Here is a 224,113-nt window from a genome sequence, read left to right on the forward strand (position 1 = left end):
TGACGGCCGTTCAATTGATGTTCACCGGTTGCAGCACGGTCTGCCCGATCCAGGGGGCCTTGTTCTCGACGCTGCAGGCGGCATTGCTGACCGAGCGCAATGCAGCGGTGCGTCTGCTGTCGCTGAGCATCGATCCGCTGGCCGACGACCCCGCGGCATTGAGCGCCTGGCTGCGGCGTTTTGGCGCAAGACCGACATGGAGCGCGGCGGCGCCAGCCCCCGAAGCACTCGAGTCGATGTTCAGGCTTTTCACGGGAGGCGCGGCAGCGGGCGACCGGCATACCGGCCAGGTTTATCTGTTCGATCGCCGCGCCCGCCTGGTCTGGCGTACCAGCGAACTGCCGCCTGCCGAAGAGGTCATGGCCGGCTTGCGACAGATTGGATAGCGGGGGCAGCTGTGCGAAAGTCTGCAGGCAGGTTCTGCGGACCGGGACTCGTGGCCCCTGTTCAGCGCGCAAGCTCTTGAGAGCTCACGGCTTCCTGGATGTTAGGTTGACGAGCCTTACCCCTGGCACTGACTACGCAGTTAGGGCTGCTTGGTTCCCCACCTGACCCGGTTGGCCACTTCACCATGCAGGGAGGCCCGTCAAAGGCTATTGTAACCCCCCAGGCTGCGCGCACTTCGTGTCGCTTCGCCCACCCCCTGCTGGGGGCGATACCAGCGGCCCGGCTGAGCCGGTTCCGCGGTATCCCGCGAAAAGACAGGGCCTTTTTTGATTGCGGGGTGAGGGCAAGAGGGGCCGCCGCGCCTTTTAGAATGCCCGCAATGTCTTATCTCGTGCTCGCTCGCAAGTTCCGTCCGAAAACCTTCGGTGAGATGGTTGGCCAGGGGCACGTGGTGCAGGCGCTCGAGAACGCGTTGACCACGCAGCGCCTGCATCACGCCTATCTTTTCACCGGGACGCGGGGCGTGGGCAAGACCACCGTCTCCCGCATTCTGGCCAAGTCGCTCAATTGCCAGGGGCCGGACGGGCAGGGCGGCATCACGGCCACGCCTTGCGGGGTGTGCCAGGCCTGCAAGGACATCGATTCGGGCCGTTTCGTCGACTACACCGAACTCGACGCGGCATCGAACCGTGGCGTGGACGAGGTGCAGTCGCTGCTCGAGCAGGCGGTCTACAAGCCGGTGCAGGGGCGCTTCAAGGTCTTCATGATCGACGAAGTGCACATGCTCACCAACACCGCGTTCAACGCGATGCTGAAGACGCTCGAGGAGCCGCCGGAATACCTCAAGTTCGTGCTCGCGACCACCGATCCGCAGAAGGTGCCGGTCACGGTGCTGTCGCGCTGCCTGCAGTTCAACCTGCGGCCGATGGCGCCCGAGACGGTGCTTGAGCACCTCACCAGCGTGCTGCAGGCCGAACAGGTGCCGGCCGAGCCACAGGCGCTGCGCCTGCTGGCACGTGCGGCGCGCGGCTCGATGCGCGATGCGCTGTCGCTCACCGACCAGGCCATCGCCTTCGGCAATGGCGAGTTGCTCGAAACCGGCGTGCGCCAGATGCTCGGCAGCGTGGACCGCGGCCATGTGTTCAAGTTGATCGAGGCGCTGGCACTGGGCGACGGCCGGACGGTGGTCGATACCTCCGAAGCGCTGCGGCGCGACGGCATGTCCGCCGCGTCCACGCTGGAAGAAATGACCGCCGTGCTGCAGGCCATGGCCGTGCTGCAGGCAGTGCCCTCGCGGGCCGAATCGGCCGATTCGGCGACCGATCCCGATGCCGCCGACACGGCGCGCCTCGCGTCGCTGATGCCGGCCGACGAAACCCAGCTGCTCTACAGCCTGTGCCTGCACGGGCGCGGCGAACTGGGCCTGGCGCCCGACGAATACGCGGCGCTCACCATGGTGCTGTTGCGGCTTCTGGCTTTCAAGCCTTCCAACGCGGCCGCTGCTTCGGCCTCCGCGGAAAAAAAAACTCTGAATGAAGCCGCCCGGGCGGTTTCGGTCCCTGCGGCCGTGGCACCGGCTCATCAGCACACGGCGGTGATCGCCGCGCCGCCAGCGTCGAATCCCCCCGCTGCGCCGGTGCCTCGATCCAACCCGGCGCCGGCCGGCCAGCGCCTGGCCGTGGTCAGCGAGCCGGTGCGGCAGGGCGGGGCCCGGCCTTCCGCCGAGGCCGAACCCTCGCCGGCTGCGGAAGCGCCGCGGGTGCTTGCCGTTCCGATGCGCGTGCAGCCGCCGCCGAGCCAGCGCGACGCGCCGCGCCCCGACGAGCAGCGCGGCCCGGCGCCGCCCATTCCGCCGAGCGAGGACGGCGACTTCTGGCACGCCACGGTCACGCAGATGATCGCGGCCGAGAGCATCAGCGCGCTGGCGCGCGAGCTCGCGCTCCAGTCGCAGCTGGTGGCGCGCGATGTCGACCAGTGGATACTTCGCGTCGAGCGCGAGCTGCTCAACCAGCCTTCGGCCCGCGAGAAGCTCACCGATGCCCTGGCCGCACTTGGCCACGGCGTGAAGCTCGCGATCGAGATCGGCGCCGTGGTCGACAGCCCCGCGCGCCGCAACAAGCAGGCGGCCGACGAGCGCCAGCGCGTGGCCGAGGAGGCCATCCGCAGCGATCCCGAAGTACAGATGCTGATGCGCGAATTCGATGCGAAGATCGTGCCCGGAACACTCAAGCCCGCCTGACTGAACGCCACTGAAAAACCGTGCCGGCACTTGCGGCATTCGGCATCGGCCGCCATCTCTCTTATCCTTCCTCCATTTCAACCAATCAGGACCAACGATGTTCAACAAAGGACAACTGGCCGGCCTCATGAAGCAGGCGCAGGCAATGCAGGACAACCTCAAGAAGGCCCAGGAAGAACTGGCCACCATCGAGGTCGAAGGCGAGTCGGGCGCAGGCCTCGTGAAGGTCGTGATGACCTGCAAGCACGACGTCAAGCGCATCACCATCGACCCGAGCCTCCTGGCCGATGACAAGGACATGCTCGAAGACCTCGTGGCCGCCGCCTTCAATGCCGCGGTGCGCAAGGCCGAGGAAACCAGCGAACAGAAGATGGGCAAGCTCACCGCGGGCATGCCGGGCCTTCCGCCCGGCATGAAGCTGCCGTTCTGAGCCATTGATGGCCGACGCCAGTTCGCTTGACGCCCTGGTCGATGCGCTGCGCCGCCTGCCCGGCGTCGGCGTCAAGTCGGCCTCGCGCATGGCCTTCCACTTGCTGCAGCACGACCGCGAGGGCGCACAGCTGCTTGCGCGCGCCTTGCAGCAGGCGGCCGGCAACGTGCGGCATTGCGAGCGCTGCAACACCTTCACCGAAGCACCAGTCTGCAACGTGTGCCTGGACACGCGCCGCGACGCAGGCAAGCTCTGCGTGGTCGAGACGCCGGCCGACCAGGCCGCGCTCGAGCGCACCGGGGCCTTCCGCGGCTACTACTTCGTGCTGATGGGCAAGCTCAGTCCGCTCGACGGCATCGGGCCCAAGGACATCGGCCTGCAGAAGCTCTTCGACCGCGCGCTGGACGGCACCGTGAGCGAGGTGATCCTGGCCACCAACTTCACGGCAGAGGGCGAAGCCACCGCGCACGTGATCGGCGAAGCGCTCCGGCAGCGGGGCCTGAACGTGACACGCCTCGCGCGCGGCGTGCCCGCGGGCAGCGAACTCGAATACGTGGATCTCGGGACCATCGCGCATGCCTTGGTGGACCGCCGATAGCGCGCAGCGGCCGCTGCAGCCGCCGTGCTGAAAGCAGACAAGCAATCCCCATGACTTTTTCCTTGCTCACCGTCGCTTACTGGTGCGTGTTCATCGCCTGCGGCCTGCCGTATTTCGCGGCATGGATCGCCAAGGCCGGCAGCTTTGGTCCGCGCGACAACGTGCAGCCGCGCGACTGGGCCGCAAGGCAAAGCGGCTGGCGGGCGCGCGCCAACAGCGCGCAGGCCAACAGCTTCGAAGGCCTTCCGTTCTTCATTGGCGCGGTGATCATTGCGCATCAGCTCGGCGCCAATCAGGCGCGGCTCGACATGCTGGCGGCGGCCTATGTCGTACTGCGTGTGATCTATATCGCGGTCTATATCAAGGGCATCGGCTCCGTGCGCAGTGCGGTCTGGGCGCTCGGTTTCGTGATCAATATCGCGATCCTTTTTCTCGCGCGCTAAGAGCGCAAACGGCCGCTGCGCCAGCGCGCAACAGGCCGTTTGGCACAGGCCTCGCGGAGGTCTTCATGCTTACGTGGAAACCCGCACGGGATGACCCCGATGCAGGCAACGGGGGCGCACCCCTAAGCTCGATTCAGTCCACCAGAATCAAGTGCCCGCAGGATTGCTCCATGCTCCACCGCAGAACCCTCATGACAGTCTCCGCAGTTGCTGCGGCAACCATCGCGCTGCCGCGGGTCTTTGCGCAAGCCAAGCTCGAGAAGACGAAGATTTCCATTGCGGTGGGCGGCAAGGCGGCGTTCTACTATTTGCCGCTCACCATCTCCGAACAGCTCGGCTACTTCAAGGCCGAAGGCCTCGACGTCGAGATCTCCGATTTCGCCGGCGGCGCACGCGCGCTGCAGGCCGTGGTGGGCGGATCGGCAGACGTGTGCTCCGGTGCCTACGAGCACACCATCAACCTTCAGGCAAAGAACCAGTTCTTCCAGGCCTTCGTGCTCCAGGGCCGCGCGCCGCAGATCGCAGTGGGCGTGTCGACCAAGAACATGGCGGGCTACACCGGCATTGCGGATCTCAAGGGCAAGAAGATCGGCGTCTCGGCACCGGGCTCCTCGACCAACATGGTGGCCAACCTGGTGCTGTCGCGCGGCGGCCTCAAGGCCAGCGACGTGAGCTACATCGGCGTGGGCGTGGCGGCCGGCGCGCTCACGGCGCTGCGCTCGGGCCAGATCGACGCCATCAGCAACACCGACCCCGTCATGACCATGCTCGAGCAGAAGGGCGACGTGAAGATCATCAGCGACACGCGCACGCTCAAGGGCACGCAGCAGGTGTTCGGCGGGCCGATGCCTGCGGCCTGCCTCTATGCGCCGGTCGACTTCATCCAGAAGAATCCCAACACCTGCCAGGCGCTGGCCAATGCGATCGTGCACGGCCTCAAGTGGCTGCAGACTGCCGGCCCGGGCGACATCATCAAGACAGTGCCCGAAACCTACCTGCTCGGCGACCGCGCGCTGTACCTCGCGTCCTTCGACAAGGTGCGCGAATCGATCGCCACCGACGGTCTCGTGCCGGCCGACGGCCCCAAGACGGCGCTCGCCGCGATCTCGAGCTTCGACACCGCAGTGAAGCCCGACAAGATCGATCTCATGAAGACCTACACCAACGATTTTGCAAGGCGCGCGAAAGACAGGTTCAAAGCCTGATTCCGAACGTCCCCGCGACCCGGCTTCGGCCGGGTTTTTTCTTGTGGCGGCCAATGCCAGAATTCCTGCCAGACATGTCCGACTACGCACTCGAGCTTCTCTCCATCAGCTGCACCTTCCATTCGAAGGACGATCCGGGCCAGCGCTACACCGCGGTGGCCGACACCACGCTGCGCGTGCGGGCCGGAGAATTCGTCTCGGTGGTGGGCCCCACGGGCTGCGGCAAGTCGACCCTGCTGAACGTGGGCGCGGGCCTGCTCGAGCCTTCGTCGGGTACCGTCAAGGTCTTCGGCCAGACGCTCGCGGGCGTGAATGCGCGCGCCGGCTACATGTTCCAGACCGAGGCACTGATGCCGTGGCGAAGCGCCATCGACAACGTGATGGTGGGGCTGCAGTACCGCGGCGTGCCCGATGCCGATGCGCGCGGGCAGGCCGAGGCCTGGCTCTCTCGCGTGGGCCTCTCGGGCTTTGGCGACCGCTATCCGCACCAGCTCTCGGGCGGCATGCGCAAGCGCGTGGCGCTCGCGCAGACGCTGGTGCTCGACCCCGACATCATCCTCATGGACGAGCCCTTCAGCGCGCTCGACATCCAGACGCGCCAGCTGATGGAGAACGAGGTGCTCGAACTCTGGAGTGCGCCGAGCGAGGGCCGCCGGGCCGCCCCAAGGCAGGAGCTCACCCCCTCGGGGGGTGGGCGCACAGTGCCCGGGGGCTCGCACGGACGGAAGGCGGTGCTCTTTATTACGCACGACCTCGACGAGGCCATTGCGATGAGCGACCGCGTGGTGGTGCTGTCGGCCGGGCCGGCCACGCATCCGATCGGCGAGTTCGCGATCGATCTTGCGCGCCCGCGCGACGTGGCCGAGGTGCGCACGCAGCCGCGCTTCGTCGAGCTGCACACGCAGATCTGGGAGGTGCTGCGCGACGAAGTGCTCAAGGGCTATGCGCAGCAGCTGAGGAAGGCCGCATGATGCCGCGCCTGAACGAACGCAACGCGCGCTTCTGGCAGCTGGTGCTGCTCGCGATCATCCTGGTGGGCTGGCACCTGGCTTCGCGCAACCAGCAGGTGGCTTTTTTCCTGGGTGAGCCGATCCAGGTGGCGGGGCGCATCTGGAGCTGGTTCCTGCCGTTCGAGGTGCCGCCGAACCTGCTGTTTCCTGAAGGCCTGAAGGGCAATGCCGACATCTACCGGCACCTGGGCACCACGCTGCTCGAGACGGTGCTGGCCTTCGGCATCGGCACCGTGCTCGGGCTGGCCTGCGGGCTCTGGCTGGCGCTGGCACCCACCGCGAGCCTGATCCTCGACCCCTACATCAAGGCCGCCAACTCCATGCCGCGCGTGATCCTCGCGCCCATCTTCGCGCTGTGGTTCGGCCTGGGCATCTGGAGCAAGGTGGCGCTGGCCGTCACGCTGGTGTTCTTCATCGTGTTCTTCAACGTCTACCAGGGCGTGCGCGAGGTGAGCCCGGTGGTGCTGGCCAACGCGAAGATGCTCGGCGCCAACCAGCGGCAGCTGCTTCGCACGGTCTACCTGCCGAGCGCGACGAGCTGGGTGTTCTCGAGCCTGCACACCTCGGTGGGCCTGGCCTTCGTTGGCGCGGTGGTCGGGGAGTACCTGGGCTCGGCACGCGGCGTGGGCTACCTGATCCTCCAGGCCGAGGGCACCTTCGACGTGAACACCGTCTTTGCCGGCATCGTGGTGCTGACAGGCTTTGCGCTCTTGCTCGACGGCCTGGTCGGCCTGATCGAGAAGCGGCTGATGAAGTGGCAGCCGCGCAGCGGCGAAACCGAAAAGCTCTAGCGCAGCGCCTCGGTTGCCGCCGGCTCGCAGGCAAGGTTCAGCGCTTTTTCTTCGACGGCGTGCCGCCGCGCTTCTCGCGCACCACCTGCTTGCTTGCCGGCGTCTTCACCACCACGTTGCGGCCGCGCGCGGCAACCGCTTTCACCTGGCTGCCGCCGCGCTTGTCGGCAACGGCGGCTCGGCCGTGCGCCCGTGCCGCGCCCGACCCGACGCGCGCTTCGGGCGCAGCACGAACCGGCAGGTACACCACCACGCTGTAGCCGCGCTTGAATGCGTGGTTGAGCTTGACGTCGTTCCACTCGGCCACGCTGTCGGGCTTGAGCTTGTAGCGGCGCGCGATGCTGGCCACGCTGTCGTTGCGTCCGGCCTTGACGGTGGTGCGGCGATTGACGATTTCGGGCTGGAAGCTCAGGTGGCCGCTGTCCGCCACCAGTGCCGTCACGTCCTCCTTGACGCGGGCGCTGCGCGGCACGATGAGCGTCGAGCCGGCCTTGATGAGCATGCGCGGCGGAATGCTGTTGAGCGCGCGCAGGTCGGCCTCGCTCATGCCCGAGCGCTGGGCCGCATCGGCCACCGTCATCGTGTTGGGAACCACCCATGCCGTCCAGCTGGCGTACTGGCCTTGCGAGTACGCATCGAAGTTGCGCTGGAACACGGCCGCGTTGTCCCAGGGCAGGAGGATCTGCGGCGTGCCGGCCGCCAGCAGCACGGGCTTGTGCGCGGCCGGATTGAGGGCGCGGAAGTCTTCGAGGCGGATGTCGGCCAGCTTGGCGGCGAGTTCGACGTCGAGGTCGCGCGTGAGCGTCACGGTCTGGAAGTACGGGTGGTTCGCGATCAGCGGCAGCTCGGTGTTGAACGCCTGCGGATTGGCCACGATGTTCTTCACCGCCTGCAGCTTGGGCACGTAGAGCCGCGTTTCGGCCGGCATGGAAAGATCGCTGTAGGTGGTGGGCAGGCCCAGGCGCTGGTTCTTGGCGATCGCGCGGCTCACGCTGCCTTCGCCCCAGTTGTAGGCGGCCAGGGCGAGCTGCCAGTCGCCGAACATGCCGTAGAGCTTTTGCAGGTAGTCGAGTGCGGCGCGCGTCGAGGCCACCACATCGCGCCTGTCGTCGCGGAAGATGTTCTGCTTGAGGTCGAAGTCGGTGCCGGTGGCGGGCATGAACTGCCACATGCCCGCGGCGCGCGCGCTGGAAATGGCCTGCGGGTTGAACGCGCTCTCGATGTACGGCAGCAGCGCGAGCTCGGTCGGCATGTTGCGCCGCTCGAGTTCCTCGACGATGTGGAAGATGTACTTGTTCGAGCGCTCGGTCATGCGCTGGATGTAGTCGGGCCGGCTGGCATACCACTGCTCGCGGTCGCGCACCAGGTCGCTCTCGAGGTTCGGCATCTTGAAGCCGCGGCGGATGCGGTCCCACATGTCGGCGGGCGGCGCCAGCGTGACGACGCTCTGCGAATGGGCTTCGCTGTTGGTGATGGGAGTGAGCGGGCCACCCGGGTAGACCGGCGCGGCGCTGCCGGAGGCCTTGGCGCCGGTGCCGCCGGCGGAGGATGGCGCGGATGCGGCGGTGGAGGAAGACGAGCTGGTGGTGCCCGCGCAGCCCGCGAGCAACAGTGAGCCTGCAAGGCAGACAGCAGCGATAAGTTTCATCGGAAGTCGTTTTTCCATTGGCGCAGCGCAGCAAACACGTCGGCTTCGGCCGCATCGGCGGAAAGCTCGGCGTGCTCGCGCACCGCTCTAAGGACAGTGGCTTCGCGGCTGCGAAGAAAGGGGTTGATCCGGCGTTCGGTGGCCAGTTGCGAGGGCAGTGTGGGCCGCCCCTGCGCGCGCAGGCTTTCGCAGTGCGCGCTGTACTGAGTCAGATCGGCATTGCCGGGTTCCACCGCGCGGGCGAAACGCAGGTTAGCAAGTGTGTATTCGTGCGCGCAGCATACGCGTGTGTCGCCCGGCAGTGCGGCGAGCGCATCGAGCGAAGCCAGCATTTGCGCCGGCGTGCCTTCGAACAGCCGACCGCAGCCGCCGGAGAACAGCGTGTCGCCGCAAAAAAGAAGCGGCGTCCGGCCGGCGTTTGCGGGCAGGAAGTACGCGATGTGGCCGGCCGTGTGGCCCGGCACGTCGATGACCGAAAAGCGCAGCCCGAGCACCTCGGCCGTGTCGCCGTGCGACAGCGGCTTGAACGGCTCCGGAATGCGTTCGCGCGCCGGACCGAAGACCGGTGCGCCGGTGGCCGCATGGAGCGCGGCCACGCCACCCGTGTGATCGGGGTGATGATGCGTGACTAGAATCGCGGCGAGCTGCAGCTTGTCGCGCGCCAAGGCGTCGAACACGGGTTGGGCGTCGCCCGGGTCCACCACGATCGCGTTGGACCCGTCCTGCAGCATCCAGATGTAGTTGTCAGCGAAGGCGGGCAGCGGAACAAGGGTCATGAGCGGTCAAATTATAGGTTTGCAGGATTGGTTCGCGACCCCCCCCGGCCGCTACCTGCTCGCGTGGGAGCAGGCCCAGTTCGACGAGGCCGTGGCGGATGTTTTCGGCTACCACGCGCTGCAGCTCGGCGCCGCCGGCGTCGATGGCCTGCGCACCAACCGCATGCCGCATCGCTGGCTGGCCCTGCCCGACCCGATCCAGCCGTCCGGCAGGGCGGCGCTGTTCACCGATTTTGCGGCGCTGCCGTTTGCTGCCAACAGCCTCGACCTGGTGGTGCTGCCGCATGCGCTGGAGCTCAGCGAGGACCCCCACGCGGCCTTGCGCGAAGTGGAGCGGGTGCTGGTACCCGAGGGCCGCGTGGTGATCTGCGGGCTCAATCCGGCCAGCCTCTGGGGCATGCGGCAGCGCCGCGCGCACCTGTACCGTCGGCTCGGCTTCGGTGATCTCTTTTTGCCCGAGGGCGGCGAGTTCATCGGCTATTGGCGCATGCGCGACTGGCTGCGGCTCCTGAGCTTCGAGGTGGAGTCGGGGCGCTTCGGCGTCTACCGGCCCGCGGTGCGCAGCGAGGCGTGGCTCGAGCGCTGCCGCTGGATGGACGCCGCCGGCGAGCGCTGGTGGTCCATCTTCGGCGCGGCGTACTTCCTGGTGGCCGTCAAGCGCGTGCGCGGCATGCGCCTGCTGAGCGCCGACTGGCGCCGCGCAGCGGCGCGCGCCACCGCGCCGGTACCCATTGCAGGCAAGATGCACAAGGCCAAGGCCGACCGCGCCGATTGATATTGAAGTATTGAAAGAAGAAGGAAAAGAGCGTTTTGAACGAAGTCGTGATCTACACCGATGGTGCGTGCAAAGGCAATCCCGGCCCTGGCGGCTGGGGCGCGTGGCTCAAGTCGGGCGCCACCGAAAAGGAACTGTTCGGCGGCGAACTCAACACCACCAACAACCGGATGGAGCTCACCGCCGTGATCGAGGGACTGGCCGCGCTCAAGCGGCCCTGCAAGGTCATCCTCTACCTGGACAGCCAGTACGTGCGCATGGGCATCACCGAATGGATCCGCGGCTGGAAGGCCAAGGGCTGGCGCACCTCGACCAAGCAGCCGGTCAAGAACGTCGAGCTCTGGCAGAAACTCGACAAGCTGGTGGCCGAAGGAGGTCACGTAATCGAATGGCGCTGGGTCAAGGGCCATTCGGGCGACGTCGGCAACGAACGCGCCGACATGCTCGCCAACAAAGGCGTGGACAGGGCACTGGGCCGGATCTGAGCCTTGGCCCTCTAAGCCTCCAGCATCATCACGTCGACCTCGTCGCCCGCGGCCACATTGCCCTGGTCGTGGTGCAGCACCACGAGCCCGTTGGCTTCGACCATCGAACTCAGCACGCCGGAGCCCTGGTTGCCGGCGATGCGGACCTCAGGCAGCGCGCCGGCCACGGCCTGCACGAAGCCGCGCTGGTATTCGGTGCGGCCCGGTTTCTTGCGGATGGCGCTCGCGGCCCGCGCGCGCAGCAGGGGCGGCGGCGCCGCGGCAATCTCGTGGCAGCCCATCATGCGCAGCAAGGCCGGCCGCACGAAGGCGAGAAAGGTGACCATGACCGCCACCGGATTGCCGGGCAGGCCGAAGAGCACGGCCGAGCCTGGCCGCGGGGAGGCCTGCGGGCTGCGGGGAACGAGCCCGACGGCCATCGGCCGGCCGGGGCGCATGGCCACGCGCCAGAATGCCATGTCGCCGAGCTGCTGCATCACGGCCCGGGTATGGTCGGCGGCGCCGACGCTCACGCCGCCGCTGGTGATGATGGCGTCGGCCTGGCCCGCGGCCTGTTGCAGCGCGGCGCCGAGCGTGGCCGGGTCGTCGCGCACCAGGCCCAGGTCGACCACTTCGCAGCCCAGTCGCGTGAGCAGGCCGAACACCGTGTAGCGGTTGCTGTCGTACACCGCGCCTTCGCGTGGCGGCTCGCCGAGGCTCAGGATTTCGTCGCCGGTCGAGAAATAGGCCACGCGCAGCCGGCGCAGCGCCGGCACCGAAGGCAGGCCCAGGCTGGCGACCATGCCCAGCGCGGCGGGCGACAGGCGTTCGCCGCGGCGCAAGGCCGGCTGGCCCTGCATGAGGTCTTCGCCTGCGAAGCGGCGGTTGTCGCCGCGGCGAAGCACCTTGGCGGGAAAGCGCACGCGGTCGCCGTCGACCTTGCAGAATTCCTGCGGAATCACGGTGTCGAGCCCTTCGGGCATGACCGCTCCCGTCATGATGCGAACCGCGTCGCCGGCAGCCAGCGTGCCGCGCCACGCCGCGCCCGCCAAGGCGGTGCCCACCACGCGCAGCTCGATGGAAGCGTCGGTGGGCGAATCGTCTCGCAGGATCGCGCCGTCGAAGGCAAAGCCGTCCATCGCGGAGTTGTCGTGCGGCGGCACGCTGACCGGCGAGATGATGTCTTCGGCCAGCACGCGGCCCAGCGCTTCGCGCAGCGCGACTTCTTCGCGCTCGGCCACCACGGCGGGCGCCACGAGCTGCGCCAGGAAGGCCTGGACGCCCTGGACGCTCAGCGCCTGGGGGTCATAGCCGGCAAGGGCGGCGGCAATGTCGGCGATGCGGCTCATCGGTTTTCCAGCGCGTGCAATTCGGCCAGCGTGTTGGCATTGAAGAAGGCGTCGGGCGCGTCGCCGGGGCGGTCGAAGGGCACGAGCACGGTACGGTGCTGCGCGGTCCAGGCGTCAATCTTGCGGCCGCCGGACTGGGTGAAGTTCACCAGGCTTTCGAGCAGCGTGGTGCGCAGCAGGCAGAACACCGGCTGCGGCCGCAGCACCGGCGCCGCGCCGGGTTCGGCGGCGGCCTCGGGGGCGCTGACCATGGCGATTTCCGCGTCGTTGGCCCTCAGGGCCTCGGCCAGCCGGCTCGCCAGATCGAGCGGAAACAGCGGCGTGTCGCAGGGCACGGTGAGCAGGTAGGGCGTTTCGCAGCGTTCCAGTCCTGTCAGGAAGCCTGCCAGCGGGCCGGCATAGTCGGCCAGGCTGTCGGGCCAGACCGGAACGCCGAAGGATTCGTAGGCCGCCAGGTTGCGGTTGGCATTGATCATGACCTCGCCCACCTGCATGCCCAGGCGCAGCACGGCATGCATGGCGAGCGGCGAGCCATTGAAGTTCTGCAGGCCCTTGTCGATACCGCCCATGCGCGAACCGCGGCCGCCGGCCAGCAGCAGGCCGGTGATCTCGCTGGGGGAAATGGAATCTTGTGTTTTTGGGGTCATCCGCCGATATAGCTCATTTCGACGCGGCGAGGCGCGGGGTCGTTGGCGTCGTGCTCGCCGCTTTCAGGGCCGCGAAGCGCGCGCAGTTCGGAATAGCGGTCGGCGCGGCCCTGCCAGATGTGGCCGATGGCGGAGCCGATGTCCTCATCGGTGGCGGTGCCGCGCAGCAGGGGGCGCAGGTCATGGCCCGCACTTGCGAAGAGGCAGAGGTAGAGCTTGCCCTCGGTGGAGAGGCGGGCGCGGCTGCAGTCGCGGCAGAAGGCCTGGGTGACGCTGCTGATCACGCCGATCTCACCGCCGCCATCGGCGTAGGCCCACCGCTGGGCGGTTTCGCCCGGCGCGCTGGGCTCGAGCGGCACCAGCGGAAACTCGGCACCGATGCGGGCAATGACCTCGGCCGAGGGCAGCACCTCGTCCATGCGCCAGCCGTTGGTGGCGCCCACGTCCATGTATTCGATGAAGCGCAGCACCACCTTGCCGCCGTGGTGGTCGCGGAAGTAGCGCGCCATCGGCAGGATTTCCTGCTCGTTGGTGCCGCGCTTGACCACCATGTTCACCTTCAGCGGGCCCAGGCCCGCGGCCAGCGCCGCCTCGATGCCGGCGAGCACGTCGGCCACCGGAAAATCGACGTCGTTCATGTGGCGGAACACCGCGTCGTCCAGGCTGTCGAGGCTCACGGTCACGCGCTGCAGGCCGGCAGCGGCCAGCGCGGCCGCCTTGCGCTGCAGCAGCGAGCCGTTGGTGGTGAGCGTGAGCGCGAGCGGTTCGCCACCCGGGGTGCGGATTTCAGACAGCTGCGCGACCAGCGCCTCGATGTTCTTTCGCAGCAGCGGCTCGCCGCCGGTCAGGCGGATCTTGCGCACGCCGTGGTCCGCGAACAGGCGCGCGAGCCGGGTCATTTCCTCGAAGCTCAGCAGCGCGCTGTGCGGCAGGTACTGGTAGTCCTTGTCGAACACATCCTTGGGCATGCAGTAGCTGCAGCGGAAGTTGCAGCGGTCGGTCACGCTGATGCGCAGGTCGGTCAGCGGCCGACCCAGGCGGTCGAGCAGCCGCCCGGTGGCGGGCACGGCCACCTCCGGAACCGCCACGGCGGGGCGCGCGCGGCCGATTTCGGAGAGCGGAATGACGGTGGTGCTTTTGCGGTTCATGGACAGCGGCCAATTTACTCCATCGGGCGCGGGCCGATCCCGAAAGGGCTACTCCTCGGCGAGTGCCGCCCGGAACCCGGCCCCGCACGCAGCGCGCGCCTCAGCCGTGCTTGACGGCGACGGTCTTGAGCGTGGTGAAGCCGTAGAGCGCCTCGAAGCCCTTCTCGCGCCCGTAGCCCGACGACTTGACGCCGCCGAACGGCAGTTCCACGCCGCCGCCGGCGCCGTAATTGTTGATGAACACCTGGCCGCTGCGCACCCGCTTGGCCATGCGGAACTGGCGCGCACCGTCGGTCGTCCAGACACCGGCCACGAGGCCGAACTGCGTGGCGTTGGCGAGCGCCACCGCTTCGTCCTCGTCGGTGAACTGCATCGCGGCGAGCACCGGGCCGAACACCTCTTCCTGCGCCAGTCGGTGGTTCACCGGCACGTCGCGCAGCAGGGTGGGGGCCTGGTAGAAGCCGGTTTCGGGCGCCTCGTCGACCACGATGCCGTGGGCCACCATGGGGATTCCCGCCACCTGGGCATCGCTCAGGAAATCCCACACGCGCTGCTGCTGCGTCTGGCGGATCAGCGGGCCGACGTCCAGGTCCATGGCTGCGGGGCCGACGCGCAGGGCCTCGAAGGCACGGCCGAGGCGCTCGAGCAGCGGCTCGTAGATGCCGCGCTGGATCAGCACGCGCGAGCCTGCCGAACAGGTCTGGCCGGCGTTCTGCACGATGGCGTTGATGATCACCGGAATGGCCGCGTCGAGATCGGCGTCGGCAAAGATGATCTGCGGGCTCTTGCCGCCGAGCTCGAGCGTGACCGGGCAATGCCGCTCGGCCGCCACCTGCTGGATCAGCGTGCCGATCTTCGGGCTGCCGGTGAAGCTGATGTGGTCGATGCCTTCGTGCCGCGCAAGCGCGTCACCCACTTCGTGGCCGTAGCCCGTCACGATGTTGAGCGCACCGGCCGGAAAGCCGACCTCGGCCGCGAGCTGCGCCACGCGAATGAGGGAAAGGCAGGCATCTTCCGCCGGCTTCACCACGCACACGTTGCCGGCCGCCAGGGCGCCGCCCACGCTGCGCCCGAAGATCTGCATCGGGTAGTTCCACGGAATGATGTGGCCGGTGACGCCGTGCGGCTCGCGCCAGGTGAAGACGCTGTAGCCGTCCTGGTAGGGAATGGTTTCGCCGTGCAGCTTGTCGCAGGCGCCGGCATAGAACTCGAAATAGCGCACCAGCGCGAGCGCGTCGGCGCGGGCCTGCTTCACCGGCTTGCCGCAATCGCGCTGCTCGATGAGCGCGAGCTCGTCGACGTGCTCGGCGATCTTCTGCGAGAGCCTGTAGAGCAGGCGGCTGCGGTCGGCCGCGCTCACCTTGTGCCAGACGCCCTCGAAGCAGTCGCGCGCCGCGCGCACGGCGGAGTCGATGTCAGCGGCATTGCTGCGCTGGATTTCGTCGAAAGGCTGGCCGTCGGAAGGGTCGAGCACCTGCAGGGTGCGGCCGGAGGATGACGGGACGTCGGCGTTGGCGATGAAGTTGAGTTGCATGGGACGGGATTTTGCACCCGCTACCTGGGTGCGCCCGGCCGGGGCAGCGCCCGGATCGCGTTGAGCATGCGCTCCACGTGCTTGTCCGGATTCAGGTTCTGGTAGTAGTACGCGACGGTGCCGTTCGGCGCGATCACGTAGGACAGGCGATTGGCAAAGTCGGGCCGGGTCTGCATCAGGGCGTCGAAGCCGTTGATCACGGATTTCGATTCGTCCGAGGCCACCGGAAAGCGGCTCTGGCAGGACTTGACCGAGAACTTCGAGAGCGTGTCGATGTCGTCGGCCGACACGCCGATGACGGTGGCGCCGAGCGCGGCGAACTGGTCGATGGCTTCGGCGAAGGCATGCGCTTCGATCGAACAATCGCTGGAGTCGGCCGCCGGAAAGAAGTACACCACCACCGGGCCCTTGGCCAGCGCCTCGGCCAGCGAATAGCGGAAAGTCTTGCCGCCCAGCGCGGCGTTGGCGGTGAACCTGGGCACCGGGTCGCCGATGTCCAGTGCGGCCCCGGCGGGGAATGCCAGCCCGGCTGCGATCGATATCAGGGCGATGCGTGAGAGGATCGGTCTTGCCATGGTGTAACTCCGAGCAGGGGTGAAACGAATTCTAGGATGCCATCATGAACCTCTGGACCCCACTTCTGCGTATCTGTCTTGCCGGCGCCATGGCCGCGGCGCTGGCGGCGTGCGGCTCGCTGCCGCCGGCGCACGAGCGGGCGGCGGTGAATGCCGCAGCGGCCGATCCGTCCACCACGCTGGCACGCATCGCGGCCGCCTCGACGCCGCCCGGCGAGCACTCGGGCTTCCGGCTGATGCCGCTCGGCGTGTATTCGCTCGACGCGCGCGTCCAGCTGGCGCAGCGCGCCCAGCGCTCGCTGGTGGTCCAGTACTACCAGTTCGAGAACGACGCCACCGGCCGCCTCTTGATGCGTGCGCTGCGCGAGGCGGCCGGGCGCGGGGTGCAGGTGCGGCTGCTGGTGGACGATCTCTATACCGTCAAGAGCCAGCAGCCGCTGCTCGCGCTTTCCGCCACGCCCAACATGGAGGTGCGGCTGTTCAATCCGTTCTGCTGCGGACGCAACGGTTTTCTCTCGCGCTTCGTGGCCTCGCCGCACGAGATCGGGCGGCTCAACCACCGCATGCACAACAAGCTGTTCATCGCCGACGGCGTCATGGCGGTGGTGGGGGGGCGCAACATCGCCGACGAGTATTTCGTGCTGAGCGAGGCGCAGAACTTCATCGACATGGACGCGCTCGTCGTGGGCAAGGTGCTGCCGCAGCTCGAATCGATCTTCGATGCCTACTGGAACAGCGAGCAGGTCTGGCCCATTGCCGACATCGTGCGCGGCGAGGGCGGCCGCAAGCCCACGGTCGCCGACTTCGACGCCTGGATCGGCATGGCCGCGCCGCCGCCGAAGATCGTGCTGCCGCCGTCCGACGTGCTGGGCTACGGGCCGATCGCGGAAGAGCTCGACGGCGGGCGCATGGGGCTGTTGTGGGGCGAGGCCCGCGCCATTGCCGATCCGCCCACCAAGCCCACCACGATGACCGAGGACGAAGCCATTGCCACCAGCGTGACGATGAAGGTCTGGACGCTGCTGATGGACGCCAAGTTCGAAGTCGACCTGACCTCCCCCTACCTGGTGCCGGGCGAACGCGGCATGGCGGCTTTCGAGGACCTGGCCAGGCGCAAGGTCAAGCTCACGCTGCTGACCAATTCGCTGGCCGCCAACGACGAACCGCTGGTGCACACCGGCTATGCGCGCTACCGCGAGCGGCTGCTCAGGAGCGGCGCCGACCTGTACGAGCTGAGCCCGCAGCGCACCACCGCGGGCGAGCGCTTCGGCATGTTCGGCAAGTCGCTGGGGCGGCTGCACTCCAAGACCGCCGCCATCGACAAGACGCGCATCTTCATCGGCTCGATGAACCTCGATCCGCGCTCGGCGAGCCAGAACACCGAGATGGGCGTGGTGGTCGACAGCCCGCAGCTGGCGCGCGAGATGCTGCGCGTCATCAACATCAGCAAGCTGCAGAACTCGTACCGGCTGCGCATTGCCAAGGAGACCGGCACGCTGCAGTGGCTCACGACCGATGGCGAAAAGGAAGTCATCCTCACCTCGGAGCCGGAATCGAGCTTCTTCCAGCGGCTTCACAACCTGATCATTGCGCCCCTGGTTCCCGAAATGCTGTTGTAGCCTCGGGGGATGGCGCAAAGCTTCATTTCGTTGTCGGCCCTGCAGGTGATGTTCTGGGGGCTGATTTTTTTCGGCGGCATCTACCTGGGATTCGGCGCCTTCAACTGGCTTCTGACCCGGCGGGTGCTGCCCGCGCTCGGCATCGGGCGCGTGCTCGACCCGCGGCCGCTGCAGCCGGGGCAGTTGCGCCGCGAACTGGCGCAGTCGGGCGTGTCGGTGCTGGTGTTCGGGCTGGGCATGGTGTTTCCGTGGGGCCTGCTCCAGCTGGGCTGGGCGCGGCTCGATGCCGACGCCGGCTGGCGCCAGGTCGCCATCGAAATCCTGGCGCTCGCGATCTGGAACGACGTTCATTTCTGGTTCAACCATCGGCTGCTGCACACGCGCTGGCTGCGGCGCTTTCACGGGCCGCATCACCGCTCGGTCGTGACCACGCCGTGGGCCACCTACAGCTTCCACCCGATCGAGGCGGCCATGCTCGGCAACGTGATCCTGCTGCCGATGCTGCTGCATGACTTCAGCTTCTGGTCGCTCGCGTCGGTGCCGCTGTTCAGCCTGTTCTTCAACAGCATCGGGCACTCGAACTACGACTTCTTTCCCCGGGCGCCGTACAGCCACTGGTTTGCCGCGAGCCGCCGGCACCATTTGCACCACGCCTGCCACAGCGGCAACTACGGCTTCCAGTTCACTTTCATGGACCGGTTGTTCGGCACGCGCATTGCCGCCGATGCGGCCGAGCCGCAGTTCCTGGCCTTCCGCGAGAAGCAGCAACGCCAACGGCAGCATGGCACGCCGGCCTGAGGCGCCGCGCCGGCCGGCGCGCCTTCGCCATGGGCGCGACTGGCAGAGCCTGGCGTACCTGGTGGCGCTCCCGGCGCTGGCGGCCTGGCAGTGGGTGCACGGCTTTGCCGTGCTGCTCTACGCGCCGATGCTGTTCCTGACGCTGGGCGTGGGTGTGATCCACCACAACCATGTGCACCTGCGCATGTGGCGCGGGCGCCGCATGAACCGGATCACCGACTTCTGGATCACGCTGTTGCAGGGTCACCCGACCTTCGTCTTCTGGCCGGCGCACGTGGCCAACCACCATCGCCATCGGCATGGGCCGCAGGACGTCGCGCGCACCTACCGCTTCGGCGGCGACACCAACCATCTGCGGGGCTACCTGCTGCATCCGTTCCAGGCCGTGTGGGTGCTGGTGCCGGTGTTCTTCGGCTGGCTCGGCCGGCTTCGCAGCTACCGGCCGGGACCCTGGCGCTACTGCATGGCGCAGTACGCCCTGTGGCTCGGCAGCTGGGGCGCGCTGTTGCTGCTCGACTGGCGCAAGGCCCTGCTGTTGGTGATCGTGCCCCAGCTCCACGGGCTGCATTGGCTGCTGGCGACCAACTATCTGCAGCATGCGCATGCCGACGGACGCCGGCTCGGGCCGGACGAGGAGGCGCGGCGCGATACCGCGGGTACCCGACTGAACTACGCGCGCAATTTCGAGGGGCTGGTGAACCCCTTGTTGTTCAACATCGGCCTGCACACCGCACATCACGAGAACCCGCATGTCCACTGGTCCGAGCTCGCGCAACTGCACCGCACGCGCTACCGCGCGCAAGTCGACCCTGCGCTCAACGAGCAGGGGCTGGTGCCCTACATGGTTCGCGTGTTCGTGCTCGGAGCGCTGTGGCCGCGTTTTCGCAGCCGCTCGCTGATGCCGTCCGTGCCCGTGCCGCCCGAGTCTTCAACCCACTGAACCATGCCCGTCCCATTCCAACGCGTGTACATCGAGAGCGCCGGCTACTTCATGCCCGGCGAGCCCATTCCCAACGAGCGCATGGACGCCTACATCGCGCCGCTCAACCGGATGTCGGAGCGCATCAAGCGGCGCATCCTGGCCGAGAACGGCATCCTCACGCGGCACTATGCGATCGACGAGGAGGGCGTGACGCGCCACACCAATGCGCAGCTGGCGGCAGGCGCGATCCGCGACTGCCTGCAGCGCGGTGGTGCCGAGCTGTCGCGCGTGTCGCTGCTGGCCAGCGGCTCTTCGGGCGGCGACACGCTGATGCCCGGCTTTGCCAACATGATCCAGGGCGAACTGGCGGCACCGCCCATGGAGACGCTGTCGGTACACGGCATCTGCGCCGCGGGCGTGTCGGCCATCCAGTCGGCCGCGCAGGGCATCGAACTGGGGGCGCACCGCAGCGCGCTGGCGGTGGCCAGCGAAATGCCGTCGCGGCTTTTCAAGCGCTCGCGCTTTGCAGCGCGCGGCTACGAAACCGACTTCGATTCGCACTTCCTGCGCTGGATGCTCTCCGACGGTGCGGGCGCGCTGCTGCTGTCGGGCGGCACGCCCGCGCTGGCCGGCAACCCCGGGCTGCGCCTGCGGCTCAAGTGGGTGCACCAGCGCGCGTTCTCGGGGGACTATCCGGTCTGCATGCAGCTGGGCCTGACCGAGGACCGCGCGCGCGGCCATCTCGACTTCGGCTCGTGGGCCGAAGCGGAGGCGGCGGGTGCCTTGTCGCTGCGGCAGGACATCCGCCTGCTGCCGCACCTGTTCGACATCGGCATTCATGAATACGCAACGCTGGTGCAGGGCGGATGGCTCGATCCGAAGCGGATCGACCATTTCCTGTGCCACTACTCGTCGGAGAAATTCATCCCCGTGGTCGAGGACCTGATGGCCAAGGCCGACCTCGCCATTCCACGCGAGCGCTGGTGGAGCAACCTGGCCTGGCGTGGCAACACGGGGGCCGCGTCGATCCTGATCATGCTGTCGGAGTTCCTGCACACCAAGGCGCTGAAGCCCGGGGAACAGATCTTCTGCTACGTGCCGGAATCGGGGCGTTTCATGGCCGCCTACATGCTGCTGGAGGTCGAGGCTGCCGAGGCGCCCGCCGGGGCGCTGGCCGGGCCGCGCACGACGGCCGGCGCGGCCGCGGACGACGAAGCCGCGATCGCGCCGCCTCACGATCCGGCCGCCGCGCCCGAAGGGCTCGGTGCACTGCTGACCGAACTGGCCGGCATCTGGCACGACTACCGCTCGCGCGCCTGGCGCACGCCGCTGATCCGCCAGATCCGCGAGCGCCGCCTTGCCTTGCCCGACTACCTGAACTGGATGGAACAGTGGGTCCCGCAGGTCCGCGAAGGCAGCCGCTGGATGCGCGAGGGCGCCGCGTCGCTGACCGGCCCGTACCAGGCGCTGGCCGCGCTGATCGACGTGCATGCGGGCGAGGAGCAGGACGACTTCAACATCCTCTTCAGCGACTACCGGAAGGCCGGCGGCACCGTGGCGCGGATCGACGATCTGCGCCGCAACCCCGGCGGGGAGGCGCTCAACGCCTACCTGCACGGCCTGGCCGCCACGCGCAACCCGATCGGCCTGCTGGGCGCGATCTACATCATCGAGGGCACGGGCCAGCGCATCGTTCCCGCGCTGCTGCCGCTGATCAAGGCCGGCCTGAAGTTGCCGCCCGACGCCTTCCGCTTTCTCGAATACCACGGCCACAACGACGAGAACCACCTGAACCGCTGGCTCGCCGCGGTCGAGATGGTGATGGCCGTGGAAGGCGGCGAGGGCGCCGAAGGCCGGGGCCGGGCGGCCCGCCAGATCATCGATACGGCGCGCCACACAGCCGCGCTGTACCTGATGCAGTTTCAGCAGATCACGGAGCGGATGCCACATGAGCCGAACGCCTGATTTTCTTGCCCGGGGGCACGACGAGCGCGATCCCAGTCCCTGGCTCGCCCTCTACCTGGACCAGAGCACGCCGCTGCCCGACGAGGTCAAGGCAGCGTGGCTGGTCGACTCGAGCTCGCGCTCGCGCCAGTACCTGCTGCCGTTCCTGCGCCCGGTCGCGCGGCTCACGATCATCCTGATCCAGGTGGTGAAGGTGTTCGTGCCGCGCAACTGGTCGCATTCGAAGCTGCTGCACCGGCTGCTGGCCTGGGGGCTGAAGCGCTTCGTCTCGCCGGAAGCGAACTGGCTGATCCTGCGGCATTTCCACCTCGGCTCGCAGGTGCTGGGCTTCATCGGCCGCAATTCGCCGGCGCCCGTGGGCACGTCGCCGCTGGAGCCGGCCGACATCGATGCGCTCAAGGACGAGACCTTCCTGAAGCACGACCTGAATCTCTTCAATTTCGTGATCCGGCTGAACCAGGCGCTGCGCGACAAGGGGCTGGTGCTGGGCAAGGCGCCCCAGGTCGATTTTTCGATGATCAAGGATCCGGGCCTGCGGCTTTCGGACATGCCGCGCGGCAGGCTCAATTTCCTCGACCTGCAGAGCGCCATCGAGCTTTTCACGCCGCTGTACCAGCTGATGCTGACCGACAACGATTTCTGGCGCGCCGCCAATTCGCTGCAACTGGATGAAACCATCGGCATCTACGCGGCCACCTTGCTGGGCGCCCCCGAGCACCTCATCCTGGTGAACAACAAGCATCCGCTGGTGCCGCTTTCGACCCTGCGGGCCGGGCACCGGCTGGTCATTCACGGGCTGTCGACGGAGATGCTGCACAGCCTGCTGCGGCGCATGCAGGCTGCGCACGGGGCAACCCCCATGCCAGAGCAGCCACTTGCATAAGCGTATGCTGCCCCCAGATGCAATCCATGAACACGACCCATAATCCGTCTCCCAAGACCGATCTGGCAGTGACCCACGTGCTGGCTCAACTGCTTGAGCGGCTTGAGCACAGTGCCGTCCCCGTAGGCGCCGAGCAATACCGCTCGGTGGTAGAACACTTGGTGCACGAATTCAACGACGTCGAACCGGGCGCCGACCTCGGCCGTCTGCTCGACGCCTATCCTGCTGCCGCCGAGGTCTACGAAAACCTCAATTACCAACATGCCGGCCTCTGCCGCTCGGCGCTCGACACGGCGCTTGCAGCCGAAGTCAGCGCGAGAGAAGCCATTGCACGCGCCATGCGCAACACTGAACCGAAAAAGGACAAAGCCGATGGCCAAAGCTGAGGTCAAGACCGCCGTCGTGGCCGATGGCCTGCGTTACAAATCGAAGGCGCCGGGCTCTCCGTTCCGCGCTTCGGCGTCGTTCAGCGGGGCGACCATGTCCTGCTTCATGTGCGGAAAGCACCGTGTGCGGTCGCAATTGCGCACCCGCCAGGTGCTGGGCAAGTCGCAAACCGTTTGCGCACCCTCGTGCAAGGCGCTCGACGAATCCCTTGAATAAACCGGATTCGCCGGCCTAGCAGGGCCGGGCGACGCCTTGGCGACATGCCCGAGCGCGCGCATTGCAGATTTTCTTTCCAAATCCCCTGCAATCGATATACAGTTGGACACAATTGATGCATTTATTGCATCAGTCAAAAGTTCTAATTTGTAGTCGATGGCAAATGATTTTGTGTATATGCAATAACGCCCGAGGCCGGGCGATTTGCGGAAGGAATCTGCAATGAACAAGTCGCGCCACGTGGTCATGCAGGTGGTCAAGCGTTCCTCCGGCAGTGCGACGCACCATGTGGAATTCCTCATGGACAACATCTTTGCGGAGCGCCTGCGCCAATTGCGCTCGCTGGTTCCACCGCTGGGCAGCCTCAACAAGCAGCGCGACCTGGTGATCGACAAGGTGCGCGCGCGGCTCCCCAATGCCATCTGGCGTACCGGGAGCCACGTCGACGAGGGCGTGGAGGGCTCCTGCATCGTCATTGCGGCAGAAGGCTCGTTCAATTGCGGCGGCAAGGACCGCAATACGCGCGAAAAGCTGGTGACCTACAACTTTTCGATTTCGCGCCTGATCGAATTGCACGCCGAACGCCCCGATGGCGAAACCCTCTACATCCGCGACGGCACCTTTGCCAACGACGAGCCCGCCGAGTCGGCCGCGGGCCTGTGGGTGGCTTCGCTGACCGAACAGGAAACCGTGATGCGCGTTCCGGATGCCCCTTCGGACTTCGACACCCTGCACGACCTGGCCATGCGCCCCGAACAGCGGGCCGCCGCCACTCCTCCCACCCACCGGGCCAGTTTCTACTGAAGAGCCTCGGCCGCCGCGCCCACAGGCGTGTATTGCGCGCGGTTGTTCTCGAGCCAGCGTGCCGACAGGCTGCTGTCCTGCTGCGCCGGGTGGAAATCGGCGCGAAAGTAGCTGCGCCAGGCCCGCCAGTTGCTGCTGAACAGGCCGCCTCTGCCAAGCAGGATGCGCGCGGCGCTCTTCCAGGTCGCCCATGTCCACAGCTGGCCTTCGCGGCGCAGGTTGTCGGCGGTCTGGCGCATCAGGTCGCCCAGGAACATCAGGGTCACGCGCCGGAACCAGCGCTTGCGCCAGGCGTCGGACCCTTGCGCAGCCTTGTAAATATCGAAGGCGACCGCCTTGTGCTCCAGTTCTTCGGCGCTGTGCCAGAGCCACATGGTGCGCAGCCGCGGCTCGGCGCCGTCGAGCACTTGGGGATGGGCGAGCAGCCATTCGGCGAACATGGCAGTGAAGTGTTCGGTGGCCGCGGTGGCCGCCAGCGCATGGCGCGGATCGGCACCCTCCAGCAACTGCATGCGCCCGGCGGCGCGGAGCGTCCAGCCGTCCACCAGGCCCTGATCCTGCAGGTGGGTGTTGAAAAGCGAATGAATGCGCCGGTGCGTGGCCTCCTGGCCGATGAAGCCGCGCACGTCGGCACGAAGCGCTTCCTGCGTTTGCGCCGGCAGCGTGGCCGCCGCGTCGCGCACGGCATCGATGAAGAACTGCTCGCCGAACGGGAAGCTCATCGACAGCGCATTGAAAAAGGCGGTGGAGAATGCGTCGCCGCCGCACCAGTTGCGGTCGAATGGGGTCTGCAGGTCGATCAGAAGGCGGCGCACCACAAGATCGGTCATGGCGGATTTTCCTTGGAAAATGCAATGTGGTACATGTTCGTACCAATTTCCGGCATGGTGCGCCCCACGGCTGGTACCGTCAAGTACCAATGCGGAGGACAATGTCTTTTCCATGAGCATCGCGACCGAAAAACCAGCCCTTGCCGCCCCCTCTGCAGAACCGGCCCCTGAGCACTACGCCCGGTTGCTGGAAGGCATGGCGCGCGCCGTGGCCGCGAAGGGCTACGCGGACACCACCATCGCCGACATCGTGCGCGAGGCCGCTGTTTCGCGCCGCACCTTCTACGAGCACTTCACGACCAAGTCGGAGTGCCTGATTGCGCTGTACGAGGCGGCCAGCAAGCTGGCGCTGCGCGCCGTGAGCGAGGCCTTCGATCCGGCGCAACCCTGGCATGCGCAGGTGGAGCGGACGATCACCGCGTATTTCGACTACCTCGCGCAGGACCCGGCGCTGCTGCGCACGCTGTTCGTCGAGATCCTCGGCCTGGGCATGCCGGGGCTGGCGGCGCGGCGCCGGGTGAACGGCGAAATCGCCGGCTTCATCCAGGCGGCCATCAACGGCGGCGGCGCGAACAGCGGCCCGGTGGGGCACCTGACGAGCGAATTGGCGATGACCGTGGTGGGCGGCATCAACGAACTGGTGCTCCAGGCCATCGAGCAGGACCGGGTCGGTGAACTCGGCCAGTTGGTGGCGCCGGCCACGCGCCTGGTGCGCGCGGTGGCGGCCGAGAGCGCCAGATAGCGAGAGCGTCAGGCGGGCCTGGCCTGCGCCGGGTCGTAGAAGAACTCTTCCTGCGCAATGCGCTCGCCCTCCCAGCGCTGCCAGGCGAGCTCTTCCATGCGCATGGCCTTGCCGTCCTTGAAGCGGAAATCGAAGACCCAGCGGATCACCACGTGTTCGCCGTTCACGAACACCGGCCGTACGCAGGTCGAAACCACCGAGGCGGTGCGGTCCAGCGTCGCCTGCTCGCGCGCAACCAGCGCGCTGCGGCCGCGCCGGGGCTCGGCCTGGTTCTCGCGCATGGTCGCGTCCTCGGTGTAGTAGTTCTCGATGGCTCGGGCGTGCGCGCCGCTTTCCACGGCGGCAATAAAGGCCTCGAGTCTTTCTGCGGAGGGCATCAGGCCTTGACCTTCACTTCGACGCGGCGGGCTTCGCTCGCGGGCCCGTCCGCCTGGGTCTGCTCGGGCTTGGCAAGCTCGATCTTGTCCGCAGGGGCGCCGGCGGCCTTCAGCGCATCGCCCACGGCCATGGCGCGCTGCTTGGCGAGCTCGGCGTTCTTGGCCGGATCGCCACTTGCATCGTGGTAGCCGCTCACAAGCAGGACGCTGCCGCTCTGCACGGCCCTGATGACGTCGGCCAGCGCCTCCTTGGCATTGGGCGCGAGCTCGGCCTTGCCGCTCTCGAAGTAGAACTTCACCACGCCGTTCTCGACCTTCACGGCCGCGGCGTCGGCGGCTGCCACGGCGCCGGAGGCCACCGCTGCCGCCGGCGCTGCGGGCGCAGAGGGCGGGGCAGCGGCGGCCGGCGCAGTCGCTGCCGGCGGCGTCTCGACCTTGTGCGGTACGGCCGCGGCCGCATCGCCGGCATGGAACTTGACCACCAGCGGCACGATCAGCAGCGCCACGATGTTGATGATCTTGATGAGCGGATTCACCGCCGGGCCGGCCGTGTCCTTGTAGGGGTCGCCCACGGTGTCGCCGGTGACGGCGGCCTTGTGCGCCTCGGAGCCCTTGCCGCCGTGGTGGCCGTCCTCGATGTACTTCTTGGCGTTGTCCCACGCGCCGCCGCCCGTGCACATCGAAATGGCGACGAACAGGCCCGTGACGATGGTGCCCATCAGCAGGCCGCCGAGCGCCTTCGGCCCCAGCACCAGCCCCACCAGGATCGGCACCACCACCGGCAGCAGCGAGGGGATCATCATCTCCTTGATGGCCGCGCCGGTCAGCATGCCCACGGCCTTGCCGTATTCGGGCTTGCCGGTGCCTTCCATGATGCCGGGGATCTCGCGGAACTGCCGGCGCACCTCCTCGACCACCGCACCGGCCGCGCGGCCCACGGCCTCCATGGCCATGGCGCCGAACAGGTAGGGAATCAGCCCGCCGATGAACAGGCCGACGATCACCATCGGGTCGCTCAGGTTGAAGCTGATGTTCAGCCCGAAGCTCTCCAGCTTGTGGGTGTAGTCGGCAAAGAGCACCAGCGAGGCGAGGCCGGCCGAGCCGATCGCGTAGCCTTTGGTCACGGCCTTGGTCGTGTTGCCGACCGCGTCGAGCGGGTCGGTCACGGCGCGCACGCTGTCGGGCAGTTCGCTCATCTCGGCGATGCCGCCGGCGTTGTCGGTGATGGGGCCGTAGGCATCGAGCGCCACCACGATGCCCGCCATGCTGAGCATGGCCGTCGCGGCCACCGCAATGCCGAACAGCCCGGCGAGCGCATACGAGGCCATGATGGCCACGCAGACGCAGATCACCGGCCATGCCGTCGAGCGCATCGAGACGCCCAGGCCCGCGATGATGTTGGTGCCGTGGCCCGTGGTCGAGGCCTGCGCGATGTGCTGCACCGGCTTGTACTGCGTGCCGGTGTAGTACTCGGTGATCCATACCAGCGCGGCGGTCAGCGCCAGGCCCACGAAGCAGGCGCCGAACAGCTTGAGCTGGCTGCCGCTCGGGGCAATGGCGTTGTCGGGAATGAGCCAGCTCGTGACGAACCAGAACGCGATCAAAGAGAGGATGCCCGCGACCGCCAGGCCTTTGTAGAGCGCCGGCATCACGTTGGTCATGCCCGGCGATGCCTTGACGAAGAAGCAGCCGATGATCGACGCGATGATCGACACGCCGCCCAGTGCCAGCGGATAGAGCACCGCATTGAGCGGCGCTGCCGTGACCATCAGCGCGCCCAGCACCATGGTGGCGATCAGCGTGACGGCATAGGTTTCGAACAGGTCGGCCGCCATGCCGGCGCAGTCGCCGACGTTGTCGCCCACGTTGTCCGCAATGACGGCCGGGTTGCGCGGGTCGTCTTCCGGAATGCCGGCCTCGACCTTGCCCACCAGGTCGGCGCCCACGTCGGCGCCCTTGGTGAAGATGCCGCCGCCCAGCCGCGCGAAGATCGAGATCAGCGAGGAGCCGAAGGCGAAGCCGATCAGCGGATTGAGGATGGCCGAGAGGCTGCGGTCCTGCGTGAGGTTGCCGTTGCCCGCCAGGAACCAGTAGAAGACCGAGACGCCCAGCAACCCCAGTCCCACCACCAGCATGCCCGTGATGGCGCCGCCGCGGAACGCGACGTCGAGCGCCGGGCCGATGCCTTGCGTGGCCGCCTGCGCGGTGCGCACGTTGGCGCGCACCGACACGTTCATGCCGATGAAGCCGCAGGCGCCCGAAAGCACCGCGCCCACCACGAAGCCGATGGCCGTGGTCGCATCCAGAAAGATGCCGATGAGGATGGCCAGGACCACGCCGACCACCGCGATGGTGGTGTACTGCTTGGCGAGGTAGGCCGACGCGCCGGCCTGGATGGCGGCCGCGATCTCCTGCATCCGCGCGTTGCCGGGATCCTTGGCGAGAATCCAACTTCGGGCCCAGAAACCGTAGCCGACGGCCACGAGGCCGCAGACGATGGCGAGTATCAGGGGGGTGTTGCCGATCATGCTTTGCTTCTCCATTCGTTCGTTGTGACTAGTGGAGACGGACAGCATGGGTCCTGCGCGCAACGCGTACGGGACCCAGGTTTTCCGTCGCGTTGCTTCCTCGAAGCTCGCAGCACCAAGGTGCGGAGCCGATTGGCCAACGGGTGCAATTTACAGGCAAAAACCAAAACGTGTGCGACCGGGCCGCGACACGGAAAGTAAACTCCGGGTTTGTCCCCATCTCCTCCTCATACTTTCAACTACTCGAAAACGTCATGTCCTTCGACAAAGTCTCCCCCGGCAAGAACATCCCCGACGCCTTCAACGTCGTGATCGAAATCCCGATGAACGCCGACCCGATCAAGTACGAAGTCGACAAGGAATCGGGCGCGATCTTCGTGGACCGCTTCATGACGACCGCGATGTACTACCCGGCCAACTACGGCTACGTGCCGCAGACCCTCTCCGGCGATGGCGACCCGGTTGACGTGCTGGTGATCGCGCCGTACCCGCTCTTGCCCGGCGTCGTGGTGCCGTGCCGCCCGCTCGGCATCCTGATGATGGAAGACGAAGCCGGCGTGGACGGCAAGGTGCTGGCCGTGCCCACCGACAAGGTGCTGCCGATCTACAGCCACTGGAAGTCGGTCGACGACGTGAACCCGATGCGCCTGAAGGCCATCAGCCACTTCTTCGAGCACTACAAGGACCTGGAAGCCGGCAAGTGGGTCAAGGTGCTGGGCTGGGAAGGCATCGACGCGGCCAAGAAGGAAGTCGTCGACGGCATCGCTGCCTACAAGAAGTAATCGGCTGCCTCAGCGCTGGGCCGCGTCGCCGGCCAGCCGCATCCACTCGCGATTGACGGAGCGGGCGTGCGAGTTCCAGTGGCGCGCGGCCTGCTGGAGTTCGCTCCATTGGCGCTGTGCGCCGGTGGCGTCGCCTTGTTCGGCCAGCCAGGCAATGTAGCGGGCGCGGGCCTCGACCGTGTTGTACTGGCTCAACGCAGCCTCGAAGGCCTCGCGTGCCTCTGCATGGCGCCCATCGGCAGCGAGCGCGCGGGCGGTGAGCACGGCGACTTCGTCCCGGCGGTAGTCGTCGCGCGAGGCGCGCAGGGCTTGGAGCGCCTGCAGCGCTTCGCGGCCTGAAGCCGCGCCGCCCGCGGCCAGCAGTGCGCTGGACAAGCCAAATTGCAACTCGGGATCGGATGCGAGCGGGCCCTTCAGGGCGTCGCGATAGTGTCCGACCGCATCGCCAGCCTGGCCCCTGCCGAGCGCGGCCTTGGCGAGGCGCAGCTTGTTCTGGGCAGTGGGGGCCAGATCGTAGGCCTCGGTGGCCGCGCGGTACTCGCGCTCGGGGTCGATGAGGCCGATGGCTGCGCTTGCCACCTTGCCGGCGGTACGCTGCATGCGGGAAGCAGGCAGGTACTCGACCACAAAGTACACGATGCTGCCCAGCAGGGGGAAGCTGAAAAGAATGATGAGCCAGTACATCTGCTTGCCATGGCGCATTGCATGCACGGCGAAGAACAGCGCAATGAGGATGTGCAGCCCCAGTCCGACGAACGGCATTGGTTTCTTTCTGTTGTTGTATCGGGGCGCGTTTATAGCAGCCCCCGATTGCAGCGAACGGCCGCAATCCGCAGCGCCTCAGCCGGCCTTGAACGGGCTGCGTTCGCCCAGGTGGTCCATGTAGTTCTCGATGCCTTCGCCCTCGCGCTCGAGAAAGCGCTCGACCGCGTCGGCGAAGCCGGGGTGCGCGAGCCAGTGGGCGCTGGTGGTCTTTACCGGCATCAATGCGCGCGCCATCTTGTGCTCGCCCTGCGCGCCCCCTTCGAAGCGCCTGGCGCCATGCGCAATGCACCAGGCCAGCGGCTGGTAGTAACAGGCCTCGAAATGCAGGCAGTCGACGCGCTCCACGGCGCCCCAGTAGCGGCCGTAGGCCACCAGCGCGTCCTCCCCGTGCGTGGACAGCGCGATCAGGCTCGCGGCAATCGGCTTTCCCTCGCGCTCGGCGACGAACAGCAGCCAGGCTTCGGGCATGGTGTCGGCCATGCGCTGGAAGAAGTCGCGCGAGAGGTAGGGCGGGTTGCCATGCTCGCGATAGGTGCGCGCATAGCAGCGATAGAAGAAGTCCCAGTCCGCGCGGGCGATGTGGGCGCCGCGCGACCAGCGAAAGGTCACGCCGGCTTCGGCCACCTTGCGGCGCTCCTGGCGGATCTTCTTGCGCTTGTCGTGGGACAGGCTGGCGAGAAAGGCCTCGAAGTCCGCGTAGCCGGCTGTTTCGCCCGACTCTCCCGGGGCGGCATTCGTCCAGTGGAACTGCACCGTGTTGCGCAGCATCAGGCCCGCTTCGGTGCAGGCGGCGATGTCCGCCTCCGCGCCGAACAGCAGATGCAGCGACGAGAGTTCTTCCTTCCTGCACCAGGCCACCAGCGCCTGCACCAGCAGCGTGCGGTCTTGCGCATCGCGCGCCAGCAGGCGTGCGCCGGGCACCGGCGTGAAAGGCACGGCCACCACCGCCTTGGGATAGTAGGCAAGCCCGTGCTGCTCGTAGGCATTGGCCCAGGCCCAGTCGAAGACATACTCGCCATAGGAGTGGGTCTTGATGTAGGCCGGGCAGGCCGCCCGCAGTTCGTCGCCGCGCCACAGGGTGATGAACTGCGGCATCCAGCCGCTTTCGGGCGAGGCGCTGCCGCTGTCGTGCAGCGCCGAAAGATATTCATGGCGCATGAAGGGCGAGGGCTGCGCCTCGGCTGAGAGGAGGGCGTTCCATGCTTTCGGGTCCAGGTCCGACACCGACGCCACCACCCGGATGACATAATCGTTCAAGCCTTTTTCTTCCTTCCGTATGACGCTCAAGCTCGCCATCGCGCAACTCAATTTTGTGGTGGGCGACCTCGCCGGCAACGCGAAAAAAATCGTCGATGCCGCGCGCCAGGCCCACGCCCAAGGCGCGCGTCTTCTGCTGACGCCCGAACTCTCGATCGCCGGCTATGCGGCGGAGGACCTTTTCCTGCGTCCCGCCTTCACCGAAGCCTGCGATGATGCCGTGAAAGGCATTGCCGCCGCACTCGCCGATCTCAAAGACATGGTCGTGGTGGTGGGGCATCCGACGGGCGGCAGCCTGCGCAGCCGCTCCGTGGCGGTGCAGATGCGCTACAACGCCGCCAGCGTCATCAAGGAAGGCCGCATCCTCGAGACCTACGCCAAGCGCGAACTGCCGAACTACCAGGTGTTCGACGAGCGCCGCTACTTCACGCCGGGGCAGGGCACCTGCGTGTTCGAGGCCGGCGGCGTCTCGGTGGGCGTGCTGATCTGCGAGGACGCCTGGTTCGACGAGCCGGCCGAACTGGCCCGCGCTGCGGGCGCCGAAGTGCTGGCCGTCATCAACGCTTCGCCGTACCACGTCGGCAAGGAGGGCGAGCGCGTGGCGCGGATGGCCGATCGCGCCCGCGCCGTCGGGCTGCCGCTGGCCTACGCGCATCTGGTGGGTGGGCAGGACGAAGTGGTCTTCGACGGCGCCTCCTTTGCGCTGCAGGCCGACGGCGAGCTGGCCATGCAGGCCGAGAGTTTCAAGGAGAGCCTGGTCTTCATGCAGCTGGAGCGCTCGCCCCAGGGCGTGGGTGTGGTGGCGGCGCCTTCGGCCATCGCTGCGCCGCGCGAAGCGGAAGCCCAGCTGTGGGATGCACTGGTATTGGGCGTGCGCGACTACATCGGCAAGAACGGCTTTCCCGGCGCCATCCTGGGGCTCTCGGGCGGTATCGATTCCGCATTGGTGCTTGCCGTCGCGGTCGATGCGCTCGGCAAGGACAAGGTGCGTGCCGTCATGATGCCTTCGCCCTACACCGCCGACATCAGCTGGATCGACGCGCGCGAGATGGCCACGCGCCTGGGCGTGCGCTACGATGAGATCTCGATCAAGCACACCTTCGAGTCGTTCAAGGGCGCACTCGCTGATGAGTTCAAGGGCCTGCCCGAAGACACGGCCGAGGAGAACCTCCAGGCCCGCATCCGCGGCACGCTTTTGATGGCGCTGTCGAACAAGTTCGGCTCGATCGTTCTCACCACCGGCAACAAGAGCGAGATGGCTACCGGCTACTGCACGCTCTATGGCGACATGGCGGGCGGCTTCGCGGTCATCAAGGACCTGCTGAAGACCACCGTCTTCGCGCTGGCCCGCTGGCGCAATGCCCACGACCCGTACGGCACCGGCGCCTCGCCGATTCCCGACCGCATCATCACGCGGCCCCCGAGCGCCGAGCTGCGGCCCGACCAGACCGACCAGGACAGCCTGCCGCCCTACGACATCCTCGACGGCATCCTGGCACGCTACATGCAGGACGACGAGGGCATCGACGAGATCATCGCCGCCGGCTACGAGCGCGCGGTGGTCGAGCGGGTTGCGCGGCTCATCAAGCTCAACGAATACAAGCGGCGCCAGGCGCCTGTGGGCATTCGGGTGACCCACCGGAGTTTCGGCAAGGATTGGCGTTACCCTATCACCAGCAAGTTCAACGAAACCGCCGGAGCGCAAAAACCATGAAGCAGATCACCGCCATCGTCAAACCCTTCAAGCTCGAGGACGTACGCGAAGCCCTGGCTGAGGTGGGCGTTACCGGGCTCACAGTGACCGAGGTCAAGGGCTTCGGGCGCCAGAAGGGGCACACCGAGCTCTATCGTGGTGCGGAATACGTAGTCGACTTCCTGCCGAAGATGAAGGTGGAAGTGGTCGTCAACGAAGGCGACGTGGAGCGCTGTATCGAAGCCATCGTCAATTCCGCGCGCACCGGCAAGATCGGCGACGGCAAGATCTTCGTCACCGGCGTGGAGCGCATCGTGCGCATCCGCACCGGCGAGGAAAACGAGAACGCCGTCTGAAAACGGCTCGGTCCAGGAGGCGCGCTACAGGTTTTCGGCCAGGCGGTCGTCTCGGGGGTGCAGGGGCACTTCGGCGCGCAGCGAGCTGAGCAGTTCGGTGGGGTTGGTGCCGGTGCGGATCAGTTCCATCTGCCAATCGCCCATGAAGCCCTCGCGCACGCTGTGCGCCAGGAATCCCAGCAAACCGTCGTAGTAGCCCGCGGTATTGAGAATGCCGGTGGGCTTGTCGTGGTAGCCGAGCTGGCGCCAGGTCCAGATCTCGAACAGTTCCTCGAAGGTGCCGATGCCGCCCGGCAGCGCGACGAAGGCATCGGCGCGCTCACCCATCATGGCCTTGCGTTCGTGCATGGTGTCGACCACATGGAGCTCGTCGCACAGGGGGTTGGCCAGCTCCCGGTCGACCAGCGCCTTGGGAATGATGCCGACCACGCGGCCGCCGGCGTTGCGGGTGGCTTCGGCCACCGTGCCCATGAGGCCGGTGCGTCCACCGCCGTAGACCAGCTGGCCGCCGTGCTGGCCGATCCACTGGCCGACCGCTTGCGCGGCCCTGGAAAACTCGACTCGCTCGCCGGGGCGCGAGCCGCAATATACACAGATCGAAAATTCAGGATTCATGCCGCCATCATGCCTCGTGCGGCGGGCGTCTTCATGACGCGAAGCGATGCCACAGCGCCGCCAGCCAGATGCCGCCGCACAGGGTGAGCGACAGCAGCACGGCGGCGCTGCCCATGTCCTTGGCGCGCTTGGAGAGGTCGTGCCATTCGGGCCCGATGCGGTCGATGGCGGCTTCGACCGCGGTATTGAGCAGCTCGACGATCATCACGAGGATGGCACTGCCGGCGAGCAGGGCCACTTCGACCCAGCTGCGGCCGAGCCAGAAGGCCGTCGGGATCATCACGATGGCCATGATGGCTTCCTGGCGGAACGCCGGCTCACTCCAGCCCGCGCGAAGGCCGTGCAGCGAGATCAGGGTGGCATGCCATACGCGCTCCAGGCCCTTGCGGGCCTTTTGCGGGTTCACGGCGGGGTCGGGCAGCTTGGGCAGGGCACTCATCGGCGGCTCATCGGCTTGGAGGTTATGAGCCGCGTACCGGCCCAGGCGTCGTGCCAGAACTGGCGCTCGGGGTGAAAGCGCGCCAGCAATGCCCAGACGGCGACCCATCCGAAGATCAGCACCGTGGATTCTCCCCCCGAAAGCTTGAAAGGCGCGATGGCGGCCAGCGGCGGCAAAAACCAGATCCAGCTGAGCAGGTAGCGCGCGAGCGCCCGGGCCTGGGTGATGGGGCGCCCGTGCACATCGACGATGCGGATGTTCCAGGTCTTCATGGCCAGCGTCTGGCCCCGGGTCCAGAACCAGACGAAATAGACGCCGAACACCACGAACAGGAAGGCCTGGAGCAGGTGCCGGCGGGAATCCATGGCGTCCCGCATCTGGCCGAGCGTGCTGAACAGCCAGCCTGCTACGAACACCACCGCGAACAGCAGCATGCCCTCATAGAGCCAGCAAGCCATGCGCCGCCACAGGCCGGGCACTATCAGAAGAGGAGCGCTGGGGGGATTGTCTGCGAGCGGAGAGGAGGGATTCGATTCCGGTATGCCGGAAGAATTTGAAGCCATCGAAGCCTTGGGAATCAGGGGGGCGTGGCCTGCTCGACGGCACGGCCCGCGGCATTGGAAGCGGATGCTGGCGGCGAAACCTGCACCGCAGCCGAAGGCATGGGCACTTGCGCTTCGGCCGGAATCGGCTGCAAGGCGGAGGTTGCGGCGGGCGCACCGGATGCGCCCGACGGGGAGGGCGTGGACACCACGGGCGGAACGCGCTCCGGCGGCGAGGCCACCATGATGGCCGCGGAAGGCGCCGCCGCCGGCGAGGCGGGCGGGGCCAGCATGATGCGCGGCGTGTGCTGCCCGGCCGGCGTCACGGCCGGCACCGTCACGAGCTTCTGGGCGGGCACGGGGCGCACCGGAATGGCAGCGCCGCGCGGCTTGGCGGGGGCGCGAGCCGCCAGTCGGCGCTTTTCGTCCTCGCTCAAGGCCTGGTACTGCTCCCACTTGGCCTTGCGTTCGTCGGCAGGGACACGCTTCACCTCGGCGAAGTTCAGGCGCGCCTGGGCCCGCTGCTGATTGCTCAGGGCCGCCCATTCGATCATTCGGCTGTGCAGGGTGCTTTGGTCATCAGCCGACATGTTCGCGTAGTTGCGTGACAGTGCCAGCCATTTGCGCTTGTGGCCCGGATTCAGGGCGTGCCAATGCGACGCGAGCGGCCGCAGCGCCTGCTGCTGCTCCGCGGTGAGTTCGCTCCAGTAGGGCTTGGTGGCCGGGGCGGTTTTCGAGGCCGAAGACGGCGACGCCGCCTGCGCGCCGCTGCCGGCGGATTTGGGCTCCGAATGCGTCTGGGCGTCGGCGAGCGTCAGGCCGAACAACGCAGCGGCAAGGACGCCCGCCCAAATGACAGCGCCCGACGTGGGCGGGCGCAGCGGGCGAGGCGTATCGGTGCGGGAAACGGGAGGGCGTCGCATTCGTTCAACAGAAAGATGGCTCAGTCGGAAGCGCCATCAGCCTTGAGAAACTGGGCAAAACCAGGGTCGGTGTAGGCGGCCGGGGGAAGATCGTCCGTCAGCAGGGCGGAATCGACTTCGGCCAGTTCGCTGGCGCGGTCCTCGTCCTGCATCACGCTGATGGTGATCAGCCCTGCAACCAGCGCAATCAGGGGCACCACCGAACCGATGCGGGTCCACCAGCCACCGCCCATCGTTGCCACATGCCCGGACTGCATGACCACCGAAGCCGACCGCAACTGGGGCGCCTGCTTGCGCATGGCGACGGCTTGCGCGCGCGCCACCCGCAGCCGCTCGCCGATGTCGTGCGGCAGCTCCTGGCTGCCGTCGGACAGCCGCGCAGCGACGCGCTGGCCGAATTGATCCTCGGCAGCAAAAGAAGAGGTTGGAACCTTAGTGTTCATAGCGAAATTCCCTTGGCTTTGAGCGCCTTGCTCAGGGCGTGCACGGCCCGCGAACAATGGGTTTTGACGCTGCCTTCGGAGCAGCCCATTGCAGCGGCCGTCTCCGCCACATCCATTTCTTCCCAGTAACGCATCAGGAAAGCCTCGCGTTGACGACCAGGCAAAGCCGCGATCTGTTCTTCGATCTCATGGAAGATCTGGGCGCGGCGGGTCGTGTCCTCGGCACTCTCCGTTTCTCTGGAGTCGGTTGGCGAGACGAAGTTCTCCAGCAGATCGAAATCGCCGTCGTCGCCGGCAGATTCGAAGTCACCAAGGTTGGAGAACAGGGCGCGGCGGGTCTTCTGCCGGCGGAACCAGTCGAGCGTGCAATTCGAAAGAATGCGCTGGAACAGCATCGGCAGCTCTTCCGGCGGCTTGTCGCCGTAGTGCTGCGCCAGCTTCATCATGCTGTCCTGCACGATGTCGAGCGCCGCCTCCTCGTCCCGCACGTGGTAGACCGAGCGCTTGAAAGCGCGCCGTTCGACGCTCTTCAGAAAGTCGGAAAGTTCTTGTTCAGTGGCCAAGCGAGAGGGGGCGCCGCGGACGCCGCATGGGAAATGGGGATGTCGGGAAGCGCTTGTGTTTTTCTGCCGCGGATTATGCCCCCGTGCCTTTTCACGGGGATTTTTGCGCGGCGGCGGGCCCATCAATGTCATAATCCGCGCTGCAAGTCAAAAGGCAAACGGGTCAAGGTCCGGCGGAACATCAGTCCGCCCATGGCTTTGGCCTCAAGTCCTGGCGCGGCCCCACAAGGGCTGGCAAGGGGCACCCAAGGTTTTTCGTTCCCGAAAAAACTCCAAAGGTTGATCATGGAAATCTCGAAGGCGGAACTCGCTTCCGCGGCCGCCGCGTCCTCTGGCGCCGGCAACCCAACGCAAGAACTCATGGGCGCTGAAGTGCTGGTCAAGGCACTGCAGGCCGAAGGCGTCCAATACATCTGGGGCTACCCCGGCGGCGCGGTTCTGTACATCTACGACGCGTTCTACAAGCAGGACACCATCCAGCACGTGCTGGTACGCCACGAGCAGGCAGCCGTCCACGCGGCCGACGGCTATGCGCGCGCCACCGGCGAGGTCGGCGTGGCGCTGGTTACCTCGGGCCCTGGCCTCACCAATGCCGTCACCGGCATCGCCACGGCGTACATGGACTCGATCCCGATGGTGATCATCTCGGGCCAGGTACCCACCGCCGCCATCGGCCTGGATGCCTTCCAGGAATGCGACACCGTGGGCATCACCCGCCCCATCGTGAAGCACAACTTCCTCGTCAAGGACCCGAAGGATCTGGCCATGACGATGAAAAAGGCCTTCCACATCGCACGCAGCGGCCGGCCCGGCCCGGTGGTGGTGGACGTGCCCAAGGACGTTTCCTTCAAGAAGGTGGCCTACGCCGGCTATCCCGACAAGGTCGAGATGCGCTCGTACAACCCGGTGCGCAAGGGCCACGGCGGCCAGATCCGCAAGGCGCTGCAACTGCTGCTGAACGCCAAGCGCCCCTACATCTATACGGGCGGCGGCGTGCTGCTGGGCAACGCCTGCAACGAATTGCGCACGCTGGTCGACATGCTCGGCTACCCGGTCACCAATACGCTGATGGGCCTGGGCGCCTACCCGGCGAGTGACCGCAAGTTCCTGGGCATGCTGGGCATGCACGGCACCATCGAAGCCAACAACGCGATGCAGAACTGCGACGTGCTGCTGGCCGTGGGCGCGCGCTTCGACGACCGCGTGATCGGCAACCCCAAGCACTTCGCGACGAACGAACGCAAGATCATCCACGTCGACATCGATCCGTCGAGCATCTCCAAGCGCGTGAAGGTCGACATCCCGATCGTCGGCGACGTGAAGGACGTGCTCACCGAGCTGATCTCGATGATCCGCGAGAGCACCACCAAGCCCGACGCCGGCGCATTGGCCGACTGGTGGAAGACCATCGAGGCCTGGCGCTCGCGCGACTGCCTCAAGTACGACCGCGGCAACAAGGACGTGATCAAGCCGCAGTACGTGGTCGAAACCCTCTGGAACATGACCAAGGACGCCGACGCGTACATCACGTCGGACGTGGGCCAGCACCAGATGTGGGCCGCGCAGTACTACCGCTTCGACGAGCCGCGCCGCTGGATCAATTCGGGCGGCCTGGGCACCATGGGCGTGGGCATTCCGTATGCCATGGGCATCAAGCTCGCGAAGCCCGATTCGGAAGTGTTCACCATCACCGGCGAAGGCTCGGTGCAGATGTGCATCCAGGAACTCTCCACCTGCCTGCAGTACAACACGCCGATCAAGATCTGCTCGCTCAACAACCGCTACCTGGGCATGGTGCGCCAGTGGCAGGAGATCGAATACTCCGGCCGCTACAGCCACAGCTACATGGATGCGCTGCCCAACTTCGTGAAGCTGGCCGAGGCCTACGGGCACGTCGGCATGCTGATCGAGCGCCCGCAGGACGTGGAGCCGGCGCTGCGCGAAGCACGCAAGCTCAAGGACCGCACGGTGTTCATGGATTTCCGCACCGACCCCACCGAGAACGTGTTCCCGATGGTCAAGGCCGGCATGGGCATCACCGAAATGCTGCTGGGTTCCGAAGATCTCTGATCCGCGGAACATTCGCTCAACTCTTTACTGACGAATCTATTGCCCGCCGAGCCCGCGCATTACCGTGCGCGGGGGAGGGCGGCGAAAGCGAAAGCTTCCGCGCAGGCGAAAAGAGGAGTCACGCAAACATGAAACACATCATCGCAGTGCTGCTGGAAAACGAGCCGGGTGCTCTTTCCCGCGTGGTGGGCCTGTTCTCGGCCCGCGGCTACAACATCGAATCGCTGACCGTCGCACCGACCGAGGACGCGAGCCTCTCGCGCATGACGATCGTCACGGCCGGCTCGGACGACGTGATCGAGCAGATCACCAAGCATCTGAACCGGCTGATCGAAGTGGTGAAGGTCGTCGACCTGACCGAAGGCGCGTACACGGAGCGCGAACTCATGATGGTGAAGGTGCGCGCAGTCGGCAAGGAGCGCGAGGAAATGATGCGCATGGCCGAGATCTTCCGCGGCCGCATCATCGACGTCACGGACAAGAGCTACACCATCGAACTCACCGGCGACCACGGCAAGAACGACGCTTTCCTGGAAGCGATCGACCGTAGCGCTATCCTCGAGACTGTCCGCACCGGTGCCAGCGGCATCGGGCGCGGCGAGCGCATCCTGCGCGTGTAGGGGGGGGTGAAGATCCCCTCAGTTCCACTGTTCTAAACCAATGCACGAGGAGAAGGTAATGCAAGACTTGCTGGGCTTCGAGAAGATGGTCACCCCGATCGTCATCCGGATACTGTATTTCCTGGGGTTGCTGGTGGTATTGATTTCCGGCGTGGGCGCGCTCTTCAGCGGCGGCTTCAGAGGCATTCTTTCCGGCTTCGCCATCTTGATTTTTGGCGCGATCATGGTTCGCGTCTACAGCGAATTGCTGATCCTGCTGTTCCGCATTCACGACAACCTCGTGTCCATCAACCAGCAAATGAAGGACCGGAATCCCTCCGGCCAACTGTGAGTGAACGCACCTCCGCGCAGGGGGTGCCAGAGATTAAATAGGAAAGACGCATCATGAAGGTTTACTACGACAAGGACGCCGACCTCAGCCTCATCAAGGGCAAGACGGTCGCAATCATCGGTTACGGCTCGCAAGGCCATGCGCATGCGCAGAACCTGAACGACAGCGGCGTCAAGGTCGTGGTCGGCCTGCGCAAGGGCGGCGCTTCGTGGCCCAAGGTCGAGAAGGCCGGCCTCAAGGTCGCCGAAGTGGCCGACGCCGTGAAGGCCGCCGACGTGGTCATGATCCTGCTGCCCGACGAGCAGATCGCCAACGTCTACAAGAACGACGTCGCACCGAACATCAAGGAAGGCGCTTCGCTGGTCTTCGCGCACGGCTTCAATGTGCACTACGGCTTCGTTCAGCCGCGCGCCGACCTCGACGTGTGGATGGTCGCTCCCAAGGCCCCCGGCCACACGGTGCGCAGCACCTACACCCAAGGCGGCGGCGTGCCCCACCTCGTGGCCGTGCACCAGGACAAGACCGGCAAGGCGCGTGACCTCGCGCTGAGCTACGCCACCGCCAACGGCGGCGGCAAGGCCGGCATCATCGAGACCAACTTCCGCGAAGAAACCGAGACCGACCTGTTCGGCGAACAAGCGGTTCTGTGCGGCGGCACGGTCGAGCTGATCAAGGCCGGTTTCGAGACGCTGGTGGAAGCCGGCTATGCGCCCGAAATGGCGTACTTCGAATGCCTGCACGAGCTCAAGCTGATCGTCGACCTGATCTATGAAGGCGGCATCGCCAACATGAACTACTCGATCTCGAACAACGCCGAGTACGGCGAGTACGTCACCGGCCCACGCATCGTGACCGAAGAGACCAAGAAGGTCATGAAGCAAGTGCTCAAGGACATCCAGACCGGCGAATACGCCAAGAGCTTCGTGCTGGAAAACGCTGCCGGCGCCCCCACGCTGATCAGCCGCCGCCGCCTGAACTCCGAGCACCAGATCGAAGTCGTCGGCGAGAAGCTGCGCGCGATGATGCCGTGGATCAAGAAGAACAAGCTGGTCGACCAGACCCGCAACTGATCCGCCAATGAAGCGGGTGCCGCGGCACCCGTTTTCCGAGGGCCACCCGACGGGGTGGCCTTTTTTCATGAGGGGGCGAACCATCCCCCTGAACTACACTGCGAACCCATGCGATTTACAGATCAAGAAGCTATCGGATGGATGGCTGTTCGCGCAGTGCCCACGAGGGACGGAGGCAAATTCAATGCATGACGACACGGTTCCCGACGAAGTGCCGCCGCGCAAGCGCCGCAAGGGCATCTACATACTGCCGAACCTGTTCACGCTCGCCGCGCTGTTCGGCGGTTTCTATTCGGTCGTGATGGCGATGAATGCGCGCTTCGATCTTGCGGCGCTCGGCGTCTTCGCTGCAATGATCCTCGACAGCCTGGACGGCCGGGTGGCCCGCATGACCAACACGCAGAGCGCGTTCGGCGAGCAGATGGATTCGCTGTCCGACATGGTGTCGTTCGGCGCCGCTCCTGCGCTCATCGCCTACGAATGGTCGCTCAAGGGCCTGGGCCGATGGGGCTGGATTGCGGCCTTCGTCTACTGCGCCTGCGCGGCGCTGCGGCTGGCGCGCTTCAACGTCAATACCGGCGTGGTCGACAAGCGCTGGTTCCAGGGGCTGCCGTCGCCGGCCGCGGCCGCATTGGTGGCCGGCTTCATCTGGCTCATGACCGAGTGGGGCAAGCGCGGCGGCGAGGTGCTGTATCTCTCCTGGACGCAGATCACGTGGATCACCTTCGCGTTCACGCTTTATGCCGGGCTTTCGATGGTCACCAATGCGCCGTTCTACAGCTTCAAGGACGTCCAGATGAAGAAGAGCGTGCCTTTCGTGGTGATCGTGCTCATCGCGCTCGGCATCGCGGTCATCAATATCCATCCGCCCACGGTGCTCTTCGGCCTGTTCGTGGCCTATGGCCTGAGCGGCTATGTGGTCTACGCCTGGCGCAAGGCCAAGGGGCAGCAGGCGAGCGTGATCAGCACTTCGACCGAAGAGCCCGACGAGCGGGGCTTGCATAACTGAAGCCGGCTTGTGCTACATTCACAACCCTCATGACCAAGATTTCGCTGCTGGCCCTACTAGCCCTCCCTCACGGGCGGAGACGGTAGCGCACGCGCAAATCCCTCACCACGGCCCGTTCGCACCAGCAACGGGCCGTTTGTCTTTGGGGTTGCTGGTTGATTCCAACCATCACAGAGAAATCGACATGCTGAAGCAACCCCAAGCCAAATACCGCGCATTCGCCCCGATCGGCCTCAAGGACCGCACCTGGCCCGATGCCGTGCTGACCAAGGCCCCGATCTGGCTGTCGACCGACCTGCGCGATGGCAATCAGGCGCTGGTCGAGCCGATGGACATCGCCCGCAAGATGCGGATGTTCGAGACGCTCGTGGCCATCGGCTTCAAGGAAATCGAGGTCGGCTTTCCCTCCGCCTCGCAGATCGAATTCGATTTCGTGCGCAAGCTGATCGAGGAAGACCGCATTCCCGACGACGTGACGATCCAGGTGCTGACGCAGGCGCGCGACCACCTCATTGCGCGCACCTTCGAATCGCTGCAGGGCGCGCCGCGCGCCATCGTCCACCTCTACAACGCCGTGGCGCCGGTGATGCGCCGCGTGGTGCTCGGCATGGATGAAGACCAGATCGTCGAACTCGCGAGCAGCCATGCGCGCATGTTCAACGAATTCGCCGCCAAGCAGCCGGGCACGCAGTGGACCTTCCAGTATTCGCCCGAAATGTTCTCGGGCACGGATGTCGTGTTCTCCAAGCGCGTGGTCGACGCGGTGACGGAAGTCTGGGCGCCGACGCCGCAGCGCAAGTGCATCGTCAACCTGCCCACCACGGTCGAGCATTCCACGCCGAACATCTTTGCCGACATGATCGAGTGGATGCACCGCAACCTCGCGCGCCGCGATTCGATCGTGCTGTGCGTGCACCCGCACAACGACCGCGGCACCGGCACGGCGGCCGGCGAACTGGCGCTGATGGCAGGCGCCGAGCGCATCGAGGGCTGCCTGTTCGGCAACGGCGAGCGCACCGGCAATCTCGACCTCGTGAACGTCGCGCTCAACCTCTACACCCAGGGCGTTTCGCCCGAACTCGACTTCTCGAACATCGACGAGATCCGCGCGACGGTCGAGCACTGCAACCAGATCCCGGTGCATCCGCGCCACCCGTATGTGGGCGACCTCGTCTACACCTCGTTCTCCGGCTCGCACCAGGACGCGATCAAGAAGGCCTTCGCGGCACGCAAGGACGGCGATATCTGGGACATGCCCTACCTGCCCATTGACCCGAAGGACGTGGGCCGCAGCTACGAGGCCGTGATCCGCGTCAACAGTCAGTCGGGCAAGGGCGGCATGGCCTACCTGCTCGAGAGCGAGTACGGTCTCGAGATGCCGCGCCGCCTGCAGATGGAGTTCATGCAGACCGTGCAGCGCGTGATGGACGTGGCCGGCAAGGAACTCACCGCCGCCGACCTCTGGGAACTGTTCGTGCGCGAATACGGCCTTGAGGCCGCGCATTCGCTGCAGCACCGCGTGATCGAGGAAGAAGGCGAGGGCGCCATCGCCTCGGTGGTGCTGCGCGGCGACCTGCCCTGGGACGGCGAGATCCGCTCCATCGAAGGCCGCGGCAACGGGCCGATCGACGCCTTCACGCAGGCGCTGAGCAAGGCCACCGGCCATTCCGTGCGCGTGATGGACTACCACCAGCACGCCATCGGCGCGGGCGCCGATGCCAAGTCGGTGGCGTACCTCGAACTGCGCGTGGACGAGGCCCAGACGCTGTTCGGCGTGGGCATCGACGCGAACGTGATCTCCGCTTCGCTGAAGGCCATCGTCTCGGGCGTGCAGCGCGCGCGGACCCGCGGCGCGCACAGCGCACAATCGGTGGCTGAGCTCGCCTGACGCCGTCCCCCGCCGTACGCGCAAGGTGTAAATGAACCAAGGAGATCCACGATGACCGACCAACTCATTATTTTCGACACCACCTTGCGCGACGGCGAGCAGTCGCCGGGCGCTTCGATGACGCGCGACGAGAAGATGCGCATCGCCAAGCAGCTCGAACGGCTCAAGGTCGACGTCATCGAAGCCGGCTTTCCAGCCAGTTCGAACGGCGACTTCGAGGCCGTCAAGGCCATTGCCAACGCCATCAAGGACTCGACGGTGTGCGGCCTGTCGCGCGCCAACGACCGCGACATCGCGCGCGCGGCCGAGGCGCTCAAGGGCGCGGCGCGCGGGCGCATCCACACCTTCATCGCGACCTCGCCGCTGCACATGGAAAAGAAGCTGCGCATGTCGCCCGACGAAGTGCACGAGCAGGCGAAGCTGGCCGTGCGCTTTGCGCGCAACCTCGTGTCCGACGTGGAGTTCAGCCCCGAGGACGGCTACCGCAGCGATCCCGACTTTCTCTGCCGCGTGCTGGAGACCGTGATCAACGAGGGCGCCACCACCATCAACGTGCCCGACACCGTGGGCTACGCCATTCCCGAGCTCTATGGCAACTTCATCAAGATGCTGCGCGAGCGCGTGCCCAACAGCGACAAGGCGATCTGGTCGGTGCACTGCCACAACGACCTCGGCATGGCGGTGGCCAACTCGCTGGCGGGCGTGAAGATCGGCGGTGCGCGCCAGGTGGAGTGCACGATCAACGGCCTGGGCGAGCGTGCGGGCAACTGCTCGCTCGAGGAAGTGGTGATGGCGGTCAAGACGCGCAGGGACTACTTCGGCCTCGACATCAATATCGACACACGGCACATCGTGGCCGCGAGCCGCATGGTGAGCCAGACCACCGGCTTCGTGGTGCAGCCCAACAAGGCCGTGGTGGGCGCGAACGCTTTCGCGCACGCCTCGGGCATTCACCAGGACGGCGTGCTCAAGGCCCGCGACACCTACGAGATCATGCGGGCCGAAGACGTGGGCTGGGCCGCCAACAAGATCGTGCTGGGCAAGCTCAGCGGCCGCAATGCATTCAAGCAGCGGTTGCAGGAACTGGGTGTGACCATGGCCAGCGAGGCCGACATCAACACGGCTTTCATGCACTTCAAGGAGCTGGCCGACCGCAAGTCCGAAATTTTCGACGAGGACATCCTCGCGCTGGTCAGCGCGGAAGAGCACTCGAACGTTGACGAACAGTTTGCTTTTGTCTCGCTCTCGCAGCACAGCGAAACCGGCGAACGTCCCCAGGCCAAGGTTGTCTTCACCGTTCAGGGCAAGGAAGTCACCAGTGAATCCGACGGAAATGGCCCGGTTGATGCTTCTCTCAAGGCTATCGAATCGCATGTCAAGAGTGGCGCGGAAATGGTGCTTTACTCGGTCAATGCGATAAGTGGCTCGACAGAAAGCCAAGGAGAGGTTACAATTAGGTTACAAAATGCGGGGCGGGTGGTCAACGGTGTCGGGGCAGATCCGGACATCGTGGTTGCGTCGGCAAAGGCTTATTTGAGTGCGCTCAACAAGTTACAGAGCCAAGCTGAGAAAGTGGCGGCACAAGGTTAGGTGACAGGCGGTTCTTGTTATTCGATTGAAGAACAGGTCGCAAGTAACTGATATTGCGTGCCTTTTTTGATTTGGATACACTGCGGTTCTCATTTTCGCCGCTGGAGATTTAATAATGTCTGAAACCCGCCCCCGCCGAGTTTCCAGCCAGCGGTTCTTGCCCGCAGTCAAATTCGTCGCCGTCGCGCTCTGCGCCACGGCGTTTTTGCTGTCCGGTGCACAGGCCGCCAAGAAGGAAAAAGCAACCGCGGCCAAGACCGCCGTGGCCAAGAAGGCCGCAGGACCGGTGCCGGTCGAAGTCAAGCGTTCTGCCAGGGCGCCGCGTGGCGCCAAGGTCGCCGATCGAAGCGAGAAGGTCGTCCGTGGCGGCCGCAACGTGGTGGCTTCCATTCGCCAGAAGAACGGCAAGACGGTGGTTGCCGTGCAACGCCGTTCGGTGGTCCGCGTCGAGACGCCGGCACGCCAGTCCTTCGGGCAACTGGCCGGCCTGCACGGAACCGACGACGCACTCGACCTGAAATCGAGCGTGGCGCTCGTGATCGACCAGGACACGCATGAAGTGCTGTTCAGCAAGAACGACCATGCGGTGCTTCCGATCGCGTCGCTCACCAAGCTGATGACCGGCCTCCTGATCAGCGAAGCGCATCTTCCGAACGACGAGCTGATCACCATCACCCAGGACGACGTGGACACCGAGAAGGGCAGCCGTTCGCGCCTGACGGTCGGCACCACGCTGTCGCGCGGCGAGCTCCTGCACCTGGCCCTGATGTCGAGCGAAAACCGCGCGGCGCATGCACTGGGCCGCACCTATCCCGGCGGCCTCGCCACCTTCGTGAGCATCATGAACGCCAAGGCAAAGATGCTCGGCATGAAGGACACGCGCTACGTGGAGCCCACCGGCCTGTCGAGCCGCAACCAGTCGAGCGCGCAGGACCTCGCCCTGCTCGTCAATGCCGCCTATTCCGACGCCACGGTGCGCTCGCTGTCGACCTCGCCTGAATACCAGGTCGAGGTGGGCAACCGCGTGCTGCAGTTCAACACGACCAACCGTCTCGTGAAGAGCCCGGATTGGGAAATTGGCGTGCAGAAGACGGGCTACATCTCCGAAGCCGGCCAGTGCCTCGTGATGCAGGCCAAGGTGGCGGGGCGCAAGCTGATCATGGTGTTCCTGGATTCGGCCGGCAAGTTCAGCCGCATTGCCGATGCGGAACGCGTTCGCCGCTGGGTCGAGGCCACGCACGCTTCGACGGGCTCGCCGGCTGCATCGCGCAGCACGTCGGCCTACCAGGTCGCCGGTTGATCGGCTGGCCGCCCTGAGCAGGGCGCGTTGGCAGGCAGCAGGGCCGCGGCGCGGCCCGCTGACGGGGTCGTCAGCCTGCCACGGAGCCTGAAGTGCCGCTTGTGCTGGCCGCCGCGGAACCCGTCGAGGCCGCTGCTCCAGCATCCTTGTAGCCAAGCGCCCCCGAGATTTCGTTGGCCGTGGCCTGCAGCTTGGGCAGCCATCCTTCGTCGAGCCGGTCCGCAGGTGCGGAAATCGACAATCCCGCCACCAGTTTGCCCTGGTCGTCGTAGATGCCGGCGGCCATGCAGCGCACGCCCAGTTCGAGTTCCTCGTTGTCGCGCGCAATGCCGTACTGGCGCGCCTTCGATAGCTCGCGCTCGAGTGCGGGCAACTGCGTGATGCTGTTGCGCGTGTGGCCGGCCAGGCCGGTTCGCGTGGCGTAGCTGCGCACGCGCTGCGGATCATCGGCCGCCAGGAACAGCTTGCCGGTGGAGGTCAGGTGCAGGGCAGCCCGCCCGCCGATGGCGCGCACCACCTGCATGCCCGAACGCTCGCTGTACGAGCGCTCGATGTAGACGATCTCGTCGCCCTGGCGCATGCTGAGGTTGACGGGCTGCTGGGTGAGCTTGTGCAGCTCGCGCATCGGCCCCAGGGCGGCGTCGCGCACGTTGAGCCGGCCCTTGACCAGGTTGCCAAGTTCCAGCAGCCGCATGCCGAGCCGGTAGCTGCCGGCCTCGGGCCGATCGACAAAACGGCCGACCGCCAGGTCGTTGAGGATGCGGTGGGTGGTGGAGGGGTGCAGGCCCGTCTTCTCGCTGATTTCCTTCAGCGAAATGGCCTCCTCGCGCGAGGCGAGCACGTCGATCAGCGCGAACATGCGCTCGATCACCTGGATGACTGGAACGGCAGGAACGTCGGATTGGTTTTTTCTCATGGCGCGATGCGGTGTGGACCGGGCGCCATTTTACCTTGTGAAATCAGATGGTGCTTGCCAGCGTCCGTCGATCAGCAGTTCGTGCGGCGCAAAGCGCGCCTTGTAGTTCATCTTGGCGCTGCCTTCGATCCAGTAGCCGAGATAGACGTGCGGCAGGCCGAGCTTGCGCGCCTGCTCGATCTGCCACATCACGCTGTAGGTGCCGTAGCCTGCGCTGCTGTCGGGTTCGTAGAAGGTGTAGACCGCAGAAATGCCGTCGTTCAGCACATCGAGTATCGACACCATCTTGAGCGCGCCGGCCGTGCCGTCGGGCAGTGCCTCGCGGAATTCGACGAGCCTGGAGTTGACGCGGCTCTGCAGCAGGAACTGGGTGTACTGGTCGATGCTGTCGTGGTCCATGCCGCCGCCGGCGTGGCGGCCGGTCTGGTAGCGCAGATAGAGCTTGTAGTGCTCTGGCACGAAGCACAGCTTGAGCACGCGCGCCAGCAGGTTCTGGTGCTGCTTCACGGCGCGGCGCTGGCTGCGGCTGGGGTGGAAGCTGTTGACCAGCACGCGCAGCGGTATGCAGGCGCGGCAACCGTCGCAGTAGGGCCGATAGGTGAACATGCCGCTGCGCCGGAAGCCGCTGAGCACCAGGTCGGAGTAGGCGTCGTTGTGGATCAGATGGCTGGGCGTGGCCACCTGCGAGCGGGCCTGGCGGTCCGGCAGGTAGCTGCAGGGGTAGGGCGCCGTCGCGTAGAACTGCAGCGTGTGAAGCGGAAGATCCTTGAGGTGCGTCACGTCGGTCCGGAAGGTCGCGCGGAAAGGAGTTCTGCCCAGTATACGGGCTCGAAATGCCACTGTGGCCCCTGTTGTTCCCGGGCCCTCGCGACGTGCGCGACGAAGCGGCTGCGCGATATTTCGCGGGCTCCCAGGCTGGCCAGATGGGAGGTGTTCTGCTGGCAGTCGATCATCTTCACCTGGAAGCGGCGGCACAGGCACACCAGCGCGGCCAGCGCGATCTTGGAGGCGTCCGGACGGCGCGTGAACATTGATTCGCCGAACACCGCGCGCCCCAGCCCCACGCAGTAGAGGCCGCCCGCGAGCTTGCCGTCGATCCAGGTTTCCACGCTGTGCGCGTGGCCGGCCCGGTGCATCGCCATGTAGGCCTGCACCATGTCCGGCACGATCCAGGTGCCCGATTGGCCGGTGCGCGGCGATTGCGAGCAGGCCGCGATGACCGAGGCGAAGTCATGGTCGATCCGCACCTCGCAGCCGGCGGTCTGCGTGAAGCGGGCCAGGGTCTTGCGCAGCGACCTGTGGAGCCTGAATTCGGCCACCTGCAGCACCATGCGGGGGTCGGGGCTCCACCAGAGAATCGGCTGGTCTTCGCTGAACCAGGGGAACACGCAGCGGCCGTAGGCGTGCACCAGGGTGTCGACGTCGAGCGCGCCGCCGGCGGCGAGCAGGCCGGGTACGGGGTCGTGCTCGCCCCAGGCGGAGGCGGGGTCGGGCAGTGCGTCGCCGGGTTCGAGCCAGGGCAGTTGTTGCATGGCCGTAGGTATACACGGCTTCGCCCGCGCTTCGGCCGAGGCCGGAAAAATGCCCGTCCTGCAGCGGGAAGGCAAACAGCGGGAAGGCAAACGATTGCAGCCCGCGCGCCACAGGCGCCGCCCGTGAAGCGCACAAGACTATCCGAAGCCCATATAGTGCTGCTTCCCATTCGCACTCCATGCGGACCCGCCGGGCCAGCGTTGCCCGGTACCGGCCTGCCCAAGAGGACCACGTTGACCACTGATTCCATCCCCACCCGTTTCGGCAGCGGCCAGGCAGTGCGCCGCCTCGAGGACGAGAGCCTGCTGTCCGGCGCAGGCCGCTACACCGACGACGTTGCGCTCCCCGGCCAGACGCATCTCGTCTTTCTTCGGTCGCCCTATCCGCATGCGCGCATCGTGTCGATCGACACGGCCGCCGCCGCCGCCATGCCCGGCGTGCTGCGCGTGATCACCGGCGCCGAGCTGGCCGAGGCCGGCGTCAAGCCGATGCCGGGCGCCGTGGGCTTCAAGCGGGCCGACGGCAGCGACTGCGCCAGCCCCCCGCGCCTGGCCCTGGCGCATGGCAGAGCCCGCTTCGTGGGCGAGGCCGTGGCCGCGGTGGTGGCCGAAACCGTCCAGCAGGCACGCGATGCCGCCGAGGCGGTGGTGGTCGACTACGAGGCGCTTCCCATGGTGGTCGACCTCGCAAGCGCCACCGCCGACAGTGCGCCGCTGCTGTGCGATGAAGCCACCGGCAACGTCGCTGCCGAAATGCGCCATGGCAGCAGCGACGCCGCAACAGCCGCCTTTGCCAAGGCGAAGCACGTGGTCGCGCTCGACGTGGTCAACCAGCGCGTGGTGGCGCTGACCATCGAGCCGCGCTCGGTGCTCGCGGCGCCCGACGCCGAATCCGGCCGCCTGACCATCCGCATGAGCACCCAGATGCCTTCGGGCGTGCGCGATTCGATCTGCGCCGCCATCGGGCTCGCGAAGGAAAAGGTGCGCGTGGTGGTGGGCGACGTGGGCGGCGGCTTCGGCATGAAGACCGGCGCCTATCCCGAAGACATCGCCGTGGCCTTTGCCGCGCTGCAGGTCAAGCGCCCCGTGAAGTGGGTGGCCGACCGCAGCGAGGAGTTTCTTTCGAGCGCGCACGGCCGCGACATCGAAGCCAAGGCCGAACTCGCACTCGACGCCGACGGAAAGATCCTTGCGCTGCGCATCAAGACACTGGCCAACGTCGGCGCCTATGCCACCGGCACCGGCGTGGCGATCCAGCTCCTGATCGGCCCCTGGGTGCAGACCAGCGTCTACGACATCCAGACCATCGACTTCCATTTCAAGGCGGTGCTCACCAACACCGCGCCCACCGGCGCCTACCGTGGCGCGGGCCGTCCCGAGGCGATCTTCACCATCGAGCGATTGATGGACGAGGCCGCCCGCCAGACTGGCATCGACCGCGTCGCGCTGCGCCGCCGCAACTTCATCCGCCCCGAGCAGATGCCCTACAGGAACCCGATGGCGCAGACCTACGACACCGGCAAGTTCGAGTCGGTGATGGACCAGGCACTGGCGCTGGCGGACTGGCAGGGCTTCGAGGCCCGCGCCGCCGAGTCGGCGAAGAACGGCAAGCATCGCGGGCTGGGCATTGCCACCTTTCTCGAATGGACCGGTGGCAACGTGTTCGAGGAGCGTGTCACGGTCTCGGTGCAGGCCGATGGCGTGATCGAGGTGTTCTCCGCAGTCAATGCCATGGGGCAGGGCATTGCCACCTCGCTCGCGCAGCTGGCAGTCGATGCCTTCGGCGTGCCGATCGAGAAGGTGCGCGTGGTGCTCGGCGACACCGACCGCGGCGACGGCTTCGGCAGCGCCGGTTCGCGCTCCCTGTTCACCGGCGGCTCGGCGGTTCGCATCGGCGCCGAGCGCACCATCGACAAGGCGCGCACGCTCGCGGCCCAGGAGTTCGAAGCCGCCATCGACGACATCACCTACACCCGCGGCGTCTTCACCGTGGCCGGCACCGACCTGGAACTCGACCTGTTCGCGCTGGCGGGCAAGCAGCCCGGGCGCGAGATCTTCGTCGACTCGACCAGCACCGTGGCCGGGCCGACCTGGCCCAACGGCTGCCACGTCTGCGAGATCGAAATCGATCCGCCCACAGGCGAGATCAGCGTGGTGGCCTACAGCTCGGTCAACGACGTGGGCCGCGTGATCAACCCGATGATCGTTCGCGGCCAGCTCGAAGGCGGTGCAGTGCAGGGCATCGGCCAGGCGCTTTACGAGCAGGTGGTGTACGACAACGAAACCGGCCAGCCGCTCACCGGCAGCCTCATGGACTACGCCGCGCCGCGCGCGGACATCGTCCAGGCCATGTTCCACATGGAAATGGACGAGTCGACACCGTGCGCCAACAATCCGCTGGGCGTGAAGGGCGTGGGCGAGCTGGGCACCATTGGCGCCACGCCGGCCATCGTGAACGCGGTGGCCGATGCCTTCGCGCGCAACGGCCTTGCGGCCAGCGCTCCGCACCTGCACATGCCGCTGAGCCCGGCGCGCGTGTGGCAGGCCATGCACACCGTCGACTGAGCACCTTCAAGCCGGGTGATCGAAGCTCTCGCGCACCATGCTCGTCACCACCGAACTGCAGACCGATGCGATCCGCGTGTCGAGCTACCGCTGCGACGCCCGGCCCGGCGCGCGGCCGTTCACCGAGATGCACACCGAGCATTCGGTTTCGTACGTACGCAAGGGCAGCTTCGGCTACCGCACGCGCGGCAACGCCTACGAGCTGGTGGCCGGGTCCGTGCTGGTGGGCTGTCCGGGCGACGAGTACGTCTGCACCCACGATCACCATGTCTGTGGCGATGAATGCCTGGCGTTCCATCTGTCGCCGGGCTTCGTCGACCTGATCGGCGGCGACCAGCGGGCCTGGCACACGGCAGGACTTCCGCCGCTGCCCGAACTGATGGTGCTTGGCGAGCTTGCGCAGGCCGCGGCGGAGGGGCGCAGCGATGCGGGACTCGACGAGCTGGGCATGTGGTTCGCGAGCCGTTTCGTCGAGGTGGTGGAAGGGCGCGGCAAACCCGCGCCGCCATCCGCCGCCGCACGCGACAGGCGCCGTGCGGTCGATGCAGCGATGTGGATCGACGCGAATTCGCAGGACGACATCGGCCTCGAAACCGCGGCGTCCGAAGCTGGATTGAGTCCGTTCCATTTCCTGCGCCTGTTTTCGCAGGTGCTCGGCGTCACGCCGCACCAGTACCTGGTCCGCTCGCGCCTGCGCCACGCGGCGCGGCTGCTGGTGGACGACGACCGGCCCGTGACCGACGTGGCCTTCGAGGTCGGCTTTGCCGACCTGAGCAACTTCGTTCGCACCTTCCACCGCGCGGCCGGCGTGTCGCCGCGCGGCTTTCGCCAGGCTGCCAAGGGCGACCGCAAGATTTTCCAAGACCGCCTGGCCGCACTCTCCGATGATGACCGCCTGATCCACCCATCGAGCAGAAAGCCATCGCCATGCACGACCACATCGGACTGAAAGCCAGAGACCTTGCCGCGAGCCGGCGCTTCCGTGAGGCGGTCTGCCCCTGAAGGCGAACGACCATGGGAACGATCTACAAGGAATTCATCGTCGAAGCCGATGCGTCGCACGTCTGGGATGCGCTGCGCGACTTCGGCGCCGTGCACACGCGCCTTGCGCCCGGCTTTCTCACCGGCTGCGAGCTGGACGGCAAGGGCGCGCGCATCGTCAGCTTTGCCAACGGCCTGGTGGCGCGCGAACTGCTCGTGGGCATCGACGAGCCCAACCGCCGGCTGGCCTACACCGTGACCGGCGGCAAGGCCAGCCACCACCACGCCTCGGCCCAGGTGTTCGCGCTGGGTGAAGGCCGCTCGCGCTTCGTCTGGATCACCGACGTGCTGCCCGACGAACTGGCCGCCTACATCGAACCGATGATGGCGCAGGGCGGCGTGGCGATGAAAAAGACGCTTGAAGCGGCCTAGAAGTCTTCCAGCGGCAGGCCCACGTAGTTCTCCGCCAGCGCGGTGGAGGCCGCGTGCGAATGCACGAGGTAGTCGAGTTCGGCTTCCTGGATCTTCTGGCCGAAGGCGCCGGTTTCGGGAAAGCGGTGCATCAGCGAGGTGAACCACCATGAGAAGCGTTCCGCCTTCCAGACGCGGCGCAGGCAGAGGTCGGAATACCGGTCGAGCGCGGAGGCCGATTTCTCGCCGTAGAAGATCTCGAGCGCCCGTGAGAGGTAGCCCACGTCGGCCGTTGCCAGGTTGAGGCCCTTGGCGCCGGTCGGCGGCACGATGTGCGCGGCGTCGCCGGCCAGGAACAGTGTGCCGAAGCGCATCGGTTCGGCCACGAAGCTGCGCAGCGGCGCAATGCTTTTCTCGAGCGAGGGGCCGGTCACCAGCCGCTCGCGGGCTTCGGGGTCGAGCCGTGCGCGCAGCTCGTTCCAGAAGGCCTCGTCGCTCCAGCTCTGGACCTTCTCGTCGGCCGGCACCTGCACGTAGTAGCGGCTGCGATGCGCGCTGCGCATGCTGCACAGCGCAAAGCCGCGCTCGGTGTTGGCGTAGATCAGTTCATGCGACACCGGCGGCACCTCGGCCAGCACGCCGAGCCAGCCGAAGGGATAGATCTTCTCGTAGGTCTGAATGGCGTCGGCCGGCACGCTGGCGCGGCTCACGCCATGGTAGCCGTCGCAGCCGGCGATGAAATCGCATTCGATCTCGTGCGTCTGCCCGTCCTTCTCGTAGCGCACGCGCGGGCGCTGCGAATCGAAGTCGTGCAGGCTGACATTGGCGGCGCTGTAGATGGTGGCAAGGCCCTCGGCCGAACGCGCTTCCATCAGGTCGCGCGTCACTTCGGTCTGGCCGTAGACCGTGACCTGCTTGCCGTCTGTCAGGCCGTGCATGTCGATGCGGTGCCGGGCGCCCTTGAACAGCAGTTCGATGCCTTCGTGCGGCAGCCCTTCGGCCTTGGCGCGCGCATCGACGCCCGCGCGCGCCAGCAGGTCCATGGTGACCTGTTCGAGCACGCCGGCGCGGATGCGCCCGAGCACGTAGTCGCCGCTCTGGCGCTCGACGATGATGTTGTCGATGCCGGCCTTGAAAAGCAGCTGCCCGAGAAGCAGGCCTGCCGGGCCCGCGCCGATGATCGCGACCTGTGTGCGCATGTTCGTGTCTCCAATGGTTTTCCGAGAGCGTAGGACGTGTGCGGCCGGATGTCGCGGCGTGCGGCAAGGCTCTGTGCGATCATGCGAATGGCTGCGCGATCATCGCGCAACACTTCGCAGATTTGACCGAAATGACCATCGCCAAGGCCGACTTCATCGAGGGCATCGCCAAGGGAATGGCCGTGCTCGAAAGCTTCGACACCGAGCGCCAGCGCCTCAACGCCACGCTGGCCGCCGAGCGCGCCGGCCTCACGCGTGCCGCTGCGCGCCGGCACCTGCTCACGCTGGCCCACCTGGGCTACCTGGAGACCGACGGCAGCTATTTCTGGATGGCGCCCAAGGTGCTGCGCTTCTCGGGCAGCTACCTGGCGTCGTCGCGCCTGCCGCGCGCATTGCAGCCCACGCTGAACCGGCTGGCGGCGCAGACCGGCGAATCGTTCTCGGCCGTGGTGCTCGATGGCGAAGAGGCGGTCATCATCGCGCGCAGCGGCGCCTACGGCACGCCGACCCGCGTGCTGGCCTATGGCCTGCACTTGGGCGCCCGCTTGCCGGCCCATGCCACCTCGACAGGCCGGGTGCTGCTCGCGGCCATGGCGCCGGCCCAGTTCACGCAGTGGCTCAAGGGGCGCCACCTTGCGCGGCTCACGCCGCACACCACCACCCAGGCGCGCGGCCTGCGCCAGCTGATCGCCCGCGTGCGCAAGGACGATTACTGCTTTGCCAGCGAAGAGCACGAGCTCGGCGTGCAGGCGCTGGCGGTGCCGCTGCGCGACATGCAGGGCCGCACGGTGGCCGCGCTCAACGTGGTGCTGTCCGGCACGCGCTACCAGGAGGAGACGCTCCAGCGCGAGATGCTGCCGCTGCTCTTCGAGGCGGCGCGCGAAGTCCGGTCGCTGCTGTGAGATGAACTTCCGCACGGCCGCCGCCTCGAATCCCGAAATGGACAAGACAACACCATGCGACTCCTGCTTCTCGAAGACGACGTGATGATCGGCGAGGCCGTGCTAGACCTGCTGCGTGCCGAGCAGTACGCGGTGGACTGGGTGAAGGACGGCGAGGCGGCCGAGTCCGCACTGCGCACCCAGCAGTACGACCTCGTGCTGCTCGACCTGGGCGTGCCGCGCCGCGACGGGCTCGAGGTGCTGCGCAGCCTGCGCGCCCGCAAGCAGCGCATGCCGGTGCTGATTGCCACCGCGCGCGACTCGGTGCAGCAGCGCATCGAAGGGCTCGACGCGGGGGCCGACGACTACGTGCTGAAGCCCTACGACCTCGACGAGCTGCTGGCCCGCATCCGCGCCCTGCTGCGCCGCGCCGCGGGGCGCGCCGAGCCGGTCTACGAACACATGGGCGTGAGCATCAACCCCGCCACGCGCGAGGTCGCGGTGGATGGCCAGCCGGTGGTGCTTTCGGCGCGCGAATGGGCCGTGCTCGAACCGCTGATCGCGCGGCCCGGCATGGTGCTGTCGCGCGCCCAGCTCGAGGAAAAGCTCTACAGCTGGAAGGATGAAATCAGCAGCAATGCGGTCGAGGTCTACGTGCACGGCCTGCGCAAGAAACTCGGCGCAGAGCTGATCCGCAACGTGCGAGGCGTCGGCTACATGGTGCCGAAGGCATGATCCGCACGCTGACCGGATCGCTGCGTGCGCGCCTGCTGTGGTTTTTGCTCGCGGCCATCGTGCTGGCCGCCGGCGCGCAGGCGCTGGTGGCCTATCGCACGGTGCTGAAGGAGGCCGACGAGATCTTCGACTACCACATGCAGCAGATGGCGCTGTCGCTGCGCGCGGGCTTGCCGCCGAGCGCGGCCGTGGGCGGCCTGGGCAGCGGCGAGCAGAACTTCGACTTCGTGGTGCAGGTGTGGACCGCCGACGGCGTGCGCATCTTCGAATCGGCCGAGCAGGCCGCGCTGCCGCAGCTGGCGGTGCTGGGCTTTGCCGACGTGCGCGCGCGCGGCACCACCTACCGCGTGTTCTCGATGCAGACGAGCGGGCTGGTGATCCAGGTCGCGCAGGACATGGCGGCGCGCCGCAACATGGCCGGCGCACTGGCCCTGCGCACCATCGCGCCGGTGGCGCTGATGGCGCCGCTGCTCATGCTGGTGGTGTGGTGGGTGGTGAGCCGGTCGCTCGCGCCGGTGGCGCGCGTGCGGGGGCAGGTCGCGTCGCGGCAGGCCGACGATCTTTCTCCCGTGAGCGAGGAGAACCTGCCCGACGAGGTGCGTCCTCTGGTGCAGGAGCTCAACCTCCTGTTCGACCGGGTGCGGCAGGCCTTCGACGCGCAGAAGCACTTCGTGGCCGATGCCGCGCACGAGCTGCGCTCGCCGCTGGCCGCGCTCAAGCTGCAGGTGCAGGGCCTGCAGCGCGCCTCCGATGCCGCGTCGCGCGAACTCGCGGTGAGCCGGCTGGTGGCAGGCATCGACCGCGCGACGCGCCTGGTCGAGCAGATGCTCGCCCTGGCCCGGCACGAGGCCAGCATGGCTGCGGGGGCCAAGCCGGAACCGGTCGACCTTAGCGAAGTGGCGCGCCTGGCCATCTCGGATGCAGTCGCGGCCGCGCAGGCCCGGCGCATCGACATCGGCATCTCGCATGCCGACCCGGCCGTGGTGAACGGCCAGCCCGAGGCGCTGCGCATGCTGCTGCGCAACCTGATCGACAACGCCGTCAAGTACACGCCCGAAGAGGGACGGGTCGACGTCGGCATAGCAAGCCTGGGCACGGCGGTGGAGCTGAGCGTGGACGACAGCGGCCCCGGCTTGCCCGAGGACGAGCGCGAGCGCGTGCTCGACCGCTTCTACCGCTCGGGCGAGCCGCAGGCGCCGGGCAGCGGCCTCGGGCTGGCGATCGTGAAGTCGATCGCCGAGATGCACGGCGCCACGGTCGCGCTTGCGGCTTCGCCGGCGCTGGGCGGCTTGCGGGTACTGGTGCGCTTTGCCGCCAAGGCCTGAACCGCCGTCCGCGGTTTAAGCCGCGCTTAAGCCGGCGGGCCGACATTCCTTCCATCGTGTTTGCGTGCAGACGCATTGAAAGGAAAGCTAGAAATGAACACCCGCCTGACTTCTCCCCATGCCCTGGTTCTTGCCCTGGCGACCGCCGGGGTGATCGGTGCCGTCGGTGCCGGCGCCTACACCAGTGCCCGCGCCGTGAATGCGCCGACCACCAATGCCACGAGCGTGGCGCCCGCGGCCATGGTGACGCTGCCCGACTTCTCCACCATCACCTCGCGTGACGGCCCTGCGGTGGTCAACATCAGCGTGACCGGCACCGCCAAGGCGTCCGAGGACCAGGCCGCAGCCGAGATGCAGGGCATCGATCCGGACGATCCGATGTTCCAGTTCTTCCGCCGCTTCCAGGGCCAGATGGGCCCGCGCGCCCAGCAGCGCGAGGTGCCGGTGCGGGCGCAGGGTTCGGGCTTCATCGTGAGCCCCGACGGCATCATCATGACCAACGCCCACGTCGTGAAGGATGCCAAGGAGGTCACCGTCAAGCTGACCGACCGGCGCGAATACCGCGCGAAGGTGCTCGGCGCCGACGCCAAGACCGACATCGCGGTGCTCAAGATCGACGCCAAGAACCTGCCCACGCTCGCGCTCGGCAACACCAAGGACCTGAAGGTCGGCGAATGGGTGCTGGCCATCGGCTCGCCCTTCGGCTTCGAGAGCACGGTGACGGCCGGCGTGGTGAGCGCCAAGGGCCGCTCGCTGCCCGACGACAGCTACGTGCCGTTCATCCAGACCGACGTGGCGGTGAACCCCGGCAACTCCGGCGGCCCGCTGCTCAACACGCGTGGCGAAGTGGTTGGCATCAACTCGCAGATCTACAGCCGCAGCGGCGGCTACCAGGGCGTGTCCTTTGCCATTCCGATCGATGTGGCGGTGCAGGTGAAAGACCAGATCGTCGCGACCGGCAAGGCCACGCATGCGCGGCTCGGCGTGGCGGTGCAGGAAGTGAACCAGGCCTTTGCCGATTCCTTCAAGCTCGATAAGCCAGAGGGTGCACTGGTCTCCAACATCGAGAAGGGCGGCCCCGGCGACAAGGCCGGCCTGAAGGCGGGCGACGTGATCCGCAAGGTCGACGGCCAGCCCATCGTCTCGTCGGGCGACCTGCCTGCGGTCATCGGGCAGCAGACGCCGGGCAAGAAGGTCACGCTCGAAGTCTGGCGCCAGGGCGAGCGGCAGGAGCTTTCGGCCAAGCTCGGCGATGCGAGCGACAAGCCGGTGCAGGTTGCCAAGAACGACAGTGCGGCGGGGCAGGGCAAGCTCGGCCTTGCGCTACGGCCGCTGCAGCCTCAGGAAAAGCGCGAAGCCGCCATCGAGAACGGGCTGCTCGTCGAGGATGTGGCGGGGCCGTCCGCCATGGCCGGGGTGCAGGCGGGCGACGTGCTGCTGGCCATCAACGGCACGCCCGCCAGGAGCCTGGAGCAGGTGCGCGAGGTGGTGGCCAAGGCCGACAAGTCGGTGGCGCTGCTGATCCAGCGCGGCGAGGACAAGATCTTCGTGCCGGTGCGGATCGGCTGAAGCCCGCGCCAGTACAAAAGATGGCTTCATCCGAGGGCGGCCTTTCGGCGCACATCCTGCCCACGTCGGCCACCATGATCGGCGTGTGCATGACCGTGATGTCGATCGGCCACCTGGGCCCGCGCGACGACCTGCGGCTGCTGATCGACCGCCTGCTGGCCATCGACGCGCTGGTCTTCCTGGCCAGTGCACTGCTGTCTTTCATCTCGATGCGCTCGCGCGGCTCGGGCGTGCGGCTGGAAGCCTGGGGCGAGATGGTCTTCATCGCGGGCCTCGCGCTGCTGGCCCTGGGTGCGGTGACGCTGGCGTTTGCGCTGCGCTGAGGCCGGCGCCCCGGCTCAGGATTCCTTGTTGCCCGGATCCTTGTCGGGGGCCTGCGCGTCGAGTTCGTCCTTGACGGACCGGTTTCCTCGAAGGACCAGGAAGAGCACGGCGCCCAGGCCAATGGCAACAATCACGGCAATGAATCCGCCGCCGGAGGCCCACCACCAGAACAGACCGCCTGCAACAAGCAGCAGCGCGGTGATGAGTAGAGATTTCAAGTGCATGGCGCAAGGCGATAGTACGTTGGCGCTAATGTACGCGTCGTTACCGTTCGGCGCCCAATTTGTATTCTGGGATATACCCTCTTTTTTGCTTTGCCGCAGGGACGTAGCACTCCATCGATGGGGCTTGTGCGGCCCGTTCCACCGTGTCGGTGAGCAGACGAACTCGAAGGAAGGGATGAGCCACTCGTCCCAGGCTGGAAGAACCTGAAGCGGGTGAAGGAGGCGGTTACCCGTACGCCAGTGCGAGTTCCGTGATTCCTTCCGAGGTGATCTTCACGACCACCGCGGATTCGTAGTTCCTGAACGAACTGCGAAGATCGAGCGGCGGGGAGATGTCCGCTTCGACGCAGCCCAGGGCCTTGAGCGTCGCGATGGCCTGGATCAACTCCGGATCCCGGACGTGAACCGGGAACCTGGCATGTTCGAGTTCGAGCAGGTACTCAATGGGTGTCGCTGGCACGATGAGAACATCATGACCCAACCGTGGCGGTTCGTGTTCAGCCTGCGTCGATGAGATTCGTGCGGATCACCCTACAGGCGTCGGACCGGCTGCACGGCCACAACAGGCCGGATGCTCACTCAGACTGGCCGCACGTCGAAGAACGCTTCATCGGTGTCCCCAAGGTCGCGAAAGCCGGCAGTTCGGGCCGCGTCGTAGGCCTTCATCCATCGCCTGGCGAGCGCCATCTCTTCTCTGGTGAGGTCGGTTTCGCTGGACTCGCTGGCATTGTGGAACGCGCGCAGTGCGCGCATGACGTCGCCGCCGAGATGCCGGTCGAGTTCGCGCCGGAAGCGCTGCTCCGAGACCTTGACGGCGTCCGCTGCCGGGTGCGGGTAGTCGGCAAGCCGCACGGTATAGGCAACCCGGGGTTCGGGCTCGATGTCTTCGAACCTGAAGGGCGGGTCTTCCGAAACATCGGCCTGCGGGAGCGCGGCCCCTTGGGTTGGAGCCGGAGCCTGGGGATAAAAGAGTTCGGCTTGGTTCATGTTCATTTCTCCTGCGTCTTCTTGCTGGAAAGCGCCTGACCTTCGAACGGGTATCTCGACCCTCCGCATCAAGACTGTATGAATATACAGTAATATTGCGCCCGAACCCCCTTTTGCAGTTGCCCCCGAATCTTGGTTTTGCGGGGCCCTTGGCGACATCGCCGAGGATTCCGCCCAGCCTTGTGCTGGGCGTTTTTTTGTCTGATGCGACCGGACAGTCGAGGTTGTCCGACATGCCGAAGCGCGGATCCGGACGAGCATCGCGCCATGCAGCCACTCCGCCGGATTGCAGTCACCGTGATCGAAGAGGAAGAGGGCGCCTACCGCTGGCGCCTGATCGAGTTCGAGGGCGAAGGCTGGCATGTTCTCGGCCAGCAGTCGAGGTCCATGAAGACCTACAAGGCCGCGATGGCCGCCGGCTTGCTCGAACTGCAGAAGTTGGTCGAGGATCTCGATGTAGGGCCGCGAGAAGATGAGCCCGAGCCGGCGAAGGCCAAGAAGAGCGGATCCGTCTTCGGCTTCGGATTCGGGCTGCCGAAGATGGGGTGAGGCGCCCCAAAAGGAAATGCCCCGCTACCTTGTGAGTAGCGGGGCATCCAGAGGCCTTGCGGCTTGTAGTGGCTCCTCGACCTGGGCTCGAACCAGGGACCTACGGATTAACAGTCCGGCGCTCTACCGACTGAGCTATCGAGGAACAAGCCTCAGATTATAGCGTGGTTTTTTGCGTCGTTTGAGTACACCAATGCGGACGTAATAAATTTCTGAAAATTTTTTGGGCCCGCGCTCAGAGCGACACGCTCAACCCCAGGCGCAGCGTGCGCGGCGCACCTGGAAAGAGATAGACGTGGCCGAACTGGTAGGGCGATTCCTTCCAGTAGCGGCGGTCGAACAGGTTGTCGATGGCGATGCTCCAGCTCGTGTTTACGCCGCGCATCCGCGTGTCGTAGCGCAGCACCGCATCGACGCGTGTCCATGAGGGCAGCGCGATCGAACCATCGGGCAGCACGTTGCGGCGGCCTTCATGCGAGAGCTGTCCGAGCAGCTCGAGGCCCGGCACCGAAGCCACGCGGTAGCCGGCCTGCGCGCGCAGCACCTGCTTGGGCACGTTGGTGGGCGACTGGCCGTTGGTGACGGGCTCGGCCGTGCTTCCGCGGCGCTTGGCATCGATCAATGTCAGGCTGCCCGCAAGGCGCCAGGGCCCCGTGTTCCACTGCGCGCCCGCTTCGAGTCCGCGGTGCACGGCGCTGCCGTCGTAGCGTCCGTCGCAGGGCGTGGTGCCGAGCCGGTTGCAGGCATCGAGGTTCGTCATCGGGCGCTTGATGTCGAACCATGCGAGCTGCCAGGCGAAGGCGTCGCTGCCGCCCTTGAGCCCGAGCTCCCATTGGCGCGAGGTCAGCGCGGGCAGCGCCTCGCCGGCATTGGTGTATTGCGAGCTCTTGTTCGGCACCACCTGCGACTCGACGCCCTTGCCCCAGCTCGCATAGGCCAGGAGACCCGGCTGGATGGCGAAGCTGGCGGCGATCCATGGGGTGGTGATGCCGTCCTTGTAGCCGGTGGGGCGCGTGCCATCGGTGCGGATGCTGTCGCGGTCCAGCCGCGTGTGGCGCACGCCGAGCCAGGTGGTGAAACGGCTGTTCCAGCGGATCGCGTCCTGCACCGAGAGCTCGGTGGAACGCTCGTCGCGGTTGGTGTTGGCGTCGGTCAGCGTGGGGTCGGGCGGCACGATGGCGGTGGCCCAGACGTTGCCGGTGCCGACGTAGTTGTAGGCCTGGTCCTGGAAGCGGTTGCGCACGCGGCTCGCGAGCAGGCCGAAGCCGAGCTCGTGCCGCACGCTGCCGGTCATCACGTTGCCCTTGAGATTCAGGCTGCCGGCAGTCTGCGTGCGCCGCTCGTTCTCGCTGCGGAAGTCGTAGAAGTCGAAGGTGCCGTCGGAGCAGTAGCGGTCGTAATTGCCCTCGGCACCGCAGCCGAAGGCATAGGCCAGCCGGTCATCGGTCTTGAGCCTTTGCTGGCCGATCTGCGCGCTCCAGCGCCAGTTGGCATTGAGCGCCTGGCTGAAGCGCACGCTGCCTGTGAGCGCGTTGAACTCCGAAGGCTGCGACCACGGCTGGTTGTTGAGGTTGATCTTGGGGTCCACTGGCGCGGGCAGCGTGCTGCCCAGCAGGCTGAAGCCGTTCTGGCTTGGCTGCGTCTTGTGGCTGCGCTCGATTTCGAACTCGAGCACCGAATCGCGCGTGATGCGCCAGTCGCCCGCCAGCGAGAACAGATTGCGGTTGCCGTCGAGGTTGTGCACGAGCGGCCTGAGGTTTTCGTTCGCCACGTTGAGGCGATAGCCGAACTCGCGGTTCGCACCGAAGCGCCCGCCCAGGTCGAGCGCGCCGTGCACGCTGCCGCGGCTGGTGGTTTCGATGCGCAGCGTGCGCAGGTCCTGCTCGGTGGGCCGCTTGACCACGTAGTTGATCAGGCCGCCCGGCGCGCTGGTGCCGGCCTGGATGCCGCTGGTGCCGCGCAGGATCTCGATGCGCTCCTTGTTGTCGAGCGGGATCGATGTCTCTGCGCTGATCGGCAGGCCCTCGCGCCGGTAGTTGAAGCGGTTGTCCAGCACGAAGCCGCGCACCGTGAGGTAGTCCCAGTAGCCGGCCGAGTTGTAGGCATCGGTCACCGACGAATCGAACTGTGTGAGGTCGGCGAGGCGGCGCGCGCCGCTCGCGCGAAGCTGCGTGCTGTCGACCACCGTGGCCGAGAGCGGAAGTTCGCGCAGCGGCACGTCGCCGAAGCCGCTCACGTCGGCTTGCGGGGCTGCGCTGCTTTCGTTCACCGTGATGGCGGGCAGATCGGTTGGCTGCTGGGCCTGCGCGCCGCCGGCCGCCAGAAGAAGGGCGATGCCCACTGCATGAGAGATCGGCAACAGCGGCCAGGATCGGAATTGCTTTTGTGTCATTGGTTCATTCATGCGGAGGCGGCGCCCATGGCCGCCATCCATTGCGCGGCCGTGGCCTCGGGATCTTCTGCGGCGACCAGCGCGCGTACCACGGCGACCGAGCCGACGCCGGTGGCCAGCACCTCTGGCAGCCGCACCGCATCGATGCCGCCGATGCCCACCTGCGGATAGCCGCGCAGCAGGCGCGCATAGGCCGCAAGACGCGCCACGCCCTGCGGCGCGGTCGCCATCTTCTTGAGGGTGGTCGGATACACCGCGCCCATCGCGATGTAGCTCGGGCTCACCGCATCGGCGCGCACCATCTCGGCATAGCCGTGGGTGCTGACGCCGAGCCGCAGGCCCGCATCGCGGATCTGCCGCACCTGTTCGGGCGAGAGCGCGTCGAGGTCTTCCTGGCCCAGGTGCACGCCATAGGCACCCGCGGCGATGGCCGTCTGCCAGTGGTCGTTGATGAAGAGCAGCGCGCCCGTGCCGCGCACGGCATCGACGGCCGCATGCACTTCGTGTTCAGTGGCTGCCGCGTCGTCGGACTTGAAGCGCAGCTGCACCGTGGGAACGCCGGCGCGCGCCATGCGGCCGACCCATTGCGCATCGGGCAGCACGGCGTAGAGGCCGAGCCGCTCGGGGCAGGGCGCGAAGGCGTCGGCGCGTTCGGTGGGCGGAAACGCGCGCATGCCGAAATCGGCGGGCGTCTCGGGCCACTGGTTGGCATCGAAGGTGCCGTTGCGCACGGTCTGCGCCTGCCAGGCCCGCGCCAGGCATTCGGCATCGATCTCGATGAAGCCGAGCGCGGTGCAGGCCTGCTTCGCGCCGCGATACACCGGATCGTCCGAGGAAAAGCGGCCGGCCGAAATGGCCGCGGCCGTGGCGGAGCCGAAGCGCAGCCCGTGGGCTGCGACGATGGGGTGGGAGATGGCGCGGGAATCGGTTGAAGCGTTCATGCTGCGTGATGCCAGAAGGGCGTGCCGAGCACCGGCGTGCTGGGCTGCGCCGAGTCCTGCGCGGCCATGGCACCGGCGCGGTGGGCCGCGCGGCCGGCCTGCACGGCGTCGGCAAATGCGCCGGCCATCGACACCGGGTCCTGCGCCAGCGCCACGGCGGTGTTGAGCAGCACGCCGTCGTAGCCCCATTCCATGACCTGGCAGGCATGCGATGGCAGGCCCAGGCCCGCATCGACCAGCATCGGCACGTCGAGCCGCTCGCGCAGCAGCTGCAGCGCGTAGGGATTGACAGGCCCGCGGCCGGTGCCGATGGGTGCCGCCCAGGGCATCACGGCCTGGCAGCCGACGTCGACCAGCCGCTGGCACAGCACGAGGTCCTCGGTGCAATAGGGCAGCACCTGGAAGCCGTCGCGGATCAGCTGCGATGCGGCGTCGACGAGGTTCAGCGTGTCGGGCTGCAGCGTGTAGTCGTCGCCGATGAGTTCGAGCTTGATCCACGGCGTGTCGAACAGCTCGCGTGCCATCTGTGCGGTGGCAATCACTTCCTGCACGCTGTGGCAGCCGGCGGTGTTGGGCAGCACGGGCACCGCGAGCCGGCGCAGCAGCTCCCAGAAGCCGTTGCCGCTGTCGCTCGCGCCGGGGCTGGCGGACTGGCGGCGCAACGAGGCCGTCAGCATGGCGGGCTTGGCGCGCTTCACCGCGGCTTCGAGCAGGTCCGGCGAGGGATAGCGCGCGGTGCCCAGCAGCAGGCGGCTCTGGAAGGTCTGGCCGTAGAGGACCAGCGGGTCGTTGTCCGGATTGGAAGATGCGGTCGTTGTCATGGTGTGTGTTGTCTCCATCTCTGTGGGTTGCCTGGCTCAGCCGCCGGTCACGGGGCGGATCACTTCGATGCGGTCTTCGGGCTGCAGTGCGCGCGCCGCATGGGCCGAGCGCGGCACGAACTCGCGGTTCACGGCCACCGCGAACGGCGGCACGGCATCGAGTGCGGCCAGCGCGTCGATCACGGTGGCGCAGTCCGGCAGCGTGTAGGGCTTGTCGTTGATCAGGACGTTCATCGTCATGCTTGGGAGGTCTCCAGGCCGAGCTTCTGCGCCAGTGCCGAGCGGCCGTGCACGAGCAGCTCCATGGCCGAATCGAGCACCGCGGGCGCGATCATGAAACCGTGGCGGTACAGGCCGTTGATCTGCAGCACGCGCGGCTGCGGCTGCCGGATGGCGGGCAGGTTGTCGGGCAGCGTGGGCCGGCATTGGGTCGCGATCTCGAGGATGCGGGCTTCGGCGAAGCCGCTGTGCACCGCGTAGGCCGCGCTGAGCAGTTCGAGCGTGGAGCGCACGCTGGCGGGCGACATGTCGTCCGACTCGATCTCGGTCGCGCCGATCACGAACACGCTGCCTGGCTTGGGTGCGATGTAGAGCGGATAGCGCGGATGCACCAGCCGCGTGGGCCGCTGCAGCGCCACCTCGGGCGCGTGCACGCGGATGACCTCGCCGCGCACGCCGCGCAGCGCGCTCCACTGCGGCTTGGCACCGAGGCCGCGGCAGTCGATCACCCAGTCGGGCTGGCCCGGCGCGCCCGGAGAAAAATCGCCGGGTTCGCGTGGCGACTGCCAATGCAGCTTCACGCCCGGGCAGGCTTGCAGCGTGGCAAGCAGCGAAGCGAGCAGCGCACGGTTGTCGAGCTGGCCTTCGCCCGGAAGGAACAAGCCCTGTGCGAAGCGCTGGCCGAGCGACGGCTCGAGCGCGGCAATCCCGCTGCCGTCGAGCGTGCGCATCGGGGCGAGCTCGGACACCTGCGTGCCGGTGCGCGCCAGCACGCGCGCGAGCCGCGCGGCCTCGGCGGCGTCCTGGCGGTGCCACAGCACCAGCGTGCCTTCGCGCTGGAAGAACACAGGCTGCGCCAGCGGCGCCAGCAGTTCGGGCCAGCGGCCCAGCGCGTACTGCCCCATGCGCACGACCGGCACCGGCGCGACGGCCGATTCGGCCAGCGGCGCGAGCATGGCGGCCGCCACGCGCGCGGCGGCGCCTTCGGCCTCGGGGCTGCCCAGCTCGAACAGCTCGACCTTGCAGCCGGCTTGCGCCAGCGTGACCGCGAGCAGCCGGCCCATGAGGCCCGCGCCGAGGATGGCGGCGGATTGGAATGGGAGGCTCATGGCCTTGCTCCTTCCCCCGCTGGGGGAAGATTGGGATGGGGGCGAGCAGAGCGCGCGGTAGACACGCCGCTTGCCCCCACCCCAGGGAGGGAGAAAGGCAGGGCCGGTCGCCGATAATTTTCCGCATGACCCAAGCACTTTCCGACGCGCCCCAAGCGCCCCTGCGCTACGCACGCGTGCTCTCGATCGCCGGCTCCGACAGCGGCGGCGGTGCCGGCATCCAGGCCGACCTGAAGACCTTCGCGGCGCTTGGCTGCTACGGCATGACAGCCATTACGGCGCTCACCGCGCAGAACACGCTCGGCGTGTCGGGCATCCATGGCGTGCCGCCTGCTTTCCTCAAGGCGCAGATCCAGGCCGTGGTCGAGGACATCGGCGTCGATGCGGTCAAGCTCGGCATGCTGCATGCACCCGAGGTGGTCGAGGTGGTGGCCTGGGCCATCGATCACTACCGGCTGCCCAACGTGGTGCTGGACCCGGTGATGGTCGCCACCAGCGGCGACCGGCTGATAGCTTCGGAAACCGTGCAGGTGCTGGTGCGCGAGCTGTTCCCGCGCGCCGTGGTGGTCACGCCCAATCTCGACGAAGCGGCCTTGCTGATCGGCCATGCGATCGACGGCATCGATGCGCTCGACGTTGCGGCCAACGAACTGCTGGCACTCGGCGCGCAGGCCGTGCTGCTCAAGGGCGGGCACCTGCCGGGCGACGAGGTGGTCGACGTGCTGCTGCAATCCGACGGCACGCGCAAGCGGCTGGCCTCGCAGCGCATCGCGAGCCGCAACCTGCATGGCACGGGCTGCACGCTGTCGTCCGCCATTGCCGCGCACCTGGCGCTGGGGCTGGCGTTGCCCGAGGCCGTCGAGCGCGCACGCGCCTACATCCTCGGCGCGATGGCCGCCGGCGCGCATGTGAAGACCGGCGCGGGACACGGTCCGCTCAACCACGGCTTTGCGCCAGTGCCGACGCACCGCCTGCCGTCGTCGGCGTAGCCTTGGGCCGGCTGGCCCAGGCCAGCAGGAAGGTCGCGGCCAGCGTCGGCAGTGCCGAGCCGAACTGCGGCGCCCACCCGGCGAGCGCATGGTAGGCCGCGATGCCCGCAATCCAGATCAGCGCCGCGCCCAGGTCGACCCGACGCATGCCCACCGACGAAACCGCCTGGCCCGTGCCCAGCCGCCCCAGGATCACGCCGTAGAGCGGCACGAACACCGAACTCAGCATCAGCAGGAACGGCTCGAGCGTATGCATCGGCAGCACCAGCGCGAGCGCGGTGCACAGCGCCGCGAGCAGGAGGCCCCAGCGCCGCACGCTCCAGCGCGGCAGCAGGCTGTGGGTGGACACCGAGCCCGAATACACATCGCCGTAGGCGTTGTCGAGTTCGTCGATCAGGATCAGGCCCAGCGCCACCAGCCCGCCTTGGGCGAGCAGCAGGGCGGTGACCAGGCCTGTGCCCGGTTCCGCCACGCTCACCACCATCACGCCGAGCGCATAGCACCAGACGTTGGCCAGCGCATAGCCGATCCAGGTGCCGCTGAAGGCGCTGCCCAGGCCGCCCGCGCTGCGCTTGCCGTGGCGCGCGTAGTCGGCCACCAGCGGCAGCCATGAGACCGGCATGGCAATCACCAGGTCGAGCGCGCCGAACATGCCCATGCCGCCATCGCCCGGCCGGGCCCAGAAGGCGTCGAGGCCCTTGGCTTGCAGGCGGGTTGCGAACTGCCAGCTCAGCCAGAGCAGCGACAGCACCACCAGCGGCAGGCCGAAGCGGCTCACGAAGCGCCGCACCAGCTTGACCATGGAGCCGGCCAGAAGCGCCAGCAGCACCGCGCCCCAGAGCAGCGTGGTGAGGGCGCCGCCCAGCGGTCCGCCGAGCGCCAGGCCGAAGGCCTGCTGGCCGATCGCCTGCGTACCCTCGCGCATGATCACGAGCTCGAAGGTGGTCCAGCCCACCAGCTGCACGATGTTGAGCAGCACCGGCAGCCGCGCGAAGGCGCTGCCGTAGGTGGCGTGCATCAGCCCGGCGCTCGCCAGGCCGCTCTCGCAGCCGAGCCGTGCGGTCCAGGCCAGCAGGCCCGCGCCGAGCAGCGAGCCCAGCACGATCGCGATGGCCGCGTCCCGCGTGCCCACCGCCGGCACCAGGTAGGCGCCGATCTGCATCACCAGCAGCCCGACGCCCAGGCTGAACCAGAGCGATGCGTGGTCGTGCCAGCCGAACGCGCGCTGCGACGCGGGCAGGGGCGCCAGCGCCTCGTTGGCGGAAGAAGGTTCGTCGTCGTGTGCCATCCAGTTGCTCCAGTGCAAAAGGTTTGGCAGGTGGGCGAGGCTCCGGCGGTGGGGCCATCGCGCGAGACAACGCGACAGGCCGCCGGACCAGCTTCCCTGCGCGAGGATTACCTCAGTCAGGTTCAAAGGGACTCTCTCAGTCAGCCCCGGAACGGATTCCGGTTCGACACCCCTAGCGGTGGTGCTCCGCGCCGTGGCGCAGAGCGGAAACTATTGTACGAGCCTGTGCGCCCTGCCTCCAAACCATCGATCATGGTCCGGATATGGCAACCTGCATGCCACCACTTCGAGGATGTGTTCCATGAGCGATTCCGCAATCGACCAGTCTCTTGCCCAGGCCTTCCAGCGCTTCACCGAGGCCAACCCGGCCAGCCGGCGCCAGTTCGAGGCGCAGGCGCGCTACATGCCCGGCGCCAACAGCCGCTCGGTGCTTTTCTATGCGCCGTTTCCGCTCACCATTGCCAAGGGCGAGGGCGCCGCGCTCTGGGATGCCGACGGCCACCGCTATGCCGACTTCATCGCCGAGTACACGGCCGGCGTCTATGGCCACTCGGCACCCGAGATCCGCGATGCGGTGCTCGAGGCGATGCAGGGCGGCATCAACCTCACGGGCCACAACCTGCTCGAAGGCCGGCTCGCGAAGACCATCTGCGAGCGCTTTCCGCAGATCGAGCAGTTGCGCTTCACCAACTCGGGCACCGAGGCCAACCTGATGGCGCTCACGGCCGCGCTGCACTTCACGGGAAGGCGAAAGATCGTGGTGTTCTCGGGCGGCTACCACGGCGGCGTGCTCGGCTTCGGCGCCAAGCCGCTGCCGACCACGGTGCCCTTCGACTTCCTGGTGCTGCCCTACAACGATGCGCAGGCTGCGAGCGAGCAGATCGCCAGGCACGGGCCGGAGATTGCCGCGATCCTGGTCGAGCCGATGCAGGGCGCGAGCGGCTGCATTCCGGGGCGCCTCGACTTCCTGCAAGCACTTCGCGATGGCGCGGCGAAGGTAGGTGCGCTGCTGATCTTCGACGAGGTCATGACCTCGCGCCTGGGGCCGCAGGGCCTGGCCAACAGGCTCGGCATCCGTTCCGATCTCACCACGCTCGGCAAGTACATCGGCGGCGGCATGTCGTTCGGCGCCTTCGGCGGGCGTTCGGACGTGATGGCGCAGTTCGATCCGCGCACGGGATCGCTCTCCCATTCGGGCACCTTCAACAACAACGTGATGACCATGGCGGCCGGGTACGCGGGCCTCACGAAGCTGTTCACCCCTGAAGCGGCCGGCGCGCTGGCCGAGCGCGGCGAGGCGATGCGCGCGCGGCTCAATGCGCTGTGCACGAAGGAGGGCGTGGCCATGCAGTTCACCGGCACCGGCTCTCTGATGAACGCGCATTTCGTGCGCAGGGAGGTGCAGTGCGTGGACGACCTGGCGGCGGTCGACGGGCGGCTGCGGCAGCTGCTGTTCTTTCACCTGCTGGGCGAAGGCATCTACGCCTCGCCGCGCGGCTTCATCGTGCTGTCTTTGCCGCTGACCGACGCGGACATCGACCGATTCGCCGCCGCCATCGGCAGCTTCATCGGCGAATACCGCGCGCTGCTGCTGCTGCCTAGCGCGAACTAGCCACGCCCAGCAGCTCGTGCAGCCGCGTGCTGGTAGTCGTGTACTGCAGCGGTACGGCCTTGCCCGGGAACACGATGGCAGTGGCGCCCCAGGCGGCCAGCGTGGCCTCGTGGAAGCCGCAGACGATGAGCTTCTTCTTGCCCGGGTAGGTGTTGATGTCGCCCACCGCGAACACGCCGCGTTCGCGGGTTTCGTACTTCTCGGTGTCGACCGGCACCTGCTTGCGCTCGAGTTCCAGGCCCCAGTCGGCGATCGGGCCGAGGCGCGGCGAGATGCCCAGGCAGGCGATCAGCGCGTCGAGCGGCAGATCGGCAGTGGTTGCATCGGGCGTGGTGATCTGCAGTTGCCTGCCGTCGAAGGCGGTGGGCTGGCCAACCTTGAAGGCCAGGTTGCCCTCGGCCACCAGCGCGCGCATCGAGGCGACCAGGCCTTCATCGGCCTGGAAGCCGTCGCGGCGGTGGACCAGCGTGACCTGCTTCGCAATGGCCGTGAGCGCGGCGGCGGTTTCCAGCGCCATGTCGTCGCCGCCATTCACCACCACCGCCTGCCCGGCAAAGCGGTCCAGCGAATCGGGGTGATAGAAAAGCGAGCGGCCTTCGAACTGCGCGATGCCTTCGAGCGCGATGCGCTTGGGCACGAAGGCACCTACACCCGCCGCGATGAACACCGTCTTCGCGAGGAAAGCCGTGCCGGCCGAGGTGGTCAGCAGCAGGCGCTCGTCGGCCTGCCTTTCGAGCGTGGCCACCTGCTCGCCGAAATGGAATTGGGGCTTGAACGGCGCAATCTGCTCGAGCAGCGATTGCGCGAGGCCGCGGCCGCTGGTGACCGGCGTGCCCGGAATGTCGTAGATCGGCTTGTCGCCGTAGAGCGCCACGCACTGGCCGCCCGCGGCGGGCAGCGCATCGACGATGTGGCAGGAGATCTCGAGCAGGCCGAGCTGGAAGGCCTGGAACAGCCCGACCGGACCGGCGCCGATGATCAGCGCATCGGTTTCGACGGGGGCTCGGCCTTCGGGGTTCAACGGACCAGTTCGCCGATCTTGTCGGTCTTGTCTTTCCACTCTTCGGCGTCGGGCAGCGCGGGCTTGCGCTTGGTGATGCTCTTCCAGCCATCGGCCACCGCGAGTTCGGCGTTGAGCTTGATGAACGCGATCTGGTTGGCCGGGAGGTCCTCCTCGGCATAGATCGCATTGACCGGGCACTCGGGGATGCAGACCGCGCAGTCGATGCATTCGTCCGGGTCGATCACCAGCATGTTGGGGCCTTCGCGGAAGCAATCCACGGGGCATACGTCCACGCAGTCGGTGTATTTGCAGCGGATGCAGGCTTCGGAGACGACGTGGGTCATTTGTCTTCTAACGTCAGTGTGAGGTCGGGGAAAACCCCAGATTTTAGGCCTTTGCGGCGGCGGGCTGCACGAGCACGGCGGCAGCGGTCTTGTGGGAGGCCGTATCGACCAGCACCAGCGAGCCCAGGGCGCGCGATTGCGTGAAGGGCAGCACCGCCAGCGGCTGCTGCAGCGAAAGCACCACGTCGCCGATGGAATTGGCTTCCAGCTGCGTTGCGGGCTCGGATTCGAGCGTGGTGATGTTCACGCGGTCGACGATGCGCGCCACCTTGGCCTTGACCCAGCGGTGGCCCTGCAGCGCCCAGTACACGCGGCCCGCGACCAGCGGCTCGTCGTCGAGCCAGGCCACGGTGGCGGTGATTTCGCGCACCGGCTCGAAGGCGCCGGGCGCCAGCAGCCAGTCGCCGCGCGACACATCGACTTCGCGGTCGAGCACGATGCCGGCGCTGTGGCCTGCATGCACCACCTTGGGCTGGCGCGTGTGGCTCAGCACCTGCGCGACCGTGGCGGTCTGGTTGCTGGGCAGCACGGTCACGCGCTGGCCGGGTTCGACATGGCCGGCAGCCACGCGGCCCCAGAACACGCGGCGGCCCTGCGAGGTGTCGGCCGAGGACGAGAATTTCTCGACCCACTGCACCGGGAAGGCGAAAGGCACGGCCTCGTCCTGCACGGTGACCGGCAGCTCTTCGAGCAGCTCGAGCAGGCTCGGGCCCTCGTAGCCGACCCAGTCGGCGTGGCGCGTGGCCACGTTCCAGCCCTTGAGGGCCGAGATCGGCACGATGGCCGCGACCTGCACGCCGGCCGCTTCGGCAAAGGCATTCAGCGCGGTCGAGATGCGTTCGAAGGCGAGGCCGGCGTCGTCGATGGCGTCGAGCTTGTTGACCGCGAACACGATCGACTGCACGCGCAGCAGGTGGGCGAGCAGCGTGTGGCGGCGCGTCTGCGGCAGCAGTTCGCGCTTGACCACGGTGCCGTCTTCCACCTCGGCGGCCCAGGCCAGCTTGGTGGCATCGACCAGCACCACGGCGGCATCGGCGGCCGAGGCGGCCGTGACCATGTTGCGGGTGTACTGCTCATGGCCCGGCGCGTCGCCGATGATGAACTTGCGCCTGGCGGTCGAGAAGTAGCGGTAGGCCACGTCGATCGTGATGCCCTGTTCGCGCTCGGCCGAGAGGCCGTCGGTCAGGAGCGCCAGGTCGGTTTCGCCGCCGCGCTGCACGCCGGCGAGCTGGTCCTGCAGCACGGTCTTGCTGTCGACCAGCAGGCGGCCGATCAGCGTGCTCTTGCCGTCGTCGACCGAGCCGCAGGTGATGAAGCGCAGGGCGGTGCCGGTGTCCCCGTGAATGTCGGTGCCGGCAGGGGTTGCAGTCGTCGCGCTCATCAGAAGTAACCGTCTTTCTTGCGTTTTTCCATCGAAGCTTCCGAAGTCATGTCGTCCATCCGGGTGGCGCCGCGTTCGCTGACGTCGACCGACAGCGTTTCGAGCACCACATCGCCCGCATCGGCCGCGAGGCTCTCGACCGGGCATGTGGTCGTGATGTCGCCCACGGTGCGAAAGCGCACGTCGCGTACCTGCACGGTTTCGCCGTCGCGCGCCGGGGTGAGGTCGGTCACCGGCACCAGCAGGCCGCGGCGCTCGACCACCTCGCGCTTGTGCGTGTAGTAGATCGACGGCAGGCCCACATGCTCGCGTTCGATGTATTGCCAGACGTCGAGCTCGGTCCAGTTCGAGATCGGGAACACGCGGAAGTGCTCGCCCGGTGCGAGGCGGGTGTTGAACAGCGTCCACAGCTCGGGGCGCTGGTCCTTGGGCTGCCATTGGCCAAAGCTGTCGCGGTGCGAAAAAATGCGCTCCTTGGCGCGCGCCTTTTCCTCGTCGCGGCGCGCGCCGCCGATCAGCGCGTCGAAGCGGAATTCCTCGATGGCTTCGAGCAGCGTGACCGACTGGTGCGCATTGCGCGATTCGCCGGGGTGCGCCAGCCGCACGGTGCCGCGCGCCATCGAGTCCTCGACGCTGCGCACGATCAAATCGGCGCCCAGTTCCTCAGCGCGCTGGTCGCGGTAGGCCGTCACTTCGGGGAAGTTGTGGCCGGTGTCGATCATCAGGAGCGGGTAGGGAATTCGGCCGGCGCCGAAGGCCTTTTCGGCGCACTTCAGCAGCACCAGCGAATCCTTGCCGCCCGAGAACAGCAGCGTAGGGCGCTCGAAGGCGGCCGCCACTTCGCGCAGGATGAAGACGGTTTCCTCTTCCAGCGCATCGAGGTGTGTGTTGGACAGGCGCGCGGGAGAGTGCATGGGCGGCAGCAGCAGTTCGGTTTCGGTGCGGGCGTTCATCGGGTGGTGTGCTGAATGCGGAGGATCGGTGCGGCGCGGACTCTCAGTGAGAGAGGTGCAGTCCGCACTCGCGGTCGTCTTCGCCCTTGGTAGGGTCCACGTAGTCGAAGTTGTTGGGCAGGCCGTGCGCTTCGCAGTACGCGTACAGGTCCTTGGACGACCAGTGCAGCAGCGGCGCGACCTTGATCAGGCCGTCGGGGTTGACGCTGACCGGGTCCATCTGCGCGCGCACGGCCGTGTCGGTGGCCCGAAGCGCGGTGAACCAGACCTTCGGTGCCGTCTCGCGCAGCGCGCGGGCAAAGGGCTCCAGCTTCACCTCTTCCGTGAAGGCGGCATGGCGCGGATCGTCGAGCGCCGGCGTCGGGCCCTCCACCGCTTCGCGATGCGCACGCGAGCGGCGCGGCAGGTAGATGTGCAGGTCCAGGCCCAGTTGCTTGGTCACCTCGTCGGCAAAGCGGTAGGTAGCCTCGGTGTTGTAGCCGTTGTCCATCCAGACCACGGGAACGTCGCGCCTGGCGCGCGTGACCATGTGCAGGATCACGGCCTCGAACGGGCGGAAATTGGTGGTGACGATCGCGCGCTGGCCGAGGCCGATGGCCCAGTCCACCAGGCCCTCGGCGTTGCGGCCGAGCTCGGCGTTGATGCGTGCGAAATCGATGTCCGTGGTGGCGATGCTCATGTCGATGGTTCCCATGCGGGCTCAGGTGCCGGCCGCGAAGTGCGGCGCGGGCTGCACCGCATCGCCCTGGTAGAAGGCCGAGAAGCGGTCGAACTGGCGCTGTGCATCGGTGGCGTCCACGCCTTCCTTCAGCACGGCGCTCGAGAAGCCGGTGCGTTCCATCTGCACCAGCTGGTCGATCAGCACGTCGCCGGTGGCGCGGATGTCGCCCTTGAAGCCGAGCCGGCGGCGCAGCAGAAAGGCCTGGCTGTAGGCGCGGCCATCGGTGAACTTCGGAAAGTTCAGGTCGATGCGCTCGATGTCTTCCAGGCACACCTCGATGGCGAGCGGATCGGCATCGTTGGGCAGCTGCAGCACCTTCGGGTCACCGTCGTCGACGTGTTCTTCGGCGGAAAGAATGTGCAAGGTCTTTTTCATGCCGCTTCCTCCACCTTGAAGCGTGCACCGTTGGCCGCGGCCTTGAACGGGTCGTGGCCGACGCGGCGCAGGGTGTCGATGAAGGTCTCGCCGCCTTCGCGGGTGTCGCGGTAGGTGGTGAGCACGGCCTCGATCACGCCCGGCACTTCGGCCGCCGAGAACGAGGGGCCGACCACCTTGCCGGCCTGCGGCGCACCGCTGAGGGCCGAGCCGTCGGAGCCGCCGAGGGTGACCTGGTACCACTCCTTGCCGTCCTTGTCGACGCCCAGGATGCCGATATGGCCGCTGTGGTGGTGGCCGCAGGAGTTGATGCAGCCGCTGATGTGCAGGTCGATCTCGCCCAGGTCGTCGAGCTCGTCGAGGTCCTGGTAGCGCTCGGTGATGGCTTCGGCGATGGGAATGGAGCGTGCATTGGCCAGCGCGCAGAAGTCGCCGCCGGGGCAGGCGATCATGTCGGTCAGCAGGTGCACGTTGGCGCTCGCAAAGCCGGCCGCGCGGGCGGCGAGCCACAGCGCGTGCAGGTCTTCGGCATGCACCCAGGGCAGCACGATGTTCTGGTCGTGCGTGACGCGGGCTTCACCGGCCGAGAAGCGGTCGGCCAGTTCGGCGAGCGTGTCGAGCTGGGCGGCCGATGCATCGCCGGGCGCCTGCTTCAGGCGCTTGAAAGAGAGCGTGACGGCGCGCAGCGCGGGGTTTTTGTGCGCGGCCACGTTGCGGGCCAGCCAGCGCGCGAACATCACGTCGTCGGCGGCGTGGGCACGCAGCTCGGCATCGGTCTTCTCGGCGCTTTGCAGCACGCGGGTGGCGAGCGTCGGCGGCACGAAGGAGGCGGCCACGCGGTCGAACTCTTCCTGCGTGATGGTGTGCGGCGCACCGTCGTGCTCGATGATCTGCTTGTACTCGGCCTCGACGTCGTCGATGTAGCGCTGGCCTTCGGCCTTCACCAGGATCTTGATGCGCGCCTTGTAGATGTTGTCGCGGCGGCCATAGCGGTTGTAGACCCGGATCACCGCTTCGAGGTAATTCATGATCTGCTGCCACGGCAGGAACTCGCGCAGCACGGTGCCGATGATGGGCGTGCGGCCCATGCCGCCGCCCACCTGCACGCGGAAGCCGATCTCGCCCGCCTCGTTCTTCACGAGCTTCAGGCCCACGTCGTGCCAGCCGGTGGCGGCGCGGTCTTCGGCGGCGCCGGTGATCGCGATCTTGAACTTGCGCGGCAGGAAGGCGAATTCAGGGTGCAGCGTGCTCCACTGGCGCATGATTTCGGCGTAGGGGCGCGGATCCGCGATTTCGTCGACCGCGATGCCGGCGCGCTCGTCGCTCGTGATGTTGCGGATGCAGTTGCCGCTGGTCTGGATGCCGTGCATGTCGACCGAAGCCAGCAGGTCCATCACGTCGGCCGACTTCGACAGCGGAATCCAGTTGTACTGGACGTTCTGGCGGGTCGAGAAGTGGGCGTAGTGCGTGGGGAGCTTGTGGCTGCCGAGCAGGCCCTGCGTCTCGATGGCCTTGCGGTAGACCTCGGCTTCGGGCTCGTCGTACTCGCGGGCGATCTTGGCCAGCACGCGCAGCTGGCGGCTCGAAAGCTCGCCGTACGGCACGGCCACGCGCAGCATCGGCGCGTAGCGCTGCACGTACCAGCCGTTCTGCAGCCGCAGGGGGCGGAACTCGTCTTCGTGGAGGCGGCCCTTTTGCCAGCGTTCGAGCTGGTCTCGGAACTGGGCAGCCCGCTGATGGACGAACTGGCGATCGAATTCTGTGTATTGGTACATCGTGTGATCTTCTTGAAGAAGTGCGGTGCCGCACGTACAACGGGGCGCCCCAGCAAGAAGCCGAGATTCTGAAACCCGGCCTTATGGAAGCAAACTATTTTTTGGTTCGGGCTTTATGCGGATAAGCTTATTCTTCAATGGGCATGCGGGTTTCGGGGCGGTTGGATGCTTATTCTGGATAAGGGGGAAGGGGCTTGGTTGGAGGTGGATGAGGGGTTTTGGGGCGGGGTGTTTTGGGGTTCCGGGGCCGGGTCTCGCCCCGGCGGGCGAGCTACTTTCTTTTGCTTCGCCAAAAGAAAGTAGCCAAAGAAAAGGCGACCCCACTGTCTGCGACCCTTCGCTTCGCTACGGGCAACCTGCGGTGCTCGGGTTTCGCGGGGTCTCGCAGAACTCGCTTCGCTCAGACAGCTGCGAGCCCTGATCCGCGAAACCCTGCGCTCCTCGGCGCAGCCAGAGGGGAGGGCAAACCGAACGGGCCATTGCTGCGCTCGGCCGCCAAGCCACCGCAGGCGCGCAGCGCCTGCGGTGGTTGGGATTGAGTTGGGCTGTTGGTCTTGGGGCCGAGCGAAGCGAAGGCTGCCCGCTCCCACCCCTTCTGGCTGCGCCGAGGAGCGCAGATGGAGGCGGGATCAGGGCCGCAGCTGTCTGAGCGGAACGCAGTGGAGCGAGTTCTGCGGACCCCCGCCGGAGTCGAGCACCGCAGGTTGCCCGCAGCGAAGCGGAGGGACGCAGACAGCAGGGGTCGCCTTTCTTTGCTTACTTTCTTTGGCGAAGCAAAGAAAGTGAGTCGCCCGCCGGGGCGAGTCCCGGCCCCGGAACCCCAAAAAAACTCAACGCAACATCGAAGACATCGCCGAACAGCAGTTCAGCATCCGCACCGCGGCCTCGACTGTCTCAGCGGAAAACCGCAGCGTGACACCGTCGATGCGTTCGAACGACGGCCACTGGCAGAACAGATCCGCCATCATCGGCGACTGCGTGCGCAGAGTGACCACCTGCGGTCCCTTGAACACCAATGGCCTCGCATTGCCGCGCGCAGCCAGCGCCTCGGCCACGCCGGCCCGGATGGCGGCGCGCGACTGTTCGGGCGACAGCGACACCCCGCTGTTGAACCCCGTGGCACGCTTGGTCTGCACGAAGGTCGCGTGCGGAAAGAGCGCCCGGTTCTCGGCAATGAACACATCGTCCCCGCTGGCCATCACCACCGGCACGCCGTATTCGCCGGCCAGTGCGCCATAGAGCCCGGCCTCGCCCAGTTCCTGGTCGCCGAGCCGGATGCCTGCAAAGGCAAAGCTGTTGATGGTGTGGGCGAGGATGCCGCGTCCCTGAGCGCGCGAGTGGTAGCCCACCATGCAGACGGCGTCCATGCCTTCCTCTTCCACGCCGGCCACCATGCTCAGGTAGCGCGGCTTGCCCTGCACCACGCGGGCGCGCGCATCGAGCACGTCGGGCGGCATGTTGCGAAAGCCGCCATGCGAATCGTTGACCAGCACCTCGGTGGCGCCGGCCTCGAAGGCGCCGGCAACGGCCGCGCTCGCCTCGTGCGCCATCAGCAGGCGCGCGCGTTCGTACTCGGGGTTGCCCGGCCGGGCCTGCTCGTGGTGGTAGACGCCCGCAACGCCTTCGATGTCGGTGGAGATCAGGACTTTCATGGGAGGGGGTGCGGTTGCGCGAAGGAAGAGGAAAGGGAAGAGGGCGGCAGCAGTTCCGACAGCGCCGCCCGGTGATGGCCATCGCGGCCCGTCACGGCCGTGGCGCGCCAGAGCGCATGCAGGATCGCCTGCTCGGTGCTGTCGGCGGCGGCCTGGAAGAGGCCGTCGAGCAACCCGTCGTGCACCATCGCGATGGCCGGCATCGGGCGGTCGACGCGGTCGGGTACGGTGTAGGCGGTCGAAAAGGCCAGCACGATGTCGCCGCTGCCATGGCCGAAGACCGAACCGGTGCGCGCCAGCCCCGCGCCCGCGCGCAGCGCGAGGCGGCGCAGCTGGCGTGCGTCGAGCGGTGCATCGGTGGCGACCACGATGATGATCGAGCCCTTCTCGGGCTCCCTGCATTCGCGCGTGCCGTGCGCGGCCAGCCGTTCGCCGACCGGATGGCCGGCCAGCACCAGCTGCGGCTGGCGCCCGTAGTTCGCCAGCACCAGCGTGCCCACGGTGTGCAGCCCGCCCCCGGGCGCCGAGATGCGCCGCGAGGCACTGCCGATGCCGCCCTTGAGCTGGAAGCTCGACATGCCGCGCCCCGCGCCGACCGAACCCTGCGCAAAGTCGGCGCCGGCGCTCTCGAGTGCGTGCAGGTAGTCCGCCTCGGTCACGGCCAGCCGCTGGATGTCGTTGAGAAAGCCGTCGTTGCACTCGAAGACCAGCGGATTCACCGTCGGCAGCGACCGTCCGCTCTCGGGGTTGGCCGCAAGGCAATGGCGAATCTGCGCCGTCGCCACCGTGCCGACCGAAAAAGTGTTGGTCAGCGCAATCGGCGTCTCCAGCACGCCGAGCTCCGCGAGCTGCACCAGCCCCACGCTCTTGCCGAAGCCGTTGAGCACCACGGCGGCGGCCGGCACCTTGTCGCGGAACGGATCGCCCGCATGCGGACGGATCACCGTCACGCCGGTCTGCACGCCGCCGTCGTCGAGCGTCCGGTGGCCGACCGTGATGCCTTCGACGTCGGTGATGGCGTTGCGCGCGCCTTGCAGCAGGGTGCCGATGTAGGGCAGGGGGGTCGCTGGCATGAAGACAGATCGAATTATTCGCGGTCGATCTTCGGATCGAGCGCGTCGCGCAGCGCATCGCCCAGCAGGTTGAACGCCAGCACGGTGAAGAAGATGGCCAGGCTCGGGAACAGCGCCACGTGCGGCGAGGTCACCATGTCGGCGCGGGCTTCGCTGAGCATCGCGCCCCATTCGGGCGTGGGCGGCTGCGCGCCCATGCCCAGGAACGAGAGGCTGGCGGCCGTAATGATCGAGGTGCCCACGCGCATCGAGAAGTACACGACGATCGAAGAGATCGTGCCCGGCAGGATGTGCCGCACGATGATGGTCCAGTCCGACGCGCCGATGCTGCGTTCGGCCTCGATGTAGGTCTGCTGCTTGAGCACCAGCGTGTTGCCGCGCACCAGGCGCGCGAAGGCCGGCACGCTGAACACCGACACCGCCACCACCACGTTGGTCATGCTGCTGCCGAGGATGGCGACCACCCCCAGTGCCAGAAGAATGCCGGGGAAGGCAAAGAGCACGTCGGAGATGCGCATCACGATGCGGTCCCACCAGCCTTCGTAGTAGCCCGCGAGCAGGCCGAAGGCCGTGCCGACGAAACCGCCCACCAGCACCGAGAGAAAGCCCGCCATCAGCGAGATGCGCGCCCCCATCAGGATGCGGCTGAAGATGTCGCGGCCCAGCGGATCGACGCCGAACCAGTGCGTGGCCGAAGGCCCCGTGTTCAACATGTCGTAGTCGAAGAAGTTCTCCGGGTCGAAGGGCACGATCCACGGCGCGAACACCGCGACGAACACCAGCAGCAGCACGAACAGCGCGGCAACGATGCCCACGGGCTGCTTCTTGAAGCGGCGCCAGCATTCGCCCCAGGGCGTGCGGACCTTGCCCGCGGTTTGAACCGCCACCACGGGCGGAGTGATCGATTCGGCGGTCACGCCAGTAGCTTGCGTCATGGCTTCCTGCTCACTTGTAGCGGATGGTGGGATTGATGTAGCCGTAGAGCACATCGACCACGAGGTTGATCAGGATGAATTCGAGCGAGAACAGCAGCACCAGCGTCTGGATCACGGGGTAGTCGCGCATCTGCACGGCATCGACCAGCAGGCGGCCGAGGCCCGGCCAATTGAAGACCGCCTCGACCAGGATCGAGCCACCCAGCAGGAAGCCGAACTGCAGGCCCATCATCGTGACCACCGGGATCAGCGCGTTGCGCAGGCAATGCTTGATGATGACGGTGCGCTCGCGCACGCCCTTGGCACGCGCGGTGCGAACGAAATCTTCCTGGATCACTTCGACGAACGAAGCGCGCGTGAAGCGCGCCATCACCGCGGCCACCGCGGCGCCCAGCGTGATCGAGGGCAGGATGTAGTGCTTCCAACTGCTCGCGCCCACCGTGGGCAGCCAGCCGAGCTGGACCGAGAAGATCTGCATCAGCAGCATGCCGAGGGCAAATGCGGGAAACGAAATGCCCGACACGGCCAGCGTCATGCCCAGCCGGTCGGGCCATTGGTTGCGGAACACCGCAGAGACGATGCCGATGCCCATGCCGAAGATCACGGCCCACACCATGCTGGTGATGGTCAGCATCACCGTCGGGAAGAAGCGCTCGCCGATCTCCATCGACACCGGCCGCCGCGTGCGGATCGAGGTGCCGAAGTCGCCCTGCAGCATGTGGGTGAAGAAGCTCACGAACTGCTGGGGCAGCGGCTTGTCGAGGCCGAGTTCTGCGCGGACCATGGCCACGGTCTGCTCGTCGGCGTCCTGGCCGGCGGCGAGGCGCGCCGGATCGCCGGGCAGCATGTGGACGAACAGGAACACCAGCACCGCCACGATGAGCAGCGTGGGGATCAGGCCCAACAGTCGTTTGAGGAAGTAATTCAGCATGGGTGCGGTTGCCGCGAGCGGGCGATGGCGCAGTGCCACCGCCCGCCGGGCAGTCAGTCAGGAAACGAAGGAGCCGGGATCAGTTCGACACGGCGATGGCGTCGATGTTGATGTTGCCGTCAGGCATCACGAACACGCCCGAGAGACGCTTGGCGTGTGCCGACAGGTTCTGCTCGGTGATCATCGGCACGCGCGGCAGGTCCTTGCGGATCTCTTCCTGCGCGGTCTTGTACAGCGCAGTGCGTTCCTTCTCGTCCGTGGTCACCAGCGCCTTGGCCAGCGCGTTGTCGACCACCTCGCTCTTGTAGAACGACATGTTGTTCAGCTTGGGCGCCCAGGCTTCCGAGGCGAACAGCGGGCGCAGGCCCCAGTCGGCTTCACCGGTCGACGACGACCAGCCGGTGTAGTACATGCGGACCTTGGCCGTCTTCGGATCGGGCCATGCATCGACCTGCTCGGTGCGCTGGCCCACTTCGAGCGCCTGCACCTGCAGCTTGATGCCGATCTGCGCGAGCTGCTGCTGCACGAACTGGATCGTCTTCTGGCTGGTCGTGTTGTTGTAGGCGCTCCACAGCACCGACTCGAAGCCGTCGGGGTAGCCGGCTTCCTTCATCAGTTCCTTGGCCTTCTTCAGGTCGTAGGGAATGGGAGCCATCTTCTCGGCGTACTTCACGCCCTGAGGCAGCACGCCCTGCGCGGGAAAGGCATAGCCGCCGAAGGCGACCTTGGCCAGCGCTTCCTTGTTGATGGCGTAGCCGATGGCTTCGCGCACCTTCGGGTTGTCGTAGGGCTTCTGCAGCATGTTGAATGCCAGGAAGCGCGTGATGATCGAGGGCGTGGCCACCACTTCGAGCTTCTCGCTCTTCTTCAGCAGGTCGGCCTGCTCATAGGGGATGGGGAATGCGAAGTCGGCCTCGCCGGTCTGCAGCATCGCGGCGCGCGTGTTGTTCTCGAGCACCGGCTTCCACGATACGTTGTCGACCTTCGGGTAGCCCTTCTTCCAGTAGCCGTCGAACTTCTTGGCCTTGACGGCTTCGGTCTGCTTCCATTCGACGAACTCGAAGGGGCCCGTGCCCACGGGGTGGAAGGCGATGTCCTTGTTGCCCCACTTCTTCAGCGCGGTGGGCGAGATCATGGCGGCCGATGCGTGGGCCAGCGAGTTGATGAAGGGGCCGAAGGGCTCCTTCAGCGTGACGCGAACGGTGCTGGGGTTGACCACGTCGACCTTGCTCACGCGGTTGAACTGGTTGTAGCGCAGCAGCTTGTTGTCCTGGTTCAGCACGCGGTCGAGCGTGAACTTCACGGCCTCGGCGTTGAAGTCGGTGCCGTCATGGAACTTGACGCCGGTGCGCAGCTTGATGGTGTAGACCAGGCCGTCCTTCGAGACGTCGTAGCTCTCGGCGAGCACGTTCTGCACCTTCAGGTCCTTGTCGAACTGGAACAGGCCTTCATAGAAGGTCTTGGTCACGGCCGTGGTGATGGTGGTGTTGGTGTTGTACGGGTCCAGCGTTTCCGGCTGGTAGCCGATCGACAGCACCACGTCTTTCGCGGCCAGTGCCGTGCCCGATGCAGCCAGTGCGGCCAGGCCCAGCAGTGCCGATGCCCATCGCAGGGAGGAAGAAGATTGCTTCATGGAAAGAAACTCCAGTCGGTTCGAGAAAAAAAGCAGGAGGGCCTGCGGGTTGAAAAAATCTGCCGGTCGCTCAGAAGGCGCCGCCGATGGCGTGCCGCGCCACGAAGTGGCCCGGCGCCACCTGCACCAGCGGCGGCACGTCGGGTTCGTCGCCCACGGCGCGGATCGGGCTCGGGATCTCGCCTTCGAGCAGCGCGCGCGGCTTGTGGCGGCGCGACGGGTCGGCCACCGGCACCGCCGCCATCAGCTTGCGGGTGTAGGCATGCTGCGGCGCTTCGAACACCGCGCGGCGCGGACCGATCTCGACGATCTGCCCGAGGTACATCACGGCCACGCGGTGGCTGATGCGCTCGACCACCGCCATGTCGTGCGAGATGAAGAGGAAGGCCACGCCCAGCTCGCGCTGCAGGTCGAGCATGAGGTTGACGATCTGCGCCTGGATCGACACGTCCAGCGCCGACACCGATTCGTCCGCCACCACCACCTTGGGGTTGAGCGCGAGGGCGCGCGCGATGGCGATGCGCTGCCGCTGGCCGCCCGAGAATTCGTGCGGATAGCGCTGCGCCACCTCGGGCGGCAGGCCGACCTTCTGCAGCAGCCAGTCGACGCGCTGCTGCGCTTCCGCGCCCTTGGCGATGTTGTGGATCAGCAGCGGCTCCATGATCGAGAAGCCGACCGTCACGCGCGGATCGAGCGAGGCGAACGGGTCCTGGAAGATGAACTGGATGTTGCGGCGCAGCGCCTGCAGCTCGCGCGTGGGCAGGTCGCGGATGTTCTGGCCGCCGAACTCGATCGCGCCGCTCTGGCTCTCGACCAGGCGCAGCAGCGAGCGGCCGGTGGTCGACTTGCCGCAGCCCGATTCGCCGACCAGCGCCAGCGTCTCGCCGGGGTAGAGGTCGAAGCTGATCTTTTCCACCGCATGCACGCGGCGCTTCACGCGGCCGAACAAGCCGCTGCGCACGTCGAAGCGCGTGACGAGGTCGCGCACGCGCAGGATCGGGCCGGCGCCTTCGCGCACGGTGCTCTGCGGCGTGGTGCTTGTGCAGGGCACGGTCTCGGGCGTGCCCTCGGTGCGCAGCAGCTCGAACTTGGCGGGCAGGTCAGTGCCCTGCATCGCGCCGAGCTTGGGCACGGCCGACAGCAGCGCTTTGGTGTAGGGGTGCTGCGGCGAAGCGAACACCGTATCGGAGCTGCCTGCTTCGACCTTGTCGCCGCGGTACATCACGAGCACGCGGTCGGCAATCTCGGCCACCACGCCCATGTCGTGCGTGATGAAGAGCACGCCCATGCGCATCTCCTTCTGCAGCTCGCGGATGAGCTGGAGGATCTGCGCCTGGATCGTCACGTCGAGCGCGGTGGTGGGCTCGTCGGCAATCAGCAGCTGCGGCTTGCACGACAGCGCCATCGCGATCATCACGCGCTGGCGCATGCCGCCCGAAAGCTGGTGCGGAAAGCGGTCGAGCACGTTGCGCGCTTCGGGAATGCGCACCAGCTCCAGCATGCGCAGCGCCTCGGCGCGTGCGGCCGCGTTGCTCTTGCCCTGGTGGATGCGGATGGCCTCGGCGATCTGTTCGCCCGCGGTGAACACCGGGTTGAGCGAGGTCATCGGCTCCTGGAAGATCATCGCGATGTCGGCGCCGCGGATGTTGCGCATCTCGGCGTCGCGCGCCTGCGCGAGGTCGAGCACTTCGCCGCTGCGGCGGCGAAACGCCATGCGCCCGCCCAGGATGCGGCCGCCGCCGTGCTCCACCAGCCGCATCAGCGCGAGCGAAGTCACCGACTTGCCCGAGCCCGACTCGCCGACCACCGCGAGCGTTTCGCCATGGTCGACATGGAAGGAGAGGTTCTTGACCGCATCGACGGTGCGCTCGGAGGTCGAGAAGCGCACGGTGAGGTCGTCGACGGCGAGAACGCGGCCGTCTGGCAGGGCGAGGGCAGGGGAGGACATGGTGCGAGAAAAAAACGTGTGCGTGTCAGGCGAAGATGGCGGTGCGGGGTGCTTCGTCGCCGCACGCGTGGCCGCGGTACATGCCTTCGGTGTTGAAGGCGAGGCTCAGGTTGCCGTGGCGGTCGATGGCGATCAGCCCGCCGGTGCCGCCGATGGCGGGCAGCGACTGGTGCACCACGGCGTGCGTGGCGGCTTCGAGTGTGGCGCCGCCATAGGCCATGCGCGCACAAATGTCGTAGGCGGCAGCGACGCGGATGAACATTTCGCCGCTGCCGGTGCACGAGACGGCAGCGGTGCGGTCGTCGGCATAGGTGCCGGCGCCGATCAGTGGCGAATCGCCGATGCGGCCGACGCGCTTGTTGGTCATGCCGCCGGTCGAGGTGGCGGCGGCGAGGTGGCCGTGCATGTCGAGCGCGACCGCACCGACGGTGCCGAACTTCTTGTCTTCGTCGAGCGGCGGCGTCATGGCCGCGCCTTCGTGGTCGGTCACCACGCGGCCGGTGTCGCGCACGCGGTAGAGCTGCTGGCGGCGCGCCTCGGTGGAGAAGAAGAAGGGCTCGACCATTTCGAGGCCGTGCTCGCGCGCGAAGGCTTCGGCGCCCGCGCCGGCCAGCAGCACGTGGGCGCCGTCCTCCAGCACGGCACGCGCGGCGCGCACCGGGCGGCGGATGTGGCAGACGCCGGCAATGGCGCCGGCGGCGAGCGTGGCGCCGTCCATCACGGCGGCATCGAGCTCATGGGTTTCCTCGTGCGTGAAGACCGCGCCGTGGCCCGCGTTGAAGAGCGGGCACTCTTCGAGCAGTTCGACCGCGAGGCAGGTGGCGTCGAGCGCGGATGCGCCCTTGAGCAGCTGTGCCTGTGCAGCCTGCACGATGCCCTGCAACGCGTCGTGGTAGGCCTGCGCCTGCGTCGCACTGGTCGTGGCGGCGCTGATGGTGCCGGCACCGCCGTGGATGGCGATGACGGGTGTGATGTTCTTCATCGGGAAGCTTTCTTCTTTTTCTGGCGAACGCCGGCCGGTAACGCGCCGACGGGCAGTGCCGAGGAGACTTCCGCCCGCGGCAGCCCTTGCGCGCCATGCAGCCAGGGCCGCACCGCCTGCAGGATGCGGCTCGCGGACTGCACCGCGCGCGGCGCACGCAGCGCCACCGCGCTGGTCAGCGCCTCGATCAATGCCAGCACGCTGGTTTCGCAGTTCGGCCGGTAGCTGGTCTCGGTCTGGCAATAGAGCGCCACGTCGGCCAGCGGCGCCAGCGGCGAACTCGGGCGGTCGGTCAGCGCCAGCACGGCGCAGCCCTGGCCCTTGGCGATCTGAGCCAGCGCCACCGTGTCGGTGAGATAGCGCGGAAAGGTCAGGCCGATGAACAGGTCCTGCGGGCCGGCATGCATCAGCGTGCGCGCCGCATGCGTGACGCCGCTGACGCTCGACAGCATCCGCACGTCGCTGCAGCTGCCGTCCAGCCCGTGTTGCAGCAGCCCGGCGAGCCAGGCGCTGGCGCCAAAGCCACCGATGTAGATCGAGCGCGCCTTCAGGATGCGCTGCACCGCGGCTTCGCAGGCGGCGTAGTCCAGCGACTGGCGCGTGGCTTCGATGTTGCGGCGGCTCTCGTCGAGCGCGGTGGCGAACACCTCGGCCACCGTGGTCGGGTGCTCGAGGTTGCCGCGCAGGCGCTCCACCGGCGCCACCAGCGATTCGAAGCCGCGCACGAGTTCGGCACGGAAGGTGGCGTAGCCGTCGAAGTCCAGCGCCCGCGCAAAGCGGTTGGCCGTGGCCACCGACACGCCCACCGCGGCCGCCAGTTCGTCGATGGGCAGCGTGGCCACCTGCAACGGGTGCTCCAGCACGAAGTCGGCCACCTGGCGGTGCGAACGCGTCAGCCGCGGCAGCGCCTGCGCAATGCGCTGGGCCACGGTGGTGCCATTGGTGTCGACGTTGGTGCTCATGGGGCGGGCGATGCACCTCGAAGGGTGCGCGCAATGAAAATGAATTTACAAATATATGTCAGTTAAGAAAATTTTCTGTCATTTTCGGACGATATTGCAAGTAGCGGGCCAGGAACGAGCGGCTTTGGCGCAAAACCAAGGGATTACCCTGATGCCGCCTTTGAGGCCCGCCGTGCGGCTTCTTGACTCTCCCACGGTGTGAAGGCCAAGACTCCGTTCTTTGGCTTTCGAAGGAGAACTCCATGGAACACCCCATGGCACTGGTTGTTGGGGCGCGCTTGTCTGTTGCCGAGGTTGTTGCCCGGTCCGGCGCGTCCGCGCAATTGCTGCGCGACTGCGAGTCGCTCGGGCTGCTCGACGGCATGGCGCGCAACGAAGAGGACGGCCGCCGCTATGACGAACGCGCCGTGTCCACACTGCGCTTCGCGCGAAGGGCGCACGCGCTGGGATTCGAAACACCGGAAGTCGCCGAGTTGCACGCGCTGTGGCGCGACGGGCATCGCGCGAGCTTCGATGTGAAGCGCATCGCGCTCGAACGGGCCGACGATCTGGCCCAGCGGATCGAGCAGCTCGCGCACATGCAGCGATTGCTGGAGCGCCTGGCCCACTGCTGCGACGGCGACGGTCGCCCGGAATGTCCCATCCTGGATGAGCTGGCCGGGCTCGAGGGGTTCGCCGGCTGCGAGGCGCGACGCGGGTAAGGTTACGGCGCCGCCTTCTCCTTCTGCATGAACACGCTCAACGGATCGTCGGGATAGTCGCCGAAGCGCTCGCGCCGCGCATACCCCGCACGCGCATAGAACGCGAGCGCCTCGGGCTGGCGCACGCCCGTCTCCAGCCGGAACACGGCGCATCCGCGCGCCGCCGCTTCGGCTTCGAGAAAGTCCAGCACCTTCGCGGCCACGCCTTGGCCGCGGTTCTGCGGCCGCACGTACATGCGCTTGAGTTCGCCATAGCCGGGGTTCATGACCAGGGCGCCGCAGCCGATGGCCGTGCCCGCCTCGTCGCGCGCGACTGCAAACAGCACGTGGGCCGCCGACAGCGCCGCAATGCCGATGCCGTAGTGGCTCTCGGGCGGGTACAGCGGCTTCTGGTACGCATCGAGGTCAGCGATGAGCTGGATGACGTCGGGCTGGTCGGGGCGTTCGAGGGCAACGTTCATGCGGAGGGATTCCGTTGGTTCGCGGAATCTTATGGCGCTCCTGGGGCCAAAAGAAAACCCGCCGAGGCGGGTTTGGGAGGTTTGGCCGTGGTTGGCGCGTCAGGGCTTTTCGCGGCTGGCCCGCAGCATCTTCAGCCGGTGCTCCGCCTCGCCCGGTGGAATCTTTCCTTCAGCCTCCAGTCCCTTCAGCCGCCGCTCATCAGCCCGATTCAGCGCGTCCTTCAGGAGAGCCATCTTGCGCGTTTTGCAAGGATCGCATTCGTAGAAGCCCGCGGGACTCCCTGTGAGTTTCATCTTTGCGTCGTACTCTGCGGTGCTGATCCGCCCCGTAGGTTCGATGCCCATGGCGAGGACTCTTCCGTTCTTGAACGTAACGAGCGCACTCCCTTCGCACCCTGTGGTGTCCGTGTTTTCGGGGGCGTAGGATTTCCACGAAACCCTGCGCATGTGCCGCAAGGCATACCGAACGTCCTCTTCTGTCAAGACGACATCGTCGCAGTTCAGGAAATCCTTGTTCTCCCAGGCAGTTCGGCGTGAAGGTTCGGTGACCTCCACTTTCTGCACATATGCGATGGGGTATCGCCTGTCGGCTGCCTGTGCCGAAGATGCTCCCACTGCCACAATCAGCGCCGCCACAGTCACGAAAATGCTTGTCTTGTTCATGGTGTTTGTACGGGTAGATTCCAATCCGCGCCCTGGGCTTCCGTTATGTTCTTCCTGCTGACCAGGGGGTGACGAAATACTTCACCCGGAGCGATTTGCATCGAATCCTCGAGCACGCTGACAAGCCACGAGAGGGATTGATTTTGAGCCGCGGTCGGCGTGTCGAAAATGCCGTACTTGCCTCGTAATTTCTCGAGCGGCCACTGTGCCTCATTCCCAGGTGGCTTCAACCCTACCGGCATCCTGGCCCTACCGACCATCTCTATTCCGATGGCTTCCATGTTGCTTGGATAGCGTTCACCGGGCGCCTTGCGCATTTCGATGCGGTGCATCGCATCCACGCCCACATTTGCATAGTCGCGCGGGGTGCACTTCCCCGTCACCAGACATCTCGCCTTCAGCGGCCCCACGTGATTCGTGCGCTGATAGATCGCCGCGGTCTGATAGATGGTCCCATCCGTATCGATGAGAAAGTGTGCGCCGTTCGCCTTCGGGCGCTTGTAGCTGTTCAGTGAAGACGCCGAGGTATCGGCGTCGGTTTGATGCACGACGATGCCCGTGATTGCACTGGTCCGCCTGCCTCGTTCGATTTCGGGGCTGCGAGCATTTCTGACTCGCGCGTGATTAATCATTCCGTTTGCGTCAATTTCGACAAGCATGCGGTTCCTCCTGAAAATTTATTAGTTGTCGATTCTCTTGAGAGGCGTTTCTTGCGAGATCAGATGCCACACAGATCACCACCTCGCGGCACATGCTACAGGCCACCGAAGGGGTTTCTGTGAAGGCTTTGTCAACTACTCCTGGCCAATGCTGCAAAGCCCATTCGCCCGGATGGGTTCATCGCTTGATCCAACAATGGCCGCCGACAAGCCGGTCAACCTTTCGGCTTTCTTCCTGAATCTGCAATTGCGAAGGAGCAGCACCTTGGAATACCGTCACCTCGGAAAATCAGGCCTCAAGGTCCCCGTATTGAGTTTTGGCACCGGCACTTTCGGCGGCAAGGGCGAGCTTTTCAGCGCCTGGGGCCAGACCGACGTGGCCGAGGCGCGCAAGCTGATCGACATCTGCCTGGAGGCGGGCGTCAACATGTTCGATAGCGCGGACATCTATTCGGCCGGCGCGGCCGAGTCGGTGCTCGGCGAGGCGATCAAGGGCCGCCCGCGCGACCAGCTCCTCATCTCGACCAAGGCCACCTTTCGCAGCGGCGAGGGGCCGAACGAGGTGGGATCGTCGCGCCACCACCTGGTGCGCGCGGTCGATGGCGCGCTCAGGCGCCTGGGCACCGACTACATCGACCTGTTCCAGCTGCATGGCTTCGATGCGGGCACGCCGGTGGAGGAAACGCTCGCCACGCTCGACGACCTGGTGCGCGCAGGCAAGCTGCGCTATGTGGGCGCGTCGAATTTCTCGGGTTGGCACCTGATGAAGTCGCTGGCGGTGGCCGAGCGCTACGGCTACGCGCGCTACGTGGCGCACCAGGCCTACTACTCGCTGGTCGGACGCGACTACGAATGGGAGCTGATGCCGCTCGCGCAGGACCAGGGCGTGGGCGCGGTGGTCTGGAGCCCGCTGGGGTGGGGCCGGCTCACCGGCAAGATCCGCCGCGGCCAGCCGCTGCCGGCCACCAGCCGCCTGCACGTGACGGCCGACATGGGGCCGCCGGTGCCCGACGAGCTGCTTTTTCGCGTGGTCGATGCGCTCGAGAAGGTCGGGGCCGAAGTCGGCAAGACCGTGCCGCAGGTGGCGCTCAACTGGTTGCTGCAGCGGCCGACCGTGTCGAGCGTGGTCATCGGCGCGCGCGACGAGGCGCAGCTTCGCCAGAACCTGGGCGCCGAGGGCTGGAAGCTCACGCCCGAGCAGGTCGCCGAGCTCGATGCGGCCAGCACCACGACGCGCGCCTATCCGTACTGGCACCAGCAGGGTTTCCTGGAGCGCAATCCCAACCCGGTCTAGGACGGCGCGAGTCCGAGGACCCAGCGCTCGAAGTGCTCCAGCGCCCCGGAAGCCGGGCGGCCTTCGGGGTAGGCGAAGTAGTAGCCCTGGCGCACTTCCAGGTGCCGGTCGATCGGGATCACGAGCTCGCCGGTGCGCAGCTCGCGCTCGATCAGGATGCGCGGCGCCAGGCCCACGCCCATGCCAGCAGCCGCGGCGGCGGTCACCATGGTGAAGAGCTCGTAGCGCGGCCCGCGCGAGGCGTGCACCGTGTAGTCCCAGCCCTGCTGCGCATACCAGTCGCGCCAGGCATGGGCGCGGGTGCCCAGGTGCACGTGTCGGCAGCGCTCGAAGGCCGATTCGTCCCACGGCCCGTTGGCGTCGCGGAAGGCGGGGCTGCAGACCGGCACCATCTGGCCTTCGGAAAAGATCAGCCCGCCCTGGGTGCCGGGCCAGAACTGGTCGCCGAAATAGATGGCCGCGTCGTAGGCGTTTTCCTGGAACGAGAAGGGCTGCGAGCGCGCCGAGAGATTGACGGTGATGTTGGGATGCCGCCGGCTGAAATCGGGCAGCCGCGGGATCAGCCATTGCGTGGCGAAGGTGGGCACCACGGCCACTTCGAGCACGAAGCCCATGTCGTGCCCGGCGCTGATCTCCTGCGTGTCGCGCCGGATCTGGTCGAGGTGGCGGCGGATGCGCGCCGCGTACTCGCGCCCGGTGTCGGTGAGCGTGAGGCGCCGCCGCACGCGCGAGAACAGCGCCACGCCCAGCCGCTGCTCCAGCGTGGCCACCTGCCGCCCGACGGCGCTTTGCGTCAGCGCGAGTTCGGCCGCCGCGCGGGTGAAGCTCCCCAGGCGCGCCGAGGCCTCGAAGGCCTGCAAGGCACCCAGGTTGGGAATGTCTTTTCTCATCGTTGCTATTCTGCGTGCCGGGCTCGCGATTTTTTGCGGCGGCTTGCGCGGATTGGACCTGTCGGCGAACAGCAAGAAAGGAATTTCATGCGTCGTGTGGTGATCATCGGCGGCGGTGCCATCGGCTCCGCCATCGCCTATTTTCTCAACCGGGATCCGCAGGAGGAACCGTTCGACGTCACCGTGGTCGAGCGCGATTTTTCGTACACGCAGGCTTCGTCGGCCTTGTCGGCCAGTTCGATCAGGCAGCAGTTTTCGAGCGCCATCAACATCGAGATGTCGCTCTACGGCATCGACTTCTTCCGCCACCTGGGCGAAAACCTGCGCGTCGGCGACAACGTGCCCGACATCGGGCTGGTCGAGCCGGGCTACCTGTACCTGGCGCCGCCGGAGGGCCTCGACGTACTGCGCGAGAACCACTCGGTGCAGAAGGCGCACGGCGTCGACGTGGTCCTGCTGGCGCCCGACGCGCTGCAGGCGCGCTTCCCGTGGATCTCGACCGAGGGCATTGCCCTGGCCTCGCTGGGCCTTTCGGGCGAGGGCTGGTACGACGGCTACAGCCTGTTGCAGGCCTTTCGCAAGAAAGCCATTTCGCAGGGCGCGCGCTATGTGCAGTTGCAGGCCACGGGATTGAAGCGCAGCGGCCGCGCGGTGGCGGGCGTGGAACTGGACATCGGCAACGTGCTGGAGGCCGACGTGGTGGTCAACGCCGCCGGCGCCTGGGCTGCCAGGGTGGCGGGCTGGGCCGGCATCGATCTGCCGGTGCGCGCGCGCCGCCGCATGGTGTTCAGCTTTTCGTGCCCCGAGACCCTGCCGGGCTGCCCGCTGGTGATCGACACTTCGGGCATCTGGCTGCGCCCCGAAGGCCGGCGCTTCATCTGCGGCTTTGCGCCGCCCCAGGACCGCGACCGCGACGACGCGCCGCTCGAAGTCGACTACCGCGTCTTCGACGATTTCATCTGGCCCGCACTGGCGCGCCGCGTGCCGGCCTTCGAAGCCATCCGCATGACCGGCGCATGGGCCGGCTACTACGAGATGAACCTGTTCGATCACAACGCGATCCTCGGCCTGCATCCGGACTGCGACAACCTGTTTTTCGCCAACGGCTTCTCCGGGCACGGGCTCCAGCAATGCCCGGCTGCCGGGCGCGGCGTGGCGGAACTCATCCGTTATGGCGAGTACCGCAGCCTCGACCTGTCGCCGGTGTCGTTCGCCCGGATTCTCGAGAACCGGCCGCTGGTCGAGAAGAACGTGATCTAGCCTCGGCGCGGGTGGAGGCGTACGATCTTTTGCCAAGCAAGCGAGGGTCTCAGCATCATGACTGCACAGGCATTGGTCGACACCGCCCGGGCGCTGGTCGCCGGCGACAAGGGCTTGCTCGCGATGGACGAGAGCAACGCCACCTGCCACACGCGCTTCGTGAAACTGGGCATTCCCCAGACCGAGGACGCGCGGCGCGACTGGCGCGAGCTGATCGTCACCGCGCCGGGCCTCGGCGCCTGCATCAGCGGCGCGATTCTCTTCGATGAAACCATCCGCCAGCGAACCAGCACGGGCGCATCCTTCGTCTCGGTGCTCAGCGGCGCGGGCATCGTTCCCGGCATCAAGGTCGACACTGGCGCGAAGCCGCTGGCGGGCCATCCCGGCGAGACGGTCACCGAAGGCCTGGACGGCCTGCGCGAACGGCTGGCCGAATATGCCGGCATGGGGGCTCGCTTCGCCAAATGGCGCGGCGTCATCACGCCCGGCCCCGGCCTGCCCAGCCGCGCATGCATCGAGGTCAACGCCCATGCGCTGGCCCGCTATGCGGCCCTGTGCCAGGAGGCCGGACTCGTTCCCATCGTCGAGCCTGAAGTGCTGATGGAAGGCGACCATTCCCTCGCGCGCTGCGCGGAAATCACCGAAGAGACGCTGCACGCGGTGTTCGCCCAGCTGCGCCTGCAGGGCGTGCTGCTCGAAGGCATGCTGCTGAAGCCCAACATGGTGCTGCCGGGGCAGGACAGCCTGAAGCAGGAGAGCGTGGAAGAAGTCGCCGACGCTACGGTGACCTGCCTGCTGCGCACCGTGCCCGCGGCCGTGCCGGGCATCGCTTTTTTGTCGGGCGGCCAGTCGGCACAGCTTGCATCGGCCCGGTTGAACGCCATGAATGCGAGATCCGGCTCGCGCCTGCCGTGGGCGCTGGCGTTTTCCTATTCGCGCGCGGTCCAGCAGCCGGCGCTCGACGCCTGGAAGGGCGATGCCGCCAACGTTGCCGTGGCGCAGCAGGCGCTGGTGCACCGCGCCCGCTGCAACCAGGCTGCGCGCCGCGGCGCCTACGATGCGCGGGCGGATGCGCCGACGCCAGGCTGAGCTTCAGCCGCCCTTTGCCGCATTCACCAGCACGGGCGTCGGCCGATAGCTCTCGGGAAACAGCTTCTTGAGGCCTTCGATCTTCGGCAGATCGTTGAACACGATGTATTCGTTGCCTGGATGGCGTGTGAGGAAGTCCTGGTGATAGGCCTCGGCCGCATAGAACGGCTTCCCCATCTCGATGGTGGTCGCCAGCGGCTTGCCGAAGGTCCTGGCCTGGTTCAGCTGCACGATGTATGCCTTCGCGATGTGGGCCTGTTCGGCGTTCTCGGCAAACACGGTGGAGCGGTATTGAGGCCCTGTGTCCGGTCCTTGCCGGTTCAGCTGGGTCGGGTCGTGCGCCACCGAGAAATAGATCTGCAGCAGCTTGCCGTAGCTGATCTGCCGCGGGTCGTAGGTGATGCGCACCGCTTCGGCGTGGCCGGTGCGGCCCGAGCCCACGTGCTCATAGCGCGCCGTCTTCGCGTCGCCGCCGGCATAGCCCGACACGGCGTTGTTCACGCCCTTGACGCGCTGGAACACGCCTTGCACGCCCCAGAAGCAGCCGCCGGCGAACACGGCAGTGTCGTACTTCATGGTGGGCGAGGCCGGCAGGTCGATCGCGGGTGCCGGCACGCGCCGGGCCGGCTCTGCGAACGAAGGCGCGGCATGCCAGGCCAGCGCCGCGGCGGCGAGCATGCCGGCGGTGAGTGCGGGGAATCTCATGGGCTGTCCTTGAAGAAGGCTGGATGCCAGGCCGATGGGAGCGACATTGCCGCTGATTCCAGCCCACGTCAATGTTCGGCTGCCGATCACATCGCTCAGGGCGGGCAGGGGCGTGCGGCGGCCGCGCCCGGACGCGTGGCCTTGCTGGTGCTGCTTTCGTCCACCGTGCCGAGCGGGCGCGTGAACGTGCAGCCATAGGCCGGGTCCGCCACCGTGGCGGCGGTGACCACGTCGTCGCCCGCCGGCTTCACGCCGTCGCGCTCCCACTTGACCATGGCATCGAAGGCCTCGACCTGTTCGGCGATCGTGAAGTCGCAATGCGAGATGCCGCGCACGGCGCGCTGCACCAGCCAGCCGCCGTTGCCCTTGGCCGCCACGCGCTGGTGGTAGATCTGCTCCATGCTGAAGGGCACGTACAGGTCGCCCAGCGTGTGCAGCGTGACCACCGGGATCCTGAACTCGCCGTTGGCCTTGGGAATCCAGCGCAGGCCATCGGTGCGCAGGCGGTTGGCGTCGGCCGCCGCGCTGAGCTTGAGCACCGAGGCATTCAGCGCCGTGGTCCCCGGCACATCGCCGTCGATGGTGTAGGTGAAGCGGTTGGTGTCGAGCGTGCTCCGGTTCAGGATGCCGTTGACCGTGCCGTCGCTGCCGAACACTCCCCATACCGCCGCGAACGAGCCGCCCTGCGTGAAGCCGAGGTCGAACATCGGCCGCTCGCCGCCCGTGAGGTTCTTCACCACCGAGCCGAACTTCAGGCCGGTGGCCGTGGGCGTGCCCGGGAAGGCGGTGTACAGCGTGCCCGTGACCTGCGCCCGGATGTCCAGCCAGTTGACGGTCGGGTACTTCGGCAGCCCCGCGAGCGCCTGCGCGGCGACCTGCGCGCCCGCGAAGTAGTCGAACAGCTCGGTGTCGCCCATCACGCCGCACATCGGCACCGCGCCGTGGTACTTCAGCTTGTGGTTGGCAGTGGCGAAGGCCTCGTCCTCGATGGCCGCCGCCGTGATGTGGCCGCCCATCGAATGGCCCGTGATGTAGATCCTCGAGGGCGCCGCGAGCTCGCGGCCGTTGGCCTTGGCGATGGCATTGAACTGCAGGGCCAGCGCGTTGGTGTCTTCCACGCCCGCGCGCACGTCGTAGAAATTCTTGCTGTAGCTCGAGGCGGCCCAAGCGTAGCCGTTCTGGATCAGGTGGCGCCGGATGGAGGGGTTGTTCACCTGCAGCACGTTGCTTTCCCCGGCGTAGCCGTGCGCGTACATCACGAGCTTGCCGTTCCAGTTGGCGGGCACCTCGACGTGGTACTGCGCGCCGCCGAGCATGCCGGCCCAGCGGCTGGTGGTGGTGTTGTCGACGGTGTCGCCTGCATCGGGAGCCAGCGCCGCGAAGGTGGTGGCCGCGGGGTCGGCGGGGGCGAAGGAGTTGCGGCTGTCCTGCAGCCGCGTTTCTTCGGGCGGCGGGGGTGGCGCAGGTGGAGGAGGCGGCGCCGGCGGCGCGGGTGCCGGCGCCGGCGGCAGTGGGGTGAAGGCGAAGCCGTTGCCGCCGCCGCCCCCGCCGCAGGATGCGACGGCAAGGCTGGCTGCAAGGGCAAGAAATGTCAGGCGCGCGGAATGCATGGGATGTCTCTCTCTGTTCTTGTGTTGTTGGGAAGAAGCCCGGCGCAGCACAGCCTTGCGCGGCCGTAGAGAACGACCGTGCTATTTCGCTGGACCGGCGGCGCAGCGTAGGGGCGTTGCCGGGCGCACCGGCCCGGGCTTTCCCGTAGCTGCTATCTCCTGCGCGACACCGCGCGCGGCGTGTCAGCCCTTGCGGCGCGTCACCACCACCGTGGCTTCGAGGCCGTCATAGGCCTCGGCATCGCCATACCAGCTGCCCGAGATCGGCGCGGCCTGCGCCGGGTCGCGCGTGACCCCGACGCGGATCAGCTGGCCGCTGCCCATGAGGTTGTTGGTGGGATCGAAGGCGAGCCAGCCGATGCCCGGCAGGTAGGCCTGCAGCCAGGCGTGCGTGGTGCCGGCGCCGGTCATCGATTCGCCGGGCGCCTGGGCCGCGCGGTCGAGCGCGGCGTCGTACAGGTAGCCCGAGACGAAGCGCGTGGCAATGCCCAGGCGCCGCGCGGCCTCCATCATCAGCAGCGCGTAGTCGCGGCAGCTGCCGCTGCCGAGCGCCAGCGTCTGCAGCGGCGTCTGCGTGCCTTCCTCGTCGCGTGCCTTGTATTCGAGGCTCTGGCCGATGTGCGCGTTCATGCGCGCGAGCACTTCGCGCGTGCTGTTGGGCTGGTCGATGTGCAGGAACTGGTGGGCCCAGCGGATCAGCGTGCCGTTGGCATCGTCGTCGTGGTGCGGGCGCAGGTAGTGCTCGAGGTCGAGGCGCTCCTGCACCGAATAGGCGAAGGGCAGGAACTCGGCGGCCGGATCGAGCGCGAGCTGGTCCTGCTGCGCCGGCACGTGCTCGATGGTGAAGGAGCACACGATGCGCAGCTCCGTGGCCTCGCCCATGGGCTGCACCAGCGCGACCGAGTTCGAATGCGGGTCCTGGATCAGCCGCGTGAACGACTCGGGGCTCACCTGCAGGTCGGTGGCGAGCACGCGCAGGTCGTGGCTGTCGCGCGGACGGAACATCACCCGGTGCAGGCCGAAGGTGACCGGCTTCCTGTAGCGGTAGACGGTGGTGTGGATGATGTCGTATTGGATGGCCATGCGCTGCATTCTGGGGCCTTGGCGCGGCAGCGCCTACGCTTGCGTTCGATCGGTCGCGAGCGCCTTGGCCAGATTGGCCGGCAGCGGCAGCGGCTCGCCATGCCATTGCGCGGCCAGCAGCTCGGCGCACAGGGCCGCGAAGCTCAGGCCGCGCGAGCCCAGCGCGGTGCAGGCCCAGGGAGCGGGTGCATCGGACGCGCCATCGGCATCGAGCGGGCCGACCAGCGGCCGGCGGTCGCCCGATGCGCAGCGCACGCCGACCCAGGCGCGGGCCTCGCCGCGGTCGAGGCTCGCGGCCAGCGCGGCGGCCGCGGCGGGGTGCAGCCGCTCCAGGCGCTCGCGGTTGGCGGCGGCATCGGCGCCGTTCGGTTCGAGGTTGGCGCTGTCGCGGTCGAAGGTGGCGCCCGCCAGCCAGAGTTGGGCGCCATCGTCGGTGGGTACATGCGCGATCAGGTGGCCGTCGCCATTGATGGGGGTCGCAGGAAGCCCCTCATCCGCAGCCATGGCGCCCCTCATGACCTGGCCGCGCACGGGCTGCAGCGGAAGCCCTGGCGCGAAGCGGCCGGATTCGAAGCCCGCGGCGACCACCACGCGTTCCGCCTCGGCCAGCAGCTGGTCCGCCGCATCGAACAGCTGCCATGCGCCGCCGCCGTGCGCCATGCGCGCCACCCGTGCGTTGCCGCGGAACTCGATGCCCGGCCCGCGCAGCCAGGCCGTGATCAGCCGATGCGGCCGCACCCAGCCCGCGCGCGCATGCCAGAGGGCCGGCGCATCGGCCGGCAAGCGGGCCTGTGCCAATTGGGCGGCGCTCGCGGGCCACGACTCGTTGGGGCCACTGTCGCTCCACCCGGCGGGAACCCGCGCGTCGCCCTCGGGCCGGCGCTCCAGCACGCCGCTGGCGCGCCAGTCGCGGCCTTCCTCCAGCAGCCGTTCCAGTTCATGCCACGTCGCGCGGATGCCGGCACGCGTGAGCCGCGACAGCAGGGCATCGTCCGGCGAGACATGCGGTGCCATCACGCCGACCGGCAGCCCGGAGGCACCGGCGGCGGGGTGGCCCGCCGCGTCGAGCACCGTGACCTGCCATCCGCGCCGCGACAGGCTGGCGGCCACCGCCGCGCCGGCCAGCCCGGCACCGATCACGGCGCAGCGGCCCCGCGTTTCGATGTGCCCGGGTGCAGGGCCGCGGCGGCGAACCGTCCAGGCCGGCGCGAACACGCCGCCCAGGCAGTCGCGCTTGGGCGGCAGGCCCGGCCGCCTTTCGAGCTGGAAGCCGTTCTGGGAGAGCGCATCGCGCACCGCACGTGCATAGGTCCAGGTGGCCAGGCCGGTGCCCTGGCGCGCAAAGCGCGACACGGCCTTCAGCGTGTCGGGAGACCACATCGCGGGGTTCTGCTGCGGGCTGAAGCCGTCGAGGAAGATGCTGTCGGCCTCGAAGCGCTGCGCCCGCAGCATCGCCTGTACGTCGCCGATGCACAGCGTGAGCAGCACGCGGCCGGCGTCGAAGGCCAGCCGGTGAAAGCCCGGCAGCAGTCCGTGCCACTGCGCGGCCAATTGCTCGGCCAGCGGCATCAGCTCCGGATAGGCTCCGGCGGCGCGCAGCAGGTCTTCGGGCCCGACCGGATGGGCCTCGATGGAGACGAAGTGCAGCATCCGCGGCCGGTTTGCGTCGGCGCGCCAGGCCTGCCAGCTTGTCAGGAAATTGAGCCCCAGCCCGAATCCGGTTTCGAGAATCCGCCATTGAGGGCGTCCAAACCAGGCGGCGGGCAGGCCGCAGCCGTCCAGGAATACGTGGCGCGACTGCGCCAGTGCCCCGGTTTCGGTGTGGTAGATGTCGCCGAAGCGCTCGCTGTGCGGCACGCCGTCGGCGCGCCAGGCGACGGGCTCGGCGGCCAAGGCGGGCTCAGTTCGAGGGGGGGACGTAGCCCTGCGCGACGTCCGCGCCTTCGCCGAAGAAGTGCTTTTCCATCTGCCGGGCCAGGTACTGGCGGGCGCGCAGATCGGCCAGATTCAGCCGGTTCTCGTTGACCAGCATGGTCTGCTGCTTGAGCCAGGCGGCCCAGGCTTCCTTGCTGACGTTTTCCCACAGGCGCTTGCCCAGTTCCCCGGGATAGGGCGGGAAGTCGAGCCCTTCGGCCTCTTTGCCGAGCTTGATGCACTGAACCATGCGTGCCATTTTGATTGCCTCTGGTGGGGAAAGCGGTTGCTTAGTTGATTTGGCTATTTAGAACTGAGAACTCGGTCGTTCCAGTTTCCATATGTCGTATTGAGAATACGCAGCTTCATTGATATGCCTTTTTGAGCAAGACACCATGAGCCTTCGCCGCGACTTTATCAAGCTTTCCCTGGGTGCCGGCGTGGCCGGTGCCATGGCCCTGACGGCATTGCCGTCGTTCGCGCAGCAGGGCGCGGCGCCCGTGACGCTGCTCAACGTGTCGTACGACCCGACGCGCGAACTCTATGTCGACTACAACCGCGCGTTCGCCAAATACTGGAAGGGCAAGACCGGGCAGGACGTGACCATCAAGCAGTCGCACGGCGGCTCGGGCAAGCAGGCCCGCTCGATCATCGACGGCATCGATGCCGACGTCGCCACGCTGGCGCTGGGCGGTGACATCGACGCGCTCGCCACGCACGGCGGGCTCGTCAAGGCCGACTGGCAGAAGCGCCTGCCGCAGAACTCGGCGCCCTACACCTCGACCATCGTGTTCCTGGTGAAGAAGGGCAACCCCAAGGGCCTGAAGGACTGGGACGACCTGGTCAAGCCCGGTGTGCAGGTGATCACGCCCAACCCCAAGACCTCCGGCGGCGCGCGCTGGAACTACCTGGCCGCCTGGGAATTCGCCAAGCGCAAGTACGGCAGCGACGCCAAGGCCAAGGAATACATCGGCAGCCTGTTCAGGAACGTGCCCGTGCTCGACACCGGCGCGCGCGGTTCGACCATCACCTTCGTGCAGCGCGGCGTGGGCGACGTACTGCTGGCCTGGGAGAACGAGGCCTTCCTGGCGCAGAAGGAATTCGGCGCCGAGAAGTTCGAGATCGTGGTGCCGTCGATTTCGATCCTGGCCGAGCCCACCGTGGCAGTGGTCGACAAGGTGGTCGACAAGAAGGGCACCCGTGCGGTGGCCGAGGAATACCTCAAGTACCTGTATTCGGACGAAGGCCAGGACATTGCGGGCCGCAACTTCTACCGCCCGACCTCGGAGAAGGCCAAGGCCAAATACGACAAGCAGTTTCCCAAGCTCACGCTGGTGACCATCGACCAGGCCTTCGGCGGCTGGGCCAAGGCCGACAAGGAGCACTTTGCCGACGGCGCTTCGTTCGACCAGATCTACACCGCCAAGCAGAAGTAATTCGCCTCGCTCCCTCGAAGCGCACTCCCGAAGAAAAACCGAAAGCCTCCTGTGTCCGTTCTCCTGATTGCCGGCAGTCCCTCCGCACCTTCTCGTTCCACCGCCTTGCTCGAGGCCGTGGGCGAACGGCTGGCCGGGCGCGGCGCGCGTGTCGAGCGGCTCGCGATCCGCGAACTGCCGGCTCAGGCGCTGCTCCTGGCCGACTGGAACCATCCGGCCATCGAGCGTGCGATTGCGCAGGTGGCGCATGCGCGCGTAGTCGTGGTGGCGACGCCGGTCTACAAGGCCGCCTACAGCGGCTTGCTGAAGGTTTTTCTCGATCTGCTGGCGCAGAACGCGCTCAAGGGCAAGACCGTGCTGCCGCTGGCCACCGGCGGCAGCCCGCACCACATGCTCGCGCTCGACTACGCATTGCGGCCGGTGCTGCATGCGCTCTCGGCGCGCCATATCCTGCCGGGTGTCTATGCGACCGATTCGCAGATCACGCTGACGCCCGAGAACGCCTACCAGGTGCATGCCGACCTGGCTGAGCGGCTCAACGAAGCCGTCGAGGTGCTCACTACCGAAGGACTGAAGCTGCCGGCCACGCATGGCTTCGAGCCCGTGCCTTTCTCCAGGGTGCGATGTAGCGTCTAGAACGGGTTCCTGATCGAACCCGAGTCCGGCCAGCCCCATTTCCTGTTCCCGTTTTTTCAAGTCGCCGCTGCGCGGCGAGGGCGCAGCTTTGCCTGAAGTTCTTGCACAAGGAATCTACCCATGAACCCCGTTGCCACCGAAGACTCCGCGCTCGACACGCAGCCGCGCTCCATCTGGAAGGCGCTGCGGGACCTGGCCATCAGCACGATCGTGGTGACCGCCATCGCGCTCATCGTCGGCTTCATCTCGGCCTGAGGCCGCCTCCACCCGCATTCGAAAAGGACAGCCCATGACTTTCCTCTCCCTCCCGCGCCGCCGCCTGCTGCAGGGTGCCGCCGCCGCCATCGCAGTGCCTTCCTTCGCCGCGCTGGCCCAGGCGCCGGCGCGCCAGTTGCGCATCGGCCACCAGAAGGGCGCGCTGAGCATCCTCAAGGGCCGCGGCACGCTCGAGAAGCGCCTGGCCCCGCTCGGCGTGGCCGTGAAGTGGACCGAGTTCACCGCCGGCCCAGTGCAACTCGAGGCACTGAACGTCGGCTCCATCGATTTCGGCGACGTGGGCGAGGCGCCGCCGATCTTCGCGCAGGCCGCGGGCGCGCCGCTGGCCTACGTGGCCACCACGCTGCCGCGGCCCCAGTCGGAAGCGGTGCTGGTGCCCAGGGGCTCGGCCATCCGGACCGTGGCCGAGCTGAAGGGAAAGAAGGTTGCGCTCAACAAGGGCTCGAACGTCCACTACTTCATCGTCAAGCTGTTCGAGAAGCATGGCCTTTCCTACAGCGACCTGAACCTCGTCTTCCTGCCGCCGGCCGATGCGCGCGCGGCCTTCGAGAAGGGTTCGGTCGATGCATGGGTGATCTGGGACCCGTTCCTTGCCGCCGCCGAAAAATCGCTCGAGGCCCGCGTCCTGGCCGACGCGACCGGTGTGGTGGGCAACCGCGGCTACTACTTCTCGTCGCTCGGCTACGCCGCAAAGAATGCCGACGTGCTGGCCATCGCGATCGAGGAGATCAACAAGGTCGATGTCTGGGGCACCGCCCACAGGAACGATCTTGCCGCTGAGTTCGCTGCCCTGTGGGGCCTGCCGAAGCCGGTGGCCGAACTGACGGTGGCGCGCGCGGCCTATGGCACCAGTCCCATCAGCAAGGCTGTGCTCGCCGAGCAGCAGAAGATCGCCGACACCTTTTTCGACCTGAAGCTGATCCCCCGAAGGATCAGCGTGCTCGAGGCCGCTGCGGCGGGCATCGCGTGATGCAGGAAGCCTTGCGCCATCGCGCCGCCCGCGTGCTCGCCACGACCACGCGCGCCTGGGGCATTGCCGAGCCGCGGCGCCTGCGGACTGCATTGCCGCGCTCGCGCTGCGCGCTGCCCCGCGTGCGCGGCGTCTTCTTCGCAATTTGACGCAGCACCACCGAAAGACGACATGCAGATATTCTGGTTTCTCCCCACCCATGGCGACAGCCGCTATCTCGGCACCAGCGAAGGCGCGCGGCCCATCGACCTGGCCTACCTGCAGCAGATCGCGGGCGCGGCCGACAACATCGGCTACGAAGGCGTGCTGATTCCCACCGGCCGCTCGTGCGAAGACCCGTGGGTGATTGCCTCGAGCCTGATCGGCGCGACGAAGAAGCTCAAGTTCCTGGTGGCGGTGCGGCCCGGCCTGCACCAGCCCAGCCTGGCCGCACGCATGGCCGCGACCTTCGATCGCCTGTCGGGCGGCCGCCTGCTGGTGAACCTGGTCACCGGCGGCGACCAGGCCGAACTCGAAGGCGACGGCGTGTATCTCGACCATGCGGCGCGCTACGAGCAATCGGCCGAGTTCATCCGCATCTGGCGCGAGATCCTCGCGCGCAGCCATGGCGGCCAGGCCTTCGACTACGAAGGCCGGCACCTGAGCGTGAAGGGTGCGAAGCTGCTCTATCCGCCGGTGCAGGAACCCTATCCGCCGGTGTGGTTCGGCGGCTCGTCGGCTGCCGCGCACGAGCTCGCGGCCGAGCAGGTCGATGCCTATCTCACCTGGGGTGAGCCGCCCGCCGAGGTGGCCAGGAAGATTGCCGACGTGCGCAACCGCGCCGCGCGCAAGGGCCGCACGGTGGAGTTCGGCATCCGGCTGCACGTGATCGTGCGCGAGACCGACGACGCCGCATGGAAGGCCGCCGAGGAACTGATCAGCCGCGTCGACGACGAGACCGTGATCCGCGCCCAGGCCGCCTTCGCGCGCATGGATTCCGAAGGCCAGCGCCGCATGGCCGCGCTGCATTCAGGCGGCGCGAGGCGCTCGCGCGCCGAGCTCGAGATTTCTCCCAACCTCTGGGCCGGCGTCGGCCTGGTGCGCGGCGGCGCGGGCACCGCGCTGGTGGGCGACCCGCAGACGGTGGCGGCGCGCATCGAGGAATACGCGGCGCTGGGCCTGGACAAATTCATTCTCTCGGGCTACCCGCATCTTGAAGAGGCCTACCGCTTCGCCGAGCTGGTGTTCCCGCTGCTCTCGCGCAAGGCACAGGCACGGCTCGCGGGCGGATCGCTGAGCGGGCCGTTCGGCGAAGTGGTCGCCAATCTCGATGCGCCTTCGCGCCTCGTTTCCCAAAGCTGAGGAACTTCATGACGGAACAAGTACAGGAACTGCCGGCGGTTGCGCCTTCTTCGGAAGAAAACGCCGGCGGCGCGCTCAAGGCCTTCGGCGCCAGCGTGGTGGTTCGGCTGGTGCCGTGGCTGGTGCCGGTGGGACTGATCGTCTTCTGGCAGATCGCTTCGTCGCTGGGCTGGCTCTCCACGCGGGTGCTGCCGGCGCCGGTGGACGTGGTCAAGGCTGCCTGGGCGCTGGCCGTATCGGGCGAGCTCTGGACGCACGTCAAGGTGAGTGCGGGCCGTGCGCTCGCGGGCCTCGCCATCGGCGGCGGAACGGGGCTGGTGCTGGGCCTCTTGACGGGCTCGGTGAAGTTCTTCGAGACGCTGCTCGACTCGACCATCCAGATGGTGCGCAACATTCCCGCGCTGGCACTCATTCCGCTCGTGATCCTGTGGTTCGGCATCGACGAGTCGGCCAAGCTGTTCCTGATCTCGGTGTCGGTGTTCTTCCCGATCTACCTCAACACCTTCCACGGCATCCGCAACGTCGATCCGCAGCTGATCGAGATGGGGCGCACCTACGGCCTCTCGCGCTGGCAGCTGTACCGCGAGGTGATCCTGCCCGGCGCGCTGTCGTCGATCCTGGTGGGCCTGCGCTTTTCGCTGGGGCTGATGTGGGTGATCCTGATCGTGGCCGAAACCATCTCGGCGCAGGCCGGCATCGGCTACCTCACGATGAACGCCCGCGAATTCCTGCAGACCGACATCGTGCTGGTGGGCATCCTGCTGTATGCGCTGCTCGGCAAGCTGGCCGACCTGTTCGCGCGCGGGCTGGAGCAATGGTGGCTGCGCTGGCATCCCGGCTATCAGAAAAAGACGGCGAAGTGAGGGCCGGGCGCATGAAGAACATCATTTCGCGACGCGCGGCCATCGCCATGCTGGGCGCACTGGGCGCCGGTGCCGTGTTCGCGCAGGGCGGGGCCGCGCGGCCCGTCACCGTGCGGCTCGGCTACCAGAAGTCCTCGACGCTGATCGCCCTGCTGAAGGTGCAGGGCACGCTCGAGAAGCAGCTTGCCCCGCTCAACGCCACGCTGAGCTGGCACGAGTTCACCAGCGGGCTGCCGCTGCTCGAGGCCCTGAACCTCGACAACCTGGACATCAGTGCCGACGTGGCCGACACCGTGCCGGTGTTCGCGCAGGCTGCCGGCGCCGACCTGACCTTTGTCGCGCAGGAAGCGCCTTCGCCCGCAGCACAGGCCATTCTCGTGCGCGAGGACTCGCCGCTCAGGTCGGTGGCCGATCTCAAGGGAAAGAAGGTCGGCTTCGCCAAGGCGGCCGGCGCGCACTACCTGCTGATCGCGGCGCTGGAGAAGGCCGGCCTGTCCTTCAGGGACATCGATCCTGCCTACCTGACACCGGCCGACGGCCGTGCCGCCTTCGAGCGCGGCGCCATCGACGCCTGGGTCGTGTGGGATCCATTCCTGGCGGCTGCGCAGCGCCAGGCCAGGGTGCGCGTGCTGGCCGATGGCACGGGCATCGCCTCATACCAGCGCTACTACCTCGCCAGCACCAAGTTCTCGAAGGCGCGCCCGGACGTGCTGCGCGTGGTCTATGCCGAGCTCGAGAAAACCGGCCGATGGGTCAAGCAGAACCCGAAGGATGCCGCGGCGCTGCTGTCGCCCGTCTGGGGCCTGGACGCGGCAACGATCGAGCAGGCCAACGCCCGCCGCAGCTACGCGGTGCGCCCGGTGGTGGCCGAGGCGCTGGTCGAACAGCAGCGCATCGCCGATGCCTTCTTTGCGGAAAAGCTGCTGCCGAGAAAGATCAACGCGCTCGACGTGGCGCTCTTCCAACCGGGCCTCAAATCATCATGAATGCCGTTCTGAAAGACACACGGCCGCTGGCCATCTCGGGCGGCGTTCGCCTGGAGGCGCGCGGCCTGCACAAGCGCTATGGCGAGCGCGAGGTGCTGCGCAACACGCAACTCGCCATCGAGCCGGGGCAGTTCATCGCCATCGTCGGGCGCAGCGGCTGCGGCAAGAGCACGCTGCTGCGGCTGGTTGCCGGGCTCGAGAAGGCCAGCGCCGGCGGGCTCTTCACGGACGGCAAGGCCATCGACGGCCTGCACGACGACACCCGGATCATGTTCCAGGAAGCGCGCCTCCTGCCCTGGCGCCGGGTGCTCGACAACGTGACGCTCGGCCTGCCCGACGAAGCCAAGGCACGGGGCAAGGAGGTGCTCGCGCAGGTGGGCCTGGCCGACCGCGAGAACGAATGGCCGGCGCGGCTGTCGGGCGGCCAGCGCCAGCGGGTGGCGCTCGCACGGGCGCTGGTGCATCACCCGCGCCTGCTGTTGCTCGACGAGCCGCTGGGCGCGCTGGACGCGCTCACGCGCATCGAGATGCATCGCCTCATCGAGAACCTGTGGCAGCGCCACCGCTTCACCGCGCTCTTGGTGACGCATGACGTGCAGGAGGCCGTGGCGCTCGCGGACCGCGTGATCCTGATTGAGGACGGGCGCATCGCGCTCGACGAGAACATTGCGCTTGCCAGGCCGCGCTCGCAGGGCGACCCGGCGTTCGCGGCCATCGAGAAACGCATTCTCGACCGCGTGCTGCAAAAGCCCGGCGAGGCCGAATCCGCCGCCACGGACGCCAGCTGGCTGCAGCCCTCCGCGCACACGCTGCGCTGGGCGATCTGAATCCATCGTTCATCCAATCACAACGAAAAGGCAACCGCATGTCGCAGAACTGGAAATTCGAAACCCTGTCGGTGCACGCCGGCTATTCGCCCGAGCCGACCACGCGCGCCGTGGCGCCGCCCATCTATCAGACGGTGGCCTATGCCTTCGACAGCGCGCAGCACGGCGCCGACCTGTTCGACCTGAAGGTGCCCGGCAACATCTACACCCGCATCAACAACCCGACACAGGACGTGCTCGAGCAGCGCGTGGCGGCGCTCGAGGGCGGCATTGCGGCGCTCGCGCTGGCCTCGGGCCAGGCGGCCGTGACCTATGCGATCCAGACCATCGCCGAGGCCGGCGACAACATCGTCAGCAGCACCGCGCTCTACGGCGGCACCTACAACCTGTTCGCGCACACGCTGCCGCAGTTCGGCATCACCACGCGCTTCGCGGACCACCGCGATCCAGCGAGCTTCGAGAAGCTGTTCGACGAGAGGACCAAGGCCGTGTTCGTCGAATCGCTCGGCAACCCGGCCGGCAACGTGACCGACATCGCGGCCATCGCCGAGATCGCGCACCGCCACGGTGTGCCGCTGATCGTGGACAACACCGTGCCTTCGCCGTACCTGAGCCGGCCCATCGAACACGGCGCCGACATCGTGGTGCACTCGCTCACCAAGTACCTGGGCGGCCACGGCACCAGCATCGGTGGCGCCATCGTCGATTCGGGCAAGTTCCCGTGGGCCGAGCACAAGCAGCGCTTCCGGCGCCTGAACGAGCCCGACGTCAGCTACCACGGCGTGGTCTACACCGAGGCGCTGGGCCCGGCCGCCTACATCGGCCGTGCGCGCGTGGTGCCGCTGCGCAACACCGGCGCGGCCATCTCGCCGTTCAACGCCTTCCTGATCCTGCAGGGCATCGAGACGCTGGCGCTGCGCATGGACCGCATCAGCAGCAATGCGCTTTCGGTGGCCCAGCACCTGAAGACGCACAAGGCCGTCAACTGGGTCAACTACGCGGCGCTCGAAGACCACCCCGACCATGCATTGGCGAAGAAGTACTTCGGCGGCCGCTCCAGCGGCGTGCTGACCTTCGGCATCGGCGCCGGCCGCGAGGGCGGGGCGAAGTTCCTCGATGCGCTCAAGCTCTTCACGCGGCTCGTGAACATCGGCGACGTGCGCTCGCTCGCCACGCACCCGGCCTCCACCACGCACCGGCAACTCTCGCCAGAAGAGCTGGCGCGGGCCGGCGTCACGGAAGACACCGTGCGCCTGTCGGTCGGCATCGAGCACATCGACGACCTCGTTGCCGACCTCGACCAGGCGCTGGCTGCCGCCGGGTGACCGCCTTGCCCTTGTTTCTCCTGCCCGAACCCTTCCTTCAACCCCAAAGAGAAAGAAACACCATGTCCATCCAAGCCATCAACGTCCGCAACCAGTTCAAGGGCAAGGTCCGCGAGATCATCCGCGGCGACGTCGTCTCCGAAGTCGACGTCGAAACCGCCTGGGGCATCGTGACCTCGGTCATCACCACGCGCTCGGTCGACGAACTGCAGCTCAAGGTGGGCTCCGACGTGGTCGCGCTCGTGAAGTCGACCGAGGTTTCGATCGCGAAGCTTTGACGATCCCGGGGCTTGCGAACAACCCGGGTGCCACCGTGGCGCCGGGTTTTCAGTTCTTGGCACATCGGCCATGGGCTTCTACAGTGTGATCTGCACAACGCCCGGAGAGAAGCCATGGCCAATTTCGAAGTAGGCGACATCGTCCGCGCGCTGCACGCCGCGCGCGATGAATGGCGCGATTCGCAGCGCCGCTCGCGCGAGCCCGGCACGCGCGAGTTTCCGTCGCGCGATGCGCTGGCGCAGGTCATCGAATCGCTCAAGGGCGCGCTGTTTCCGATGCGGCTCGGCCCGCCCGACCTGCGCCACGAGAGCGAGGATTTCTACGTCGGCCACACGCTGAACACCGCCCTGCAGGCGCTGCTGGTGCAGGCGCGGCTGGAACTCAACTACAACGCCCGCCACGAGCCGCGCCCCGCGAGCGAAGTCGAAGGCCTCGCCACCGAGGCCATCCGCCAGTTCGCGAACGCGCTGCCGGGCCTGCGCCGCCTGCTCGACACCGACGTGCTCGCCGCCTACCAGGGCGACCCGGCGGCGCGCAGCGTGGACGAGGTGCTGCTGTGCTATCCCGGCGTGCTCGCGATGATCCACCATCGGCTGGCGCACGAGCTCTACAAGCTTGAATTGCCGCTCCTGGCGCGCATCGTGGCCGAGCTCGCGCATGCGCAGACCGGCATCGACATCCACCCCGGTGCGCAGATCGATGCGGGCTTCTTCATGGACCACGGCACGGGCGTGGTGATCGGCGAGACGGCGATCATCGGCAAGCGCGTGCGCCTGTACCAGGCCGTCACACTCGGCGCCAAGCGCTTCCCGACCGATGCCGACGGCAACCTGCAGAAGGGCCTGCCGCGCCATCCGGTGGTGGAAGACGACGTGGTGATCTATGCCGGCGCCACCATCCTCGGACGCGTGACGCTGGGGAAAGGCGCCGTCATCGGCGGCAACGTGTGGATCACCGACAACGTGCCCGCGGGCGCGAGCGTGACGCAGGCGAGCCTGCAGAACGCGCCGAAGGCGAACGCGCCATAGGAACGGCACCGAGGAGCGGGCGGCTTCGGCCGCGCTATGCTTGGCCGTTGTCAACTATGTAGCTTGCCTTCGCATGTCATTGCCTCAAGCCACTTCCTCCATTTCTTCCGCCCCCCCGGCGGGCGACGCGTCCTGCGACGTGCTCGTGATCGGCGGCGGCCCCGCAGGCTCCACGATTTCCGCGCTGCTCGCGCAGCAGGGCCGCAAGGTGGTGCTGCTCGAGAAGGCGCATCACCCGCGCTTTCACATCGGCGAATCGCTGCTGCCCGGGAACGTCGAGCTGTTCGACAGGCTCGGCGTGCGCGACCAGGTTGACAAAATCGGCATGCCCAAGTTCGGCATCGAATTCGTCTCGCCGGAGCACGAGCACCGCAGCTATGTGGAATTTGCCGAAGGCATGGACAAGTCGCTCGATTCCGCCTGGCAGGTGCGCCGCTCGGAACTCGACGAACTGCTGTTCCGCAATGCCGCCACGCGCGGCGCGCAGACGCTCGAAGGCTGCAAGGTGCGCGACGTGGCCTTCGACGCCGATGGCGCCACGGTGCAGGCCGAGATGGACGACGGTGCCAGGCGCAGCTGGCGCGCCCGCTTCGTGGTCGATGCCACGGGACGCGACACGTTGCTGGCCAACAAATTCCGCTGCAAGGAAAAGAACCCCGACCACAACAGCACGGCGCTGTTCGGCCACTTCACCAACGCCGAGCGGCTGGAGGGCAAGAAGGAAGGCAACATCAGCATCTGCTGGTTCCCGCACGGCTGGTTCTGGTTCATTCCGCTGGCCGACGGCACCACCAGCGTGGGCGCGGTCTGCTGGCCGTACTACCTGAAGACGCGCGACAAGCCGCTGAAGGAGTTCTTCTACGACACCATCGCGCTGTGCCCGGTGCTGGTGGACCGGCTGAAGCACGCGACGCTGGTGGACGATGCGGTGCACGCCACCGGCAACTTCTCGTACTCGAGCACGCACGCCACGGGCGACCGCTACCTGATGCTGGGCGATGCCTTCACCTTCATCGACCCGATGTTCTCGTCGGGCGTGTACCTCGCGATGCACAGCGCCTTCGACGGCGCCGAGCTGGTGGCCACCGCGCTCGACCGGCCGGCCGAGCTGGCGCTGGTGAGAAAAAGCTTCGAAGCCATGATGCGCAAGGGACCGCGCGAATATTCGTGGTTCATCTACCGCGTGACCAACCCGACCATCCGCGACATGTTCATGCACCCGGGCAATCCGTTCCGCGTGAAGGAGGGGCTGATGTCGCTGCTGGCCGGCGACATCTACCGCGGCACGCCGATGTGGCGCGCGCTCGGCATGTTCAAGTTTCTTTACTACTTCATCTCGATCACCCACCTGCGCCGCACCTGGGCTGGCTGGAAGCGGCACCGCTTCAACATCCGCGACATGGGCGCACTGAAGGGCGAGACGATCCTCAAGTCGGAGTAGCGACTCAGGTCGCCCACGCCGAGCGCGAGGCGCGCAGCGTGGCCACGGCATGCGCCACGCCCGGGCCGGGGCTGCCGAGCACCTCGATGCCGAGGTCTGCGAGCTCATCCGCAACGGGGGCCATCGAGGCCTGCGCCAGCACCACCACGTCGGCGCCGGTGGCGGCGCTTCGGATCGCACCGGAGAGCATCTCGATGTAGCCGGCCGTATCGCCGGCCTCGAAGTGCGGCCAGGCCCCGGCGACCAGGAGCGTGCTCGGCCGGACGCCGACGCCGGCCTGCGCAGCGGCCGAAAGAACCAGCGCGGTGGTCGGCTCCAGTGTGCTTTCGAGCGCCGCTGCAATCAGCACGCGCGGGCCGGCGCGCACGGCGCGGTCGGCCATCGCGCGGTCGATGCGCTGGGCTGCGAAGGCGCCGCCTGTCGGGGTTTTTTCCGCGACTCCGCCGATGGTCGAGCAGGTGCATGCCACCACGGCGGCGCCCTCGGATGCCGCCTCGCGCATGGCCTCGTGCACGCGCGCGGCCAGCATCGGGTTGTCGATGCCTAGGGTGCGGGCTTCGTGCAGCAGTTCCTCCATCACCAGGTGGCGCACCTCCAGTTCGGGCGCGATCTCGCGGGCCAGGCGCTCGAAGGTCGGCACATGGGCCTGCGCCGTGTGGAGGAAGGCGATGGCGTCGTTCATCGAGACGAGAGGCTCAGGCCGCTTCGCGCGCGCGCCGCGCCTCGTAGGCCTTCAGGTGGACGTAGGCCGTGCGCAGCACCGAAGGCACCGAGGAAGAAGAGGCGGCAGGCGCGCGGCCGAGCAGGTCGCCGACGATGTGGTCGGCCTCGATCGGTGCGCCGCGCACGATGTCCTTGTACATGGAGGCGGTCATAGGGGAGCCCGGCGCCGTCATCATGGCGCGGCCGCGCTCGACGGCGGCCGGGCGCGGCGCGAAGCCGTTGTGCGCGGCAATGGCGCAGCATTCGTCGAAGATCGCGAGCGCCACGTCCTGTCCGCCCGCGCTCGCAATGTCGCCGATGGACGCGCGCATCAGGCTCGTGAGCCCGGCCGCCGAGGCGATGAAGACCCACTTCTCCCACATGTCCTGCGAGATGTTCTCGCTCGGCGTGGCATCGAACTTCGCGCCCGCGAACTGCGCGGCAATGGCATCGACCCGCGCCGAGCGTCCGCCCGCGCGCTCGCCGAAGGCAAGGCCGTGCATGTCGTTGAGGTGCAGCACGCGGCCCTCGTCGTCCAGCGTGGCAGAGATCATGCACAGGCCGCCGAGCACGCGTTCGCTGCCGAAGCGCTCGGCCAGGCGGTCGATGTGGCTCATGCCGTTGAGCAGGGGAAGAATGACCGTGCCGGGGCCGACGGCCGGCGCGAACGACGCCATGGTCGCGTCGAGGTCGTAGGCCTTGCTGCCGACCACGACCACGTCGAAGGGCGCCTTGATGTCCTCGGCCAGCAGGTGGGGCGGCGAGGGCAGTTGCAGGTTGCCGAACGGGCTTTGAACCACCAGTCCGGTCTTCGCGATCTGTGCCGCGCGTCGCGCTCGCAGCAGAAAGGTGACGTCGCGTCCTGCCTCCAGCAGCCGGCCGCCGAAATAACCACCGAGTGCACCGGCACCCACCACTAGAAATCGCATCGTGAACTGCTCCTGGGATCAAAGGTCTCGGGCGATGATGCACGCGATTGCGCAAGCCTGCTGCGCATGCCGCAAAGCCGGGGCGGGGCCCAAGAGCTTTTCTGGAAAAGGTCTTGGGCGCTTCGCATAATCGCCCCGGTCATTCCTTTTCCGTTCATGTTTCCCCCACTTTAAAGGAGCTTCATCCATGAGCCAGACCCGAATTGCCGTGATCGTCGGCAGCCTTCGCAAGGATTCGTTCAACCAGAAGCTGGCCCTTGCGCTGGCGCACCTCGCGCCCTCTGACTTCACGTTCGAGCATTTGCGCATCGACGACCTGCCCCTGTACAACCAGGACGACGACGGCAACCAGGCGCCTTCGGTGAAGCGGCTCAAGACCGAGATCGCGGCCGCCCAGGGTCTGTTGTTCGTCACGCCCGAATACAACCGTTCGTTTCCCGGCGTACTGAAGAACGCGATCGATCACGCTTCGCGTCCCTATGGCCAGAGCGCCTGGGCTGGCAAGCCGGCGGGCGTGCTGGGCATTTCGGTAGGCGCCATCGGTACCGCGGTGGCGCAGCAGCATTTGCGCACTGTGCTGGCGTACCTCGATGTCCCCACGCTCGGGCAGCCGGAGGCGTTCCTTCAGGTCAAGGAAGGCCTGTTCGATGACACGGGCCACATCGGCAACGAAGGCACGAAGAAGTTCCTGCAGGGCTGGATGGACAAGTACGTGGCCTGGGTCAAGAGCCACGCGGCCGCCTGAGGCAGCCGAATCCGCCAATGAAAATGCCGCCCCTGGGGGCGGCATTTTCATTGGGGTGGAACCGAGGCTCAGGCCACCTGCGCCACGTCCTTCTGGTTGGCGGCTTCGGCCGTTGCCGCCCGGATGTCGACGCGTGCCGCGGCCAGTGCTGCGGCCTTGGTGGCATCGCCCATGGCCACGCCTTCGGCACGCACGAAGCGCACGTCGGTGATGCCGAAGAAGCCGAACACCACCTTCAGGTAGCTCTCCTGGTGTTCCGCGGCCTGGCCGCCTTCGGTGGTCGAGTAGATGCCGCCGCGGCTGGACGCCACGATCACGGTCTTGCCGCCGGCCAGGCCCACGGGGCCCTTGTCGGTGTACTTGAAGGTGCGGCCGATCTGCGCGAGCCGGTCGATCCAGGCCTTGAGCTGGGTCGGCACCGAGAAGTTGTACAGCGGTGCGCCCACCACGATGACGTCCGAAGCCAGGAACTGGCTCACGAGCTGTTCCGAGAGCGCGTTCTCGCGCTGCTGGGCTTCGGTCGGCTGGGCCTGCACGCCGGTCTTGATGCCCAGGGCATCGGCGCCGAAGTGCGAGGGGGCGTTGGCGGCGAGGTCGAGGTACTCGACGGTGGTGTCGGGATGCGCGGCTTTCCAGGCCGCCACGATCTCGGCCGTGAGGAGGCGGGAGGTCGAATTGGCACTCAGGATGCTGGAGTCGATATGGAGCAGCTTCATGGTCGATCACTTTCGTGTGGAGGTCGGCGCTCAAAGGTGGCCGGCGATGGCGTAATTCTATTTTTGATGCGAGTGGATGATAAGTAGCCAAATTTTGACTACATCGTCCCATGTGCAGGACAATGAACGCATGCAAGACCTCAACGACATGGTTTTCTTCGCCGAGGTGGCAGAGCGCGGCGGCTTTGCCGCGGCCAGCCGCGCGCTCGGCATTCCCAAGTCGCGCCTGTCGCGCCGTGTGGCGGAACTGGAGGGTCGGCTCGGCGTGCAGCTGATGCAGCGCAGCACGCGGCGCCTGTCGCTCACGCCTGCGGGCGAGACCTTCCTGCGGCATTCGGCCGCCGTGCGGGACGCGGCGCAGGCCGCGACTGAGGCGGTGGCGCAGGTGCACACCGAGCCCTGCGGCACGGTCCGCCTGAGCTGCCCGATCACCATCGCCCACAGCGGGCTTGCACAGCTGCTGCCGCGCTTCATGGAGCGCTACCCGGCGGTGCGCGTCGACCTGCGCGTCATGAACCGGCCCGTGGACCTGATCGAGGAGGGCATCGACATCGCGCTGCGCGTGCGCCCCGCCATCGAAGACAGCACCACGCTCGTGGCCAAGGTGCTGGGCACCAGCCGCGCCGTGCTCGTGGCCCGGCCGGAGCTGTTGCAGCGCCTCGGGCCGGTCCGCACGCCGGACGACCTTGCGCGGCTGCCGACGACGGCCATGTCGGCCAACGCCGAGGGCCGCAGCGAATGGCGGCTCGAGGGGCCGAAAGGCGAGATTCACGTGCACGTCCATACGCCACGCTGCGTGGCGGACGATCTGGCGACGCTGCAGCTGGTCGCGCTCGAAGGCGTGGGCGCGACGCTGCTGCCCGGCTACATGTGCCGCGCCGACGTGGAGGCGGGCCGGCTCGCGCAGGTGCTGCCCGGCTGGGGGCCTGCGCCGGTGATCGCCCACATGGTTTTCCCGCCGCGGCGGGCCCTGGTGCCGGCGGTTCGCCAACTGATCGATTTCCTGACCGAGCACATGAGCGGGAGCCAATCGGGCATGTATTAGCGGATCGGGGCTTCTTATGCGAAAAACGCCATAACCAAACAAGTAGATATTCGTTTGGCATTGAAGCTGCGCTTCGCACAATCCCAGGCTCCCATCCATCCAAGGAGCGACCATGGCGACCCTGCGACTCGGCGACACAGCCCCCAATTTCACCCAGGACTCCAGCGAAGGCCCCCTCGACTTCTACCAGTGGGCCGGCGATTCGTGGGTGGTGTTCTTCTCGCACCCGGCCGATTTCACGCCCGTGTGCACCACCGAGCTCGGCAAGACCGCGGCGCTGTCGGGCGAATTCGCCAAGCGCGGCGTGAAGCCGATCGCGCTGAGCGTCGACCCGGCCACCAGGCACAAGGAGTGGATCGGCGACATCAACGAGACGCAGAACACCACCGTCAACTTCCCGATCATCGCGGACCATGACCGCAAGGTGGCCGACCTGTACGACCTGATCCACCCGAACGCATCGGCCACTGCCACGGTGCGCAGCGTGTTCATCATCGATCCGAAGAAGGCGATCCGCGCGACCATCACCTACCCGGCATCCACCGGCCGCAACTTCGACGAGATCCTGCGCGTGATCGACTCGCTGCAGCTCACCGACAGCCACAAGGTGGCCACGCCCGTGAACTGGAAGGATGGCGACGACGTGGTCATCATCCCGAGCATCCAGGACCCGGCCGAACTGGCCGAGCGCTTCCCCAAGGGCTTCAAGGCCGTGAAGCCCTACCTGCGCATCACGCCGCAGCCCAACAAGTAAGCGGGCAGGGCAGCGCCTTCATGCAGACTTCCGTGATCATCGTGCCCGGCTGGCGCGACTCCGGGCCCGGCCATTGGCAGAGCCTGTGGGAAGAGCGCATTCCGGGTGCGGCGCGCGTGGTGCAGGACGACTGGGCTTCGCCCAAGCGCGAGGCCTGGGTGGCCACGCTCGCCAGGCTGGTGCTCGAAAGCCCCGGGCCGGTGGTGATTGCCGCACACAGCCTGGGCTGCATTGCCACGGCGCACCTGCCGGCCGAGGCGGCGGCGCGCATCCGCGGGGCGCTGCTGGTGGCACCGGCCGATCCGGAGCGCCGGGCCGTGCTGTCGGACTTCGCGCCCGTGCCCTATGCGGCGCTGCCGTACCGCAGCATCGTGGTGGCGAGCAGCAACGACCCGTATTGCCCGATCCGGCTGGCCGGCGCCTATTCCCGCGCCTGGGGCAGTGAGTTTGTCCGCATGCAGAATGCGGGCCATATCAACATCGATTCGGGGCATGGGGACTGGCCGCTCGGCCTCGCCTTGCTCCAGTCGCTGACCGACGAGCCCGCCGCCTGGCCGGCAGGCCGTGAATTTTCAGAAAACTTGGCAACCACATGACTTCCAGATTCAAGACCTTTGCCGCCGTGCTCGCGCTGGCGTCTTCCGCACTCGCCGGCGGCAGCGCCTTCGCGCAGGGCAGCACGCTGCTGAACGCCTCGTACGACGTGGCGCGCGAGTTCTACAAGGACTACAACGCGGCGTTCGTGGCCAACTACAAGAAGACCACCGGCAAGGACGTGAAGATCGACCAGTCGCATGGCGGCTCGAGCGCCCAGGCGCGCGCGGTGGCCGACGGTCTCGATGCCGACGTGGTGACCATGAACACCTCCACCGACATCGACTTCCTGGCCAATGCCGGCGTGGTCGCGAAGGACTGGAACAAGAAGTTTCCCGAGAACGCATCGCCCACCACCTCGACCATGCTGTTCCTGGTGCGCAACGGCAACCCCAAGGGCATCAAGGACTGGGAAGACCTGGTCAAGCCCGGCGTGCAGGTCGTGATCGTCAACCCCAAGACCGGCGGCAACGGGCGCTACGCCTACCTGGCGGCCTGGGGCTATGTCAAGAAGAAGGGCGGCACCGACGCCCAGGCGGCCGAGTTCGTCGGCAAGCTGTTCAAGAACGTGCCGGTGCTGGCGCGCGGCGGCCGCGACGCGACCACCGCCTTCCTGCAGCGCAACATCGGCGATGCGCTGATCACCTTCGAATCCGAAGTGGTGTCGATCGACCGCGAGTTCGGCTCCGGCAAGGTCGATTCGGTCTATCCGTCGATCAGCATCGTGGCCGAGAACCCGGTGGCCGTGGTCGAGCGCACCACCAAGAAGAAGGGCACCGGCGAACTCGCCAAGGCCTACCTCGACTGGCTCTATTCCGAAGAGGCGCAGGAAATTGCCGCCAAGCACGCGCTGCGCCCGCGCTCGCAGGCCGTGCTCAAGAAGTACGCCGCCACCTTCAAGCCGCTGCAGCTGTTCACGGTGCAGGAACTGTTCGGCAGCCTCGGCGACGCCCAGAAGGTGCACTTCAACGACGGTGGCCAGTTCGACAAGCTCTACACCCCTGGCGCGAAGTAAATGAGCGGCGCTGTTTCTTCGGCGCTCCCGTCCGCGGGAGCGCCGCTTTCGCATGTGAACCGGGCAGGGGGCTCCAAGCGGGTGCTGCCCGGTTTCCACATCACGCTCGGCTTCTCCATTCTCTACCTGAGCCTGATCGTGCTGATCCCGCTCTCGGCGCTGGTCTTCAAGACCTTCACGCTGAGCTGGGAACAGTTCTGGGTGGCCGTGACCGCGCCGCGCGTGATGGCCTCGTACCGGCTCACCTTCGGCGCCTCGCTGATCGCGGCCGTGGTCAACGCGGTGTTCGGCCTGCTCGTGGCCTGGGTGCTGGTGCGCTACAAGTTCCCGGGCAAGCGCATCGTCGATGCGCTGGTCGACCTGCCGTTCGCGCTGCCCACGGCGGTGGCCGGCATCTCGCTCACGGCGCTGCTCGCGGGCAACGGCTGGATCGGGCAATTGCTCGAGCCGCACGGCATCAAGCTGGCGTTCACGCCGGCGGGCATCGTGATTGCGCTGATCTTCATCGGCCTGCCCTTCGTGGTGCGCACGGTGCAGCCGGTGCTGGAAGACGCCGAGAAGGAACTCGAGGAAGCCGCCACCTCGCTGGGCGCGACGCGGCTGCAGACCTTCACGAAGGTGATCTTCCCGTCGATCGCGCCGGCGCTGCTCACGGGCTTTGCCATGGCCTTTGCACGCGCCATCGGCGAGTACGGCTCGGTGATCTTCATCGCCGGCAACATGCCGATGATTTCGGAGATCACGCCGCTCATCATCATCGGCAAGCTGGAGCAGTACGACTATGCGGGCGCCACCGCGGTCGCGCTCGTGATGCTGGTCCTTTCATTCGTCCTGCTGCTGGTCATCAACGGCCTGCAGGCCTGGCAGCGTCGCCGCGCAGGAGCCTAGGAATGTTGCACTCCCCCAGTCTTCGCGCACTTCGTGTCGCTTCGCCAACCCCCTCGCCGGGGGCAACACCAGCAGCCCGGCAAAGCCGGTTCTGCGGTGTTCCTTCGCGCAGCCTCATCGAGAGTTCGCTATGAGTGCGCCTTCCAAGATCATTCGCTGCGCACAGGCCGGCACCACCGAATCGGCCTGGGTGCGCTGGACGCTGATCGGCATTGCGCTCGCGTTCATGTTCCTGTTCCTCGTGCTGCCGCTGGCCGCCGTGGCGACGGAAGCGCTGCGCAAGGGCCTCGATGCCTATCTCGAAGCACTGAAGGAGCCCGACGCCTGGAGCGCGATTCGCCTCACCTTGATCACGGCCGCCATCGCGGTGCCGATGAACCTGGTGTTCGGCGTGGCCGCAGCCTGGGCCATCGCCAAGTTCGAGTTCCGCGGCAAGGCCTTCCTGACCACGCTGGTGGACCTGCCGTTCGCGGTGTCGCCGGTGGTGGCGGGGCTGATCTACGTGCTGGTGTTCGGCGCGCAGGGCTGGCTCGGCCCGTGGCTCGCGGAGCACGACATCAAGATCATCTTCGCGGTGCCGGGCATCGTGCTGGCGACGGTGTTCGTGACCTTCCCGTTCATCGCGCGCGAACTCGTGCCGCTGATGCAGGCGCAGGGCACCGACGAGGAGCAGGCCGCCATCGTGCTCGGCGCGACCGGCTGGCAGACCTTCTGGCGCGTGACCCTGCCCAACATCAAGTGGGGCCTGCTGTACGGCGTGATCCTGTGCAACGCACGCGCCATGGGCGAGTTCGGGGCGGTGTCGGTGGTGTCGGGCCACATCCGCGGCCAGACCAACACCATGCCGCTGCATGTGGAAGTGCTCTACAACGAATACCAGTCGGTGGCGGCCTTTGCCGTGGCCTCGCTGCTCGCCATCCTGGCGCTGGTCACGCTGGTGATCAAGTCGGTCATCGAATGGCGGCATGAGCGCGAAATGAAGGCCATTGCCGAGCTGCCGCCCGAGCGGCCACCCGAGCCCTCGGCGGCCTGAGAGAGAAAGAACAAGACCATGAGCATCGAAATCCGCAACATCAGCAAGCAGTTCGGCGACTTCCGCGCACTGAACAACGTGAACCTCGACGTCGAATCGGGCGAACTCGTCGCGCTGCTCGGCCCCTCGGGCTGCGGCAAGACCACGCTGCTGCGCATCATCGCGGGGCTGGAGACGGCCGACACCGGCAGCATTCTCTTTTCGGGCGAGGACACCACCGACGTGCACGTGCGCGAGCGGCAAGTGGGCTTCGTGTTCCAGCACTACGCGCTGTTCCGCCACATGACTGTGTTCGAGAACGTCGCGTTCGGCCTGCGCGTGAAGCCGCGCAAGGAGCGCCCGAGCGACGCGCAGATCAAGCAGAAGGTGACCGACCTGCTCAAGCTGGTGCAGCTCGACTGGCTGGCCGACCGCTACCCGTCGCAGCTCTCGGGCGGCCAGCGCCAGCGCATCGCATTGGCGCGCGCATTGGCGGTGGAACCCAAGGTGCTGCTGCTCGACGAACCCTTCGGCGCGCTCGACGCCAAGGTGCGCAAGGAGCTGCGGCGCTGGCTGCGCCGGCTGCACGACGAGCTGCACGTCACCTCGATCTTCGTCACGCACGACCAGGAAGAGGCGCTCGAAGTGGCCGACCGCGTGGTGGTCATCAACAAGGGCCGCATCGAGCAGGTCGGCTCGCCGCAAGAGGTGTGGGACCAGCCCGCGAGCCCCTTCGTCTATGGCTTCCTGGGCGACGTGAACCTGTTCCACGGCCGGGCCGACAATGGCGCGGTGCAGCTGGACGGCATGCGCCTGGACTCGCCCGAACACAGCGGCGCGCGCGACGCCAAGGCCATGGCCTACGTGCGCCCGCACGATCTCACGGTGGAGCGCTACACCGCCGGCGCCACCGGCATCGTCGCCACCCTGTCGCGCGCCATCGTGGTCGGCCCGATCGCGCGGCTGGAACTTGAGCCCACCGAAACGAATCCAGATAATCCGGGCTCCGGAACCATCATCGAGGCGCAACTTCCTGCGCAACAGTTCCGTGAACTGGGCCTGCACGAGGGCGACACGGTCGTCGCCACGCCGCGCAAGGCCCGGGTGTTCGTAGAAGAAGATTGGGTTTCCCCTTGATCGATTGGTACTTCGGCGCGCCGCGCCGCGCGTATGGGCTGGTCTGCCTGGCCTGCGTCCTGATGCTGGCCTTCGGGCTCTACCTGCAGCACGTGGTCGGGCTCGAGCCTTGCCCCATGTGCATCGTGCAGCGCTATGCGCTGGTGCTGGTGGCGCTTTTCACCGGGCTGGCCGGCGTGTTCAGGAGCCGCGGCCTGCAGGCAACGGGCGGCGTGCTGGCGCTGGTGGCGGCCGCGGGCGGCGCCTACACCGCGGCGGCGCAAAGCTGGCTCCAGTGGAACCCGCCCGAGGTCGTGACCTGCGGGCGCGACCTCTACGGAATGATCGAGACCTTTCCGCTCAAGCGGGCGCTGCCGATGATCTTCCGCGGCGGCGGCGATTGTTCGAAGGTCGACTGGTCGCTGTTCGGCCTGACGCTCGCGAACTGGTCGTTCATCGCCTTCGTGGTGCTGGCGGTGCTGCTGCTCGTGCTGCTTTTTCGCCGGCCCGCGGCGCGCTAGCTAGAGCGGCAGGGTGTCGAAGGCTGCGTAGGCGGTCGCCAGCCAGGACTTCACGCGCTGGCGCTCCAGCAGGCCGAGCGCATGCGGCCCTTCGCGGTCGTTCACGGCCTTCCAGAAACTGGTGTTCTGCGCATCGATCTTGCGCATGCTCGCCTCATGCAGGCGCGGCAGCGTGATCACGCGGGCGCCGTTCGCGGTGGCCTTGGAAAGCGACTGCGACGCCAGCAGCATGCCGAAGTCGCTGCCGCGGCCGTAGTTCTGCACCACGATGTAGTTGGGCCGGTTGCCGAAGGTGTCGATCAGCGTGCCGAGCAGGTCGGTGGAGTCCTTGCCGTCGTCCAGCACGTGCCAGAAGTTCACGGCCACGCCCAGCTCGTCGAACACGTCGAACAGGTCCGATTCCTTGATCCAGCGCGACAGCGGCGCGAGCGTCTGGGCCGCGAGGTCGACGATGACGCTTTGCTGCGGATTCGTCTCGAAGCCGTTCACCACGGTGTCCAGGCCCTCGAAGCTGTCGACCACGATGGGCGAGGCAAAGCCTTCGTAGAAGCGCGTGAACGAGCTGTGCGAGCGGTCGGTGTCGAAGCCCGTGAAAGGCTTGCTGTGGTCGATGAAGTACTGCGCCAGCACGCGCGCCGTGACCGACTTGCCGACACCGCCTTTTTCGCCGCCGATGAAATTGATGGAGCTCATGAGTTGCTGCTGCCTCGAAAGGGTGGAGGAGTGAAGGGCCGGATCATTCTAGGGGCCGCGTTTTTCTATTTGCCGCGCCTGGCCATGCCCTGCAGCAAGGGATGTGCCTGCAAACGCTGCTGCAGCCGTTTTTTCCAGGCGGCCGGCAGCGTCGAGGCCTCGATCATTTCGGGCCAGCGGCTGCGCGCGAGCCGCGCCGTGTCCGCAACGGCGCGCCGCATCAGCGGTTCGTGCAGCCCCGTCGAGAAACAGAAGGCGCGCACGTTGGCGGGCGTGAAGAGGGCGGTGCGTCGGGGGGCGGCCTCGCCCGGCGACGCCGGCAGAAGAGGCAGGGCATGGCCGTCGACACCCTGAAGCGCGGCATAGGCCACGATGTCGTAGGCCGGGGCCAGCCGCGGTGCGATGCCGTCGGGGTACAGCACGCCGAAGTTCTTCAGATGCGCATCGGGGTTGCCGAGCAGGTCGTTCACCGCGAGGCGCCGCACGAGTTCGAGCACCGCTTCCTCGCCGAGCGATGGAAAGGCGCGCATGGCCAGTGCCATGTCGAGGTAGCTGGCGCTGTACTTGTGCATCGGGTCGACCGCGAGCACCTGCGCGAAGTCCTCGAAATGGATGCGGCGCGCGCCCTCGCGGTCGAAGCGCGTGACGGCAAGGAAGTCGGGCTCGTCGGGCAGCGCGTAGCTGTGCTCGGCCGCAATGGCCGAGAGCGGCGCAAGTTCAGCGTGGCAGACCTCGACGCCGGCCGCCCGCGCCAGCTGGAGCGAGAGCATCTCCAGCTGCGGCATGTGGGGGCGCCCGGCCACGGGCAGCTTGGCGATCACGCGGGTGCTCGCGCCGGCGCGGGTGCGGGCCACGTAGCGCCCGCCCTGCCGGCGCAGGCCGAGCTTGGGCTGCACGCCCGACACCGAGATGCCCTGCGGCATCGGCAGTTCGACCACGGACATCTCGAGCGCGTCCTGGTCCTGTGTGATGAGCCGCTGCAAGGTGCCGCGGTCGACCGCAACCGGCCGGGCGCTCACCGCGCCGGGCAGGTCGCCGCCGCAGGCCGCAAGCAACTCGAAGTGATCGTTCTCGCGGCAGCCGCGCAATTGCGCGATGTGGCTGCGCAGGACGCCTTCGGGCAGCAGGTTCTGGAAGAAGCGTGGCAGCTGCCCGCCCTGTGCGTTGAAGAGCGGGTTCTTGACGTCGCTCCACAGGGCGGCCTGCGCCGAGGGGTCGCTGGCCACCATTGAAAGCGAAAGCACCTCGGGCGGCGGCGCGGCCACCAGTTCGGGCTCCGCCACGAAGCGGCAGAGGTCGGCGTACTGGAACAGCTTGCCGAAGCGGCGCGTGCCGAGCGAGATCTCGAGGATCTTGACGTTCATGGCGAACGCTTCCTCGCATGGGGCTCGGAAGCCGGAGCCGTCGGCGCAGCCGCAGCGCCGACGGCATTGCCGATGCGCGTGGGCACCGGGCGATAGCCGGGCTCGGTGTCCGCACGTTCGCCGAAACCCTTGGGCGCGAGCTGCAACTCGAGGCCCAGGGCATCCACCAGCGCCAGCAGCGAGGACAGCTGCGGATTTCCCTTCAGGCTCAGCGCGTTGCGCACCGAACGCTCGGTAAGGCCCGAGCGCAGCGCGATTTCTGCGTTGCCGAGGCCCGCGGCCTCGCGCCGGGCTGCCAGGGCTGTGATGAGTTCCTGCTTGTTCACGGAAATATATTACCGCAAACCGGAGTTTTGGAAATATGTTTCCTCGACTGACCGCGATCCCTACCGGGGGATGAGCGTGAAAAACGGCATCACGACGCCCATGACCCAGTTCTGGCCGAAATCGAGCGCCGCGCGCCGGTATTTCTCGTCGGCCTGGGCGGCCAGCAGGTCGAGCCGCGCCACCACCTTGGAGAGTTCGCGGTCGGCCACGAGGTTGCGTCCGCGCTCGCTGATCTCGGTGGCCAGCAGCAGCGGCTGGCCGTCGGGGCCGGTCTTGGAGGCGATCAGCCAGAGCGATATCTCGAAGTTGCGCGCGGCCCGGAAGCTGTTCTCGGCATTGACGCCGTCGAGCATGGTCTGGTCCCAGGTGTCGCCGTTGGCCTGCTTGAGCATCGTGGCCCAGCCGACGACCAGCGCCGCCACCCGGTCGCCCTGGTAGCCTTGCGGGCTGGTGTCGAAGGCCATGCGGATGGCATCGATGCCGGTGGCGCCGCGCAACTCGGGCAGGGCGGGCCCGGTCAGCACCGCATCCCAGGCGCGCTGGGCAGCCGCCTCGACGCTGGCTGCCGACTTGCGCCATTCGCGCGGGTTGCGCCGGTAGAGCGTGGTCTGCACGCGCCGGATCGATTGCAGGTTGTCGCGCAGGGAGAGGTTGGCGATGCGGTTGGCGCTGGACTGCAACCATTCCTGGTTGGTATAGGGCTCGGCGCGGTCGGTGGAACGCACGGCCGCGCAGCCGCCAAGGCCCAGCAGCGTGGCCGCACCGGCCAGCACGTAAGCGCGGCGTACGGCAAGGGGGGATGAAACCAGGGAATCGCTCATGCCCTGACGTTATCATCCACGGCTGGGGCGGCGGCCTGTCTCGAACGGCAGGTCCGTGCAATTTTCCTTACAAATCAACACCTTGGCGTCGTGCCAAGGCAGGCCGACAAGTCGTGCGTCTCAATTCCATCAAGCTTTCGGGCTTCAAGTCGTTCGCCGAACCCACCAACTTCCTGCTGCCGGGCCAATTGGTCGGCGTCGTCGGGCCCAACGGTTGCGGCAAGTCGAACATCATGGATGCGGTGCGCTGGGTGCTGGGCGAGTCGCGCGCGTCGGAGCTGCGCGGCGAGTCGATGCAGGACGTGATCTTCAACGGCACGACCACGCGCAAGCAGGCCAGCCGTTCGAGCGTGGAACTGGTGTTCGACAACGCCGACCACCGCGCAGGCGGCCAGTGGAACCAGTTCGGCGAAATTGCCGTGCGGCGCGTGCTCACGCGCGACGGCACCAGCAGCTACTACATCAACAACCAGCCGGTGCGCCGCCGCGACGTGCAGGACGTGTTCCTGGGCACCGGCCTCGGCCCGCGCGCCTACGCCATCATCGGGCAGGGGACGATCAGCCGGATCATCGAGTCCAAGCCCGAAGAGCTGCGCCTGTTCCTCGAGGAGGCGGCGGGCGTCTCCAAATACAAGGAGCGCCGGCGCGAAACCGAGAACCGCCTGGGCGACACGCGCGAGAACCTCACGCGCGTGGAAGACATCCTGCGCGAACTCAACGCCAACCTCGAAAAGCTCGAGAAGCAGGCCGAGGTGGCCGCGCGCTACAACGCGCTGCAGGGCGAAGCCACGAAGAAGCAGCACCAGCTGTGGTTCCTCAAGCGCAGCGAAAGCGATGCCGATCAGGCCAGGATCAAGGCCGACTCGGAAAAGGCGATCAACGACCTCGAGTCGCGCACCGCCGACCTGCGCCGCATCGAATCCGAACTCGAAACCGTGCGCCAGGCCCACTACGCGGCCGGCGACCAGGTCAACCAGGCCCAGGGCAAGCTCTACGAAGCCAGTGCCGAAGTGGGCCGCCTCGAAGGCGAGATCCGCTTCGTGGTCGAAGGCCGCCAGCGCGTGGAGCAGCGGCTGGTCCAGCTGCGCGAGCAGATGGGCCAGTGGGGCCGCCGCCGCGAAGAGGCCGAGGCGGAGATCGAAACCCTGGCCGGCCAGGGCGTCGACGCGGAAGAGCAGGCCGTCCTGCTGGCCGCGCAGCTCGAGGAACACGACGCGCGCATGCCCGAGCTCGAGGAAGCCGTGCAGCGCGCCCAGGACGAGGCCAATGCCCAGCGCAGCACCGTCTCGCAGGTGCAGCAGCAGATCCAGGTGCTGGCCGCCGACCAGCGCAACATCGAAGAGCAGAGCCGCCAGCTCACGCAGCGCAGCGAACGCCTGCGTGCCGACCAGAACGCGCTGGCCGCGCCCGACGAGGCACGCCTGCAAGCCCTGCAGGAAGAGCACGCGGCCGCGCAGGAAAGCGCGAGCGAGGCCGACGCCCGCCTGCATGAGCTGCAGGAATCGGTGCCGCAGCTCGATGACGACCGCCGCGCGAAGCAGCAGGCCGTCAACACCGAAGGCGCGCGCCATGCCGAGCTCTCGGCGCGGCTCGAGGCGCTGCGCGCGCTGCAGGAAAAGGTCAAGACCGACGGCAAGCTGGCGCCCTGGCTCGCCAAGCACGGGCTCGAAGGCATGCAGGGGCTTTGGAGCCGCATCCACATCGAGCAGGGCTGGGAAAACGCGCTCGAAGCGGCGCTGCGCGAGCGCCTGGGTGCGCTCGAGGTCAGCCGGCTCGACATGGTGCGCGCCTTCGGCAACGATGCACCGCCCGCCAAGCTCGCGTTCTACAGCCCGCCCGAAGCCGGCGTGCCGCAAGGCGCTGCCGCGCTGCCGCGCCTGTCGAGCCTGCTGCGCCTGAACGATGCCGGCCTGCAGGCCCTGCTGACCGACTGGCTGCACGGCTGCTACACCGCGCAGAGTTTCGAAGAGGCGCTCGCGCAGCGCGCGACGCTGCAGCCGGGCGAAGTCATCTATGTGCAGAGCGGCCACGCCGTGTTCTCGCACAGCGTCAATTTCTATGCCCCGGATTCCGAGCAGGCCGGCCTCCTGGCGCGCCAGCAGGAAATGGAAAACCTCGAGCGCCAACTGCGCGCCCAGGCCCTCATCAGCGAAGAGGCGCGCACGGCGCTGGTCCGCGCCGAAGCTGCCTACGCCGATGCCGCGCAGCGCCTCGTCACGGCACGCCGCGAAGCGGCCGAAACGCAATCTCGTGCGCATGAACTGCAGGTCGAGACGCTGCGCATGACGCAGCTTGCCGAGCAGACGCGCGCGCGCAGCCAGCAGCTGGCCGCCGACCTGGCCGAGGTCGACGCGCAGCTCGAGGAACTGCAGGAAAAGCGCATGGCCGCCGAAGGCCGCTTCGAAGAGCTCGACATGCAGCTGGCCGACAGCCAGGAGCGCCACGCGCAGCTCGACGAACGCGTGATCGAAGCCGGCCGCGCGCTGGCCGCGAGCCGCGAGCAGCACCGCAGCCTCGAACGGCAGGCGCAGGAGGCCACCTTCTCGCAGCGCACGCTCGAAGCCCGCCGCGGCGAGCTGAACCGCGCGATCGAAACCGCATCGCAGCAGGTGCTGTCGCTTACCGACGAAGACGAGCGCGCCCGCGCCGAACTCGGCCGCCTGTCGGACGCCGCGGCCCAGGCCGGCCTGCAGGACGCGCTGGCGCTCAAGCTCGAGCGCGAGGCCGCGCTGGGTGCGGCCCGCAGCCAGTACGACGACCTCACGCTGAAGCTGCGCGCCAGCGACGAGCGCCGGCTGCAGTTGGAGCGCGAACTCGATCCGCTGCGCCAGCGCATCACCGAATTCCAGCTCAAGGAGCAGGCCGCGCGCCTGGGTGTCGAGCAGTACCAGCAACTGCTCGGCGACGCCGGCGCCGACCTCGAGGCCGTTGCCCAGTCGATCGAAGCCGACAAGGTCCGCCTCACCGGCCTGCAGGGCGAGATCGACCGCCTGAACCGCGAAGTGGTGGCGCTGGGCGCGGTCAACCTGGCCGCGCTCGACGAACTTGCCGTGGCCAGCGAGCGCAAGACCTTCCTCGATGCGCAGTCCGCCGACCTGAACGAAGCCATCGGCACGCTGGAAGACGCCATCCGCAAGATCGACGCCGAGACGCGCGACCTGCTGGGGGGCACCTTCAAGATCGTCAACGAGCACTTCAGCCGCATGTTCCCCGAGCTGTTCGGCGGCGGCAATGCACGGCTCGTGATGACAGGCGACGAGATCCTCGATGCCGGCGTGCAGGTGCTGGCGCAGCCGCCCGGCAAGAAGAACCAGACCATCCACCTGCTCTCGGGCGGCGAGAAGGCGCTCACGGCCATCGCGCTGGTGTTCGCGATCTTCCAGCTCAACCCGGCGCCTTTCTGCCTGCTGGACGAAGTGGACGCGCCGCTGGACGACGCGAACACCGAACGCTATGCCAAACTCGTGACCGCCATGAGCCGCGAAACCCAGTTCCTCTTCATCAGCCACAACAAGATCGCCATGGAAATGGCCGAGCAGCTGATCGGCGTCACCATGCAGGAGCAGGGCGTCTCGCGGATCGTCGCGGTGGACATGGAAGCGGCCGCCTCCATGGTCGAAGCTGCTTGAGCCGGGCAGCGCATGAGCAATCTCACTCTCGCCCTGGCCATCCTCGGCGGCCTCGTCCTCGCGGCCGTCGTTGCCTACAACACCGTGACCTCGCGCCGCAACGCGCCGCGCCAGCCCGACGCCGCTGAGCGCGACCTGTCCGAAGCGGACCATCGGCCATCGTCCTCGTCCGACGGCGTGGAGCCGACGTTGCACGTCGATCCGCACCAGTTGCCGAGCCAGGAACGCCACGAGCCTCTGTTCGACCCCGACCTGCCCGCGCCCAGCGCGAGCCCGGTGCCCACGGCCGAGCGGCGCGGCGGGCTCGATCCGCTCATCGACGTGATCGCGCCGGTGTCGCTGGACGGGCTCGCGTCGGGCGACGCAGCCATTGCCGCCATGCCGCCCACGCGGCGCGCAGGCAGCAAGCCCGTGGCCATCGAAGGCCTGAACGAGCACACCGGCCAGTGGGAGCCGCCAGTGCCGGGCCAGCGCTACAGCGCCTTCCAGGTGGGTGTGCAGCTGGCCAACCGCACCGGGGCGCTCAACGAGATCGAGTATTCCGAATTCGTCGTCAAGGCGCAGGCCTTTGCCGATGCGGTCAACGGCGCGCTCGAGTTTCCCGAAATGCTCGACGAGGTGGCGCGCGCCCGCGAGCTCGACCAGTTCGCCAGTGCGCACGATGCCCAGCTGGGCTTCGTGCTGCGCGCACTGCATGCGGCCTGGAGTCCCGGCTACGTGCAGCAGAACGCCGCCCGCCTGGGTTTCGTGGCCGGCATCATTCCGGGACGCATGGTGCTGCCGACGAGCGAGGCCGGGCTGCCGCCGATCCTCGGACTTTCGTTCGACACGCAGGCTGCGCTGGCCGACGATCCGGCGCAGTCGGCCATCCGCGAGCTCAGCCTGAGCCTGGACGTGCCGCAGGTCGACCGCGCCGAGCAGCCGTTCCGCCGCATGCGCGAAGCCGCCGCCACGCTGGCGCGCGAGATGGACGGCGTGGTCACCGACAGCGACGGCCAGCTGCTGCGCGAAGAAACCATGGACGTGATCGGCGCCGATCTCGAGCAGCTCTACGACACGCTCGAATCACGCGACCTGGCCGCCGGCTCGCCGCTGGCGCGCCGCCTTTTCAGCTGATCCGATCGTTCGGGAGACACCCATGACCACGCGCGACGAAGCGGCACGCGAAGCCGCCGCACTGAGCGAACAGCTTCACCGACACGCTCATCTCTACTACGTGCTCGATGCCCCCGAGCTGCCCGACGCCGAGTACGACCGGCTGTTCCAGCGGCTGCAGGCGCTGGAAGCCGAATACCCCGAACTGCGCACGCCCGATTCGCCCACGCAGCGCGTCGGCGGCAAGGTGCTCGAAGGCTTCGTGAAGGTGCGCCACAAGGTGCCGATGCTGTCGATCCGCACCGAGACCGACATCTCGCCCGGCGGCGCCAGCGCCTTCGATGCCCGCGTGCGCAAGGAACTGGGCCTGGCCGAGGACGGGCCGCAGGTCGAGTACGTCTGCGAACTCAAGTTCGATGGCCTGGCCATGAACCTGCGCTACGAGAACGGCGTGCTGGTGCAGGCCGCGACGCGGGGCGACGGCGAGGTCGGCGAGGAGGTCACGCAGAACATCCGCACGGTGCGCGAGATTCCGCTGCGGCTCAACGGCAAGGCGCCGCCGGTGGTCGAGGTGCGCGGCGAGATCTACATGAAGCGCGCCGACTTCGAGGCGCTCAACGAGCGCCAGCGCGAGAAGATCGCGGCCGGGCAGAAGAACGAGAAGGTCTTCGTCAACCCGCGCAATGCCGCGGCCGGCGCGGTGCGCCAGCTCGACCCGGCCATTGCGGCGGCGCGGCCGCTGAGCTTTTTTGCCTATGGCCTCGGCGAGGTCACGCCGGCCAGCGAAGGCGGGCCGGATTTTCCGACCCAGTTCGAATGGCTGCAGCAGTTCCATGCCTGGGGCTTTCCGGTGGCCACGCAGACCGCCCGCGCGACCGGTGCCATCGAACTGATTGCCTTCCACGAGAACATCGGACGCCAGCGCGATGCCTTGCCCTACGACATCGACGGCGTGGTCTACAAGGTCGACAGCATCGAGCTGCAGCGGCGGCTGGGTTTCGTGTCGCGCGAACCGCGCTGGGCCGTGGCGCACAAGTACCCGGCGCAGGAACAGATCACCGAGGTGCTGGGCATCGAGGTGCAGGTCGGGCGCACCGGCAAGCTCACGCCGGTGGCCAAGCTGGCGCCGGTGTTCGTCGGCGGCGTGACCGTGACCAATGCCACGCTGCACAACGAGGACGAGGCACGCCGCAAGGACGTGCGCGTGGGCGACAAGGTCATCGTGCGGCGTGCCGGCGACGTGATCCCCGAAGTGGTCGGCGTGGTGCCCGAAAGCCTCGCCAGGCCCGACGGCGAGCGGGGCCCGCTGTTCACCATGCCGCACCAATGCCCGGTATGCGGATCGGAGGCGCTGCGCGAAGAAGGCGAGGTCGACTACCGCTGCACCGGCGGCCTGTTCTGCGCGGCGCAGCGCAAGGAGGCCATCCTGCACTTTGCGGCGCGGCGCGCGGTCGACATCGACGGGCTCGGCGACAAGCTGGTCGAGCAATTGGTCGACGCCAACCTGATCCGCACCTTGCCCGACCTCTACAGGCTCGGGTTCACCACGCTGGCGGGGCTGGACCGCATGGCCGACAAGTCGGCCAGGAACCTCGTCGACGCGCTCGAGGCCTCGAAAAAGACCACGCTGCCGCGCTTCCTGTTCGGGCTGGGCATCCGGCACGTGGGCGAGAGCACCGCCAAGGATCTCGCCAAGCACTTCGGCAAGCTCGACGCGATCATGGATGCGACCGAGGAGCAGCTGCTCGAGGTCAACGACGTCGGCCCGGTCGTCGCGCAAAGCCTGCGCACCTTCTTCGATCAGCCGCACAACCGTGAAGTGGTCGAGCAGCTGCGCGCATGCGGGCTGGCGTGGGAAGAGGGCGAACCCGCCGCCCGGGCGCCCAAGCCATTGGCGGGACTGACCTTCGTGATCACCGGCACCCTTCCTACGCTGAGCAGGGACGAAGCGAAGGATAAATTGGAGGCAGCCGGCGCCAAGGTGGCGGGCTCGGTCAGCAAGAAAACAAGCTACCTCGTGGCTGGCGAGGAGGCCGGCAGCAAGCTCGACAAGGCGCGCGAGATCGGTGTGGAGGTGATCGACGAGGCGCGTATGCTGGAGCTGCTCGCCAGCGGTGTGCCGGGTTGAAGGGGTGAAGCGCGGTTCTTACCGGCAGTTACGCGACTTCACACCCGCGCAGTCAACAGGGTCTACAAGCCGGCGTTGAAAACAGAAGGCTGACAAGGAGTCCCTCATGCAGAAAATTCGTGTTCTCGGTATCTGTGTCGCCGTTGGCGGCTTCGCGCTGCTCGGCGGCTGCGTGGCTGTTCCTGGCGACCCCTATTACAGTGGGGGCTATTCGCAGCCGTACTACGCGGACCCGGTGGTGGTGAATCCGGCGCCAGTCTATATCCAGGGTGGCGGCTACTACGAAGGCGGACGCCGCTATTACGACCGTCCCTACTACGACGGACGCTACTACGGGCGTCCGGGCTATCCGGCGGCGCGCCCGGTGCCAGTGCCGGTCCCTGTGCCGGTGCCTTCTCGTCCCGGCTGGGGCGGCGGCGGACGGCCTTCGGGCAATGCCGCCGGCGTGTCGCCGCTTCCGCAGTACCGGTCACAGCCGCCGCGCGGCTCGGAGCGGTTGTGGACGTCGCCGGACTCCAAGGGGCAAACCCCTCCATGACCGGACGGCGGGGCCGCTCGCGATAATCCCCGCCATGGCCATCCGCGAAATCCTGAAAATGGGCGACCCCCGGCTGCTGCGCATTGCGCAGCCGGTGGCTGCCTTCGACACCGACGAGCTGCACCTGCTGGTGCGCGACATGTTCGAGACCATGCTGGCCGCCAACGGCGCCGGCCTGGCCGCGCCGCAGATCGGTGTCGACCAGCAGCTCGTGATCTTCGGCACCGATGTCGTCAATCCCCGCTACCCCGATGCGCCGCCGGTGCCTCGCACCGTGCTGCTGAATCCGGTCATCACGCCGATCGGCGACGAGGAAGAAGAAGGCTGGGAAGGCTGCTTGTCGGTGCCGGGCCTGCGCGGCGTGGTGCCGCGCTTCGCCAACATCCGCTACACCGGCTTCGATCCCTACGGCGATCCGATCGACCGCATCGCAAGCGGCTTTCATGCGCGCGTGGTGCAGCACGAAGTCGATCACCTGCTGGGCAAGCTCTATCCGATGCGGGTGCGCGACTTCTCGCGCTTCGGCTATACCGACGTCCTGTTTCCAGGGCTGGACGCCAACGACGACGATTGACGAAAGAACGGCCGGTACACCGCCGGCCGCGTGCCTTCTTTCTTTCTTTCAGTTGTACTTGCCGCCCAGGCCGAACCGGCCGCCGCCGAAGAGCGCGATCGCGATCGCCGAGAACATGAACATGCCCTGCAGTTCCAGCGCCCAGCCGCCCTGGCCATTGAGCGCGCCCAGGTCCTTCTGATGCACGAGCCAGATCGCCACCAGCATGTTGAGGGCGACGATCAGCGCCGCCGGACGGGTGAACAGCCCCACGATGAGCAGCACCGGCGCAAGGATCTCTCCGACATAGACCAGGTAGGCCAAAGCCGCCGGCAAGCCATGGGACGCCAGCATGCCGCCGATGCCGTCGACGCCTTTGCCGACCTTCGCGATGCCGTGCAGCAGGATGAGGATGCCGAGTGCAACGCGCAGAACGAGCTTGCCGGTGTCATCGGATTTGGTCATGTGCAGATTCCTGGTGAAGTTGTTGGAGGCCCGTATGTTAGTGAATGCAGCCGGCAAGAAAAACCCGTGGACAGCGGCGCACGCAGCATATGCATTCAACTGCTGGTTCCTTGGCAGGGCGGCGCGCAGCCTCGTACACTGCCTTTTGCTTGTTGTTGAGGAGAACACACCAATGAAGAATCGATTCCGTCCCGCGCTGGCCGCTGCCGCAACCGTTGCCGCGCTTGCCACTGCCGCGCCTGCCCTTGCCGGCAAGACCCTCGATGCCGTCAAGCAGCGCGGCACCGTCAAGTGCGGCGTGACCAATGGCGTGGCCGGCTTTTCCGCGCCCGACACGCAGGGCAACTGGTCGGGCCTGGACGTCGACACCTGCCGCGCCATTGCGGCGGCCGTGCTGGGCGATCCGAAGAAGGTCGACTTCGTGCCGCTCAATTCGCAGCAGCGCTTCTCGGCCCTGCAGGCCGGCGAGATCGACATCCTCGCGCGCAACACCACCTGGACGCTCACGCGCGATGCGTCGCTGGGCTTCAACTTCACCACCATCACCTACTACGACGGCCAGGGCTTCCTGGTGCCGAAGAAGCTCAAGGTCACGAGCGCCAGGCAGCTCAAGAACGCGACCATCTGCACGCAGTCGGGCACCACCAACGAGAAGAACGTGTCCGACTACTTCCGCGCACAGAACATTCCGGTCAAGACGGTGGTGTTCGAAAGCTTCGAAGCCTCGTTCAAGGCCTTCTTCTCGGGTCGCTGCCAGGCCTTCACCACCGACGCCTCCGCGCTGGCCGGCCTGCGCAACAAGGAAGCGCCGAACCCCGACGACTACATCATCCTGCCCGAGCTCATTTCCAAGGAACCGCTCGCGCCGCTGGTGCGCCGCGGCGACGACGAATGGTTTGCCATTGCCAAGTGGGTGCCCAACGCGCTCATCGAGGCCGAAGAATTCGGCGTCACGCAGGCCAATGCCGACGAGCTCAAGGCCAGCAGCAAGGACCCGGCGCAGCAGCGCCTGGTCGGCACCGGCGAGGACCTGGGCAAGCTGCTGGGCCTCGACAAGGACTGGTCGTTCCGCGCGATCAAGGCCGTGGGCAACTACGGCGAGATGTTCGAGCGCAACGTGGGCCCCAAGTCGGTGCTCAAGCTGCCGCGCGGCTCGAACAACCTCTGGAACAAGGGCGGCCTGATCTACGCACCACCGGTTCGATGAGCAGTCAAGCCTCGCGCCGCGGCGCCTGGCTGGCCTGGGTCGTCCAGGCGCTGCTGGTGCTGGCCGTCGTGGCCGGCGCGGCCTGGGTCGTGAACCATGCGCTCGAAGTGCTGCGGGCGCGGGGCGTGCGCTCGGGCTTCGACTTTCTCACCGAGCCCGCAGGCTTCTCCATCAGCGAAGGCTGGCTCGGCTTCGAGGCCAGCCAGCCGTTCTGGCGCGCCTTTCTCGCGGGCCTGGTCAACACGGTGCGCGCCTCGGTGCCCGCCGCCATCTTTTCGGTCGTGCTCGGCACCCTGATCGGCATCGGCCGGCTCGCACCGCATGTGCTGCTGCGCGGCATCTGCACCGCGTATGTCGAACTGCTGCGCAACGTGCCGCTGCTCGTGCAACTGCTGATGCTGGCCTTTGCGATTGCCAACCTGCTGCCTGATCCCACCGAGCCTGTGCGGCTGCTGCCGGGCGTGTGGCTCAGCAAGGGCGGCCTCAGCGTGCCCTGGCCGGCGTCGGGGGAGGGCGGTGGCTGGTGGCCCACGCACCTCGAATGGCCCGAACGCGGCGACTTCGGCGTGAGCGGCGGCGCGGCGCTGAGCCCGGAGTACGTGACCATCGTCGCGGGCCTGTCCTTCTATTCGGCCGCGTTCGTGGCCGAGATCGTGCGCGCCGGCATCCTGTCGGTGCCGCAGGGGCAGGTGCTGGCCGGGCAGGCGCTCGGGCTCGCGCCGGTGCAGCAGCTGCGCATCGTGATCCTGCCGCAGGCGCTGCGGGTGATCGTGCCGTCGCTCACCAACCAGCTGCTGAGCCTCGTCAAGAATTCATCGCTTGCGGTGGCCGTGGGTTATCCGGAGCTGGTGTCGGTGGCCAACACCACCATCGGCTCGAACGGCCGCGCCTTCGAGTGCATTGCCATCATCATGGCGGTCTACCTGCTGCTGTCGCTCGTGATCTCCTTCGGCATGAACCGCTACAACGCGCGCGTCGCGCTCAGGGGCTGGCGATGAGGAACGCGGCCCAGGGCCCTGTTGCGTGGCGCAGCGAACTCTGGGGTTCGCCGCTGCGGGTGCTGGCCACCGTGTTGCTGCTCGCGCTGCTGGCGTGGGGCGGCTTCCACGCCATTGAATGGGGCGTGCTGCACGCGGTGTTCCGGCCCGATGCAGAAGCCTGCCGCGCGGTGCAGCATGGCGCCTGCTGGGGCGTGGTGGCCGAGAAATGGCGGCCGATGCTGTTCGGGCGCTTCCCTTATGAAGAGCAATGGCGTCCGGCCATTGCCGTGGCCGTGCTGTCCGCCGTGACCGTGCTGAGCGCCTGGCCGCGCAGCTGGCGCTGGTGGCTGGCGCCGCTCTGGCTTGCGGCGCTGCTGTTGTTCGTGCTGCTGATGCGCGGCGGCGTGGCGGGACTTGTCCTCGTGCCGACCAGCCGCTGGGGCGGTCTGCCGCTCACCATCGGCCTTGCCGTGGTGGGCTTGGCATTGGCTTTTCCGCTGGCGCTGCTGCTTGCGCTGGGACGCCGCTCGGGCTGGCCGGTGGTTCGCACGCTCTGCGCGAGCTACATCGAGCTGGTGCGCGGCGTGCCGCTGATCTCGGTGCTGTTCATGGCTTCCTTCCTGCTGCCGCTGCTGTGGCCCGCGGGCTGGCAGCCCGACGTGCTGGTGCGCGTGCTGGCGGGGCTCACGCTGTTCGTGGCGGCCTACCTGGCCGAGATCATCCGCGGCGGGTTGCAGGCCGTGCCGCGCGGCCAGACCGAAGTGGCGATGGCGCTGGGCTTCGGCCGCTGGCCGGTGCAGCGGGACATCGTGCTGCCGCAGGCCCTGCGGCTCGTGGTGCCGGCGTTGACCAACAGTGTGGTCGGCACGCTGAAGGACACCTCGCTGGTCACGGTGGTCGGCCTGTTCGAGCTGACCGGTGCGCTCGGCCTCGCGCTCGGCGGCGACCCGACCTGGCGGCCGTTCTATCTCGAGGGCTATCTCTTCATTGCGGCCGTGTACTGGCTGCTGTGCTTCGGGCTGTCGCGCTACAGCGTGTGGCTCGAGCGGCGGCTGGCAAAGGGCACGCGCTAGGCCGGGTCGGCCAAGGATGCCTTCGCATTCGGTTGCGCGAGTGCCTTGAGAGTCTGGACCTGCCACGCGAATTCATCCTCGAAGGCCGTCGGGTCGGTGATCGCATAGCCACCGTAGGCATAGACCGCCGCGTAGGCTGCGTAGCTCGCGGCCTCGAGGGCGCGGCTTGCCAGGGCATTGGCCACCGCATACGTGGCGGAAACCGCCGCATGCGCCGAGCCATCGATCGAGTTCGAGCCACGGTGCCCGTTCGCCACGGCCGCCAACTCCGCGCGAGCCGCTTTCAAGGCCGCTTCGTCGGCCTTGCCGTCGAGAAAGGCATGCGCCACCGCGAGGCCTTCGATGGCGCGCGGGTCTTCCAGCAGATGTCCGATGCGGTCCGCGCAGGCCAGGCCGAAGGCCAGGCGCAGGGATGCCTGCCCGGGATCGTTCAGGCCGACCTCGGCGGCAAGACGCGACAGTTCGGTGTTCATGGCGGCGCCGCACGCTCGATGAAGGTTTCAGCCCGCCGCCAGCGCCTTGTCCACCAGCTGCTGCGCTTCCTCGAGGATGCGGCCCAGGTGCTCGGCGCCGAGAAAGCTCTCGCCGTAGATCTTGTAGATGTTCTCGGTGCCCGAGGGCCGCGCGGCGAACCAGCCGTTCTCGGTGACCACCTTCACGCCGCCGATGGCCGCGCCATTGCCGGGGGCGTGGCTCAGCACGTTCTGGATCTTCTCGCCTGCGAGCTCGGTGGACAGCACCTGCTGCGGCGAGAGGCTCGAAAGCTTCTTCTTCTGCTCGACGGTGGCCGCTGCGTCCACGCGGTTGGCCACCGGCTGGCCCAGCGCCTGGGCGAGTTCGGCAAAGCGCTCGCCGGGGTCGCGTCCGGTGCGTGCGGCGATCTCGGCCGAGAGCAGGGCGGGCACGATGCCGTCCTTGTCGGTGGTCCAGACCGAGCCGTCGCGCCGCAGGAAGGTGGCGCCCGCGCTTTCCTCGCCGCCGAAGCCCAGCGACGAATCCACCAGCCCGTCGACGAACCACTTGAAGCCCACCGGCACCTCGTACAGCGTGCGGCCCAGCCTGGCGGCCACGCGGTCGATCATCTGGCTGCTGACCACCGTCTTGCCCACGGCCGCATGCGCCGCCCATTGGGGCCGGTGCGTGAAGAGGTAGTCGGCCATCACGGCCAGGTAGTTGTTGGGCGGCAGCAGCCCCGCGCTGCGCGTGACGATGCCGTGGCGGTCATGGTCGGTGTCGCAGGCGAAGGCGATGCCGAAGCGCTCCCGCAGGCCGATCAGCTTGTGCATGGCATCGGGCGACGACGGGTCCATGCGGATGCGGCCGTCCCAATCGAGCGACATGAAGCGGAAGGTGGGATCGACCTCCTGGCTCAGCACGTTGAGCCGCCCGAGCTTGTAGCGCTCGGCGATGGCCGGCCAGTAGCGCACGCCCGCGCCGCCCAATGGATCGACGCCCAAATCGATCTGCACGCCGCGGATCGCATCCATGTCGAGCACCTGCGCGAGGTCTTCGACATAGGTGTTCAGGTAGTCGTGGCGGTGCGTGGTCGGGGCGTGCAGCGCCTGGGCGAGCGGCAGGCGCTTCACGCCCTTGAGATCCGCCGCAAGAAAGGCGTTGGCCGCGGCTTCGACCGCCGACGTGATGTCGGTGCCCGCGGGGCCGCCGTTGGGCGGGTTGTACTTGAAGCCGCCGCTTTCGGGCGGGTTGTGCGAAGGCGTGATCACGATGCCGTCGGCCAGCCCCGCCGTGCGTCCGCGGTTGTAGACCAGGATCGCATGCGAGACGGCGGGCGTGGGCGTGTATTCGTCGTCCTTCGAGAGCATCAGCTCGACGCCGTTGGCCGCCAGCACTTCCACCGCGCTGTTGAAGGCGGGCGTGGAAAGCGCATGCGTGTCGATGCCGAGGAACAGCGGCCCGTCGATGCCCTTCTGGCGCCGGTAGTCGGCAATGGCCTGGCTCATGGCCAGCACATGCCATTCGTTGAATGCGTTGTCGAAGGAAGAACCGCGGTGGCCCGAGGTTCCGAAGGCCACGCGCTGCGCGGGCACCGAGGGATCGGGCCGGCCCGCGTAGTAGGCCGAGACGAGGCGCGGGACATTGACGAGCAGGTCCAGCGGTGCGGGCTGGCCCGCGAGGGGATTGGTTTTCTGGCTCATGTCGAGGGTTGCCGTTCGAGTTGAATCAAGTCGGCACCATCATGCCGCAGGATGTGCCTGCGGATGAAACAAGCAGCAAGCGTGCCTCAGGGCCTCAGGAGGCCAGCGCTTCCATCAGCTCGGTCTCGATGGCCAGCTGCGTCTTCTGGCCCTGCAGTTCCGGCCCGCTGATCAGGAAGGTGTCTTCCACGCGCTCGCCCAGGGTCGTGACCTTGGCGAGCTGCAGGTTCAGGTGATGCCGGGCGAGCACGCGCGCCACCGAATAAAGCAGCCCGGTGCGGTCGCTGGCCGAGATGTTGAGCAGCCAGCGCTGCGCCTTGTCGTCGGGCAGCAGGCTGATGCGCGGCTTGATCGGGAAGCTGCGCACGCGCCGCGACACGCGGCCCACGCTGGGTGGGGGCAGGGGGCCGGCTTCGGTCAGCGTCTGCGCCAGGCCCGACTCCACCATGCTGATGAGATCGCGGTAGTGGTCGGGCAGGAAGGTGGTCACCACCTGAAACGTGTCGAGCGCGTAGCCATTGCTCGTGGTGTGTACTTTCGCGTCAAGGATGCTGAACGACGACTGGTCGAAGTAGCCGCAGATGCGCGCGAACAGGTCGGGCTGGTCGGGCGTGTAGACCACCACCTGCAGGCCTTCGCCGACCGGTGAAAGATGCGCCCGCACGATCGGCGGCGCCTTCGGATCGACGGGAACGTTGGGCGGCGGCACGAAACGCGAGAGCTGCTTGGCATGCCAGGCGATCTCGGTGGCATCGTGGCGCATGAAGTAGCCGACGTCGAGCGTGGCCCACAGCGCCTTGTGGGCCTCGAAGGGCTGCGCTCGGAGGGCGAGCTGCACCAGCGCCTCGCGCTTGCGCGATTCCACCTCTGCGTCGGGGTCGGGCATGCGGCCGCCGAGCGCGCGCAGCGTGAAGCGGTACAGGTCTTCGAGCAGCTTGCCCTTCCAGGCATTCCACACGCGCGGCGAGGTGCCGCGAATGTCGGCCACCGTCAGCAGGTAGAGCGCCGTGAGGTAGCGCTCGTTGCCCACGCGCTTGGCGAAGGCGCCGATCACCTCGGGGTCGCTCAGGTCCTGCTTCTGCGCGACCTGGCTCATCACCAGGTGCTCCGCGACCAGGAATTCGATCAGCCTCGAATCTTCGCGCGCGATGCCGTGCTGCTTGCAGAAACGCTGCACGTCGCGTGCGCCGAGCGTGGAATGGTCGCCGCCGCGGCCCTTGGCGATGTCGTGGAACAGCGCCGCCACGTAGAGGATCCATGGCTTGTCCCAGCCGGCCGCGAGCTGCGAGCAGAACGGGTACTCATGCGCATGCTCGGCGATGAAGAAGCGCCGCACGTTGCGCAGCACCATCAAAATGTGCTGGTCCACCGTGTAGACGTGGAACAGGTCGTGCTGCATCTGTCCCACGATGCTGCGGAACACCCGCAGGTAGCGCCCCAGCACCGAGGTCTGGTTCATGAGCCGGAACGCATGCGTGATGCCGTAGGGCTGCAGCAGGATGCGCATGAAGGTCTGGTGGTTGACCGGGTCGTTGCGGAACTTGCTGTCCATCACGTGGCGCGCGTTGTAGAGCGCGCGCAGCGTGCGTGCCGACAGGCCCTTCACGCCGATGGTCTTCTGATAGAGAAGGAAGGTCTCGAGAATGGCATGCGGCTCGCGCTCGTAGAGGTCGTCGCTCGCAATCTCGATGAGGCCCGCACGCTCGAAGAAGCGCTCGTTGATCGGCGTGTGCTGCTCGTCCACCGGCTGCAGCCGCTCCGCGATGTTCAGCAGCAGGATCTGGTTGAGCTGCGAAACCGCCTTGGCCGCCCAGTAGTAGCGCCGCATCAGCGCCTCGCTCGACTTGCGCTGCGATTCGCTTTCATAGCCGAAGCTCGCGGCCACGGCAGTCTGCAGGTCGAACACCAGGCGGTCCTCGCGCCGGTTGGCAATCACGTGCAGGCGCGCGCGGATCAGCGAGAGCAGCGCTTCGTTGCGCTTGATCTGCTGCGCCTCGAAGGAGGTGGCCAGGCCGTTCTTGGCCAGATCGTCCCAGCGGCTGCCGAAGCCGGCGGCCTTGGCCATCCAGAGAATGGTCTGCAGGTCGCGCAGGCCGCCCGGCGATTCCTTGCAGTTGGGTTCGAGCGCGTAGGGCGTGTTGTCGAACTTCTGGTGGCGGTGGCGCATTTCCTGCGACTTGGCCACGAAGAAAGCCTGCGGATCGATGGCGCGAGCGAAGCGCCTGCGGAAGCCCACGAAGAGCTTCTTGTCGCCCGTGATCAGCCGCGATTCGAGCAGCGAGGTCTGGACCGTGACGTCCTTCTCGGCCTCTGCCAGGCACTCGTCGACGGTGCGCACGCTGGAGCCGATCTCGAGCCCCGCATCCCAGCAGTGGCCGATGAAGGCCTCGATGCGGGCCGGATCGATCGCGCCGGCCTCGCCCTCGGGCGGCAGCAGCAGCAGCACGTCGACATCGGAGTAGGGGAACAGTTCGCCGCGGCCGAAACCGCCCACGGCCACCAGCGCGAGCGCGTCGCCGAAATCGGCCTCGCGCCAGAGCGCGCACAGCGTCTGGTCGGCCAGCGCCGACAGCTGCCGCAGCACCGTGTGAACGCTGCGCGTGGGCGCGCGCGCAAAGCGCAGGGTGTCGAACAGCGCCAGCTTCCTGGCGCGATAGGCTTCGCGCAGGGTGGCGACATCGATCTTGGCGGGTTCGATCACGGCTGTGTCCTCGGCCGCGCGCCGCTCGCGCGGCTCACGTTTTCGTGGAGGTGACGAACGAGGGCAGGGGTGGGCTGCCTTCCGACAGCGTGAGCACCTCGTAGCCCGTTTCGGTGACCAGCACCGTGTGTTCCCACTGCGCCGACAGCGAATGGTCGCGCGTGACGATGGTCCAGCCGTCGTACTGGCCGCCCTTGAAGTCTTCCTTCACCTCGCGCTTGCCGGCGTTGATCATCGGCTCGATGGTGAAGATCATGCCGGGCTTGAGTTCTTCCAGCGTGCCCGGACGGCCGTAGTGCAGCACCTGCGGCTCTTCGTGGAAGCGCTGGCCCACGCCGTGGCCGCAGAATTCGCGCACCACCGAATAGCCCTGGCCTTCGGCGAACTTCTGGATCGCATGGCCCACGTCGCCCAGGTGCGCGCCGGGGCGCACCTGCAGGATGCCGTGCCACATGGCTTCGAAGGTGATGCTGCACAGGCGCTTGGCGGCAATGGAGGCATCGCCGATGATGTACATGCGGCTGTTGTCGCCGAACCAGCCATCCTTGATGACGGTCACGTCGACGTTCATGATGTCGCCCTTTTTCAGCGGCTTGTCATTGGGAATGCCGTGGCAGACCACGTGGTTCACCGAGGTGCAGAGCGACTTCGGGAAGGGCACGCTGCTCGCGCCCATGTAGCCCACCGTGGCCGAGGTGGTGCCCTGCTTGACCATGTATTCGGCGGCCAGGCGGTCGACATCGTTCGTGGTGATGCCGGGCTTGATGAAGGGCGTGAGGTAGTCCAGCACCTCGGAAGCCAGGCGGCAGGCGACGCGCATGGCTTCGATGCCTGCGGCGTCTTTGTAGGTAATGCTCATCCCGGAATTATCCCATTCACCCGGCTAAAATTCAGGGCTTACGCGGATGGCCCCAGTCAGCGGCCATCCCCCCCGATTTTCTTGATTCCCAACGCGGCCCCAGGCCCCATCGACCGTGACGCAGCCCGCACCTCAAGCCCTTCCCGTCGTAACCCTTTTCGAGGGCGGCAGCGCACTCAGCGATTTCCGTGCGCGGCAGCTGCTGCCGAAGCTGCAGGCGATCGATGCGCGCATCGAGGGCATCGGTGCCCGTTTCGTGCACCTGGTGGTCACCGATGCGGCACTCGATGCGGCCGGCCGCGAGCGCTTCGCGGCGCTCCTGACCTACGGCGAGCCCTTCGAGGCCCCGGCCAAGGCGGGCGCTTCGGTGGTCGTCACGCCGCGCCTGGGCACCGTCTCGCCCTGGGCCTCCAAGGCCACCGACATCGCCCACAACTGCGGCCTGGCGCTGCGCCGGGTCGAGCGGGTCACCCAGTACCACCTGAAGCTCAAGGCCCCGCTGATCGGCAAGGCGCCCGTGCTCGAAGGCGACCTGCTGGCTGCCGTGGCCGGCCCGCTGCACGACCGCATGACCGAATCGGTGCTGGCCACGGTGGAGCAGGCCGCCAGCCTGTTCAGCGAGCTGCCGGCCCAGCCGATGGCGCTGGTCGACGTGCAGGGCGGCGGCCGCGCCGCGCTGGTGGCGGCCAACACGGGTTTCGGCCTGGCGCTGGCGGAAGACGAGATCGACTACCTGGTCGAAGCCTTCACCCGGCTCGGGCGCAACCCGAGCGACGTCGAGCTGATGATGTTCGCGCAGGCCAACAGCGAGCACTGCCGCCACAAGATCTTCAACGCCAGCTTCGCGATCGACGGCCAGGCCCAGCCGCAGAGCCTGTTCTCGATGATCCGCCACACCGAGAAGCAGAACCCGCAACACACCGTCATTGCCTATGCCGACAACGCCTCGGTGATGGAGGGCACGACGGTCGAGCGCTTCATTCCGGCTTCGGATTCGCAAAGCTATCAAAAAGATAGCGCGCTGAGCCACGTGCTGATGAAGGTCGAGACGCACAACCATCCGACGGCCATTTCGCCGTTCCCGGGCGCCTCGACCGGCGCGGGCGGCGAGATCCGCGACGAAGGCGCCACCGGCCGCGGCTCCAAGCCCAAGGCCGGCCTGACCGGCTTCACGGTGTCGAAGCTCTGGCCGGAAGAGGGCCACTACGGCAAGCCCGAGCACATCGCGAGCCCGCTGCAGATCATGACCGAGGGCCCGCTGGGCGGCGCCGCCTTCAACAACGAGTTCGGCCGGCCCAACCTGCTGGGCTATTTCCGCGAATACGAGCAGACCGTGGCGAGCGACGTCGACACGGTGCAGCGCGGCTACCACAAGCCCATCATGATCGCGGGCGGCCTCGGCAGCATCGACGCCACGCAGACGAAAAAAATCCAGTTCCCGGCCGGCTCGCTGCTGATCCAGCTCGGCGGCCCCGGCATGCGCATCGGCATGGGCGGCAGCGCCGCGAGTTCCATGGCCACGGGTGCCAACGCGGCCGAACTCGACTTCGACTCGGTGCAGCGCGGCAACCCCGAAATCGAGCGCCGCGCCCAGGAAGTCATCAACCACTGCTGGCAGCAGGGCGCGGCCAACCCGATCCTCGCGATCCACGACGTGGGCGCGGGCGGCCTGAGCAACGCCTTCCCCGAACTGACCAACGACGCCGGCCGCGGCGCGCGCTTCGACCTGCGCGCCGTGCCGCTCGAAGAGTCGGGCATGGCGCCCAAGGAAATCTGGTGCAACGAAAGCCAGGAGCGCTACGTACTGGCCATCGCGCCGGAATCGCTCGAACAGTTCAGGGCCTTCTGCGAGCGCGAGCGCTGCCCGTTCTCGGTGGTGGGCGTGGCGACCGAAGACCGCCAGCTGCTGGTGGCCGACGAGGGCGCCGAGGTACAACCCGTCGACATGCCGATGGACGTGCTGCTCGGCAAGCCGCCCAAGATGCACCGCGACGTCAAGACCGTTGCCCGCACCTTCAAGCCGCTCGACCTCACGGGCGTCGACCTGCAGAAGGCCGCCATCGACGTGCTGTCGCACCCGACAGTGGCCTCCAAGCGCTTCCTGATCACCATCGGCGACCGCACCGTGGGTGGCCTGAGCCACCGCGACCAGATGGTCGGCCCCTGGCAGGTGCCGGTGGCCGATTGCGCCGTCACGCTGGCCGACTACAAGGGCTTTACCGGCGAGGCGATGAGCATGGGCGAGCGCACGCCGCTGGCCGCGCTCGACGCGCCGGCCTCGGGCCGCATGGCCGTGGCCGAGGCCATCACCAACCTGCTGGCCGCGCCGATCGAGCTCTCGCGCGTGAAGCTCTCGGCCAACTGGATGGCGGCCTGCGGCGAGCCCGGCGAAGACGCCGCGCTGTATGAAACCGTCAAGGCCGTGGGGCTGGAACTGTGCCCGGCGCTGGGCGTGTCGATCCCGGTCGGCAAGGATTCGCTGTCGATGCGCACGCAGTGGAAAGACGGCGACGAAGCCCGGAACGTCACCTCGCCCGTGAGCCTGATCGTGAGCGCGTTCGCCACGCTGGCCGACGTGCGCGGCACGCTCACGCCGCAGCTCGACGCCACGGAGGCCGACACCACGCTGGTGCTGATCGACCTGGGCCGCGGCCAGCACCGCATGGCCGGCAGCATCCTGGCGCAGACGCTGAACCAGAGCGGCGACACGGTGCCCGACCTCGACGACCCGGCACAACTGGTGGCGCTGGTCAATGCCGTGAACGCGCTGCGCGCCGACGGCAAGATCCTGGCCATGCACGACCGCAGCGACGGCGGCCTGTTCGCCACTGCCTGCGAAATGGCCTTTGCGGGCCACGTGGGCGTGGCGCTCAACGTCGACATGCTGGTCACCGAAGGCGACGGCATTTCCGACAGCCGCATGGAGACCGGCGACGCCAAGAACTGGGCGCAGCAGGTCAGCGCGCGGCGCGAGGAACTCACGCTCAAGGCACTGTTCAACGAAGAGCTCGGCATGGTGCTGCAGGTGCGCACGGCCGAGCGCAACGAGGTGATGCAGGTGCTGCGCGCCCACGGCCTCAGCGCCCACAGCCACTTCGTCGGCAAGACGCGGCCTGCCAGCTCCACGATGGAGGCCGGCAAGGGCAAGCTCGAGGTCTGGCGCGATGCCAGGTCGGTGTTCAGCGCGACGCTGCAGGACCTGCACCAGGTGTGGGATTCGGTCAGCTGGAAGATCGCCCGCGAGCGCGACAACCCGGCCTGCGCCGATGCCGAGCACGCCGCGGCCGGCGAGCCGGGCGACCCGGGCCTGCACTGGCATGTCTCGCCGCCGCTCGGCAAGGGCTGGGGCGAACTCGGCCCGGGGCTGCTGTCGTCGCGCCCCAAGGTCGCCATCCTGCGCGAGCAGGGCGTCAACTCGCATGTCGAGATGGCCTACGCCTTCACCGAAGCCGGCTTCGAAGCCTTCGACGTCCACATGACCGACCTGCAGGCGGGCCGGGCGGACCTCGCCGACTTCAAGGGCGTGGTGGCCTGCGGCGGCTTCAGCTATGGCGACACGCTGGGCGCCGGCATCGGCTGGGCGCGCAGCATCACCTTCAACCCGAAGCTGGCCGAACAGTTCAAGGCCTTCTTCGGCCGCACCGACACCTTCGGCCTGGGCGTGTGCAACGGCTGCCAGATGTTTGCCGAGCTGGCCGACATCATCCCGGGCGCCGAAGCCTGGCCGCGCTTCACCACCAACCAGAGCGAACGCTTCGAGGCGCGCCTGTCGATGGTCGAGGTGCTCGAATCGCCGAGCATCTTCTTCGCGGGCATGGCCGGCACGCGCCTGCCGATCGCGGTGGCGCATGGCGAGGGCTATGCCAACTTCAAGCACCGCGGCGATGCCGCCAAGGCCATTGCCGCCATGCGCTTCGTGGACAACCACGGCCAGCCGACCGAGCAGTACCCGTTCAACCCGAACGGCAGCGCCGGCGGCCTGACCTCGGTGACCACGCCGGACGGCCGCTTCACCGCGGTGATGCCGCATCCCGAGCGCGTGTTCCGCAACATCCAGATGAGCTGGACCGGCGGCGACAAGAGCGAGCTGAGCCCCTGGATGCGCATCTGGCGCAATGCGCGCCGCTGGGTAGGCTGAAGGAAAAAGCCCGAAACGAAAAAGCGGCCCGCGGGCCGCTTTTTTCATGGGGCAGGAAAGCCGCGGGGCTTACTCGACCTTTGCCTTCGCGCGCAGCTCTTCCTGGTACTTCTGCAGGCGCTGCTGCTGCAGCTGCTGCGTGATCTGCGGCTGCACTTCTTCCAGCTTCGGCAGTTGCGCCTGGCGGATGTCGTCGACGCGGATGATGTGGTAACCGAACTGCGTCTTCACGGGGGCGGCCGTGGTCTCGCCCTTCTTGAGCTTGATCATCGCCTCGGAGAACTCGGGCACGAAGCTCGCGGGGTTGGCCCAGTCGAGATCGCCGCCATTGGCGCCCGATCCCGGGTCCTTGCTCTGCTTCTTGGCGATGTCCTCGAACTTGGCGCCCTTCTTGAGGTCGGCCATGATCTTCTTGGCCTGGTCTTCGGTTTCGACCAGGATGTGGCGCGCCTTGTATTCCTTGCCGCCATTGGCCGCCACGAACTTGTCGTACTCGGCCTTCACGTCGGCGTCAGAGACCGGGCTGGTCTTGCGGTAGTTCTCGAACAGGGCGCGGATCAGGATGGCCTGGCGGGCGAGTTCGAGCTGGTTCTTGTAGTCCTCGGTGGCGTCGAGGCCCTGCTTCTGCGCTTCCTGCATGAACACTTCGCGCGCGACGATTTCCTCGCGCAGCTGGCCCTGCATCTCCGGCGTGACCGGCCGGCCGGCTGCCGCCAGTTGCTGGGCCAGCACGTCCATGCGCGCCTTGGGCACGGGCTTGCCGTTGACGATGGCTGCGTTCTGCGCCTGGGCCGCCAGAGGAATCGCACCGAGCAGCGCTGCGGCCGCAACGGCCTGCAAGAGTTGTTTTTTCATGAAATGAATATCAGGCTGGAGGGAAATGCGCGGATAGGAAAAGCGCGTGGAAAAAAAGCGAAGGAGCGGGAAGAAAGGGGTCGGGCCGCCGCGGCCGTCTCGGCGCGTGCCGGCAATCGAACGACTCAGAGCACCTCGATGGCGATGGCGTGCAGACCCTGTGCGATAAAAACTTGGAGGGCATCATACACAAGGCGATGGCGCGCCACGCGGGGCTTCCCTTCGAACAGTGGGGAAGCAATGCGGACCCGGAAATGGGTGCCCCGGCCCTCGGCATTGGCGCCCGCATGGCCGGCGTGGGCGCCGCTCTCGTCGATCACCTCGAGCATGGTGGGCTGCAGCGCCTGGCGCAGCGCCGCTTCGAGCTCGCGTGCCGTGGGCAGCGGATGGGTGGTGGCGGTGCTCATACGGAGGGTTCGTCGTTCTTGAGATGCGGCGAGATGTAGAGTCCCTGCGCCACCAGGAACACGATCGGGAACGCGTAGCCCCAGAGCTTGAAGTTGACCCATGCCTCGGTCGTGAAGTACGCCGCCACGTAGCCGTTGATGGCCGCCATGAAGAGGCAATAGCCGATCCACGCCACGTTCAGGCGCCCCCAGATGCGGTCCGGCAGCTGCAGCTGCGAGCCCAGCAGCATCTTGAGGAAGTTCTTCTTCAGCGCCCAGAGCGCCACCGCCAGCGCGATGGCCATGGCGCCGTACAGGACCGTGGGCTTCCACTTGATGAAGCGGTCGTCGTGCAGCGCGAGCGTGAGCGTGCCGAACAGCAGGATCAGCACCAGCGTGGCCTTCTGCATGGCCTGCAGCTTGCGGTCGAGCGCGTAGATGATGCCCATCTGCAGCACGGTGGCGGCCATCAGCACGCCGGTGGCGGTGTAGATGTCGGCCAGCTTGTAGGCGCCGAAGAACAGCAGGATCGGAAAGAAGTCGAGGATCAGTTTCATGCGCTGGGCGGGCCGGTTCGGTTGCTTATTTTTTCTTGAAGTCGAGCGAGGCGGAATTCATGCAGTACCGCAGGCCGGTTTCGGTGGGGCCGTCGGGGAACACGTGGCCCAGGTGGGCGCCGCAATTGGCGCAGACATTCTCGGTGCGCACCATGCCATGCGAGCGGTCGACGATGTTCCGGATGGCGCCCGGCACGGCCTCTTGCGAGAAGCTCGGCCAGCCGCAGCCCGCATCGAACTTGGTGGATGATTCGAACAGCTTGGCGCCGCAGCAGATGCAATGGTAGGTGCCGTCGTCCCAGTGCGCCTCGTACTTGCCGGTGAAGGGCCGTTCGGTGGCCGCGTGGCGCGTGACCTCGAAGGCCGCGGGCTCGGCGCCTTTTTCGGCAAGCAGGGCCTTCCATTCGGCGTCGGTTTTCTCGATGGGAGTGGTCATGATGAGCAGCTGATTTCGATCGTGGAAGCCCAGTCGGGCGGGAACCCGGCATAGGCATCGGCGCCGGGATGTTCTTCAAATGGGGTTTCGAGCAGGGCCAACAAGGTTGCCACAGCCGAGAAGTCTTTCTGGCTCGCCGCTTCGATGGCTTGCTGGCCCAGGTGGTTCCGCAACACGTACTTCGGATTGGATTCGAGCATCAGGGCTGCGGCTTCCGCGCGCGGCGCCTGCGCATGGCGCTGCGAAAAGGATAGCAGCCAGGCATCGAAGCCCGCGCGGTCCAGGAACAGGTCGCGCACCGGTTCGGCGTTGCTGTCGGCCATGTGCTGCGAAAGGCGGCGCCAGAAGATGGTGTAGTCGACCTTTTCGGCGGCCAAGAGCTTCAGCACGCCCTCGATGAGCGCACGGTCGCCTTCGGCCGGTTGCGCGAGGCCGAGCTTGGCGCGCATGCGGCCCTCGAATTCGCGCGGGAACACCGTCTTGTAGGACTCCAGCGCCGCGACGGCGATTTCCTGGTCGCCGATCAGCGGCAACAGGGCCTGTGCGAGGCAGAACAGGTTCCAGTAGGCCACGTTGGGCTGCTGGTTGAAGGCGTAGCGCCCGCTGGTGTCGCTGTGGTTGCAGATGTGGCGCGGATCGAAGCCGTCGAGGAACTGGAACGGCCCGTAGTCGATGGTGAGCCCGAGGATGCTCATGTTGTCGGTGTTCATCACGCCATGGCAGAAGCCCACGGCCTGCCACTTCGCAAGCAGGGCGGCGGTGCGCTCGCTCACGGCTTCCAGGAAGGCCGCGTAGGCGTTGCCGCTGAAGCGATCGGTGGTGCGGCAGGCCGGGTAGTAGCGGTCGATGACGTAGTCGGCCAGCGCACGCAGTTCGGCATCGCGCTGGTTGGCCGAAAAGTGCTCGAAATGGCCGAAGCGGATGAAGCTGGGCGCCACGCGTGTCACGACGGCAGCGCTTTCGGGCACTTCGCGATACACCCGGGCGTCGGAGCCCGTGACGCAGAGCGCGCGGGTGGTCGGAATGCCCAGGCCGTGCATGGCCTCGCTGCAGAGGAATTCGCGGATGCTGGAGCGCAGCACGGCGCGGCCGTCGGCGCCGCGCGAGTAGGGCGTGCGGCCCGCGCCCTTGAGCTGAACCTCGAGGCCGCCTTCGGTTTCGCCAAGCATGATGGCGCGGCCATCGCCGAGCTGGCCGGCCCAGACGCCGAACTGGTGGCCGCTGTACACGGTGGCGAAGGGCTGCGTGCCGGCCACGGGCAGGTTGCCGGTCAATGCCTCCAGCGTCCCGTCCGATTGCCGCCAATCGGACGGCAGGCCGAGCATGCGGGCCGTCGCCTCGCTGTGGCCCACCCAGTAGGAGGGATCGGGCAGCGGCGTCGGCCGCAGTTCGGTAAGAAAGGCGGGGCCCAGCGCCCGGAATCCGGGTTTCCAGCGCAATCCCAGGTCCGCGGCGGCCGTGTCTTCAGCAAGCAAGCTCATGCCCGGATTGTCCGGCAGAGCGCGAGACCCCTGGCGATGCGGGCCATCGGCGGGTCGAGGCCCGTTCAGTGGGCCAGCGCCGGCGTGTCCCAGATGCGCGCCCGGTATTGGGCGGGCGGCAGCCCGAACCAGCGCTTGCAGGCCCGGAAGAAATTGCTGCTGTCGACGAAGCCGAGCATGTCGGCCACGTCGGTGAGCGTATGCCGGTCTTCCGCCAGGTACTGCTGCGCCAGTTCGCGGCGGGTGCGGTCGAGCAGCGACTGGAACGACACCGATTCCTGCTGCAGCCGCCGCTGCAGCGTGCGCTCCGCGAGGCCGAGGCCGGCGGCCACGTCCTGCCGGCGCGGTTCGCCTTGCGGCAGCCGCCGTGCGATCTCGGCGCACACCAGGGTGCTGGTGGTGGTCTGGCCCAGCAGGTTCAGCTGGTCGTCCAGCAGGTGCTCCTGCATCTGGCCCAACGTGGGGTGGTGGGTGGGCAGCGGCATAGCCATGTCGGCTGCCGACAGCAGCAGCCGGTTGGCCGGCGCGTTGTAGCGGATGGCGCAGCCGAAGGCCTCGCGGTGCAGCCGGTCGTCGACGGGCGGTGGATAGACGAATTCGAGCGCCAGCGGCTGCAGCTCGCGCCGCGTGAGCCACTGGCACTGCATGAAGACGGTCAGCAGGGCGTATTCGACGCGCTGGCGCGGAATCGGGAGGCTGCCGCCGGTGTGCTCCATCACCATCCAGCAGCCGCGCGCCTCGCGCTGCAGCGAGAAGGCGGTCGCGTCGGAGATGACGGCCATGTAGCGCGTGAGCCGCACCAGCGCCGCGCCCAGGTCGGCGCTGCAGGCCATGGCGTGGCCGACCGTGCCCAGCTTGCTGTGCGTGGCGGCCAGGTCGCGGGCGAGGCCCAGCGTGGGCCTGCCGGCGCGCGCCACTGCCAGTTGCCAGAGCACGGAGATCTCGTCCACCGGGATGCGGGCGTTCTGCCGATGCAGCGAATCGGGATCGAAGCCCGCATCGCGCAGCAGCGAGGGCACGTCGATTCCCTCGGCCTCGAACATCGAGAGCACGCCTTCGAGCCAGGCGGCCGAACTGGTCCGCAGCTCGGGCTGCTGCGCGCAGCCGGACCGGCGTTGCGGCCGGCGCTGGGCATGCGGCATGGAGGCTCCTGAAGTCATTGAATTGGCGCGCTTGCGATAGCGGCGGAAACGGCGTGCGTTCCTAGAATTTTTAAGGGGTTCGGCGGGCCGGAGTATGGCCACCGGACGCGCAGGCAGGAATTCCGATTAACCCGGTGTGGAGACAAAAAATGGATACGGCACTGACAGCAGCGGTACGCGCCCGGCCAGAAAACCAGGGCGTGGCGGCAACGACCACGGCGGCGGCGCGGGCACTGGCCGCGGCCGCCTGCCTGGCCCTCGCGGCCTGCGGCGGCGGCTCCTCGGGCGGGTCGTTCTCGTTCCTGCCGGCCGCGCCGCCTGCGCCGCCGCCCGCCGCGCCGCCACCGGCCGCCGACGGCCCCATGGTGCGCCAGACCACCGCCGGCAAGGTCGAGGGCGTGGACGACAGCGCCAGCTCGGGTACCTGGTTCTGGAAGGGCGTTCCCTTCGCGCAGCCACCGGTCGGGGCGTTGCGCTGGCGTGCGCCGGTGGAGCCCGAGGGCTGGAGCGGCATCCGCCCGGCCGCGAAGTTCGGCAATGCCTGCCTGCAGATCGGCCGCCTCTTCAGCCCCGGTGCCAACAACACCTACGACGCCACCATCGGCACCATGCTGGGCAAGCCGGTCGGCAGCGAGGACTGCCTGTTCGTCAACATCTGGCGCCCGGCCACGGACGAGCAGAACCTGCCGGTGCTGCTGTTCGTGCACGGCGGCAGCAATATTTCGGGCTACACGGCCGATCCGCTCTACGACGGCGCCCGGCTCGCGAAGGCCGCCAACGCGGTGGTCGTCACCGCCAGCTACCGCCTGGGCATCCTGGGCTTCCTGAACATGCCGCAACTGCGTCCGGGCGGCAGCGCGGGCGACGACTCGGGCAACTTTGCGCTGCTCGACGTCATGGCGGCGCTGCGCTTCATCAAGAACAACGTCGCGAACTTCGGTGGCGATCCGGGCAACGTCACGCTCTCGGGCGAATCGGCCGGCGCCACCAACCTGCTGGCGGTGATGACATCGCCGATGGCGAAGGGCCTGTTCCACAAGGCCTTCGAGATGAGCGGCGGCATCTCGCTCGCAAGCAACCTGCCGCCAGGCACGCTGCCGACGCTGGCGCCGGCCTCGGCTTCGCTCGCGCAGGGCCAGTCGATCCTCGAGAAGCTGCTCGTGGCCGATGGCACTGCCGCCGACGCAGCCGCCGCCAAGGCCTACATCGGCACGCGCACGCCGGCGCAGATTGCCGAATACCTGCGCGCGCAGGAGGGTGGCGCGATGCTGGCGACGGTGGTCGCCAATGGCCTGGGCAGCGTTGCGCCCATTCCCGACGGCACGGTGCTGCCTGCCGATCCCATCGGCGCGATCGCGGCTGGCAACTACGCCAAGGTGCCGATGCTCGCCGGGAATACGCGCGACGAGGGCAAGCTCTTCGCCTCGCTGCTGGGAACCATCGGCTTCCCGAAGCCGGGCTGGATCGTCACCGATGCCCAGCGCTTCTCGATGATGTTCAACTTCGACCCGGATGCGCAGTCCACGCTCACGGCGGCCGACATCATCGATCCGTCCTACCTTCCGGTAGACACGCCCGGCACGGGCTACAACGCGGCCACCGCCGTCATCACGAAGGGCCTGTTCGAGGCCAACCGCGACAACCTGCTCAACACGATGAAGACGCACCAGTCGAACATCTGGCACTACCGCCTCGACTGGGCGCAGGAGCCCTCGCCGTGGAGCGACGTGTACGGGGCTGCGCATGCGTTCGACCTGCCGTTCGTGTTCGGCAACTTCAGCGGCTCGCTGCTCAGCAACGTGATGGGCGGCAAGGCCAACCAGCCGGGCCGGCTCGCGCTGTCCAGGGCCGTGATGGCCAGCGTCGGTGCCTTCATGCGCAAGGGCGACCCGAACACGCCCGAACTTGGTGCAACCTGGGCGGCATGGCCGTCGCAGCTGCGGCTCGACGCCGCGCCCTCGGCGGCCGTGGTCACGCCGGTGCAGGCCGTGCCTTGATCAGGCGCATCAATGAGCCGCTGCGTTCAATCCGGCAGTGCGGGTTTGTGTCATTGTGGAAGTGGCCGAAGCTTGCGTGAATCCGTTGTCCGCAAGCTTTCATGAAGTCATTTCAAAAAGGAGTCCGTAGATGCTGGGTTTGATGCAAGACCAACCGCTTTTGATCTCGTCGCTGATCGAGTTCGCCGAGCGCCACAACGGCGACGGCGAGATCGTCTCGCGCCGGGTCGAGGGCGACATCCACCGCACGACGTGGGGCGGTATCGCATCTCGCGCCCGGCAGGTGGCCAATGCGCTGGACGGCGAGCAGCTGCTGTTCAGCGACCGCATCGCCACCCTGGCCTGGAACGGCTACCGGCACCTGGAGCTGTACTACGGCGTGAGCGGCAGCGGCCGCGTGCTGCACACCATCAACCCGCGCCTGCACCCCGACCAGATCGCCTGGATCGCCAACCACGCCGAAGACCAGATCCTGTGCTTCGACCTGAGCTTCCTGCCGCTGGTGCAGGCGGTGCATGCCAAGTGCCCCACGGTCCGCAAATGGATTGCCCTGTGCGATGCCGACAAGCTCCCGGCGGACAGCGGCGTGCCTAACCTCGTGAGCTACGAAAGCTGGATCGGCGGGCAATCCACCGGCTACGACTGGCCCACCTTCGACGAGAACTCGGCCTCGAGCATGTGCTACACGAGCGGCACCACGGGCAACCCCAAGGCCGCGCTCTACAGCCACCGCTCGACCATGCTGCATGCCTACGCCGCGGCCCTGCCGGACGTCATGCGGCTGTCGGCGCGCGACTCGGTGCTGCCGGTGGTGCCGATGTTCCACGTCAACGCCTGGGGCATTCCGTACTCGGCCGCGCTGGTGGGCTGCAAGCTCGTGTTTCCCGGCCCCGCGCTCGACGGCAAGTCGGTGTACGAGCTGATCGAATCCGAAGGTGTCACCTTCGCGGCCGGCGTGCCCACCGTGTGGCAGATGATGCTCGGCCACATGCAGGCCAACGGCCTGAAGTTCAGCAAGCTCAACCGCACCGTGATCGGCGGCTCGGCCTGTCCGCCGGCCATGATCACGGCGTTCCAGGAGAACTACAACGTCGAGGTGCTGCACGCCTGGGGCATGACCGAGATGAGCCCGCTGGGCACGCTGTGCACGCTCAAGAACAAGCACCTGTCGCTGCCGCCCGATGCGCAGCTGCAGATCCGCATGAAGCAGGGCCGCGCCATCTTCGGCGTCGACATGAAGATCGTCGACGGCAACGGCAAGGAGCTGCCCTGGGACGGCAAGGCCTACGGCGACCTGCTGGTCAAGGGCCCATGGATCGTGAAGGAATACTTCAAGGGCGAGGGCGGTGACCCGCTCATCCGCGACGAGCAGGGCCGCGGCTGGTTCCCCACCGGCGACGTTGCCACCATCGACGCCGAGGGCTACCTGCAGATCACCGACCGAAGCAAGGACGTGATCAAGTCCGGCGGCGAATGGATCAGCTCCATCGAGATCGAGAACATCGCCGTCGCGCACCCGGCCGTCGCCATGGCCGCCTGCATCGGCGTGCACCACCCCAAGTGGGACGAGCGGCCGATCATCGCGGTGGTGAAGAAGCCCAATGCGGAAGTCGCGCGCGAGGAGCTGCTGAAGTTCTACGAGGGCAAGACGGCCAAGTGGCAGATCCCCGACGACGTGGTGTTCGTCGAGGCGATTCCGATCGGTGCCACCGGCAAGATCCTCAAGACCAGGCTGCGCGAACTGCTCAAGGACTACAAGCTTCCCACCACCTGACCAGGCGCCAAAGCCCGTCCGCACTGTCGCGCATGCGATAGCGGGGCCGCTTCGGCGGCCTTCCTTCCGGGCAATCCCTGTGCGGCGAAGAAAAGGGCGCTTGTACGCTGGCATCCCGACTTTCACTCCGGAGACTCTTCATGCAATTTGCCATCAAGTCCGCAGCCGCCTGTGCCATGTTGGTCGGCATGACGGCCGCATTCGCCCAGAAGGGCGAGACCGTCAAGATCGCCTGGCTCGATCCGCTGTCGGGCCTGATGGCAGCCGTGGGCACCAACCAGCTCAAGACCACGCAGTTCCTGGCCGAAGAGTTCAACAAGAAGAATGCCTCGGGCGTGAAGTTCGAGATCATCGCGATCGACAACAAGCTGAGCCCGCAGGAAACCACCGCCGCGCTGCGCTCCGCACAGGACCAGGGCGCGCGCTACATCACCCAGGGCAATGGCTCCGGGCCGGCACTGGCCATCATCGACGCCATCGAGAAGAACAACGCACGCAATCCGGGCAAGGAACTGCTCTACCTGAACTATGCGGCGGTCGACCCGGACCTCACCAACAGCAAGTGCAGCTACTGGCACTTTCGCCTCGATGCCGACACCTCCATGAAGATGGAGGCGCTGACCACCTGGATGAAGGACCAGCCCGACATCAAGAAGGTCTACATCCTCGGCCAGAACTACGCGCACGGCGTGCAGGTGTCCAAGTTCGCGAAGGAAGACCTGAAGGCCAAGCGCCCCGACATCCAGATCGTGGGCGACGACCTGCACCCGCTCGCCCAGGTGCGCGACTTCTCGCCCTACATCGCCAAGATCAAGGCCTCGGGCGCGGACACCGTCATCACAGGCAACTGGGGTTCCGACCTGTCGCTGCTCATCAAGGCCGCCAACGATTCGGGCCTGGACGTCAGGTTCCTCACCTACTACGCCTTCGGCACCGGGACCCCGACGGCCATGGGCGCCACCTCCGCCGGCAAGATCTACACGGTGGCATATGGCCACTACAACATGGGCGGCGAAATCCAGAAGCTGCTCGCCGGCTACAAGAAGAAGATGAACGACGACCTGACGCAATCGTCGATCTACCACACGTTCGCGCTGCTCGACGCCGCCTTCGTGCAGACCAGGTCGACCGATCCGGTCAAGGTTGCGGCCGCGCTCGAGGGCATGAAGATCAAGAGCTTCAACGGGGAGGTCGAGATGCGCAAGGCCGACCACCAGCTGCAACAGGGCCTCTACATCTCGCGCTGGGAGAAAGCCAGCGCCAAGTACCCCTATGACGCCGAGAACACCGGCTACACCAATGTCCCCGTGAAGTACTACGAGTCGTATGTGGCCAGCACGCCGACGACCTGCCAGATGAAGCGCCCTTGAGCGTCTTTGTGAACGCATTTCCTACTCGTGGGTAGAAGCTGTCTACCCTCGGGTAGAAATTGGAGAAATGCGCTGTCGCCTGCGCGATAGAAACGGGCCTTTGCGGCCGCCCCCTTCGGGCATTCCCTGAGGGGAGGGGCAGTGAACGCTTGTACGCTCGTGCAAGTCTTTTTGATTCGGTTTGACCAGGAGATATAGATCGTGAAGTTCGCTCTGAAAATCGCTACCGCATCCATCCTTGCAGCGAGCGCCGCTGGCGCCCTGGCCCAGAAGGGCGAGACCGTGAAGATCGCCTGGCTCGACCCGCTGTCGGGCCTGATGGCAGCCGTTGGCACCAACCAGCTCAAGACCTTCCAGTTCCTGGCCGAGGAGTTCAACAAGAAGAACGCGGCCGGCGTGAAGTTCGAGGTCATCGCCATCGACAACAAGCTGAGTCCGCAGGAAACCACCAGCGCGCTGCGCTCCGCGATGGATCAGGGCGCGCGCTACGTGGTGCAGGGCAACGGCTCCGGCCCGGCGCTGGCCATCATCGACGCGCTCGAGAAGCACAACGCCCGCAACCCGGGCAAGGAAGTGCTCTACATCAACTACGCGGCCGTCGACCCCGACCTCACCAACAGCAAGTGCAGCTACTGGCACTTCCGGCTCGACGCCGACACCTCCATGAAGATGGAAGCGCTGACCGCCTTCATGAAGGAACAGCCCGACATCAAGAAGGTCTACCTCATCAACCAGAACTACTCGCACGGCCAGCAGGTCTCCAAGTTCGCCAAGCAGAACCTCAAGGACAAGCGGCCCGATGTCGAGATCGTGGGCGACGACCTGCATCCGCTCGCGCAGGTGCGCGACTTCTCGCCCTACATCGCCAAGATCAAGGCTTCGGGTGCCGACACCGTCATCACCGGCAACTGGGGCTCCGACCTCGCGTTGCTCATCAAGTCGGCCAACGACTCGGGCCTGAACGTCAAGTTCTACACCTACTACGCCGTGACCAACGGCACGCCCACCGCCATGGGCGCGGCTTCGGACGGCAAGGTCTACCAGGTGGGCTACAGCCACTACAACGCGCCCGGCCCCGTGCAACCGTTGATGAACGAGTTCAAGAAGAAGTTCAACGACGACATGTACACCACCGACATCTACACGGTGTACGCCATGCTCAGCGAAGCCTTCGTGCGCACCAAGTCGACCGAGCCGGTCAAGGTGGCGGCCGCGATGGAAGGCATGAAGTTCAAGAGCTTCAACGGCGACGTCGAGATGCGCAAGGCCGACCACCAGCTGCAGCAGGGCCTGTGGATCACGCGCTGGCAGAAGGCCGACGCCAAGAACCCCTACAGCCCCGAGAACACCGGCTACACGCTGGCGCCCGTCAAGTTCTACGAGGCCTACGTAGCGAGCACGCCCACGTCGTGCCAGATGAAGCGGCCCAACGCCTCGTGATCGCCTGATCGCGCGCCGACCGGTCGAGGCCCGACTTCAACACTCGGGCCTTTTTTCTTTTCTCACCTGACACGAAAGACCGATGAACGTCGAATTCTTCGTCATCTCGCTGCTCAATGGCGTCAGCTACGGGCTGCTGCTGTTCATGCTGAGCTCCGGCCTTACGCTGATCTTCAGCATGATGGGCGTGCTCAACTTCGCGCACGCCAGCTTCTACATGCTGGGCGCCTACATCGCCTACACGCTGTCGGGCATCGTCGGCTTCTGGCCGGCGCTGTTCATCGCGCCGCTGCTGGTGGGCCTGCTGGGCGCCGCCTTCGAGCGCTACAGCCTGCGCCGGGTCCACAAGTTCGGCCACGTGCCGGAGCTCCTGGTGACCTTCGGGCTTTCGTACCTCATCCTGGAGCTGGTGCAGCTCGCCTGGGGCCGCTCGACCGTGCCCTACGGCCTGCCGCCGCAGCTGCAGGGGCCGCTGTTCTCGCTGTACGGCACGCAGTTTCCCAAGTCGCGCTCGTTCATCATGCTGGTGGCGGTGCTGATGCTCATCTCGGTGTGGCTGCTGCTCACGCGCACGCGCATCGGCCTGGTGATCCAGGCAGCGCTCAAGCACCCCGACATGGTCGAGGCGCTGGGCCACAACGTGCCGCGCGTCTTCATGCTGGTGTTCGGCGGCGGTGCCGCGCTCGCGGGCCTTGCGGGCGTGGTGGGCGGCAACACCTACGTCACCGAGCCTGCGATGGCGGCCTCGGTCGGCTCGATCATCTTCGTGGTGGTGGTGGTCGGCGGCATGGGCTCGCTGGCCGGCGCATTCCTGGCGTCGCTCTTGATCGGCATCATCCAGACCTTCGCGGTGGCCATGGACCAGTCGTTCGCGGGTGGCCTGCAGCTGCTGGGCGTCACGGTGACCGACCAGACCTTCGGCTACGAGCTGCTCAAGCTCACGATCTCGCAGGTCGCGCCGATCCTGCCTTACCTGTTCCTGGTGCTGATCCTCATCTTCAGGCCCAAGGGTCTTCTTGGCACCCGGGAGGACTGAAGCCATGACAAGCACAACCACCACGACCACTGCGGCCACCACGCAGTACTACCGCTTCAAGCCCTGGAACATCGGGCGCTTCCTGATCTGGTCGCTGTTCGCGATCGTGCTGATCGTCTCGCCGCTGCTGTTCAAGAGCAGCCTGGCGCTCACCATGCTCTCGCAGATGGGCTACCTGATCATCATCTGCCTGAGCTACAACATCCTGCTGGGGCAGGGCGGCATGCTGAGCTTCGGCCATGCGGTGTATGTCGGGCTCGGTTCATTCCTTGCGATCCACGCGATGAACATGGCCGACAAGGGCGGGCTGCAGATTCCGCTGGTGGCCATTCCGCTGGTGGGCGGCCTGGCCGGCATGTTCTTTGCCATCCTGCTGGGCTTTGTCACGACCAAGAAGTCGGGCACCACCTTCGCGATGATCACGCTGGGCATCGGCGAGCTCGTGGCCTCCATGGCGCTGATGTTCCCGAGCTTCTTCGGAGGCGAGGGCGGCATCACCACCAACCGCGTGTACGGGCCGAGCTTCTTCGGCTTCAACTTCGGCCCGCAGATCCAGGTGTACTACCTGATCGCCGCCTACTGCTTCGTCTGCACCGCGCTCATGTATGCCTTCACCGGCACGCCGCTCGGCCGCATGCTGAATGCGGTGCGCGACAACCCGGAGCGGGTGGAGTTCATCGGCTACAACACGCAGCGCGTGCGCTATTTCGCCTTCATCATCGCGGGCTTCTTCGCGGGCATCGGCGGCGGGCTGGCATCGATCAACTTCGAGATCGTGAACGCGGCCGACAGCCTGAGCGCCATCCGCTCGGGCGGCTACCTGCTGTTCACCTTCCTGGGCGGGGCGGTGTTCTTCTTCGGCCCGATCATCGGCGCGGTGCTGCTGGTGTTCGCTTCGATCCTGCTGTCGGAGCTCTCGAAGGCCTGGCAGCTCTATTTCGGCCTGGTGTTCGTGTTCATGGTGATGTTCGCGCCGGGCGGCATCGCCAGCCTGGTGATGATGAACCTGCGGGTTGCCAAGTTCGGCAAGTTCAACCGCTTCTGGCTGCTGTATGTCGCGCTGGCCGTGGCGCTGGTGCCGGTGGTGGTGGGCGCTGCCGCGCTGATCGAGATGATCTATCACATCCAGCTCAATTCGGCGCTCGGGCCCAACCTGAATTACTTCGGCGTGGCGATCGATACGTCCGCCGCGGCCAGCTGGCTCGGCGCCGCTGCGATCCTGGCCGTGGGCCTGGCCGCGCTGGAGGTGGCGCGCCGGCGCTTCGTGCGTGTCTGGGGCCAGGCGCAGGAAGAGATCGAAGCAGAAATCAAGCGCCGGGAGGCCGCGTAATGAGCGCGCAATATGCACTGGAACTGAAGTCGCTGCGCAAGAATTTCGGCAAGACCGAAATCATCCGCGGCGTGGACCTGGCCGTGAAGGCCGGGGAGCGCGTGGCCATCATCGGCCCGAACGGGGCGGGCAAGTCGACGCTGTTCAACCTGATCAGCGGGCGGCTCGCACCCACGAGCGGCGAGGTGCTGCTGAACGGCCAGCGCATCGACGGCAAGAAGCCTTTCGAGATCAACCGGCTGGGCCTGTCGCGCAGCTTCCAGATCACAAATATCTTCCCGAAGCTCAGCGTGTTCGAGAACCTTCGCTGCGGCGTGCTGTGGAGCCTGGGCTACCGCTATACCTTCCTGCGCTTTCTCTCGAACCTGGACGACGCCAACGCGCGCACCGAAGAGCTCATGCGGCAGATCGGCCTGCAGCGCAAGCGCGACGTGCACGCGGTGAACCTCACCTATGCGGAGCAGCGCGCGCTCGAGATCGGCGTGACCATTGCCGGCGGCGCCGGCGTCATTCTTCTGGACGAGCCCACGGCGGGCATGAGCAAGACCGAGACCGCGCATTTCATCTCGCTGATCAAGCACGTCACGGTCGGCAAGACGCTGCTGACGGTGGAGCACGACATGGGCGTGGTCTTCGGGCTGGCCGACAAGATCGCGGTGGTGGTGTATGGCGAGGTCATCGCCTTCGACACGCCGGCCGCGGTTCGCGCCAATGCGCGGGTTCAGGAAGCCTATCTGGGGTCTTCGGTTGCCGATGCGCAGGGGGCGGGGCACTGATGGCAATCCGCTTTTCTCTGCGTCGCGTTGTGTTTGACATGCCTTGTCCAGGGCGCGATCCCGCCGACGGGGTACCTTGCTCCGCGAATGTCCCCCGGCCTGCGGCCTCCTCCTTGATTTCGCTGCGCAAGGCACCCCATCGACGTGATCGTTATGCGGAACGGTGGTTGATCAGCCAGCACCACAGCCGCGCCCATCGTGCGCAGGGCATCGGGTGCTCCCCGCAGCGAAATCAAGGAGGAGCCGAAGGCGGGGGACATTCGCGGAGGGGAGTACCCGGTGGCCTGTGCACGCGCCCCGAACAACAACGCCAAGAACACAAGCAACCCGCAACACAACAACACGCCGCGGAGCCACTGACATGCTGAAGCTTCACGACATCCACGCCTACTACGGCAAGAGCCATGTGCTGCATGGCGTTTCCTTCAACGTCGGCGCCGGCGAAATCGTCGCGCTGCTGGGCCGCAACGGCTCGGGCCGCTCGACCACCGCCAAGGCCATCATGGGCCTGGTGCATGCCGAGGGCACGCTGCGCTGGAAGGACCAGGACATCCTGCGCCGGAAGGCCTACGAAATTGCGCACCTGGGCATCGGCTACGTGCCCGAGAACCGCGACATCTTTCCCAAGCTCACGGTGCACCAGAACCTGCTCTTGGGCCAGAAGGGATCGGGCAAGGGAAGCCGCTGGTCCTTCGACGACATGTACGGCATGTTCCCGCGCCTGAAGGAGCGCCAGCACACCGAGGCCGGCGTGCTCTCGGGCGGCGAGCAGCAGATGCTCACGCTGTGCCGCACCTTGATGGGCGACCCCGACCTGATCATCATCGACGAGCCCACCGAAGGCCTCGCGCCCAAGATCGTCGAGCTGGTGGGGCAGTACCTGCGCACGCTCAAGGACAAGGGCATTTCGGTGCTGCTGATCGAGCAGAAGCTGACCATTGCGATGCAGATCTCCGACCGTGCGCTCGTCATGGGCCACGGCAGCATCGTGTTCGACGGAACCCCCGACAGCCTGCGTGCCGATGCAACTACTCGCAAAGAGTGGCTGGAGGTCTGAAGAAGCCCTCCAGGGATCCGGGCCGCGCCCCGGATCCTCTTGTCCCGACAGCGACTGCGTGCCATTGTTGGGCCACGCGAAACGCCTAGAATCCCCTCAAAAAAGAACACTCGTGCTTTTTCTTCTTTTTCTTCACACACCAAGGAACGCAGCATGACGGCTGAATACAAAGTGCTCGGCGATGTCGCCGTGATCACACTGACCAACCCGCCGGTCAACGGTCTCGGTTTCTCGACCCGCATCGGCATCACCGATGGGCTCGCGAAGGCCAACGCCGATGATGCCGTCAAGGCCATCGTCATCACCGGTGCCGGCAAGGCGTTCTCGGGTGGTGCGGACATCAAGGAATTCGGCACGCCCAAGGCGCTGCAGGAGCCCAACCTGCTGAGCGTGATCCTTGCGCTCGAGGCTTCGCCGAAGCCGATCGTCGCGGCCATCCATTCGGTGTGCATGGGCGGCGGGCTCGAGCTGGCGCTCGGCTGCCACTACCGCGTGGCGGCTCCCGGCACCAGCATTGCGCTGCCCGAGGTCAAGCTGGGCCTGATTCCCGGCGCCGGCGGCACGCAGCGCCTGCCGCGCGTGCTGGGCGTGGAGACCGCGCTCAACATGATCGTGAGCGGCGAGCCCGTCAAGAGCGAGCTGCTGGCCGGCCTGCCGGGCCAGAAGCTGTTCGACCAGCTCGCGGCTTCACCCGAATCGGTGTTCGAGGAAGCTGTTGCATTTGCCAAGAGCGTCGCAAGCAAGACCGGCGATGCGCTGCCACTGGTGCGCAACCTGCCGTGCAAGCACCCGCAGGGCGATGCCTACTTCCAGTTCGCGAAGAACATGGTGGGCGGCATGTCGAAGAACTACCCTGCGCCGCTCAAGTGCGTCGATGCCGTTCAGGCCGCGACGAAGATGAAGTTCGACGAAGGCATGGCCGAGGAGCGCCGGATCTTCACCGCGCTGATGTTCACGCCCGAATCGCTGGCGCTGCGCCACCTGTTCATGGCCGAGCGCGCGGCCTCCAAGATTCCCGACGTGCCCGAGGACACGCCCAAGCGCGAGATCAAGTCGGTGGGCGTGATCGGCGCCGGCACCATGGGCGGCGGCATCTCGATGAACTTCCTGAATGCCGGCGTCCCCGTGAAGATCCTCGAGATGAAGCAGGAAGCGCTCGACCGCGGCATTGCGACCATCCGAAAGAACTACGAATCCCAGGTCAAGAAGGGCAAGCTCAAGCAGGACAAGTACGAGCAGCGCATGGCGCTTTTGAGCACCACGCTCGACTACAACGACCTGAAGGATGCCGACCTGATCATCGAAGCCGTGTTCGAGGAACTCGGCGTGAAGGAAAAGGTGTTCAAGGAACTAGACCGCGTGGCCAAGAAGGGCGCCATCCTGGCTTCCAACACCTCGACGCTCGACGTCGACAAGATCGCCGCCTTCACCCAGCGTCCGCAGGACGTGGTCGGCATGCACTTCTTCAGCCCGGCCAACGTGATGAAGCTGCTCGAGGTGGTGCGCGGCAAGGAAACGGCCAAGGACGTGCTGGCCACCGTGATGGACATCGGCAAGAAGATCAAGAAGACGGCCGTGGTCTCGGGCGTGTGCGACGGCTTCATCGGCAACCGCATGATCGAGCAGTACTCGCGCCAGGCGGGCTTCCTGCTGGACGAGGGCGCCACGCCGCAGCAGGTCGACAAGGCCGTCGAGAAGTTCGGCTTTGCCATGGGCCCGTTCCGCATGGGCGACCTGGCCGGCAACGACATCGGCTGGGCCATCCGCAAGCGCCGCGCCGTGGAGCATCCGGACATGAAGTACAGCCGCACGGCCGACAAGCTCTGCGAACTGGGCCGCTTCGGCCAGAAGACCGGCGCAGGCTGGTACGACTACCAGGCCGGCAAGCGCGACGCGATTCCGTCGGAACTCGTCAACAAGATGATCGAGGACCACCGCAAGGAACTGGGCATCACGCCGCGCAAGATCTCCGATGAAGAGATCGTGCAGCGCCTGGTCTATGCGCTGGTCAACGAAGGCGCGCACATCCTGGAGGACGGCATCGCCTCGAAATCGGGAGACATCGACATGGTGTACCTCACCGGCTATGGCTTCCCGATCTGGCGCGGCGGCCCGATGCACTACGCATCGCAGGTGGGCCTGTACAACGTGGCCGAAACCATGAAGCGCTTTGCCAAGAACCCGCGCGACGACGCCGAGTTCTGGCAGCCCGCGCCGCTGATCCAGAAGCTGGTGGCTGAAGGCAAGCAGTTCAGCTGATCGCGAAGGGACCCAGGCCGCCCATGTTGAAACGCATCTTCCTCGGGCTGCTGCTGGTGCTGCTGGCACTGGCGGCGGCCGTGGCGGCCAAGACCTGGACCACGCCATCGCAGCAGCTGGCGGTGGCGCCCGCACCCAAGCTGGACATCGACCTGCAGGCGGCCGCGAAGCGGCTGTCCACGGCGATCACGTTCCGCACGGTGTCCAGCCTCGACGACCCGGCCGCGAACCTGGCCGAGTTCGACAAACTGCATGCCTACCTCGCGCAGCAGTTCCCCAGGCTCCACGCGACCCTCAAGAAGGAAGTGGTCGGCAACAGGGCACTGCTCTACACCTGGGCCGGCAGCGATCCGCAGGCCAGGCCCGTCGCGCTCATGGCGCACCAGGACATGGTGCCCATCGCACCGGGCACCGAGAAGGCCTGGACGGTCGACCCCTTCGCGGGCGAGATCAAGGACGGCTTCGTCTGGGGCCGCGGCACGCTCGACAACAAGAGCAACCTGTTCGCGCAGATGGAAGCCATCGAGCTGCTGGTCGCAAGCGGCTTCCAGCCGAGACAGACCGTCTACCTCGTGATGGGCGACGACGAGGAGGTGAGCGGCCTGCGCGGCGCGCAGCCGATTGCCGAGCTGCTCAAGTCGCGCAACGTGCGCCTGGACTGGGTGCTCGACGAGGGCCTGCTGATCCTCGACGGCGTGCTGCCCGGCCTGTCGAAACCGGCGGCGCTCATCGGCCTGGCCGAGAAGGGCTACGGCACCTTCTTTCTTTCGCTCGACACCGCGCCCGGCCATTCGTCGATGCCGCCGCAGCACAGCGCCATCGGCAGCATGAGCGCGGCGCTCGCGCGGCTCGAAGCCAACCCGATGCCCGGCGGCATCAAGGGCGTGGCCGCGCAGATGTTCGGTGCGCTCGCGCCCGAGATGAGCGGCGTGAACCGCGTGATGCTCTCCAACCTGTGGCTCACGGAACCGCTGGTGCGCGGCCAGCTCGAGAAAAGCCCGAGCAGCAACGCGATGCTGCGCACGACCACGGCGCTCACCATCGTGCGCGCCGGCAACAAGGACAACGTGCTGCCCGGCCGCGCCGAGGCGGCGGTCAACTTCCGCATCCTGCCGGGCGACACCATCGACAGCGTGGAAGCGCATCTGCGCAAGAGCCTGGGCAACGACGAGATCAAGATCAAGCGCTATCCAGGCAACTCGGAGCCATCGCCCGTCTCGCCGACCGATAGCACGGGCTACCGCGCAATCCAGCAGGCGGTGCGCCAGTCGTTTCCCGATGTGGTGGTGGCCCCCGGCCTCATGACGGCCGCCACCGACTCGCGCCACTTCAGTCTGGTGAGCGACGCGGTCTTTCGTTTCTCGCCGCTGCGCATGAAGGGCGAGGACCTCGCGCGTTTCCACGGCAACAACGAGCGCGTCTCCATCGCCAACTACGGCGAGATGATCGGCTTCTATCACCAGCTCCTGCGCAACGGCAACGCCGCGCCGGCGCAATGACGACCACAACCCTCTTTCCCTTCCATCTTCAAAGGACCTCACCATGACCAGCGCCGTCATCGTTTCCACCGCCCGCACGCCGCTCGCGAAGAGCTGGAAGGGTGCTTTCAACATGACGCACGGCGCCACGCTCGGCGGCCACGCCGTTCAGCACGCCATCTCGCGCGCCGGCATCGAAGCCGCCGAAGTCGACGACGTGATCATGGGCTGCGCCACGCCCGAGGGCGCCACCGGCTCCAACATCGCGCGCCAGATCGCGCTGCGCGCCGGCTGCCCGGTCACCACCTCGGGCATGACGATCAACCGCTTCTGCTCGTCGGGCCTGCAGACCATCGCCACCGCCGCGCAGCGCATCATCGCGGGCGAGGGCGAGGTGTACGTGGCCGGCGGCGTCGAGAGCATCTCCTGCGTGCAGAACGAAGCCAACAAGCACATGCTGGCCGACCCCTGGCTCGTGAAGCACAAGCCCGAGATCTACTGGAACATGCTGCAGACGGCCGAGCAGGTGGCCAAGCGCTACAACATCGGCCGCGACGCCATGGACGAATACGGCGCCGCCAGCCAGCAGAAGGCCACCGCCGCGCTCGAAGCCGGCCGCTTCAAGGACGAGATCGCGCCGATCACCGTGCTGGCCGGCGTGGCCGACCCGGTGATGGGCCTGCGCACCAAGGAAGTGACCGTCGAGAACGACGAAGGCATCCGCCCCGGCACCACCAAGGAAGGCATCAGCGGCATCCGCCCGGCGATTCCCGGCGGGCTCATCTCGGCCGGCAATGCGAGCCAGTTCTCCGACGGCGGCGGCGCCTGCGTGGTGGTCGACGAGAAGTACGCACAGCAGAAAGGCCTGAAGCCGCTCGGCCGCTTCCTCGGCTTTGCCGTGGCCGGCTGCGAGCCCGACGAGATGGGCATCGGCCCGGTGTTCGCGATTCCGAAGGTGCTCAAGCGCCTGGGCCTCACGGTCGACGACATCGACCTGTGGGAGCTCAACGAGGCTTTCGCCGTGCAGGTGATCTACTGCCGCGACAAGCTCGGCATTCCGGGCGACCGCCTGAACGTGGACGGCGGCGCCATTGCCGTGGGCCACCCCTACGGCGTGAGCGGCCAGCGCCTGACGGGCCATGCGCTCATCGAAGGCAAGCGCCGCGGCGCGAAGAAGGTGCTGGTCACGATGTGCATCGGCGGCGGCATGGGCGCTGCGGGCGTGTTTGAAGTTCTTTAACTCTCGCCCAGCCGGCGGCGCGTAGCGCGTCGCCGCCCTCGCCAACCCCGTTCAGGGGACGACACCAGCGGCCCGGCAAAGCCGGTTCCGCGGTGTTCCCGGCGCAGAACCCGCGCATCCCTTCACACCGAGATCGATCATGAGCCTGCGTCCCACCCTCGACTTTCTGCTTTATGACTGGCTCGACGCGGAATCGCTGAGCCAGCGCGAGCGCTTTGCCGACCATTCGCGCGAAACCTTCGATGCGGTGCTCGACACCTGCGAGCGCATTGCGCGCGAGAAGTACGCGCCGGCCAATCGCATCGTCGACACGCAGGAGCCGCACTTCGATGGCGAGAAGGTCGTGCTGCCGCAGGCCACGCACGATGCGCACAGGGCCTTTGTCGAATCGGGAATGATGAGCGCGGCGCAGGACTACGACATCGGCGGCATGCAGCTGCCCTACACGCTGCAGGCCGCGGCCAACAGCTTCTTCGCAATGGCCTCGGTCAGCATCGGCTCGAACATGCTCACCAGCGGCAACGCCAACCTGCTGATGGTGCACGGCACCGGGATGCAGAAGGATGTGTTCGCCAAGAACGAGTTCTCGGGCCGCTGGGCCGGCACCATGTGCCTGTCCGAGCCGCAGGCCGGCTCGTCGCTGAGCGACGTGGCCACGCGCGCCGTGCCCGATGGCGACGACTACCAGAGCGATCCGCTCGGGCCGCGCTACCGGCTCACGGGCAACAAGATGTGGATCTCGGCGGGCGACCATGAACTGACCGAGAACATCGTGCACATCGTGCTCGCGAAGATTCCGGACGCGAATGGCAAGCTGGTGCCGGGCACGCGCGGAATCTCGCTGTTCATCGTGCCGAAGCGCATGGTGAATACCCGAGGCGAGCTGACCGGCGAGCGCAACGACGTCGCATTGGCAGGCCTCAACCACAAGCTGGGCTGGCGCGGCACCACCAACACGCTGCTGAACTTCGGCGAGGGCAAGTACCCGGTCGGCGGCAAGGCCGGCGCGGTGGGCTACCTGGTCGGCGAGCCGGGCAAGGGCCTGCACTGCATGTTCCACATGATGAACGAGGCGCGCATCGGCGTCGGCACGGCCGCCACCATGCTGGGCATGGCGGGCTACCACGCCTCGCTCGACTACGCGAAGACCCGGCCGCAGGGCCGGCTCGTGAAGAAGGCGGAGCAGCCCGGCACGGCGGTCGTGAAGGACTCGGCCAGCCCGCAGGTGCGCATCATCGAGCATGCCGACGTGCGCCGCATGCTGCTCGCGCAGAAGGCGTACTGCGAAGGCGCGCTGGCACTGGAGCTGTACTGCGCCCGGCTGGTCGACGAGCAGAAGACCGGCGAGGCGCAGGCCGCGGACGACGCGCGCCTGCTGCTCGAAGTGCTCACGCCCATCGCCAAAAGCTGGCCCAGCGAGTGGTGCCTGGAAGCCAATTCGCTGGCCATCCAGGTGCATGGCGGCTACGGCTACACGCGCGATTTTCCGGTGGAGCAGTACTGGCGCGACAACCGCCTGAACATGATCCACGAAGGCACGCACGGCATCCAGGCGGCCGACCTGCTGGGCCGCAAGGTGCTGATGGAAAAGGGCCGCGGCCTGCAACTGCTGGGCGGGCGCATCGCCGAAACCATCGGCCGCGCCGCCAAGGTGCCCGGGCTCGCGGCGCATGCCAAGGTGCTGGAGGCCGCATGGCAGCGCATAGTCGGCGCCACCGCGGCCGCCTGGTCCACCGGCGACCCGGCCGATGCGCTGGCCAACGCCGTGCCCTACATGCAGGCCTTCGGCCATACCGTGCTGGCCTGGATCTGGCTGGACGTGGCGCGGCGGGCGCTGGAAATCGATGCGGAAAAGGCGAGGGCGGTAACAGCTGGCAAGATAGGCGCCACGGACTACTTCTTCCACTACGAGCTGCCGAAAATCGGTGCCTGGCTCAACGTGGTCGAGAGCCGCGACCCTACCTGTACAGCATTGCCCGAGGACGCTTTTTGACAATGGCCAACGCCGCCCCCAACAACACGCCCAACCCCGCCAAGCCGCCGAAGCCGCACGCGCGGCTCGAGAAGTGGATCTGGATCCTGATCTACGGCGGCCTGCTTTTCATGATTCTCGGCATTGCCACGGGCCGCACCGAGCCGGCGCTCGGCTGGTCGATGGCCGTGCCCGGCGCCGTGGTCGCGCTGGTGGGCGTCGTGCTGATCTACGTGCGCTCGCGCCTCAACGACAAATAACCGCAAAGACAAACCATGCTCAAGCACATCGTGATGTGGAAGTTCAAGGAACATGCCGAAGGCGCCGACAAGGCGACCAACCTTCTCAAGGCCAAGGTGCTGCTCGATGCCTGCGCCAGTCTGTCGCCCGGCACGCTGCGTTTCGAGGTGGCCATTGCCCAGCCCGGGCTCGAAGCCACCTACGACCTGGTCCTGTATTCGGAATTCACCGACGCGGCCGCGCTCGCGGCCTATGCCGACCATCCGCAGCACGTGGCGCTGAAGCCCTTCATCGGCGCCGTGCGCGAAGCGCGCCAGTGCATGGACTACATCGCCTGAACATTCCAGACCGAACAACGGAGACTTTCCCATGACCGCCCGCACCATCCAAAAGCTGTTCGACCTCGGCGGCAAGACCGCCCTCATCACCGGCGGCTCGCGCGGCCTGGGCCTGCAGATGGCGCATGCGCTCGGCGAGGCCGGCGCGAAGATCATGCTGAGTTCGCGCAAGGCCGACGACCTGGAACAGGCCGCGGCCGAACTGCAATCGGCCGGCATCGACGCGCGCTGGATCGCTGCCGACTGCTCGAAGGAAGAAGACACGCGCCGCCTGGCCGACGAGACACTGCAGCGCATGGGGGCGATCGACATCCTCGTCAACAACGCGGGCGCCAGCTGGGGCGCGCCGGCCGAGAGCCATCCGGTCGAGGCCTGGGACAAGGTGATGAACCTCAACGTGCGCGGCTATTTCATCCTGTCGCAGCATGTGGCCAACGGCTACATGATCCCGAAGAAGACGGGCCGCATCATCAACATCGCCTCGATCGCGGGCCTCAACGGCAACCCGCCCGAGATGCAGACGCTGGCCTACAACACCTCGAAGACGGCGGTGATCGGCTTCACGCGCACGCTGGCCGCCGAATGGGGCAAGTTCAACATCAACGTGAACGCAATCTGCCCGGGCTTCTTCATGACGAAGATGGCCGCCGGCCTCATCAAGTCGCTGGGCGAGGAAAAGATGGCCTCGCATGCGCCGCTCGGGCGCCTGGGCGACGAGGAAGACCTGAAGGGCATCACGCTGCTGTACGCGAGCGATGCCGGCAAGCACATCACGGGGCAGTGGCTGGCTGTGGATGGTGGCGTGAGCGTGGTCCTTGGTGCTTGAAATGGCTGAAGATTCCAACGACATCAACATCCGCTCCTACACGAGCCAGATCCCGTTCGCGCGCCACCTGGGCTTCGAGCTCACGAAATTCGAGGGCGGCGAGTCGGAGATCATCTACACCGCCAAGCCCGAACACCTCAACACCTTCGACGTGACGCACGGCGGCGCCTGCATGACGCTGCTCGACATCACCATGGCGGCCGCGGCGCGCAGCGTGGCGCCCGAGACGGGCGTGGTCACCATCGAGATGAAGACCAGCTTCATGCAGCCTTCGGTCGGGCCTCTGCATGCGCGCGGCACGCTGATCCACCGCACCGCGACGCTGGCCTTCACCGAGGCCAGGATCTACGACGAACTGGAGCGCGTGTGCGCGCATGCCACCGGCACCTTCAAGTACGTGAAGCGCCGGCTGCCCACAGGCCCCGCGAGCGCCAACGCGATGCGCCCGCCTTCCACCGATTGATTGCATTCCCCCGGAGACACCCATGCCCACCAACAAGCAGATCCACCTCGACAACCGGCCCGACGGCGAAGCCGTTGCCAGCAACTTCAAGCTCGTGACCGCCGAGACGCCCGCGCTCAAGGACAACCAGGTGCTGGTGCGCCACCACTACATGAGCCTCGACCCGTACATGCGCGGGCGCATGAACGATTCCAAGAGCTACGCCCAGCCGCAGCCCGTGGGCCAGGTCATGCAGGGCGGCACGGCCGGCGAAGTGGTCGAGAGCAGGCACCCCAAGTACGCCGTTGGCGACAAGGTGGTGGGCTTCGGCGGCTGGCAGGAATACAGCGTGGTCGATGCCTCGCAGCCCGGCGCGCTCAAGAAGGTCGACACCACGCAGGTGCCGCTGTCGCACTACCTCGGCGCGGTCGGCATGCCGGGCGTCACGGCCTGGTATGGCCTCGTGAAGATCATTGCGCCGAAGGCCGGCGAGACGATGGTCGTCACGGCGGCCAGCGGGGCGGTGGGCAGCGCCTTCGGTGCATTGGCCAAGGCGCGCGGCTGCCGCGTGGTGGGCATTGCGGGCGGCCCGGACAAGTGCAAGTACGTGACCGACGAGCTCGGATTCGACGCCTGCATCGACTACCGCCAGCACCCCGACGTCAAGAGCATGAGCGCCGCGCTCAAGGAGGCCTGCCCGAACGGCATCGACGGCTACTTCGAGAACGTGGGCGGCTACATCTTCGACGCCGTGCTGCTGCGCGCCAACGCCTTCTCGCGCGTGGCGCTGTGCGGAATGATCGCGGGCTACGACGGGCAGCCGCTGCCGCTTGCGAACCCGGCGCTGATCCTCATCAACCGCATGAAGATCGAGGGCTTCATCGTGAGCGAGCACATGGAGGTGTGGCCCGAGGCGCTGGCCGAACTCGGTGCGCTGGTGGCCAGCGGCAAGCTCAGGCCGCGCGAGTCGGTGGCGCAAGGCATCGAGGCTGCCCCTGAGGCCTTCCTGGGTTTGCTCAAGGGCAAGAATTTCGGCAAGCAACTGGTCAAACTGATCTGATGAATTGAACGCACGGCAAGGAGGCCGGTATGCGCGCCGCGCCGGGCCGCCCCAAGTCAGCGTGCACCGCAGTGCGAAGCACGGAGGTATTCGAATGAATTCGACGCACGAGGTATTCAACCAGCCCGAGCCGCTGGTGGGCTACAACCTGTTCGAAACCAACCGGCCCCTGCGCGATGCGCTGAAGTTCAATGCGCCATCTCTTCAGCTCGCGCAGCTGAACGAACTGGGTGCGGCCATCGGCTCGGCCGAGATGCAGGCGCATGCGCGGCTCGCCAACACCCACCCGCCCGAACTGCACACGCACGACCGCTTCGGCCGGCGCATCGACGAGGTGGAGTTCCATCCGAGCTATCACGTGCTCATGGCCGCCGCCGTGGGCGCAGGCCTGCACGGCACGCCCTGGACAGGCACCTCGGCCTCGCCGCACCTGCTGCGCGCGGCCGGCTTCATGCTTTTCACCGAGCTGGAGCCGTCGATCCTTTGCCCGGTCTCCATGACCTACGCCGCCACGCCCGCATTGCGCGGCAATGCCGCCGTGTACGCCGACTGGGGCCCGAAGCTCGGCAGCCTCTGGTACGACCCCGCGCTCGCTTCGTTCAAGGACAAGCCTGGCGTGACCATGGGCATGGGCATGACCGAGAAGCAGGGCGGCTCCGACGTGCGCGCCAACACCACGCGCGCCGTGCGCGAGGCTGGCGACGCCTGGGGCGAGCGCTACGCGATCACCGGCCACAAGTGGTTCTTCTCGGCGCCGATGTGCGATGCCTTCCTGGTGTTGGCCCAGGCGCCGGCCGGCCTGAGCTGCTTCTTCCTGCCGCGCGTGCTGCCCGACGGCACGCGCAACGCCATCCACATCCAGCGCCTGAAGGACAAGCTCGGCAACAAGGCCAACGCCAGTTCCGAGGTCGAGTTCCACGGCGCCAGCGCATGGCTCGTGGGCGAAGAGGGTCGCGGCATTCCGCAGATCCTCGAGATGGGCACCATGACCCGGCTCGACTGCGCGCTGGGCACCAGCGGCCTGATGCGGCAGGCGCTGAGCATTGCGCTCAACCATGCGAGCCAGCGCATGGCCTTCGGCAAGCCGCTGATCGAGCAGCCGCTCATGAAGAACGTGCTGGCTGACCTGGCCCTGGAGAGCGAAGCCTCGACCGCGCTGGCCATCCGCCTCGCGCGGGCCTTCGACCGGCAGGCCGACGAGCACGAGCGCCTGATGGCACGCCTGCTCACGCCGGTCGCCAAGTTCTGGATCTGCAAGCGCGGCAGCCACTTTGCGCAAGAGGCCATGGAATGCCTTGGCGGCAACGGCTATGTGGAAGAGGGCGGCGAAGGCATCATGGCGCGCATCTACCGCGAGATGCCGCTCAACTCGATCTGGGAAGGCGCAGGCAACATCATGGCGCTCGACCTGCTGCGGGGCCTGCGCAAGGGCGATGCGGTGGCCGCATTGGTCAAGGAGCTGGCGCCCGCGCGCGGCCAGCATGCGGCGCTCGACCGTCTGGCCGACGCGCTGCCGGCACGCATCGAGGCCATGGCTTCCGAGGCCGAGGCGCGACGCCTCGCGCAGGACGTGGCCCTGGCCGTGCAAGCGGCGTTACTCGCGCAGACCGCACCGCCGGCCGTCGTGGGCGCCTTCTGCGCATCGCGGCTGGGCGGCGACTGGGGCAACGTGTTCGGCACGCTGGGTGCGGGCACCGATTTCGATTCGATCATCGGGCGTGCGCAGCCGCGCTGAGCTCGGCAACACACTCATCCACGGGAAACCAGCACATGGCCGAACTCATCCTGCACCATTACAACACCTCGCCGTTCTCCGAGAAGGTGCGGCTCATCCTCGGCGCCAAGAAGCTGCCGTGGAAATCGGTGCTCATCCCGCCCATCATGCCCAAGCCCGACGTGGAGGTGCTCACGGGCGGCTACCGCAAGACGCCGTTCCTGCAGATCGGCGCCGACATCTACTGCGACAGCGCGCTGATCGCCGACGTGCTCGAGCACCTGCAGCCCGAAGCCACGCTCTACCCCGAGCCCGAAAAAGGCATGTCGCGCATCCTCGCGCAGTGGGCCGACACCACCCTGTTCTGGGCCGCCATGGCCTGGAGCATGCAGCCCCGGGGCGCGGCCGAGCTGTTCGCCAAGGCGCCGCCCGAGGCCGCCAAGGCCTTCGGCGAAGACCGCGCGAAGATGAGCACGGGCAACATGACGCGGCTGCGTCCGGCCGACGCCACCAGCGCCTACAAGTCGTATCTGCGCCGCCTGTCCGACATGCTCGACGACAAGCCCTACCTGCTGGGCGAGGTGCCGTGCATCACCGACTTCTCGGTCTATCACCCGCTCTGGTACACGCGCCGCATCGACTCGGTGCGCGGCATCCTCGACCTCACCCCCGCGGTCATCGACTGGATGGAGCGCATGGCCGCGATCGGCCATGGCAGCATCGAAAAATCCAGCTCGGACGAAGCCATCGCCATCGCCAAGGCCGCCACGCCGCACACGCTGCTGACCGACAGCACCTTCCAGGACGACCATGGCATTGCGCTGGGCAGTGCGGTCACCGTCCGGGCCGAGAGTTTCGGCCTGGAGGAAACGCCCGGCACGCTGGTGGCCGCCACGCGCACGCACTACACGCTGGAGCGCAGCCACGAGCGCGTCGGCACGGTGCACGTGCACTTCCCCCGCATCGGCTACGTGCTGAAGCAAGCCGAAGCCTGAAGTCCCCGAGCGGGCACCTTCGTGACTGCGCCGCGGCGTGTTCCGTATTTCAATAGCGGTTCCAACGTCAGTCAGAGACATTCAACGCAAGAAGGAACCGGCAAATGATTCAGGACTTCAAGGGCAAGACGGCCGTACTCACCGGCGCGGGTTCGGGCTTCGGCCTCGAGTGCGCGCGCATCGGCGCCACGCGCGGCATGAACCTCGTGCTGGTCGACGTGCAGCAGGACGCGCTCGACAAGGTCCGCGCCGAGATGGAAGCCGCCGGCGCGCAGGTGCTGGCGCGCAAGGTCGACGTGTCTGACGCCGCGCAGATGGAAGCCCTGGCCCTTGCGGTGAAGGAGCGCTTCGGCGCGCCGCACTTCGTGTTCAACAACGCAGGCGTGGGCGCGGGCGGCCTGGTGTGGGAGAACACCGTGGCCGACTGGGAGTGGGTACTGGGCGTGGACCTGTGGGGCGTGATCCACGGCGTACGCCTGTTCACGCCGATGATGCTCGAGGCCGCCGCGAAAGACCCGGCCTACCGCGGCCACATCACCAACACCGCGAGCATGGCCGGGCTGCTCACGCCGCCCAACATGGGCATCTACAACGCCGCCAAGGCCGCGGTCGTGAGCCTCACCGAGACGCTGTACCAGGACCTGACGCTGGTCACCGACCAGATCGGTGCGAGCTTGCTGTGCCCGTATTTCGTGCCCACGGGCATCACGAGCAGCGAGCGCAACCGGCCGAACGCGCCCAAGGAAACCGAGCTCACCAGGAGCCAGCTCATTGGCCAGGCCATGAGCAACAAGGCGGTGAGCAGCGGCAAGATCACGGCGGCCGAAGTGGCGGCAAAGGTGTTCGATGCGATCAGCGACAACCAGTTCTATGTGTTCAGCCACCCGAAGGCGCTGGGCAACGTGCGCAGCCGCATGGAGAACATCGTGGCGGTCAAGAACCCGGCCGATCCGTTCCTCGAGCGGCCGGAGATCGGGCAGAAGCTGCGCGAGCAACTGCGCGGGGGATGAAAGGCTGGCGCCGGGGACGCGCGCGGATTGGTTTCAGGCCTTCGAAGCCTGCGACGCGATCCACTCCCACACGGCTCGCACGGCCGGCTCGCCTTCATGCCCGGCGGCCACCGCGAGAAAGTAGCTGCCCGTGTCGAGCGCCGGGCCGAAGGGCTGCACCAGCGCGCCGCTGCGCAGTTCCTCGGCCGCGAGTGTGAGGCTCAGGAGCGCGGCGCCGTGGCCCGCGAGCGCGGCCAGGATGGCGTGGGTCTCGTCCGAGAACGACAGGCCCGCGGCCTTCATTGAGCGGCCCCGCGGCGGCGCGAGGCCGGCCTCCTTGAACCAGCGCGACCACAGCGCGGGCGCTGCGGCGCCGGGCTGCCAGTCGCAATGGATCAGCTGGTGCTTTGGCAGGTCGGCCGCGCGCTTCAGGCCCAGCATCGGGCTGCACAGCGGCGCGTAGCGCTCGGGCATCAGCTCGCGCGACACCAGGCCCGGCCAGTTGCCGCTGCCTGATCGAACGGCAATGTCGGCGCCGCCGCGCGCCAGGTCGACCAGCGTGTCGCTCGCATGCAGCCGCAGTTCGATGCCGGGACAGGCCTTGCGGAAGGCCGCCATGCGCGGCAGCACCCAGCGTGCTGCGAAGGCGGTGTTGGTGGTGAGCGTGACGGCCTGCGAGACCGAGGGCTGGCGCAGCCTTTCGACGCCGGCCTCCAGTGCGTCGAAGCCCGCGCGCAGGTCGTCGAACAGCCGCTCGCCCGCGGGCGTCAGCGCGAGCTGCCGCGTGAGCCGGCGGAACAGTGGACGGCCCAGCGTGTCTTCGAGCGCGCGCACCTGGTGGCTGATGGCCGAAGGCGTGACCGAAAGCTCCAGCGCCGCGCGCTGGAAGCTCAGGTGCGCGGCCGCCGCCTCGAAGGCCCGCAGCGAGAGCAGGGGAGGGAGGTGCCGGGGGCGCCGGATGGATGAGCCAATCTCGTTCATCGATGGAGAAATGATCGTTTGTCGAAGGTCTTGCACGTCTCTAGATTCAGGACCTGTGCCGCCATTGTGGCAGTGCAAGACAGAACAGAGAAATTCATCCATGAACACAATGAACCTTCTTCACATCGACGCCAGTGCCCGTCCGGGCCGCTCCGGTATCGATCCCCATGGCTCGCACACGCGCCGGCTGTCGGCGCGCTTCGTCGAGCGCTGGCGCGAGGCGCGGCCGGTGGACCGCGTCGATTACCTCGACGTGGGCCGGCATCCGCCCGCGCATGTCGATGCCCGCTGGATCCACGCGGCCTTCACCGCGCCCGCCGATCGCCAACCCTGGATGGCCGACGTGCTGGCCGAGAGCGACCGCCTGGTCGACCAGCTCGTGGCCGCCGACCTGATCGTGGTGGGCCTGCCGATGTACAACTTCAGCGTGCCTGCGCAGTTCAAGGCCTGGATCGACAACATCGTGCGCGTGGGCCGCACCTTCGGCTTCGATCGCTCGCGCGGTGCGGTGCCGTACTGGCCGATGCTCGCCGATGCGGGCAAGCGCATGGTGCTGCTCGGCGCGCGCGGCGACCACGGCTACGACCCGGGCGGCCGCATCGCGCACCTGAACCATGCCGAGCGCACGGTGCGCTCGGTGTTCGGCTACATCGGCATCACCGAGGTGTTCGAGGCGGCGGTGGAGTGCGACGAGTTCGGCGGCGAGCAACTGGCCGAGTCGCTGCGGCAGGCGGAGCAGAAGGTCGACGGCCTGGTCGACCAGCTCGCGGCCGAGCCGCGGTCAGCTCACACCGCCACCGGGCTGCGCTCCGCGAACTGACCATTCCAGTACGGGTAGTAAGGGTAGGGCGGCGTCACCGCGCTGGCCGCGTCGAGCCGCTGGATCTGGTCTGCGCTGAGCTGCCAGCCGAGCGCGCCGAGGTTCTGCCTGAGCTGCTCTTCGTTGCGCGCACCGATGAGCACGCTCGACACGGTGGGCCGCTGCAGCAGCCAGTTGAGCGCGATCTGCGGCAAGGTCTTGCCGGTTTCCTCGGCCACCTGGTCCATCGCATCGACCACGCGGTAGAGGCGCTCGTCGTCCACGGGCGGCGCGAAGCCGGCAGTTTCATGCAAGCGGCTTCCGGCGGGTAGCGGCTGGCCGCGCCGCAGCTTGCCGGTCAGCCGGCCCCAGCCGAGCGGGCTCCAGACGATGGCGCCCAGGCCCTGGTCCAGGCCCAGCGGCATCAGCTCGAATTCGTAGTCGCGGCCAATCAGCGAGTAGTAGGTCTGGTTGGCCACGAAGCGCTGCAGCCCGAGCCGGTCGGAGGCCGAGAGCGATTTCATCAGCTGCCAGCCCGAGAAGTTCGAGGCACCGATCAGCCGCACCTTGCCCGCGCGCACCAGGTCGTCGAGCGTGTCGAGCACCATCTCGACCGGCGTCATCGCGTCGAAGGCGTGCAGTTGGAGGATGTCGATGTAGTCGGTGTCCAGGCGCCTGAGTGCGGCATCGGTCGCGGCGATCAGGTGGTGGCGCGAGGCGCCGACCTCGTTCGGCCCGTCGCCGGCGCGCAGCGCGAGCTTGGTCGAGATGATGGCCTTGTCGCGCCGGCCCTTGAGCGCGGCGCCGAGGATCGATTCCGAAGCGCCGTTCGAGTACACGTCGGCCGTGTCGAACAGCGTCACGCCGGCATCCAGCGCCAGGTCGACGATGCTGCGCGCGCCCTCCACGTCGGTGTTGCCCCAGGCGCTGAAGAGCGGACCCTGCCCGCCGAAGGTGCCGGCGCCGAAGCCGAGTGCGGGGACCTTGAAGCCGGAGCGGCCGAGAAAGCGTTGTTCCATGATGTCGCGTCTTTGTGATCGTTGAAAAAAAGAGGGGGAGTTCAAGCCCGGGCCGACGCGCGATCGGCCGTAGAGGCATTGCCGCGTTCGCGCCGGTCGAGCGAACGGCTCCAGAGCGCGATCGCCAGCCCCGCGAGCGTGAGCAGCGCCGCCACCCAGCCGAGCGCGCGCAGGCCCGGACCATGGTCGATGACCACGCCGCCCACCCAGGCGCCGAGCGCATTGCCCAGGTTGAAGGCCGCGATATTGAGGCTCGACGCCAGGTTCTGGCCCGCGCCCGAGGCCTTTTCGAGCACGCGCAGCTGCATCGGCGCCACGGTGGCGAACGAAGCGATGCCGAGCAGGCCGACGAACACCACGGCCGCGAACGGCGTCCCGATGCTGAACTGCATCGCGCCGAGCACCGCGGCCAGCGCCACCAGCGTGCCGAGCACGGCCGGCATGGTCGACCTGTCGGCCAGCCTGCCGCCGAGGATGTTGCCCACGGCCAGGCCGCCGCCGAACACCAGCAGGATCGGCGACACCACCGATTCGGACAGGCCCGTGACCTGCGTCAGCAAGGGCTGGATGTAGGTGAACACCACGAACACGCCCGCGTAGCCGAGCACCGTCATCGCCAGGCCGAGCAGCACCTGCGGCCGCGCGAGCACTGCGAGTTCCTCGCGCAGCGGCGCCGGCCTGGCTTCGCCCTTGACGTGGGGCACGAACACGGCAAGCACCGTGAAGGCCAGCACGCCGATCAGCGTCACCGCCCAGAAGGTGGCGCGCCAGCCGTAGTGCAGCCCGAGCCAGGCGCCGGCCGGCACGCCCAGCAGTGTGGCGGCCGTGAGGCCGGTGAACATGATGGCGATGGCCGAGGCGCGCCGTTCCGGCGCCACCAGCCCGGTGGCCACCACCGAGCCGACGCCGAAGAAGGTGCCGTGCGCGAGCGAGGTGACCACGCGCGCGGCCATCAGCAGCTCGTAGCTGGGCGCGAGCGCGCAGGCCAGGTTGCCGAGCGTGAAGATCGCCATCAGCGCGAGCAGCACGGTCTTGCGCGGCAGCTTGCGGGTGGCGATGGTCAGGATCGGCGCACCCACGGCCACCCCGAGCGCATAGCCCGAGATCAGCAGGCCGGCGGCCGTGATGGAGACGTGCAGATCCGCCGAGACCTGCAGCAGCAGGCCCATGATGACGAATTCGGTGGTGCCTATTCCGAAGGCACCGGCGGTAAGGGCGAGTAGAGCGATTGGCATGATGCCCTGTACTGTGCGGGCATCCGGCCTTGATGACTAGAATGCCGCTGCTACACGCACTTGTGAATTGAAGTCACAGAAAAGGAAACCCGCCATGCCGCGCATCGACGTCAACCGCTCCGGCGAAATGGAAGCCTTCGTGCAGGTGGTCGAAGCCGGCGGCTTTTCCGCGGCGGCGCGGCTGCTCGACATGACGCCTTCGGCGGTGAGCAAGCTGGTCGCACGGCTCGAATTGCGGCTGGGCATCCAGCTGGTGTACCGCTCCACGCGCAAGCTGCAGCTCACGCCCGAAGGCCTGCATTTCTACGAGCGCAGCACGCGCGTGCTGGCCGACATGGACGAGGCCGAGCGTTGCGCCGCCGCCGGCGCTGCGCCGCGCGGGCGCGTGAGCATCAACGCGAGCGTGTCCTTCGGGCACCACAAGCTGGTTCCGCTGGTGCCGCGTCTGCTCGAGCTGCATCCGCAGATCACGCTGGACATCGCGCTGACCGACCGCATCGTCGACCTGATGGACGAACGCGCCGACATCGCGATCCGCTGGGGCCAGCTGCCGCCGTCCGACCTGGTGGCGCGGCGGCTGGGCGAAACCAGCCAGTCCATCGTGGCCTCGCCGGGCTACCTTGCGAAGTACGGCACGCCGCACACGCCGCAGGAACTGGAGGCGCACAACCGGCTGGGCTGGAGCTACCGGCGCAATACGCCCGACTGGCCCTTGCGCGTGGATGGGCGAACGGTCTCGCTGCCCGTGGCCGGGCCGGTGCGCGCGGGCGACGGCGAAACCCTGCGCCAGCTGGCCCTTGCCGGCGCGGGGGTGGCGCGGCTGTCGCTGTACCACATCCAGCACGACATCGATGCGGGCCGCCTGGTGCCGCTGCTCGAGGAATTCAATCCGGGCGAGGTGGAGCCGATCCACGCGGTGTACATCGGCAAGGCCGGCACCTTGCCGGCGCGCGTGCGCGCGGTGCTCGACTTCCTGGTGGCGTACTCGGGTGTCGGAGGAGGGCGCTACACGCTCAAGCGCAGCGCGCCGATGCCCGCGAATTCCACCGCCACCTGATCGCCGCGGCGGCAGGGCACGATGCCGACCCACGAGCCGGTGGTGACCACGGTGCCGGCCGGCGCGGTCCGCCCATGGCGCGTAACGTGGCGCAGCCAGGCCGGCAGAAGCCACGCGGGATCGGCCAGCGGATGGGTGCCTTCGCGCACCACGGTGTCGGCGTTGCCGACCTTCGTTTCGCAGCGCTGCGAAGCCCAGTCGACCGCGGCATAGGGCTGCCATTCGCCGATCGCGAGCGCGCCGTGCACCTGCGAATCGGCCAGGCGCAGCAAGGCGGGCGTGGCGGCCAGGTCCTGCCAGCGCGAATCGACGATCTCGACGGAGACGGCCATGGCATCGATGAGCGAAGCCGCATCGCCGTGGTCGAGCTGCGCGGCTTGCGCGGGCGTCACGTCCTGTCCGAGGCGCAGCGCGATCTCGGCCTCGATGCCGGGCACGTGAAAGGCAAGGTCGCTGAAATCGGCCGGGCTCGTGCGCACGCCGGCCGGGGGCAGCGGCGCATGCGTGAGCGTGGCGCTGCGCGAGCCGCCGCCGGATTTCCAATGGCGGGGGACGGCGCCGTCGTCGCCGAACCAGCCGAGTGCGGCGGCCACGGCGTCCTGCACTTCATAGGCCTGGGTTGCGTCTTGCAGCGCGTCGGTCCAGGGCGCGGCGCCGAGGGTGCGGTTGTTCCGGCGCGCGGCGATCAGCGCGTCGGCGAGGGCGGTCATCGATGAGTTCATTCGGCGATTTTCTCAGTTGCTCTGGCGTGTTGTATTTGCGGGTTCTTGTGTTCGGGCGCTGCTGTTCAGGGCGCGTGCACAGGCCACCGGGTACTCCCCTCCGCGAATGTCCCCCGTCGGCGGGAGCGCACCCCGAACAAGAGCGCTTCAAGTGTCCACATGCACCTTGCCATCCTTCACCACCTTTGCCCACTTGGCGATCTCGGTGGCAATGAACTGTTTGAACTTGTCCTGCGACCCGCCGCCATCCTCGGCGCCATAGGTGTCGAGCTTTTCCTGCACGTCGGGCATCGCGAGTGCCGTGTTGACGTCGCGGTTCACCTTCTCGGCAATGCCCTGCGGCAGCTTGCCCGGGCCCGCGAGCCCGTACCACGTGGTGGCCTCGAAACCCGCGAAGCCCTGTTCCTGCATCGTCGGCACGTTCGGATGTCCCTTGGCGCGCTTGCCGCGCGTTTGCGCCACGGCCAGCACGCGGCCGCTCTTCACGTGCGGCGTGGCCGCGGTCATGGTCTCGAAGCTGTACTGGATCTGGCCGCCCATCAGGTCGGCCAGCAGAGGGCCGCTGCCCTTGTAGGGCACATGCAGCGCATCGACCCCGGCCTGCAGCTTGAACATTTCCAGCGCCAGGTGCTGCGCCGACCCCGCGCCCGCCGAACCGAAGCTCACCGTGCCGGGCGAGGCCTTGCATGCCGCCACGATGTCCTTCACCGTGAGCGCCTTCTGCGCCGGGCTGGCGATCAGCAGGTTGGGCGTGACGCCCACCAGCACGATCGGCACGAAGTCGCGCTCCACGCTGTAGCGCAGCTTGGGCTGCAGGCTGGGCGCGAGCGCATGGCTGTTGATGTGCGCCATGAGCAGCGTGCTGCCGTCGCTGGGCTGCTGCGACACGTATTCGGCCGCCAGCACGCCGGCCACGCCGCCCTTGTTCTCGACGATGACCTGCTGGTTCCACATCACCGTGAGTTTCTGGGCCACCACGCGTGCGAGCGCATCGGTGCCGCCGCCGGGCGGAAAGCCCACCACGATGCGCACCGGCCCCGAAGGCCACTCCTGCGCGAAGAGCCGGGGCACGCCCAGCGTGGCGGCCGCGGCACCCGCGGCTTGGATCAGCGTACGTCTCTGCATCATCTTTGTCTCCAGTGTGGGGTGGGTCCGATGCGTGCCGGGATCGAAAGCCCGGCAGGGTGGCGGTCGCCGCGCCGTTCGAGCGGCGCGCTGCGTCCGGTGTGTTCTTGCGGCTACGCGGCCTTCTGCAGGCCGGCATGCGCCGCTGCATGGCTCGCGAAATGGTCCATCGCGGCCTGCACGCCGCTGCCCGCGAGCTTGATGCCGCTGAGCTTCATGCCCATCTCGACGCCCGCGACCATGGCCACCAGCGTCAGGTCGTTGCTGTCGCCCAGGTGGCCCATGCGGAACATGCGGCCCTTGAGCTTGCCCAGGCCGGTGCCCAGCGAAAGGTCGAAGCGCTGGTGGATCAGGCGGCGCAGCGCATCGGCATCGACGCCCTCGGGCGTGATCACGCCGGTGAGCACGGGCGAATACACGGCCGGGTCGGCGCACTGGATCGGCAGGCCCCAGGCATTGACTGCCGCGCGCACGCCGGCGGCCCAGCGCTGATGGCGCGCAAACACGTTGTCCAGTCCTTCGGCCAGCAGCATGTCGAGCGATTCCGACAGGCCGTAGAGCAGGTTGGTGTTGGGCGTGTAGGGCCAGTAGCCGTCCTTGTTCATCTCCACGATCTCGTCCCAGGCCCAGAACGCGCGCGGCAGCCTGGCGCTTTTCGAGGCTTCGAGCGCGCGCGGCGAGAGTGCGTTGAAGCTGATGCCCGGCGGCAGCATCAGGCCCTTCTGCGAGCCGCTGATGGTGACGTCCACGCCCCATTCGTCATGCCGGAAATCGGCGCTCGCCAAACCCGAGATGCTGTCGACCATCAGCAGGGCCGGGTGGCCGGCCGCATCGATGGCCTTGCGCACCGAGGCGATGTCGGAAGTGACGCCGGTGGAGGTTTCGTTGTGCACCACGCACACTGCCTTGATCTTCCTTTCGGTGTCCTTGCGCAGGCGCGCCTCGATGAGGTCGGCCTGCACGCCGCGGCGCCAGCTGGGTGCGGCGGGCAGCTGCTCGTCCTTGCCGGACCAGGCGAGGAATTCGGTCGACAGGCCGAGCCGCGTGGCCATCTTCTGCCACAGCGATGCGAAGTGGCCGGTCTCGTACATCAGCACGTGGTCGCCCGGGCTCAGCGTGTTGGCGAGCGCAGCCTCCCAGGCGCCGGTGCCGGAGGCAGGGTAGATCGCGACCGGGTGCTTCGTCTTGAAGATCTGCTTGATGCCGCCCAGCACCTTGAGCCCCAGCGTGCCGAACTCGGGCCCGCGGTGGTCGATGGTCGGCAGGCTCATGGCCCGCAGGATGCGGTCGGGCACCGGGCTCGGCCCGGGAATCTGGAGGAAGTGGCGGCCGGTGGGATGGAGGTCGAGTTGCAGCATGGACTGTCCTTTCGCTTTCAGTTTTGCATTCAAAATTGAATTTGACGTGATGGTTTACCCTTATATGTTCGGGTTGTTGGCATCGTTTTTTGCATTCAAAATGCATTCAAGGGAAACAGAAATGACCGCCGACATCATCGAAATCTCGCGCCTCGCGCTGCACGACCAGGTGGCTTCGCGTCTGCGCACGATGCTGGTCGAGGGGCACATCGCGCCCGGTGCCAAGCTCAACGAGCGCGAGCTCTGCCTCCAGCTGCGCGTCTCGCGCACGCCGCTGCGCGAGGCCATCAAGCTGCTCGCGGCCGAAGGGCTGGTCGACCTGCTGCCCAACCGCGGCGCGGTGGCGGTGAAGCTCACCGAGGCCGACGTGCTCAACACCTTCGAGGTCCTGGCCATGCTCGAAGGCATGTCGGGCGAGCTGGCGGCCAAGCGCATCACCGACGAAGAACTGGCCGAGGTGCACGCGCTGCATTACGAAATGATGGCCTGCTTCGCGCGGCGCGATCTCTCGGGCTACTACCGCCTCAACGCGCGCATCCACACCGCCATCAACGAGGCCGCGGGCAACCCGGTGCTGGCCGGCACCTACCGCTCCATCAATGCCCGCGTGCAGTCGCTGCGCTTTCGCACCAACCAGGACGAGGCCAAGTGGAAGCACGCGGTCGAAGAGCACGAACAGATGGTCCAGGCGCTGGCCGCGCGCGATGCGCCGGCGATGCGCAAGGTGCTGGTCGCGCACCTGATGCGCAAGCGCGACACGGTGCTCGAGCTGATGCGCACCGGCCAGATCTATCCCCAGGCCCACAACAAGGCGAGCTGAGCTTCACCACCACACCATGCGCGTCGATCCCGCCAGCCACATCCAGCCCGCCGGAACCGTTCTTCCGCCCAACGACACCTGCGAGCTGCTCGCACGCCGGCTGCGCGCCGAGACCGAAGGCGAGGTGCTGTTCGACGACGGTTCGCGCGGCCGCTACGCCACCGATGCGTCGATCTACCAGATCACGCCGGTCGGCGCCTTCGTGCCGACGAATGAACGCGACATTGCCACCGCCATCGACATCGCACGCGACCTGAAGGTGCCGGTGCTCGCGCGCGGCGGCGGCACCAGCCAGTGCGGCCAGACCACGGGCGCCGCGCTGGTGATCGACAACAGCAAGCATTTCCGCCGCGTGCTCGACGTGAACGTGGAGGAGGGCACGGCCACCGTCGAGCCCGGCCTGGTGCTCGACCACCTCAATGCGCAGCTCAAGCCGCACGGCCTGTGGTACCCGGTGGACGTGTCGACCAGCGCGCAGGCCACGCTGGGCGGCATGGCGGGCAACAACTCCTGCGGCTCGCGCTCCATCGCCTACGGCAACATGGTGCACAACGTGCTGGGCGCGAGCGCCTGGCTCTCGAGCGGCGAGCTGGTGGAGTTCGGCCCGCAATCCACGTTGGGCGCCCGCGCGGCGGGCATCGCGAAGTTCGTGCACGGGCTCGCGCTGGCGCACCGCGAGCAGATCCATGCCCACTGGCCCAAGGTGCTGCGCCGCGTGGCCGGCTACAACCTCGACATCTTCGACAACCAGAGCGAGCGCCCCTACACCGCCGACGGCAGCGTGAACCTCGCGCACCTTTTGATCGGCGCCGAAGGAACGCTGGCCTACACGAGGAGCCTCAAACTCAAGCTCGCGCCGCTGCCGCGAGCCAAGGTGCTGGGCATCGTGAACTTCCCGACCTTCCATGCGGCCATGGATGCGGCGCAGCACATCGTGAAGCTGGGCCCCACGGCGGTGGAGCTGGTCGACCGCACGATGATCGAGCTGAGCCTGGCCAACCCGGCCTTCAAGCCCACGGTGGAAACAGCGCTGATCGGCAAGCCCGCGGCCATCCTGCTGGTGGAGTTTGCCGGTGCCGACAAGGCCGCTTTGCTGCCGCAACTGAAGCAACTGGTCGAGCTGATGGGCGACTTGGGCCTGCCCGGCAGCGTGGTCGAAATGCCCGACGACGCGCGCCAGAAGAACCTGTGGGAAGTGCGCAAGGCCGGCCTCAACATCATGATGAGTCTGAAGGGCGACGGCAAGCCGGTGAGCTTCATCGAGGACTGCGCCGTGCCGCTCGAGCACCTGGCCGAATACACCGATGCATTGACCGAGGTGTTTGCGAGGTACGGCAGCCGCGGCACCTGGTATGCGCACGCCTCGGTCGGCACGCTGCACGTGCGGCCGATCCTGGACATGCGCACCGACGGCGGCGCCAAGATGCGCGCGATTGCGGAAGAAGCCGCGGCGCTGGTGCGCAAGTACAAGGGCGCCTTCAGCGGCGAGCATGGCGACGGCCTGTGCCGCGGCGAGTGGATCGAATGGCAGTTCGGCCCGGCCCTCAACGAGGCCTTCCGCGCCATCAAGCAGGAGCTCGATCCGGCCCACCTGTTCAACCCCGGCAAGATCGTCGACCCGCCGCGCATGGACGATGCATCGCTGTTCCGATTTGCGCCGCCCACCGCGCCCAGGCCCTACCGGCGCATCGAACTCAAGCCCGTGCTCGACTGGTCGGCCTGGAACGTCAATGCCGACCCGGTGACCGAGCAGACCACCGCGCCCGGCACCGGCGGCGACAGCACCGGCGGCCTCGCCAAGGCCGTGGAGATGTGCAACAACAACGGCCACTGCCGCAAGTTCGACGCCGGCACCATGTGCCCGAGCTACCGCGTGACGCGCGACGAGCAGCACCTCACGCGCGGGCGCGCCAACACGCTGCGCCTCGCGCTCTCGGGCCAGCTCGGTGCCGATGCATTCACCAGCGAAGAGATGCACGAGACCATGGACCTGTGCGTCGGCTGCAAGGGCTGCAAGCGCGACTGCCCGACCGGCGTCGACATGGCGAAGATGAAGATCGAGTTTCTCGACCACTACAAGAAGCGCCACGGCCACTCGCTCAAGGACAGGCTGGTGGCCCGCATGCCCGACTACGCCCACAGGGCGAGCCGCGTGCCCTGGCTCATGAACCTGCGCAACACCGTGCCCGGCGCGGCCTGGCTGGGCGAGAAGCTGCTGGGTTTTTCAGCGCGCCGGTCGCTGCCCCAATGGCGCTCGGACACCTTCTGGCGCGCCAAGGCCGACCTGCACGGCATGTTCGCCAGCCGCGAGGCCGTGCTGTCGGTGCAGGCGAACGGCGGCCGCGCCGCGGTGCTTTTCGTCGACACCTTCAACGGCACCTTCGAAAGCGAGAACGCGCTGGCGGCGGCCCGCGTGCTCAAGGCCGCGGGCTACACGCTGCACACGGTCGAGAAGAGCGGCGGGCACCACTGCTGCGGCCGCACCTTCCTGGCGAGCGGCATGGTGGGCGAGGCCAAGCGCCGTGCCGAGGCGCTGATCGATGCGCTCAGGCCCCTCGCCGAGGCCGGCATTGCCATCGTCGGGCTCGAGCCCTCGTGCCTGCTCACGCTGCGCGACGAGACCCTGGTGATGGGCTTCGGCAAGAAGGCCGAAACCGTGGCGAAGCAGGCCTTGCTGTTCGAGGAGTTCATTGCGCGCGAACTCAAGGCAGGCCGCTTCAAGCTCGCGCTCACGCCGGCCACGGCGCCGATCCTGCTGCACGGCCACTGCCACCAGAAGGCCTTCGGCGCGGTCAGCCCGATATTGGATGTGCTTCGGCTCATTCCCGGCGCCGAGCCCGAGCTGATCGAAAGCTCCTGCTGCGGCATGGCCGGCAGTTTCGGCTACGAGGCGCGGCACATCGACGTGTCGATGCAGATGGCCGAGGCCAGCCTGCTGCCCGCGATCCGCGCGCGGCCCGACGCCATCGTGGTGGCCGACGGCACCAGCTGCCGCCACCAGATCGGCGACGGCGCGCAGCGCGAGGCGGTGCACGTGGCGGTGCTGCTGGAGCGGCACCTGGTGCCGCCAACCCTGCCGCCCGATCAGGCTTAGCGGCTGGCACACAATGAGGCGATGAATGCAGCATCGCGCAGCACCAGCAGCGAAACCATCGAGCCGGGCTTTGCCTTGTTCGAAACCGCGATCGGCACCTGCGCGCTGGCCTGGGGTCCGCGCGGGCTCCTCGGTGTGCAGTTGCCCGAAGAGAACGGCGAAGCCGCCACGCGGGCGCGCATGCGGCGCCGTTTCCCCGCGTTGCCCGAGGCCGATCCTCCTGAAAGTGCACAGGGCGCGATCGCGGCTATCCAGGGATTGCTGCGGGGCGAATCCGACGACCTCAGCGACATCGTGCTCGACATGGGCGCCGTGTCGGAATTCCACCAGCGCATCTATGCGATTGCGCGGCGCATTCCGCCCGGCCAGACGCGCACCTATGGCGAGATCGCGGCCGAACTCGGCGACAAGGGCCTGTCGCGCGCGGTGGGCCAGGCCATGGGCCACAACCCGTTCGCGCCCGTGGTGCCGTGCCACCGCGTGCTGGCCGCGGGCAACAAGCCCGGCGGCTTTTCGGCGGGCGGCGGCGCGCTGACCAAACTGCGCATGCTCGACATCGAAGGCGCGCGGCCGAACGGAATGGCTTCGCTTTTCTAGCAGCCTCCGGAGGCCGTCACGCCGCCGCAACCGGCAGCCGGTGCAGCCCCGCAATGCGCGAGGCAAAAATGATTCCCGCCTGCAGCACGAAACCCGCCAGCGCGAGCAGCAGGCAGGCCGGCTCGCCCCACGCGGCCCCCACCGTGCCGCCCAGCGCGGCGCCGATCGGCCGGGCGCCCGCATTGATGGTGAGGAACACCGCCGACACCCGGCCCAGCATCGCCCCGGCCGTGACGCTCTGCCGCAGCGTGGTGGTGGTGATGGTCCAGACCATCGGCCCGGCACCGAACAGAAAGAACGACAGTGCGGCCAGCGATGCGGCCGGCACCACCAGCGTGGCCGCCATGGCCGCCGCGGCCACCACCGCCACCGCGGGCCCGATCTGGATCGCACGGCCGAACGGCAGGCGCGCCACCACGCGCGACGTCAGCAGCGCGCCGGACACCATGCCCGCGCCGTACATCGCCAGCGTGAAGCCGACCGCCTGCGCGCCAAGGCCGAGCACCCGCACCGCATACGGCACGTAGCCGGCCTGCAGCACGAACCACGAGATGTTGAAGACCGCGCCCGTCGTCAGCATGGGCCGCAGCAATTCATGTCGCCAGACAAAGCGCGCGCCATCGCGCACATCGAGCAGCGGATGGCGCCGCAATGCGGCCGGACGCGGGGCCTCGGCCAGGCGCAGCAGCAGGCCGACTGCCGACATCGACAGCACGGCCGCCAGCACGAAGGCCGTCGGAGCACCCGCCCACGCAACCAGTGCGCCCGCCAGCGCAGGCCCGGCCGTGAATGCGGCGCTGCGCGCAAGCTCCAGCCGGCCGTTGGCCTCGGCCAAGGCGTCGCGCGGCACGAGCGCCGGCACCAGCGCGGGCGCTGCGACGCTGAAGCCCACGGTGCCGACCGCGCCCAGGAACCCGAGCACCGCGAGCCAGCCGATGCCGAGCCTGGACGCCAGCACCAGGGCCAGCAGCACCAGCAGCGAGGCGGCGCGCAACCCCTCGGACGCGACCATCAGCCGCTGCCGCGACATGCGATCGGCCAGCACGCCAAGCGGCATCGACAGCAACAGAAAAGGCAGCGTCTGAATGGCGGCAAGGAAGCCGATCTCGCCCGGCCCGGCACCGAGCACGAGCACCGCGACCAGAGGCACCGCCGCAAGGCTCAGCTGCTCGGCGGACTGTGCCGCGAGGTTGGACCACGCGAGGTGGACAAAGGGGCGGGGAAGGGGGGCTTTCATGCGGCAGGGTGCTTCATGTGGGAGGAAGCACCCATGCTGCGGGCGCGCGCCGTCCGGCGCTGGCCGTTTACGGACCTGCGAGCGCCATTGCGGCTTGCGAGTCCGAGGCCCTCATTTCCTCGAACCATTGCGCGACGCATGCGGCTTCCGGCGCGGCGTCGGGTGCCAGGCCGTAGTAGTAGCGGTTCAGCGTCATGCGCAGCGAGGGCAGCGGCGACTGCAGCCGGCCCGAGGCCAGGTCGTGCGCCACCAGCGAGGTTGGCGCCAAGGCAATGCCGAGCCCGTCGACCGCGGCCTGCAGCACGAAGTGCAGGTGGTCGAACTGCAGCCGCCCCGCCGGCTTGGCGCGCGGTGCGCCGACGTGCTTCTTCCAGGCGTCCCAGTCTTCCTTGCGCGTGCGGGCCGACAGCTGCACGTGCGAGGCCAGCGCGCGCAGGTCCGAAAGCGGATGCGCCTTGAACAGCGCCGGTGCGCCGACCACCAGCACTTCGTCCTCGAGGAAAGGGCGAAGCTCGATGGAGGGCGGCCAGCCCTCGAGCCCGCGGCGCACGGCAATGTCGAAGCTGCCCGCGGCCTGCTCGGGCATGACCGTGCTCGTGACCACCTGCGGTTCGATTTCCGGAAAGCGCTCGACGAACGAAGGCAGGCGCGGAATGAGCCAGCGCACCGCGAAGGAGGGCCGCACGTTGATCCTCACGGCACGGGCCGGCCCCTGTGCCTGCAGCGCACGCGCCGCCGCATGGATCTGCGCGATGGCCGGGCCTGCCTCGGCAAAGAACTGCTGTCCTTCCGCGGTCAGGGCGACCTGGCGAATGCGGCGCTCGAACAGCGCGACGCCCAGGCATTCTTCGAGGCTCTTGATCTGCCGGCTCACCGCGCTGTGGGTCACGTGGAGTTCGATGGCCGCGCGCGTGAAGCTCTGGTGGCGGGCCGCGGCGACGAAGGCGCGCACGGCATTGAGGGGCGGTTCTCGAAGCGGCATGCGTGCAATTTTCTCACGCATGGCGGGCGTTAATGTCGTTTGTCGGCAGGCGTGCCACGGCGCACCATGCGGACTCGATGCTTCGCACCACGCCCGCTCCAGCGTTCGCTGCCACCGACCTGAACTCCCGCCACGCGGCCATTGCGCTCGGGCTTTCGCTGCCGGCCGATGTCGTGCTCTACCTGCTGCTGCCGATGTATGCGGGACAGTTCGGCGTCACGCTGGCGGAGGCCGGCATGCTGCTTGCGGCCAATCGGCTCGTGCGCATTGCGGGGTACGGCTGGGTGGCGCGCTTCTATGCGCGCAACGGCGACCGGCTCACCTGCACCATCGCGGTGGTGGCGGCCGCGTTCTGCGGACTCGGCTACGCCACGCTCTCGGGCTTCTGGGCGCTGCTGCCGCTGCGGCTCGTGTGGGGCCTGTGCTTTGCAGCGCTCAACCTGTCGACGCAGTCGCTGGCCACGGCCGAACTGCTGGGTGCGGCGCGCCGCAACGGGCGTTCGCGCGCGCTCATCGCGATGGGACCGGTGCTTGCGCTGCCGCTCGGCGCGCTGCTGGCGCTGTGGGCCGGCCCGCGCGTCATCTTCTGCATTCTTGCCGCGTTCTCGCTGGCGGCGGTGCTGGCCACGCGGCGCCTGCCTTCGGCGCCGCACGGCAGCGCACACAGCCGGCCTGCGCGCCGCTTCGGGCGGCCCAACAGCCTCGACGCCTGGTCGTTCATGGAAGGGCTCACGCTCGACGGGCTCTTCATCGTCGGCCTGTCCTACCTGGGCAAGGATCTGATGCCGGGCGGCGCGGTGGTGATGGCCGGCTCGCTGATGGCGCTGCGCTACCTGGCGGAAATCCTGTTGAGCCCGGTCGGCGGCCACATGGCGGAGCGCTTCGGTGCCGAGCGGTTGCTGGTGAGCCTCTCGCTCGTGACGGCGATCGCGCTGGCGGGCTTCGGGCTGGGCTGGCTGTGGAGCTGCGCGGCATCGATCGTGGTGCTGCGCGCCTTGCAACTGCCCTTGCTGCCGCCCATCGTGGCGCGCCGCACCCCGGGGCCCGAGCGCATGCATGCGCTGGCCGCGCGCGCCGTGTGGCGCGACATCGGCGCCGGCATCGGGCCGATGCTGGCCGGGCTCCTGCTGCCGGCCGTGGCATCGTCGTGGCTCTACGGCATTTGCGCGCTGCTGCTGGCCGCGGCGGCACTGGCCTGCGGCAGGAACCCGTCGGCATCACCGGACCAGAAACAAGGAGTGATCCCATGACCCATGCCATCGACACCATCGAACGGCTCGAAGCGCTGTTCGGCGAAGCCGGCGAGGCCTCGCTCAAGAAGGAGGTGCCCTGGCTGCACCCGAGCTACCAGGCGCTGATTGCCGCTTCGCCTTTCGCGGTGCTCGCCACCAGCGGGCCCGGCGGGCTCGACGCCTCGCCGCGCGGCGACCCGCCCGGCTTCGTGGCGGTGCAGGACGAGAAGACGCTGCTGCTGCCCGAGCGCCGCGGCAACAACCGCATCGACAGCCTGCGCAACATCGTGGTCGACCCGCGCGTGGCGCTGCTGTTCCTGATTCCCGGCGTGGGCGAGACCTTGCGCGTGAACGGCAGGGCGCGCATCACGACCGAGCCCGGGCTCATGGCGCGCTTTGCGATGGAGGGCAAGCTGCCGCAGTGCGTGATCGAGATCGGGGTCGAGTCGGTTTTCTTCCAGTGCGCGCGCGCCATCCAGCGCTCGAAACTGTGGGCGCCGCTGCCGGCGGAATCGCGCCGCGAGGTGCCCACGCCCGGCGCCATCCTGTCGGCGCTGACCGATGCCGCGTTCGACGGCGAGGCCTACGACCGCGAGCTGCCGGCGCGGCAGCGCTCCACCTTGTATTGAGCAGCGCGCCGCAGCTCGTCAGGGTTGTGGCGATTCCTGTTGTTGTTGCTGCTGAGCCCGCATGATCTGGTGGCGCTGCCAGTAGCGGCCGACCGCGCCCTTGAAGTTTTCCTTCTGCTTGCCGAGGCCGCCCACCTTGACCTTGGTGGTGCGCGCGCCGAGCATGCCCTTGTCGTGGTGCGTGACCACCAGCAGGTCGCCGAAGGTGTTGTCCTGGAAAGTCAGGTTCTTGACTTCGTCCCAGCCGATGGTCGAGCCGCCGTCCACGCTCTGGCGCAGGCCCGCATGGCTCACCTCGATGTTCTCGCCGTTCTTCAGCGCGAACGCGACCGGCGGAAAGTGGCGCAGCACCACGGCGCGCTCTTCTTCGGTGGCCGGCTCGTAGCGGTAGGCGAGGCTCAGTTCGTGGTTCTGCACGAAGCGCTGCTCGTAGTCGCTCCACAGCCGCTGTTCGATGGCGGCGGCGGTTTCGATGTCGTCGGCCCACGAGGCCGCGGGCGCGGTCGCGACGATGGCGCCGTAGGCGCTCTCGGGCACATGGTGGCCCACGTTGCGCATGCGTTCGAGCAGCGGCGGATGGCTGTCGTAGGGATGCGGCACGTCGGCGGTCTTCATGGTTTCGACGAACGCGTCGGAGTTGGCATAAGGCGGCAGGCCCGCGGCCACGAAGCCGGCGATGCCCAGCGCGCCGTCGTGCTGGCGGTCCTGCGCAAAGAGCTTGCGTTCGACGTCGTTGCGGTAGCTCGCATAGGCCGCAATCTTGATGAGCGACTGCACGATGGCGCCCGGCGCCGTGAGGCTCGCGGCGACGCTGTCGGCCTTGTACTCGCGCTCGCGGCTGTCGCGCGCCAGGGCAAAGGCGAAGATCATGCGGTAGAGGCGCAGCAGGTAGTGCGCCACGATGCTCAGCCCGCCCTCGCGCATCTTCCAGGTGTACTGGTCGAACTGCAGCAGCTTGGGTCCGAGCGCCGCGCTGCTGCGGGTGTCGCCGCCGCCCAGGTGGGCCAGCTCGTGCGCCAGCACCGCGTCGGCCTCGGACTGGTCGAGCACGCGCAGCAGCGGAATGCTCACGAACAGCGTGCGGCCTTGCAGCGTGCGTCCGCCCACCTCGCAGGGCGCCTCGGTGACGAAGAAGTTGGTGTCGATGCCGGCCACGATCTGGTCGGGCGGCGCGGTCTTCACGCGCGCGGCCAGCTGGCGGATGCGCTCCCACAGGCGCGGTGCATCGGCCTCGGCCACCACTTCGCCCTCGATCTCGTTGCCGAAGGGCAGCTTCTTGAACAGCGTGTAGATCGCATAGAACACGGCCACCGCGGCCGCGATGCCCGCGATGATGATCAGCTTGACGTAGTAGCTCTGCATGAAGTACGCCGTGAGCCAGAACGACAGCCACACCAGCATCGCGCCCTGCAGCGCGACCTCGAGCGCGCTCGACACCGTCATGAGCCGCCAGCCCGCCACAAAGCTCGCATAGCGCAGGCCGCGGTTGGCAAAGGCCAGTGCGCCCAGCACCAGCGCCGCCGCGAGCAGTGCCGCGCCCAGCACCAGCGTCCAGCCGGCGGCGCGGTCGGCCCAGTGGAACTGCCAGTGCATCGAATAGGGACTGCACACCTTGTCGTGGAAGTTCTTGTCCTCTGGCGCGGTTGCGCTGCAGGCCTTGGAGAGCGGATGGCTGCGGTAGAACTCGGTGGCCTGCGCCTTGTCGCCGGCGGACAGGCGGGTGTCGGAGGCGATGCGCTTCTCGATCGCCTGCAGGAATTCGGCGTCTTCCGTGCGCAGCGCGTACTCCGTGAAGACCAGCGTCGCCGCCGGAATGGCGAAGAGCGACACCAGGGTCAGAAGGAAGACGCGAAAAAGGTCGGCATGGATCGTTCGGGCGAGGGCCATGGGGTGCTGCTCCTGGATGCGGTGTTGTGATTGGTTGTGGCGAAATTTCCGGGACAGCCGATAGCGTAGCGGCCGTTTGGCGCGTTGCGCATGGAGGACATCGTTCACGCGACCGGCATGAATACGAAGGTCGTACTCTTTGCCCAGAATTAGCAACAGCCGGTCGGCGACCCCACGCCTGCACCGGATGCCGCGCTTGGCGACAATCGGTCCAATGCGTTCTTCGTCTCCCTTTTTCAAGATGGCCCTGCTGCTGGGCCTGCTCTCCGCCATCGGGCCCTTCGCCATCGACATGTACCTGCCGGCGCTGCCGGCCATCGGCCAGGCGCTGCGCGCCGACATCGGCGCGGTGCAGATGAGCCTCACGGCGTTCTTCCTTTCGCTGGGCGCGGGCCAGCTGCTGTACGGCCCGGTCTCGGACATGGTCGGGCGCAAGCCGCCGTTGTATGCCGGGCTGGTGCTGTTCGCGCTGGCGAGCGTGGGCTGCGCGCTGGCCACCGACATCCACACGCTGATTGCGCTGCGCTTCGTGCAGGGCCTGGGCGCGGCGGCCGGCATGGCGATCCCGCGCGCGGTGGTGCGCGACCTGCACACCGGCACCGATGCCGCACGGCTCATGTCGCTGCTGATCCTGGTGTTCAGCGTGTCGCCGATCCTCGCGCCGCTGGCGGGCAGCGCCGTGATCGCGGTGGCGGGCTGGCGCGGCGTGTTCTGGGCCGTGACCCTTGCCGCTGTGGCGGGCCTCGCGATGATGGTCACGCAGCTGCGCGAAACGCGGCCGCCTTCGGAGCGCGTCGAAAGCAGCCTCGGCAGCGCCCTGTCGGCCTACGGGCTGCTGCTGCGCGACTGGCATTACCTCGGGCTGGTGTTCATCGGCGGCTTCGCGATGGCGGGCTTCTTCACCTACCTGGCGAATTCGTCGTTCGTGATGATCGACCACTACGGCCTGTCGCCCGCGCTCTACAGCGTGGCCTTCGGCGTGAACGCGGCGGCCTTCATCGGCGCCTCGCAGTTCACGGGTTCGCTGGGCGAGCGCTTCGGGCTGGTGGGCCTCGTCAAGTTCGGCGTGGTGGCCTCGGGCATCGCGATGCTGGCCATGTTCGCGTACTTCGCGGCGGGTGGCGACAGCCTCTGGGTGCTGATCGTGCTGTACTTCATCGCCTCCGGCTTCATGGGCCTGGTGATTCCGACCACCGGCGTGCTCGCGCTGGAAATGCACGGCGCCATCGCGGGCACGGCCTCGGCGCTGCTCGGCACGCTGCAGATGCTGACCGGCGCGCTGGCGATGGCGGTGGTGGGCGTCTTTACCGACGGCCGCCCGCTGCCGATGGTGGCCGGCATGGCCGGCGGCGCGCTGATTGCGCTGGTGCTGACCTGGCTCACGCTGGGCAGCGTGCGGTCCGAACCCACGCGCAGGACGCAAGAGGCGTGAGCGGCGCGGCACACATGCAGGCCGCGGCGGCGGCCGACGACCAGGCCGCGCAGCAGCTCGATGGCCTGGACCTGCCCGCGCGCCGGCGCGCGATGCTGGTGATCATCCTCGGCATCATGGTCGCGGTGCTCGACGGCACCATCGTCAACCTGGCGCTGCCGGGCATTGCGCGCGAACTGCAGGCCAGCCCCTCGCATGCCATCTGGGTGGTCAACGCGTACCAGATCGCCACGCTGGTCATGCTGCTGCCGCTCGCGTCGCTCGGCGACCTGGTCGGCTACCGGCGGGTCTACCTGGTGGGCATGGCGGTGTTCACGGTGTCCTCGATCGGCGCCACCTTCGCCGATTCGCTCGCCACGCTGATTGCCGCGCGCACCTTCCAGGGCCTGGGCGCGGCCGGCATCATGAGCGTGAACGCGGCGCTGGTGCGGCTGACCTTTCCGTCGGCGCTGCTGGGCCGCGGCATGGCGATCAACTCGATGGTGGTGGCCACGTCCTCGGTGGCCGGGCCCTCGGTGGCGGCCGCCATTCTCTCGGTGGCTTCGTGGCCGTGGCTGTTTGCCATCAACGTGCCGCTGGGCGCCATCACGCTGGCGCTCGGCCTGCGGGCGCTGCCGTTCAACCGCGTGGCGCCGGCGGCGGGCCTGCGCTTCTCGCCGGTCGACGTGGCGCTCAACGTGCTGATGTTCTCGCTGGTGTTCCTGGGCGTCGACCGGCTGGGCGTGCGCGAGGGCGGCGTGCCCGGCGGCTCGCAGTCGTCGGCCTGGCTCATCCTGCTGGCCGGCGTGGCGGTGGGCTTCGTCTATCTGCGGCGGCAGCGCAGGCTGGCGGTGCCGCTGTTTCCGATCGATCTGCTGCGCATTCCGGTGTTCGCGCTTTCCATGGGCACTTCGGTCGCCGCCTTCTGTGCGCAGATGCTGGCCTACATTGCGCTGCCGTTCCTGCTGCTCGAGGTGTACGGCCGCAGCCACATCGAGGCCGGGCTGCTCATCACCGCCTGGCCGCTGGCCATCGTGGCCATGGCGCCGATCGCGGGCCGGTTGATCGGGCGCTACCCGGACGGGCTGCTCGGCGGCATCGGGCTGGGCCTGCTCGCCACCGGCCTGGCGCTGCTGGCGGCGCTGCCGGCGCATCCGGGCAACGCCGACATCGCCTGGCGCATGGCGCTGTGCGGGTTGGGCTTCGGCCTGTTCCAGTCGCCCAACAACCACACCATCGTGACCTCGCCGCCGGCGCACCGCAGCGGCGCGGCCAGCGGCATGCTGGGCACGGCGCGCCTCACGGGGCAGACGCTCGGCGCGGTGGTGCTGGCCGGCGTGTTCAGCGTCTGGAGCCCGCATGGCGGCCACGGGCCGGTGGTGGCGCTGGTGCTGGCGGCCTGCTGCGCGGGCCTGGCGGCGGTCTTCAGCAGCCTGCGGCTGAAGACGACGGGGCCGGGCGGCTGAATCGGTTAGGGTACGCCCCTATGACGGAAGTACCTGAAACCGTGGTTTGTCCGGGCTGCGACGCGGTCTTCAGCCGCGCGCCCCTGAAGCCGCGCGAGGTATCGCGCTGTGCCCGCTGCGGCACCGAGCTCTACCGCCACGCGGGCGACCAGCAGCGCCGCATCCTGCCGCTGACGGTGGCCTCGCTGATCATGTTCGCCATTGCCAACCTGTTCCCGATCGTCGAGATCGAGCTGCAGGGCCTGCGCAGCCAGACCACGCTGGCCGGCGCGGTGCTGGTGCTGAGCCGGGAGGGCATGTCGGTGGTGGCGCTGCTGGTGCTGGCCACGACGCTGCTCTTTCCGCTGATGCAGCTGTGCATCCTGGCCTACCTGCTGGTGCCGCTCAGCCGCGAGCGTCGCCCGGCCGGCTTTGCGATTCTGGTGCGCGCCATGCAGATGCTGCGGCCTTGGGGAATGATCGAGGTGTTCCTGCTCGGCGTGCTGGTGGCGATCGTCAAGCTCTCGAGCATGGCGAGCGTGGTGGCGGGGCCGGCGCTGTGGGCGTTCATGGCGCTCACGGTCATGCTCACCGCCGTGCTCTCGTTCAATCCCAATGCCTTCTGGGAAATGACTTTTCGCCCGCCTGGCGAATCCGGCGAGCCCGACAGGGAGGCGACGTGAGCGCAGGCGAATTGCAGGCCCCGGACGAGGGCGAAGCGCCGGTGGCCACGGCCAGCGCGCTGGGCCTCGTGGCCTGCCCGCACTGCGATGCCGTCTGGCGCGGCGCCGCCGAGGGCGAGCCCTGCGGGCGCTGCGGCACGCACCTGCACACGCGCAAGCCCTACAGCCTGAACCGCACCTGGGCCTTCCTGATTGCGGCATGCATCATGTACATCCCGGCCAACCTGCTGCCGGTGATGATCACGCGCACGCTGTTCGGCGCGCAGTACGACACCATCCTGAGCGGCGTCATCTATTTCTGGGTGTCGGGCGCCTACGGGCTCGCGGCCATCATCTTCATTGCGAGCTTCCTGGTGCCGCTGTTCAAGCTCACGGTGCTGATCCTGCTTGCCTTGCTGGCGCAGCGCGGCAGCAGCTGGCGCCGGCCCGAGCGCGCCAGGCTCTATCACATCATCGAGATCATCGGCCGCTGGTCGATGCTCGACGTGTTCGTGGTGTCGCTGCTCACCGGGCTGGTGCAGATCCAGGGCTTTGCGGTCATCAACGCGGGCGTGGGCATTGCGGCCTTCGGATCGGTGGTGGTGCTGACGATGCTGGCCTCGCTGAGCTTCGACCCCAGGCTCACCTGGGACAGCAGGCACGAACAGCAGCAGGAAGCCGAACGGGAACGCCGGGAACCGGCACGCGACAACAGGGAACACAAGCCAGCATGAGCGACGACGAAGCCAGACCCCCCAACGATCCATCGCCCCCGTCCGGGCTTCCTCCGCCGCGCGTGGTGCGCCGGCGCGAATGGCTGCCCTCGCTGATCTGGCTGATACCCATCGTGGCCGCGCTGGTCGGCGTGATGCTGGTGGTCAGGATCCTGATGCAGCGCGGGCCCGAGATCGTTCTCACCTTCAACACGGCCGAGGGCCTGGAGGCCAACAAGACGGCCGTCAAGTACAAGGACGTGCAGATCGGCACGGTGCAGAGCCTGCGGCTCGCGCGCGACCGCTCGCATGTGCGCGTGACCGTGCAGCTCAGCAAGGAGGCCGAGAGCTTCACCGCCGAGGATTCGCGCTTCTGGGTGGTGCGGCCGCGGCTCGACACATCGGGCATCTCGGGCCTGGGCACCTTGCTGTCGGGCGCCTACATCGGCGCCGACGCGGGCGTGTCGAAGGAAACCGCGAGCGAGTTCAAGGGGCTGGAGGTGCCGCCGATCGTCACGCGCGATGCCTCGGGCCAGCAGTACCTGCTGCGCGCCACCGACGTGGGCTCGCTCGACGTGGGTTCGCCGGTGTATTTCCGGCGCATCAAGGTGGGCCAGGTGGCGGCCTACGAACTCGACGGCGACGGCCGCGGCGTGACGCTGCGCATCTTCGTCAATGCGCCCTACGACAAGTTCGTGGGCGTCAACACGCGCTTCTGGCAGGCCAGCGGCATCGACGCGCAGCTCAGCGCCAGCGGCTTCACGCTGCGCACGCAGTCGCTCGCCACCATCCTGCTCGGCGGCATTGCCTTCCAGGCGCCCGATGACGCCATGGGCCCGCTGGCCAAGGAGAACACGGCCTTCACGCTCGCGCAGGACGAAACCGCGGCCATGAAGGAGCCCGACGGTCCTCCGCAGACGCTGCTGATGTACTTCAACCAGTCGCTGCGCGGCCTGGCGCCGGGTGCACCGGTCGATTTCCGCGGCGTGGTGATCGGCGAGGTCAAGTCGATCGGCGTGGAGTTCGACCGCGCCGAGCGCGAGTTCCGCATGCCGGTGCTGGTGCAGGTCTATCCAGACCGGCTGCGCCGCCGCGCGGGCGAAAGTGGTGTGGAGTCGCGCGCCACCCAGCAGGAGCGGCTGCGCTTCCTGGCCGAGAAGGGGCTGCGCGCGCAGCTGCGCAACGGCAACCTGCTGACCGGGCAGGTGTACGTGGCGCTCGACTTCTTCCCCAAGGCGCCGCCCGCCAGGATCGACATGGCGAAGAACCCGATCGAGCTGCCCACCATCGCCAACAGCCTGGACGAGATCCAGTCGCAGGTGCAGGAGATCGCGAGCAAGCTCAACAAGGTGCCCTACGAGCAGATCGCGGCCGACCTGCGCACCACGCTCGCCTCGCTCAACAAGACGCTGGCCAGCACCGAGCAGGCGGTGAGCCGCATCAACACCGACCTGACGCCCGAACTGGCTGCCGCCATGAAGGACGTGCGCAAGACGGTCAACAGCGCCGAGCGCACGCTGGCCGACGACTCTCCGCTGCAGCAGGACATGCGCCAGACGCTGCGCGAGCTGACCCGCGCCGCAGGCTCGGTGCGCGTGCTGACCGACTACCTCGAGCGGCATCCCGAGTCGCTCTTGCGCGGAAAACCGGACGACAAGAAATGAAGAACAGGAAAAAGCTGCTTCCGCTCGCGGCCATCGCAGCGCTGGTGGTCCTCGCGGGCTGCGCGAGCAAGCCCGACAACTACTACACGCTGGCCAGCGCGGTGCCGGCTTCGGAGGCGGCACCGCCGACCCTCGGCACCGCCGCGCCGCTCTACATCGAGCTGGCGCCGGTGGCGGTGCCCGAGCGGCTCGCACGGCCGCAGATGGTGGTGGGCCGGGCGAACGGCAGCGTGCAGGTCGACGTGCTCGAGCAGCACCGCTGGGCCGCATCGTTCGAGAACGAGCTGCAGGACGCGCTGGCCAGCGGCATCGCGGCGCGGCTCGGCGCGCTCGATGTCACCAAGGGCGGCCGCCAGTCTTCGCAGCCCGTGTGGCGCGTCGCGGTGCAGGTGCGCCGGTTCGACGCGGTCGATGGCGGCCGGGTGGACGCGGGCTTCAACTGGACGCTGCGGCGCTCCGACCAGCCCCGCACGATGGCGTGCCAGCTGGACGTGGGTGAAGCGGTTGCGGGCGGCATCGATGCGGTGGCGCAGGGTGCGCAGCGCGTCACCGCCGCGGCGGCCGAGGCCATTGCGCGCAGCGTGAACGCGGCGCGGGCGGATCCGGCGGCGACCGCCTGTCCGACCTGATTCTTTCTCGCTTCCCCCCGGGGGAGGGCAGCCCCCATCCCAGCCTTCCCCCGGCGGGGGAAGGAGCAAGACAGGCATCTGCTTCTGGAAGATGGATCGGAGATCACCATGGCACAGATCGGAAAGGCGCCCTGCGACAACACGCTGATCCTGCACGGCACCGTGGCGCGAGAGGGCGAGGGCGCCTGTCCCGAAGCCTCCAAGCCCTGGGTGCTGGCCGCGGCCATCGTGGGCTCGAGCATGGCCTTCATCGACGGCACGGTGGTCAACGTGGCACTGCCGGCCATCCAGGCCGACCTGCGGGCCACGGCGTTTCAGGCGCAGTGGGTGGTCGAGTCCTATGCCTTGCTGCTGGCGGCGCTGCTGCTGGTGGGCGGCGCGCTCGGCGACCACTTCGGGCGGCGCCGCATCTTTGCGATCGGCGTGGGCATCTTCGCCGTTGCTTCTGTGGCTTGCGGGCTCTCGGGCAGCGTGCAGCAGCTGATTGCCGCGCGCGCGGTGCAGGGCATCGGCGCGGCCTTGCTGGTGCCCGGCAGCCTTGCGCTCATCAGCGCCGCATTTCCCGAGAAGGAGCGCGGCAAGGCCATCGGCATCTGGTCGGGCTTCAGCGGCATCACGGCGGCCGCGGGGCCGGTGCTGGGCGGCTTCCTGGTCGATCATTTCTCGTGGGCCTGGGCCTTCCTCATCAATGTGCCGATGGCGCTGCTGGTGCTGTGGATCACATGGCGCCACGTGCCCGAGAGCCACGGATCATCGGCCAGCGGCGGGCTCGACCTGGTGGGCGCACTGCTGGCCACCGCCGGGCTCGGCGGCATCGTCTACGCGTTCATCGAGGCGCCCACGCGGCACTGGAGTTCGCCCGCGGTGCTGGCGGCGCTGGGCATCGGCATCGCCGGCAGCGCGGGCTTCATTGCCGCCGAGCGCAGGGCACGCACGCCGATGCTGCCGCTCGCGCTGCTGCGCATCGGCAACTTCAGCGGCGCCAACCTGCTGACCCTGCTGCTGTATGCGGCGCTCGGCGGCGGGCTGTATTTCTTGCCGCTCAACCTGATCCAGGTGCAGGGCTACTCCGCCACCGTGGCGGGCGCGGCGCTGCTGCCGTTCATCCTCATCATGTTCGCGCTCTCGGGCTGGGCCGGCCAGTTGGTCGACCGCTTCGGCCCGCGGCTGCCGCTGGTGATCGGCCCCGCGATTGCCGCGGCGGGCTTCGCACTGTTCGCGGTGCCGGGCGTCGAAGCGAGCTACTGGCGCGGCTTCTTTCCCGCGGTGGTGGTGCTGGGCTTCGGCATGACCGTGACCGTGGCGCCGCTCACCACTACCGTGATGAACGCGGTGGGGCCGGAGCTGGCGGGCGTGGCCTCGGGCGTCAACAATGCGGTGTCGCGCGCGGCCGCGGTGCTGGCCATTGCAGTGTTCGGCGTGGTCATGGCCTGGGCCTTCGACGGCGCCCTGGCCGAGAGCCTGCGCGGCATGGGGGCTTCGCCCGAGGCGACGGCATTTCTCGAAGGCGAGCGCAGCAAGCTGGCCGGCGCAGCACTGCCGCCGGGCGTCGATGCGGCCACCGCCGCGGCCATGAAGAAGGCCGTGGCTGAATCCTTCGTCGCGGGCTTTCGCTGGGTGATGCTGCTGAGCGCGGGGCTGGCGGTGCTCAGCGCGTTGAGCGCCTGGCTGATGATTGGCGGGGTGGCTGCAAAAGAACACGGCAGCGGCAGGTAGAAAAGTCGCCTTGCGGCTGCTATTGCCGGGGCATCAGCTCATAGAAATCGAACCCGTTGCTGCGCCCGCCAAGGCACTTCGCCAGGGTGTCTTCGATCTTGCGCCATTGCGCGAGCCGGTTGCGCCACTTGCGCACACTGTGGCCCTCGTCAGGAAAGCTCATGTACTCGACCGGCCGACCGAGCTTCTGGAGCGTGGCCACCACGTCCTCAGAATCCTGCCGCAACACGCGCACGTCGTTGGCACCGTGAATCACGAGCAACGGCGCGGTGATGCGGTCGATCTGCGAGATGGGCGAATCTTGCAGCATGCGGGCGCGCTCCTCCGGCTTGTTCACATCGCCGAAAAAGACGGCGAAGTAGTGGCGGTTGCGCCAGAAAGGCGGCCAGTTCTCGATCACGCGGGGCCAGTTGGCGACGCCCACCAGGTCGACGCCACAGCGATAGTCGTGCGGCTTCTGGATAAGCTGGGCAAGGACCGAGAAACCGCCGAAGCTGCCACCAAGCACGGCCATCCGTTTCGGGTCGGCCACGCCCTGGTCGACGGCCCATTGCACGGCCTCCGCGATATCGCGCTGGAGCCGTCCGTTGGTTTCGCGTGCGCCGGCCATCATGAAGGCTCGCCCATAGCCGCTGGAGCCACGGTAGTTCACGTAGAGAACGGCGTAGCCCCGGTTCGCGAGCATCTGCGTCGGCGTGAAGCCGGCGGACTGCCATGAGTCGCGGACCCAGGGGCCGCCGTGGACGTTGACTACGAGCGGCACGGGCCCCTGGACACCGCGTGGGCGCACCAGATAGCCGTGTATCACCAGGCCGTCGGATGCCTTGAAGGAAAACGGCTCCATGGGCGAGAAGAGGTCGGCGGTCGGTTCGCGCGGTGGCGTGAGCCGCGTGAGTTGACCGCTCGCGCGGTCCAGCAGTAATTCGACACCTTCGTTCTCGGTGGTCGAGCGCAGCACGATGCGGCGCATGTCGTTGGCCATGCTCGCGGGGCGCGTGATGACGGGCTCAGCCTCCAGCCAGCCGCGCTCCCGGGCCGTCTTCACGGCACCGGCCACTTCAGCGCCCAGCACGCTATCGAGAAAGGCAATACGTGGGCGGCCGGGTTCGGAAACATATGCTATCGGCGCCCCCTGCTGTGGCGGGAACACGCCGTAGTCGAGATCGACTTCGGCATCTTCCGCGAGCAGCTTCTCGGTGCCGGTGGCGAGATCGACCTCAACCATGGCAAGCTTGTCGCGTCCCACATTCGTCAAGGCCCAGAGCCGGCCCATGCCGAGATCGACGCGCTGCGGCCAGAAGGAATCGAATGCCTTCACCGTTCTGAAGGCGCGCCAACTGCCGTCGGGCTGGCGCAGTTCCAGCAGCCGGTCCGAGCCGTCGGCGCTTCCGAGCTGCCGCATCCGGCCCGCGAGTTCGCGCCGCGTGTCGATGAACCAGGCCAGCACGCGACTGTCGGGATTGCTGCGCGCAATTTCGCGCACGGTGCGCGTGCGGGCATCGCCTTCGAAAAGATCCATGCTGGAGCGGTCCCGCCGATTGCTCGCGAAGAGAAAAGTGGCGCTGCCTGGCGCGCCCCATCCCAGCATCGTCGAGCGCACGCCTGGCCAGGGCGTCACGGCCCACGGCTTGGCGCTTGGAGCCTCGGTGTCGAGCACGAAGATCTGCGTGTTCTCGTCCCCCGTGAAATCCTTGAGATAGGCCAGGTGGCGGCTGTCGGGCAGCCACATGTAAGTGGGCCCGGACACGAACGGTCGGGCGAGCGTGCCGATCGCGAAGGTTCGGGTGCTCGCGCTTTTGACCTCGGCGGCATCGGACGTCTTGCGCACGCCAAGCCCGACGTCGGTGCCGACCGCCTGCACCCATACGAGCTGTTGGCCATCGGGTGAAAGAACATGGCCGTTGACTGCATCGATGTTCGCTACGAAGCGCCGCATCGGCACAAGAGGCGGAAGCGTGTCGTCCTGCCGCGCCGACACCAGCGAGGGGTGCGTGGGACCGGCGGCGCAGCCGGCGAGCAGTACTGCGGCGCCGCACAGGGCCGCCAGGGCGGCGTACCAACGGCTTGGGGGTCGGATGTTTCTCATGCTTTTCGTCCCTCGTGAATGTTCGGGTGTGCGGTCAGGGCCCGGATTCTGCGGGTGGCAACCTTTGGCTTTGCCAAAGGTTTGCTCGCGCACAATGGCCAGGTGCACATCCTGTTGATCGAAGACGACCTTGAACTTGGCCGCGCCCTGCAGGCCGCGCTCAAGGTCGACGGCCTGAGCAGCGAATGGCGCCGGCGGGCGGTGGATGCACCGCGCGAACTGGACGGGAGTGCCTTCGACTGCGTGCTGCTCGACCTGTCGCTGCCCGACGGCAGTGGCTTCGACCTGCTCGCTCGCTGGCGGCGCGAGGGCAGCAGCCTCCCGGTCATCGTGATCACCGCCCGATCGGCGGTGGAAGACCGGCTGGCCGGACTCGACGGAGGCGCTGACGATTTCGTGATCAAGCCCTTTGCCACCGCCGAACTGATTTCGCGCATACGCGCCGTGCTGCGCCGCTCGGCGCGGCAGGCCAGCGAGGTGTGGACCCTGGGCGCGCTGGCCATTGAACCACGCCGGCATGTGGCGTACTTGAACGGCGAGCCGCTGGAACTGTCGCCGCGCGAATTCCGGCTGCTGCTCGAACTGGCGCGCGAGCCGGGCGCGGTGGTCGCCAAGGGTGTGCTCGCACAAAAGTTGGAGCCATTGGGCGAGCCGGTGGATTTCGCCGCGGTGGAGGTGCATGTGTCCAACCTGCGGCGCAAGATCGGCGCCGCCATGGTGCACACGGTGCGCGGCGTGGGCTACATGCTCGTGTCATGAGCAGGCTGTGGCGCCCCTCGCTCGTGCAGCGGGTGTTTCTTGCGGTGCTGCTGGCGTTCGTTTTCGTGCTGCTGGCATTGCAGGCGTACATGTACATCAACTTCCGGCAGTCGCTGACCGTCGACCAGGGGCTGAGCAAGCTCGGCAGGTCGTTGACCCAAGCGATCTCCCAGCTCGACGACGAAGCGCGCGTGCGCGACGTGGTCGCCTCGGCCGAAACGATCTACAAGACCATGCGGATCAGCGGCAACCCGGCAGGGACGCTCCGGTTCCAGCTGTCGGACCGCGGGGGCAAGCTGATTCATTCATCGCCGGAACTGCGCGGCGAGATCCTGGCCGGCCCGCTGCGAAAGGTAGCAACGCAGCACATCGATTGCGAGGCGTATTGGGTTTACCAGGATGAGACCCCGCGCTGGTCGCTGCGCATTGCAGAGCCCGAGCGCACGTTCGCCAAGGTGCTGCCCAACAACACGCGCAGCGTCCTGCCTTACCTGCTGCTCGCCTTTCCTATCGTGCTGTTGCCGGTCTGGCTTGCGGTGAAGCACGGCTTGCGGCCATTGCGGCGCCTGGCCGACGGCATCGGGCGTCGCAAGGTATCCGACCTTTCGCCGCTTGGCGTCGATCCGCCCTATGCGGAACTCAGGCCGCTGGCCTCCGCACTCGAGCGCATGCTGCAGCAACTGCGCGACAAGGTGGAGCGCGAGCGCGCGTTCGTGCATGACGCCGCGCACGAACTGCGAACACCAATGGCGGTCATTGCGGCACAGGCGCATGCGCTGGCTGGTGCGGACAGCAGCGAGAGCCGCGGCCGTGCCCAGGCTCATCTGGAGCAGGCGATCGCGCGGGCCTCCCACCTGACGCAGCAACTGCTCGATCTTGCGCTGCTGGACGATGCCCAACCCGCAGTGCCGAAGCACGTCGACGTTGCGCAGCAGGCCCGCGAGATCCTCGCGCAGGCAGCGCCGCGCGCCATGGCGCGCGGCATCGAGCTGACATTCGATGCCCCGGACAGCCTGGACGCGTCCATCGACGTGCCCGCGTTCCAGTCGATAGTGGAGAACCTGCTCAACAACGCGGTTCGGTATGTGCACGACGGTGCGCACGTGGCAGTGACGCTTCGCGCCGAAGACTCGGCAACCTTGGTGCTCACGGTGGCCGACGATGGTCCCGGTATTCCTGCGGACGAACATCAACGGGTGTTCGAGCGCTTCTATCGCGCAGCGGGCCACGAAGCGCCTGGTTCCGGCTTGGGCCTTTCCATCGTCAGGCAGGCTGCTGGGCGCATGGGGGGTGGGGTGAAAGTGACCGAGGGCCTTTCGAACCGGGGCGTGGGGTTCCGTGTCGTGCTGCCCTCGGGCGCGAGGGATTGACAAACTTCCCGGGTTGCCTCGATACTGAACCTTTCAGTTCATTATCAAAGACTCAGGAGATCCCATGCAGAAGATCGTTCCCTGCCTCTGGTTCGACGGCAACGGCGAAGACGCGCTCAAGTTCTACAGTTCGATCTTTCCGAACTCGCGCGTGACCGACAGACTGCTCTGGGGCGACACCAATCCGAGCCTCAAGGGCTCGCTGCTGACCGCCACCTTCGAGCTCGACGGGCAGGCGTTCATGGTGCTCAACGGCGGGCCGCAATACAAGTTCACGCCGGCCATCTCGATGCTCGTGCAGTGCGAGACACAGGCCGAAGTGGACCACTACTGGGACAGGCTGCTCGAGGGCGGCGGCCAGCCCGTGCAGTGCGGCTGGCTCACCGACCGCTACGGCGTGTCGTGGCAGGTCGTGCCGATGGCGATGGTCCGGATGTTCCAGGACAAGGATTCGGCCAAGGCCGCCCGCGCGATGCAGGCGATGATGAAGATGATCAAGCTCGATCTCGCCGTGGCGCAGAAAGCATTCGACGGCGAGTGAGCAAGCGCCGTCCCTACACCAGCCGCCGGATCGCCTTCCTGCGCCACACCAGCCGGTAGTAGGCCGTCTGCAGCAGCAGCATCGCGCCGAAGGTCACGGGGTAGGCCCACCAGATGCCGTTGAGCCCGATGCGGTGGCTCATGAACCAGGCCATGGGCACCTCGATGCCGATCAGGCAGAGGATCGAGATGGCCGTGGGCACCAGCACCGAGCCGCTGGCGCGCATGATCCCCGAGATGGCCGAGGCCATGCCGAAGATCACGAGGCTCCACAGCATGATGTGCAGCAGCGTCTGCGCGATCTCGATCACCGGCGCGCTGGTGATGAAGAAGCCCATGAGGTGGCGCGAGAACAGGTAGCCCAGCAGCACCAGGCCGCCGGTCAGCACCAGGTTCATGAGCAGCGCAGTCTTGGCGATGGCCCCCAGCCGGTCGGCCCGGCCCGCCCCGATGGCCTGCGCGCCAAGAATGGACGCCGTGATGGCGATCGAGATGGCCGGGAACTGCACGTAGGCCACCACCTGGTTCACCGCGCCATAGGCCGCGGTGGCGCTGGAGCCATAGCTGTTGACCAGCGACAGCAGCGCCACCTCGGCCAGCGCCACCACGATCATCTGCACGCCCGTGGGTATGCCCACCTTGAGCACGGCCTTCAGCAGCTTGGGATCGATGCGCAGGTGGCGGATGAACTCCGCATCGGGCGCCAGCGGACTGCCGCGGCGGCGCAGGCGCCAGCCCAGCCACAGCGTGGCGAGCACGAAGGCCAGCACCGAGGCCCAGGCCGCGCTCGCAACGCCGAGCTGCGGCAGGCCGCCCCAGCCGCGGATCAGCGCGGGCGTGACCACGAGGCCGGTTCCGGTGGAGATCAGCAGCGTGAGCAGCGGCGTGACCGTGTCGCCGACGCCGCGCAGCATGGCGGTGGAGAGCAGGAACACGAACAGCCCCGGCATCGCGATCAGCATGATGCGCGCATAGCGCGTGGAGTCGGCCAGCACGTCGGGCGGCGTGCCCAGGAAGGCCAGCAGCGGCGTCGTGAAGGCGCCGCCGAACACGGCCACCGCCAGCCCGAGCAGGATGCCCACCGACAGCGCGGTGCCCGCAATGGCCTTGGCCTTGGCGGCATCGCGCGCACCCCAGGCCTGGCCGATCAGCACCGAGGCGCCGGCGCCCAGGCCGATGACGAAGGCGATGAAGAAGAACATCACCGGAAAGAAGCTCGACACGGCCGCGAGCGCGCCGACGCCGATCATCTGGCCGATGTAGATGTTGTTGATGGTGCCCGACATCGACTGCAGGATGTTGCTGAGCAGCATCGGCGCGAGGAAGAACAGGAAGGTCTTCCACAGCGCGCGCGGCGCGCCCACGGGCGCCACCGGCGTGCCGTGCAGGCCGCTCTGGCCGGTGGCTGCGCTTTCAGGGCTTGCTCTCATGCGGTGGTGCTCCATCCGGCGGCGGACAATTTTTGAAGGTGGATGCGCAGGTCCGCAGGCCAGGAGCCGATCAGCGCCTCGAAGCGCTCGCGTTCGCCCGCGAACAGCGCGCGGGTGGCCTCCTCGAAGCCGGGCAGGGCGCCGGCGATCGCGGTCATGAAGCGGTAGGCGGCTTCGCGCGATGCGCGCACGGCGTCGCGGTCGGCGTTGACGCGGCTCGCTTCCTGGACCAGCCGCCGCAGCGCGACCGAGGCGCCGCCGGGCTGGCGGTTGAGCCAGTCCCAGTGGCGCGGCAGCAGGGTGACTTCGCGCGCGATCACGCCGAGCTTCGGGCGGCCCACGCCTCGCGGGGTTTCCTCGGGGGCCTCGGCGCCGGCTGCATGCGCCACCACGCCGGCCCGGTTGTGCACGTCGAAGTCGAGCTGTTCACCGGTCTGTTCGTTGAACACGAGATAGGGCGTGTCGTCCTTGCGCTGGCGCAATTGTGCGAGCACGTCGGCGGTGCTGCCCTGGGCGATGCACTTGAAGGCCGCAAAAACTATCAGGTTGCCGGGTGGCGTGTCGGATGGCATGTCGGATTTCTTTGTTCTTCGGGGGCGGTCGAAACGGGCGGCGTCAGTAATCTACCCGTTGGACCGCTCGGTCGTACGGCGTGCCGTCGTGGCAAAGCGCAAGGAGCGCAGCGTTGATCTGCGACAGGCTTTCCGGAGCCAGCGATTTCACCGTATCGGCACAGATTGCTTCGGCGGTCGTGACGGCAGCTTGCATCAATTTTCTGCCGCCGGGGCGAATGGCTGCGTGGCGGCCGTCTCCATTGGCGCCAGCCGTGCGTTCGGCCAGTCCCGATTTTTCGAGCAGGACCATTTTGCGAATCAACGCCGAAACCGGCAACCCCAGGGATCGGGCAAGGTCGGCCGCCGGCATGCGGCCGCCTTCGGCGCCCAGGAGCCGATGAAGCAGCGTGAAGTCTTCGTAGTTCAGGCCATGGAAGGCGCCCAACTCCTCTTGGAGCTTCAGGTTCAGGCTGGCGTGGGCGCGGCCGATGTTGAGGCACAAGGCCAGCGGATCGATGCTCATGGGGCGTCGTAGCCCCGGTCGCCGTGGCACTGAAGCTCCTCGCGCCAGAGCACAAGGAGCTTTTCGAGTTCCGCGGCGCGGTCGAAGGCCGAGTCGTCGCGTTCCTTGACGCGGTCGATCACCTCGAAGCTGAAGTTCGCCGCACCATGCGCGGCCCAGTCGCGCACCAGCGCCTTGTTGCGGTGCGAACCCAGGCCGAGTTCGAAGCGGGCGCGGTTCATGGCTCCCTCCACATCGAGGCTGCCGGCCACGTAGAGGCGGCCGCTGAGCGTGTTGCGGACGGCGAAGACGCCCGCGGGGCGAACCGTTTCCTTGTATTTCCTGGCGAGGGCGCGCCTCGTTTCCTGGGGCATGTTCATGCGCCATATATTACCCGGGTAAAATAAAAACACAATATACCCGGGTAAAAATAGGCGATCACCCCTCGCGCACCCGCCGCCATCCCCGTGCGAGCCGGCGATTGAGGGCCCGCACCACGCGCCATGGCCGGCTTTCGCGCACAAGCGCCAGCACATGGTCCTTCCAGGCTTTCCAGCGCGGATACCAGCGCGCGAACAGCGGAATGCGCATGAGCGCGGGCTCAACCAGCTGGAAGATGCGCGCGACGAAGGCGGTGCCGACCAGCTTGGCGGCGACCAGCACCGTCACGCCGCTCGCGGCATGGCCGCGGCCGAACAGGAACAGCGCAAGCACCTTGACCGGCAGCAGCAGGAGCACCGGCAGCAGGAAGGCCAGCAGCGCGGCCCACGGCGGCAGTTCGCGCAACCGGTTTTCGAGCCGCGCCCAGAGCGGCAGCCGCGCGAGGCGGCGCACCAGCGCGGCGAGCGGCTCCCAGCCCCATTCCTCGAACAGCAGGATGGGGACGAGCAGCGCCGCGGCAAGGGCGCGCAGGAAGCGGATGAAGAAGCGCATGGCCACGGCATTGTGACCGCGGGCCGATGCGCGCTCGCCGCACCCTATGGCAAACTTCCGCGCTTTATCCGCAAGGCGTCCGAACGGCGTCGCCAGTTCCAGGGATCCCCTCCGACATGCAAAAAATCATTCGCCAGCTCGCCGCCGAGATCAAGGTAGGCGAGCACCAGGTGAAGGCGGCCATCGAACTGCTCGATGGCGGTGCCACCGTTCCGTTCATTGCCCGCTACCGCAAGGAAGTGACCGACGGCCTCGACGACATTCAATTGCGCGAACTCGAGGCGCGCCTTTCGTACCTGCGCGAGCTCGAAGACCGCCGCGCCGCGGTGCTCAAGAGCATCGACGAGCAGGGCAAGCTCACGCCGGAACTGCGCACCGCGATCGAATTCGCACCCACCAAACAGGAGCTCGAGGACCTGTACCTGCCGTTCAAGCAGAAGCGCCGGACCAAGGGCCAGATCGCGCGCGAGTTCGGCATCGAGCCGCTCGCCGACAAGCTGTTGGCCGACCCCACGCTCGACCCTGCCATGGAGGCCAAGGCATTCCTGCAGCCCGCCACCACGCTCGATGACGGCAAGCCCGGCCCCGATTTCTCGACCGTTCCCGCGGTGCTCGATGGCGTGCGCGACATCCTCTCCGAACGCTGGGCCGAAGATGCCGCGCTGGTGCAGAGCCTGCGCGAATGGCTCTGGAACGAAGGCCTGCTCAAGTCCACGCTGATGGCCGGCAAGGACGAGAACAACGCCGACATCGCCAAGTTCCGCGACTACTTCGACTACGACGAGCCCATCGGCCGCGTGCCTTCGCACCGGGCACTGGCGGTGTTCCGCGGCCGCGCGCTCGACATCCTCGACGCCAAGCTGGTGCTGCCGGTCGAGCCCGAGCCGGGCAAGCCCAGCATCGCCGAAGGCCGCATCGCGCTGCATCTGGGCTGGAGCCATGCGGGCCGCCCGGCCGACGACCTGATCCGCAAGTGCGTGGCCTGGACCTGGCGGGTGAAGCTTGCGCTTTCCACCGAGCGCGACCTGTTCACCCGGCTGCGCGAAGAGGCCGAGAAGGTCGCGATCAAGGTGTTTGCCGACAACCTGCGCGACCTGCTGCTGGCCGCGCCGGCCGGCCCGCGCGTCGTGATGGGCCTCGACCCCGGCATCCGCACCGGCGTGAAGGTGGCCGTGGTCGATGCCACCGGCAAGCTGGTCGAGACCGCCACCGTGTTCCCGCACGAGCCGCGCAAGGACTGGGAAGGCTCGCTGCACACGCTCGGCAAGCTGTGCGCCAAGCACGGCGTGAACCTGATCGCCATCGGCAACGGCACCGCCAGCCGCGAGACCGACAAGTTGGCCGCCGACCTCATCAAGCTGCTCGCCAAGATGGCCGCGCAGGCTGGCGCGCCCGAGATGAAGGTCGACAAGGTGGTGGTGAGCGAGGCCGGCGCGTCCGTGTATTCGGCCAGCGAATTCGCCTCGCAGGAAATGCCCGACGTGGACGTGAGCCTGCGCGGCGCGGCGAGCATTGCGCGGCGTCTGCAGGACCCGTTGGCCGAGCTCGTGAAGATCGATCCCAAGAGCATCGGCGTGGGCCAGTACCAGCACGACGTGAACCAGAGCGAGCTCGCGCGCACGCTGCAGGCCGTGGTGGAAGACTGCGTGAACTCGGTGGGCGTGGACCTGAACACAGCGAGCGTTCCGTTGTTGAGCCGCGTCTCGGGCCTGTCGGCCAGCGTGGCCAAGGCCGTGGTGCGCTGGCGCGAAGCCAACGGTGCGTTCTCCACGCGCAAGCAGCTGCTCGACGTGAGCGGCTTCGGCCCCAAGGCCTTCGAGCAGAGCGCGGGCTTTTTGCGCATCCGCGGCGGCGCCGACCCGCTCGACGTGACGGGCGTGCACCCCGAGACCTATCCGCTGGTGGAGCAGATCATCGTCAAGACCGGCAAGCCGATCTCCGAGCTGATGGGCCGCGCCGAGATGCTCAAGACGCTGAAGCCCGAGCTGTTCGCCAACGAAATGTTCGGCGTCATCACGGTGAAGGACATCCTGGGCGAACTCGAGAAGCCCGGCCGCGACCCGCGCCCGGACTTCAAGGTGGCGCGCTTCAACGACGGCGTGGACGACATCGCCGACCTGAAGGAAGGCATGGTGCTCGAGGGCACCGTGAGCAACGTGGCGCAGTTCGGCGCCTTCGTCGACCTGGGCGTGCACCAGGACGGTCTGGTGCACGTGAGCCAGCTCAGCCACAAGTTCGTGAACGATGCGCGCGAGGTCGTGAAGACCGGCGACATCGTCAAGGTCAAGGTGATGGAAGTGGACGTGGCGCGCAAGCGCATCGGCCTGTCGATGAAGCTCGACGCGGCGCCCGCGCGCCGCGACGGCCCGCGCGACAACCGCTTCGAGGGTGCGGGACGCGGCCAGCAACAAGGCCCGCGCCGCGACAACTCGCCGCAGCCCGCGGGGCAGATGGCGAGCGCGTTTGCCAAGCTGCAGGGGTTGCGCAAGTAGAGAGGGAGAGGGCGACTGCAGATCTGCGGCCGGCCTGTTAAACTAGTCATCACACTAGTCTGATAGAGGCTGCAAATGAAAACCTGGCCCGTCCAAGACGCGAAGGCGCGTTTCAGCGAATTTCTGGAGGCCTGCCTGGCCGAGGGGCCGCAGATGGTCACCAAGCGGGGCACCGAGGCCGCCGTGCTGGTGCCGGCGGCAGAGTGGCGGCGATTGCACGCCACGGCCAAGCCCTCCCTCAAGGAGTTGCTGCTCTCGGCGGAGGCGCGCACGGAATTTCTCGTTCCGCAGCGCGGCGCAGCGCGCCGGCGGCGCATCACGCCGATTCGCTGAGCCGCGGCATGTACCTGCTGGATACCAATGTGATCTCGGAATTGCGCCGACCTCGTCCGCATGGTGCGGTCGTCGCATGGCTTGCGCCGATTGCCGACAGCGACCTGCATCTTTCCGCAGTGACGATCGGCGAGATCCAGGCCGGCATCGAAATCACGCGCGAGCAGGATGCCGCCAAGGCCGACGAGATCGAGCAATGGGCGGCCCTGGTGGCCGCCTCGTACAACGTCCTGCCCATGGATGCCGAAACGTTCAGGCTGTGGGCCCGGCTGATGCACCGCAGCTCGAACACGCTCTATGAAGATGCCATGATCGCCGCCACCGCAAAGCAGCATGGACTGACGGTCGTGACCCGCAACGTCGGCGACTTCGCCAGCTTCGGTGTCGAAATCTTCAACCCGTTCGGCGCGGCATGAGGAAATGAAAGCCCTGCGCATCTACGCCGGCCCCGCCGCCCGCAAGCACATCGAACAGCACGGCCTGCGCCCGCAGGACGTGCGCACCATTCCCGGCGCGGCGGGCGGGCCCAAGGGCCTGATCCTCGGGCCGCTCGACCGCTTCATCTTCGGGCGCTGGCTCACACAGTCGAGCCAGCCGGTGCACCTGGTGGGCGCGTCCATCGGCGCATGGAGGCTTTCGACCGCGTGCCTGGCCGATCCGCAGAAAGCCTTCGCGCGCTTCGAGCACGACTACGTGCGCCAGCAGTTCGAGGTGCCGCCGGACCAGAAGCGGCTGAGCCCGCAGCAGCTCAGCGCGCGCTTTGCCGAGAGCCTGCTCGACTTCTACGGCGGGCGCATCGGCGAGGTGCTGCACCACTCGCGCTACAAGCTGCATGTCGTGACTTCGCGCGGCCGCCACATCCTCGGGCGCGAGGGCAGGGCGCGCACGCCCTTCGGCTACCTGGGCGCCTTCGCCACCAACAGCCTGCATCGCAAGGGGCTGGGCGCATGGCTCGAACGCTGCGTGTTCTCCACGCCCGGCGCAGCCTTGCCTTTCGGCACCAAAGATTTCCGCACGCGCCAGCACGCGCTCAGCGAAGAGAACTTCAATCTGGTGCTGCAGGCCTCGTGCTCCATTCCGTTCCTGTTGGCCGCGGTGCACGACATTCCCGGTGCGCCGCGCGGGGCGTATTGGGACGGCGGCATCACCGACTACCACCTGCACCTGGACTACCAGCCGGCCGACGAAGGCATCGTGCTGTATCCGCATTTCCAGCGTGCGGTGGTACCGGGCTGGCTCGACAAGGGCCTGCGCTGGCGCCACAGGTCCACCAGTTTCCTGGACCGCATGGTGGTGCTGGCGCCCGATGCCGACTGGGTGCGGTCGCTTCCCAATGGCAAGCTGCCCGACCGCAAGGACTTCATCCGCTTCGCGAACGACGCGCAGGCGCGCATCGGCGCATGGAGCAGGGCCACGCGCGAGGCAGAGCGGCTTTCCGACGAGTTCGAGGCCTGGCTCGCAACCGGCAGTCGCACACGCGACATCCTGCCGCTCTGAACAGGCTCCGCCGGGGCAAACCCCGAGGGGCTGCCCGCGCAGCGCCTTCGAGAATGGCCAGCTCACTCTTCTCAGAGAAAGCCGCCACTCATGCCGCAGGTCCCCATTTCACGCCGCCGATTCACCCTTGCCGCCGTCGCCGCCGCGACCGTTCCGATGCCCGTGCTGGCACAAGGCACCTGGCCCAGCAAGCCGATCCGCATCATCGTGCCCTACACGCCGGGCGGGTTCACCGACCAGATGGCGCGGCTGGTGCAGGTCGGCCTGCAGGCGCGGCTCGGCCAGCCGGTGCTGGTAGACAACAAGCCGGGCGCGAACAGCCTGATCGGCGTCGATGCCATTGCCAAGGCCGCGCCCGACGGCAGCACCTTCGGCGTCGTCATCGCGGCCTATGCGGCCAACACCACGCTGTATCCCAAGCTGCCCTACGACCCGCAAAAGGACCTGACGGGCGTTTCGCTGATGGGCATCTCGCCGCTGCTGGCCGCAGTCAACGTCGATGCGCCGTTCAAGACCGCGCGCGAGCTCATCGACTACGCGCGTGCGAATCCCGGCAAGGTGAGCTTCGGCTCGTCAGGCAACGGCTCGGCCGCGCACCTGACGACCGAGCTGTGGAAGTCGCTCACGCAGACCTACATGATCCACATTCCGTACCGCGGCGCAGTGCCCGCGCTCACGGACCTGATGGGCGGCCAGATCCAGCTGTTCTTCGACGCACCCACGGGCCTCATCAACCAAGCCAAGGCGGGCAAGGTGCGGCTGATCGGCGTGGCGGGCGACAAGCGGCTGGCGGCCGCGCCCGATGTTCCGACCTTCATCGAGCAGGGTTTCGCGGGCTTCACCGGCAGCACCTGGGCCGGCATGCTGGCGCCGGCCGGCACGCCGCGCGACGTCGTCAAGCGCATGTCAGAGGAGGTGGCGCGCATCATCAAAAGCGACGAGACGCGCGCCAGGCTCGACGCCATGGGCACCATTCCGGCGGGCAGCACGCCCGAGGAGTTCGATGCCTTCATCAAGGCCGAGACGGCCAAGTGGGGCAAGGTCATCCGCACGGCGGGCGTGAAGGCGGAATAGGAAAACCTCAGGCTGCCAGCACCAGCACCTTGAACTGGCTCGGCACGATCCGCATGCCGACGATGTTGCAGCGGTTCTGCACCGACAGGCTGGTCATGCGTGTGCAGGGCGTGCCCTTGAGCAGCACGGTGAAGGCCCCGGTGACGTGGCGCGAGGGCCCCATCACCGTCTGCGACACCACGCCCATCAGCACGCCCGCGTTGTCGCCGTTGGTGATCGGCGTGACGGTGGCCAGGTTGTGGGCCGGCGCGCCGCCGAAGAGGATGTTCCAGGCGTTGGGGATGGCCGTGGGTCCGAGCGCGATGTTGGGGTAGGGAATGGGCAGCGCCGGCGGCGTCTTGCAGACGTCGGGGAAGGCGAGATCGAGGCCCATCATCTGGCAGTTGGCGAACATGCGGTGCTCCTTTTCTTTCAGCCCATGTGGATCTGCTCGGCGTCGACCTTGACCAGCCCCTTGCTGGTCAGCAGCGTGTTCTTCGAATGCAGGCGCAGGGTCTGCTCGGCCTCGATGTCGATCTGGCCGGCGCGCACCTGTTCCACCTCCTCGGTCAGGCGGAAGCTCGAGCGGGTGAGCAGGTTGAGGCGATCCAGCACCACCTCGCAGGCGCGCCCGACGAAGCGCGACACCAGCACGCTGAAGCGGATGTGGCCGCCCTGGTAGTCCATCTCCCCGATCTCGCAATGGGCCCGCCGGGCCTGCGCGCGCCACTCGGGCGACTGCATGGCGATCGAGGTGTCCGACTCCAGCGCCATGGGGCCGGCGCTGCGCGCGCGGATACCACCCGCGCGCGACACCAGCGTCAGGTCGCCGTCCACGGCCAGCGTCGACTGGCGCGGGTCGGCCTGGGCTACCACCGCGATGACGAAGCTCTCGCCCTGGCGGGTCGAGGTGATCAGCACCGTATCGCCCGGCGCAGGTTGCAGCAGGCAGCTGGCGACGCGGCGGCAGCGCAGTGATCCCTGGCCGTCGTCGAGGCCGACCTCGAACCAGGGATCGCCATCGCAGGCGATCACGGTGGCGGTCCGCATGCCGGAGTCCGCGCGGGCCGCGTGCGAAGGGCGCTGCATCAGCGGATCCAGCACGCCTTGCGTTGCATGGCGTGCGGTGGCGGTCGTGCCGCCGACGGTGGTCCGGGTGGAGGTCATGGGCTTTCTTTCTTGGGGCGGCGGCCATGGACGTCCCGGTCCAGGCGGGATGCGCGCTCGGGCTGCTGGAGCGCCACCTTCTCGGCTTCGTGCAGGGCAGGGTCCCGATCCAGCGTACCCAGGCGGGTGCTGAACCTGGTGCCATCCAGGTCGGCGCGGTGAAGCACGGTGCGCAGGAAGGCGGCATCGCGGAAGTCGGCCTGGACCAGCGAGGCATAGGAAAAATCGGCGTAGTCCAGGCGGCTGCCGGTGAATGCAGCGTGCCCGCAGTGCGCACGATGGAAGACGCCCTGTTCGAGTTGCGCCTGCGAGAAGTCCGCGCCGTCGAGGTGGGCGTCGACCCAGATGCTCTGCTGGAAGTGGCCGCGCCGCGCATCGACGCCGCGCAGGTCGGCCTCGGGAAACAGGCACTGCATGGCCTGCGCCCCTGCCAGCACCGCGTTGCGCAGGTCGGCGCCCTTGAAGTTGCACTGCGTGAGGCGCGCATCGCGGAATCGGCACGCCGCCAGCACCGCATCGATGAACTGGCAGAGGTGGAACTGCTGTCCGGAGAAGTCCTGCCCCGCAAGATCCGCCTCGCTGAAGATCGCGTTCGTGAAGCTGGCCCCGTTGTAGCGCGTGCCCGTCAGCGTTGCGCGAAAGAAGATGGTCGACGAGAAGGCCACCGCATTGAAGGAGGCGCCCGTCAGGTCGCACTCGGAGAACACGGCCTTGTCGAGGCTGGCACGGTCCAGGCAGGCGTTGCGCAGTTCGCTTCGATGGAAGTTCGCCTGGTCCATGAAGGCCTCTTCCAGCCGAACGCCCGACAGCGTGCAGCCGCTGAACACCGAATGCGGCATGGAGGCCGCATCCAGCACCGCATCCTGCAGGCTGCACTCGTGGAAGGCGGCGCGCGTCAGCTCCGCCGACGGCAACTGCGCCTGGTCGAAGCGGCATTTCTCGAAGAGGGATTCGCCCAGGCGCGCGGCATCGGCCTGAACGCCCCGGAAGCTGCATTCGCTGAACACGCCGCCACGCAGGTCGATGCCCCTCATGTCCATGTTGCTGAAGTCCTTCTCGCGGATCGGCTCACCATTGCGGACCTGGGCTGCCAGCGTCCCGGCGTTCACGCGCCGCCCGCCTCGGCGCGCCGGGGCAGTGTCTTGATCTGGTCGATGTGGGCACCCAGGGTGAGCGTGCCGCGGCTGATGAGGACCTGCGCGACATCGGCACGGAACAGGTTGGCCTCGCCCAGGTCGGCATCGACCAGGCAGGCCTTCTGAAGATTGGCATTCATGAGATTGGCGAGCCGCAGGGAGGCACGCGTGAGATCGGCGCGGATGAAGAGGCTGTCGGGCGCCGCCGCCGCGCGCAGGTCCGCGCCCTTGAGCGACGCGGAGGAAAAATCGCAGGTATCGAGCGTAGCCCGCCTGAAGTTCGCGCCGTCGAGCGGCAGCTCGCGCAAGGTGCAATGCACGAGCGTGGCATCCTCGAAATCGGCCCCGCGAAGATCCGTGGTGCCAACGAAGCTGGTGGCCTTGAGCATGGCACGGCGAAACCGGATGCCTTTGTCGAGCGGTGTGTGGACCCAGCTGCAGGCTTCGACGGCGGCGCCGGAGAAATCCACCGACTCGAATTCGGCCTGCACGAACAGCACCTTTTCCAGGCGTGCCTCGCCGAAGTCGCAGCGGGCCAGCCGGCAGTGTTCGGCCATGCTCAGGTAGCTCAGGTCGGCACGCCGCAGGCTGCAATCCGCGAGCTCGATTCCCTGCAGCAACAGATGGCTCCACTTCGCTTCGTCGAGGCAGCAGCCGGCCAGGCGCAGCTTTTCCATCTGCGTGCGCTCGAAGCGGGCCTGTGCGAAGTTGGTGTTTTCGCAGCGGGCGAGGCTGAGGTTGGCACGCTCCAGGTTGCAGCCCGTCAACGACGCCTGGCTCAGGTCGGCGCGCACCAGCACCGATTGGCTCAAGTCGGCGCCATCCAGGCGGCTGCCCTGGAGGCGGGCGCCTTCGAGCAAGGTCTGGTGCATGCGGGCGCCCCGCAGATCGAGGCCCGACAGGTCGCAGCCTGTCAGATCCATGGCGGACAGGTCGCGGTCCGCGGCCATGGCGGCGAGTACGCGTTCGCGCGCCTGCGCATTGTGTTGCGCGGCCATCGGATCGGCAGCGGCCTGGTGGTGAGCCCCCATGCGGTACAGCGCCAGCATGCCCCGCCGGCCCCGCTGTCCGGCGGACTGCAGCTCGGCGTGCTCGGCGGCGCTCATCGCCGGAGTGCCGGTGGCCGCGGCGATGCCGGCCAGCCCCTTGACGATCGTCTCGGCCTCGAATTTCGGCGGGCCCTTGAGCTGCGCGTTCTGGCTTTCCTCGATGATCCGGCTGCTGTCGAAGCCCGCCTTGCGCGATTCGGATGCGTTGTCCCGGGCCGCCTTCGCGACCTCCTGCCTGGCTTCCTCCAGCTTGCGTTCCTGTTCGCGCTGGTAGGCGCGCGTCTTCTCGATGAACTCGGGCAGTTCGGCCAGCGTGGGCATCTTGCCGAAAGGCGCCGGCAGCGGCCGTTCCCGGAAATGGCGCGCCTTGTGGCCGGCCTCCAGGCCGCGGGCCGTCAGCTCGGCGCGCAGGCGCTCGCCCCTGTCCTTGATGTTCCTCGCCAGGATCGATTCGCGCGCGTCGATCTGGTCCAGCCAGGGGCCGATGGCCGAGGCCGGCAGCAGTTCCTCGTCGAGCAGCGCATGGATCGCGCCTTTCTCCAGGTCGCAGCGATTCTCGAAGACCTGCTCGTAGTGGGAGAGGGGGCGCAGGGGGCTGTCCGGCGCCTCCATCGCCGGCATGACATGCGTGATGTCCGCGGCATCGTCCTCGACGATGGACGTCTCGCCGTGGAAGATCAGCATGACCTGCGCCACGTGCGGGAAGAACCAGGCGGTGGTCAGCCGCAGCGGCACCTCTTCCAGCGCAAGGGGCCGCGCAGACTTTCTCGCCACAAAGCCGCGTGCGCGCAGATCCGGAAGCCGTCCGCGCAGCACCGCATGCTCCGGGTGCATGTTCCAGATCTCGTAGGGTGCGGCTGCGGGGATGGACAGTTCGTCGTTCCAGCGCTGTTCCGGGGCCGCGGCGTTGAAGAACTGCCAGTCCATGTCGCGCGCGAAGCCGGGGTACAGCGTCTCGCGCCACTGGTCGCCGTAGTCCGATCCCAGCAGCTTCAGGCGCTCGGGCAGATCGACGTCCATCGCACCCGGGCAGGCGGGGGCCGGACGCCGGTCGGGGCGGTCTATGCCATCGCCCGGGCGTTCGACGTTGGGAAGCCGCTGCACCAGCAGGCCGTTGACCATCTCGGGTGCATACCCGATGCCCGCGGGGTTGGCGGCAAAGCCGGGGCCGCCGAACGCGTGCCGCCAGTCCAGGCGCATGGTGTCGAAAGCCTGCGGTTCGGTGGCGCGTCCATCCAGCCAGTAGCGGTCGCCCGAGACGAGAAACTGGCGCCGCAAGGCGCCGACGCGCAGGTCGACCGCGCAGCGTGTCTTGTCCTGCTGATGGCAGGTGTAGGCCTGGCCGCTCACCAGGAACTCGGGCTGCAGCTTGGGAATGCCGAGATCGATCGCGGACTGGTTTCCCACTTCGGCAGAGACGGTCTTCCAGAGCTCCGTCTCCGGCAGCAGCACGCCCCCTTCGCCGAGGGTGTGCATGCCGATCACGGTGAGCGCGAGACGCTGGCTTTGCGCGCGCAGGAAGGGCCGGGTCAGGACGCTCAGGCGCAGGGGCTTGATGGTTTTCACAGGGGGATCAGCGCCCTGCGCCGCGGATCACCAGCGGGGTGCGCCTGCGGTCGATGGCCAGCCGCGACGGGTCCTGCGGGTCCTGCAGCAGATGGATCTCGGGCCGGCCCGCGGAGAAATGGGCCAGCAGGTCCTCGTCGATGAGTGTGCGCAAGGTGGCCTGCTGCTCGATGCCGTCGGCATCGACGTAGGCGACGCCCAGCTGCACGGCCGTCAAGCGCTGGCCGACGGGGCCGCGCCGGGAGTAGCCGCTGGGCGAGCGCACCAGGGAAACCGCGACGCCCTGCAGCGGGCGCCCATCGGCCTGCAACTGCTGCCACAGCCGGCCTTCCTCGGCATAGGCGCGATGGCTCATCAGCGACACGCTGAGCACGATCCCGGCGAGCACGATCACACCCAGGCTGACGATGCCGAACACTCCCCACAGCACGATATCGAGCACGTTGTCCACGCCTCAGAGCAGGATCTTGAGCGCCTGGATGCCTGCGCGCAGGCCACCCGTCTTGATCTCCGTGCCCACGAGCTGGATGAGCGCACCGGCATCCCCCAGCGACATGGCCTTGTTCTTCCACTCCGCGCCCACAGCCTCCAGTTTCACGCCGATGGCTTGCGCCTGCACGCCGATGGCCATCGAACGCACGGCCACCACGCCCAGCGAAATGCCCGACACGTCCATGTTCAGGCCGGTGCCGCCCAGGCGAAACCACCTCCAGTCGCTGCTCTTGGCGTAGTTGTTGGTGTAGGTGGCGGAGTTGTTGGTGTAGTTGACCGTCAGGTTGTTGTAGGTGTTCGAAGTCGTGTTGTAGACGTTGGTGTTGATGACGTGCTGCGTCGTGTTGTGGATGTGGTTGGTCGTGTTGAAGGTCACGTCCGGCGAGGTGTGCACCGTCGGGCCGGTGACGGTCGTGGTCGACGGGCCGTTGACCTTGACGTTGTTCGAGGTGTTGATGGTGTCGCTGCGGCCACCGCTGACAAAGCGGATCTCCTGCCCGTCGATGGTGCCGTGGAAGCCGCCGGTGATCGCCAGTTTCACGCCTCCCGAGATCGTGTCGTCCAGCCCGCCGCTGAGCGTGCGCTTCTTGCCACCCGAAATCGTCTGGGTCACGCCACCGCTGACCGTTTCGCTGAAGCCGCCGGCCACGTCGCGCGTGTCGCCGCCGGTGATGGTTTCCTTGGCGCCCGCGGTGATGTCGCGCGTCTCGCCGCTCTGGTAGGTAGCCGACTCGTGGCCCTTGATGAGGGTGGTGCGGGTGCCGTCGGTGGTGTGGGTTTCGTCCGCCTCCACTTCGACGTCGAGGTTGCGCTCGGCATGCAGCAGGATCTGCTCGGCGCCCGTGCGGTCCTCGAAGCGCAGCATGTTGGCCTGGTTGGCCGCGCCGCCGCTGCTGGAGCGCGTGAGGATGCCGCTGGCCGTGGCGTTGGCGGGCAGCTCCCAGGGCGGCATCTGGTCGTTGTTGTAGACGCGGCCGGTGATGATGGGACGGTCGGGCTCGCCGCCGATGAAATCGACGATCACTTCCTGGCCCACGCGCGGCATGTGCATGGTGCCGTAGTTGGAGCCGGCCCAGTTGCTCGACACGCGCACCCAGCACGAGCTGTTCTCGTCCGACTGGCCGTAGCGGTCCCAGCGGAACTGCAGCTTCACGCGCCCGAAGCGGTCGGTCCAGATTTCTTCGGGGCCGACCACGGTGGCGGTCTGCGGGCCGTTGGTGCGCGGCTTGGGCGTCTTGCGCGCGGGGCGGTAGGGCACGCTGGAGGGCAGCACGGTGAAGTCGAACTCGCACACCGATTCGGCGGTGCCGCCGGTGGCGTACTCGGGCTCCTGCAGGTCGTAGCGGGTCTGGGTGACGAGGTATTCGCGGTTGTCGGCCTCGCGCGGGCAGTGCGTCATCTGGAACAGGTAGCCCGGTGCCATGCCGGCCACGTTGGTGTGCCCCGTGGCCAGTTCGTGCGCGCACTGCAGCTCTTGAAGGCGGATCTTCGCGTAGCTGTCGCCCTGGTCGTTCTCGCTGTAGCCGCCCAGCCATTCATAGACTTCGTAGCCTGAATGATCGTGGCCTTTCGGGTCCTGCTGCACGCTCTGCAGAGAGGCGCGCGACTTCCTGAAGTCGAAGTCGTCGAGCATCACGCGGCCCGAGGTGATCTGCTCCGAGATGCGCCACTGGTCGATGCAGGGCTCCATCGCATTCACCACGCGGTCGCGCGGACGGTAGGCAATGGTGGCGTGGCCCGGCAGGGTGCTGTAGCCGCCCACGTCGTCGGCCAGCACCAGCAGGTGCGAGCCGTTGCGGTGCTCGAAATGGTAGGCGATGCCCTCGTGCTCCATGAGGCGGCAGACGAAGGCGAAGTCGCTCTCCTGGTATTGCACGCAGTATTCCCAGGGCCGGTAGCTGCCCGAGAGGCGCTTCTCGTACTCGAAGCCGTATTTGCCGAGCACCTCGTCGAGCACCTCGGGCACGCTCTTGTTCTGGAAGATGCGGCAGTCGGTGGTGCGCGTGAGATACCAGAGCCAGGGTTGCACCAGCGCGCGGTAGATGTAGTGGCGGCCGGTTTCGTTGGCGCGGCCCACCAGCTCGAAGCGCACCACGGTGCCGTTGAGAAAGCGCGAGGCGCCTTCGTCCTGCAGTTCGAGCGTGAGCGAAGTACCCAGCAGCGTCTTCAGGTCGAGATTGAAGCTCGGGCTGACCATGTCGACCTCGAACTCGAACAGCTGCGAGAGGCCTTCCTGTCCCCGCATCGCGCGGAACTTGAGCTGCTCGGCGTTGAGTACGGTGTGAACCTGGACGGTACGTGGCATTCGAAATTTCCCTGGCCCTTGGGGCTTCTGCGAATGCGAAGCCTTCGAGTGCCAGTCTAGAAATTCCTTATGTCATATACATGACGCGAGAGGGATCTCCTCCCTTACATCGAGGCTTCGAGCATCGCCTTGTAGTCGTCGCGCGAAGCCAGCCGCGGGTTGGTCTTGTGGCAGTGGTCGGCCATGGCCCCGTCGATGATCTGCTCGAACAGCGCAGGCGTGACGCCCACTTCGGCCAGGCCCTTGGGCAGGCCGAGGCGCGCGTTCATGTCGCGGATCGCGTCGCCGAGATCGCCGGGCGAATCGAGGTGCATGGCCCTCGCCATGCGCTGCAGCCGCTGCTCCTTCTGCACCGATTCGGCGCCCGCATTGAAGTGGATCACGGCCGGCAGGAAGAGGGCGTTGAGCGTGCCGTGGTGCAGGCGCGGGTCGACGCCGCCCAGGCTGTGGCTCAGCGAATGGACGCAGCCCAGGCCCTTCTGGAACGCCATGGCGCCCTGCATCGACGCGCTCATGAGATTGAGGCGCGCCTCGCGGTCGCTGCCGTCTTTTGTGGCGCGTTCGATGTGCAGCCAGGCGCGCTCCAGGCCGTCCAGGCCGATGCCGTCGGCCGGCGGATTGAACGCAGCCGACATGAAGGTTTCCATGCAGTGCGCAATGGCGTCCATGCCGGTGGCGGCGGTGAGCCGGGGCGGCAGGCCGAGCGTGAGCTCGGGGTCGCAGATGGCGGCCTTGGGCATCAGGAACCAGCTGTGGAAGCCGAGCTTGCGGTGGTCGTCGACGATCACGATGGCGCCGCGCGCCACCTCGCTGCCGGTGCCGCTGGTGGTGGGCACCGCAATGAGCGGCACCGCGCGCTCGGTGATCTTGGGCGAGCCGCCCTCGATGGTGGCGTAGGTCTTGAGCGGGCCTTCGTGCGTGGCCGCAATCGCCACGCCCTTGGCGCAATCGATGGCGGAGCCGCCACCCACCGCGATGAGTCCGTCGCAGCGGCCGCTGCGGTACAGCTCGACGGCCGCCCGCACGGCGGCCTCGGTGGGGTTGGAAGGCGTCTGGTCGAACACCGCCACCTCGAGGTCGGCAATGGCATCGAGCGCCTTCTGCAGCACGCCGGCCGCGCGCACGCCCGCGTCGGTCACGATCAGCGGCCGGTTGATGCCGATGCGCGCGCATTCGCTGGACAGCAGCTGGATGGCGCCGAATTCGAACTGGATCTGGGTGAGGTATTGGATGAGGGCCATGAGGTGGGTTTGCCTGGGGCAGTACGATTGCAGACCACCCAAATCTAACAAGCAGGGACAGTCTTGCACATGAACAAAACCCTTGCCGCTGTCGCGCCCGGCACATGGCAGCCGCCGCTCACCGCGAAGATGGCCGGCGTGGTCGAGCGCATGGCGCGGGCCGGCCATCCTTCGCTCGACCAGCTCACACCCGACGAGGCCAAGGCATCCTACGAGAAAGGCGCGGGCGTGCTCGAAGTGCCGAAGCCCGCGCTGGCGCGCGTCGATGATTTCACCATTCCGGCGCGCGATGGCTTCGCGATTCCTGCGCGGCTCTACGC

Annotated in this window: 214 protein-coding genes, 1 tRNA gene, 1 other RNA gene and 1 riboswitch (2 of these 217 only partly in view); of the genes, 119 read left to right on the forward strand and 97 right to left on the reverse strand. The window is 67.4% G+C overall.

All coding sequences use genetic code 11. The features are described 5' to 3' along the window. Positions 1-386: the 3' portion of an SCO family protein gene (locus IB278_RS17240; protein WP_145743586.1), read on the forward strand. It extends 214 nt beyond the left edge of the window; only the last 386 of its 600 coding nucleotides appear in the window; the start codon falls outside the window, past its left edge; its stop codon occupies positions 384-386. Positions 387-491: 105 nt separating this feature from the next. Here the strand turns inward: IB278_RS17240 and ffs are convergent. Continuing rightward, positions 492-588: signal recognition particle sRNA small type (ffs, locus tag IB278_RS17245), an RNA gene on the reverse strand. Between the two features lie 178 nt (positions 589-766). Between ffs and dnaX the strand changes: the two genes are divergently transcribed. The 7 genes from dnaX to IB278_RS17280 all read left to right on the forward strand — a co-directional run bounded on the left by dnaX (position 767) and on the right by IB278_RS17280 (position 7,103). Next, positions 767-2,626 (forward strand): DNA polymerase III subunit gamma/tau, encoded by a 1,860-nt coding sequence (dnaX, locus tag IB278_RS17250; RefSeq protein WP_192324488.1) that lies wholly within the window; start codon positions 767-769, stop codon positions 2,624-2,626. A 97-nt stretch (positions 2,627-2,723) separates the two neighbouring features. Next, on the forward strand, positions 2,724-3,056 hold the full coding sequence (locus IB278_RS17255; RefSeq protein WP_012747441.1) for a YbaB/EbfC family nucleoid-associated protein: 333 nt from the start codon (positions 2,724-2,726) through the stop codon (positions 3,054-3,056). A gap of 7 nt (positions 3,057-3,063) precedes the next feature. Continuing rightward, complete coding sequence (gene recR, locus IB278_RS17260; RefSeq protein ID WP_025569363.1) at positions 3,064-3,654, forward strand: recombination mediator RecR; 591 nt, start codon at positions 3,064-3,066, stop codon at positions 3,652-3,654. 50 nt (positions 3,655-3,704) lie between these two features. Continuing rightward, complete coding sequence (locus IB278_RS17265) at positions 3,705-4,097, forward strand: MAPEG family protein (RefSeq protein WP_145743590.1); 393 nt, start codon at positions 3,705-3,707, stop codon at positions 4,095-4,097. Positions 4,098-4,267: 170 nt separating this feature from the next. Next, positions 4,268-5,302: an ABC transporter substrate-binding protein gene (locus IB278_RS17270; protein WP_145743592.1), complete on the forward strand. Its 1,035-nt coding sequence runs from the start codon at positions 4,268-4,270 to the stop codon at positions 5,300-5,302. 74 nt (positions 5,303-5,376) lie between these two features. Next, a complete protein-coding gene (locus IB278_RS17275) occupies positions 5,377-6,273 on the forward strand; it encodes an ABC transporter ATP-binding protein (protein WP_145743594.1) in 897 nt (298 codons plus the stop codon). Beyond that, complete coding sequence (locus IB278_RS17280; RefSeq protein WP_145743596.1) at positions 6,270-7,103, forward strand: ABC transporter permease; 834 nt, start codon at positions 6,270-6,272, stop codon at positions 7,101-7,103. Before IB278_RS17275 ends, IB278_RS17280 begins: the two co-directional genes overlap by 4 nt. 37 nt (positions 7,104-7,140) lie before the next feature. Here the strand turns inward: IB278_RS17280 and IB278_RS17285 are convergent, their stop codons facing one another. Together IB278_RS17285 and gloB are read right to left on the reverse strand one after the other, a co-directional pair. Continuing rightward, entirely contained in the window at positions 7,141-8,751 is a 1,611-nt protein-coding gene (locus IB278_RS17285; protein WP_192324490.1) for a transglycosylase SLT domain-containing protein, read from the reverse strand. Next, the gene (gloB, locus tag IB278_RS17290; RefSeq protein ID WP_025569369.1) at positions 8,748-9,527 is read right to left on the reverse strand and encodes a hydroxyacylglutathione hydrolase; all 780 of its coding nucleotides are present in this window, start codon (positions 9,525-9,527) and stop codon (positions 8,748-8,750) included. The genes IB278_RS17285 and gloB overlap by 4 nt, the downstream gene beginning before the upstream one ends. Before the next feature lie 19 nt (positions 9,528-9,546). Between gloB and IB278_RS17295 the strand changes: the two genes are divergently transcribed. After that, entirely contained in the window at positions 9,547-10,302 is a 756-nt protein-coding gene (locus tag IB278_RS17295; RefSeq protein WP_145743884.1) for a class I SAM-dependent methyltransferase, read from the forward strand. 35 nt (positions 10,303-10,337) lie between these two features. Beyond that, entirely contained in the window at positions 10,338-10,787 is a 450-nt protein-coding gene (rnhA, locus tag IB278_RS17300; RefSeq protein ID WP_145743600.1) for a ribonuclease HI, read from the forward strand. Between the two features lie 11 nt (positions 10,788-10,798). Here rnhA and glp read toward each other — a convergent pair whose 3' ends face one another. The 5 genes from glp to IB278_RS17325 form a co-directional block, all read right to left on the reverse strand. Further along, positions 10,799-12,115 carry a gephyrin-like molybdotransferase Glp gene (glp, locus tag IB278_RS17305; protein ID WP_145743602.1) on the reverse strand — a complete coding sequence of 439 codons (1,317 nt, stop codon included), beginning with the start codon at positions 12,113-12,115 and terminating at the stop codon, positions 10,799-10,801. Then, entirely contained in the window at positions 12,112-12,762 is a 651-nt protein-coding gene (gene mobA, locus IB278_RS17310; RefSeq protein ID WP_192324492.1) for a molybdenum cofactor guanylyltransferase MobA, read from the reverse strand. Before mobA ends, glp begins: the two co-directional genes overlap by 4 nt. Next, positions 12,759-13,910 carry a GTP 3',8-cyclase MoaA gene (moaA, locus tag IB278_RS17315; protein ID WP_192324494.1) on the reverse strand — a complete coding sequence of 384 codons (1,152 nt, stop codon included), beginning with the start codon at positions 13,908-13,910 and terminating at the stop codon, positions 12,759-12,761. The genes mobA and moaA overlap by 4 nt, the downstream gene beginning before the upstream one ends. A gap of 100 nt (positions 13,911-14,010) precedes the next feature. Then, positions 14,011-15,444 carry an aldehyde dehydrogenase family protein gene (locus tag IB278_RS17320; protein ID WP_145743608.1) on the reverse strand — a complete coding sequence of 478 codons (1,434 nt, stop codon included), beginning with the start codon at positions 15,442-15,444 and terminating at the stop codon, positions 14,011-14,013. Between the two features lie 20 nt (positions 15,445-15,464). Continuing rightward, entirely contained in the window at positions 15,465-16,019 is a 555-nt protein-coding gene (locus tag IB278_RS17325) for a peroxiredoxin (protein ID WP_192324496.1), read from the reverse strand. Between the two features lie 44 nt (positions 16,020-16,063). On the opposite strand from IB278_RS17325, the gene IB278_RS17330 reads away from it, so the two are divergent. From IB278_RS17330 to IB278_RS17365, 8 genes are all read left to right on the forward strand, one after another. Continuing rightward, positions 16,064-17,638, forward strand: a complete 1,575-nt coding sequence (locus tag IB278_RS17330) for a phospholipase D family protein (RefSeq protein ID WP_192324498.1) — start codon at positions 16,064-16,066, stop codon at positions 17,636-17,638. Between the two features lie 9 nt (positions 17,639-17,647). Then, a complete protein-coding gene (locus IB278_RS17335; RefSeq protein ID WP_192324499.1) occupies positions 17,648-18,436 on the forward strand; it encodes a sterol desaturase family protein in 789 nt (262 codons plus the stop codon). After that, positions 18,420-19,376 carry a fatty acid desaturase family protein gene (locus IB278_RS17340; protein ID WP_192324501.1) on the forward strand — a complete coding sequence of 319 codons (957 nt, stop codon included), beginning with the start codon at positions 18,420-18,422 and terminating at the stop codon, positions 19,374-19,376. The genes IB278_RS17335 and IB278_RS17340 overlap by 17 nt, the downstream gene beginning before the upstream one ends. A gap of 3 nt (positions 19,377-19,379) precedes the next feature. Beyond that, on the forward strand, positions 19,380-21,323 hold the full coding sequence (locus tag IB278_RS17345) for a 3-oxoacyl-[acyl-carrier-protein] synthase III C-terminal domain-containing protein (RefSeq protein ID WP_192324503.1): 1,944 nt from the start codon (positions 19,380-19,382) through the stop codon (positions 21,321-21,323). Further along, positions 21,307-22,206: a DUF6999 family protein gene (locus tag IB278_RS17350; RefSeq protein WP_192324515.1), complete on the forward strand. Its 900-nt coding sequence runs from the start codon at positions 21,307-21,309 to the stop codon at positions 22,204-22,206. The genes IB278_RS17345 and IB278_RS17350 overlap by 17 nt, the downstream gene beginning before the upstream one ends. 17 nt (positions 22,207-22,223) lie before the next feature. After that, positions 22,224-22,592 carry a hypothetical protein gene (locus IB278_RS17355; RefSeq protein ID WP_145743620.1) on the forward strand — a complete coding sequence of 123 codons (369 nt, stop codon included), beginning with the start codon at positions 22,224-22,226 and terminating at the stop codon, positions 22,590-22,592. Further along, the gene (locus tag IB278_RS17360) at positions 22,579-22,809 is read left to right on the forward strand and encodes a hypothetical protein (RefSeq protein ID WP_012747462.1); all 231 of its coding nucleotides are present in this window, start codon (positions 22,579-22,581) and stop codon (positions 22,807-22,809) included. The genes IB278_RS17355 and IB278_RS17360 overlap by 14 nt, the downstream gene beginning before the upstream one ends. Before the next feature lie 222 nt (positions 22,810-23,031). Next, a complete protein-coding gene (locus tag IB278_RS17365) occupies positions 23,032-23,613 on the forward strand; it encodes a hypothetical protein (RefSeq protein ID WP_145743622.1) in 582 nt (193 codons plus the stop codon). Here IB278_RS17365 and IB278_RS17370 read toward each other — a convergent pair. Continuing rightward, positions 23,607-24,443, reverse strand: coding sequence for a metal-dependent hydrolase (locus IB278_RS17370; RefSeq protein WP_192324517.1), 837 nt, complete (start codon positions 24,441-24,443; stop codon positions 23,607-23,609). The genes IB278_RS17365 and IB278_RS17370 overlap by 7 nt on opposite strands. A 112-nt stretch (positions 24,444-24,555) precedes the next feature. Between IB278_RS17370 and IB278_RS17375 the strand changes: the two genes are divergently transcribed. Further along, positions 24,556-25,185 (forward strand): TetR/AcrR family transcriptional regulator, encoded by a 630-nt coding sequence (locus IB278_RS17375; protein WP_145743626.1) that lies wholly within the window; start codon positions 24,556-24,558, stop codon positions 25,183-25,185. Between the two features lie 8 nt (positions 25,186-25,193). Here the strand turns inward: IB278_RS17375 and IB278_RS17380 are convergent, their stop codons facing one another. Beyond that, positions 25,194-25,562 (reverse strand): nuclear transport factor 2 family protein, encoded by a 369-nt coding sequence (locus tag IB278_RS17380; protein ID WP_145743628.1) that lies wholly within the window; start codon positions 25,560-25,562, stop codon positions 25,194-25,196. Further along, positions 25,562-28,090 carry a sodium-translocating pyrophosphatase gene (locus tag IB278_RS17385; RefSeq protein ID WP_192324519.1) on the reverse strand — a complete coding sequence of 843 codons (2,529 nt, stop codon included), beginning with the start codon at positions 28,088-28,090 and terminating at the stop codon, positions 25,562-25,564. The genes IB278_RS17380 and IB278_RS17385 overlap by 1 nt, the downstream gene beginning before the upstream one ends. Before the next feature lie 254 nt (positions 28,091-28,344). Between IB278_RS17385 and ppa the strand changes: the two genes are divergently transcribed. Beyond that, positions 28,345-28,872, forward strand: coding sequence for an inorganic diphosphatase (gene ppa / locus IB278_RS17390; protein WP_021007095.1), 528 nt, complete (start codon positions 28,345-28,347; stop codon positions 28,870-28,872). Between the two features lie 9 nt (positions 28,873-28,881). Here the strand turns inward: ppa and IB278_RS17395 are convergent, their stop codons facing one another. Both IB278_RS17395 and IB278_RS17400 read right to left on the reverse strand, forming a co-directional pair. Continuing rightward, on the reverse strand, positions 28,882-29,634 hold the full coding sequence (locus IB278_RS17395) for a hypothetical protein (protein WP_145743632.1): 753 nt from the start codon (positions 29,632-29,634) through the stop codon (positions 28,882-28,884). A 78-nt stretch (positions 29,635-29,712) separates the two neighbouring features. Then, positions 29,713-30,894 (reverse strand): GNAT family N-acetyltransferase, encoded by a 1,182-nt coding sequence (locus IB278_RS17400; RefSeq protein ID WP_145743634.1) that lies wholly within the window; start codon positions 30,892-30,894, stop codon positions 29,713-29,715. A gap of 19 nt (positions 30,895-30,913) precedes the next feature. On the opposite strand from IB278_RS17400, the gene IB278_RS17405 reads away from it, so the two are divergent. Together IB278_RS17405 and IB278_RS17410 are read left to right on the forward strand one after the other, a co-directional pair. Next, the gene (locus IB278_RS17405; protein ID WP_145743636.1) at positions 30,914-32,608 is read left to right on the forward strand and encodes an NAD+ synthase; all 1,695 of its coding nucleotides are present in this window, start codon (positions 30,914-30,916) and stop codon (positions 32,606-32,608) included. Continuing rightward, entirely contained in the window at positions 32,605-32,943 is a 339-nt protein-coding gene (locus IB278_RS17410) for a P-II family nitrogen regulator (RefSeq protein ID WP_012747471.1), read from the forward strand. The genes IB278_RS17405 and IB278_RS17410 overlap by 4 nt, the downstream gene beginning before the upstream one ends. Before the next feature lie 24 nt (positions 32,944-32,967). Here the strand turns inward: IB278_RS17410 and IB278_RS17415 are convergent, their stop codons facing one another. The 6 genes from IB278_RS17415 to IB278_RS17440 form a co-directional block, all read right to left on the reverse strand. Continuing rightward, the gene (locus IB278_RS17415) at positions 32,968-33,558 is read right to left on the reverse strand and encodes a TIGR00730 family Rossman fold protein (protein ID WP_145743637.1); all 591 of its coding nucleotides are present in this window, start codon (positions 33,556-33,558) and stop codon (positions 32,968-32,970) included. Positions 33,559-33,589: 31 nt separating this feature from the next. Beyond that, positions 33,590-33,997, reverse strand: coding sequence for a diacylglycerol kinase (locus IB278_RS17420; RefSeq protein WP_145743639.1), 408 nt, complete (start codon positions 33,995-33,997; stop codon positions 33,590-33,592). Continuing rightward, positions 33,994-34,455 (reverse strand): RDD family protein, encoded by a 462-nt coding sequence (locus IB278_RS17425; RefSeq protein WP_370878947.1) that lies wholly within the window; start codon positions 34,453-34,455, stop codon positions 33,994-33,996. The genes IB278_RS17420 and IB278_RS17425 overlap by 4 nt, the downstream gene beginning before the upstream one ends. Before the next feature lie 119 nt (positions 34,456-34,574). After that, positions 34,575-35,462 carry a DUF3106 domain-containing protein gene (locus IB278_RS17430; protein ID WP_145743643.1) on the reverse strand — a complete coding sequence of 296 codons (888 nt, stop codon included), beginning with the start codon at positions 35,460-35,462 and terminating at the stop codon, positions 34,575-34,577. Positions 35,463-35,482: 20 nt separating this feature from the next. Continuing rightward, on the reverse strand, positions 35,483-35,905 hold the full coding sequence (locus IB278_RS17435; RefSeq protein WP_192324523.1) for a DUF3619 family protein: 423 nt from the start codon (positions 35,903-35,905) through the stop codon (positions 35,483-35,485). After that, the gene (locus tag IB278_RS17440; RefSeq protein ID WP_012747477.1) at positions 35,902-36,468 is read right to left on the reverse strand and encodes an RNA polymerase sigma factor; all 567 of its coding nucleotides are present in this window, start codon (positions 36,466-36,468) and stop codon (positions 35,902-35,904) included. Before IB278_RS17440 ends, IB278_RS17435 begins: the two co-directional genes overlap by 4 nt. 285 nt (positions 36,469-36,753) lie before the next feature. Between IB278_RS17440 and IB278_RS17445 the strand changes: the two genes are divergently transcribed. The 8 genes from IB278_RS17445 to IB278_RS17480 all read left to right on the forward strand — a co-directional run bounded on the left by IB278_RS17445 (position 36,754) and on the right by IB278_RS17480 (position 46,346). Continuing rightward, positions 36,754-38,538 (forward strand): acetolactate synthase 3 catalytic subunit, encoded by a 1,785-nt coding sequence (locus tag IB278_RS17445; protein WP_145743647.1) that lies wholly within the window; start codon positions 36,754-36,756, stop codon positions 38,536-38,538. 128 nt (positions 38,539-38,666) lie between these two features. Continuing rightward, complete coding sequence (ilvN, locus tag IB278_RS17450; RefSeq protein WP_012747479.1) at positions 38,667-39,158, forward strand: acetolactate synthase small subunit; 492 nt, start codon at positions 38,667-38,669, stop codon at positions 39,156-39,158. 58 nt (positions 39,159-39,216) lie between these two features. Next, complete coding sequence (locus IB278_RS17455; protein WP_145743648.1) at positions 39,217-39,489, forward strand: DUF4282 domain-containing protein; 273 nt, start codon at positions 39,217-39,219, stop codon at positions 39,487-39,489. A gap of 53 nt (positions 39,490-39,542) precedes the next feature. Next, the gene (ilvC, locus tag IB278_RS17460; protein ID WP_093019123.1) at positions 39,543-40,559 is read left to right on the forward strand and encodes a ketol-acid reductoisomerase; all 1,017 of its coding nucleotides are present in this window, start codon (positions 39,543-39,545) and stop codon (positions 40,557-40,559) included. A 184-nt stretch (positions 40,560-40,743) separates the two neighbouring features. Continuing rightward, a complete protein-coding gene (gene pssA, locus IB278_RS17465; protein ID WP_021007106.1) occupies positions 40,744-41,568 on the forward strand; it encodes a CDP-diacylglycerol--serine O-phosphatidyltransferase in 825 nt (274 codons plus the stop codon). A gap of 184 nt (positions 41,569-41,752) precedes the next feature. Beyond that, the gene (leuA, locus tag IB278_RS17470; RefSeq protein WP_192324525.1) at positions 41,753-43,456 is read left to right on the forward strand and encodes a 2-isopropylmalate synthase; all 1,704 of its coding nucleotides are present in this window, start codon (positions 41,753-41,755) and stop codon (positions 43,454-43,456) included. Between the two features lie 51 nt (positions 43,457-43,507). Next, positions 43,508-45,046: a 2-isopropylmalate synthase gene (locus tag IB278_RS17475; RefSeq protein ID WP_145743652.1), complete on the forward strand. Its 1,539-nt coding sequence runs from the start codon at positions 43,508-43,510 to the stop codon at positions 45,044-45,046. A gap of 115 nt (positions 45,047-45,161) precedes the next feature. Next, positions 45,162-46,346, forward strand: coding sequence for a serine hydrolase (locus tag IB278_RS17480; protein ID WP_192324527.1), 1,185 nt, complete (start codon positions 45,162-45,164; stop codon positions 46,344-46,346). A 70-nt stretch (positions 46,347-46,416) separates the two neighbouring features. Here IB278_RS17480 and IB278_RS17485 read toward each other — a convergent pair whose 3' ends face one another. From IB278_RS17485 to aat, 3 genes are read right to left on the reverse strand one after another with little or no spacing between them, the layout of a single operon-like run. Beyond that, a complete protein-coding gene (locus tag IB278_RS17485; protein WP_145743656.1) occupies positions 46,417-47,262 on the reverse strand; it encodes an IclR family transcriptional regulator in 846 nt (281 codons plus the stop codon). Between the two features lie 30 nt (positions 47,263-47,292). Beyond that, positions 47,293-48,042, reverse strand: a complete 750-nt coding sequence (locus tag IB278_RS17490) for an arginyltransferase (RefSeq protein ID WP_192324529.1) — start codon at positions 48,040-48,042, stop codon at positions 47,293-47,295. Beyond that, positions 48,039-48,794, reverse strand: coding sequence for a leucyl/phenylalanyl-tRNA--protein transferase (gene aat, locus IB278_RS17495; protein ID WP_145743660.1), 756 nt, complete (start codon positions 48,792-48,794; stop codon positions 48,039-48,041). The genes IB278_RS17490 and aat overlap by 4 nt, the downstream gene beginning before the upstream one ends. 234 nt (positions 48,795-49,028) lie before the next feature. Here aat and IB278_RS17500 point away from each other — a divergent pair, with 234 nt between their 5' ends. From IB278_RS17500 to IB278_RS17510, 3 genes are all read left to right on the forward strand, one after another. Continuing rightward, positions 49,029-51,359 (forward strand): xanthine dehydrogenase family protein molybdopterin-binding subunit, encoded by a 2,331-nt coding sequence (locus IB278_RS17500; RefSeq protein ID WP_145743662.1) that lies wholly within the window; start codon positions 49,029-49,031, stop codon positions 51,357-51,359. A gap of 37 nt (positions 51,360-51,396) precedes the next feature. Further along, positions 51,397-52,308, forward strand: coding sequence for a helix-turn-helix transcriptional regulator (locus tag IB278_RS17505; RefSeq protein ID WP_192324531.1), 912 nt, complete (start codon positions 51,397-51,399; stop codon positions 52,306-52,308). 65 nt (positions 52,309-52,373) lie between these two features. After that, positions 52,374-52,772, forward strand: a complete 399-nt coding sequence (locus tag IB278_RS17510) for an SRPBCC family protein (protein ID WP_192324533.1) — start codon at positions 52,374-52,376, stop codon at positions 52,770-52,772. On the opposite strand, the gene pobA is transcribed toward IB278_RS17510, so the two are convergent. Next, on the reverse strand, positions 52,769-53,950 hold the full coding sequence (gene pobA / locus IB278_RS17515) for a 4-hydroxybenzoate 3-monooxygenase (protein ID WP_145743668.1): 1,182 nt from the start codon (positions 53,948-53,950) through the stop codon (positions 52,769-52,771). The two genes, IB278_RS17510 and pobA, sit on opposite strands and share 4 nt — an antisense overlap. A 131-nt stretch (positions 53,951-54,081) precedes the next feature. On the opposite strand from pobA, the gene IB278_RS17520 reads away from it, so the two are divergent. The 5 genes from IB278_RS17520 to IB278_RS17540 all read left to right on the forward strand — a co-directional run bounded on the left by IB278_RS17520 (position 54,082) and on the right by IB278_RS17540 (position 58,783). After that, the gene (locus IB278_RS17520) at positions 54,082-54,852 is read left to right on the forward strand and encodes an IclR family transcriptional regulator C-terminal domain-containing protein (RefSeq protein ID WP_145743670.1); all 771 of its coding nucleotides are present in this window, start codon (positions 54,082-54,084) and stop codon (positions 54,850-54,852) included. A 54-nt stretch (positions 54,853-54,906) separates the two neighbouring features. Beyond that, positions 54,907-55,566 (forward strand): response regulator, encoded by a 660-nt coding sequence (locus IB278_RS17525; RefSeq protein ID WP_028256376.1) that lies wholly within the window; start codon positions 54,907-54,909, stop codon positions 55,564-55,566. After that, positions 55,563-56,891: an ATP-binding protein gene (locus tag IB278_RS17530; protein WP_145743672.1), complete on the forward strand. Its 1,329-nt coding sequence runs from the start codon at positions 55,563-55,565 to the stop codon at positions 56,889-56,891. Before IB278_RS17525 ends, IB278_RS17530 begins: the two co-directional genes overlap by 4 nt. Before the next feature lie 93 nt (positions 56,892-56,984). Next, positions 56,985-58,460 carry a DegQ family serine endoprotease gene (locus tag IB278_RS17535; RefSeq protein WP_145743673.1) on the forward strand — a complete coding sequence of 492 codons (1,476 nt, stop codon included), beginning with the start codon at positions 56,985-56,987 and terminating at the stop codon, positions 58,458-58,460. A 20-nt stretch (positions 58,461-58,480) separates the two neighbouring features. After that, complete coding sequence (locus tag IB278_RS17540; protein ID WP_145743675.1) at positions 58,481-58,783, forward strand: hypothetical protein; 303 nt, start codon at positions 58,481-58,483, stop codon at positions 58,781-58,783. 15 nt (positions 58,784-58,798) lie between these two features. On the opposite strand, the gene IB278_RS17545 is transcribed toward IB278_RS17540, so the two are convergent. The 3 genes from IB278_RS17545 to IB278_RS17555 all read right to left on the reverse strand — a co-directional run bounded on the left by IB278_RS17545 (position 58,799) and on the right by IB278_RS17555 (position 59,995). After that, entirely contained in the window at positions 58,799-59,008 is a 210-nt protein-coding gene (locus tag IB278_RS17545; protein ID WP_145743677.1) for a hypothetical protein, read from the reverse strand. A 226-nt stretch (positions 59,009-59,234) separates the two neighbouring features. Further along, a complete protein-coding gene (locus IB278_RS17550; protein WP_145743679.1) occupies positions 59,235-59,468 on the reverse strand; it encodes a hypothetical protein in 234 nt (77 codons plus the stop codon). A gap of 119 nt (positions 59,469-59,587) precedes the next feature. Beyond that, positions 59,588-59,995, reverse strand: coding sequence for a hypothetical protein (locus IB278_RS17555; protein WP_145743681.1), 408 nt, complete (start codon positions 59,993-59,995; stop codon positions 59,588-59,590). Positions 59,996-60,292: 297 nt separating this feature from the next. Here IB278_RS17555 and IB278_RS17560 point away from each other — a divergent pair, with 297 nt between their 5' ends. Next, a complete protein-coding gene (locus IB278_RS17560; RefSeq protein WP_261380293.1) occupies positions 60,293-60,544 on the forward strand; it encodes a hypothetical protein in 252 nt (83 codons plus the stop codon). Positions 60,545-60,613: 69 nt separating this feature from the next. Here IB278_RS17560 and IB278_RS17565 read toward each other — a convergent pair. From IB278_RS17565 to IB278_RS17590, 6 genes are all read right to left on the reverse strand, one after another. Beyond that, positions 60,614-60,689: transfer RNA gene (locus IB278_RS17565), tRNA-Asn, on the reverse strand. A gap of 90 nt (positions 60,690-60,779) precedes the next feature. Then, complete coding sequence (locus tag IB278_RS17570; RefSeq protein WP_192324535.1) at positions 60,780-62,948, reverse strand: TonB-dependent siderophore receptor; 2,169 nt, start codon at positions 62,946-62,948, stop codon at positions 60,780-60,782. Further along, positions 62,945-63,877, reverse strand: a complete 933-nt coding sequence (gene thiE, locus IB278_RS17575) for a thiamine phosphate synthase (protein ID WP_192324537.1) — start codon at positions 63,875-63,877, stop codon at positions 62,945-62,947. Before thiE ends, IB278_RS17570 begins: the two co-directional genes overlap by 4 nt. Further along, positions 63,874-64,698: a thiazole synthase gene (locus tag IB278_RS17580; RefSeq protein ID WP_145743688.1), complete on the reverse strand. Its 825-nt coding sequence runs from the start codon at positions 64,696-64,698 to the stop codon at positions 63,874-63,876. Before IB278_RS17580 ends, thiE begins: the two co-directional genes overlap by 4 nt. A 36-nt stretch (positions 64,699-64,734) precedes the next feature. Next, positions 64,735-64,938: a sulfur carrier protein ThiS gene (gene thiS, locus IB278_RS17585; RefSeq protein WP_192324539.1), complete on the reverse strand. Its 204-nt coding sequence runs from the start codon at positions 64,936-64,938 to the stop codon at positions 64,735-64,737. After that, on the reverse strand, positions 64,935-66,026 hold the full coding sequence (locus IB278_RS17590) for an FAD-dependent oxidoreductase (RefSeq protein ID WP_192324541.1): 1,092 nt from the start codon (positions 66,024-66,026) through the stop codon (positions 64,935-64,937). Before IB278_RS17590 ends, thiS begins: the two co-directional genes overlap by 4 nt. Before the next feature lie 125 nt (positions 66,027-66,151). On the opposite strand from IB278_RS17590, the gene thiD reads away from it, so the two are divergent. Then, a complete protein-coding gene (gene thiD / locus IB278_RS17595; protein ID WP_145743693.1) occupies positions 66,152-67,015 on the forward strand; it encodes a bifunctional hydroxymethylpyrimidine kinase/phosphomethylpyrimidine kinase in 864 nt (287 codons plus the stop codon). Here the strand turns inward: thiD and IB278_RS17600 are convergent. Next, positions 66,963-68,303 carry a purine-cytosine permease family protein gene (locus tag IB278_RS17600; RefSeq protein WP_192324543.1) on the reverse strand — a complete coding sequence of 447 codons (1,341 nt, stop codon included), beginning with the start codon at positions 68,301-68,303 and terminating at the stop codon, positions 66,963-66,965. The genes thiD and IB278_RS17600 overlap by 53 nt on opposite strands. Positions 68,304-68,379: 76 nt before the next feature. Then, a riboswitch (TPP riboswitch) is annotated at positions 68,380-68,487 on the reverse strand. Between the two features lie 117 nt (positions 68,488-68,604). Between IB278_RS17600 and IB278_RS17605 the strand changes: the two genes are divergently transcribed. Then, positions 68,605-69,915, forward strand: coding sequence for an aspartate aminotransferase family protein (locus tag IB278_RS17605; protein WP_192324545.1), 1,311 nt, complete (start codon positions 68,605-68,607; stop codon positions 69,913-69,915). Here the strand turns inward: IB278_RS17605 and IB278_RS17610 are convergent. The 15 genes from IB278_RS17610 to IB278_RS17680 form a co-directional block, all read right to left on the reverse strand. Beyond that, entirely contained in the window at positions 69,902-70,936 is a 1,035-nt protein-coding gene (locus IB278_RS17610) for an NAD(P)/FAD-dependent oxidoreductase (RefSeq protein WP_192324547.1), read from the reverse strand. The two genes, IB278_RS17605 and IB278_RS17610, sit on opposite strands and share 14 nt — an antisense overlap. Continuing rightward, complete coding sequence (gene fdxA, locus IB278_RS17615) at positions 70,933-71,262, reverse strand: ferredoxin FdxA (RefSeq protein WP_145743700.1); 330 nt, start codon at positions 71,260-71,262, stop codon at positions 70,933-70,935. Before fdxA ends, IB278_RS17610 begins: the two co-directional genes overlap by 4 nt. A 43-nt stretch (positions 71,263-71,305) precedes the next feature. Beyond that, the gene (locus IB278_RS17620) at positions 71,306-72,643 is read right to left on the reverse strand and encodes a sulfate adenylyltransferase subunit 1 (RefSeq protein ID WP_145743702.1); all 1,338 of its coding nucleotides are present in this window, start codon (positions 72,641-72,643) and stop codon (positions 71,306-71,308) included. Continuing rightward, positions 72,643-73,596, reverse strand: a complete 954-nt coding sequence (gene cysD, locus IB278_RS17625; RefSeq protein WP_192324549.1) for a sulfate adenylyltransferase subunit CysD — start codon at positions 73,594-73,596, stop codon at positions 72,643-72,645. Before cysD ends, IB278_RS17620 begins: the two co-directional genes overlap by 1 nt. Positions 73,597-73,639: 43 nt before the next feature. Then, positions 73,640-74,275 (reverse strand): phosphoadenosine phosphosulfate reductase family protein, encoded by a 636-nt coding sequence (locus tag IB278_RS17630; RefSeq protein ID WP_192324705.1) that lies wholly within the window; start codon positions 74,273-74,275, stop codon positions 73,640-73,642. 21 nt (positions 74,276-74,296) lie between these two features. Then, the gene (locus IB278_RS17635) at positions 74,297-74,692 is read right to left on the reverse strand and encodes a DUF934 domain-containing protein (protein WP_192324551.1); all 396 of its coding nucleotides are present in this window, start codon (positions 74,690-74,692) and stop codon (positions 74,297-74,299) included. Continuing rightward, entirely contained in the window at positions 74,689-76,467 is a 1,779-nt protein-coding gene (locus IB278_RS17640) for a nitrite/sulfite reductase (protein WP_145743707.1), read from the reverse strand. Before IB278_RS17640 ends, IB278_RS17635 begins: the two co-directional genes overlap by 4 nt. Before the next feature lie 830 nt (positions 76,468-77,297). Continuing rightward, entirely contained in the window at positions 77,298-78,119 is an 822-nt protein-coding gene (locus tag IB278_RS17645) for a M55 family metallopeptidase (RefSeq protein ID WP_192324553.1), read from the reverse strand. Further along, the gene (locus tag IB278_RS17650) at positions 78,116-79,192 is read right to left on the reverse strand and encodes a P1 family peptidase (protein WP_145743712.1); all 1,077 of its coding nucleotides are present in this window, start codon (positions 79,190-79,192) and stop codon (positions 78,116-78,118) included. Before IB278_RS17650 ends, IB278_RS17645 begins: the two co-directional genes overlap by 4 nt. A gap of 14 nt (positions 79,193-79,206) precedes the next feature. After that, positions 79,207-80,127, reverse strand: a complete 921-nt coding sequence (gene gsiD / locus IB278_RS17655) for a glutathione ABC transporter permease GsiD (protein WP_027730556.1) — start codon at positions 80,125-80,127, stop codon at positions 79,207-79,209. Between the two features lie 10 nt (positions 80,128-80,137). Continuing rightward, positions 80,138-81,058 (reverse strand): glutathione ABC transporter permease GsiC, encoded by a 921-nt coding sequence (gene gsiC, locus IB278_RS17660; RefSeq protein WP_145743714.1) that lies wholly within the window; start codon positions 81,056-81,058, stop codon positions 80,138-80,140. A 79-nt stretch (positions 81,059-81,137) separates the two neighbouring features. Continuing rightward, positions 81,138-82,691, reverse strand: a complete 1,554-nt coding sequence (gsiB, locus tag IB278_RS17665; RefSeq protein WP_192324554.1) for a glutathione ABC transporter substrate-binding protein GsiB — start codon at positions 82,689-82,691, stop codon at positions 81,138-81,140. 70 nt (positions 82,692-82,761) lie between these two features. Further along, positions 82,762-84,639: a dipeptide ABC transporter ATP-binding protein gene (locus IB278_RS17670; RefSeq protein WP_192324556.1), complete on the reverse strand. Its 1,878-nt coding sequence runs from the start codon at positions 84,637-84,639 to the stop codon at positions 82,762-82,764. 25 nt (positions 84,640-84,664) lie between these two features. Beyond that, positions 84,665-85,621 carry an isoaspartyl peptidase/L-asparaginase family protein gene (locus IB278_RS17675; protein ID WP_192324558.1) on the reverse strand — a complete coding sequence of 319 codons (957 nt, stop codon included), beginning with the start codon at positions 85,619-85,621 and terminating at the stop codon, positions 84,665-84,667. Beyond that, complete coding sequence (locus tag IB278_RS17680; RefSeq protein ID WP_145743721.1) at positions 85,618-86,583, reverse strand: MurR/RpiR family transcriptional regulator; 966 nt, start codon at positions 86,581-86,583, stop codon at positions 85,618-85,620. The genes IB278_RS17675 and IB278_RS17680 overlap by 4 nt, the downstream gene beginning before the upstream one ends. Positions 86,584-86,825: 242 nt before the next feature. On the opposite strand from IB278_RS17680, the gene IB278_RS17685 reads away from it, so the two are divergent. Continuing rightward, complete coding sequence (locus IB278_RS17685) at positions 86,826-87,284, forward strand: MerR family DNA-binding protein (protein ID WP_192324560.1); 459 nt, start codon at positions 86,826-86,828, stop codon at positions 87,282-87,284. 2 nt (positions 87,285-87,286) lie between these two features. Here IB278_RS17685 and IB278_RS17690 read toward each other — a convergent pair whose 3' ends face one another. The 3 genes from IB278_RS17690 to IB278_RS17700 form a co-directional block, all read right to left on the reverse strand. Continuing rightward, the gene (locus IB278_RS17690; protein ID WP_192324562.1) at positions 87,287-87,745 is read right to left on the reverse strand and encodes a GNAT family N-acetyltransferase; all 459 of its coding nucleotides are present in this window, start codon (positions 87,743-87,745) and stop codon (positions 87,287-87,289) included. A 99-nt stretch (positions 87,746-87,844) separates the two neighbouring features. Then, positions 87,845-88,408, reverse strand: a complete 564-nt coding sequence (locus IB278_RS17695) for a hypothetical protein (RefSeq protein WP_192324564.1) — start codon at positions 88,406-88,408, stop codon at positions 87,845-87,847. Further along, complete coding sequence (locus IB278_RS17700) at positions 88,405-89,067, reverse strand: N-acetylmuramoyl-L-alanine amidase (protein WP_192324566.1); 663 nt, start codon at positions 89,065-89,067, stop codon at positions 88,405-88,407. The genes IB278_RS17695 and IB278_RS17700 overlap by 4 nt, the downstream gene beginning before the upstream one ends. Positions 89,068-89,332: 265 nt before the next feature. On the opposite strand from IB278_RS17700, the gene IB278_RS17705 reads away from it, so the two are divergent. After that, positions 89,333-90,361: an aldo/keto reductase gene (locus tag IB278_RS17705; RefSeq protein ID WP_192324568.1), complete on the forward strand. Its 1,029-nt coding sequence runs from the start codon at positions 89,333-89,335 to the stop codon at positions 90,359-90,361. Here IB278_RS17705 and IB278_RS17710 read toward each other — a convergent pair. Next, entirely contained in the window at positions 90,358-91,251 is an 894-nt protein-coding gene (locus IB278_RS17710) for a LysR substrate-binding domain-containing protein (RefSeq protein ID WP_012748096.1), read from the reverse strand. The genes IB278_RS17705 and IB278_RS17710 overlap by 4 nt on opposite strands. An 87-nt stretch (positions 91,252-91,338) precedes the next feature. On the opposite strand from IB278_RS17710, the gene IB278_RS17715 reads away from it, so the two are divergent. Continuing rightward, on the forward strand, positions 91,339-92,511 hold the full coding sequence (locus IB278_RS17715; RefSeq protein WP_192324569.1) for an NAD(P)/FAD-dependent oxidoreductase: 1,173 nt from the start codon (positions 91,339-91,341) through the stop codon (positions 92,509-92,511). Positions 92,512-92,568: 57 nt separating this feature from the next. Continuing rightward, positions 92,569-93,600, forward strand: a complete 1,032-nt coding sequence (locus IB278_RS17720; RefSeq protein WP_192324571.1) for a class I fructose-bisphosphate aldolase — start codon at positions 92,569-92,571, stop codon at positions 93,598-93,600. A gap of 3 nt (positions 93,601-93,603) precedes the next feature. Here IB278_RS17720 and msrA read toward each other — a convergent pair whose 3' ends face one another. The 5 genes from msrA to IB278_RS17745 all read right to left on the reverse strand — a co-directional run bounded on the left by msrA (position 93,604) and on the right by IB278_RS17745 (position 99,171). Beyond that, positions 93,604-94,305 carry a peptide-methionine (S)-S-oxide reductase MsrA gene (gene msrA, locus IB278_RS17725; protein WP_145743735.1) on the reverse strand — a complete coding sequence of 234 codons (702 nt, stop codon included), beginning with the start codon at positions 94,303-94,305 and terminating at the stop codon, positions 93,604-93,606. A gap of 95 nt (positions 94,306-94,400) precedes the next feature. Then, positions 94,401-95,915, reverse strand: coding sequence for an alpha/beta hydrolase family protein (locus IB278_RS17730; RefSeq protein WP_145743737.1), 1,515 nt, complete (start codon positions 95,913-95,915; stop codon positions 94,401-94,403). 183 nt (positions 95,916-96,098) lie between these two features. Beyond that, positions 96,099-96,998 carry a transglutaminase family protein gene (locus IB278_RS17735; protein WP_225612985.1) on the reverse strand — a complete coding sequence of 300 codons (900 nt, stop codon included), beginning with the start codon at positions 96,996-96,998 and terminating at the stop codon, positions 96,099-96,101. A gap of 33 nt (positions 96,999-97,031) precedes the next feature. Further along, positions 97,032-98,891 carry an FAD-dependent 5-carboxymethylaminomethyl-2-thiouridine(34) oxidoreductase MnmC gene (gene mnmC / locus IB278_RS17740; protein ID WP_192324573.1) on the reverse strand — a complete coding sequence of 620 codons (1,860 nt, stop codon included), beginning with the start codon at positions 98,889-98,891 and terminating at the stop codon, positions 97,032-97,034. Between the two features lie 7 nt (positions 98,892-98,898). Continuing rightward, positions 98,899-99,171 (reverse strand): oxidative damage protection protein, encoded by a 273-nt coding sequence (locus tag IB278_RS17745; protein WP_012748083.1) that lies wholly within the window; start codon positions 99,169-99,171, stop codon positions 98,899-98,901. Between the two features lie 136 nt (positions 99,172-99,307). Here IB278_RS17745 and IB278_RS17750 point away from each other — a divergent pair, with 136 nt between their 5' ends. From IB278_RS17750 to IB278_RS17805, 13 genes are all read left to right on the forward strand, one after another. Continuing rightward, positions 99,308-100,348 carry a sulfate ABC transporter substrate-binding protein gene (locus IB278_RS17750; protein ID WP_145743743.1) on the forward strand — a complete coding sequence of 347 codons (1,041 nt, stop codon included), beginning with the start codon at positions 99,308-99,310 and terminating at the stop codon, positions 100,346-100,348. 51 nt (positions 100,349-100,399) lie between these two features. Continuing rightward, positions 100,400-100,984 (forward strand): NADPH-dependent FMN reductase, encoded by a 585-nt coding sequence (gene ssuE / locus IB278_RS17755; protein ID WP_192324575.1) that lies wholly within the window; start codon positions 100,400-100,402, stop codon positions 100,982-100,984. Between the two features lie 120 nt (positions 100,985-101,104). Continuing rightward, on the forward strand, positions 101,105-101,239 hold the full coding sequence (locus IB278_RS34080) for a hypothetical protein (RefSeq protein WP_261380295.1): 135 nt from the start codon (positions 101,105-101,107) through the stop codon (positions 101,237-101,239). A 34-nt stretch (positions 101,240-101,273) separates the two neighbouring features. Next, positions 101,274-102,230: a sulfonate ABC transporter substrate-binding protein gene (locus IB278_RS17760; RefSeq protein ID WP_192324577.1), complete on the forward strand. Its 957-nt coding sequence runs from the start codon at positions 101,274-101,276 to the stop codon at positions 102,228-102,230. Next, positions 102,230-102,379, forward strand: a complete 150-nt coding sequence (locus tag IB278_RS17765) for a hypothetical protein (protein WP_186454174.1) — start codon at positions 102,230-102,232, stop codon at positions 102,377-102,379. The genes IB278_RS17760 and IB278_RS17765 overlap by 1 nt, the downstream gene beginning before the upstream one ends. A 22-nt stretch (positions 102,380-102,401) precedes the next feature. Then, positions 102,402-103,571, forward strand: coding sequence for an FMNH2-dependent alkanesulfonate monooxygenase (gene ssuD, locus IB278_RS17770; protein WP_192324579.1), 1,170 nt, complete (start codon positions 102,402-102,404; stop codon positions 103,569-103,571). Positions 103,572-103,579: 8 nt separating this feature from the next. Then, complete coding sequence (ssuC, locus tag IB278_RS17775; RefSeq protein WP_145743751.1) at positions 103,580-104,434, forward strand: aliphatic sulfonate ABC transporter permease SsuC; 855 nt, start codon at positions 103,580-103,582, stop codon at positions 104,432-104,434. 11 nt (positions 104,435-104,445) lie between these two features. Further along, on the forward strand, positions 104,446-105,420 hold the full coding sequence (locus tag IB278_RS17780; protein WP_145743753.1) for an aliphatic sulfonate ABC transporter substrate-binding protein: 975 nt from the start codon (positions 104,446-104,448) through the stop codon (positions 105,418-105,420). Then, positions 105,417-106,247: an ATP-binding cassette domain-containing protein gene (locus tag IB278_RS17785; RefSeq protein ID WP_145743755.1), complete on the forward strand. Its 831-nt coding sequence runs from the start codon at positions 105,417-105,419 to the stop codon at positions 106,245-106,247. The genes IB278_RS17780 and IB278_RS17785 overlap by 4 nt, the downstream gene beginning before the upstream one ends. A gap of 38 nt (positions 106,248-106,285) precedes the next feature. Beyond that, complete coding sequence (locus IB278_RS17790; protein ID WP_145743757.1) at positions 106,286-107,572, forward strand: O-acetylhomoserine aminocarboxypropyltransferase/cysteine synthase family protein; 1,287 nt, start codon at positions 106,286-106,288, stop codon at positions 107,570-107,572. A 62-nt stretch (positions 107,573-107,634) separates the two neighbouring features. Beyond that, positions 107,635-107,850, forward strand: coding sequence for a TOBE domain-containing protein (locus tag IB278_RS17795; RefSeq protein WP_007829250.1), 216 nt, complete (start codon positions 107,635-107,637; stop codon positions 107,848-107,850). Between the two features lie 114 nt (positions 107,851-107,964). Continuing rightward, positions 107,965-108,879 carry a serine O-acetyltransferase EpsC gene (gene epsC, locus IB278_RS17800; RefSeq protein WP_192324581.1) on the forward strand — a complete coding sequence of 305 codons (915 nt, stop codon included), beginning with the start codon at positions 107,965-107,967 and terminating at the stop codon, positions 108,877-108,879. Between the two features lie 73 nt (positions 108,880-108,952). Next, a complete protein-coding gene (locus tag IB278_RS17805) occupies positions 108,953-110,320 on the forward strand; it encodes an NAD(P)/FAD-dependent oxidoreductase (protein ID WP_145743761.1) in 1,368 nt (455 codons plus the stop codon). A gap of 4 nt (positions 110,321-110,324) precedes the next feature. Here IB278_RS17805 and IB278_RS17810 read toward each other — a convergent pair whose 3' ends face one another. Together IB278_RS17810 and panE are read right to left on the reverse strand one after the other, a co-directional pair. After that, positions 110,325-111,002, reverse strand: a complete 678-nt coding sequence (locus tag IB278_RS17810) for an Asp/Glu/hydantoin racemase (RefSeq protein ID WP_145743763.1) — start codon at positions 111,000-111,002, stop codon at positions 110,325-110,327. 13 nt (positions 111,003-111,015) lie between these two features. Further along, on the reverse strand, positions 111,016-111,951 hold the full coding sequence (panE, locus tag IB278_RS17815) for a 2-dehydropantoate 2-reductase (protein ID WP_145743765.1): 936 nt from the start codon (positions 111,949-111,951) through the stop codon (positions 111,016-111,018). A 187-nt stretch (positions 111,952-112,138) separates the two neighbouring features. Between panE and IB278_RS17820 the strand changes: the two genes are divergently transcribed. Next, entirely contained in the window at positions 112,139-112,696 is a 558-nt protein-coding gene (locus tag IB278_RS17820) for an NADPH-dependent FMN reductase (RefSeq protein WP_145743767.1), read from the forward strand. Between the two features lie 68 nt (positions 112,697-112,764). On the opposite strand, the gene IB278_RS17825 is transcribed toward IB278_RS17820, so the two are convergent. Next, a complete protein-coding gene (locus IB278_RS17825) occupies positions 112,765-113,412 on the reverse strand; it encodes an FMN-dependent NADH-azoreductase (RefSeq protein WP_192324583.1) in 648 nt (215 codons plus the stop codon). Positions 113,413-113,542: 130 nt separating this feature from the next. Here IB278_RS17825 and IB278_RS17830 point away from each other — a divergent pair, with 130 nt between their 5' ends. The 8 genes from IB278_RS17830 to IB278_RS17865 all read left to right on the forward strand — a co-directional run bounded on the left by IB278_RS17830 (position 113,543) and on the right by IB278_RS17865 (position 120,357). Beyond that, on the forward strand, positions 113,543-114,457 hold the full coding sequence (locus IB278_RS17830) for a LysR family transcriptional regulator (protein ID WP_192324585.1): 915 nt from the start codon (positions 113,543-113,545) through the stop codon (positions 114,455-114,457). A 112-nt stretch (positions 114,458-114,569) separates the two neighbouring features. Beyond that, a complete protein-coding gene (locus tag IB278_RS17835; protein WP_145743771.1) occupies positions 114,570-115,211 on the forward strand; it encodes a peroxiredoxin in 642 nt (213 codons plus the stop codon). A gap of 20 nt (positions 115,212-115,231) precedes the next feature. Next, complete coding sequence (locus IB278_RS17840; RefSeq protein WP_012748064.1) at positions 115,232-115,807, forward strand: RBBP9/YdeN family alpha/beta hydrolase; 576 nt, start codon at positions 115,232-115,234, stop codon at positions 115,805-115,807. Continuing rightward, on the forward strand, positions 115,804-116,820 hold the full coding sequence (locus IB278_RS17845; RefSeq protein WP_192324587.1) for a sulfate ABC transporter substrate-binding protein: 1,017 nt from the start codon (positions 115,804-115,806) through the stop codon (positions 116,818-116,820). The genes IB278_RS17840 and IB278_RS17845 overlap by 4 nt, the downstream gene beginning before the upstream one ends. Then, positions 116,821-117,708: a sulfate ABC transporter permease subunit CysT gene (gene cysT, locus IB278_RS17850; protein WP_145743775.1), complete on the forward strand. Its 888-nt coding sequence runs from the start codon at positions 116,821-116,823 to the stop codon at positions 117,706-117,708. 130 nt (positions 117,709-117,838) lie between these two features. Continuing rightward, the gene (gene cysW / locus IB278_RS17855; RefSeq protein WP_192324589.1) at positions 117,839-118,741 is read left to right on the forward strand and encodes a sulfate ABC transporter permease subunit CysW; all 903 of its coding nucleotides are present in this window, start codon (positions 117,839-117,841) and stop codon (positions 118,739-118,741) included. Positions 118,742-118,759: 18 nt separating this feature from the next. After that, on the forward strand, positions 118,760-119,857 hold the full coding sequence (locus tag IB278_RS17860; protein ID WP_145743779.1) for a sulfate/molybdate ABC transporter ATP-binding protein: 1,098 nt from the start codon (positions 118,760-118,762) through the stop codon (positions 119,855-119,857). Then, the gene (locus tag IB278_RS17865) at positions 119,854-120,357 is read left to right on the forward strand and encodes a disulfide bond formation protein B (protein WP_145743794.1); all 504 of its coding nucleotides are present in this window, start codon (positions 119,854-119,856) and stop codon (positions 120,355-120,357) included. The genes IB278_RS17860 and IB278_RS17865 overlap by 4 nt, the downstream gene beginning before the upstream one ends. On the opposite strand, the gene IB278_RS17870 is transcribed toward IB278_RS17865, so the two are convergent. The 4 genes from IB278_RS17870 to IB278_RS17885 all read right to left on the reverse strand — a co-directional run bounded on the left by IB278_RS17870 (position 120,358) and on the right by IB278_RS17885 (position 123,562). Then, on the reverse strand, positions 120,358-121,050 hold the full coding sequence (locus IB278_RS17870; RefSeq protein ID WP_012748058.1) for a mobilization protein: 693 nt from the start codon (positions 121,048-121,050) through the stop codon (positions 120,358-120,360). Between the two features lie 65 nt (positions 121,051-121,115). Further along, complete coding sequence (locus IB278_RS17875; protein WP_192324591.1) at positions 121,116-122,414, reverse strand: type II toxin-antitoxin system HipA family toxin; 1,299 nt, start codon at positions 122,412-122,414, stop codon at positions 121,116-121,118. Next, the gene (locus IB278_RS17880; RefSeq protein WP_192324593.1) at positions 122,411-122,740 is read right to left on the reverse strand and encodes a helix-turn-helix domain-containing protein; all 330 of its coding nucleotides are present in this window, start codon (positions 122,738-122,740) and stop codon (positions 122,411-122,413) included. The genes IB278_RS17875 and IB278_RS17880 overlap by 4 nt, the downstream gene beginning before the upstream one ends. A gap of 60 nt (positions 122,741-122,800) precedes the next feature. Beyond that, on the reverse strand, positions 122,801-123,562 hold the full coding sequence (locus IB278_RS17885; protein WP_192324595.1) for a hypothetical protein: 762 nt from the start codon (positions 123,560-123,562) through the stop codon (positions 122,801-122,803). Between the two features lie 113 nt (positions 123,563-123,675). Here IB278_RS17885 and smc point away from each other — a divergent pair, with 113 nt between their 5' ends. The 5 genes from smc to def all read left to right on the forward strand — a co-directional run bounded on the left by smc (position 123,676) and on the right by def (position 131,526). Next, entirely contained in the window at positions 123,676-127,191 is a 3,516-nt protein-coding gene (gene smc / locus IB278_RS17890; protein WP_192324597.1) for a chromosome segregation protein SMC, read from the forward strand. Positions 127,192-127,203: 12 nt separating this feature from the next. Next, positions 127,204-128,307 (forward strand): cell division protein ZipA C-terminal FtsZ-binding domain-containing protein, encoded by a 1,104-nt coding sequence (locus tag IB278_RS17895; protein ID WP_192324599.1) that lies wholly within the window; start codon positions 127,204-127,206, stop codon positions 128,305-128,307. A 22-nt stretch (positions 128,308-128,329) separates the two neighbouring features. Beyond that, positions 128,330-130,414: an NAD-dependent DNA ligase LigA gene (ligA, locus tag IB278_RS17900; protein WP_192324601.1), complete on the forward strand. Its 2,085-nt coding sequence runs from the start codon at positions 128,330-128,332 to the stop codon at positions 130,412-130,414. 106 nt (positions 130,415-130,520) lie between these two features. After that, positions 130,521-130,952: a hypothetical protein gene (locus IB278_RS17905; protein WP_192324603.1), complete on the forward strand. Its 432-nt coding sequence runs from the start codon at positions 130,521-130,523 to the stop codon at positions 130,950-130,952. 34 nt (positions 130,953-130,986) lie between these two features. Continuing rightward, the gene (gene def / locus IB278_RS17910) at positions 130,987-131,526 is read left to right on the forward strand and encodes a peptide deformylase (protein ID WP_145743809.1); all 540 of its coding nucleotides are present in this window, start codon (positions 130,987-130,989) and stop codon (positions 131,524-131,526) included. Between the two features lie 48 nt (positions 131,527-131,574). Here def and IB278_RS17915 read toward each other — a convergent pair whose 3' ends face one another. Next, the gene (locus tag IB278_RS17915; RefSeq protein WP_145743810.1) at positions 131,575-131,970 is read right to left on the reverse strand and encodes a DoxX family protein; all 396 of its coding nucleotides are present in this window, start codon (positions 131,968-131,970) and stop codon (positions 131,575-131,577) included. A gap of 172 nt (positions 131,971-132,142) precedes the next feature. Here IB278_RS17915 and IB278_RS17920 point away from each other — a divergent pair, with 172 nt between their 5' ends. From IB278_RS17920 to IB278_RS17930, 3 genes are read left to right on the forward strand one after another with little or no spacing between them, the layout of a single operon-like run. Next, complete coding sequence (locus tag IB278_RS17920; RefSeq protein ID WP_145743812.1) at positions 132,143-133,177, forward strand: amino acid ABC transporter substrate-binding protein; 1,035 nt, start codon at positions 132,143-132,145, stop codon at positions 133,175-133,177. Next, on the forward strand, positions 133,174-134,175 hold the full coding sequence (locus IB278_RS17925; RefSeq protein ID WP_192324605.1) for an ABC transporter permease subunit: 1,002 nt from the start codon (positions 133,174-133,176) through the stop codon (positions 134,173-134,175). The genes IB278_RS17920 and IB278_RS17925 overlap by 4 nt, the downstream gene beginning before the upstream one ends. Further along, positions 134,172-135,230, forward strand: a complete 1,059-nt coding sequence (locus tag IB278_RS17930) for an amino acid ABC transporter permease (RefSeq protein WP_145743816.1) — start codon at positions 134,172-134,174, stop codon at positions 135,228-135,230. Before IB278_RS17925 ends, IB278_RS17930 begins: the two co-directional genes overlap by 4 nt. Here IB278_RS17930 and IB278_RS17935 read toward each other — a convergent pair. The 4 genes from IB278_RS17935 to map form a co-directional block, all read right to left on the reverse strand. After that, complete coding sequence (locus tag IB278_RS17935; RefSeq protein WP_192324607.1) at positions 135,227-135,703, reverse strand: putative immunity protein; 477 nt, start codon at positions 135,701-135,703, stop codon at positions 135,227-135,229. The two genes, IB278_RS17930 and IB278_RS17935, sit on opposite strands and share 4 nt — an antisense overlap. A 27-nt stretch (positions 135,704-135,730) precedes the next feature. Next, complete coding sequence (gene pgm, locus IB278_RS17940) at positions 135,731-137,386, reverse strand: phosphoglucomutase (alpha-D-glucose-1,6-bisphosphate-dependent) (RefSeq protein WP_192324609.1); 1,656 nt, start codon at positions 137,384-137,386, stop codon at positions 135,731-135,733. Positions 137,387-137,480: 94 nt separating this feature from the next. Next, positions 137,481-140,087 carry a [protein-PII] uridylyltransferase gene (locus IB278_RS17945; protein ID WP_145743822.1) on the reverse strand — a complete coding sequence of 869 codons (2,607 nt, stop codon included), beginning with the start codon at positions 140,085-140,087 and terminating at the stop codon, positions 137,481-137,483. 34 nt (positions 140,088-140,121) lie between these two features. Next, positions 140,122-140,946 carry a type I methionyl aminopeptidase gene (gene map / locus IB278_RS17950; protein WP_012748043.1) on the reverse strand — a complete coding sequence of 275 codons (825 nt, stop codon included), beginning with the start codon at positions 140,944-140,946 and terminating at the stop codon, positions 140,122-140,124. A gap of 115 nt (positions 140,947-141,061) precedes the next feature. Here map and purL point away from each other — a divergent pair, with 115 nt between their 5' ends. After that, positions 141,062-145,084, forward strand: coding sequence for a phosphoribosylformylglycinamidine synthase (purL, locus tag IB278_RS17955; RefSeq protein WP_192324611.1), 4,023 nt, complete (start codon positions 141,062-141,064; stop codon positions 145,082-145,084). Positions 145,085-145,153: 69 nt separating this feature from the next. Here purL and IB278_RS17960 read toward each other — a convergent pair whose 3' ends face one another. The 6 genes from IB278_RS17960 to IB278_RS17985 all read right to left on the reverse strand — a co-directional run bounded on the left by IB278_RS17960 (position 145,154) and on the right by IB278_RS17985 (position 149,941). Then, positions 145,154-145,939, reverse strand: a complete 786-nt coding sequence (locus tag IB278_RS17960; protein ID WP_145743826.1) for a peptidylprolyl isomerase — start codon at positions 145,937-145,939, stop codon at positions 145,154-145,156. A gap of 125 nt (positions 145,940-146,064) precedes the next feature. Then, positions 146,065-146,346 carry a BolA family protein gene (locus IB278_RS17965; protein ID WP_145743827.1) on the reverse strand — a complete coding sequence of 94 codons (282 nt, stop codon included), beginning with the start codon at positions 146,344-146,346 and terminating at the stop codon, positions 146,065-146,067. Beyond that, the gene (locus IB278_RS17970) at positions 146,343-146,882 is read right to left on the reverse strand and encodes a septation protein A (RefSeq protein ID WP_145743829.1); all 540 of its coding nucleotides are present in this window, start codon (positions 146,880-146,882) and stop codon (positions 146,343-146,345) included. Before IB278_RS17970 ends, IB278_RS17965 begins: the two co-directional genes overlap by 4 nt. A 25-nt stretch (positions 146,883-146,907) precedes the next feature. Then, positions 146,908-147,318 carry a peptide-methionine (R)-S-oxide reductase MsrB gene (gene msrB, locus IB278_RS17975; RefSeq protein WP_012748038.1) on the reverse strand — a complete coding sequence of 137 codons (411 nt, stop codon included), beginning with the start codon at positions 147,316-147,318 and terminating at the stop codon, positions 146,908-146,910. After that, entirely contained in the window at positions 147,315-148,799 is a 1,485-nt protein-coding gene (locus IB278_RS17980; RefSeq protein WP_192324613.1) for a protein adenylyltransferase SelO, read from the reverse strand. Before IB278_RS17980 ends, msrB begins: the two co-directional genes overlap by 4 nt. Before the next feature lie 65 nt (positions 148,800-148,864). After that, positions 148,865-149,941 carry an AraC family transcriptional regulator gene (locus IB278_RS17985; RefSeq protein WP_192324615.1) on the reverse strand — a complete coding sequence of 359 codons (1,077 nt, stop codon included), beginning with the start codon at positions 149,939-149,941 and terminating at the stop codon, positions 148,865-148,867. Positions 149,942-150,141: 200 nt separating this feature from the next. Between IB278_RS17985 and IB278_RS17990 the strand changes: the two genes are divergently transcribed. The 20 genes from IB278_RS17990 (at position 150,142) to IB278_RS18085 (ending at position 174,295) form a co-directional block, all read left to right on the forward strand. Then, the gene (locus IB278_RS17990) at positions 150,142-151,938 is read left to right on the forward strand and encodes a carboxylesterase/lipase family protein (RefSeq protein ID WP_192324707.1); all 1,797 of its coding nucleotides are present in this window, start codon (positions 150,142-150,144) and stop codon (positions 151,936-151,938) included. A 130-nt stretch (positions 151,939-152,068) separates the two neighbouring features. Further along, positions 152,069-153,712 carry a 3-(methylthio)propionyl-CoA ligase gene (locus IB278_RS17995; RefSeq protein WP_192324617.1) on the forward strand — a complete coding sequence of 548 codons (1,644 nt, stop codon included), beginning with the start codon at positions 152,069-152,071 and terminating at the stop codon, positions 153,710-153,712. A 140-nt stretch (positions 153,713-153,852) separates the two neighbouring features. Then, entirely contained in the window at positions 153,853-155,082 is a 1,230-nt protein-coding gene (locus IB278_RS18000) for a branched-chain amino acid ABC transporter substrate-binding protein (RefSeq protein WP_192324619.1), read from the forward strand. Positions 155,083-155,283: 201 nt separating this feature from the next. Continuing rightward, the gene (locus IB278_RS18005) at positions 155,284-156,522 is read left to right on the forward strand and encodes a branched-chain amino acid ABC transporter substrate-binding protein (RefSeq protein WP_145747409.1); all 1,239 of its coding nucleotides are present in this window, start codon (positions 155,284-155,286) and stop codon (positions 156,520-156,522) included. Positions 156,523-156,604: 82 nt separating this feature from the next. Then, positions 156,605-157,558 (forward strand): branched-chain amino acid ABC transporter permease, encoded by a 954-nt coding sequence (locus tag IB278_RS18010; protein ID WP_145747410.1) that lies wholly within the window; start codon positions 156,605-156,607, stop codon positions 157,556-157,558. A gap of 4 nt (positions 157,559-157,562) precedes the next feature. After that, entirely contained in the window at positions 157,563-158,888 is a 1,326-nt protein-coding gene (locus tag IB278_RS18015) for a branched-chain amino acid ABC transporter permease (RefSeq protein WP_145747411.1), read from the forward strand. Further along, the gene (locus IB278_RS18020; protein WP_145747412.1) at positions 158,888-159,664 is read left to right on the forward strand and encodes an ABC transporter ATP-binding protein; all 777 of its coding nucleotides are present in this window, start codon (positions 158,888-158,890) and stop codon (positions 159,662-159,664) included. Before IB278_RS18015 ends, IB278_RS18020 begins: the two co-directional genes overlap by 1 nt. Positions 159,665-160,025: 361 nt before the next feature. Next, positions 160,026-160,721 carry an ABC transporter ATP-binding protein gene (locus IB278_RS18025; protein ID WP_192324621.1) on the forward strand — a complete coding sequence of 232 codons (696 nt, stop codon included), beginning with the start codon at positions 160,026-160,028 and terminating at the stop codon, positions 160,719-160,721. Positions 160,722-160,874: 153 nt separating this feature from the next. Further along, complete coding sequence (locus IB278_RS18030; RefSeq protein ID WP_192324623.1) at positions 160,875-162,980, forward strand: 3-hydroxyacyl-CoA dehydrogenase NAD-binding domain-containing protein; 2,106 nt, start codon at positions 160,875-160,877, stop codon at positions 162,978-162,980. Between the two features lie 23 nt (positions 162,981-163,003). Continuing rightward, positions 163,004-164,479, forward strand: a complete 1,476-nt coding sequence (locus IB278_RS18035) for a M20 family peptidase (protein WP_192324625.1) — start codon at positions 163,004-163,006, stop codon at positions 164,477-164,479. Between the two features lie 43 nt (positions 164,480-164,522). Further along, positions 164,523-165,698 (forward strand): acetyl-CoA C-acyltransferase, encoded by a 1,176-nt coding sequence (locus IB278_RS18040; protein ID WP_145747418.1) that lies wholly within the window; start codon positions 164,523-164,525, stop codon positions 165,696-165,698. A gap of 139 nt (positions 165,699-165,837) precedes the next feature. Further along, the gene (locus IB278_RS18045; protein ID WP_192324628.1) at positions 165,838-167,691 is read left to right on the forward strand and encodes an acyl-CoA dehydrogenase; all 1,854 of its coding nucleotides are present in this window, start codon (positions 165,838-165,840) and stop codon (positions 167,689-167,691) included. A gap of 2 nt (positions 167,692-167,693) precedes the next feature. Beyond that, positions 167,694-167,930, forward strand: coding sequence for a hypothetical protein (locus IB278_RS18050; protein WP_192324630.1), 237 nt, complete (start codon positions 167,694-167,696; stop codon positions 167,928-167,930). Between the two features lie 15 nt (positions 167,931-167,945). Continuing rightward, positions 167,946-168,248 carry a Dabb family protein gene (locus IB278_RS18055; protein ID WP_192324632.1) on the forward strand — a complete coding sequence of 101 codons (303 nt, stop codon included), beginning with the start codon at positions 167,946-167,948 and terminating at the stop codon, positions 168,246-168,248. 31 nt (positions 168,249-168,279) lie between these two features. Next, positions 168,280-169,074: an SDR family oxidoreductase gene (locus tag IB278_RS18060; RefSeq protein ID WP_145747422.1), complete on the forward strand. Its 795-nt coding sequence runs from the start codon at positions 168,280-168,282 to the stop codon at positions 169,072-169,074. A 1-nt stretch (position 169,075) separates the two neighbouring features. Then, positions 169,076-169,537 (forward strand): PaaI family thioesterase, encoded by a 462-nt coding sequence (locus tag IB278_RS18065; protein WP_192324634.1) that lies wholly within the window; start codon positions 169,076-169,078, stop codon positions 169,535-169,537. Between the two features lie 22 nt (positions 169,538-169,559). After that, positions 169,560-170,576: an NADP-dependent oxidoreductase gene (locus tag IB278_RS18070; RefSeq protein WP_192324636.1), complete on the forward strand. Its 1,017-nt coding sequence runs from the start codon at positions 169,560-169,562 to the stop codon at positions 170,574-170,576. Between the two features lie 94 nt (positions 170,577-170,670). Continuing rightward, positions 170,671-172,311: an isovaleryl-CoA dehydrogenase gene (locus tag IB278_RS18075; protein WP_192324638.1), complete on the forward strand. Its 1,641-nt coding sequence runs from the start codon at positions 170,671-170,673 to the stop codon at positions 172,309-172,311. A gap of 35 nt (positions 172,312-172,346) precedes the next feature. Further along, positions 172,347-173,285 (forward strand): glutathione S-transferase family protein, encoded by a 939-nt coding sequence (locus tag IB278_RS18080; protein WP_145747426.1) that lies wholly within the window; start codon positions 172,347-172,349, stop codon positions 173,283-173,285. 104 nt (positions 173,286-173,389) lie between these two features. Beyond that, positions 173,390-174,295 (forward strand): SDR family oxidoreductase, encoded by a 906-nt coding sequence (locus IB278_RS18085; protein ID WP_192324640.1) that lies wholly within the window; start codon positions 173,390-173,392, stop codon positions 174,293-174,295. Positions 174,296-174,328: 33 nt separating this feature from the next. Here IB278_RS18085 and IB278_RS18090 read toward each other — a convergent pair whose 3' ends face one another. Further along, on the reverse strand, positions 174,329-175,255 hold the full coding sequence (locus IB278_RS18090; protein WP_192324642.1) for a LysR substrate-binding domain-containing protein: 927 nt from the start codon (positions 175,253-175,255) through the stop codon (positions 174,329-174,331). A gap of 100 nt (positions 175,256-175,355) precedes the next feature. Here IB278_RS18090 and IB278_RS18095 point away from each other — a divergent pair, with 100 nt between their 5' ends. Beyond that, positions 175,356-176,075 (forward strand): FMN-dependent NADH-azoreductase, encoded by a 720-nt coding sequence (locus IB278_RS18095; RefSeq protein ID WP_145747429.1) that lies wholly within the window; start codon positions 175,356-175,358, stop codon positions 176,073-176,075. On the opposite strand, the gene IB278_RS18100 is transcribed toward IB278_RS18095, so the two are convergent. Both IB278_RS18100 and IB278_RS18105 read right to left on the reverse strand, forming a co-directional pair. Continuing rightward, positions 176,042-177,073: an aldo/keto reductase gene (locus tag IB278_RS18100; protein ID WP_192324644.1), complete on the reverse strand. Its 1,032-nt coding sequence runs from the start codon at positions 177,071-177,073 to the stop codon at positions 176,042-176,044. The two genes, IB278_RS18095 and IB278_RS18100, sit on opposite strands and share 34 nt — an antisense overlap. A 41-nt stretch (positions 177,074-177,114) precedes the next feature. After that, positions 177,115-178,308, reverse strand: coding sequence for an MFS transporter (locus IB278_RS18105; RefSeq protein WP_192324645.1), 1,194 nt, complete (start codon positions 178,306-178,308; stop codon positions 177,115-177,117). A 94-nt stretch (positions 178,309-178,402) separates the two neighbouring features. Here IB278_RS18105 and IB278_RS18110 point away from each other — a divergent pair, with 94 nt between their 5' ends. Further along, positions 178,403-179,365: a LysR substrate-binding domain-containing protein gene (locus tag IB278_RS18110; protein ID WP_145747432.1), complete on the forward strand. Its 963-nt coding sequence runs from the start codon at positions 178,403-178,405 to the stop codon at positions 179,363-179,365. Here IB278_RS18110 and IB278_RS18115 read toward each other — a convergent pair. The 3 genes from IB278_RS18115 to IB278_RS18125 all read right to left on the reverse strand — a co-directional run bounded on the left by IB278_RS18115 (position 179,314) and on the right by IB278_RS18125 (position 182,570). Then, positions 179,314-180,087, reverse strand: coding sequence for a fumarylacetoacetate hydrolase family protein (locus IB278_RS18115; protein WP_225612987.1), 774 nt, complete (start codon positions 180,085-180,087; stop codon positions 179,314-179,316). The genes IB278_RS18110 and IB278_RS18115 overlap by 52 nt on opposite strands. A gap of 147 nt (positions 180,088-180,234) precedes the next feature. Further along, positions 180,235-181,212 carry a Bug family tripartite tricarboxylate transporter substrate binding protein gene (locus IB278_RS18120; RefSeq protein WP_186454309.1) on the reverse strand — a complete coding sequence of 326 codons (978 nt, stop codon included), beginning with the start codon at positions 181,210-181,212 and terminating at the stop codon, positions 180,235-180,237. A gap of 113 nt (positions 181,213-181,325) precedes the next feature. Continuing rightward, the gene (locus tag IB278_RS18125; RefSeq protein WP_145747435.1) at positions 181,326-182,570 is read right to left on the reverse strand and encodes a pyridoxal-phosphate-dependent aminotransferase family protein; all 1,245 of its coding nucleotides are present in this window, start codon (positions 182,568-182,570) and stop codon (positions 181,326-181,328) included. Positions 182,571-182,691: 121 nt separating this feature from the next. Between IB278_RS18125 and IB278_RS18130 the strand changes: the two genes are divergently transcribed. From IB278_RS18130 to IB278_RS18140, 3 genes are read left to right on the forward strand one after another with little or no spacing between them, the layout of a single operon-like run. Further along, a complete protein-coding gene (locus tag IB278_RS18130) occupies positions 182,692-183,390 on the forward strand; it encodes a GntR family transcriptional regulator (RefSeq protein ID WP_192324647.1) in 699 nt (232 codons plus the stop codon). A gap of 16 nt (positions 183,391-183,406) precedes the next feature. Continuing rightward, positions 183,407-186,484 carry an FAD-binding and (Fe-S)-binding domain-containing protein gene (locus IB278_RS18135; protein ID WP_192324649.1) on the forward strand — a complete coding sequence of 1,026 codons (3,078 nt, stop codon included), beginning with the start codon at positions 183,407-183,409 and terminating at the stop codon, positions 186,482-186,484. A 21-nt stretch (positions 186,485-186,505) separates the two neighbouring features. After that, positions 186,506-187,081, forward strand: coding sequence for a methylated-DNA--[protein]-cysteine S-methyltransferase (locus IB278_RS18140; protein WP_192324651.1), 576 nt, complete (start codon positions 186,506-186,508; stop codon positions 187,079-187,081). A gap of 16 nt (positions 187,082-187,097) precedes the next feature. Here the strand turns inward: IB278_RS18140 and IB278_RS18145 are convergent, their stop codons facing one another. Together IB278_RS18145 and IB278_RS18150 are read right to left on the reverse strand one after the other, a co-directional pair. Then, entirely contained in the window at positions 187,098-188,318 is a 1,221-nt protein-coding gene (locus IB278_RS18145; RefSeq protein WP_192324653.1) for an MFS transporter, read from the reverse strand. Between the two features lie 67 nt (positions 188,319-188,385). Beyond that, positions 188,386-189,300: a LysR substrate-binding domain-containing protein gene (locus IB278_RS18150; protein WP_192324655.1), complete on the reverse strand. Its 915-nt coding sequence runs from the start codon at positions 189,298-189,300 to the stop codon at positions 188,386-188,388. Between the two features lie 77 nt (positions 189,301-189,377). Here IB278_RS18150 and IB278_RS18155 point away from each other — a divergent pair, with 77 nt between their 5' ends. Both IB278_RS18155 and IB278_RS18160 read left to right on the forward strand, forming a co-directional pair. Further along, positions 189,378-190,550 carry an MFS transporter gene (locus tag IB278_RS18155; RefSeq protein ID WP_192324711.1) on the forward strand — a complete coding sequence of 391 codons (1,173 nt, stop codon included), beginning with the start codon at positions 189,378-189,380 and terminating at the stop codon, positions 190,548-190,550. Further along, positions 190,547-191,161 carry a pyridoxamine 5'-phosphate oxidase family protein gene (locus IB278_RS18160; RefSeq protein WP_192324656.1) on the forward strand — a complete coding sequence of 205 codons (615 nt, stop codon included), beginning with the start codon at positions 190,547-190,549 and terminating at the stop codon, positions 191,159-191,161. The genes IB278_RS18155 and IB278_RS18160 overlap by 4 nt, the downstream gene beginning before the upstream one ends. An 18-nt stretch (positions 191,162-191,179) precedes the next feature. Here the strand turns inward: IB278_RS18160 and IB278_RS18165 are convergent, their stop codons facing one another. Continuing rightward, positions 191,180-193,048: a M48 family metallopeptidase gene (locus tag IB278_RS18165; RefSeq protein ID WP_145747443.1), complete on the reverse strand. Its 1,869-nt coding sequence runs from the start codon at positions 193,046-193,048 to the stop codon at positions 191,180-191,182. 241 nt (positions 193,049-193,289) lie between these two features. On the opposite strand from IB278_RS18165, the gene IB278_RS18170 reads away from it, so the two are divergent. From IB278_RS18170 to IB278_RS18200, 7 genes are all read left to right on the forward strand, one after another. Further along, entirely contained in the window at positions 193,290-194,480 is a 1,191-nt protein-coding gene (locus tag IB278_RS18170; RefSeq protein WP_145747476.1) for a multidrug effflux MFS transporter, read from the forward strand. Positions 194,481-194,494: 14 nt separating this feature from the next. After that, entirely contained in the window at positions 194,495-195,925 is a 1,431-nt protein-coding gene (locus tag IB278_RS18175; RefSeq protein ID WP_145747477.1) for an MFS transporter, read from the forward strand. A 20-nt stretch (positions 195,926-195,945) separates the two neighbouring features. Continuing rightward, the gene (locus tag IB278_RS18180) at positions 195,946-196,587 is read left to right on the forward strand and encodes a paraquat-inducible protein A (protein ID WP_192324658.1); all 642 of its coding nucleotides are present in this window, start codon (positions 195,946-195,948) and stop codon (positions 196,585-196,587) included. Further along, entirely contained in the window at positions 196,584-197,300 is a 717-nt protein-coding gene (locus IB278_RS18185) for a paraquat-inducible protein A (protein WP_145747445.1), read from the forward strand. The genes IB278_RS18180 and IB278_RS18185 overlap by 4 nt, the downstream gene beginning before the upstream one ends. Continuing rightward, positions 197,297-198,943 (forward strand): intermembrane transport protein PqiB, encoded by a 1,647-nt coding sequence (locus tag IB278_RS18190; protein WP_145747446.1) that lies wholly within the window; start codon positions 197,297-197,299, stop codon positions 198,941-198,943. The genes IB278_RS18185 and IB278_RS18190 overlap by 4 nt, the downstream gene beginning before the upstream one ends. Beyond that, entirely contained in the window at positions 198,940-199,572 is a 633-nt protein-coding gene (locus IB278_RS18195) for a membrane integrity-associated transporter subunit PqiC (RefSeq protein WP_192324660.1), read from the forward strand. The genes IB278_RS18190 and IB278_RS18195 overlap by 4 nt, the downstream gene beginning before the upstream one ends. A 108-nt stretch (positions 199,573-199,680) precedes the next feature. Next, a complete protein-coding gene (locus tag IB278_RS18200) occupies positions 199,681-201,288 on the forward strand; it encodes an MFS transporter (RefSeq protein ID WP_192324662.1) in 1,608 nt (535 codons plus the stop codon). Between the two features lie 19 nt (positions 201,289-201,307). Here IB278_RS18200 and IB278_RS18205 read toward each other — a convergent pair whose 3' ends face one another. Further along, positions 201,308-203,374, reverse strand: coding sequence for a S9 family peptidase (locus IB278_RS18205; protein ID WP_192324664.1), 2,067 nt, complete (start codon positions 203,372-203,374; stop codon positions 201,308-201,310). A 102-nt stretch (positions 203,375-203,476) separates the two neighbouring features. Between IB278_RS18205 and IB278_RS18210 the strand changes: the two genes are divergently transcribed. The 3 genes from IB278_RS18210 (at position 203,477) to IB278_RS18220 (ending at position 206,044) form a co-directional block, all read left to right on the forward strand. Next, positions 203,477-204,133, forward strand: coding sequence for a response regulator transcription factor (locus IB278_RS18210; protein ID WP_145747478.1), 657 nt, complete (start codon positions 203,477-203,479; stop codon positions 204,131-204,133). Then, the gene (locus IB278_RS18215; RefSeq protein ID WP_192324666.1) at positions 204,130-205,503 is read left to right on the forward strand and encodes a sensor histidine kinase; all 1,374 of its coding nucleotides are present in this window, start codon (positions 204,130-204,132) and stop codon (positions 205,501-205,503) included. The genes IB278_RS18210 and IB278_RS18215 overlap by 4 nt, the downstream gene beginning before the upstream one ends. Before the next feature lie 64 nt (positions 205,504-205,567). Next, complete coding sequence (locus IB278_RS18220; protein ID WP_145747451.1) at positions 205,568-206,044, forward strand: VOC family protein; 477 nt, start codon at positions 205,568-205,570, stop codon at positions 206,042-206,044. A 13-nt stretch (positions 206,045-206,057) separates the two neighbouring features. Here the strand turns inward: IB278_RS18220 and IB278_RS18225 are convergent, their stop codons facing one another. From IB278_RS18225 to IB278_RS18245, 5 genes are read right to left on the reverse strand one after another with little or no spacing between them, the layout of a single operon-like run. Continuing rightward, positions 206,058-207,473 (reverse strand): MATE family efflux transporter, encoded by a 1,416-nt coding sequence (locus IB278_RS18225; protein ID WP_225612989.1) that lies wholly within the window; start codon positions 207,471-207,473, stop codon positions 206,058-206,060. Then, positions 207,470-208,045, reverse strand: a complete 576-nt coding sequence (locus tag IB278_RS18230) for a DUF2239 family protein (RefSeq protein ID WP_192324668.1) — start codon at positions 208,043-208,045, stop codon at positions 207,470-207,472. The genes IB278_RS18225 and IB278_RS18230 overlap by 4 nt, the downstream gene beginning before the upstream one ends. A gap of 43 nt (positions 208,046-208,088) precedes the next feature. Then, positions 208,089-208,550 carry a MarR family winged helix-turn-helix transcriptional regulator gene (locus IB278_RS18235; protein ID WP_192324670.1) on the reverse strand — a complete coding sequence of 154 codons (462 nt, stop codon included), beginning with the start codon at positions 208,548-208,550 and terminating at the stop codon, positions 208,089-208,091. Continuing rightward, on the reverse strand, positions 208,547-208,909 hold the full coding sequence (locus tag IB278_RS18240) for a GIY-YIG nuclease family protein (protein WP_192324672.1): 363 nt from the start codon (positions 208,907-208,909) through the stop codon (positions 208,547-208,549). Before IB278_RS18240 ends, IB278_RS18235 begins: the two co-directional genes overlap by 4 nt. A gap of 58 nt (positions 208,910-208,967) precedes the next feature. Next, a complete protein-coding gene (locus IB278_RS18245) occupies positions 208,968-209,462 on the reverse strand; it encodes a hypothetical protein (RefSeq protein WP_145747456.1) in 495 nt (164 codons plus the stop codon). A 116-nt stretch (positions 209,463-209,578) separates the two neighbouring features. Here IB278_RS18245 and IB278_RS18250 point away from each other — a divergent pair, with 116 nt between their 5' ends. From IB278_RS18250 to IB278_RS18270, 5 genes are all read left to right on the forward strand, one after another. Then, positions 209,579-211,954, forward strand: coding sequence for a Tex family protein (locus tag IB278_RS18250; protein ID WP_192324674.1), 2,376 nt, complete (start codon positions 209,579-209,581; stop codon positions 211,952-211,954). Positions 211,955-212,029: 75 nt separating this feature from the next. Continuing rightward, on the forward strand, positions 212,030-212,287 hold the full coding sequence (locus IB278_RS18255; RefSeq protein WP_012747976.1) for a type II toxin-antitoxin system Phd/YefM family antitoxin: 258 nt from the start codon (positions 212,030-212,032) through the stop codon (positions 212,285-212,287). Positions 212,288-212,295: 8 nt separating this feature from the next. Continuing rightward, positions 212,296-212,703: a type II toxin-antitoxin system VapC family toxin gene (locus IB278_RS18260; protein WP_192324676.1), complete on the forward strand. Its 408-nt coding sequence runs from the start codon at positions 212,296-212,298 to the stop codon at positions 212,701-212,703. Between the two features lie 4 nt (positions 212,704-212,707). Continuing rightward, positions 212,708-213,784 carry a patatin-like phospholipase family protein gene (locus IB278_RS18265; RefSeq protein WP_145747459.1) on the forward strand — a complete coding sequence of 359 codons (1,077 nt, stop codon included), beginning with the start codon at positions 212,708-212,710 and terminating at the stop codon, positions 213,782-213,784. Between the two features lie 90 nt (positions 213,785-213,874). Continuing rightward, on the forward strand, positions 213,875-214,858 hold the full coding sequence (locus IB278_RS18270) for a tripartite tricarboxylate transporter substrate binding protein (RefSeq protein ID WP_145747460.1): 984 nt from the start codon (positions 213,875-213,877) through the stop codon (positions 214,856-214,858). Positions 214,859-214,865: 7 nt separating this feature from the next. Here the strand turns inward: IB278_RS18270 and IB278_RS18275 are convergent, their stop codons facing one another. The 7 genes from IB278_RS18275 to IB278_RS18305 form a co-directional block, all read right to left on the reverse strand. After that, on the reverse strand, positions 214,866-215,252 hold the full coding sequence (locus tag IB278_RS18275) for a DUF4150 domain-containing protein (RefSeq protein WP_145747461.1): 387 nt from the start codon (positions 215,250-215,252) through the stop codon (positions 214,866-214,868). Between the two features lie 17 nt (positions 215,253-215,269). Next, positions 215,270-216,004 carry a DUF3540 domain-containing protein gene (locus IB278_RS18280; protein ID WP_145747462.1) on the reverse strand — a complete coding sequence of 245 codons (735 nt, stop codon included), beginning with the start codon at positions 216,002-216,004 and terminating at the stop codon, positions 215,270-215,272. Further along, a complete protein-coding gene (locus IB278_RS18285; protein WP_192324678.1) occupies positions 216,001-217,113 on the reverse strand; it encodes a pentapeptide repeat-containing protein in 1,113 nt (370 codons plus the stop codon). Before IB278_RS18285 ends, IB278_RS18280 begins: the two co-directional genes overlap by 4 nt. Then, complete coding sequence (locus IB278_RS18290; protein WP_192324680.1) at positions 217,110-219,755, reverse strand: DUF2169 domain-containing protein; 2,646 nt, start codon at positions 219,753-219,755, stop codon at positions 217,110-217,112. The genes IB278_RS18285 and IB278_RS18290 overlap by 4 nt, the downstream gene beginning before the upstream one ends. A gap of 7 nt (positions 219,756-219,762) precedes the next feature. Further along, on the reverse strand, positions 219,763-220,206 hold the full coding sequence (locus IB278_RS18295; RefSeq protein ID WP_145747465.1) for a hypothetical protein: 444 nt from the start codon (positions 220,204-220,206) through the stop codon (positions 219,763-219,765). A 3-nt stretch (positions 220,207-220,209) separates the two neighbouring features. Then, on the reverse strand, positions 220,210-222,552 hold the full coding sequence (locus tag IB278_RS18300; protein ID WP_192324682.1) for a type VI secretion system Vgr family protein: 2,343 nt from the start codon (positions 222,550-222,552) through the stop codon (positions 220,210-220,212). Between the two features lie 104 nt (positions 222,553-222,656). Next, entirely contained in the window at positions 222,657-223,793 is a 1,137-nt protein-coding gene (locus IB278_RS18305; protein WP_025569389.1) for an iron-containing alcohol dehydrogenase, read from the reverse strand. 69 nt (positions 223,794-223,862) lie between these two features. On the opposite strand from IB278_RS18305, the gene IB278_RS18310 reads away from it, so the two are divergent. Continuing rightward, positions 223,863-224,113, forward strand: partial view of an alpha/beta hydrolase gene (locus tag IB278_RS18310; protein ID WP_145747467.1) — the 5' end (the start) only. The gene runs 727 nt beyond the window's last position; the window shows 251 of its 978 coding nt (coding positions 1-251); its start codon is at positions 223,863-223,865; its stop codon lies beyond the right edge, outside the window.

Origin of the sequence: Variovorax sp. VRV01, from assembly GCF_014852545.1 — a bacterium.
Taxonomy (GTDB): Bacteria; Pseudomonadota; Gammaproteobacteria; order Burkholderiales; family Burkholderiaceae_C; genus Variovorax; species Variovorax beijingensis_A.

Coding starts and splice junctions, on each gene's coding strand:
- IB278_RS17995 (WP_192324617.1), top strand. CDS start 152,069: ATGCTGGGTTTGATGCAAGACCAACCGCTTTTGATCTCGTCGCTGATC.
- IB278_RS18105 (WP_192324645.1), bottom strand. CDS start 178,308: ATGCCAATCGCTCTACTCGCCCTTACCGCCGGTGCCTTCGGAATAGGC.
- IB278_RS17265 (WP_145743590.1), top strand. CDS start 3,705: ATGACTTTTTCCTTGCTCACCGTCGCTTACTGGTGCGTGTTCATCGCC.
- cysD (WP_192324549.1), bottom strand. CDS start 73,596: ATGAACGCCCGCACCGAAACCGAACTGCTGCTGCCGCCCATGCACTCT.
- IB278_RS17525 (WP_028256376.1), top strand. CDS start 54,907: ATGCGACTCCTGCTTCTCGAAGACGACGTGATGATCGGCGAGGCCGTG.
- pgm (WP_192324609.1), bottom strand. CDS start 137,386: ATGAGCCAGAAAACCAATCCCCTCGCGGGCCAGCCCGCACCGCTGGAC.
- IB278_RS18235 (WP_192324670.1), bottom strand. CDS start 208,550: ATGAGCATCGATCCGCTGGCCTTGTGCCTCAACATCGGCCGCGCCCAC.
- IB278_RS18195 (WP_192324660.1), top strand. CDS start 198,940: ATGAAGAACAGGAAAAAGCTGCTTCCGCTCGCGGCCATCGCAGCGCTG.
- IB278_RS18045 (WP_192324628.1), top strand. CDS start 165,838: ATGAGCCTGCGTCCCACCCTCGACTTTCTGCTTTATGACTGGCTCGAC.
- IB278_RS17795 (WP_007829250.1), top strand. CDS start 107,635: ATGTCCATCCAAGCCATCAACGTCCGCAACCAGTTCAAGGGCAAGGTC.
- IB278_RS17415 (WP_145743637.1), bottom strand. CDS start 33,558: ATGAATCCTGAATTTTCGATCTGTGTATATTGCGGCTCGCGCCCCGGC.
- IB278_RS18125 (WP_145747435.1), bottom strand. CDS start 182,570: ATGCTGCAACTCGACCTCCATCCCACCGGCCGCCACTTCCTCCAGATT.
- thiS (WP_192324539.1), bottom strand. CDS start 64,938: ATGACGATGAACGTCCTGATCAACGACAAGCCCTACACGCTGCCGGAC.
- IB278_RS18275 (WP_145747461.1), bottom strand. CDS start 215,252: ATGTTCGCCAACTGCCAGATGATGGGCCTCGATCTCGCCTTCCCCGAC.
- IB278_RS18145 (WP_192324653.1), bottom strand. CDS start 188,318: ATGAAAGCCCCCCTTCCCCGCCCCTTTGTCCACCTCGCGTGGTCCAAC.
- IB278_RS17930 (WP_145743816.1), top strand. CDS start 134,172: ATGAGGAACGCGGCCCAGGGCCCTGTTGCGTGGCGCAGCGAACTCTGG.
- ilvN (WP_012747479.1), top strand. CDS start 38,667: ATGAAACACATCATCGCAGTGCTGCTGGAAAACGAGCCGGGTGCTCTT.
- IB278_RS18120 (WP_186454309.1), bottom strand. CDS start 181,212: ATGCAGAGACGTACGCTGATCCAAGCCGCGGGTGCCGCGGCCGCCACG.
- IB278_RS17765 (WP_186454174.1), top strand. CDS start 102,230: ATGCAGGAAGCCTTGCGCCATCGCGCCGCCCGCGTGCTCGCCACGACC.
- IB278_RS17710 (WP_012748096.1), bottom strand. CDS start 91,251: ATGAGAAAAGACATTCCCAACCTGGGTGCCTTGCAGGCCTTCGAGGCC.
- IB278_RS17445 (WP_145743647.1), top strand. CDS start 36,754: ATGGAAATCTCGAAGGCGGAACTCGCTTCCGCGGCCGCCGCGTCCTCT.
- IB278_RS18085 (WP_192324640.1), top strand. CDS start 173,390: ATGATTCAGGACTTCAAGGGCAAGACGGCCGTACTCACCGGCGCGGGT.
- IB278_RS17760 (WP_192324577.1), top strand. CDS start 101,274: ATGACTTTCCTCTCCCTCCCGCGCCGCCGCCTGCTGCAGGGTGCCGCC.
- IB278_RS17330 (WP_192324498.1), top strand. CDS start 16,064: ATGAACCTCTGGACCCCACTTCTGCGTATCTGTCTTGCCGGCGCCATG.
- IB278_RS18135 (WP_192324649.1), top strand. CDS start 183,407: ATGCGCGTCGATCCCGCCAGCCACATCCAGCCCGCCGGAACCGTTCTT.
- IB278_RS17430 (WP_145743643.1), bottom strand. CDS start 35,462: ATGCGACGCCCTCCCGTTTCCCGCACCGATACGCCTCGCCCGCTGCGC.
- IB278_RS17670 (WP_192324556.1), bottom strand. CDS start 84,639: ATGTCCTCCCCTGCCCTCGCCCTGCCAGACGGCCGCGTTCTCGCCGTC.
- IB278_RS17835 (WP_145743771.1), top strand. CDS start 114,570: ATGGCGACCCTGCGACTCGGCGACACAGCCCCCAATTTCACCCAGGAC.
- IB278_RS17735 (WP_225612985.1), bottom strand. CDS start 96,998: ATGGCCATCCAATACGACATCATCCACACCACCGTCTACCGCTACAGG.
- IB278_RS17360 (WP_012747462.1), top strand. CDS start 22,579: ATGGCCAAAGCTGAGGTCAAGACCGCCGTCGTGGCCGATGGCCTGCGT.
- IB278_RS18075 (WP_192324638.1), top strand. CDS start 170,671: ATGAATTCGACGCACGAGGTATTCAACCAGCCCGAGCCGCTGGTGGGC.
- IB278_RS17520 (WP_145743670.1), top strand. CDS start 54,082: ATGACCATCGCCAAGGCCGACTTCATCGAGGGCATCGCCAAGGGAATG.
- IB278_RS18025 (WP_192324621.1), top strand. CDS start 160,026: ATGCTGAAGCTTCACGACATCCACGCCTACTACGGCAAGAGCCATGTG.
- moaA (WP_192324494.1), bottom strand. CDS start 13,910: ATGAACCGCAAAAGCACCACCGTCATTCCGCTCTCCGAAATCGGCCGC.
- gloB (WP_025569369.1), bottom strand. CDS start 9,527: ATGACCCTTGTTCCGCTGCCCGCCTTCGCTGACAACTACATCTGGATG.
- IB278_RS18115 (WP_225612987.1), bottom strand. CDS start 180,087: ATGAACTCATCGATGACCGCCCTCGCCGACGCGCTGATCGCCGCGCGC.
- IB278_RS17685 (WP_192324560.1), top strand. CDS start 86,826: ATGGAACACCCCATGGCACTGGTTGTTGGGGCGCGCTTGTCTGTTGCC.
- IB278_RS17860 (WP_145743779.1), top strand. CDS start 118,760: ATGAGCATCGAAATCCGCAACATCAGCAAGCAGTTCGGCGACTTCCGC.
- IB278_RS17365 (WP_145743622.1), top strand. CDS start 23,032: ATGAACAAGTCGCGCCACGTGGTCATGCAGGTGGTCAAGCGTTCCTCC.
- IB278_RS17680 (WP_145743721.1), bottom strand. CDS start 86,583: ATGAGCACCAACGTCGACACCAATGGCACCACCGTGGCCCAGCGCATT.
- pssA (WP_021007106.1), top strand. CDS start 40,744: ATGCATGACGACACGGTTCCCGACGAAGTGCCGCCGCGCAAGCGCCGC.
- IB278_RS17405 (WP_145743636.1), top strand. CDS start 30,914: ATGACGCTCAAGCTCGCCATCGCGCAACTCAATTTTGTGGTGGGCGAC.
- IB278_RS17785 (WP_145743755.1), top strand. CDS start 105,417: ATGAATGCCGTTCTGAAAGACACACGGCCGCTGGCCATCTCGGGCGGC.
- IB278_RS17255 (WP_012747441.1), top strand. CDS start 2,724: ATGTTCAACAAAGGACAACTGGCCGGCCTCATGAAGCAGGCGCAGGCA.
- IB278_RS17935 (WP_192324607.1), bottom strand. CDS start 135,703: ATGAACACCGAACTGTCGCGTCTTGCCGCCGAGGTCGGCCTGAACGAT.
- IB278_RS18080 (WP_145747426.1), top strand. CDS start 172,347: ATGGCCGAACTCATCCTGCACCATTACAACACCTCGCCGTTCTCCGAG.
- IB278_RS18255 (WP_012747976.1), top strand. CDS start 212,030: ATGAAAACCTGGCCCGTCCAAGACGCGAAGGCGCGTTTCAGCGAATTT.
- IB278_RS18225 (WP_225612989.1), bottom strand. CDS start 207,473: ATGAGAGCAAGCCCTGAAAGCGCAGCCACCGGCCAGAGCGGCCTGCAC.
- IB278_RS18090 (WP_192324642.1), bottom strand. CDS start 175,255: ATGAACGAGATTGGCTCATCCATCCGGCGCCCCCGGCACCTCCCTCCC.
- IB278_RS18245 (WP_145747456.1), bottom strand. CDS start 209,462: ATGCGCTTCTTCATCCGCTTCCTGCGCGCCCTTGCCGCGGCGCTGCTC.
- IB278_RS17650 (WP_145743712.1), bottom strand. CDS start 79,192: ATGCCAGCGACCCCCCTGCCCTACATCGGCACCCTGCTGCAAGGCGCG.
- IB278_RS18155 (WP_192324711.1), top strand. CDS start 189,378: ATGCTTCGCACCACGCCCGCTCCAGCGTTCGCTGCCACCGACCTGAAC.
- IB278_RS17380 (WP_145743628.1), bottom strand. CDS start 25,562: ATGCCCTCCGCAGAAAGACTCGAGGCCTTTATTGCCGCCGTGGAAAGC.
- IB278_RS17870 (WP_012748058.1), bottom strand. CDS start 121,050: ATGAGCTCCATCAATTTCATCGGCGGCGAAAAAGGCGGTGTCGGCAAG.
- IB278_RS17700 (WP_192324566.1), bottom strand. CDS start 89,067: ATGCTTGTCGAAATTGACGCAAACGGAATGATTAATCACGCGCGAGTC.
- def (WP_145743809.1), top strand. CDS start 130,987: ATGGCCATCCGCGAAATCCTGAAAATGGGCGACCCCCGGCTGCTGCGC.
- ppa (WP_021007095.1), top strand. CDS start 28,345: ATGTCCTTCGACAAAGTCTCCCCCGGCAAGAACATCCCCGACGCCTTC.
- msrA (WP_145743735.1), bottom strand. CDS start 94,305: ATGAGATTCCCCGCACTCACCGCCGGCATGCTCGCCGCCGCGGCGCTG.
- IB278_RS17730 (WP_145743737.1), bottom strand. CDS start 95,915: ATGCATTCCGCGCGCCTGACATTTCTTGCCCTTGCAGCCAGCCTTGCC.
- IB278_RS17535 (WP_145743673.1), top strand. CDS start 56,985: ATGAACACCCGCCTGACTTCTCCCCATGCCCTGGTTCTTGCCCTGGCG.
- IB278_RS18230 (WP_192324668.1), bottom strand. CDS start 208,045: ATGCCATCCGACACGCCACCCGGCAACCTGATAGTTTTTGCGGCCTTC.
- IB278_RS18140 (WP_192324651.1), top strand. CDS start 186,506: ATGAATGCAGCATCGCGCAGCACCAGCAGCGAAACCATCGAGCCGGGC.
- IB278_RS17590 (WP_192324541.1), bottom strand. CDS start 66,026: ATGAGCCTCCCATTCCAATCCGCCGCCATCCTCGGCGCGGGCCTCATG.
- IB278_RS17350 (WP_192324515.1), top strand. CDS start 21,307: ATGAGCCGAACGCCTGATTTTCTTGCCCGGGGGCACGACGAGCGCGAT.
- ilvC (WP_093019123.1), top strand. CDS start 39,543: ATGAAGGTTTACTACGACAAGGACGCCGACCTCAGCCTCATCAAGGGC.
- IB278_RS17340 (WP_192324501.1), top strand. CDS start 18,420: ATGGCACGCCGGCCTGAGGCGCCGCGCCGGCCGGCGCGCCTTCGCCAT.
- IB278_RS17355 (WP_145743620.1), top strand. CDS start 22,224: ATGCAATCCATGAACACGACCCATAATCCGTCTCCCAAGACCGATCTG.
- gsiD (WP_027730556.1), bottom strand. CDS start 80,127: ATGACGCAAGCTACTGGCGTGACCGCCGAATCGATCACTCCGCCCGTG.
- IB278_RS17435 (WP_192324523.1), bottom strand. CDS start 35,905: ATGAACACTAAGGTTCCAACCTCTTCTTTTGCTGCCGAGGATCAATTC.
- IB278_RS17810 (WP_145743763.1), bottom strand. CDS start 111,002: ATGAACGACGCCATCGCCTTCCTCCACACGGCGCAGGCCCATGTGCCG.
- IB278_RS17780 (WP_145743753.1), top strand. CDS start 104,446: ATGAAGAACATCATTTCGCGACGCGCGGCCATCGCCATGCTGGGCGCA.
- IB278_RS18100 (WP_192324644.1), bottom strand. CDS start 177,073: ATGGAACAACGCTTTCTCGGCCGCTCCGGCTTCAAGGTCCCCGCACTC.
- IB278_RS18095 (WP_145747429.1), top strand. CDS start 175,356: ATGAACACAATGAACCTTCTTCACATCGACGCCAGTGCCCGTCCGGGC.
- IB278_RS17410 (WP_012747471.1), top strand. CDS start 32,605: ATGAAGCAGATCACCGCCATCGTCAAACCCTTCAAGCTCGAGGACGTA.
- IB278_RS17475 (WP_145743652.1), top strand. CDS start 43,508: ATGACCGACCAACTCATTATTTTCGACACCACCTTGCGCGACGGCGAG.
- thiD (WP_145743693.1), top strand. CDS start 66,152: ATGACCCAAGCACTTTCCGACGCGCCCCAAGCGCCCCTGCGCTACGCA.
- gsiC (WP_145743714.1), bottom strand. CDS start 81,058: ATGCTGAATTACTTCCTCAAACGACTGTTGGGCCTGATCCCCACGCTG.
- IB278_RS18060 (WP_145747422.1), top strand. CDS start 168,280: ATGACCGCCCGCACCATCCAAAAGCTGTTCGACCTCGGCGGCAAGACC.
- IB278_RS17640 (WP_145743707.1), bottom strand. CDS start 76,467: ATGTACCAATACACAGAATTCGATCGCCAGTTCGTCCATCAGCGGGCT.
- IB278_RS17965 (WP_145743827.1), bottom strand. CDS start 146,346: ATGAGCACCGCCACCACCCATCCGCTGCCCACGGCACGCGAGCTCGAA.
- IB278_RS17960 (WP_145743826.1), bottom strand. CDS start 145,939: ATGAAAAAACAACTCTTGCAGGCCGTTGCGGCCGCAGCGCTGCTCGGT.
- IB278_RS18040 (WP_145747418.1), top strand. CDS start 164,523: ATGACCAGCGCCGTCATCGTTTCCACCGCCCGCACGCCGCTCGCGAAG.
- ligA (WP_192324601.1), top strand. CDS start 128,330: ATGACCACGCGCGACGAAGCGGCACGCGAAGCCGCCGCACTGAGCGAA.
- msrB (WP_012748038.1), bottom strand. CDS start 147,318: ATGACCACTCCCATCGAGAAAACCGACGCCGAATGGAAGGCCCTGCTT.
- IB278_RS17675 (WP_192324558.1), bottom strand. CDS start 85,621: ATGAAGAACATCACACCCGTCATCGCCATCCACGGCGGTGCCGGCACC.
- IB278_RS17920 (WP_145743812.1), top strand. CDS start 132,143: ATGAAGAATCGATTCCGTCCCGCGCTGGCCGCTGCCGCAACCGTTGCC.
- IB278_RS17580 (WP_145743688.1), bottom strand. CDS start 64,698: ATGACAACGACCGCATCTTCCAATCCGGACAACGACCCGCTGGTCCTC.
- IB278_RS17635 (WP_192324551.1), bottom strand. CDS start 74,692: ATGAAAAAGACCTTGCACATTCTTTCCGCCGAAGAACACGTCGACGAC.
- IB278_RS18180 (WP_192324658.1), top strand. CDS start 195,946: ATGACGGAAGTACCTGAAACCGTGGTTTGTCCGGGCTGCGACGCGGTC.
- IB278_RS17375 (WP_145743626.1), top strand. CDS start 24,556: ATGAGCATCGCGACCGAAAAACCAGCCCTTGCCGCCCCCTCTGCAGAA.
- IB278_RS17915 (WP_145743810.1), bottom strand. CDS start 131,970: ATGACCAAATCCGATGACACCGGCAAGCTCGTTCTGCGCGTTGCACTC.
- IB278_RS18015 (WP_145747411.1), top strand. CDS start 157,563: ATGACAAGCACAACCACCACGACCACTGCGGCCACCACGCAGTACTAC.
- leuA (WP_192324525.1), top strand. CDS start 41,753: ATGCTGAAGCAACCCCAAGCCAAATACCGCGCATTCGCCCCGATCGGC.
- glp (WP_145743602.1), bottom strand. CDS start 12,115: ATGAGCCGCATCGCCGACATTGCCGCCGCCCTTGCCGGCTATGACCCC.
- IB278_RS17830 (WP_192324585.1), top strand. CDS start 113,543: ATGCAAGACCTCAACGACATGGTTTTCTTCGCCGAGGTGGCAGAGCGC.
- cysT (WP_145743775.1), top strand. CDS start 116,821: ATGAGCGGCGCTGTTTCTTCGGCGCTCCCGTCCGCGGGAGCGCCGCTT.
- IB278_RS17425 (WP_370878947.1), bottom strand. CDS start 34,455: ATGGCTTGCTGGCTCTATGAGGGCATGCTGCTGTTCGCGGTGGTGTTC.
- IB278_RS17485 (WP_145743656.1), bottom strand. CDS start 47,262: ATGAGAAAAAACCAATCCGACGTTCCTGCCGTTCCAGTCATCCAGGTG.
- IB278_RS18190 (WP_145747446.1), top strand. CDS start 197,297: ATGAGCGACGACGAAGCCAGACCCCCCAACGATCCATCGCCCCCGTCC.
- IB278_RS17320 (WP_145743608.1), bottom strand. CDS start 15,444: ATGCAACTCAACTTCATCGCCAACGCCGACGTCCCGTCATCCTCCGGC.
- IB278_RS17845 (WP_192324587.1), top strand. CDS start 115,804: ATGACTTCCAGATTCAAGACCTTTGCCGCCGTGCTCGCGCTGGCGTCT.
- pobA (WP_145743668.1), bottom strand. CDS start 53,950: ATGCGCACACAGGTCGCGATCATCGGCGCGGGCCCGGCAGGCCTGCTT.
- IB278_RS17885 (WP_192324595.1), bottom strand. CDS start 123,562: ATGAGCGATTCCCTGGTTTCATCCCCCCTTGCCGTACGCCGCGCTTAC.
- fdxA (WP_145743700.1), bottom strand. CDS start 71,262: ATGACCCACGTCGTCTCCGAAGCCTGCATCCGCTGCAAATACACCGAC.
- IB278_RS17970 (WP_145743829.1), bottom strand. CDS start 146,882: ATGAAACTGATCCTCGACTTCTTTCCGATCCTGCTGTTCTTCGGCGCC.
- IB278_RS18265 (WP_145747459.1), top strand. CDS start 212,708: ATGAAAGCCCTGCGCATCTACGCCGGCCCCGCCGCCCGCAAGCACATC.
- ssuC (WP_145743751.1), top strand. CDS start 103,580: ATGACGGAACAAGTACAGGAACTGCCGGCGGTTGCGCCTTCTTCGGAA.
- IB278_RS17825 (WP_192324583.1), bottom strand. CDS start 113,412: ATGAAGCTGCTCCATATCGACTCCAGCATCCTGAGTGCCAATTCGACC.
- IB278_RS17695 (WP_192324564.1), bottom strand. CDS start 88,408: ATGAACAAGACAAGCATTTTCGTGACTGTGGCGGCGCTGATTGTGGCA.
- IB278_RS17270 (WP_145743592.1), top strand. CDS start 4,268: ATGCTCCACCGCAGAACCCTCATGACAGTCTCCGCAGTTGCTGCGGCA.
- IB278_RS18205 (WP_192324664.1), bottom strand. CDS start 203,374: ATGAGAAACATCCGACCCCCAAGCCGTTGGTACGCCGCCCTGGCGGCC.
- IB278_RS18175 (WP_145747477.1), top strand. CDS start 194,495: ATGCAGGCCGCGGCGGCGGCCGACGACCAGGCCGCGCAGCAGCTCGAT.
- IB278_RS18035 (WP_192324625.1), top strand. CDS start 163,004: ATGTTGAAACGCATCTTCCTCGGGCTGCTGCTGGTGCTGCTGGCACTG.
- IB278_RS17600 (WP_192324543.1), bottom strand. CDS start 68,303: ATGGCACACGACGACGAACCTTCTTCCGCCAACGAGGCGCTGGCGCCC.
- IB278_RS17715 (WP_192324569.1), top strand. CDS start 91,339: ATGCGTCGTGTGGTGATCATCGGCGGCGGTGCCATCGGCTCCGCCATC.
- IB278_RS18010 (WP_145747410.1), top strand. CDS start 156,605: ATGAACGTCGAATTCTTCGTCATCTCGCTGCTCAATGGCGTCAGCTAC.
- IB278_RS17275 (WP_145743594.1), top strand. CDS start 5,377: ATGTCCGACTACGCACTCGAGCTTCTCTCCATCAGCTGCACCTTCCAT.
- IB278_RS17985 (WP_192324615.1), bottom strand. CDS start 149,941: ATGCCGCATGCCCAGCGCCGGCCGCAACGCCGGTCCGGCTGCGCGCAG.
- IB278_RS18240 (WP_192324672.1), bottom strand. CDS start 208,909: ATGAACATGCCCCAGGAAACGAGGCGCGCCCTCGCCAGGAAATACAAG.
- IB278_RS17455 (WP_145743648.1), top strand. CDS start 39,217: ATGCAAGACTTGCTGGGCTTCGAGAAGATGGTCACCCCGATCGTCATC.
- IB278_RS17750 (WP_145743743.1), top strand. CDS start 99,308: ATGAGCCTTCGCCGCGACTTTATCAAGCTTTCCCTGGGTGCCGGCGTG.
- IB278_RS18200 (WP_192324662.1), top strand. CDS start 199,681: ATGGCACAGATCGGAAAGGCGCCCTGCGACAACACGCTGATCCTGCAC.
- IB278_RS17335 (WP_192324499.1), top strand. CDS start 17,648: ATGGCGCAAAGCTTCATTTCGTTGTCGGCCCTGCAGGTGATGTTCTGG.
- IB278_RS17325 (WP_192324496.1), bottom strand. CDS start 16,019: ATGGCAAGACCGATCCTCTCACGCATCGCCCTGATATCGATCGCAGCC.
- IB278_RS18165 (WP_145747443.1), bottom strand. CDS start 193,048: ATGGCCCTCGCCCGAACGATCCATGCCGACCTTTTTCGCGTCTTCCTT.
- IB278_RS17790 (WP_145743757.1), top strand. CDS start 106,286: ATGTCGCAGAACTGGAAATTCGAAACCCTGTCGGTGCACGCCGGCTAT.
- recR (WP_025569363.1), top strand. CDS start 3,064: ATGGCCGACGCCAGTTCGCTTGACGCCCTGGTCGATGCGCTGCGCCGC.
- IB278_RS17480 (WP_192324527.1), top strand. CDS start 45,162: ATGTCTGAAACCCGCCCCCGCCGAGTTTCCAGCCAGCGGTTCTTGCCC.
- IB278_RS34080 (WP_261380295.1), top strand. CDS start 101,105: ATGAACCCCGTTGCCACCGAAGACTCCGCGCTCGACACGCAGCCGCGC.
- IB278_RS18065 (WP_192324634.1), top strand. CDS start 169,076: ATGGCTGAAGATTCCAACGACATCAACATCCGCTCCTACACGAGCCAG.
- IB278_RS18260 (WP_192324676.1), top strand. CDS start 212,296: ATGTACCTGCTGGATACCAATGTGATCTCGGAATTGCGCCGACCTCGT.
- IB278_RS17285 (WP_192324490.1), bottom strand. CDS start 8,751: ATGAAACTTATCGCTGCTGTCTGCCTTGCAGGCTCACTGTTGCTCGCG.
- IB278_RS17605 (WP_192324545.1), top strand. CDS start 68,605: ATGAGCGATTCCGCAATCGACCAGTCTCTTGCCCAGGCCTTCCAGCGC.
- IB278_RS17420 (WP_145743639.1), bottom strand. CDS start 33,997: ATGAGTGCCCTGCCCAAGCTGCCCGACCCCGCCGTGAACCCGCAAAAG.
- thiE (WP_192324537.1), bottom strand. CDS start 63,877: ATGAACGCTTCAACCGATTCCCGCGCCATCTCCCACCCCATCGTCGCA.
- IB278_RS18215 (WP_192324666.1), top strand. CDS start 204,130: ATGAGCAGGCTGTGGCGCCCCTCGCTCGTGCAGCGGGTGTTTCTTGCG.
- IB278_RS17820 (WP_145743767.1), top strand. CDS start 112,139: ATGAGCCAGACCCGAATTGCCGTGATCGTCGGCAGCCTTCGCAAGGAT.
- IB278_RS17925 (WP_192324605.1), top strand. CDS start 133,174: ATGAGCAGTCAAGCCTCGCGCCGCGGCGCCTGGCTGGCCTGGGTCGTC.
- IB278_RS17345 (WP_192324503.1), top strand. CDS start 19,380: ATGCCCGTCCCATTCCAACGCGTGTACATCGAGAGCGCCGGCTACTTC.
- IB278_RS18160 (WP_192324656.1), top strand. CDS start 190,547: ATGACCCATGCCATCGACACCATCGAACGGCTCGAAGCGCTGTTCGGC.
- IB278_RS17630 (WP_192324705.1), bottom strand. CDS start 74,275: ATGAGCATCGCCACCACGGACATCGATTTCGCACGCATCAACGCCGAG.
- IB278_RS18050 (WP_192324630.1), top strand. CDS start 167,694: ATGGCCAACGCCGCCCCCAACAACACGCCCAACCCCGCCAAGCCGCCG.
- IB278_RS18000 (WP_192324619.1), top strand. CDS start 153,853: ATGCAATTTGCCATCAAGTCCGCAGCCGCCTGTGCCATGTTGGTCGGC.
- IB278_RS17570 (WP_192324535.1), bottom strand. CDS start 62,948: ATGAATGAACCAATGACACAAAAGCAATTCCGATCCTGGCCGCTGTTG.
- IB278_RS18280 (WP_145747462.1), bottom strand. CDS start 216,004: ATGACCTCCACCCGGACCACCGTCGGCGGCACGACCGCCACCGCACGC.
- ssuD (WP_192324579.1), top strand. CDS start 102,402: ATGCAGATATTCTGGTTTCTCCCCACCCATGGCGACAGCCGCTATCTC.
- IB278_RS17510 (WP_192324533.1), top strand. CDS start 52,374: ATGGGAACGATCTACAAGGAATTCATCGTCGAAGCCGATGCGTCGCAC.
- IB278_RS17620 (WP_145743702.1), bottom strand. CDS start 72,643: ATGAGCGCGACGACTGCAACCCCTGCCGGCACCGACATTCACGGGGAC.
- gsiB (WP_192324554.1), bottom strand. CDS start 82,691: ATGAAGCAATCTTCTTCCTCCCTGCGATGGGCATCGGCACTGCTGGGC.
- IB278_RS18130 (WP_192324647.1), top strand. CDS start 182,692: ATGACCGCCGACATCATCGAAATCTCGCGCCTCGCGCTGCACGACCAG.
- IB278_RS17385 (WP_192324519.1), bottom strand. CDS start 28,090: ATGATCGGCAACACCCCCCTGATACTCGCCATCGTCTGCGGCCTCGTG.
- IB278_RS17540 (WP_145743675.1), top strand. CDS start 58,481: ATGGCTTCATCCGAGGGCGGCCTTTCGGCGCACATCCTGCCCACGTCG.
- IB278_RS17370 (WP_192324517.1), bottom strand. CDS start 24,443: ATGACCGATCTTGTGGTGCGCCGCCTTCTGATCGACCTGCAGACCCCA.
- IB278_RS17720 (WP_192324571.1), top strand. CDS start 92,569: ATGACTGCACAGGCATTGGTCGACACCGCCCGGGCGCTGGTCGCCGGC.
- IB278_RS17280 (WP_145743596.1), top strand. CDS start 6,270: ATGATGCCGCGCCTGAACGAACGCAACGCGCGCTTCTGGCAGCTGGTG.
- IB278_RS18170 (WP_145747476.1), top strand. CDS start 193,290: ATGGCCCTGCTGCTGGGCCTGCTCTCCGCCATCGGGCCCTTCGCCATC.
- IB278_RS17905 (WP_192324603.1), top strand. CDS start 130,521: ATGCAGAAAATTCGTGTTCTCGGTATCTGTGTCGCCGTTGGCGGCTTC.
- IB278_RS18030 (WP_192324623.1), top strand. CDS start 160,875: ATGACGGCTGAATACAAAGTGCTCGGCGATGTCGCCGTGATCACACTG.
- IB278_RS18055 (WP_192324632.1), top strand. CDS start 167,946: ATGCTCAAGCACATCGTGATGTGGAAGTTCAAGGAACATGCCGAAGGC.
- IB278_RS17505 (WP_192324531.1), top strand. CDS start 51,397: ATGCTCGTCACCACCGAACTGCAGACCGATGCGATCCGCGTGTCGAGC.
- IB278_RS17395 (WP_145743632.1), bottom strand. CDS start 29,634: ATGCCGTTCGTCGGACTGGGGCTGCACATCCTCATTGCGCTGTTCTTC.
- IB278_RS17745 (WP_012748083.1), bottom strand. CDS start 99,171: ATGGCACGCATGGTTCAGTGCATCAAGCTCGGCAAAGAGGCCGAAGGG.
- map (WP_012748043.1), bottom strand. CDS start 140,946: ATGAGCATTACCTACAAAGACGCCGCAGGCATCGAAGCCATGCGCGTC.
- IB278_RS18110 (WP_145747432.1), top strand. CDS start 178,403: ATGCCGCGCATCGACGTCAACCGCTCCGGCGAAATGGAAGCCTTCGTG.
- IB278_RS18270 (WP_145747460.1), top strand. CDS start 213,875: ATGCCGCAGGTCCCCATTTCACGCCGCCGATTCACCCTTGCCGCCGTC.
- IB278_RS18250 (WP_192324674.1), top strand. CDS start 209,579: ATGCAAAAAATCATTCGCCAGCTCGCCGCCGAGATCAAGGTAGGCGAG.
- IB278_RS18150 (WP_192324655.1), bottom strand. CDS start 189,300: ATGCCGCTTCGAGAACCGCCCCTCAATGCCGTGCGCGCCTTCGTCGCC.
- epsC (WP_192324581.1), top strand. CDS start 107,965: ATGGCCAATTTCGAAGTAGGCGACATCGTCCGCGCGCTGCACGCCGCG.
- IB278_RS18300 (WP_192324682.1), bottom strand. CDS start 222,552: ATGCCACGTACCGTCCAGGTTCACACCGTACTCAACGCCGAGCAGCTC.
- mobA (WP_192324492.1), bottom strand. CDS start 12,762: ATGACCCCAAAAACACAAGATTCCATTTCCCCCAGCGAGATCACCGGC.
- IB278_RS17645 (WP_192324553.1), bottom strand. CDS start 78,119: ATGAAAGTCCTGATCTCCACCGACATCGAAGGCGTTGCGGGCGTCTAC.
- IB278_RS17875 (WP_192324591.1), bottom strand. CDS start 122,414: ATGAACGTCAAGATCCTCGAGATCTCGCTCGGCACGCGCCGCTTCGGC.
- IB278_RS17530 (WP_145743672.1), top strand. CDS start 55,563: ATGATCCGCACGCTGACCGGATCGCTGCGTGCGCGCCTGCTGTGGTTT.
- IB278_RS18020 (WP_145747412.1), top strand. CDS start 158,888: ATGAGCGCGCAATATGCACTGGAACTGAAGTCGCTGCGCAAGAATTTC.
- IB278_RS18220 (WP_145747451.1), top strand. CDS start 205,568: ATGCAGAAGATCGTTCCCTGCCTCTGGTTCGACGGCAACGGCGAAGAC.
- IB278_RS17805 (WP_145743761.1), top strand. CDS start 108,953: ATGTCATTGCCTCAAGCCACTTCCTCCATTTCTTCCGCCCCCCCGGCG.
- IB278_RS18070 (WP_192324636.1), top strand. CDS start 169,560: ATGCCCACCAACAAGCAGATCCACCTCGACAACCGGCCCGACGGCGAA.
- IB278_RS18305 (WP_025569389.1), bottom strand. CDS start 223,793: ATGGCCCTCATCCAATACCTCACCCAGATCCAGTTCGAATTCGGCGCC.
- aat (WP_145743660.1), bottom strand. CDS start 48,794: ATGCAACAACTGCCCTGGCTCGAACCCGGCGACGCACTGCCCGACCCC.
- IB278_RS17840 (WP_012748064.1), top strand. CDS start 115,232: ATGCAGACTTCCGTGATCATCGTGCCCGGCTGGCGCGACTCCGGGCCC.
- IB278_RS17690 (WP_192324562.1), bottom strand. CDS start 87,745: ATGAACGTTGCCCTCGAACGCCCCGACCAGCCCGACGTCATCCAGCTC.
- IB278_RS17545 (WP_145743677.1), bottom strand. CDS start 59,008: ATGCACTTGAAATCTCTACTCATCACCGCGCTGCTGCTTGTTGCAGGC.
- IB278_RS17980 (WP_192324613.1), bottom strand. CDS start 148,799: ATGAGCTTGCTTGCTGAAGACACGGCCGCCGCGGACCTGGGATTGCGC.
- dnaX (WP_192324488.1), top strand. CDS start 767: ATGTCTTATCTCGTGCTCGCTCGCAAGTTCCGTCCGAAAACCTTCGGT.
- IB278_RS17895 (WP_192324599.1), top strand. CDS start 127,204: ATGAGCAATCTCACTCTCGCCCTGGCCATCCTCGGCGGCCTCGTCCTC.
- cysW (WP_192324589.1), top strand. CDS start 117,839: ATGAGTGCGCCTTCCAAGATCATTCGCTGCGCACAGGCCGGCACCACC.
- IB278_RS17555 (WP_145743681.1), bottom strand. CDS start 59,995: ATGAACCAAGCCGAACTCTTTTATCCCCAGGCTCCGGCTCCAACCCAA.
- panE (WP_145743765.1), bottom strand. CDS start 111,951: ATGCGATTTCTAGTGGTGGGTGCCGGTGCACTCGGTGGTTATTTCGGC.